Origin of the sequence: Synechococcus sp. A15-62 (assembly GCF_014280075.1) — a bacterium.
Lineage (GTDB): Bacteria > Cyanobacteriota > Cyanobacteriia > PCC-6307 > Cyanobiaceae > Parasynechococcus.
Map to the genome: position 1 here is coordinate 1,736,188 of NZ_CP047950.1, position 223,167 is coordinate 1,959,354.

Below are 223,167 nucleotides of genomic sequence, written 5' to 3' on the forward strand. Positions count from 1 at the left end.
GGCACGGCAGCGACACGCCGCCGCAGCTGCCAGATCGAGAGGATCAGCACCGACAGACCAATCCAGCCACTCCACTGTTGATGCAACAGGAAGCCTCCGGTGCCGAGCAGGCCGCCAAACAACACACCACAGGCCAGCACGAAGCGCCGCAGCATGGCGGGCAACGACTCCATCGGCATGACGCCGAAGCGCTGGCGCAGGCGTGACCAACCGGGGCCCGGAGGACGCACCGTCCGCACAAACCGCTCCAAAACAGCGTCCGATTCCGGCGGTGTGCAAAGCATCACCGCCAACCAGACCACAGCGGAAAGGCCGGTGATCACCGCAATGCGAACCCCGTAATCCTCAATCCGAACCAGGGGCACCACCGAGGTGAACACCCCAATAAAGAACCCGCAGAGCATCGCCGACAGCTCCGCCGCGGCGTTCACGCGCCACCAGAACCAGCGCAGCACCAGAACCACACCGGGGCCTGACCCGATCGCGATCACCAGCCGAAACACAGTGCCGATGCTGTCGCTGATCAAAGCGGTGATCACCCCAAGAACGAGCAGCAAAACCGTGGTGAGTTGTCCCACCAGCAACAGCTCCCGCGGACCAGCGGAGGGGCGAACAAAGCGCTGATAGAGGTCGTGGGTGAGGTAGCTGGCTCCCCAGTTCACCGAAGTGCTCACGGTGCTCATGAACGCCGCCACCAGAGAGATCACCACCAGGCCGAGCGCCACGGGGGGCAGCAGTTGCACGGCCAGGGCGGGATAACCGAGCTCAAGATCAGCGCCGGCCGGCAACAGCACCAGGGCCGCCAACGCGACCACGATCCAGAGCCAGCTGCGCACGAGGTAATTCACCACCAGAAACACCCAACCCGCCAGCCGCGCCTGCTGCTCATCGCGGGTGGCCAGCATGCGCTGAATGAACTCGCCACCCCCATCACTGCGGCGGAAACTCCACCACTGCACAGCGATGTAGGCCGTGAACATCGGGATGCTGATGCCACTGCCCTGCAACCAGTGGAAGCCGGAGTTATCCCAGGTCCAGGGCACCAGAGACAGCAGCTCCGGCCGCTGCAGCGCCTGCAGTTGCTCCAACAGCGCTGTCATCCCACCTGCGGCATGGAGGGCAGCTGCGGCCACGGCCAGGGCGCCCGCCAACGCCAGCCCGAGCTGGACCAGATCGGTGACCACGACGGCCCAGAGCCCACCGGCCACGGTGTAACTCATCACAAGCAGGGCCACGACCATTAAGAGCCAGACCGTGTCCGTCAGTCCCAACGCAGCCGGTTGACCCGACACCAGCCCCAGCGCTTCCACCACCTTGCGGAGAGCGAGGAAGGCATAGCCGATGCCGATGCAGTTCACAGGCACGGCCAGCAGGAAAGCCTTGATGCCGCGCAACCAAGCTGCCGCCCCGCCGCCGTAGCGCAGCTCGGTGAAGGCGGCGTCGGTGAGCACACCGCTGCGGCGCCAGAGGGGTGCAAACACAACCGCCATGGCCACGTGGGCCAGACCAAAGCTCCACCACTCCCAGTTGCCCGCCAGGCCGCGGGCACCCACCAGGCCGGCGACGTAGAGCGGCGTGTCGATGGAGAAGGTCGTGGCCGCCATCGAGGCGCCGGCCAACCAACCGTTCAGACGACGGCCTGCCACGAAATAATCGTCCTCGCCACTGTTGCGGCGGGCCAGCCACAACCCCAACACCAGGGTGAAAACGAGGTAAACAGCGAGAAGCAGCCAATCGATCGCTGTCATGCGCAGACCCTGTTCCTCAGCAGTCTGCTGAGGGAAAGTCCGTCAGCCCACCCTTTAGCTGCCGGATGAATGGGGAGCCATCTGCTGACGCCGGAGCTGACCACAGGCCGCATTTTGATCGAGCCCCCGGCTGGCCCTGAGGCTCACGGCTACACCGCGTCGTTCTAAAACGCGACGAAACGCCTCGATCCGCTGCGGCGTTGGTCGTTTGAACTCCTCCTCCTCAATCGGGTTGTAGGCGATCAGGTTCACGTGACTCTGGAAACCGCCAACGCGATCCGCCAGCTCTGCAGCATGCTCGGGCTGATCGTTGAGTTCGCCGAGAAGGATGTACTCAAAACTCACCCGCCGACCAGTCACATCCAGATAGTGACGACAATCCTCGAGAAGAGCGTCATAGGGGTAGGCATGGGCTGTGGGAATCAGCTCCTCGCGCAGCCGCTGGTTGGGGGCATGGAGGCTCACCGCCAGGGTGAACTGCGCGCGGCCCAACCGCTGCATGGCCAGTTCTGCGAGTTGCGGCAAGGTTTTCGGAACACCCACCGTGCTGACGGTGATACGGCGTTGACCGATGCCGAGGTCATCATTGAGGCAGCGGATCGCCTCCAGCACAGCGCTGCTGTTGAGCAGGGGCTCGCCCATGCCCATGAACACGATGTGGGAGGGACGTCGGTCCATCGCCTCACGCACACTCAGCACCTGATCCACGATTTCGTGGGTCTGCAGTGAACGCTGCAAACCCCCTTTGCCGGTGGCGCAGAAGCGGCAGGCCATGGGACAACCCACCTGGCTGGAGACACAGACGGTGAGCCGTTGGTCGGTGGGAATCCCTACGGTTTCAATGGTTTCGCCGTCCTCGGTGGAGAGCAGCAATTTCGTGGTGGCATCCGTGGCCACCGAACGATGCACTTCCTTCAGGCGGCCCACATCGATGCCGCCCTCCAACAGGGCGGCACGCCAGGTCTTGGGGAAGACCGTGATGTCGGCCAGGGATCGAGCCCCCTTGGCATAGATCCAGTCATGGAGCTGACGGCCGCGGAACGGCTTCTGTCCCTGGGCGACGGCCCAGTCCTGCAGCTCGGCCGCGCTGCGACCCAGCAGAGCCTGGGTCACCAGATCAGCAGACCGTGGCCAAGCTTGATCTCCACCGCCATCAAGGCGATGAAACCAAGCATGGCCAAACGGCCATTCAGCCGCTCGGTATGGGTGTGGAACCCATATTTGGGCAGGCGTCTCTTGGGGATCTCAGTGGGCTCAAGCATGGAAGGGGCTGCAATGGTGAACGATTGAGCGGAGCTCATTCGTCAGAGAGCAGGCCCTCTTCCTGAAGACCCTCAACGGCTTCAGCATCGACCACCTGCTCTTCCTTCAGCTCATTGTCGGCATCCGGACGGGTGAACGCGGCGAAATTGCTCGCCGAGGGGTCGATGTTGTGGCGGGTGCGGGTAGCCTCGAGGTCGGCATCACTGGGGTCATCCAGCACCGCACTGGCGCTGGCCGCAGGGGGCATGTCGACGGTGTAGTCGGGACGCAGGTTCTGCATGCGGCGGTAGCCGGCCGGATCCTCCGAAAGGATGTCGGGGTGGGGGCCAGCCTCCTTCTGCAGCTCTTCTTCGAAGCCGCTGAAGCCGGTACCTGCAGGAATCAGGCGACCGATGATCACGTTCTCCTTGAGACCGCGCAGCCAGTCGCTCTTGCCCTCGATGGCGGCTTCGGTGAGCACCCGGGTCGTCTCCTGGAAGGAGGCGGCGGAGATGAAGCTGTCGGTGTTAAGCGACGCCTTGGTGATACCCAGCAGCACCGGGGTGAACTCGGCGGGAGCACCACCGGTGATCGCCATGGCCTGGTTGGTGTCTTCCACCTGACGCAGTTCGATCAGCTCACCAGGCAACAGGGTGGTGTCGCCGGCATCTTCGACCCGCACCTTGCTGGTCATCTGACGGACGATCACCTCAATGTGCTTGTCGTCAATCGAGACGCCCTGGGATTTGTAGACATTCTGAACCTCAGTCACCAGACGGTGCTGCAGGTTGGCGATCGCCTCCTGGGCGGCCTCCATCAAAGGCTTGCGGCTGCGCAGATCTTCGAAGTAGCACTCGAGCAACTCGTGGGGGTTGATCGGGCCATCGGTCAGCAGTTCACCAGCGGTGACCTGTTGGCCATCGCTCACCATGATGTTGCGGCCGAGCAGGATCGGATATTCACCGATGGCGTCATCGGATTCGATCACATTGACGGCGAGGGATTCGTCGTCTTCACCCTGCTTAATCTCAACGGTGCCGGGCTTCTTGCAGAGAATCGCGGATTCACGGGGGCGACGGGCCTCCAGCAATTCCTCGATTCGGGGCAGACCCTGAACGATGTCACCGGTCTTCTGGCGTTCGAACACCAGCAGGGCCAGGCCATCACCCCGCTGCACCAGATCTCCATCACGCACGTGCAGGACGGAATCGGGCGACACCATGTAGGGACGTCCCAGACGCAGGGTGACGCTGTTGCCGCTGACGGCCTCGATCTCACCACAGCAGCTGGCGGTTTCGCCGTCGGCAAGGGCGTCGCCATCGACAATCCTCTGACCAACGCTCACCACCGGCTTGCCGGAGGTGCTCAGGGTGGTGGTGTCTTCGGGGCGTTCCACGATCATCCGACGCACAGGGTCGGCTTCCGTGGCTTCGGGCAACTGGGCCAGACCGGCCTGCTTGCAGAGGATCTGCGTGGTGGCGACGACATCGCCAGCCTTCACGGACACGCCATCTTCGACCTGCAGCTCGGTGTGGGTTGAGCCGTGGCTGGAGTCGGACATGGTGTCGCGACGCACCAGGATCGACTCAAGGATCACGAGGCGCAGACGGGAAATGGTCTTGGCCCGCTTGTCGGGAGCCTTCTCCACATCCACCGTCATTTGCGGGGTGGTGTCGAAGGTCTCGAGCAGCAGCTGGGTCTTGAGCAGCTCCACACCTTCAACGGACTTGATCAGTTCGTTGTCCTTGAACGCCAGACGCTGGGTGGCCTTGATGCCGAGGTGAGGGCCATTGGCCTGCTTCACATGGGACAGCTCAGGCAGCTGGGCCTCATTGGGAATGGTGTACTCCTCAACCGGACGCAGCAGCAGACCCTTGCCTTCGGGGGTCTCCACCGTCTGCACGTACTTCATCGTGTCAACGGACAGCCCCTTGGCGATGTCTTCGCCGGGGTTGACCATCTGACCATCACCCTCGAAACGCTCCAGTGCCTTGGCATCGGTGCAGAGGTGGAACTCACCACTGCGGACGATGATTTCGCGAAGGATGTCGTTCTTCTGGGTGACGGTGACGATGCCCGCGGTTTGGCTGAAGATGTCTTTGACAACCTCGGTGCCGGCCTCGATCCACTGACCGTCGGTGATCATCAAGAGGGAGATGTCCTTGTTGATTTCGTGGGTCTCCTGGGGGATCCACAGCAGGGTGCCGCCCTTGTTGACTTCGTAACCGTTCTTGGCGGAACGGGCCTTCTTGATCGCTAGACCAGGGGCGAACTTCACCAGACCACCTGTGCCGGTGCGGAAGCGGTCATCCGCCAGTTCAGCGATGACCTCACCGGAACCGATCTTGCTGCCGGGGATGGTGTTGAGGCGGTAACGGGTGCCGTCTTTGGCCTCGAGATTCCAGATCTCACCGGAGTGGGTGGACTCCTCCAGCAGTTTGAAGTCCTTGAGGGTCATCGCCGTGGTGACGATCTGCACCTCACGGGAATCACCGATGGAGTCGCGCAGGCGCACTTCACCGCCATACTCACTCCGCTGGCTGGCTTCGGCCAGCACCTGACCCTCAGTCACCTGGGTCTCGCCGCCGACCACGGGCTGAGCGTTTGGCGGCAGGTTGTAGACGTCGCCGGAAAGCACCCACATCCGGCCAAGACGCTGGGCCTTCAGGGTGATGTTGCCCTGGCGGTCAGTGACCTCACGGGGCTGGATCGCCTCCTCGTAACGCACCTGGCCGGCCAGATCGCAGATCACGTCCTTGGTGGCCTTCTCCACACTCTTCTTGACCGCACCAGCGGCGATCTGCGCCACCGTGACGTCGGCATCGATCTCAGCACCGTTGTCGACGAACAACAGCGAGCCGTTGGTGATTTCGATCTTCTGGGCCTTGCCCTTGCCGGACGGCTTGATCGTGAGGTTGAAATCAACCTCAGCCTGTTGGGCATTCACACCGTGGGGTGTGCGGTAGGGGCGCACCCGCGCCTTACTGCCGAACTCGACGGTGCCCGCCACCTTGGAGCGGACCACACCGGTCTCAGCGGTGGACACACCACCGGTGTGGAAGGTCCGCATGGTGAGCTGGGTTCCAGGCTCACCGATCGACTGGGCCGCGATGATGCCGACGGCTTCACCCAGGTCGACCAGTTCGTTGTGGGCCAGTGCCCAGCCGTAGCACTTGCGGCAGACGGAACGGTTGGCTTCACAGGTGAGCGGCGAACGCACACTCACGGCCTTGACGCCAGCGGCCTCGAAGGACTTGGACAGAGGCGGATCGATTTCGGTGTCGCGCTCGGCCAGCACTTCGCCATCGGCATTCACCACCTGGGCGGCGGTCAGGCGACCCACAAGCCGACTGCCGAATTTGCCGTCCTCAGCATCCACAACGATGTGGCGGGTCGTACCGCAGTCGTCCTCACGGACGATCACATCCTGGGCAACGTCCACCAGACGACGGGTGAGATAACCGGAGTCGGCGGTGCGCAGCGCCGTATCCACCAGACCCTTGCGGGCGCCGTAGGAGGAAATGACGTACTCGGTGACCGTCAGACCCTCACGGAAGTTGGTGCGAATCGGAAGGTCAATGATTTCACCCTGCGGGTTGGCCATCAGGCCGCGCATGCCCACCAGCTGACGCACCTGGGACATGTTTCCCCGGGCACCGGAGTTGGCCATCATCCACACCGAGTTCAGCGGTGCGTTCTCGTCGAAGTTCTTTTTAACGGCATCCACCAGACGCTCGTTGGTCTCGGTCCAGGTGTCGATCACCTTGGTGTGACGCTCCACCTCGGTGATTTCACCCAAGCGGTAGCGCTCTTCGGTGGCCGTGATCTGTTCCTCGGCCTGGCCCAGCAGATCCTTTTTCGCCTCGGGCACCTTGAGGTCGTCGACAGAGATCGACACAGCCGCCTGGGTGGCGTACTTGAAGCCGAGATCCTTGAGGTTGTCGGCCATGGACGACGTCACTGCCGTGCCGTGGTTCTTGTAGGACCAGGCGACGAGCTGCTTAAGGGCCCGCTTGTCGATGACCTGGTTGCGGAACGGCGGTGGGGTCTTCGAGAGCGGACGCGATGCGCTCACGGGAGCCTCTTTGGCGGCCTTAGAGGCTTTGCTGGATTTGGACTTGCGGGATTTCGAGGACGAGGTCATGGCTGCGCGCGGATCAGGAGTTAGGGAGGAAGGACGTCTGGCTTGATTCAGGCGGCGGCCACCGCGTCGATGATCGTGTGATTCATCACCACGCGGCCCACAGTGGTGAGGATGTAGCGGCTGATCAGGGCACCGTCTTCATCGAAACGGTCGCGGCGGTAGCTCCACTCTTCGATGCGCGTTCCATCACTGAGGGATTCGCTCTTGCTGGGCGCATCCAGCTCTTCATCGTCCTGAACTTCACCGTTGAAGCGGACCCACACCCAGTCGTGCAGACCGATCCGGTTGTCTTCGAAGGCATGGATGACATCCTCCAGACCGGCAAAAGTGCAGCTGCGATCGCCGAAGTCGGGCTTGGAGGCACCGGGTTGAAGCGCCGTCAGGTAGTAGGAGCCAAGAACCATATCCTGGGACGGGGTGATGATCGGCTCGCCGGTTGCAGGCGACAGGATGTTGTTGCTGGCCAGCATCAGCATGCGGGCCTCGGTCTGCGCCTCGATGGCCAGGGGCACGTGGACTGCCATCTGGTCACCGTCGAAGTCAGCGTTGAAGGCTGGGCAGACCAAGGGGTGCAGCTGAATGGCGCGGCCATCAACCAGCTTGGGTTCGAAGGCCTGGATGCCGAGACGGTGCAGGGTTGGAGCACGGTTTAGCAGGATCGGGTGACCGTCGATCACCTCCTGCAGCACCTGCATCACTTCATCGTCGGCCCGCTGAATCAGCTTCTTGGCCGCTTTGATGTTGTTGACGATGTTCTGGCGGATCAGGCGGTGGATCACGAAGGGCTGGAACAGCTCAATCGCCATCTCCTTGGGCAGACCGCACTGGTGCATCTTCAGCTTCGGACCCACCACGATCACGGAACGACCGGAGTAGTCGACCCGCTTACCCAGCAGGTTCTGACGGAAGCGGCCCTGCTTGCCTTCAATGATGTCGCTCAGTGACTTGAGCGGACGGTTGTTGGCACCCACCACGGTGCGACCGCGACGGCCGTTGTCGATCAGGGCATCGACGGCCTCCTGCAGCATCCGCTTCTCGTTGCGGACGATGATTTCAGGGGCCAGGATTTCCTGGAGCCTCGCCAGACGGTTGTTGCGGTTGATCACCCGCCGGTAGAGATCGTTGAGATCGCTGGTGGCGAAGCGACCGCCGTCGAGCTGCACCATCGGGCGCAGGTCGGGCGGAATCACCGGGATTACATCCAGCACCATCCACTCGGGACGGGCGTTGGTGGCGATGAAGTTGTCGATCACGCGCAGACGCTTGATCAACTTGGCGCGCTTCTGACCCTTGCTGCCGTTGATCTCCTCGCGCAGCTGCTCAGCCACTTCATCGAGGGTGAGATCTTCCAGCAGTTGCTTGAGGGCCTCGGCACCGATGCCCACCACGGGCTCGTTCTCGATCTCGGAATCTTCGGCGTAGATCTCATCTTCAATTTCCAGCCACTCGTCTTCCGTGAGCAGCTGCTTGTACTTCAGGTCTTTGTGGTCGCCGGGATCCAGCACCACATAGCAGTTGAAGTAGACGATCTGCTCCACATCCCGCAGGGGCATGTCCAGCAGGATGGCCACGTAGCTGGGGATCCCCTTCAGGTACCAGACGTGGGAGACGGGTGCCGCCAGCTTGATGAAGCCCATGCGGTGACGACGCACGCGGCTCTCGGTGACCTCCACACCGCAGCGTTCACAAACGATGCCCCGGTGACGCACCCGCTTGTACTTGCCGCAGTGGCATTCCCAATCTTTGGAAGGGCCAAAGATCTTTTCGCAGAACAGCCCGTCCATCTCGGGCTTGAGGGTGCGGTAGTTGATGGTCTCCGGCTTGGTGACCTCACCGACCACCTGACCGTTGGGCAGGGTGCGCTGTCCCCACTCCATCACCCGGTCGGGTGAGGCGAGGGTGATCTTGACGTAATCGAAGTGGTTCTCGGTGCGGAGGTTGCTGTTGGTCATTGACGGTTAAGGAAGAAGGAGCGGGGAATCGGTTCGTTCGTTGATCCGTCAGTCCTCGTCGTAATCCGCGACGCCGAGGGATTCGTAGGTGGGCCTGCTGGGGGTGCTGCGACGTGGATTCACGTCCTGCATCAGATCCACTTCCTTGCCTTCGTCGGTGTAGACGGCGATGTCCAGACCCAGGGACTGAAGCTCGCGCATCAGCACCTTGAAGGATTCCGGTGTACCCGGGCGGGGGATCGGCTTGCCCTTGACGATGGCGTTGAGGGCCTCGTTGCGGCCCTGCATGTCGTCGGACTTGACCGTGAGCAGTTCCTGCAGGGTGTAAGCGGCGCCATAGGCCTCGAGGGCCCAAACCTCCATCTCACCCAGACGCTGACCACCTTGCTGTGCCTTACCGCCCAGGGGCTGCTGGGTGACCAGGGAGTAGGGACCGGTGGAACGGGCGTGAATCTTGTCGTCCACCAGGTGAACCAGCTTGAGGAAGTGGGAGTAACCCACGGCCACGGGCTGGTCGAAGGGCAGACCGGTGCGGCCATCCCGCAGCTGCAGCTTGCCGGGATCCTCAGGGTCGTACACCCAACCCTTGCCGGGCTGCTTGGCGGCTTCCTTGAGGAAGGTCTCGACGGTCTGCTGGGACTTCTCAGCACCGTGCATCTCATCGAAGGGAACGATGCGCACGCGGCAATCCAGGTTGGACGCCGCCCAACCCATCAGCAGCTCGAACACCTGACCCACATTCATCCGGCTCGGCACACCCAGAGGGTTGAGCACGATGTCGACCGGGGTGCCGTCGGGCAGATAGGGCATGTCCTCCCGGGGAAGGATGCGGCTGATGATGCCCTTGTTGCCGTGGCGGCCAGCCATTTTGTCGCCGACCTGGATCTTGCGGCGCTGGGCCACATAAACCCGCACCACCATGTTGGCGCCGGGGGGCAGCTCATCACCCTGTTCACGGGTGTAGATGCGCACATCAACAACGCGGCCACGCTCGGTGCCGGGCACCCGCAGGGAGTTGTCGCGCACATCGCGCGCCTTCTCACCGAAGATCGCGCGCAGCAGCTTCTCTTCCGGCGGCTGATCGGATTCACCCTTGGGTGTCACCTTGCCCACGAGGATGTCGCCGCTTTCAACGAAAGCACCCACGCGGATGATACCCATCTCGTCGAGGTTGCCCAGGCTTTCCTCAGCGACGTTGGGGATCTCACGGGTGATCTCCTCAGGTCCGAGCTTGGTCTGACGCGCTTCGATCTCGTACTTCTCAATGTGAACCGAGGTGTAGAGGTCGTCGGTGACCAGACGCTCGCTGACCAGCAGCGCGTCCTCGTAGTTGTACCCCTCCCAGGGCATGTAAGCGATCAGAACGTTCTGACCCAGGGCGATCTCACCGCCTTCACAGGCGGAGCCATCCGCCATAACCTGACCGACGATCACCGGGTCGCCGCAGCGGACGATCGGGCGCTGGTTCAGGCAGGTGTCCTGGTTAGAGCGCTGATACTTCTGCAGGAAGTGGGTGTGATCATTGCCGTCCTCGTCCTGAACAACGATGGCGTTGGCATCCACATAGGTGACGGTGCCATTCACCCGGGAGATCGGCACCATGCCGGAGTCGCGGGCCACCTGGGTTTCCAGGCCGGTGCCCACCAGGGCACGCTCGGGACGCAGCAGCGGCACAGCCTGACGCTGCATGTTGGAGCCCATCAGGGCGCGGTTGGCGTCGTCGTGCTCCAGGAAGGGGATCAGGGACGTTGCCACGGAGATCACCTGCACCGGTGACAGAGCGACGTAGTCAACCTGCTCAGGGGGGACCTTCTCGAAGTCCTGGCGGTAACGCACGGGAATCAAATCCGCCGAGATCCGGCCGTCGTCCTCGGTGGCCACGTCACCAGGGGCAACGCGCACTTCGTCTTCCCTGTCGGCAGACAGGTAGATCGGATCGCCGTCCTTGAGAACGACACCGTTCTCCACCTTCCAGAATGGCGTTTCGATGAAGCCGTACTCATTGACCCGGGCGTGGGTGGCCAGGGAGTTGATCAGACCGGCGTTGGGACCTTCCGGCGTCTCAATCGGGCAGAGACGGCCGTAGTGGGAGGGGTGAATATCGCGGACGGCGAAGCCGGCACGTTCACGGGTGAGACCGCCGGGTCCAAGGGCCGAGATGCGGCGCTTGTGGGTGAGCTCAGCCAGAGGGTTGGTCTGGTCCATGAACTGGCTCAGCTGGCTGGAGCCGAAGAACTCCTTGATCGCCGCCACCAGGGGCTTCGGGTTCACCAACTGGGCTGGGGTCAGCGAGTCGGTTTCGCCGACGGTCATCCGTTCCTTGATGATCCGCTCAAGGCGGTTCAGACCCACACGAACCTGGTTCTGCAGGAGTTCACCCACAGAACGCACGCGGCGGTTGCCGAGGTGGTCGATGTCGTCGAGGCTGGCGCCACCGACATCCAGTTCCAGGTTGATCAGGTAATCGAGGGTGGAGAGCACGTCCTCATGGGTGAGGGTGCGCACCGTGTCGGGGATGGTGAGCCGCAGCTTCTTGTTGATCTTGTATCGGCCGACCCGACCGAGGTCGTAACGCTTGGGATCGAAGAAACGGGTCTGCAACAGCTGCTGACCACCACTCACTGAGGGGGGTTCACCCGGACGCAGCTTCTTATAAAGCTCAAGCAGCGCCTGGTCTTCCGAGCTGATGCCTTCGTCATTCGCGGCATCAATCGACTTCTTGTAGAACTCGGGGTGACGCAGCTTGTCGAGCACGTCGTTGTCGGAGAGACCCATGGCCCGCATGAGCACGTGCGCGTTGATCTTGCGGGTCTTGTCCACACGAACGTGGAGCAAGTCGTTCTTATCCGTCTCAAACTTCAGCCAGGCCCCCCGGTTGGGGATGACGCTGGCGTTGTAAGTACGACGGCCGTTCTTGTCCATTTCATCCTTGAAATAGACACCGGGGCTGCGCACGATCTGGTTCACGATCACGCGCTCAGCGCCGTTGATGATGAACGTGCCGCGCTCGGTCATCAAAGGCAGTTCGCCGATGAAGACCTCCTGCTCCTTGATCTCACCGGTCTCCTTGTTGACCAGGCGGCAGGTCACATACATCTGCGACGCGAAGGTCGCATCACGGCGCTTGGCCTCTTCCACATCGTGGCGGGGGCGCTTCAGGCGGTACTCGCTACCGATGAAGTGCAGCTCCAGCTTGCCGGTGTAATCCGTGATCGGAGAGAAGCTTTCCAGCTCCTCGATCAGGCCTTGATCCAAAAACCACTTAAAGCTGGCCCGCTGCACCTCCACCAGATCGGGGAGGTAGGTGGCGGTCTTGGCGACCTGAATCGCGCTGCTGCTCATGCGGGGACCGGCAGAGAGGACGAAGGGACTTGGGGAGGACTGGATTGGCGGCAAAAGCTCACCCGACAGGACGATTCGACAGGACAGCGGCACCGACGGTTTCCAGGACGGAACCGACAGCGCCGCTGCTGCTGTTCAGAAATCGCGGGTCAGATCAGCTGACGACGACAAGTGCACCGGAAGGAAATGGACGCTTCAGGCACCACACACAAAAAACACAAGAGGGATTCCTGCGCATGGCCAGGCCAATACAACATCTTACATATGGGCTCGACACCCTTGGAACTCCGGTTAAGGAAGTCCGAACAAACGCCGGGCGTTGGCGGTGCTGCTGCAGGCCACGCTGTCGAGATCCACGCCGCGCAGCTCAGCCACCCGCGTGGCAACGGAGGCCACGAAGGCCGGCTCGTTGCGCTTGCCCCGGCGGGGCACAGGGGCCAGGAAAGGGCAATCGGTTTCCACCAGGAAACGATCCTCAGGCACCTGACGAGCGCAGTCGTGGGTGGGCTCCGCCTTAGGGAAGGTGACGGTGCCACTGAAGCTGATGTAAAAGCCGAGTTCCAGGAACTGGTGCATTTCATCGGGGGTGCCGCCCCAGCAATGCATCACCCCTCCAGGGCAACGGCCCTGCGCCTTGCGGGACCGCAGTTCCTCCAGCATCGGCTCAGCGGCATCCCGGCAGTGAATGATCACCGGCAGGTTCAGCTCCACTGCCAGGTCCAATTGAGGGCGCAGCACAGCAAGCTGCTCCTCGAGATTCTTATCTCGGAAGAGATCGAGTCCGAGTTCACCGATGGCGACCACCCGATCGTCCTCCAAGGCCGCCCGGCGCAGCACAGCCACCGTGTCATCCCGCCAATGCTCGGTGTCCAGTGGATGGACACCGACGGAATAGCGCATCTCCGGGAACCGATCAGCTAAAGCGCGGATCGCCGGAATTTCGGAAGGTTCGACGCAGGCATGCAGCAGAGCACCGACCCCAGCCTCACGCCAGCGTGAGGCCACCTCATCGAGGTCGTCGTCAAAGTTGCGGAAGACGATGTGACAGTGGCTGTCAATCAACGTCGGGGTGGGGGACACAGCTGGGCCGAAACGCGCTTTCGGCCCATTCTGCCGGTTGAAACCGACTCAGCTGGCAGGCTCGAGCACCCTGCGCACGGCCGCACTGAGGCGGGACTTCTGATTGGCGCCGTTGTTGCGGTGCAGCACGCCAACTTTTACGGCCTTGTCGATCTTGCTGAAGGCGGCACGCATGGAGGTCTGCACGCTGGCCTTGGCTTCATCACCGGGGGTGGCGCTGTAGGCGTCACAGGCGGCGAAGCAGCGCTTCATCAGGGTGCGCATCGACGACTTGTAGGTGCGGTTGCGCAGACGGTTGCGCTCAGCAATCTCAATCCGCTTCTTGGCTGACTTGTTATTGGCCACTGAGGCTTCAACGTTGCGAACAATCCAGCACCCTACTCCTTGACAGGCCCCACTTCCCTGGGTTGTGGAGTCCTAATTTGACAGCACTCTCCCACTGTTCCTTTGTCTGTGAGCCAGCCGGCCGTTGCTCCCCTTCGCATCGTGCGGGATCTGGACCGGGCCCAGACGGAGCTGAAACGGTTGTCGAGCCGCACCACACAAACCCAGCAGGGTGAAGCCCGTGAGCGGGTTGAAGCCATTCTCGCAGCGGTGCGCGACCGCGGTGATGCCGCCATTGCCGACTTCACCAAACGGTTCGACGGCTTCCGGCCCGAACCGATGGCGGTGTCCCCCGAGGCCCTCGAACAGGCCTGGACGTCGCTGCCGACCAACCTGCGGGATGCCCTTGAGCTGGCCCACCGCCGCATCACCGACTTCCACCAACGCCAACGTCCCGCCGATCTGGCGGTGACGGGCCCCCACGGCGAACAACTTGGGCGGCGCTGGCGGCCGGTGGAGCGTGCTGGTCTCTACGTACCCGGTGGACGTGCGGCTTACCCCAGCACCGTGCTGATGAATGCGGTGCCGGCCCGGGTCGCCGGCGTCAAAGACGTGGTGATCTGTTCCCCCGCCGGACGGGATGGTGCGGTGAACCCAGTGGTGCTGGCAGCGGCCCACCTGGCCGGCGTGAAAACGGTGTTCCGCCTTGGAGGAGCCCAGGCTGTGGCCGCCATGGCCTATGGAAGCGAGAGCGTTCCCAAGGTGGACGTGATCAGTGGCCCCGGGAATCTTTATGTGACCCTGGCAAAACAGGCGGTGTACGGCCAGGTGGCCATTGATTCCCTGGCGGGACCGAGCGAAGTGCTGGTGATCGCAGACCACTCCGCCAAGCCCGATCAGGTGGCAGCGGATCTGTTGGCGCAGGCGGAGCACGACCCCCTGGCGGCGGCGGTACTGATCACCACGGACCCTGCCTTGGCCGACGGAATCAACGCCGCAGTGGCCGAACAGCTGGCCGATCACCCCCGCCAGGAGATCTGCGAAGCCGCTCTGCGGGACTGGGGGCTGGTGGTGGTCTGCGACGACCTTGAAAGCTGTGCCCGCCTCAGCGACAGCTTCGCCCCCGAACACCTGGAGCTGCTGGTGGAGCGGCCTGAGCCCCTGGCTGATCGCATTCAGAACGCCGGAGCCATTTTCCTGGGCCCCTGGTCTCCAGAAGCCGTGGGGGATTACCTGGCGGGCCCGAACCACACATTGCCCACCTGTGGAGCCGCGCGCTTCAGCGGGGCCCTGAGCGTTGAGACCTTCATGCGCCACACCTCGCTGATCGGTTTCAACCGGGCTGCATTGGAAGCAACGGGTTCAGCTGTGCAGGAGCTGGCCACCAGTGAAGGCCTGCACAGCCACGCTGAATCGGTGCGGCGGCGCCTCAGCTGAGGCGCTTCTCCAGGCTGCGGACACCCGCCACACCATCGGTGATCTCGCCGACCAACACCTCATCGGTGATGTTGACGAACAGGCCGTTCTCCAGCACACCGGGGATGTTGTTGATCGTCTGCTCCAGGGCCACTGGATCACTAATGCCGCCTTCAAGTTTGGCGTCCAGCACCAGGTTGCCCTGATCGGTGACCACAGGGCCGGCCTTGCGCTGGGCCATGCGCAGCTCAGCGCTGCCCCCGAGAACTTCCAGCTGCTGCTTCACCTGGCGCCAGGCCCCGGGCAGCACTTCCACCGGCAGCAGAAAACCGAGGTTGAGACGGTCCACCAGTTTGGTGGAGTCCACCACCACCACAAAACGATCCGCCCGTGCCGCCACGAGTTTTTCCTGCACGTGGCATGCGCCACCACCCTTGATCAATTGGAAGCCAGGGTCGACTTCGTCGGCACCATCGATGGCCAGATCAATCCGACTGACGGCGTTGAGGCTGAGCAGGGGGATGTTGAGCTCGGCAGCCAGCACTTCTCCTTGGAAAGAGGTGGTGACACCGACGATGTCTTTGAGTTCTCCGCTGGCGAGCTTGGCCCCCAGGCCCTGAATCATCAGGGCGGCGGTGGAGCCAGATCCCAGGCCCAGCACCATGCCGTCCTTGATCTGTTCCACGGCGGCATCCGCAACCGCCTGCTTCATTTGGGTCTGTAGATCAGCCATCAGGTCACGTCCTTAGGGCGCGACCGTAGCAAGGGGTTTCAGGCCATCCCAGGCAGGGGCTCCGGTTTGACGGACAGGGTCAGCTCGCGGCCCGACCGCAGCACCTTCAAGGGCAGGGGAACATTGATGGCGGCGGCATCCACCACCTCGAGCAGCGCCTGAGGATCGGCAATCTCACGCTCATCCACCGTGATCAACAGATCGCCGCGGCGCAGTCCTGCTTTTTCGGCCGGGCCATCGGGCAGCACGGCTTGCACCAGGGCACCGCTGCGTTCCGGCAGCTGCACCAGGGCATTGGGGTCCTTGTTGTGCTCGCGCGCAATGCGCGGTGTTAGCGCCACCAATTGCAGACCGATGTAAGGGTGCACCACTTCACCCTGCTGCTGGAGCTGATCAGCCACCCGGCGGGCCAGGTTGATCGGGATGGCAAAACCGAGGCCGGCACCAGGGCCCGACCGCACCAGGGTGTTGATGCCAATCACCTGGCCATCGCCGTTCACCAACGGTCCACCGGAATTGCCGGGGTTGATGGCAGCGTCGGTCTGAATCAGTTCCAGCCGTTTGTCGGCGAAGCCAAGGCTGTTGATGTTGCGGTGCAGGCTGCTGACGATGCCCAGGGTCACCGTGCGTTCCAATCCGAACGGGGTGCCGAGGGCGATCGCCCAATCGCCCACCTGCATGGCTTCCGAATCACCCAAGGGAGCCCGTGGCGGCAGTTGATCCCCCTCGAGACGCACCAGGGCCAGATCCGTCACCGCATCGGTGCCCACCACCTGGCCATCGCGCTGTTCGCCGTCGGCCAGGGTGACGCTGACGGACTCCACCCGATCCACCACATGGGCGTTGGTGAGCACAAGGCCCTTGGAATCAATCACCACACCGGAGCCTTGGCCCCGCTCCCGCTCCGGACCTGCCGGAGGATCCCCCAGCAGATCCCGCAGCAGGGGATCGAGCAGCGTGGGGTCAAACGGCTGACGTTCCACGGTGCGCTCGGTGTCGATCCGAACCACCGCCGGGGCCACCCGCTGCACGGCATCGGCCACAAAGCTGTGCTCCAGGGCCTGCGCTGAGGCCCCTTCACCGACCAGGACGGCCACGGCCATCAGAACGGCCAGGAGTTGACGCAGGGCGTACCGCAACACAAGACCTGTAATTGCCTTCTTTTTATCGGATCCAGCCCGAGAAACGGGCCCTGGTCCAAATCGATCGCAATCTCACAACGCCCTTTGCGATGCGCGGACAACTCTGAAAATCCCAGCTAGCAAATCAGCAAACGCAGTTTTCGCATGCGTGCACTTCTGGCTCCAGCGGCAGCTCAGCTGGCCCGGTTGCCCTAACCCCTCAAGCCTCTGCCGAGAGCACAACGCTCAAGGCGGTGATCTTCGAGGAGGTCAAGCCGCTGTATCAAAAAACAGATGCCGGCTACGAAGGCCTCGGGGTTGATGTTCTTGAACAGATCCGGATTCAAGCGAAGCGCCGCAAGGTGGACTACCGGGTGGCGAAGTCGGTGAATGACGGCATCGGCGCCGTGATCACCGGCAGAGCCGACATCGCCTGTGGCGTTGCCTTCACCTGGGGCCGCTCCAGCCAGGTGAGCTACAGCCTTCCCTTCGGCGTTGGTGGCACCCGTCTGCTGATGGCCCGCGACACCACTATTGATGGAACCCCGGCCTCCCTGGAGGGCCAAACCATCGGTGTGGTGAAGGACACCGCCTCCGCCAAGGTGCTGAAGAGCGTGGTGCCCGGCGCCACGCTCTTCAGCATCCCCAAGGAAGCGTTGGATGCCTTCTACACGGGCGACGTTTCGATTCTTGGGGGAGGAACGCTGTGGCTGGCCGCCAACCAGCCGGATCGACAAGACGGCGCTGCTGCCCTTCCGTCCCTACGGCCGCTCCGGCATCAGCTGCATCATCAATCAAAACAACGGCAAACTGCTCTCCTCCACCAACATCGCGTTGGGCCAGATGATGCAGGCCTACATGGATGGTGATGCGGGAACGCGCCGCATGATCAACCGTTGGATCGGCCCCGGCAGCGATGTGGGCCTGAGCCAGGACGTGATCCGCTCCCTTTATGGCCTGATCCTCAGCATCACAGCAGAAATCAACACCCCTGCGACACCGGGCATCTGACACCTCATTAATTGCATTTTTCCTCTATCAATCAACAGCCATGAAGCGTTCTCTTATTGCTTTTCAAGCACTGCTGGCCTCCAGCGCCGTGCTCTGCCAAACCGCCGAAGCCAGCTCCACCTACATCGCTCCCGAGCAGCTGACCGGCCAGACCAAAGCCAACAGCATCGAAGCTCGGATTGAAGCCGTGCGGACCACTGACTGGGGCAGCCTGCTTCAGGATCCTGAGATCGAAGGTGAGCTTGTTGCCAAGAGCAAGTGGGGCAACGGCAAGGGCAAGAAATTCGGCAACAGCCGCGGCAAAGGCAAATGGGGCAACGGAAAGAGCGGCAACAAGTGGGGCAATAGCCGCAACACCTGGGGCAATGGCAATTACTACGGCGGTTGGCGCAACGGTGGTGGCGGCTGGGGCAACGGCGGCGGCGGATTCGTCAACTGGTGATCGTTTCCTCTCCCAATGTCGGGCCCGACCTCAGCCGGTTCGGGCCCATCGGCCTCGTGGTTGTGCAGTCCACCTCGCTGTGCAACCTCGATTGTTCGTATTGCTATCTGCCGGACCGGCAGAAGAAGCGGGTCTTTGACCTGGATCTGCTGCCCTTGTTGATGCAGCGGATTCTGGGAAGCCCCTATGCCGGGCCGGAATTTTCCCTGGTTTGGCATGCCGGTGAACCGCTCACCCTGCCCACCAGTTGGTATGACGAGGCGACGTCGATCCTGTATCGCAGCCTTGATCAGTTCAATGCGCAGGGGCTGGATTTCACCCAGCACGTGCAGACCAACGCCACGTTGATCAATGACGCGTGGTGCGACTGCTTCCGGCGCAACCGCATCGTGGTGGGCATCAGTGTGGATGGCCCTGAGGACATCCACGACGCCCACCGGCGCTTCCGCAATGGGCGCGGCTCCCATGCCATGGCGATGAAGGGGATTGAAGCCCTGCATCGCAACGATGTGCCCTTCCACTGCATCTCGGTGGTGACCGCCGATGCCATGGAGCAACCGGAGCGGATGTACCGCTTCTTCCGCGACAACGGCATCAACGACGTGGGCTTCAACGTTGAGGAGCAGGAGGGGATCAACACCACTTCCTCGATGCAGGGCTCCGCGATGGAGGAGAAATACCGCGACTTCCTACGGGCCTTCTGGCGGCTGAGCGAGCAGGACGGTTATCCCGTGGTGCTGCGCGAATTCGAGCAGGTGATCAGCCTGATCCAAGGCAATGCACGGATGACTCAGAACGAGCTGAATCGCCCGTTCTCGATCCTCAGCGTTGATTGGGAGGGCAATTTCTCCACCTTCGACCCTGAACTGCTTTCGGTGGCCAGCGACCGCTACGGCAGCTTCAACCTTGGCAACATCAAGAATCTGTCGCTGGTGGAGTCCACCCACACCGATCAGTTCCGTCGGCTGATGGCCGACATGAGCAGCGGCGTGGAGACCTGCCACAAGGGCTGCGAGTACTTCGGCCTCTGTGGCGGGGGCAACGGCAGCAACAAGTTCTGGGAACACGGCACCCTGGCCTCCAGCGAAACCAACGCCTGCCGCTTCGGTACCCAGATCCCGACTCAGGTGCTGTTGGAGCGCTTTGAAGAAGGTCCTCCCCTGACTCCCCTCACCCCCAATTGATCTCGTTTCCCATGCGATCTCTCGCTGCTCTGCCCGTCCTGGGCCTGCTGCTGATGCCGTTGCAGGCCAATGCGGCCTGCAACTTTCTGCCCCCGGTGGGTGGCGGTGACCCGATTGTGAAAAAGAAAGTGGAGCGTCCCAAGGGGCTGATCGGCAAAGCCATCGGCCGCACCAACTGGAACACCGATTTCGTGGTGGATCAGCCCTACCGCAGTTTCAAGCTGTTTTTCACCGCCGATTCCAGCGACCCCAGCAGCTATCCGGTCCAGGCCTTCCTCAAATTCAGCGATGGCAGCAACAGCAAGGTGGCCGATGAACAACTGCAGCCGCCCGTGGGCACCGGCCGGATGTTCGGCCCCTTCCAGCAGGTGCCTGGCAAAAGCATCAGCCAGGTGAATTTCAGGATCGGCGCCAACAAGGATCCACAGGCCACTGGATTCAGCTACCGGATCTCCGTTCAGGGCTGCCACTGATCGAACAACGGGGATTGCGTGCTCTGCTTAGGGTCGCGGGTTCTTGTGAGCTTCACCTTGAGCGAATCCTCCGCTTCACAACGCTGTGAGCTCTGCCAGGTCGTGATCGAAGACCGGCCTGGCCTTGCCGATGTGGTGACGTTCAGCAATGGCCCCCAGGGGAGCCGCAGCAAACTCTGGAGTCGCGTCTGTCAGTACGTGACCGATCCGGAGCGTCGGCGCCTCTGCATCAATCAGGATTCCGACGGGCGCGGCGGCGAGCAGCCGGGCGACGCCTTCCCCGATGCACCAGCCATCGATCTGGGCAACACCTGACGCCGGTCGGACGGTCCCGTACATTGAAGGTGTGTCCGACGGGCATCTCCCTGCGGGAGATCGGTCACAACTGAAATGCACGTCGGGCCAACGTCCGCCCTCAGTTCGCGTTGCCTCATCCCCTGCTTCCGGATCTCGAAACGCTGGCCACCAACGTGGCCGCCAGCAAAGGCTTTGCCCTTTGCGGCATTCAGCTGCTCACCCACATGAGCCCGATGACCCTGGAAGTGCAGATCCGCCACAGCAGTGGAGCGGATGTGAGCCTCGACGACTGCGCGGGTTTCAGCGGCGTGCTGGGGGATGCCCTTGAGGCCTCCACCCTGCTCACTGACGCGTATGTTCTGGAGATCAGCAGTCCCGGCATCGGCGACCAGCTGTCCAGCGATCGCGACTTTGAGACCTTCCGCGGGTTCCCCGTGGAGGTGCATCACCGCGACAAGGACGACAGCGAGCAACGTCTGGAGGGCCTCTTGCTCGAACGCGACGCCGACACGCTGCAGATCAACATTCGCGGGCGAATCAAACGGATTGCCCGGGATTGCGTGATTGGTGTCCGCCTCACGAGTCCAGGCAGCTGAACCCAGCGTTCACAGCCCCTGCAACCGCTCCCTTCATTTCCCCTAACCCAAAGCGATGGCTCTCGTCCTGCTTCCCGGTCTCAGCAACCTGATCGACGACATCAGTGAAGAGAAGAAGCTGCCGCCGCAGGTGGTGGAAGCGGCCCTGCGGGAGGCCCTGCTGAAGGGGTACGAGCGCTACCGGCGCACCCTGTATCTCGGCATCAGCGAAGACCCCTTTGATGAGGAGTACTTCAGCAACTTCGACGTTGGCCTCGACCTGGAGGAGGAGGGCTACCGGGTTCTCGCCAGCAAGATCATTGTTGATGAGGTGGAGAGCGAAGACCACCAGATCGCCATCGCCGAGGTGATGCAGGTGGCCGATGATGCCCAGGTGGGCGACACGGTGGTGCTGGATGTCACCCCGGAGAAAGAGGATTTCGGTCGCATGGCCGCCGCCACCACCAAGCAAGTGCTGGCCCAGAAGCTGCGGGATCAGCAGCGCCGCATGATCCAGGAGGAGTTCGCTGATCTGGAGGATCCTGTGCTGACGGCCCGGGTGATCCGCTTCGAACGGCAGTCGGTGATCATGGCGGTCAGCTCAGGCCTGGGCCGTCCGGAAGTGGAGGCGGAGCTGCCCCGGCGCGATCAGCTGCCCAACGACAACTACCGCGCCAATGCCACCTTCAAGGTCTTCCTGAAAGAGGTGAGCGAAGTGCCCCGCCGGGGACCGCAGCTGTTCGTCAGCCGCTCCAATGCTGGTCTGGTGGTTTACCTATTCGAGAACGAAGTTCCCGAAATCCAGGAAGGATCCGTTCGGATCGTGGCCGTGGCCCGTGAAGCCAATCCCCCCTCCCGTTCCGTGGGCCCCCGCACCAAGGTGGCCGTCGACAGCATCGAACGCGAGGTGGACCCCGTCGGCGCCTGCATCGGCGCCCGCGGTTCCCGGATTCAGCAGGTGGTGAACGAACTGCGTGGAGAAAAAATCGACGTGATCCGCTGGTCCCAGGATCCGGGCCAATACATCGCCAATTCCCTCAGCCCCGCGCGGGTGGAGATGGTGCGCCTTGTGGATCCCGTGGGCCAGCACGCCCATGTCCTGGTGCCCCCCGATCAGCTGAGCCTGGCCATCGGCCGCGAAGGCCAGAACGTGCGCCTGGCCGCCCGACTTACCGGCTGGAAGATCGACATCAAGAACTCCACCGAGTACGACCAAGAGGCCGAGGATGCCGTGGTGGCGGAGCTGATCTCCCAGCGCGAGGAAGAGGAAGCCCTCCAGCAGCAAGCCGAGGAACGGCTGGCCGCCGAACAGGCCGCTCGGGCGGAAGAGGATGCACGCCTGCGGGAGTTGTATCCACTGCCGGAAGACGAGGAGGAGTACGGAGAGGAGCAGCCCGAGCAGGAGTTTTCTGACGAGCAACCCGCTGAGGTGGAAGCCGGCACCGAGTCCGAGACCGAAGCCACGGATGCAGCGGTTGAAGCCGATGCGGATGCCGATCCCGATCAGGAGCAGGTCCGGTGAGTGACCGCCCCGTCCTGCGTCGCTGCGTGGCCTGCCGCCAGCTCTTGGATCGCCGCCAACTCTGGAGGGTGATCCGCGACCATCAGGACGGAGTTCGCCTCGATGAGGGGATGGGCCGTTCGGCCTATCTCTGCCGAGAGGAGAACTGCCTTGAGGAGGCGACCCGTCGCAAACGCCTGCAGAAAGCCCTGCGTTGTCAGGTGCCCGAAACAGTGCTTGCGGTGTTGAAACAGCGGCTTAACCAAAGCGTTGGTGAATCCGCTGAGGCAGACTGAACATTGGCCCCACGTTGTGCGTGGCCACCGCGGCATTCCATGCCCGGACCGATCGGAGACCCGAACTGAATGACCAGCAGCGGCAAAGTCAGAATTTACGAGCTGTCCAAGGACCTCGGCCTTGAGAACAAGGACGTGCTGGATGCGGCTGAAAAGCTGTCGATCGCTGCGAAGAGCCACAGCAGCTCGATCAGTGACGCTGAAGCCGTAAAGATCCGTTCGCTGCTTGGCAAGGGCGGGAATGGTGCGAAACCCGCTGCCGCGGCCCCTGCCAAGCCCGCACCGGGCAAGGCCATCCTCTCGGTGAAGAAAGCGGCCCCCGCCACTCCGAGCAAGCCCACCCCGGCGGTGAGCAAACCGGTTGCCAAGCCCGTGGTCACCAAACCCACGGCTGCGGCCAAACCACAGGCGGCCCCAAAGCCTCCCGCAGCGGCCACGCCCAAACCGGTGATCAGCAAGCCCGCACCGACCCCAGTGAAAGCGTCGGCAGCACCGGCTCGGCCCGCCGCTCCTCAGAAACCACCGGCAGCACCGGCGCGACCAACGGCGGCAAAGCCCGTGCCTCGGCCTGCCGCGGCCAAGCCTCAGGTCGTCAGCAAGCCTGCTGCGGGCAAACCGGAACTGGTGAGCAAGCCCAAAGCTGCTGCCAAACCCACGGCACCCACGCCACGGCCCACACCGGCTCGCCCGACGCCTCGCCCTGCAGGGGCCGGAAGTCCAGCACGGCCCACCCCCGGCCAGGGTCAGCCCAAGCCACAGATCATCCGTTCTGGGGCCCCGTCTCGGCCCGGTTCTCCAACCCGTGCCGGCGCTCCCGCGAAACCCGGCGCACCCTCACGCCCCACCCCCCGGCCTGAACTGGTCGGTAAACCCGTCCCCCGCCGTCCTGCGGGCACCGGCGTGCCTCAACGTCAGGGGGGGCCAAGCCGTCCGGGAGCACCCACCCGACAGGGTCGCCCTGGGATGCCTCCCCGCAGCGGCAACACCCTGGAACTGGTCGGCAAGCCGATTCGTCGCGACGGCAGCACCACCGGTAGCGGTCGTCCGGGAGCACCCACCCGTCCAGGAGCACCTGGACGCCCCGGCATGCCCGCTGGAATGCGCAAACCGGTGGCTCCCGGTGAGCTCATGCAGCTGCAGAAGCCTGTCGGCAGGCCAGCAGCACCGGCACCCCGTCGTCCCGATGCACCCACCAAAGCCGGTGCAGGTGCAGGAACGGCAACCCCGCCCGTGGCGCGCCCGAACGCCCCCTCGGCACCGCGTCGACCCAGCTTCCGTCCTGGTGGCCCTGGTGGCCAACGGCGGCCTGGGCGGCCCGACTGGGATGACAGCGCCCGGCTCGATGCTCTGCGCAGCCGCTCGCCGCAGAAACAGCGCCAGAAGGTGCACATCATCGGCGAGAACGACGACTCCCTGGCGGCACAGACCGGCGGTTTCGCCGGCGAGCAGGAGAACATGGTTCTCTCGGCGAGCCTGGCGCGTCCCGCCAAGCCCAAGTCGCAACAGCGCACCGCACCCAAGCCGGTGGCGGCGATGCGGAAGCGCAAGAAGGAAACCGCCCGTCAGCGTCAGCGCCGGCGTGCCATGGAGCTGCGAGCAGCTCGGGAAGCCAAGCAGGTGCGGCCCGAAATGATCGTGGTGCCGGAGGACAACCTCACGGTGCAGGAACTGGCAGACATGCTGAGCGTCGAAAGCTCAGAAATCATCAAATCCCTGTTCTTCAAAGGGATCATCGCCACGGTCACCCAGACCCTGGACATGCCAACAATCGAGGCCGTCGCCGACGAATTTGGTGTGCCAGTGCTGCAGGACGACGTGGAGGAGGCGGCCAAGAAGACCGTCGAAATGATCGAAGAGGCCGACAAGGCTCACCTGATCCGGCGTCCGCCCGTGGTCACCGTCATGGGCCACGTCGACCACGGCAAAACCAGCCTTCTGGATGCCATCCGTCAGGCCCGCGTCGCTGCGGGTGAGGCCGGCGGCATCACGCAGCACATCGGTGCGTATCAGGTTGAGATCGAGCACAACAACGAGCAGCGCAAGCTCACCTTCCTGGACACTCCGGGCCACGAAGCGTTCACGGCCATGCGAGCCCGCGGCACCAAGGTGACCGACGTGGCTGTGCTGGTGGTGGCCGCCGATGACGGCGTCAGGCCGCAGACCCTGGAAGCCATCAGCCACGCCCGGGCCGCCGAAGTGCCGATTGTGGTGGCAATCAACAAGATCGACAAGGAAGGTTCATCGCCCGAACGGGTGAAACAGGAGCTGTCTGAGCAAAACCTGCTGGCAGAAGACTGGGGCGGCGATGTGGTGATGGTGCCGGTGAGCGCCATCAAGGGCGAAAACATCGACAAGCTGCTGGAGATGCTGCTGCTGGTCACCGAAGTGGAAGACCTGCAGGCCAACCCGGATCGTCTGGCCCGCGGCACCGTGATCGAAGCTCACCTCGACAAAGCCAAAGGCCCTGTCGCCACGCTACTGGTGCAGAACGGCACCCTCAAAACAGGCGACGTTTTGGCCGCTGGTCCGGTGCTGGGCAAGGTTCGGGCCATGGTGGACGACAACCGCCAACGGCTCAAGCAAGCTGGTCCTTCCTTTGCGGTGGAGGCCCTGGGCTTCAGCGAGGTGCCCACCGCCGGTGATGAGTTCGAGGTGTACCCCGACGAGAAATCGGCCCGTGCCGTCGTGGGCGATCGCGCCTCCGATGCCCGTGCCACCCGACTGGCCCAGCAGATGGCGTCACGACGCGTCTCGCTCACAGCCATGTCCGGCCAGGCCAATGACGGCGAGCTCAAGGAACTCAACCTGATTCTCAAAGCCGACGTTCAGGGCTCTGTGGAAGCCATCCTCGGATCGCTCGAACAGCTGCCCAAGGATGAGGTGCAGGTGAGGGTGCTGCTCTCGGCCCCTGGCGAAATCACCGAAACCGACGTCGACCTGGCAGCTGCCTCCGGCGCGGTGATCGTGGGCTTCAACACCTCCATGGCCTCCGGCGCCAAGAAAGCTGCGGATGCCACCGGCGTTGACGTTCGCGACTACGACGTGATCTACAAGCTTCTGGAAGACATCCAGATGGCGATGGAAGGTCTGCTGGAGCCGGAACTGGTGGAGGAAGCCCTGGGCGAAGCCGAGGTGCGCGCCGTTTTCACCATCGGCAAGAGCGCCGTGGCCGGCTGTTATGTCACCACCGGCAAGCTGCATCGCAACTGCAGGGTGCGGGTGCACCGCGGAAAACAGGTGGTTTACGAGGGCGACCTCGACTCCCTGCGTCGCAACAAGGACGACGTCAAGGAAGTGGCCACTGGCTTCGAATGTGGTGTCGGCACCGATCGGTTCGCCAACTGGGAAGAGGGGGATCGCATTGAGGCCTTCAAGATGGTCACCCAACGCCGCAAACTCACCACCTGACCCCGCAAGCGACCGTGCAGCCCCGCAGCGAGCCCCTGCTCTGGCTTCAGTGCCTGGCCCTTGGAGCCATCCCCCTGGAGCTGCTGCTGATCCGCCTGGTTCTGGCTGGTGCGGATCCAGGCCCTGTGCCCGGTGTGGAGCGAGTTCTGATCTGGGGCGTCGGGGTCTTGGCGCCAGCCGTCGCCTTGTGGCGACGACCCGCCGACTGGGGGTCCCTGCTGCTGGTGCGTCAACCGCTGGCCAGCCGCAGCAGTGATCAACTCCGCATCAGTGCATCGCATGGCGCCCTGAGGAGCCGCCTGGCCGTGGTGATGGCCGCTGTCATCCTGCTGCCTGTCCTCTGGTGGCTGGACGATTCAGCAGTGCTCGCGAGTGAGTTTTCCCCGGTATCGGGTCAGTCTCGACTGGCCACCCTGCTGCTGGTCAGCCCATTGCTGGCCTTAATGGTCTGGCAGGTGCAACAGATGGTTCAAGCAGCAGCACTGCTGCTGCTGGGATCAACAGCACCGGTTGCCAGCACCGATGCAAGCTTTCGTGCTGACGCTGTGGCAACGCAGCGCACGAGCCTTGGCCTGCAACTGCTCAACCTCCCGAGCCTGGAGTGGCCGGAGCCTGCTGAGAAGCCGAGCAATCAGGGGGCCGATGGGGCCATGTCTGTGGAAGACAGCGAGCCGGAGACAGACGACAGCACTGAGAAAGACAGCACTGAAGACGTCAACGCTGCCGATATCAGCTCTGACAACGAAGAGCCAGACGACGAAACTTCAGCTCTCAAACTGACGACAGCTGAGGAGTCTGATGACACTGAAGAGACGGCTCCAACAAGCGATCAAGACGCCGATGAAGCCATCGGCATGGAAGACAGCGAGCCGGAGACAGACGACAGCACTGAGAAAGACAGCACTGAAGACGTCAACGCTGCCGATATCAGCTCTGACAACGAAGAGCCAGACGACGAAACTTCAGCACTCAAACTGACGACGGCTGAGGAGTCTGACGAGACTGAGCCCGAAGCCTCTATTGAACCCGTCGAACCTCCGGCTCAGGTTGAGGAGCCTGAAGACATCGGTGCAAATGTCGCCGATGAATCAACCTTCGCCGCTTCCGGCTCTGTTCCGGTCGAACCAGAGCAGAGCGGAGAAGAGCAGGAGAGCACCGCCCTGGATACCGAAATCAGCCAGATCGACAGTGTCGCCGGCGGAAGCACGGAAGGCCATCGTGAACAGGCCGAGGCCAGCGGAAGCGAAGAGAGCGAACCAGACGAGCCGTCTGAGCCCACGCCAGGGGGTCTGTGACTCTTTGAGCAACCGCTCCCTCAAGGCGGGATCCAGGCTGGATTTGGAGCGCTGATTATCGGACAAACATCCAAGACGGATTCAGAGCAAATGTTAAATTGCTGGTGACGCCGATGTAGCTCAGCCGGTAGAGCAACGCTTTCGTAAAGCGTGGGTCGCCTGTTCAAGTCAGGTCATCGGCTTTCGATCAAAATGGATGCATGAATGCATCCAATCGTTCGTTACGACGACCAATCCAGCATCTGGAATCTCCCAATGCTGAGATGTGGATGGGATTGATTGATGGCATCTATGCCATTGCAATGACTCTGATCGCGATTGAATTACCAGAGCTCGCATCCCAACTCATCGGCACCATTGATCAACAAGTTGAACCCACAACAATCGGTGGGCTGCTGATCTATGAGCTCATTGCATATACAGCCACATTTTTAATTCTCTATGAATTGTGGTCATTCCACAAATCCATTCTCAAGCTCTCCGGGATCAGGCACACCCTCCAGAATCTGACCAACGGCCTGATTCTGGCGTTGACCTGCCTCGGCGCGGGCAACATTATTTTGATCCTCAAGGCCAAAACAGAACTCGCCACCGAGGAAATCAACGCCGGCATCAGTCAGGCCACGATTCTCAAGAACTGGATCAACCATGGAACAGCAACAAGCATTTGCATGTTGCTGATGATTGCCAGCATGTTTGGCTTGATGTCTCTTCTCGCAAGAACAAAAGCGAACCCAAAAGAGAGCTCCAGCCTGAAAGCGTTGGAACGAATCACGAGAGTCAAAGCATTCTTATTCCTTCTGTTCCCCCTCAACTGGCTTCCCATGTTGTTTGGCAGTCAAACTCCCCTCGCTCCCATCGCACTCGTGATTCTGGCTTACATCGCATTGAGCCACATCAATGGAGCCAAGCTCAGGAATCGCTTCGATGAAACCTTCAAGGGCTCTTCCTAACTAGAAACGAGGCGAACAAAGCTGTTTCAACTCAACGATCTCACACAAGGCAGCACCCCTTGTCATGCGCCCTTGAAGAAGGTCGTTCCAGGGAATCATCCAATGACGTGGAGCAACACCAGCCAAAACGTCTTGAGCTTCATGATTGCGCAACACCAGCACCTTGCGAGAACTCAAGCTCAAATTCTTTCTCAGCCAAGGCGTCATGATCACCTCCTCCAATAAACGCTGATAGGAACCATCTGAGATCGCCTGTTCAAAGCCCCGACGAATGGCCTCCGCCAAAGGTTTGTTGCTCGGAGACACATAGAAATACCCAGCAAAGGGATAGGCCAGCAAGAGATGGGGATCGAGCAGCGTTTGAGGGGCCGTGCGCTGCACGATGACCTCTTCAGCAGCCAATTCAGCGAGACCACGGGGAAACAGCTGAACACGATTGTTGTCCACAAGTCGGAAAAAACTCTCTGATCGCGCCGTGTAGGTGCGCAGACCAGCCGCATCAAAAACATCAACATCACTCCAACCCAAGCCCTGCAGCAGCGTGAAACGACGCAAATCACCGACGCGATCAACCGTTTTGAGATCAGGCAGAGCCGCCTGATTGGTCCAGCCAACTCGCAACCCCAACAGACCACCCGTGACGGGGATCTCGATCGGACGCAACCGTTGGTGCAAGTCGCGGCCAGCGCCGTACACCCCGACCGAGAGCCGATGGGGATTGCCGCCAACCTGATCACGGCCTGCGGCAAGTGCAGCGATGGCCTCATCCTGCGGTTGAACAACAGCACTCAGCCCCATGACATGGGGCTGACCACTGCGTTCCATCACCAGCTTCAACAGCCGATAACGAAAGTCAGACGCGTCTTGGCCGGGCCTTCGATCCAGCACAACAGCGAGCGTTCCTTCAGGAAGCTCGGCGACTTCATCGGCCGTCAACACATCGCGGTCGTCGATGTTGAGCCGCCGATGCGTCAGCTTCGGCTGAAGCATCAACGCCCCCACCAACAGGACCAAAAGCGTGATCAGGGTTGTCGCCACAGCCCACGAGCCCAAGGACTGCTGGCGTCCGGCATCAGGAGGCCTCAGTTGGGTCATGGAATGATCTAGTACACGCCAATCAAGGTCATGGCGACATAGCTGGGCAACAACAACACCCGCAAAACTGTTGAGAGACGATTATTCACTTTGAGCAGGTGGACATCAATCAGCTCATCAGCAGCCACCACATTCAAAATTCCCAGAAAAACAATCAGCTGCAAATTCCCGATGAAGCCCGCCATGGCCGTCACCGGTAATTTCCCAGCAATGAACACAAAATTCCCCCCCGCTGACACCACTGCAGCGAGGATGAGATCGTCCCGGCTGTGGGTGATCAACAGGCTCATGATGCAGAGACCAACCGCGAGCATGTAACCCAGAAAATCGGGGGCCACGTACAGCAAACTGTGCCGCTGAATCGGCACATCCAGCGACACGGCCGGTTGACGACGGATCACTTCTCCAGCCGCGAGGGGACGACCCAAATCACTCATCAGGCTCACGCTTGAGGCATAGGCACCGGCCGACTTCAAGGTCCAGCCAGGCAGCAGCAACCCAGGTGAGACCATCACAGCCTCTTGATCCACCACATTCAGGTTCACGGTTTGAAGTGGATCCGCCAAACCGATCTGGATGTGCAAAATCTGATCATCAAAGGGATATCGCTGAAGCCGCCAGCGCTTCACCACCGCTGAACGCACCCGATAGAGATTCCAGGAGCCTGTGGCCGTCTTTTCATGGCTCACCCGCTCAAACCGTTGGATATCGCCGTCGTAAATCCCATTCAGGATCATCAGGTTGTCGCTCGGATCCGACTGAGCATCCCCTGCCCATTCCGTCCAAAGCAGCATCTCCACAGAGAACTGGTCCTGCAGGAGATCGATGTTGTTGATGTTGGTGATGTAGGCACCAACCCGAAGCGGCGGGCCCTCCGGCTCCATCACCTTGGCCGGGACCGTTCCCCAGTCGATCGGGGCGGGCCTCCGGTCCACAGCGGCCTGTCCGCCCCATCCCAATTGAGCGAGGGAAAGCGTGAGAACGCAGGCCAGAGCGACCCAGAGAAGCCGCCATGTCCAACGCCGGGACCTCACCCTCAGGCCTGCAAGCGTTCAATGCCTCCCCACCATGACAAGGTTGAACGCGGGCGACCAGGCTGCGACCAGGCTTTCGCAGCTTCTGCATACGATTGGCCTGGGTACCAGTGAAGACCTGATGCCAAGCGAACTCCGGGAGTGATGCAGGAACCAACGTTGGTGCGCATTGGATCGGCTCTGAGCGGGTTGATGCTGGTGCTGTTTCTGGTGGTTCATCTGGCCGGTTTGTTGCCCGCGCTTGTTGCACCGGTGCAGTTCGAGCACTACGCCACAGCCCTGCATCACCAGCCATGGCTGCCGCTGTTGGAAATCAGCCTGGCCGCCATCGCAGCCGTGCATCTGAGCTGCACCGTCGCCAAAACGCTGCGGAATCGGGGTGCGGGAAACACGGCGACGCTTCGCAGCCGGCGCGGTCGTCCGCTGGAGGCTCTGGCCAGCCGCAGCAAGGTGGCTGCCGGAGTGATCACCTTGGGATTTCTGCTGCTGCACCTGCAGCAACTGCGCTGGCCACGGCCGAGCGATGGGCTGGAACGGGAGGTGCTGCAGCAGGTGCTGCTGCAGCCGATCAGCCTGGGGGTTTATGCCGCCGGCAGCCTGGCCGTCGGCCTGCATCTGCTCCACGGCGCGGAAGCAGCACACCGCAACCTGGGTTGGCTCACTCCGGCCAATAGCGCCAGCATCCGCTGGGGAGGCCGCCTCTTGGCATCGGGAATCGGCGGAGGCTTTCTGCTGATCAGCCTGGGACTGGCCCTCGGAGGCTTGGCATGACGAACGGACTGCCTGATCCCAGGATTCCCGCTGGGCCGCTCACCGATGCCTGGCGACGCACCCGCGAAGGACTGCCGCTGATCAGCCCTCTGCGCAAAGGGCAAATGGATGTGCTTGTGGTGGGCACCGGCCTGGCGGGGGCCTCCGCTGCTGCAACGCTGGCCCAACAGGGCTACCGGGTCACGGTGCTCAGCTTTCACGACAGCCCGCGGCGGGCCCATTCGGTGGCAGCCCAGGGGGGCATCAATGCCGCACGTTCTGTGGCGGTGGATGGCGACAGCGTCAGCCGCCTATTCGCCGACACCCTCAAGGGGGGTGACTTCCGGGCCCGGGAAGCAGGCTGCCAAAGGCTGGCGGAAATCAGCAGCGGCATCATTGATCAATGCGTGGCCCAGGGGGTGCCATTCGCACGCGAATACGGCGGCAGCCTGGCCACCCGCAGTTTTGGCGGAGCCCTGGTGAGCCGCACGTTCTATGCCCGGGGGCAGACCGGTCAGCAATTGCTGTATGGCGCCTACCAGGCCTTGATGCGCCAGGTGGAGCTGGGCCGGGTTCAACTGCTCACCCGTCGGGACGTGCTCGAGCTGATCACCGTGGATGGGGTCGCCCGCGGTGTGGTGGCGCGCCATCTGCTGAGCGGTGAACTGGAGGTGCACACCGCACGCACGGTTCTGCTCTGCACCGGCGGCTATAGCAACGTCTACTTCCTCTCCACCAACGCGCTCAAGTCGAACACCAGTGCGATCTGGAGGGCTCACCGCAAAGGTGCGTTGTTCGCCAATCCCTGCTTCACCCAGATCCATCCCACCTGCATTCCCAGTGGCGATGTCTTCCAGAGCAAGCTGACGCTGATGAGCGAAAGCCTGCGCAACGACGGTCGGGTCTGGCTGCCCAAAACCCCTGGCGATGCACGTCAACCCGATGCAATCCCTGAAGAGGAACGCGACTACTTCCTCGAGAGGCTTTATCCCACCTACGGCAACATGACACCGCGGGATGTCGCCTCCAGGCGGGCCAGAGAACTCTGCAACGCGGGGCAGGGTGTTGGCCCAAGGGGGCGGTCGGTGTACCTCGACCTCACCGATGCCATCAAAGCCGAAGGCAAAGGCGCCATTGCTGCCCGCTACGGCAACTTGATGACGATGTACGAGCGCATCAGCGGAGACGACCCGTACAAGAAGCCGATGCGGATCTATCCCGCCCCCCACTACACGATGGGCGGCCTCTGGGTGGATTACCACCTGATGAGTTCGATTCCCGGCCTGTTTGTTCTGGGAGAAGCGAACTACTCCGAACATGGCGCCAACCGCCTCGGCGCCAGCGCCCTGATGCAGGGGCTTGCCGATGGCTACTTCATCGCACCATCCACCGTCACAGCCTGGCTAGCGGGCACACCGGCCGAGGATGTGACGACCGATCACCCAGCCTGCCGCGAGGCCTTGGAGAGCACCCGGCGCCGCATCAGCCACTTGCTCAACAGCGAAGGCAACACCCCGGTGGACAGCTTCCATCGCGAGCTGGGCAGCGTGATGATCGATCGCTGCGGCATCAGCCGCCATGCCGATGGTCTGAGTGAGGGGCTGGAACAGGTGAAGGCGCTGGAGGAGCGGTTCGAGGCCGAGGTGCGGGTGCCGGGCGAAGCCAGCGGCCCCAATGCCGAGCTGGAGAAAGCCCTGCGGGTCAAAGACTTCTTCGGGCTGGCCCAGCTGATGCTGCGAGATGCCCTAACCCGCGAGGAGTCGTGCGGCGCCCACTTCCGTGAGGAACACCAAAGTAACGAGGGCGAAGCCCAACGGGACGACGTCAACTTCGCTCACATCGCGGCCTGGGAACACAAGGCCGACGGTGAGCCGATCCGCCACAGCGAACCGCTGCAGTTCACCGCGCTGCAACCCAGCACCCGGAGCTACAAATGAAACTCACCCTGCGCATCTGGCGGCAACGCAGCGCCGCTCAACCCGGTGAATACCAGAGCCATCGGCTGGAGAACGTCTCCCCTGACCTCTCCTTGCTGGAGGCACTCGATCAGCTCAACGAACAACTGATCAGTTGCGGAGAACGGCCGGTGAGCTTCGAGCACGACTGCCGCGAAGGCATCTGCGGCAGCTGCGGCTTCCTGGTGAATGGCCAGGCCCATGGCCCACGGGCCGCCACATCGGTGTGTCAGCTCTACCTGCGGGAATTCGACGATGGCGCGGTGCTGATCCTGGAGCCCTGGAGAGCCACGGCCTTCCCTCCCATCCAGGATCTGATGGTGGACCGCTCGGCCTTTGACCGGCTGATCGCGGCCGGCGGCTACTGCTCAACCGGCACAGGCCAGGCCCCGGATGGCAACGCCCTGCCGGTTGGCCGGGAGCAGGCCACCAGCGCCTTCAGCACAGCAACTTGCATCGGTTGTGGCGCCTGCGTCGCCAGTTGCCGCAATGCATCGGCCAGCCTGTTCGTAGCCGCCAAGCTGGCGCACTTGGGGCAACTGCCGCAGGGGCAGCCGGAACGGGCGAGCCGTGCCGACGCCATGCAACGCCAGATGGAGGCGGAGGGCTTCGGCAGCTGCAGCAGCAACCTCGAATGCGAGGCGGTCTGTCCCCAGGAGATTTCCGCTGACTGGATTAGCTGGATGCACCGTGAGCGCAGGAGCTGATCCTGGCGGGTTGCCACCGGGATCTGGCGCGACAACACGGCCTGGCGCAATCAACGCCTGATTTGGCAACTGCAGGCCGCCGGTATCGCTGGCAACGAATGACGTGCACAGCCTCAACGCAGGAAGGTGCAGTGATGTTGATCAACGATTCCTATTTTTAACGACCCGGATCCACGCACTCTTTCGATCAGTGACCTGAGGGAAATCGCAGCATCTCCAGCCCAGACATCATCAGAAACTTTTTTCGCATCACCACAGCGCCATCACTACTGTTTGTTGAAGCATCGATTCAGGCCAGGAGCATGCAATCCAAGTCCCAACCGGAGCAGATCACCAAAACAGTGGTGGGCGTCACCACGGTCTTCATCGGTGGCATTGCCCTGCTCTCCAGTGTGTTCGTTGTTCCCGCCGGTGAAGTCGGGGTTGTCACCACCCTTGGGAAAGTCTCCAACACCCCCAGAGAGCCGGGATTGAACCTCAAACTTCCGTTCATTCAGGCGACCCATAATTTCAGCGTCAGAACGCAGGTCATCCCCGAAAAATTCTCAACGCTCACCAAAGATCTACAGGTGATTGAAGCGACAGCCACGGTGAAATATGCGGTGAAGCCCGGTGAAGCACCCAGGATCTACAGCACGATTGCCACAGACGACTCCGCAATCTATGCAAGGGTGATTCAGCCTTCACTGCTGAAATCCCTGAAATCGGTGTTCTCAAAATATGAACTCGATACCATTGCCACCGACTGGAACAATATCTCCACACTTGTTCAAGAAAGTGTTTCCAATGAACTGAGCAAATTCGACTATGTGGCTGTCAAAGGATTGGACATCACTGGCCTGAAGATTGCCGAGGAATACCGGGCAGCAATCGAGCAGAAGCAAATCGCTCAACAACAGCTTCTGCGCGCCAAAACAGAAGTTCAGATCGCCGAACAAGAAGCCCTGAAGTTTCAGACCTTGACCCGGTCTCTGAACGACAGCGTCCTCTACAAGCTGTTCCTCGATAAGTGGGACGGAAAAACCAAGGTGGTTCCTCCCATTCGCGGAGGCAGCACACCGCCAGTGATTGTGGGCCAATAACGGGGCGCTTCAAAGCCCAGCGCAGCCGCGGATGGCCGCCTGCAGGTCAGCCATGGCCTGAACGCCGCGGCCGGCCTCCAACTGCTGCATCACCAGATCCGCCTGGACCCCCAGCAGCAGGGTCTGGCAGGGGTAGGCACTGAGGGCCGACGCCTGTCGCTGCAGCGCCTCCGCCTCGATCAAAGCTTGTTCACAGAGCTGAAGATGGCTGTGCTCAAGGCAGCGCTGAGCACGGGCTTGAAAAGCGGTCAGAGGAGATGCCCTCACCCCAGGGGCCATCACACCAAGAAAGAGCAGGACTGTGACGGAGCGCGCGAGCAGGGCACAGGGGGGCGATTTGCTGAGATGATGCCTCAACTTCGAGGATCGCACCGCCGTGTACACCGACTGGACTGCCATTGCCCTGCTGCTGTTCACCGCGGTGCCGCTGTTGATCGTGGTGGCAACGGCCACCTACTTCGTGATCCAGAACGACCAGAAGACTCCCCTGGGCTGAGGCTCAAGCCAGAGGATGGGTTGGACAGCTGAGCTTGGCTAGGCCAGGGGTGTTCAGGGGCTGATGGTTCAGCGGTGCAATCGGCACCGCTGAACTGATCTGACCGGTTCCAAGACAGACGATGCAGGTTCGGAAGCGATCCCCCGACACCCGCTGCATCCCACTACCACCACAAACGGTGCACGTGCACATGATCCGAAGGATCTGACGATGAAGTCAGTGTGGGTCGGAAACCCACGCCTGATCCCGAAGTGTTCCTTAAGAAATCACCGCATTGATTGCTGGCTGCGTCAAGTGTTCGAGCAACTCTGTTGCACTGAGACGCGCCTCAGGGGCCACCAGCTGAAGGCCTGAGGCCAAACGACCAATTACCGCAGCCGCATCCAACCCCGCATCACGCAAGGGTTTCAAGCCTGCACTGGCTTCACGCTTGGAGAGTTTCTGGCCGCTGGCATCGCAGAGCAGCGGCCCATGGCGGAAGCGGGGCGGAGCTTCACCCAGGGCCGCAAAGAAGCTGCGCTGCGCTGGCAGGGCCTCGCGCAGATCCGCACCACGCACCACATCGTTGATGCCGAAACTGAGTTCGTCGATCACGGTGGCGAGCTGGTAAGCGATGAAGCCATCGGCTCGCCGCAGCACCACATCGCCACTGCCGTGGGGATCGTCGTCGGCAACCCGAAGTCGCCAACTGGGGAGCCGCTGCCGCTGCCAGCCCCAGTTGTGAGCGGCCTTACGGCAGAAGCCGGGATAGATCGGCTGATCGGCAAGCTCACGCCGAGAGCAGCGACAGGCAAACAAAAGTCCGGATCGGCGCAACCACGACAACCAAGAGTGGTAGATGCCACGCCGCTCGCTTTGCAGCAGCACCGGACCATCCCACGTCAAGCCCAACCAGCGCAGATCGCTTTGGATCGCCTCGATCGCACCGGCGCGGTTGCGCGGTGTGTCGAGGTCATCGATGCGCAGCAACCAGGCCCCACCGGCCTGACGTGCTGCCAGCCACGAGAGCAGGGCCGTCTGCAGGTTGCCCAGATGGAGCAGCCCGGTGGGCGATGGAGCGAAACGGCCGCGGTAGCCACCGGCGGCAGCCAGGGAACGACCCGCCTCAAGATGCCGCTGCAGATGCTCTGGAAGAGCCATCACCAGAAACAGCCATCAAAAAAGGCGACCCCGATGGGCCGCCAGGACAACACGGTTGAGACGTCGATCAGCCCTGAACGCGATCCTTGAACATCTTGCCGGCGGTGAAGGCGGGAACACGCTTGGCGGGAATCGCGATCTTCTCGCCGGTCTTGGGGTTCAGACCCTGACGGGCGGAGCGCTCACGGGGTTCAAAGGAGCCGAAACCCAGAATGGACACTTTCTTGCCTTCCACCACGGAGTCGATGATCGTGTCGATGGCGGCGTCGACAACCATGGAAACGTCGGTCTTGGTGAGCTCGGTGCGAGCAGCCACCAGATTCACCAGATCAGCTTTGTTCATTGGTTAGAGAGAGTCGGGGGGCGGGAGACGGCTCAGATACGGCGTCGTGGGCTCGCCGCTGCCTTCCCCAAGCGGCCCAATCGTATGGAGAGCAACCGGTTGCTGCAAGCGAAACGTGCTGTGCCGCAATGCTTTAGCAGTTCTCCGCAACATCACTCCAACCACTGAAGGGCACGAGACGCTCACCACGCAAAGCACCAAGCGCCGCCCCAGACAGCAGTTGGGGACTGGCATCTGAAGGAATCCAGTCCCTGAGTTTGGCCAGACTGTTCAGCTGTCTGGGCCAGTGAAAGGTGCGGGCATGGCGCATCGGTGCGAGCTGACCTGGCGCCCATGGCGTCAGCAAACGCCCGCAGAACAACAGATCTTTTGGTGGCGGAGCGAACACCACACAGCTTCCCGGCGTCGGACCCGGCGTCCACAACAGCCGCAAACCACCGGCGGTGGTGTGGTGCTCAGAGAAGGTCTCCAACGGCTCAACGTTGGGCAAGAGATAGGCCTCCTGTTCTTGCACCAGCACGGGCCAGCCCAGGCGCTCCTGCACACGACGCAAGCGCCCATGGCCTTCACGGCTGGTGAGCAGGATCCTTGGGCTGCGGGTTCCCGCCAACTGGCGCAGAGCCGTGAGACTGGCCTCCGTCAATGGCGGACAGTCGACCAACACGGGCTCGGGGTCCAGATCCAGCCACCAGGAACTGCCGCCCTGGCTGTCGCGGTTGGGCGGAAACAACCAGAGGTCGTCACGCAGCTGCTGCGGCGGCCGACCGGCCTCAAGTGTGGTGGTCATCGCCATTGGTTCAAAACAACGGACCAAACCACTAGTTTGAAGTCGAGATGCCCCAACGGGCTTTGAGTGGCATTCACCCCGGTTCTCCCTGGCCCCTGGGCAGCAGCCTCACCAGGCAGGGGGTGAATTTCGTGCTGGCGGCCCCCGGGGCCGACCGGATTGAGTTGCTGCTCTACAGCAACAGCAACGACCGCAGCCCGGAACGGGTGATCGAACTTGATGTTCGACGTCACCGCTCGGGCGACTACTGGCACGTGGAGGTGGAAGGAGTCGGCGAAGGCTGCTGTTACGGCTACCGCGTCTTCGGGCCACTGGCACCAGGGGGCCATGGCTTCCGCCCCTCCAAGGTGTTGCTCGACCCCGCCGCCCGCGCCATTAGCGGCTGGGACGTCTACGACCGGGTGCTGGCCACCGGCCCCTCACCCAATGCCCATGCCTGCCTCAAGGCGGTGGTGTGCGAACGGGATCTGTTTGATTTCCAGGCCCATCCGCGCCCACGCCACAGCTGGCAACGCACGGTGATCTACGAACTGCACGTTGGGGGCTTCACCCGCCGCGAGGATGCGGGCGTTGCCGCAGCGAACCGCGGCACCTACCTCGGGCTGATTGAGAAGCTGCCCTACCTCAAGGAACTGGGCATCACGGCGGTGGAGCTGTTGCCGGTGTTCTGCTTCGATCCAGCCGATGCCCCCCCGGGGCGTGACAACGTGTGGGGTTACAGCCCCCTGAGCTGGTTCACACCCCACCACGGCTACTGCAGCAGTGGCGATCCGCTGCAGGCCCGCCATGAGGTGCGCCAACTGGTGGCCGCCTGCCATGACGCCGGCATCGAAGTGCTGCTGGATGTGGTCTACAACCACACCACGGAAGGCAACCGCCATGGCCCCACCCTGAGCTGGCGTGGCTGTGCTGATGACGTCTACTACCACCAGAACGACGACGGCGATTATCTGGATGTGAGCGGCTGCGGCAACTCGATCGCCGCCAATGCGCCGATCAGCACCCAGTTGATCCTCGAATCGATGCGCTGCTGGGCCCTGGAGCTGGGGGTGGATGGCTTCCGCTTCGACCTGGGCATCGCCCTGAGCCGCGGCAATCAACTCAAACCCCTCAACGACCCGCCCCTGTTCACGGCGATGGGAGCCGACCCGCAGCTGAGCGACCTCAAACTGGTAAGCGAACCGTGGGATTGCGGCGGCCTCTATCGGCTGGAGGATTTCCCCGCCAAGCGGATCGGCACCTGGAACGGCCATTTCCGCGACGGCGTGCGGCGTTTTTGGAAGGGTGACGACCACAGCACCTGGACCCTGGCCCAGCGGTTCAAGGGCAGCCCTGATCTCTATGACGGCAAGCCCGTAGCCCTGGGGCGCTCGGTGAACTTCATCACCGCCCATGACGGCTTCACCCTGGCGGATCTGGTGAGCTACAACCGCAAGCACAACCTGGCCAACGGCGAAGACAACCGCGACGGCGAGAACCACAACAACAGCTGGAACCACGGCATCGAAGGCCCCAGCAGCAATCCCCTGGTGCAGACTCTGCGCCGCCGGCAACAACGCAACCTGCTCAGCTCACTGCTGCTGGCCCGCGGCGTGCCGATGCTGCTGATGGGCGATGAAGTGGGCCGCAGCCAGGGAGGCAACAACAACAGCTGGTGCCAGAACAGTCCGCTGGGGTGGATGGTCTGGGATGAAGACCATTGCGACCTGGAACTCAAGCTGTTTCTGCAGCGGCTGCTGCAGCTGCGTCAGGCCCTGCCGCAGCTGTTCAATCCGCTGGTGCCGCCACGGGAAAGCAACCGCAAATCAGCGCCACAGCCATCCGAAGCGCGAAGCGATCTCTGGCGGCAATGGCACGGCGTGAGCCTGGCCAAACCCGACTGGGCGGCCTGGAGCCGCACCACGGCTACCAGCCTCCACAGCGGCAGCCGCGGTGCCCTGCTCTGGATGGGCTTCAACGCTTACAAGGAAAGTCTCAGCTTTGAATTGCCGATTCCGGCCTCCCCCTGGAAGCGGGTGATCGACACCTCGTTGCCCAGCCCCCAGGATTTCCCGGCTGAGCCGGTGAACTTCAGCGGCGTGGAGATACCTCTGCAAAGCCGGAGCTTCGTGCTGCTGCTCGCCGAAGAGGAAATCTCGGGTCTTCGGTTGTAATCAGAGCGGGTGACGGGAATCGAACCCGTGTCATCAGCTTGGAAGGCTGAGGTCTTACCATTACACAACACCCGCGTAGTACAAACGAACCACTGCCCCAGGGGCTGGTGGAGTCGTGAGCACGCATCCATTATGGCAATCCGCCTGACCCCAGCCTCCGCGTGACATCGACCGACGCATCCCTGCAGGGATCCCGCCGCAGGCTGATGCTCGCCTACGGCCTCGGCGACGCCGGCACCGGGATTGCCGCGACCCAGCTGGGCTTCTATCTCTTTCCCTTTTTCATCTGCGCCGCAGGCCTGCCGGCCTTCATCGCCGGCTCCCTGCTCACGGTGAGCAAGGTGTGGGACGCGCTGAATGATCCGTTGATCGGCTGGCTCAGCGACCACACCCGCAGCCGCTGGGGCCCGCGGTTGCCCTGGATGCTGACCGCAGCCCTGCCCCTGGGCATCAGCCTGACGGCGATGTGGTGGGTGCCCCCGGGCGACACGGTGCAGCGCACCACGTACTACGCCGTGATGGCGGTTTTGCTGATGACCGCTTACACCAGCGTCAACCTGCCCTACGCCGCCCTCAGCACCGAACTCACGCCAAACACCGCCATTCGCACCCGCCTCAATGCGGCGCGGTTCACCGGCTCGATCCTGGCGGGCCTGAGCGGATTGATCGTGGCTTCGGTGGTGCTCACCGATGGAGGTGGGGGCTACCTGGCCATGGGCCGGATCACCGGCAGCATCGCTGCCACCACCACGCTGCTCTGCTGCTGGGGGCTGGCCCCCTATGCCAAGCGGGCCCAACGCCCGGTGCCCAACAACGAGCCGCCGATGCAGCAGCTGAAACGGGTGCTGGCCAACCCCCGCTTCCGCCAGGTGCTGGGGCTTTACCTCCTGCTCTGGTTTGGCCTGCAACTGATGCAGGTGGTGGCACTGATCTGGCTGGTGCAGGTGGTGCACGTGCCCGCCAACCTCTCCACCTGGATCCTGTTGCCCTTCCAGATCGCCGCCCTGCTGGGGCTTCAGCTCTGGAGCAACATGAGCAACCGCATCGGCCGCGTCGCCACCCTGCGCTGGGGCGCTGGGCTGTGGATTAGCGCCTGCCTGCTCTCGATGCTGTTTCCACCCCTGGCGGCGGATCCCGGCGTGCTGCAACTGCTGCCGCTGGTGGGGCTGATTGCCCTGGTGGGGGTGGGAGCGGCGACGGCGTATCTGATTCCCTGGTCGCTGCTGCCCGATGCGATCGACGCTGACCCAAGCAAACCCGCCGGGCTTTACACCGCCTGGATGGTGTTCGGCCAGAAGCTGATCATCGGCCTGACCATGTCGGTGTTCGGCAGCCTGCTCTCGCTCACCGGCTACATCTCCGCCAAGGGAGGCAACTGCAGTGGAGCGCTGAGTTTCATCGAACAGCCGGATTCAGCCCTGCTGGCGATTCGGCTCTGCATGGGCCTGATTCCCTCCATCCTTGTGCTGCTTGGCCTTGTGGTGATGCGAGGCTGGCCCGACCGTGGAGCCCACCTGCAGAAGGCCGCCGGATGAACACGCCCCGTTCGATCAAACGCCTGGGCGCCAGCCTGCTGATCGGAGGCCAGGCCGTGGCCGCCACCCTGCGCGGCCGCATTGATCGGGGCGAGCTGTTTGAGCAACTGCTGGACGCTGGCCCGGGCAGCGTGCTGATCGTGTTGATCATCTCGGTGGCCGCCGGCTCGGTGTTCAACATTCAGGTGGCCGCAGAACTCACCCGCCAGGGGGCGGGATCAACGGTGGGCGGCATCCTTGCGATCGGCCTGGCGCGGGAGATCGCCCCCCTGCTCACCTCCTGCCTGCTGGCCGGCAAGGTCGCCACCGCCTACGCCGCCCAGCTGGGCACGATGAAGGTGACCGAACAGATCGACGCGATCACCATGCTGCGCACCGATCCGGTGGAGTACCTGGTGGTGCCCCGGATGATCGCGATGGTGGTGATGGCTCCGGTGCAGTGCTTCTTCTTCTTCCTGGTGGCGGTGTGGTCGGGCCAACTCACCAGCACAGCCCTCTACAACATTCCCCCGGCGGTGTTCTGGACTTCGGTGCGCACCTGGATGGCCCCGCTGGACCTGCCGTTCATGATGGTGAAGGCCGTGGTCTTCGGGATGATCATCGCCACGGTGGCCTGCGGCTGGGGCCTGACCACCCGTGGCGGCCCCAAGGAAGTGGGCACCAGCACCACCGGAGCGGTGGTGATGATCCTGATCCTGGTGGCCTTAATGGATGTCGTTCTCACCCAGGTTCTATTCGGAGCATGAGTTCAACCCCCGCCCCCGTCACCCTCAAGCCGGATGTGCGGCTGCCGCTGCTGGTGGTGGCCCTCGGCCTGGCGCTGCTGCCGTTGCCTTTCTCCCCCTGGCCCACCTTTGTGGTGTCGCTGTTCGGCCTGTTTCTACTGATCCAGAGCGCCAGCCTACGGCTGGAATTCAAAGAAGACGCTCTGATCGTGTGGCAGAACGGCCGCGAACTGCGGCGTTTCCCCTACGACCAATGGCTGAGCTGGCGGCTGTTCGCCCCCTGGCTACCGGGCCTGTTTTTTTTCCGCGAAACCCAGAGCATTCACTTCCTGCCGATCCTGTTCAGCCCCAAGGAGCTGCGGGAACAGCTGGAACTTCGGGTGGGGGCGCTGGAAGTGCCGAACGGCGACCCGGAAGGCAACACGAGCAATAGCGCGAAATAGCACGATTTCGAAACGATTTCGCGCAGATATCCATGCAATTACGTGCAGAATTGTCGCAGTTGTGATGCCACCTGTTTTTCTGCGGCCTGGTCGGCTGGAATGGAGTGATGGAGAGCACGGCAGCTGACGCAATGCCCGACGACACCGACCTGACCCCCCAGGCGCCTGAACCGGAGCAGGCCCCAGCGGAATCCAGCGACGACACCAGCAGTCAACCCGCCAGCATCACCAGTGCCGAGCCCTCCGCCGCAGAAGCCAATCCCGTGATGGAGCTGGCCCTCAAGGAACTGCAGGAGCGCCGCGATGCCCTGCAGGCGGAGATCACCGCCCTCAGCTCCCGCAAGCAGCAACTCGAGGCCGAGCTGAAGGCCAACTTTGCCGGCCAGTCTGACGCCATCGCCCGCCGCGTGAAGGGCTTCCAGGAGTACCTGGGCGGCGCCCTGCAGGACCTGGTGCAGAGCGTGGAAAACCTGGAGCTGGTGGTGCAGCCGATGGTGGTGCAGCCCTCCCCCCTCGATCAGGCGGCAGACAACGCAGCAGCGCCAGAGAAGGCTGACGAGAGCGCTCCGCCGCCAGCGGTGGCCGACACCTTCCGCCCCGATGAAGAGCTGATCCGGCAGACCCTGGAGCGCTTCCTCAAGCAGCCCGACGTCTACGCCGACCCCTGGAACCTGCGGCGCAGCATCGATGCCCGCGACACGGCCCTGCTGGAGGACTGGTTCTTCAATCAGGGCGGACGTGGCGCCCAGCCCAGCCGCGGCACTCGGCCGCGCAACATCCTGGCGAGTGCGGCCCTAATCGCGGTGATCGGTGAGCTGTACGGCGATCAGTTCCAGTGCCTGGTGCTGGCCGGCGGCCCCGAACGGCTCGGTGAATGGCGGCGGGGCCTGCAGGATGCCCTCGGCCTGGGCCGGGAAGACTTCGGCCCCAGCAGCGGCATCGTGCTGTTCGAACGCCCGGAAGCCCTGGTGGAGCGGGCCGACCGGCTGGAGGAGCGGGGCGAAGTGCCGTTGATCCTGATCGATGCCGCGGAGCGCAGCATCGACATCCCTGTGCTTCAGTTCCCGCTCTGGCTGGCCTTCGCGGCCGGACCGGGTGAACGCCTCGACGACGACAATCTGCTGTGATCCAAACAGCCCTCACCTCTCTGCTACTCCTGGCCATCGGCTACCTGCTGGGAGCCATCCCCAGCGGTTACCTCGCCGGTCGCTGGCTCAAGGGCATCGACCTGCGCGACTGCGGCTCCGGCAGCACCGGCGCCACCAACGTGCTGCGCAACGTGGGCAAGGGCCCAGCCCTGGTGGTGTTCCTTGTTGATGTGGGCAAAGGCGCCCTGGCGGTGCTGCTGGCGAAAAGCATCGGCCTGAGCGACTGGCTGCAGGTGCTGACGGGCCTGGCGGCCTTGGCAGGTCACATCTGGCCGATGTGGCTGGGCTGGAAGGGCGGCAAGGCGGTGGCTACCGGCCTGGGCATGTTTCTTGGCCTGGCCTGGCCGGTGGGGCTGGCCTGCTTTGGCCTGTTCATGGCCGTGATCTCGATCTTCCGGATCGTGTCACTCTCCAGCGTGGTGGCTGCCGTCGGGCTACCGCTGTTGATGCTGATCTCCGGCGGCAGCAGCGCCTACGTGTCGGTATCTCTTGTGGCCAGCCTAATGGTGCTCTGGCGCCATCGCAGCAACATCGAACGGCTGCTGGCGGGCACCGAACCCAAGATCGGACAAAAGTCTTGAGCACAGCCGCCGACAGCGATCAGACCACAAGCTCGCTGCAACAGAGCGCAAAAGCAGCGCTGGGGTCGTCGGCCTTGCTGATCGGCCGGCCGATCACCAGCTGACTGGCACCAGCGGCAATCGCCTCAGCCGGCCCCATCACCCGGGCTTGATCACCAACAGCTGCGCCCTTTGGGCGAATGCCTGGGGTGACCAACGCGAACGGTTGAGGGTGTTGAGCCCGCAATGCCGCGGCCTCCAGGGGTGAGCACACACAACCACCAATGCCGGCGGTCGCCGACAGCTGCGCCAATGCCGGCACCCGTTCGGCGATGCCTTGGGTGATGGCGAGTTCCTGTTGCAGCCGTTGTTCCTCCCAGCTGGTGAGCACCGTGACCGCCAGCAACGTAGGAACGGGTTGACCAGCAGCTTTGGCTCCTTCCTGTGCCGAGGCCTGGGCTGCCTTAAGTGCTTCGCTGCCGGCGCAGGCATGCACCGTGATCAGCTCGGCCCCCAGCGCCGCCGCCCGCCGGCAGGCACCGGCCATCGTGGCGGGGATGTCGTGAAATTTGAGATCGAGAAACACCCGCAGCCCTTGCTCACGCAGCTGGGCCACCACTTCAGGCCCCGCCTGCACGTACAGCTCCAGACCCACCTTCACCCAGCGCAGCCCGTCCACCTGGGCGGCAAAGCGCAGCGCCTGCTCGGGCGCCATGCCATCGAGGGCCACGATGATCCGATCGGCGGGGTCAGCGGAAAGCGACGGAGCCAAGGCAAGCGAGTGATCCGGAGTCCATCCTGTCGCCTCGGCCAGCGCATCTCAACGGATGTTCAGGCTGAGGTCGAAAGCCTGATGCCAGTTGATTGCTCAATGAAGCTCAAATAGTCGCGCTGCGATTCAGGCTTTCGCATGAATTCGATGCCACCACCAGCAAGACCGGCAGTTAACGCCCAAAAAAGATGAAAAACTCGACAGGCCTTGATGTGCTCGTAATTCAAAGGCCTGATGGCTTGATAAGCCTGAAGAGCCCCGTCCATGATCTGTTCCCACAAATGAGATGACATCCCCCATCCAATCTGGGGAATAAAAACCAGATAATCATTCATTGTGTGAGCAAGATCAACCGCGGGGTCAGAAATACAAAATGACCAGTCCAGAACCCCGGATACAGAACTATTTTCAAACATCAGATTACCGCCGTGATAGTCACCATGAATCACAGCAAGATTCTCACCATCAAGGGGCAAATGATCCCGCAGCCAAGCCATCAGATCAGCAGCCCAGGGAGTCTTCTCTTCAAAAAATCCCAGTGCCTTTTGATGAACAAAAGGGTCCAAAAATCGCTCATCCGGAACACCAGCCCGCCTGAACGACTCAACAATGGGCCTCACATCCAGCCCATGCATGGTGGCCATCGACTCACCCACGGCCTTGGCATGAAGCTCTGGAGCCAGCTCAAACACCGTTTGACCGGGCACCAGCTCCATCACCGCAAAAACACCTCCTAAGACTGATTTGTCTGCACAAACGCGATGAATCATGGGGGCATTGAGGCCCTGCTGATTCAGGATCTGATGCACAACCTGATGATGCAAAAGCTCCGCCACCTCACGCGCTGGACGCAGAATGCGAAGAACCCTTGGCTCCTGGTCAATCAGCTTGTAGCGATACAGCCGGGCATCAGCACCACCGGTCAGCCGTGATGGTTCAACCTCATAGGCGACACGATCTGAGAATTCCGATTGCAGATAGGCCAAAAAATAGGCAGTGATCTGCTGATCAGATCTGAATTCAGGTTCAAGGGCTAGCGCTGGCATTGTTCTTCGCTCTGATGAACGAACAATCTCGCCGGTTCCCTCTCGGCGGATCCCCCAAAAGGGGGATATCCGGCGGCTCAGGCCACCAAGCGCCGGAAGGTTTTCTTGCCCAGCTGCAGCACCTTGCCCTCCAGCTCCGCCGCTGAGGCGAACTCCTGATTGGGATCGGTGATCTTCTCCCCCTCCAGCCGCACCGCACCGCCCTTGATCTGACGGCGGGCTTCGCTGCTGCTGGCGCAGATGCCCACGGCACTGAACAAATAGAAAGCCTTGGCCGGGAAGTTCACCTCCGCCAGCGACGCCTCGGGCACATCAGCGCCGGCATCACCGCTGCCGCCCACCAGGGTGGCGGCATCGCTCTGGGCCTTCTGGGCTGCTTCGATGCCATGACGGCTGGCGGTCACTGCCAGGGCCATCGCCTTCTGCTTTTCGCGTGGGTTCTCCGGCAAAGAGGCCAGATCCAGGTCGGTCAGCAAGGTGACGTAGTCGTCGATCGCCCCGTCGCCGACCTTCTCGAGCTTGGAGTACATCGAGAGCGGGTCTTCCTCCAGCCCCACCACGTTGCCAAGGCTCTTGCTCATCTTCTGAACCCCGTCCAGACCCACCAGAATCGGCAGCAGCAGGCCGAACTGGGTGCCCTTGTTGAAGTGGCGCTGCAGGTCGCGGCCCATGGCCACGTTGAACTTCTGGTCGGTGCCGCCCAGCTCCACATCCGCATTCACCGCCACCGAGTCGTAGCCCTGCAGCAGCGGGTAGAGGAATTCATGCAGGGCGATCGGGGTGCCGCTGCCGTAGCGCTTGGAGAAGTCGTCCTTGGCCAGCATCTGGCCCACGGTGCCGGTGCCGAGCAGGCCGATCACCGCCGGCAGATCCATGCCCTCCAGCCACTCAGAGTTGTATCGCACCTCCAGGCGGCCGGGGGTTTCGAAATCGAGCAGCGCCGTTTCCTTGGGCTGGTCTTGCCCCAACTGGCGCAGATAGGTGGAGGCGTTGGCGGCCACCTGCTCCTTGCTCAGCTGCACCCGCGTGGCGCTCTTGCCGGTGGGATCACCGATCCGCGCCGTGAAATCGCCGATGATCAGCACCGCCGTGTGGCCCGCATCCTGGAAGGCCCGCAATTTGCGGAACAGAATGCTGTGACCCAGGTGGATGTTGCTGCCAGTGGGGTCAATGCCCAGCTTCACCCGCAACGGCCGGCCTTCTTTTTTGGCCTGGGCCAACCGGGCCGCTAGGGCCTGATCCGCATCACTGGGATCCCCGGCAGGGAACAGGTCGGCCATGCCCCGGGACAACCAATCCGGCAACGACGGGATGGAGTCCGGCATGGGGAGGCGCAACGAGCGAGCGCTGGCGATCGTACGAGTCTTGGCTCAGGTCGAGCTGGTTCAGCTGGGGCTGTTTCAGGTAGAGGGGGGCTGCTCGATCTGCGCCTTCATCCGCTCAAGCGTGGAGTTCATCTGATCGAACATCTGCTCGGGAGTGATGCCGAACTGGCTGAGCTGGGTGCGCAGCTGCTCCACCGTGAGCTTGGCCTGGAAATCCTCCGAGAGTTCAAAGCGCTTCATGAACACCCGATAACGGCCCATCAGCTCTTCCATCGTCTCGATGAACTTCTTCTTGCCCTCCCGATCGAACTTGCCGTACTCACTGCCCAGCTGCATCAGCTGCTGGTAATCGCTGAACAGGCGCTTAGCTTCGTCCTGAACGATGTCGGAATCGAAGAAGGCCATCGTCGGCGTTGCGCACTGTTTCGGCAAAGTCTGCCAAGGATTCACCAGTGGCAACGGGGGTGATCGCCGCACCTTGGCTTGGCATCAGCGAAGGCGTTTTGTACGGTCTTGCTGACCCGCACCACCCTCTGGTGGCATCCGAATTCATGGTGAGTTTCGGGCCGCCTCCAGGATGTGGACTTCACAGCTCAGCTCAGCGCGATGCGTGAGCTTCCCCAGCGCCACCGGCTCCTGTTGGAAAGGCGCCGCATCGTGGTGGCCTCCGCCGATCGCGTGTTGATCAGCGGCCTGGTGCACAGCCTCAACGGCATCGGCTCCCTGGTGGGGGCCGCCAGCACCGAAGCGGAAGCCCTCGCCTGTCTCAGCCACACAGCCGCTGATCTGCTGATCTGCAGCGACCAGCTCGAGCGCGGCAACGGCCCCTCCCTGGTGGCGGCTGCCAAGGCTCAGCAGCCCACCCTGCGCTGCCTGATGTTGATTCAACGCCCGTTGCTCAGCACGATTCACGCCGCGGCCAAGGCGCAGTGCGAAGGGCTCTGCAGCCATGAGCGAATCGGCAATGGCGGCCTGCTCAGCGTGCTGCGCGCCATGGAGAGCGATGGCAGCCACATGGATCCGGTGATTGCCGGCGTGGCCAACCACGACCGCGGCTCCAGAGGCGCCGCCCATCCCCTCAGCGACGTGTTGAGCCTGCGGGAAGAGGACGTGCTGCGCGGGCTCTGCAAAGGCCTCAGCAATCAGGAGATTGCCGATCAACTGCATCTCTCGATTGAAACCACCAAGCACTGCGTCACCGGGCTGCTGCGCAAACTCGATGTCAAAAGCCGCACCCAGGCGGTGCTGATCGCCTTTCAGCGCAACCTGGTGGATCCACCGCTGCCGATTCCGCGCTGGACCCCCTAGCCCTGAAGGAGCATCCTGAGGGGACTCCAACGGTGCAGACGCCATGGTCAAACGCGCCGCCCTTACAGCCCTGGTGGTTCTCAGCGTCAGCAGCCTCGTTCAACGAGCAGGCTTCGCCGCCAGCGAGCGCACCACAGCTTTGGTAACCATCGCTGAGGCCAATGCCCGCTGCCTGGTCGAAACCGAACAAATGAAGGCCGCCAAGGTCCAAGACATCGCCACCCGGTTTCTAATCAGCAAAGGAGTGAGCGACGCCAACCGGAACGAGGTGAAAAGCGCTCCCGGCTACGACGATCTGATGCGCCAATACATCGACGAACAGGGGGGGTGTGAGGAGCTTGTGCGCCAGCTGCGCTGACGCGGCCCCTGCACCCTCGTTAAGGTCGGCCCATCTCGGCTGAGCAGCATGCCCCGCAGCCACTGGTTGGATCCCCTGGCCAGGCGGGTGCTGCAGGCCACAGGGCAGCTGCCAGCAACACCCCAGCCGGCGTTGCCGCAGCCTGAACCGATCGCGCCCGAGCCGCCGGCCTGGGTGATGGATGTGAACCGGGCCAGCCGCGATCAGTGGCTGCAGCTGCCCGGCTGCAGCCGGGACACAGCCGATCTGCTGGTGCGCCTGCAGCGGGGTGGGGTGCAATTCGCCAGTGCCGATGATCTGTTCCGGCTGCTGGAGCTGCCGAGCGATCTGGCCAGGCTCTGGAGCCCCCATCTGCTCTTCCAGTGGCACGGCGATGCTCCACCGCAGCCGCAGACCGCTCCCCTCGACCTCAACAACGCCAGCGACGATCAGCTGGCCCTGCTCGGCTGGCCGGAACAACGGCTGGCCAACCTGATGCGGGAACGCCGGCGCGCTGGTTTCAAGGATCTGGCCGATCTGCAGGAGCGGCTCTGCCTGCCCGCCAGCAGCGTGGAAGCCCTGATCGGCCGAGTGAGTTTCGGCAGCCGCCGTGCCGGGCCCAGCCTGCCGCTGCCCTGATGCAGGGGGATCTCTTCTCCACCGGCGCGCTGGCCTTCAGCAACGGGCCCGACCTGCCCCTGCAACGGGAGCAGCTGCTCGCCTGGCAAGAGCGGCTGCATGCCCATCAGGCGCCGCTGTTCCGTGGAGAAAGCGCCGGCGCAGCCCAGGGGGATCTATTCGGTGCCAGCCCCGATGACGCTGCCACGGCCATCAATCCACTGGCCCTGACCCCCCTGGCGATGAGTTTCTGGCGCTGGCCGGAGCCGTCGCACCGCGGAGCAGCGATCTACCTGGTGATGGACAGGCCAGCCCAGCTGGAGCAGCCGCTTCTGCTGTATGTGGGCGAAACCCTGGCCGCCGAGCGCCGCTGGAAAGGCGATCACGACTGCAAGGCCTACCTCGCCGCCTACGGCGAAGCCCTGCAGCGCTGTGAGCTCAGCGCCCAGCTGAGCATCCGCTTCAGCTGTGATGTGCCCAAGGCCACCCGCGCCCGGCGGGCCCTGGAACAACAGCTGATCCAACGCTGGTGGCCTCCGTTCAACAAGGAAACCCGCCAGCGCTGGGCCACCCCCTTCACAGCCGAGCTCTAAGACCGAACCCATCGCACGGGATCGCTACGCTCATCCTTTGTTGACGCGTCCACCCATGCGCTTCTCCCTGTCCTCCGCCGGTTTGCAGGAGTGGAACGGCGATGTGCTGGCGGTGGGACTGCCCCAGGGCGATGTCGACGCCACGGCAACGTCCCTGGAACAACGCTTTGCCGGCATCACCGATGCCCTCAAGCAGCAGGAGTTCAAAGGCAAGCCCGGGGACCAACTGGTGATCACGCCCCTCGGTGGGGGACCGCAACGGCTGGTGGTGCTGGGTCTGGGCGAGAGCGACGCCATCGATACCGACCGCCTGCGCGGTGCCGCCGCCCGGGCCGCCAAAGCCGCCATCGGTTGTGAAGGCAGCCTGGGCCTGCAACTGCCCTGGGCGGGAAGCGATGCCCAAGAAGCTGCCCGGATCTGCGCTGAAGCGGTGCGGCTCTGCCTCTACAAAGACCAGCGCTTCCGCAAGGAGCCGGACCCGCGCCGGATCCCTGAGGCTCTGGAGCTGATCGACCTCAACCCCGCCGCCGAAAGCGGCTTTGAGGCGGTGAATGCCACCTGCGCCGGTGTGGAACTGGCCCGGGAGCTGGTGGCGGCCCCCCCGAACGTGGTCACCCCGGCCGCCCTCGCCGACACGGCTGCTGGCATCGCCAAGGACCACGGCCTTGAGCTCAAGGTGCTCGAGCGCAGCGACTGCGAAGCCAAGGGCATGGGTGCCTTCCTGGCCGTGAGCCAGGGCTCCGATCTGCCGCCCAAGTTCATCCACCTGATCTATCGCCCCGAGGGCGAGGTGAAACGCCGCGTTGCCCTGGTGGGCAAAGGCCTCACCTTCGATTCCGGCGGTTACAACCTCAAGGTGGGTGCAGCCCAGATCGACATGATGAAGTTCGACATGGGCGGCAGTGCCGCTGTGCTTGGTGCCATGCGCAGCATCGCCGAACTCAAGCCAGCCGGCGTTGAGGTGCACATGGTGGTGGCCTCCTGCGAAAACATGGTGAATGGCTCCGCCGTCCACCCCGGCGACATCGTTAAGGCCGCCAACGGCATGACGATCGAGATCAACAACACCGACGCCGAAGGCCGGCTGACCCTCGCCGATGCCCTGCTCTACGCCTGTGAGCAGAAGCCCGATGCCGTGGTTGATCTGGCCACCCTCACCGGAGCCTGCGTCATTGCTCTGGGGGATGAGATGGCCGGACTGTGGTCCAACCACGACGATCTGGCAGAGGCCCTCGATGCTGCCGCTCAGACCGGCGGGGAAGGGCTCTGGCGCATGCCACTGCGGCAGTCCTACAAGGATGGATTGAAGTCGTTGCTGGCCGACATGAAGAACACCGGCCCGCGACCCGGCGGTTCGATCACAGCGGCCCTGTTCCTCAAGGAGTTCGTGGCAAAAGACACCGCCTGGGCCCACATCGACATCGCCGGGCCGGTCTGGAGCGACAAGGGCAAAGGCGTCAATCCCGCTGGTGCCACCGGCTACGGCGTGCGCACCCTGGTGAACTGGGTGCTGGCCCAGTCATGAGCCGCTCCCCGGTGCGCTGGTACATCAAGGCCCAGTTGGGGGTGCTACTGCTCCCGGTTGGCCTCTGCCTGTTCGGCGAGGCGGTGAGCCGGAAGGTGGTTCAGATGCTGGGCAAGGACGCAGGCCCCTGGTTCTGGTACGGAACCCTCAGCCTGATCTGCATCAATGCCGGCATTGGCCTGATGATCGACAGCGGACTGACCCGAGGATTCCCGGGACGACGTCAGAGCTGATCAGGAGGCAACCGGCTGCAGTTCGAGCGAACGATCCGGGGTTTCAAGTGCATGGATCTGCCACCGTGCTCGCTCAGAGCAGGTTTCCAACACACGATCAAGATCGTCTGACGCGTGCTTCGGTGACGCGTAGGGACCGATATGACGGGTGCCAAGACCATCCTTAATGGTCAGCAGATACATACAACCCTCCTCTCACCAGCAGATCGTAAGCGTGGCTCGAAGCTTGGTCGATGGCCGGAAACCCGTCTGTTCACTGAGAACTTGCTGAATCATTCAGGTTGTCGCGCTTAATCTTTTCAACAGGTTGAGTGTTGGTTTCTTAAGGAATTCGACCAGATTTGATCAAGTAACGGCCCACTCAAATCCCATAGAGCGATCTGAAAGCTCTCGCTTTTTTCTTGGGTCCCTCACAGCAGGGATGTTTTGTCGCGATGGCGACGACCAGCCTCAGGAGCCCAGGCCATCCTTCGGATGCTTCTTTCGGTGAAGGGGCAATGCGTCGATCGCGGGGGTGCCTAGGGGAACACCCCCTTTTTTTTGGCAATCAGCCCACCAGGACAAGGCCGACGTTGAGAATTGCCAGCCCCACCAAGAACACCGCCGCCAACAACGCCGCTTCGGGGAAGAATTTGGCAATCACAAATCCCACCCCGAGAAACACCGAGGAAATCACGATGGCGGTGAGGTCCGTTCCCATCGAAGGGCGCTGACAGGCTGCTTCCCACGATGACGAGATCCCGCGCGAATCGTGATCGCCGAACCCGTTCACCCCATAACAAACCCTTGCCGGGACCTACTTGGTATAGGTGACGCCTCGGTAGGTGAGGGTGCGCTGGCCTTCGCGCAGGAGCTCCTGGCGGCAGGTGTTGTCGTGCTCGCGCCGGTAGGTCAACTCAACGCAGACCTTGGGTGCTGATGGTGCTGCTTCGTAGGTGTGACCTCGATAAAGAAGTGCCGTCATTGGATGTTCCTCGAGAAAACCCAAGTCCCCGTTCCGTGACTTGGAGCGTCTGCGCCCCCGCAAGCAGGGGTGAACGTTTTGTAGCGGTTGCTACAAACACATTTATAGACCAGCCGCCAGCCCCGCGTTGCTCGAGCGGATACACGCCAGCCCTCGATCAGCGCTCCTCGCAGACGGGCGCACTGGCAGGCCATCCATCCATCGACCAGATCACGTCAGAGACCGCATCGGCGTTGATCCACTTGATGACGCCGGTGTCCACGTCAGCCACCTGAAACAAGGACGGGAGCCTGGGATGGCGAGCACTCCCCTCACAGAAGATCACTTGCCCCATCCACCAATCCCCCTGATCAAGGTGATCTCCACCCACAATCACGAAGTGCCCTGGGCGGACATGAAGGAACGGAGCTTCCGCCTTCACCGCGAGATCGCCGTGATCAACCGACATGCACACCTCTCGAGCTGGTACACCTGTACTCATAGCCACGGTGACACTTGTTTGGCAACCAGAAGATGGGAGCTGGCGCCGGGGTTCAGGTGTGTTGCCAGACTCTGACGTAAGCACTTTTGCTCCCTGGACGTGGATCGATGGGTGTCTAGGTTTCGACAGTCCTCAGTTCTGTAGGCCCCCTTTCGATCGCACATGGTCCTGACCCTGATGCTGTCGAGAACGCCAATCGATGACTGACCGCACCCTCAGCATTTCCAACGCACTGCGCGAAGCGCAGCTGCAGCGCCTGGAAGCCTCCCTGGCCGCCAAGGCGGCATCCAAGCCTCAGGCCACAACACAGCCAGCTAAAGACAAGGACCCAGAAGCACGCGACTGATCGCAACAGTCCTCACGCATTCCTTGATCAGATCGGCATATTGATGGACATCCGGCGCCTGCCGATGTTCTCAAGTGCTGTGCTGTGGAGTCACTGCTCTCGATCCTGTTGGGTGTCACCCTCGCCTGGGCGATCACACGGGTGATCATCTGGCTGAGCGATCGGGCTCGCTTACGGGGGCGGTCTGCGGAAGATTAAGGCTGCCATCCTTGAGCGATGGACCGATCCCCTGCAGAACAGGAACTCAATCGCATTGAGCGTGAACTGGATATGAACTAACCGCCCGGAGGGAAACCACCCGTAAAGCGAGGTGGTAGTCAGAGTGGAAAGTCAGGCAACCGATCCCTGGATGCCGTGCTGGTCACAGCGCTGCTGCTGGTCGCTGTTGCCGCATCACTGGTGTTCGCAGGCCAACTGAGCAAGGATCAACGCATGCAACTGACGGCTGGTTCCGTCGGTGGAGCTGTTGGCCTGTTGCTGGGCTATGGCGTCGGCAGGCTGAGGCCTTAAGACCACTGGAACTGAGCGCTAGCTCCCCCAGCTGTTACCGGAGCGAGCGTTGTCGCCCCAGACGCTGTCGAGCCTGCGGTCACGACCACAGCTGAACCGGTAGAAGTTGTATTTGACAGCGTTGTTCTCGGCATAGTTCTGGTGGTAGCCCTCGGCCGGCCAGAAGCGAGCTGCCTGCCTGAGCTCCACCTTCAAGGCAGACCGTGGTTGTCCGAGCTCGCTGGCCGCCGCCTGCGCACTGGCCTCGGCAGCCTCAGCCTGATCGACATCGGCCGTGAAGATCACCGGCCGGTAGGAATCGCCGCGGTCGCAGAACTGTCCACCCCCATCGAGGGGATCCACATTGCGCCAGTAGCTGCGCAGCAGCTCCGCATAACTGATCTGATCTGGATCAAAACGCACCTGCACAGCTTCCTGATGCCCAGTGGTCTCACTGCTCACCTGCCGGTACGTGGGACGCTCCACCTGGCCGCCGCTGTAGCCGCTGACGGCATCACGCACCCCCGGCAGATCCTCAAGGTCGTGCTCCAGGCACCAGAAACAGCCCCCGGCAAACACAGCCGTCTGCAACTCAGCCATGGCGCGCTGGGGCCAGCTGAACAACATCAGGCAGGTGAACAGCAGCAGCAGAGTTCGTTTCAATCGATCACCTGATCAAAGATGGCCTTGGCCGCCCGCTCAGTGACCCCAGGAGCCCCCAGGGTTGCCCGCAGTCGGTCATACCCCTCCAGCATGGCGTGGCGCTCAGGGGTGGCGGTCAACAAAGGGAGCGCCCTCTCCACCAGGGCCTCAGCCGTGAGTTCATCCTGCAGCAGCTCCGGCACCAACCGCTGCTTGAGCAACAGATTCACAGGCGAGATGTGGTCCACCTGGAAGCGCAGGACGTGGCGGGCAACCCAGGCGGTCAGTCGGCTGACGCGGTAACCCACCACCTGGGGAACCCCCTGCAGAGCCAGTTCCAGATTCACCGTGCCGGATTTGCCCAAGGCAAGATCCGCCGCTGCACAAAGGGTGGTCTTCAGCCCATCCGCTTCAGCGGCGGGAATCACCCGCCCGTTATGGACTCCGGCCTCCTGCAGCGCCGCAGCCAGGGGCGCTTCGAACGCTGCAAGCCCAGCGGGCAGAAGCACCTGAAGATCAGGGTGGCGTTGCTGCAACAGAGCAGCCGCCTGGGCCAACGGTGGCATCAGATAGCGCAGCTCCTGGGGCCGCGAGGCCGGCAGCAGCAACAGCACCGGGGCCTCAGGATCAAGACCCAGTTGGCGACGGGATCTGGCGCGATCGGGCAGGTTCTGGAAGCTGTCCAGCAACGGATGACCCACCCAGCTCACATCCGCACCACGGGCGGCATAAAACTCGGCCTCCGCCGGGAAGATCGCCAGGATCTTGTCGGTGAACCCAAGCAGACGGGTGGTGCTTCCATCGCCAAAGCGCCAAGCCCACTCCTGGGGGGCGATGTAATACGTGATCGGCAGCTCGGGCTGCTGGCGCCGCAGCCGAGTGCCCAAGCGGACATTGGACCCGACGTAGTCGATCAACACCACACCATCAAGGGGATGTTCCGCCAACAACGCATCAACCCGGGCCTGCAGACGCAGCGTGGGAAGAATCAACGGAACGGCCTCCCACAGGCCGATGGCTCCCATCGGCGCGGTGTCGGCGATTAATGCTGCACCCGCCGCCTCCATGCGCGGGCCACCCAGGGCCAGCAGCTCCAGCTCAAGTCCCCGTCGTTCCGCCTCCAACCGCAAGGCGCGAATCAACAGGCTGCCCTGCAGATCACCGGAAACCTCTCCGGTGCTGATCAGCAGCCGAACCATCAGCGGCCCTGCACCGGCATCGGACCCCGTCGGCCCTGACCGGTGGAGGCTTCCAGGAACCGGCAGAAGTGCTCAGCCGCCGGCAGCAAGGGCTGGCTGCGGGCCTGCTGAAGCGCATCGGCAATCACCAGGTCAGAGCGATACATCAGGGTCCAGATGTCCTGCAGCTGCTTGAGTTCAGCGCCGTCATGATTGGCAGTCAGGCCACTGCGCCGCAGGCCGACGCGGTTCAACCCCCGCACCCGGCCCGGATGCCCTTCCACCAGGCAATAGGGGGGCACATCCCGGTCGACACGGGTCATGCCGCCCACCATCGCCATCCCACCGATGTGCACGAACTGGTGAATGCCCAGACAGCCACCCACCACCGCACGGTCTTCGATCACAACGTGGCCCGCCACCTGGATGGCATTGGACATCACGATGTTGTTGCCCAGATCGCAGTTGTGGCCCAGATGGCAGTAAGCCATCAGCAGGTTGCCATTGCCGATGCGGGTCACCTCGCCTTCTTCGGTGGCGCGATTGATCGTCACGCATTCCCGCAGCGTGTTTCCATCACCGATCAACACCTCGGTGTTGGCACCGCGGTACTTGAGATCCTGTGGCGGAAGACCAAGGCAGGCGCCCGGGTACACCTTGTTGTCACGGCCCAGGCTGAGCCGACCATCCAGGACGGCATGGGGACCGATCCAGGTGTTCTCTCCGATCACCACCTCGGGGCCGACCACCGCACCGGGGCCGATCACCACGCCGGCGGCCAGCTCGGCCTTCGGGTCCACCACCGCCGTGGGGTGGATCTGCTGTGACGTCGTTTGCTGCGACATCCCGCTCAGTCCACCAGGGAGAACATCAATTCGCCTGAGCAGACCAGATCGCCATCCACCATGGCCTCAGCCTTGACCTTGCCGAAGCGTTTGCGCTTGAGGCTGAGCAGTTCACAGCGGATCACCAGCTGATCTCCCGGAACCACAGGGCGCCGGAAGCGTACCCCGTCGATGCCGGCAAAAACGAACAGACCCTTGGGCAGATCGGGCATCTGGGTGACGATCAGACCACCCACCTGCGCCATCGCCTCGACAATCAGCACCCCGGGCATCAGCGGACGCTCGGGGAAATGCCCCTGGAACTGGGGCTCGTTCATGGTCACGTTTTTGATCGCCGTGGCCGAAACCCCGGGTTCATGGGCGATGACCCGATCCACCAGCGCGAAGGGGTAACGGTGTGGAAGCAAACCGGCGATCTGCTCGCTGGTCAGCACGACATCTGGGGTGGTGGATTCAGTCACAAAGCGGCTGCGAGATCGGTGTGAAGACCATGGGACCCCTTGTACACAAGAACCTGTGCCTGGGGAAAACCGACGAGGGCCAGGTCGCCGATTAGGTCCAAGAGCTTATGGCGCACCGGTTCATCCTCGAACCGAAGCGGTGGATTCATCCAATGATCACCGTCACAGACCAAGGCATTGTCCAGGGCTCCGCCCTGGATCAACCCAGCAGCACGAAGCTGCTCCACCTGCTCCCGGAAACCGAAGGTGCGTGCTGGAGCAATCTCATCAACAAAGCGCTGGGGGGTGAGCTCCAGGGCGAACTGCTGGCGGCCGATGGCCGCCTGGGGGAAGTCAATGATCCCCACAACACCAAAGCAATCGGCGGGGGTGGCTGTGATCACACTGTTGCCTCGGGTGCGCAACAGGGGTTGCTCCAACTGCGGTGGTGCTGGCCGCGGGGTCTCCGCCGGGACCAAACCAGCCGCAGCGATCGCCTCCACCCAGCCCAGGGCCGAGCCATCCAGCAGAGGAACTTCGTAGCCATCGAGCACGATCTCCACATGACTCAGCCCACAACCGGCCAGGGCCGCCAACAGATGCTCGACGGTGGCCACCTTGCTGGAGCCCAGATCCAAGGTTGTGCACAACTGGCTGTCGCGCACCTGATCCGGCCGAAGCTGGATCGCCTGATCCATGCCCGGCAAGCGCATCTGAAAACCAGGCTGCTCCGTCGGCCGAAGTTCCACTGTGGCCTCGGCACCACTGTGGAGGCCGATACCAGAGCGTGATGTCTCCGCTGCCAGCGTCCAGGCAACGGAGTAGTCATGAGGCCAGCTGATCACTAAAACTTCCAGCCCACACCCAGGTTGAAGCGGTAATCGGAAGTGAAGTCTTTCGTGGCCACCTCAACCCGGATCGGACCCACTGGGGTGGTCACGATCACACCGGTACCAAGGGAAACACCGGAGCCGTCCTTACCTAGCAGCAGACCGGGCTTGCCAGGCACATTCTTCTGGGTGCCGAAATCGGTGCCGGCATCCATGAAAACCTCGCCGGAAAAGATGCTGATCAGCGGGAAGCGGTACTCGATCGTGAGTTCGCTGAAGGCCGTGGACACCGCCATATCGCAGTCGTACCAACCCCGAATCGAATTGGATCCACCCATGCAGAACGCCTCGTACGGGGGCGCTTCACCCATGATCACGCCGCCCTTGATCTGCACACCAATGGCCTGCGGGCAATCGGCCTGTTCACCGGCCTTGGGACGGCAACCCTTGTGGATCTTCAGCCAATCCACCGGGAAGAACTGGGTGTAGCTGGCCCTCAGACGGTTGAAGGTGGGCGAATCATTGTTGATGCCGAGGAACTGCTCGGTACCGGCTGTGAAGAAGTTGCCGCTGGTGGGATTACGGGGGTTGTTGAAATTGTTGTAAGTGGTGGCGAAACGCATCCCCACCAGGCTGTTGGTGTCGGCGCAGTTGTACGACACACAGATCACATCGTCTTTGTTGACCTTGCCCTTGCGGAATTTGTTGTTGGACACGCCATAGGGCCTGGTGTCACCGGCAAAGTTGATCGGCCGCACTTCGGCGAAGGACATCCCAGCCAGGACATTCCACTTGCTGTCCTTGTAAGGATCACCACCATTCAGTGGGCGTGAGAAGGAGAAGTTGCCGCCAACCTTGCGCAGCACAACCGTGTCGCCCTCGTAGTCGAACCAGCTGCGGTTGGGGTACTCACTGTCGGCCTTGTTGACCTCGCCTGGAGCCTTGTCTCCATCGGTGAACCCATATTTACGACCGGTCTCGTAGGCCTTGTTGGAGCCGTTGTCGGCGTAGTCCTTCGCGGTGCGGATGTTGCCGTTGTCTCCGCTTTGGAAAACCTGGGGCACCTGCTGGCTCAAGAACACAGAGGTGCGGAAGCTGGTGCGGTGCTTGTCGCCGTAGATCCAGGGATCCGTGAAGTTGAGGTTGGCCAGTCCGCCGTATTGGCCGTAGGTGATGTTGGTGCCCAGATTCCAGGCTCGGCCGAAAAGATTGCTTTCCTGCAGCTGCACCTGACCGAAGACGCCCTGGCTCTGGCTGTAGCCGAGACCGCCGGAGAGCTGGCCGGTGGACTGCTCGACGATGCCAAGCACGATCACCACATCGCCAGGCTCTTCCGGCACAGGCCGCAAGGTGACCTTGACATCACTGAACAGCTGGGTGGCGTAGAGCCGTTTGATATCCCGCTCAAGCTCGTTGCGGTTAAACGGATCGCCGGGTTGGATCGAAACCTCTCGGGTGATCACCCACTCTTTGGTCTTGCCGCGGATGGGATTGCCGTTCTCATCGGTGTCATCACCCTCTTTGGTGAGGAATTTGACCTCAACATCAGACACGCTGCCCTGCAGCAGTTTCAGCGTGACAACACCATCAGGGCTGACCCGTTCCGGACCGGACACCCGTGCCAGGGAGTAGCCCTGACCGGCCACTGAAGCCTGCAGAGCCTTCATCCGCTGCTGCAGATCGTTGAGATTCAGCGTGCGCCCGTAATCGGAGGCAAAAGTCTCCTCAATCACCACATCCGAAAGGAGATTCTCATCGTCGCCGCTGATCTCCACTGCACTCAGGGGAGGGAAGGGCTCCACCTGAACAACCACCTGAACACCCAGCGGTCCGTTCTGGGGAACGATGCGCACATCCGAGAACCAGCCCGTGGCCTGAATGCCATTTAGGTCGTTCTGCAGCTCCTCGCGGGTGACACGCATCCCCGGACGCACCTGCATGGCGTCGTAGGTGGAGATCTGAAGGCGTTCCTCTTCAGGGTGGCCATCGATGCCTTCAATCAGCACCTCGGAAATCAGAACCCGGGGCTGTTCCACCACGGCGCTGTCCACCATGACCTCTTCGCCTTCGAGGGGTTGGTCTGCAGGCGTTGCGTCCTGCGCCATCACTGGTGGAGCCACCAGGGGAATCCCCAGCATCAGGCCCAAAACCGTGCGACGAACTGCAACCGAAGAGCGGCGGGACGAACGGCGGGTCATCGAGGCGCAGGCTGGGCGAAGCCACAAAAAGGTGCGCTGACCTTACAAGCAGTTGCGGGGGTTGGGGCAGTTTCCTTGGACCCGTTTGAGGACCTCCCCGTAGGCCTCCATCACCCCGCCGAGATCTTTGCGGAAGCGGTCCTTGTCCAAAATCCGGTCCTCGGCGTTGCTGTTGCGGCGGTCCCAGAGCCTGCAGGTGTCAGGGCTGATCTCATCGGCCAGCAGAAGTGTTCCATCCGATGCCAGCCCTAACTCCAGCTTGAAATCGACCAGCTGCAGATCAAGTTCGTCAAAAAACGGGAGCAAGACCGCGTTCACTCGGCGGGCCAGTTGTTCAATCGCTGACAGTTGCGAGGTGTCTGCCACCCCGAGCAGCTGCAGACGAGCCTCGGTCAACAACGGATCGCCGAGGGAATCGTCCTTGTAATACAGATCCAACAGGGCAGGTTCGATGGCTGTGCCATCAGCGATCGGCGTCTGACGACACAGTGAACCGGTGGCGATGTTCCGAAGGACCACCTCCAGGGGGATGATCTCCACCCGTCGTACAAGCATCCAGGTCTCCCCAGCCAGACCGCAGTAGTGGGTCGGCACCCCCTCACGCTCCAGCAGCTCGAACAACCGCGCTGAGATCTGGCAGTTCAGCCGACCTTTGTCATCCAGCTGAGCTTTTTTCTGAGCATTGAAGGCGGTGGCATCGTTCTTGAACTCCACCAGCACCCGGTCGGGATCCGTGCTTGCGAACACCCGCTTGGCCTTGCCTTCGTACAGCAGCTCTCCGTGATCGGGCGTCATGGCGAAGGTGCAACGGCTGATGGTCTTACATCAGCATGGCCTCCGGGATCCCGCGGGGAACGCAGCAGGGGATCGGGTTCGGCCTCAGGCTGCAGCTGCTGGAGCGAGTAGCGGTCATCGAGAACAGTGGCCAGGCGTTGCATCCGCTGGCGCGGCCGCTCACCATCACCCCCGGCCTCCAGCTGCAGTTGCAGCTGTTGATGCAGCAGGTCCATCGCCAAGCCCCAGGCCTCCGCTGCCGCCGCTTCATCCAAGGCGGTTTCCAGCAGTTGATCGGCTTGATCGCACTGATCGGCATCGAGCCATTGCGCCGCCCGCGACAGACGCTGCGCCCCCTGCACACCCGTCAGGTCGCCCAGCAGCTGCACCTCCACAGCCACAGCGTTGCGGCCCAGGGCCGCTTCATGCAAAGCCAACTGATCCAGCCCGTTGCCCTGATCTGGCAACGGCTGATCAGGGAACAGAGGCGCATCCAGGGCCGTCAGGTTGCCATCCACCAAACGGCGAAGCGCCAAGGCCGCCTGACGGTGATTCAGGGCTGCTGAAGCTGCACGCCAGCGCAACAACAGCCACTGCCGCCGTTCATCGCCAACACGGGGGATGTAGCGGTCAAGCACCACGGCTGCAGCTTCGGGGGCACCGCAGCTCATCAGGGCTTCAGCGTTCGCTAGCACCAGCTCCAACGAGTCGATCACCGGATGCAGGGCCAGAAGCCGATCGCGCAGGGCCTGACGACGGCTATTGGAGGTCGCCATGCGGGGATCAAGACAGGCCTGCCCCGCCGCGGCCACATCCATCTCAGCGAGAACACTTTGAAAGCGTTCCTCGCGCATCACCTGCGGATCCGGGGCTGCCGTAACAGCAGCCAGAAGGGTGAGGGCGAAGGGGAAAAGGGGAGTCCCCATGGCGGGCTGCGGTCTACAAAGGAAAACCTACGAGGCCCAAACCGTTCCTCCCGCAACCATGGCCATTTCGTCCACCCGTCCCAACACGCTGCCTGCCCTCCAACGCGCCCTCGTCGTCGGTGGCGGCGGCAGGGAACAGGCCCTGGCCTGGGCACTGGCCCGTTGTCCGGGCCTGGAGACGATCTGGATCACCCCTGGCAACGGTGGCACTGAAGGCAGCGCCCTGGCGGTGGGCGAAACCGATCGCGCTGGGTTGATCGCGCTGTGCCAGCAGAACGGCATCGACCTGGTGGTGGTGGGTCCGGAAGCGCCGCTGGCCGCTGGGGTTGCCGATGCCCTGCGAGAGGCGGGCTTCGCCGTGTTCGGCCCTGGAGCAGAGGGAGCCCAGTTGGAGGCGAGCAAAGCCTGGGCCAAGCAGCTGATGCAAGAGGCGGGGGTGCCAACGGCGGGCCACTGGGCGGTGGCCAGTGAAGCCGAAGCACTGGCGGTGTTGCAGGAGGTCCAACGTCCTCTGGTGGTCAAGGCCGATGGCTTGGCCGCCGGCAAGGGCGTCACGGTGGCCGACAGCGTTGAGGACTCGGAAACCGCCATCCGCGAAGCCTTTGAAGGGCGATTCGGGGCTGCGGGCTCCCAGCTGGTGCTGGAGGAGCGGATGGAGGGCCCTGAAGTTTCTGTGTTTGCCCTCTGCGATGGGGAGCGGATGGTGCTGTTGCCCCCGGCGCAAGACCACAAACGGCTCAACGAAGGCGATCGCGGCCCCAACACCGGCGGCATGGGCGCCTATGCCCCCGCCCCACTGCTGGATGCCGAGGGCCTCGAAGACGTGCGCCGCATCGTGCTGGAGCCCACCCTCAAGGCCCTGCGCCAACGCGGAATCGATTATCGCGGCGTGATCTATGCCGGCTTGATGATCACGGCCGACGGCCCCCAGGTGATCGAGTTCAACTGTCGCTTCGGCGATCCCGAATGCCAGACGTTGATGCCACTGCTCGGCCCGGAGCTCGGCGCCGTGCTGCAGGCCTGTGCTCTGGGTCGCCTTGATCTGGCCCCTCAGCTGAGCATCGCCGAACGCTGCAGTGCCTGCGTTGTGGCTGCAGCCGAGGGCTACCCCGAGTCCCCCCGCAAGGGTGATGCGATCCGCATCGACCTGGTCCCCGGCCCAGACCATCAGCTGTTTCACGCCGGCACCCGCCGCGACAGCTCCGGCGAACTGCTTACCGCCGGAGGCAGGGTGCTGGCCGTCGTCGCCCAGGGCGATGACTTCGATGCCGCCTTTGCCGGGGCCTACGACGGTCTTAATCAGCTCGATTACGCCGGAATCACTTACCGTCGGGACATCGGCCATCAGGTGCGCTCGGGCGGATGAGCAGCGGCAGCGGAGCAGCAATCGCTGATTGGGCGCTCCCCCCCAATGGCAAACCGCCAGGGGAGGACCAGAACCTCTGGGACCGCATCTCCGCCTGGTGGGCGGAATTCACCCTCCAGACCAAGCTGCTGGCGATTGCCACCCTGGTGGTGAGCCTGATGATGACGGGCATCACCTTCTTCGCCCTGAATGGCATTCAGCGCGATGCCGTGATGAACGACACGCGCTACGCCCGGGATCTGGGCCTGCTGCTGGCTGGCAACGTCACAGAGCTGGTGGCGCAGGGGCAGGACCGTGAGCTGGCCAACGTCGCCGAAAAGTTCTGGCGCTCCAGCCGCAGCGTCCGCTACATCTTCTTCGCCGATCCCGAAGGCGTCGTCTATCTAGGGATCCCGATCAGCGCAACCCCAAGCAGTGGAGATGGAGAGCTTCGTCTCAACCGACGTCTGGAGCTGCCCGACGAGCTGCGACGACGGCCACAGAACCCCCTGGTGCGACAACACCTCACGCCCCAGGGGGCCGTCACCGATGTGTTTGTGCCCCTGATCAGGGGGGGGCAGTACTACGGCGTTCTGGGCCTCGGAGTGAATCCGAACGAGACCGCCCTGGCCAGTGCAGCCCTCACGAGGGAGGTGACGGTGGCCGTGTTCATCTCGATCTGGGTGCTGGTGATCCTGGGCGCAGTGTTCAACGCCCTCACCATCACCCGACCGGTGAAGGAGCTGCTGCGGGGTGTGCGCTCCGTCGCCTCCGGCAACTTCGGTGCCCGGGTGGACCTGCCGGTGGGTGGGGAATTGGGGGAACTGCTCACCGGCTTCAACGCCATGGCCTCCCAGCTCGAGGCCTACGACGAAGCCAACATCGAGGAGCTCACCGCCGCCCAGGTGAAGCAGCAGTCGTTGATCGCCACCATGGCCGATGGCGCCATGCTCCTGGATGCCGATGGCCGCATCGTGCTGGCCAATCCCACAGCGCGGCGTCTGTTCCGCTGGGAAGGGCGCAGCTTGGAAGGCCAGGAGCTGGTGGGGGAATTGCCGGAATTGCTGGCCATCGAGCTGCACAGTCCCCTCGATGCCCTGCTCGGTGGCGCTTCAGACAGTGAAGACCTGCGCTGCAGTGTGGGGGAACCGGCCCGCACCCTGCGCATCGTTCTGCAGGCGGTGCGTGATGCCAGTGGCGAAACCCTCAAGGGCATCGCCGTCACCATCCAGGACCTCACCCGCGAGGTGGAGCTGAATGCGGCCCAGAGCCGCTTCATCAGCAACGTCTCCCATGAACTGCGCACGCCGCTGTTCAACATCAAGAGCTACGTCGAAACCCTGCACGACCTCGGCGATCAGCTCAGCCCCGATGAACAGAAGGAATTTCTCGGGGTCGCCAACGACGAAACCGATCGCCTCACCCGGCTGGTGAACGATGTGCTGGACCTCTCCAGGCTGGAGTCGGGGAGGACGCTGCAGTTCGAGCCGATCAGCATGCGCCCCGCCATGGAGCAGACCCTGCGCACCTACCGGCTGAATGCCGAGGATCGCCAGGTGGAGCTGGTGCTGGATGTTCCCGAAGATCTGCCTGACGTTTTGGGGAACTGGGACCTGCTGCTCCAGGTGCTCGACAACCTTATGGGCAATGCCCTGAAGTTCAGCCGCCCCGGCGGCCCCCTGGCGCTGCGGGCCTATCCCTGGCCCGACACCTGTTCGGTGGAGGGAACGGCAATCACCGGAAGTGACGGCCCCACCTGCGCCCTCACCTCACCACTGCCCAAGCTGCGGGTGGAGATTGCCGACACGGGCTGCGGCATCAGCAGCGCCGATCAGGAGCGGATCTTCGACCGATTCTTCCGAGTGGAAAATGCCGTTCACACGGAAGTTGGCACCGGGCTGGGTCTCTCAATCGTGCGAGGCATCCTCGAAAAGCACGGTGCTCAAGTGCAAATGGTGAGCGAGCCCGAGATCGGCACCACCTTCTGGTTCGAACTTCCACTCGCAGAAGCCGACAAGGATGAGCTGCAGCTGCAAGCGGAACGGCGCAGCCGCAACGCCATTGCCGAGGCCGTCGAGCTTTAGGTCAGTCCTCGGTGGAAACGCCTCGGGCGATGCGCGACAACTCGCTGCGCTCATCGGTGGTGACCCGATGGGGCACACCAGAAATGATCCGCTCGAAGTTGGAGAAGGAATCCTTGATCTGAGGGCCATTCCCCGTGATCACAAATTCGCGGATGCCCTTGTCGTGCCAGGAGCCACGCATCTTGAACACGTTCAAGGCTCGAGCCATCTCCCCACGAATCTCGACGTACTGCAGCAGCAGGATCGTGTCAGTGATCGTGGAGATGTGGGAGTCGGTGATCGAGTGGCTGCCCATGAACTCCTCGGAGGTGTTCGTGAAGAAGCCGGCGATCTCCTCCTGCTTGGCGTAGCCGGTCACCCCAATCACGAACTGTCGGAAGGCGTTGTGGCTGACACCGCGCGCCAGGGCGGAGAGGGAATCGATCGCCATGCGCGACGGCTTGAACTGGCTGATCTCCGTCTTGATGATCTGCAGGTGATCTTCGAGGCCGGTGGATTCGGGGTAGGCGCAGATGATCTTGAGCAGCCCGTCCTGCTCCATCTGCTCGAAGTCGATGCCCCAGCTGGTGCCGTTGCGGAGCAGTTGGGCGCGCGACTCCTCGTATGCGAACAGGATGGCGCGTTCCTTGTTGCGGCAGGCATCTTCGATGAATTTGGAGACGAGCATCGTCTTGCCCGTTCCGGTGGCTCCGGTGGCCAGGATGATCGAATCTTTGAAGAAGCCTCCGCCGCACATGTCGTCCAGACGGGGCACACCGGAGCTGACCCGAACGTTGGACGACCGCTGGGTGAGGCGCATCGCCCCGAGCGGGAAGATGCTGATGCCGTGGGCCCCCATGGTGAAAGGGAACTCGCCCTTCATGTGGGTGGTGCCCCGCAGCTTGAGGATTTCAACAGTGCGCCGACGCCGCTCTCCCTCGAGCACGTTGCGCAGGATCACCACGTTGTCGGAAACAAATTCTTCAACGCCGTAACGGGCAATCGGGCCGTACTCATCGATGCGCTCGGTGGTCATCACCGTGGTGACGCCAATTTCCTTGAGCCGGGCGATCAAGCGAAAAATCTCTCGACGCACCACAAAGACTGCGTCGTATTGCTGGAACACCGCCGTGATCGAATCAATGGCGACGCGCTTGGCCTTGTACTTGCGGATGGCGTAGTTGATCCGCTCGATCAGACCCGAGAGATCAAAGCTGCCAGCCACGTCCTGGCCGTCGGGATCTGGCGAGGCATCAAGAATGAAGAGTTTGTCCTGCTCGACCATCTCCTGCAGGTTCCAGCCGAAACTGGCGGAGTTGCGCAGGATGTCGAGGGGCGATTCCTCGAAGGTGACGAAGATGCCAGGTTCGTCGAAATCCTTGATGCCGTTGTGGAGGAAGTGCAGCGAGAACACCGTCTTTCCGGTGCCGGATGTGCCGCTGATCAGTGTGCTGCGGCCGATCGGTAGGCCGCCCTGGCACACATCATCAAAGCCCTCGATCCCCGTCGGGAGCTTTTGCACCTGCATCTGAGGCTGACCGCTGGTCGGAGGGAACTGCATAGCAAAGACCTATGACTTGACCGTAGTGAGCGCGAGATGAACCGTGCTGGAGCGCACCATGTCGCTTAAGGATCTGAAGAAATGGTCGTGTCGGTCTCCTCATCGACCGCGTCGATCAAGCTCGAATTGAGCGACGTATCGGACAGCTCGTCGTAGAGCAGATCCAGGCCGATCAGCACGCGCTCCCGATCGGAGAGGTCACCGATGATGCGCCGCACCGGCGGGGGAAGAATCTTGGACAACGTTGGCGTTGCCAGGATCTTGTCTTCCTCCGCCAGTTGCGGATTTTTGAGCACGTCAATCACCTTGAGGGCATACACCCCCCGGAATTCGGTCTCGAGGATGTTGCGCAGCGTTTTCAGCGCCCGCATCGAATTGGGCGTGTTGCCCGCCACGTAGAGCTTGAGGATGTAGGTCTTGCGGGGACTCATGACGACTCCTCCGAGGCATCGAGCTGATCCGTCGGGCGACGTACACGGCTAGAGGCCGTGCCCGACAGAGGAAGGTCCGGCGGAATGGAGCGCCGGTACATCTCACACAGATGCGCCATCACGTCGAGAAGCGCAAGGCGGTAATCCTGAAGAAAGTCATGTTTGTGGCCCTCCAAACTCAGTTGTTTCCAGAATTCATCGATCAGATCCACATGGATCTCAACGGTGCGGGTGATCGGTAGATCACTGAAAAAAGCGGTGTTGACAAAGCTTTCCAAGGCCTGATTGGCCGCAGCCGGATCACTGAAGTAACTCGCCAGCAGGTCCCGATAGGTGCGTTGAAGCGACAGCAGCAGATCCCGGCGTTCCTCGGGGGGCAGGCTGCCCAGGAAGCGGGATGGATCCCGTTTGTAGAAAACACCTAGGTAGCCAAGTCGCTCCTGCAGGCGATCGGAGAGGTTGCCGACGGCACGGGAGGAGGAGCTGCTGTCGTCCTGGCGTCCATCGGCGCGCCCCTGGCGCAGAAAACGCGAAATGGCAGCATCAACGTTGTATCCCAGCTGGGCCAGCTGGTCGTCGGGCAGATGCAGCTCCTCGGGGTGGTAGTCCACCTGCCCCTTCACCTCCCCAACGATCACGGCGGGGAAGAGCAGACCCGCCGCCAGCAGTTGCTCCTTGACCTCAGCGTCGAGCAGATTCTGCTCAATCACCACAGCGTCAAAATCGTCCCGCCGGGGTCCGAGGACAGCTGCCAGGGTCTCCCCAGGATCAACCGTCAGAACAACCGACTCGTAACGGTTGGCCGGCAGCCAGGGGCGGCAGGCTTCCACCAAAACTGGGTTGCCCAGCACGAGAGCAACAGTGAGGGCCGGCCTGGCCATCCGGACATCCGCAGCGTCGAAGTATCTGAATCTTGACGATGGGGCGCGTCAGAGACGAAGATCTTTGTTTGTCTTTCGATTGCGGCTCAGGCCTGAATCGGTTCGCCGAGCCTGAACGCGTCTTTTCACCTTATGGCCGACACGAAACCAGCCGCGGAACAGAGCGGGACCTACGCCATCGTTGAGGCGTCAGGCACCCAGATCTGGCTGCAGCCCAACCGCTACTACGACATCGACCGGCTTCAGGCCGAGGTGGACGACACCATCAAGCTCGAGAACGTGCTCCTGGTGAAGGACGGCAAGGGCACCACCCTGGGCCAGCCCTATGTCAAGGACGCCACCGTGTCCCTCAAAGTGATGGCCCATCGCCGTGGGCCCAAGGTGATTGTGTACAAGATGCGCCCCAAAAAGAAAACCCGCCGCAAGAATGGTCACCGGCAGGAACTCACCCGGGTGATGGTTGAGTCCATCTCCGTGGGCGGCAAGGCCATCAGCTGACCTCTCCCCCTCGCTCCATCAACCGCCCCACCAGCATCTCTTCTCATGGCACATAAAAAAGGCACAGGCTCAACACGTAACGGCCGCGACTCAAACGCCAAACGCCTTGGCGTAAAGGCCTACGGCGGCGAAACCGTCACCGCTGGTTCCATCCTGATCCGCCAGCGCGGCACCTCCGTCCTGCCCGGCGTCAATGTGGGCAAAGGCAAGGACGACACCCTGTTCGCCCTCACCGACGGCATCGTGAAGTTCGAATCGATCCGCCGCGGCCTGCGCAACCGCAAGCGCATCAACATCACCGCAGCGGTCTGAGTTTCACCTCAGAAACACCGCACAGCCCCGATGTCAGTTCGGCATCGGGGCTTGTTTGATGCCTTGCCTCAGGGGCGGCGGTAAAGCCGGGCCGTGATCAGAAGGGGATGGAACACCTCCAGGAACTGAGCCTGCAGGGTGCGGAAAAAACCATCCACCAGGGCCGGATCATCGAAATGGAAGGGGTACTCGCCCTGATGCCCTTTGAAGAAGTACCAGTTCAGGAGAGCGATGGCCCCGGGCGCCATGCGCTGGTGAAACTCCAGCAGCTGCGCCGAAGGATCCGGCAGGTGTTCCAGCACATCGAGGCAAACCACCGCATCGAAACGCACATCGCCCGTGCTGCTGAGGTCACGATGCACCGAAAGCTTGTCCGCCAGGCCCAGGTTTTCCGCCCGTTGCTGCACAAAAGCCTGGTTGTGGGGATTTAGATCCACAAACCAGACGTGGTCAACCTCTGGCAGCGCCGCCGCCGAAAGGGCATGGGTGCCGATGCCTCCGCCAAAGTCCAGCACCTGGCCCTGCACCGCCATGCCCTGCAGCCGCAGCGTGTCTGCGATGTAGTCCGCACTGGAGAGATGCCAGGCCGCCAGCTCAAGCAGGTGCCCCGTGCCCACCGTGTCCTCATAGAAGGCTGTGGCGTCCTCTGGCCGGAACGCACCGGGGTGCAGATCCGCCAGGTCGTCGGTGCTGCTGGGCAGACGCTGCTCGAGCTGCTCCGGCGTGAGGTCGAGGTAGCGGCTGAGGTGTTGCTTGATGCCCAAACCGTCCGCCAGAAAAGCGGAGACGTCCACATCCGTGCTGCTGCGGAGCTGGGGCATGGATGGGCATCAGAGAGCGGCCAACCTACGCAGCCGGCGGAATGCAACAGTCAGGGCACCCTGCTCCAGCCCCGGTGAACGGCCCCTTCGGCTTCGTGGTGATCGACAAGCCCGCAGGCCTCACTTCCCATGCCTGCGTCAGCCGCCTCCGCCGCAGCTACGGCCTCAAACGGGTGGGTCATGGCGGCACCCTTGATCCTGCCGTCACCGGGGTTCTCCCTATCGCCCTGGGACCGGCGACCCGATTGCTGCCCTACCTCCCCGGGGAAAAGACCTACACCGGGGTGATTCAGCTGGGCCGGCGCACCAGCAGCGACGATCTGGAAGGAGAGCTGCTGGAGCAGCAGGCCTGGCCATCCCTTAGCGAAGCCGAGCTCAACAGCAGCCTGGAGGCGTTCCGGGGCGCGATTGAGCAGCGTCCGCCGCAGGTCTCCGCCGTCCATGTGGATGGCGAACGGGCCCATGCCAAGGCCAGGCGCGGTGAAGCCATGGATCTGCCGCCGCGGGCTGTCACCGTGCACCGGCTGGAGCTGTTGAATTGGGATGCAACCCTGGGACAGCTGAGCATCGAGGTGCACTGTTCCGCCGGCACCTACATCCGCTCGATCGCCCGGGATCTGGGGGACCGCATCGGCTGCGGAGGTTGTCTTGCTTCCCTGCGCCGCACCCAGGCCCTGGGGTTCCACGCGCACCAGGCCCATCCCCTGCCGGAGCGAGACGCTGTGCCACCCGATCCCCTGTCGCCGCTGTTGGCCCTGGGAGACCTGCCCCGGCGTGATCTCAGCGAAGCCGAACAGATCGACTGGCGCTGCGGCCGACGCATCGCAATGGATCCCGGTGCTGGAGAGGCGGTGGTGGTGTGCAACGCCGATGGGAGCATGGCCGGCATCGGCCACCGCGAGAGCGAAGGTTTGCTGCGGCCCAAGGTGGTTTTCGATGCAGCAGGCTGAAACCACCCGGTCGCTCAGTACTCTCCGAGCGCATCCCGCCCTGCCCTGACGCGATGGCTGGCCACAGCAAATGGTCCCAGATCAAACGCACCAAGGCCGTCGTTGACGCCAAACGAGGTGCAGTGTTCACCCGGCTGGGGCGGGAAATCATGGTGGCGGCCCGTGCCGGAGCCGATCCCGCCGGAAATTTTCAGTTGCGCACGGCCATCAGCAAAGCCCGCGCCGCTGGGGTTCCCGCCTCCAACATCGAGCGGGCCATCGCCAAGGGGTCAGGCCAGGCCGGTGATGGAGCCCAACTGGAGGACGTGCGCTACGAGGGGTATGGCCCCGGCGGCATGGCGGTGCTGGTGGAGGCACTCACGGACAACCGCAACCGCACCGCGGCGGATCTGCGGCTGGCCTTCAGCAAGAACGGCGGAAACCTGGGGGAAAACGGCTGCGTGGCCTATCTGTTTGAACACCGCAGCGAAGTGATCCTCAACGCCGGCCCCGACGACGAGGAACGGCTGCTGGAAAGCCTCCTGGAGCTGGACGCTGATGGCTATGAACTCCTGGACGGGGCTGTGGTGGTGCACGGCCCGTTCGAGGCCTTGGAGAGCCTTCAGGACGGCTTGCGCCACGCAGAATGGGATGTGCGGGAGTGGGGCCATCACTGGTCCGCCCAGACGAGTGTTTCGGTGAATGATCCCGAGACCGCCCGCAACTGCCTCAAGCTGCTGGATGCCCTCGATGGGCTCGATGATGTGCGCAGCGTTAGCGCCAACCTGGATCTGGCCAACGAACTGGAGCTCGACTGACGCCTCCTTGAAGTTTGTCGTCAGCAAATCCGCACCAAAGCTTGAGCCCCTGAGCCCCAATCAACCCCAGCGCTAGGCCGAAGGCATCCCTTCTGGAGGATTGCCCATGTCCATGAAACAGCTGGAAACGTTCATGTCGCGGGTGCAAAGCAACGACTCGATCCGCGATGAGGTGCAACGCTGCGGAAAGGACAACTCCTGCGTGGTCAAGGTCGGCGCCAAACACGGCCATAAGTTTTCTCCCGCTCACCTGAGCCGCTGGCAAAAGGAACACTGACACCACGACCAGGCCGGCGGCTGGGAACCCTCAGGGGGTCTCGGTCGCCTTCTCCTCACTCGCCATCGGGTTGCTGACGAATCATCCGCGCCAGCATCTCCAACTTGGCGTTTTCCGATTCCGAGGCCCGGGTGGCCATCCATGCACTGGCAGCCTTCTGCTGGGCCAACTGCTGCACCAACGCCAGGGCCGTCTCGCGCAACCGCTCAAGGTCCTGACAGTCCTGAATGAAGCGCGTCCAGCGTTCCGCCTCAAAACTCTGCTCAAGGCGCCGTTCCACGGGGTCGATGCTCATCTCCGCTGCTCTCGGCTGTTCAAGCTAAAGCCGCTGCATCGCACCAGAGCCAGACATTGGGATGGGTCAGCAGCCAACTGGCAGGCAGCGCATGGTCTGGCTCTTTCAAGGCCAACAAGCGCTGGAGGATGCCGGCCTTGGCGGCGCCGGTCACCACCAGATGAATCTCAGCAGCCTCGAGGATCTCCCAGAGGCCCAGGGTGATGGCCCGCTGGGGAACAGCGTCAACGCAGCCATCAAAGAGCACCGCGTTCTGCTGCCGGGTCGCAGAGGTCAGCTCCACCTCATGGCAGTGCTGATCAGGAGGACAGGGCGGCTCGTTGAAACCCACATGACCATTGCTGCCGAGCCCCAGAAGCTGCAATCCGATGCCTCCGCAACGGTTGAGCTGCTGGCCGTAACGCCGCGCAGCAGCCTCTCCGTCAGCCGCGGTGCAGTCGGGAAGATGCACCGCTGAAGCGGGCAGGCCCAACGGTGCAGCGAGGTGGTGGGTCATGTAGGCCCGATAGCCGCGGGGATCGTCCGCCGAAAGTCCGAGGTATTCGTCCAAGTTGAAACTGCACCATCGGGCGCGCAGGGCCTCCAGCTCATCGGCAGACCACGACAGCAGCCGTTCCACCAGGGTGCGATACAGCGGCTCCATCGTCCGTCCTGTGGCCAGTCCCAAGGGCTTCAGCGGATCAGGCCCCTGCCAACCGCGCAGATGACGCTCCAGATGGGCCGCCAGCACAGCACAGAGATCCGTGTCACTGGAATGGCGTTGCAGATGACAGGGAAACCGTGCCAAGGGGCGAAACCGGCATGTTTCTCCAGAGTGGCTTTGTTGGGGGCTTCAGCGCCAGCGATGGGTCGTGGTGCGGCCGGTAGGGAACGACCTCAGCCCCGCGGTAGTAGTGCTGAAGAATCGAGCGGAAGTGAGCCCCCTGCTCCGCCAGGCCGTGGGCTCCCCACTGGCTCATGCCAACGCCATGGCCATAGCCCTGGCCCTTCACCAGCAGCTGCAGGCCGCCAGCGGACCAACGACGCACCGCCGTCTGGCTGACCAGCACCGGCGGAGGGGCCACCAACAGGGGGGGCCGTGCTCCCCTCTGGCGAGCCACCGATGACGTGATCCGATCGATGCGGGAGCCCGGGCGGGCGGTTGCAGTCACCCGTCGCAGCGGAAGCTCCACGGGAGACCGCTGCCGCCCCGTCACCATCTCAAAGTTCACCAGCGTGCTTTTGAGACCCAACCGTTTGCGCAGCTCACTGCCGCTGAGAAGCAGCGATCCGCGGGGACCGCGCACGCGGGCCTGGCGCACGCGACCACTGCCGGAGCGACTCAGCACCTCAACGGCCTGGAGCCCACCGGTTTCGGGCAGCCGCTGACGCAGCCCGGCCGAATCAAACCATTGTTCCCAGCGGTGCACCGGGCTGTGCTGGTCGTGGTCGGGGACGCTGACCAGATAAGGATGCTGGCGGCGCCAGACCATCCCGCTCGCCTCGGTCACCCCGCCAGAACTGCTGTGAAAAACGGCATCGATCAGGCGACCGCCGTGCACGAGCACCAGCGAACGGGTGCTCGCCACCGCCTTGCGTGTGCTCGGGGTTTCCGACTCCACACCGCGATACACCTGACTCGCCACCGTGGCCTTCACATCCCAGGCACCACCGCGGCTGCGTTGTTTCAACGCATAGGTGCGGGCCGCCACAGCCTGGGCCTGCAGGGCAGCCAGGGGCCAGCGGTGGGGCATTTCGCTGCCGACAACACTGGCGAGATAGGTCTCAACGCCAAGGCTGTTGATCACCCGCAAGCGCCCGCCTCGGCTGCTGATGCGCAGCACACCGCGGTAGCGACGCTCCCCCAACCAGATGCCCCGTGGATCGTCGTTCTGCACCGTCACCAGAGTGCTGCGTGCTAGCCGCATCGATCGGCCATCCACAGTGGCGCTCAGGCGGGTTCCTTGAAGGCTGAGCTGCAGCCGCTGCGGCCGTCGCTCTCCGCCGGGAAGACCCTGCACCTGCAGCGGCTGTGCACCATCGGAACGCAGGCTGACCCGATTGTTCTCCACCAGCAGCACGCGCATCTGCGGCTCGCGGCCGCGGGCCAACGCCGCCGGTGATGGAGCGATCACAGCGACGAGCACCAGCCCGATGGCAACGGAGGCGCGGCGCACGCTGGAGATCAACAGGCGTCCCAGTGTGCCGCCTGTTCCGGGGTTCAGCCAGGTGGCAGCATGAGTCCTGAGGAGCACCGGCCTTGCAGGTCACATTTCTCGGTACGAGTTCTGGGGTACCCACCCGGGCCCGCAACGTCTCAGCCGTGGCTCTGCGCTTGCCGCAGCGCTCGGAGATGTGGCTGTTCGACTGCGGCGAGGGGACCCAACATCAGTTTTTACGCAGTGATCTGCGGCTGTCGCAGCTGCGCCGGGTGTTCATCACCCACATGCATGGCGACCACGTGTTCGGCCTGCCTGGTCTGCTCGCCAGCCTCGGCCTCGCCGGCAGCAGCGCCGCAGGGGTGGATCTCTACGGGCCGGACCCGCTGGAGAGTTACCTCAATGGTGTGCTGCGCACCAGCTCCACCCGGATCGGCTATCCCCTCGCCGTCCACAGGGTCCGGGATGCAGCCGAGCAGGGCACCCTGCTCTTCGAGGACGACGACTTCATGGTGCGCTGCACCCCGCTCACCCACCGTGTGCCGGCCTACGCCTATCGCATCGAACAGAAGCCCCTGGCCGGTCGCTTCGACATTGAGAAAGCACGGGAACTAAACATCCCGCCCGGCCCCGTGTACGCCCAGTTGAAGCGGGGTGAAACGGTGACCCTGGAGGACGGTCGCAGCATCGACGGCACCAGCCTCTGCGGTGAGGAACGGCCCGGTGTGAGCGTCGTTTACTGCACCGACACCGTGTTCTGTGAGGCGGCCATCGAGCTTGCCCGTGGCGCGGATCTGCTAATCCATGAATCCACCTTTGCCCATGGCGAGGCGGAGATGGCGTTCCAGAAACAACACTCCACCAGCACCATGGCTGCCCAGACGGCCGCCGAAGCGGGTGTGGGGCAGCTGGTGCTCACCCACCTCAGCCCGCGCTACGTGCCGGGCAACCCGGTCACGCCCCAAGACCTGCTGGACGAGGCCAAGGCGATCTTCCCCAACACGCTGCTGGCCAAGGACTTCCTCAGCATTGACGTCAAACCACGCTGCAACAGTTCGTGATCCGGCCACAGAGGGTCACTTCCCCGTGATACAAGAGCTTGGTGCGGTGAATGCGTCACACCCCCTTACCTTCATGGCCTCTGTGTTCTCTTCCTTGCGACGGTCCCTGAAGGGCCTTCTGGTCCTCATCCCGGTGCTGATCGGTTTGGCCGTTATCTCTCCGGCTCAGGCGGCCCAGTGGGACGCTGAGACCCTGACGGTTCCGGCAGATCCCTCCGGCACAGAGGTGACCTTCAGCGATCGCGAAATCGATGCTGGCCGCAAGGTGTTCAACACCAGCTGCGGCACCTGCCACGCCGGTGGCATCACCAAGACCAACCACAACGTGGGCTTGGATCCTGAGACCTTGGCCCTGGCCACCCCGGCCCGCGACAACGTTGAGGCCCTGGTCGATTACATGAAGGACCCCACCTCCTACGACGGTGAGTACAGCATTGCTGACCTGCACCCGAGCATGCGCGACGCTGAGCTCTATCCCGCCATGCGCGATCTTGATGACGAGGATCTGCGCCTGATGGCCGGTTACATCCTGGTGTCCCCCAAAGTCCAGGGCAGCGCCTGGGGTGGCGGCAAGATCTACTTCTGATCAGCTTCCGCCGATTAACTCCGATCAAAATTGTCTGTCCCCGGCGGCCTAGGTCGTCGGGGCTTTTTGCTGGGGGCTCACCTGCTCCGGGGCCATGGAGTTGGGATGGCGGCTGTACCACCACTCCTGCAAATCCCGGCTGAAACGAACAGAGAACAGGGTCAGCACGGTGGGTGTGGGCCGGCCCCCTGGCTGCAGCAGTTCCACGGCGTAGGAGGGGCAACGCCGGGCCGCCAGGTCGGGAACAAACCGCCGTCCGATCCGTCGCCAGCTCGGCTCCTTGCTGCGCCAGGCCAGACGACAGCAGGGCCAGGGCAGTTCTTCACGATCAAACAACCGGCAACAGGGCCCGATGACGCGGAAGCTGTACTGACCGCCGGGGCTGGTGTGAACGCTGCCGGGCTCCAGAAGATCGTCGACTTCGGGGCGGCTCACGGCAGGAGAAGACAAGGGACACGCATGGAAGACGACCAGACCAAAAAAAACCACCCCCGAAGGGGTGGTTGAGGACACGTCCAGTTGAAGGACAGAGGCTCAATAGAGCTCTTCTTCGGCGTGGGTCTTGATGGTGCAGTCGCTGGTGGGGTAAGCGACGCAGGTCAGCACGAAACCGGCTTCGATCTGGTCGTCGTCCAGGAAGCTCTGGTCGGACTGGTCGACGGTGCCAGCGGTGATCTTGCCGGCGCAGGTGGAGCAAGCGCCAGCGCGGCAGGAGTAGGGGAGGTCGATGCCCTGCTCTTCAGCAGCGTCGAGGATGTACTGGTCGTCGGGCACTTCGATGGTCTTGTTCAGACCTTCGCTCTCGGAGACCAGGGTGACCTTGTAGGAAGCCATGATTGATGAATGCGTACAGGGTTCCGGAAAACCCGGTCCTGCAGAACGCCACATTTTTACTTCAAATAGGTGCTCAACCTGACGATTCCGGGGCCACTGGGGAGGAGGACCAATCGGAGACCCCACTCTGATAAGCCTGGCTTATAGGGCCAGGGCTAGCGGCGGCGGATCTCCAACAGCCCCCAGCGGCCCTGCGCCGCCTCGGCGGTCACCAACCAGCCCAAGCCCCCAAGGACCTCCTTGAGGCGCGGTGCCTGATCCACCAGGAGCCCACTGAGCAGAGCGCGCCCGTCGGGCTGTAGCAGCCCCTCAAACCCCGGGGAGAGGGCTTCAATCACTGGAGCCAGGATGTTGCAGAGCAGCAGATCGGCGCGGCGGGGGGAGAGCAGCTCGCTCAGGGTCTCCACAGAACCAAGAGCCACCTGAAGCTCAGCCTCCGATCGATCATTGAGGCCGCGGTTGTCCGTCGTGGCACGCACCGCCAGGGAATCGGTGTCAGCGGCCACCACCGACTCCGCACCCAAGCCGAGCGCAGCAAGGCCCAGCACCCCGCTGCCGCAGCCCAGATCGGCCACAAGCGACCCCACGGGAGGCGACTGCTCCAAAGCTTCCAGGCAGAGCCGGGTGGTGGGGTGGCTTCCAGTGCCGAAGGCACTGCCAGGATCCATTTTGATCACCAGCCGGTCGGCATGTTCCGGCGGAACCTCCAGCCAGGCCGGCAGGATCAACAGCCCCGTACCGACGGGATCGGCCTGCCAGTGCTGTTTCCAGCTGAGGCTCCAATCCTCGTCCGCCACATCGTCCCAGTGCCCATCGGGCAGGCTGAAACCGAAGGTCTCCGCCAGCGGCTGCAGGCTGGAGACCAGCTCCCGCCGCTGCGGCTCCGGCCACTCCGGCTTCGGGAGCCAGACCAACAGCGTCTTGCGGTCAGGCGTTTCGGGCGCATGCTGCACCGCATGGCGATGCAGCCCCAGATCCGTCAGTTTCCACACCAGCGATTCCTCCAGCTCTGGAGGACACGGGAGTGTGAGACGCCACCACATCAGAGCGTGACCGGGTGTGCTTCTTGGATGCCCTCGATGGCCGTGATCGTCTGCAGCAGATCTGCTGGGATCGGATCATCGATGCTGAGCACCATCACCGCATCGCCGCGCACGATTTTGCGGCCCACCTGCATGGAGGCGATGTTGACGTTGTGTTCGCCCAGCAGAGAGCCCAGGTGACCAATGATTCCGGGCATGTCCCGGTGTCGGGTGAACAGCATGTGGCTGCTAGGCGTCACATTCACCGGGAAGGCATCGATGCTGGTGATGCGCAGATCGCCATCGGCAAAGACGGCACCGGTGACGCTGCGGCTGCCCTGATCGCCACGCGTGGTGATTTGCAGTGAGCCTCCGGCGAAGTCGCGGCTGCTCTCATCCTTCACCTCCAGCACCTGAATGCCGCGGGCCTTGGCCTCGAGCGAGGCATTTACGAAGTTGATGCTGTCACCCAGGCCAGCGCTGAGCAGACCCTTCAGAGCGGCAATCACCAGAGGTTGGGAGGGATGGCTGGCGAATTCACCTTGCAGGCGCAGTTCCATCTCCTTCACATGACCGCCAGCCAGCTGACTGACGAGCAAACCGACCGTCTCAGCGAGCTGGAGATGGGGCTTGAGCCGCTCCATGATCTCGGCGCTGAGGCCGGGAATGTTGACCGCACTGCGGGCCGGCAGACCCAGCAGCACATCGCGGATCTGCTCCGCCACATCGATCGCCACATTCTCCTGGGCCTCTTCCGTCGATGCACCGAGGTGTGGCGTCAGTACTAGACCACGCTCCACCGCCCGCAGGGGGGAGTCTTCCGCCAGGGGCTCACTGGCGTACACATCCAGGCCCGCACCGGCGATCACACCGTTGTTGATGGCTTCAGCGATCGCCGCCTCATCCACCACGCCGCCGCGGGCACAGTTCACGATCCGCGCCGTGGGCTTCATCGTGCGTAGCAACTCCGCATTCACCAGGTTCTCGGTGTCCTTGGTGCGCGGGATGTGCAGGGTGACGTAGTCGGCGGTGCGGAACAGCTCATCCAGCTCCAGCAGCTTCACCTGCATCCGTTGAGCCCGGTCAGCGGCAACGAAGGGGTCGTAGGCGATCACCTCCATGCCCATGGCCTGGGCAACCCGGGCAACGTGGGATCCGATCTTGCCGAGACCGACCACCCCCAGGGTCTTTTTGTAGAGCTCGTTGCCGACGTATTTCTTGCGATCCCACTTGCCGGCCCGCATGCCGCCATGGGCCTGAGGAATGTGCCGCGAGAGGGTCAGCATCATCGCCAGAGCGTGCTCCGCTGCAGCGATGGTGTTGCCCTCCGGCGAGTTCACCACCAGCACACCCCGCTGGGTGGCCGCAGGCACATCAACGTTGTCGACGCCGACGCCGGCGCGGCCGATGATCTTGAGCCGGCTCGCCGCCGCGATCACCGCTGCGGTCACCTGAGTGCCGGATCGGATCATCAATCCGTCGTACTCACCGATGATCCCGATCAGCTCCTCCTCAGAGAGGCCGGTGCGCTGATCCACCTGCGCCACTTGGCCAAGGATGTCGATCCCGGCCTGGTCGATCGGATCGGAGACAAGAACTTTCGTCATCGAAAGGCGCAGAACTGCCGCGGTGAACTGTAGAGATCGACATCCACCACCCCCTCCAGTTCGAAGCACAGGGTTCAGAATTCAGCGCATTGGATCTGAATGCCCCCATGCCCGTCTGTGTGATGGTGATGGCCGATGCCCCCGCGGCTGAAGGCCTGACCCAGCGGCTCCGGGACACCGATCTGCCGCTGCTGAAGTGTCTGACGATCCCCCCAGATGGGGATGCCATCGACAAGGTTGCCCTGTTGAACCCCAACCTCACGCGCCAACAGCGGCAGCAGGGCATGGCCCGCTGGCTGATGCCCTTCGGTTTCCTTGCAGGGGTCACCTTCACCAAGATCACCACCCTCACCACCTTCGCCAGCTTTGGCCCCTGGGGTGAAACCCTGATCGGCGGCCTGCTGGGCATGGGCTCCGGCCTGATGGGGAGCTACGCCGCAGCCGCCAGCGTGGATTCAGACAACGATGCAGGCGTGCGGATCCTGCGCAACCGCCGCGACGAAGGACGCTGGCTGGTGCTGCTGGAAACCCCCAATGGCATCGAGGCCCCCTGGCAGGTGATTCAAAAATCGCGGCCGCAGCAAGTGGTTCGCCTCGACGACCTGTGATGCTGCCCCGGGAGGATCTGCTGGCGGGGGCCCAAAACCCAGAAGGATTGACGCTGCTCGTCGATCTCGCCGAGCAGGTGTTGCGCACCTGGCAACCGGCCTGGAGTCCTTTCCTCAGTGCACCGCTGCGGGAGGAAGCCTTGGCCCGCCTGGGCAGCCTCAGTGAATTGACCTGGATGAGTGATGGCGGTTATCCAGGCGCCGAACGCCAACGGCTGCTCTGCCACCGTCGCGACGACAGCCCCGATGCAGAGCCCCCCATTCAAGGCCTGTTGATCGAAGGCAATTTCCTCTTCGATCCCCTCTCCCCCGACGACCTGCGCGAAGCGCTGCAGGCCATGGGCGTCGACGCAGACACCATCGGCGATCTCTGGGTGCGCGGCGATCGCGGCGGGCAAGGGGTCTGCACCCCCAATGCTGCCGAAGCCCTGCATGGCCGCCTGGGTGCCGTGCGCGAGGTGGAGATTCGCTGCGAATCCCTCCCGTTGGAGCAGTTGCAGCACCCTGTGCAACGCAGCGTCCGCACCCTGCAAACGGTGGAGGCCTCCTGTCGCCTGGATGCGATTGCATCGGCAGGATTCGGGCTGTCACGAGCCAAGATCGTGACCCACGTCAAAACCGGGCGCCTACGGCTCAACTGGGGCAACGTGCGTCAAGCCAGCCGTGAACTGGTGGTGGGCGACCGGCTGCAGCTGCAGGATCGCGGCTCGGTGGAGGTGCTCTCTCTCACCCGCACCAAACGGGAGCGCTGGCGCGTTGAACTGCGCCGCAGTTGAGTTGAGCTGCCCACCAGCTGCTACTGTTCAGCCTCGGTCGATGAAATCACAAGATTTCAAACTGATCGATGTCGGGCGATTAGCTCAGGGGTAGAGCACTACATTGACATTGTAGGAGTCACTGGTTCAAATCCAGTATCGCCCACTTTCCCTGTAGGGACTGCGTTTCCGAACTTCAGACCTCGCGATGACACGCACGATTGTCGTTGGCTTGGGTCGATCAGGTTTAGGAGCCGCGCGTCTGCTCAAGCAGCAGAATCGCGACGTTGTTGTTTTCGAACGGGGCGAAAACGAAGCCCTCCAAAACACCTCAAAAACCCTCGCTGAAGAGGGCATCCAGGTGGTCTTGGGGCAACCCCTGACCCTGGAGAGCTTTGCCGCCTGGAGAGACAACCTGGACGCTGTGGTGATCGGTCCTGGCATTCCCTGGGATCACCCAACCCTGGTCCAACTGCGAACCGAGGGCATCCAGGTGCGCGGCGAGATGGATCTAGCTTGGAATGCCCTTCAGCAGATCCCCTGGATCGGCATCACGGGAACCAACGGCAAAACCACGGTCACTCATCTGCTCAGCCACGTGTTGGAGGCCTCAGGCCTCACGGCGCCGATGGGGGGAAACATGGGCCTCTCCGCCGCTGAACTGGCCTGCCAGATCGGCTCAGGGGGCAAGCCACGGCCGGATTGGCTCGTGATGGAACTGAGCAGTTACCAAATCGAGGCAGCGCCCACCGTGGCCCCCAAGATCGGCATCTGGACCACGCTGACTCCAGACCATCTCGAGCGCCACGGCAGCCTGGAGGCCTATCGGGCCATCAAACGCGGGCTGCTCGAACGCTCGGAGTGCGCCCTGTTCAATGCCGATGATCCAGACCTGCGCCAGCAGCGCAGCAGCTGGAAACGCGGCACCTGGGTGAGCAGTGAGGGAGCGCATCCGGACAACCAGCCCGCCGACCTCTGGATTGATGACGAGGGCATGGTCCGCAACAACAACACCCGATTGTTTGCAGCTGATGCCCTGGCGATGCCGGGCCGCCACAACCGCCAAAACCTTTTGCTGGTGACCGCTGCCGCCCTGGAGGTCGGCCTCTCCCCCCAGCAGATCGCCGACGCCTTGCAGACATTTCCGGGCGTACCTCACCGGCTTGAGCAGCTGGGCAAGCTGGCGGGAGCCAGCGTGTTCAACGACAGCAAAGCCACCAACTACGACGCAGCCGAGGTTGGCTTGCGGGCCGTGCAGGGACCCGTCGTGGTGCTGGCCGGGGGGCAGACCAAACAGGGCGACGCCAGTGGATGGCTCGACCAACTGCACACCAAGGCCTGCAGCCTGATCCTGTTCGGTGCGGGGGCCGATGAGCTGGCCAGCCTGGCCAAAGCGGCTGGATACCCCGGCGAATTGCTGCAGTGCCCGGAGCTCGAGAGCGCTGTCAACCTGGCTGAAACGGCCGTGCAGCGGCATCAGGCCTCATCGCTGCTCCTGTCACCGGCCTGCGCCAGCTTTGATCAATATCGGGATTTCGAGGCCAGAGGGGACCACTTCCGCAACCTGATCACCCCGCGGCTGGACGTCGCCTGAGACCAAACGAACGCAATGGGATGCATCTGGGCCGAACGATCCGATGATGGTGTGAAACAAGCGTTGTGACGTGGCCTTCTGGTTGATGAAAAGCGAACCCGACGCCTACGGGATCGATGATCTGCGGCGCGAGGGCACCACGCTGTGGGACGGCATTCGCAACTACCAGGCCCGCAATTTCATGCGCAGCATGGAGGCTGGCGACCAGGCGTTTTTCTACCACTCCAATTGCAAACCACCCGGGATCATCGGGCTGATGGAAGTGACGGAGACCGGCCTGGTGGACCCCACTCAGTTTGACCCCTCGGCCAAGTACTACGACCCCAAGTCAAGCCCCGAGAAACCACGCTGGGACTGTGCACGCCTGCGATTCCTCGGCGAATTCGATGCCCTGCTCAGTCTCGACCAACTGAGGGAGCTCTACAGCGAAGAGCAGCTGCCTGTGATCAAACGCGGCAACAGGCTTTCGATCCTTCCAGTGCCCCCCGACACCGCCAACGACCTCCTTTCACGGCTTGGCCAGCTCCACTGAGATCCCACTGGTCACCCTGTTGCCGAGGGCCTGGATCGGCTTCAGCCGGGGGCCCTGGCGCTGTGTTGGCTTGGCGGCACTGGTGTTGATCAGTGCCAGTGGCCCTGCGGTGATCGGCCACGACCTACGCCTGGCGGGATCCCCATGGCTGAATCGACTGGGGGACCTCTCGGTGTTGATCAGCCTGGTGCTTCCGCTGCTGCCTCTCCTGGCCCTGCTGCAGCTGACGGATGGCCTGCTCCCCGATCGACGCGATGACCGCCCCCAGCAGAGCTGGAGACAGCTGCAGCGCCAGGCCTTCACCCTGGTGCTGCTGGAGCTGGTGCTGGTGCTGGGTGGCGTCGGATTGATTCAGTCGTTGAGCTGGGCGCTCGGACGCTGGAGCACAGCCTTGGCAGGCCTCAGCGTGCTGCTTGGGGGAGTGGTGCTGCTGAGCTGGCTGTTCAGCCAAACCCTGGCCCTGCCCCTGCTCGTGCACGAGCGCTGCCGAGCACTTCAGGCGATGGACCACAGCCGACAACTGGTGCACCGCAATGGGCTCAAGGTGCTGGCGCTGTTGGGAATGCTGATTGGCCTCAATCTTCTGGGGCTGATCGGTGCCACTCTTGGGCTGCTGCTCAGCCTCCCCTTCAGCGCCCTGGTGCTGATGGCCTGCTGCCGGCCTCAGACCCCATTGATCAGCGATTCCCGGCGGAACATGTTTCCGACGTAAACCCGGGTGATCTCCCGCGATGCCTGGCCGTTCTGCACCAGGAAACCGGCAAGCGCCGCCTGAACCAAACGGTATTGATCCCAGTTCGGATGCCCCTCGATGAACTGGGTCATGGCCTGCTGAAGGGGCTGCGGCACTTCCGATTGGAAACTCACAACACTGGTCTCAGCCGCGGCTTGCTCAAGGCCTTCCGGCATCTTTTCTCTTCGAAACGAACACTAGTTCTCCACACCACAGCGCCCCCGTCAAGGACCACCAACACAGGGCCATTCTCATGAATCTCCAGGCGAGACCCCTGCCAGAAAGCCACTTCTGCACTGCTCGCAGCGCCGGCCTAGGCGGAACTGCGCAGCCCGCCGCCATCGTCAAGCAAAAACAACAACAAACAGGGGATTTCCACAGAAACCCACCAAAGCGGCGTTAATGCCCTGCGGCCTGTGGAAAAACTGTGCAGAGCAGCGGGAAAAGGGCGGGGGAAATCAATGACTCAAAAACGATTAGCTGGATTAATCAATGCTGCGAGTCCCACAACGTTCTCAAGGCCGCAACGGCCGCCGCCGCCGCTGGGGCCGGCCACTCCCCCTCGGCCGCACGTCCCTGCAGCGGGGTGAGCAGGATGCGCAACTCCCATTGGTTGCGATCACCGCTCAAGCATCCCCACCACACGCCTCGATCCAGCTCCAGCTCGATCGACTCCTCGGGCATCAGTTGGTCAACCAGACCCCTGTGCTGCTGCTCCAGGGTTGCCACGAGATTCACCAGATCCCGCCACTCCGGCTCGGTCAACTCAAATGCCCAGCGCTCTCCTCCGATAAGAACGCAATATTCGCCGCGGGAGGGGTCGTGCGACACCCGCCAACCGTCCCCCTCCTGCTGGATCACAGCCGATGGATCAACCAGGCAGCAGATCGGGCTGGTCTTGCTCGTCGCTCAATTCCACGATGGCCCGCTGCACCGGCTTGACGCTGGACTCTTCCAGCAGACCGTCAAAGTCGTCGAAGCGCCGCTGTTTGGCCCGGAAGGCAATCCGCACCGTCGTCAGATAACGGTTGCTTGATTGACGAATCAAGCTTTCGCCACGTTTGGCGAGATCCTTGGAATCGACTCCGGCCGAAAGCACAGGCTTCTAAATCAAACAACTTGAGACTAAGCGGTGGCCGTCTCAGGCCAGCTGGTCGGTGTGAAAAGGCACGTGCATGGGGTAAGCACGCTGACGGGAGCCAGGAACCCGCAGAACGATCTGGCGCCCCATCCCCAAGGCCGCCAGGGGCAAGCGCAGATCAGCGACCAAACCACTCAATTCCTCGAGATGTGCATCATCGATGCACTCGATGCGGATGCTGCCCCAGCTGCGACGCATGCGACAGCTCCGCAGCGGCTCAAGCCTGTCCTGCAGTTCAGGATCTTCCCGGTAGAAGGAGAAGATCAGCTGTTGCAATCGATCCATCGCCGCCAGTCCCCCTAGTCTCATCCTGACTTCACCGTGCACTGAGCACGGTCAGAGATCGCGTGGGCGAAGAAAAGCTTCAGCATTCAGACCAACGGGGCGGAACTCTCGCCATCGATTTGGGCAGCACCACCACGGTGGTGGCTTATCAGGGGGCGACATCCACAACTGCCGATCTGCTGAACCTGCCCGCCATCTGCAGCCGGGCCGGTGAAATTCCCAGCCTGGTGTGGGAGGCATCGCAACGGCCCCTGATTGGCCGGCAGGTGCTCGAGTCAGGCCTCAATGACTCCGTGGACAGCCGTCTGCATCGCGACTTCAAGGGCCGCATCGGTCAAGCGGATGCCCCAGAACAGGAAGCAGCTCGCTGGGCTGGAGAACAGCTGATTCAACAGATCTGGAGCCGGCTCCCCAGCGATCTCCTGGTCGAGCGGCTGGTGTTGACCGCCCCGGTGGAGTGTTACCGGGCCTATCGCAGCTGGTTGCTGCAGGCCTGCACCACGCTGCCGGTGGCCGAGATCGCCCTGGTGGATGAACCCACAGCAGCCGCCATGGGTGCAGGGCTTCCCGCGGGTTCCACCCTGCTGGTGGTGGACCTGGGCGGAAGCACCCTGGATCTGGCCCTGGTGGCTCTGGAGGGAGGAGAAGGTCGTGCCGCACCGATCGCCCAACTGCTGCGGCTGGGGGGGCGCAGCCTGGGGGACAACAGCCGCCAGATGCTGCGCACAGCGAAGGTTCTCGGCAAGGCAGGGCTGCGCCTCGGAGGCCGAGACATTGATCGCTGGATTGTGGACCGCTGTTGCCCGGGTCAAGCCGCCAGCGCCCCCTTGCTCAATGCCGCCGAACGGCTCAAATGCCGGCTGAGCGACATCGCGTTGGCCGAACGCGAGCCCCTGATGGAGTTGGCGGTGGATGAGCAGGAGCATGTGCTCCGCCTGTCGCGCAGCGAACTCAACGCGCTTCTGCTGGAGCGAGGCTTCACAGACGCCCTCGAACAGTTGCTGGAAACCTGTCTCGCCGGCGGTCGCCGTAACAACTGCAGCCTTGAAGATCTCGAGGGCGTGGTGGCCGTCGGAGGCGGTGCCCAGCTGCCCCTCCTGCGCCAGTGGCTCCTCGAGCACACGGCGCCAGCGCCCTTGCTCACCCCACCACCGGTGGAAGCCGTGGCGCTGGGTGCGCTTCAACTCACGCCAGGGGTCGCCATTCAGGATGTGCTGCAACACGGCGTTTCCCTCCGCTTCTGGGATCAGCGCAGCAACAGCCACCGCTGGCATCCCCTCTTCGTGGCCGGTCAACCCTGGCCGAGCCAAGCCCCCCTGGAGCTCGTGCTGGCCGCCAGCCGGACCGGCCAACGCAGCTTGGAGCTGGTGCTGGGAGAGCCCATCCCCCAGGGGAGCCACAGCGTGGTCTTCATCGATGGTTTGCCAACGCTCCAGGAGCAGACCGCCGGGGAGATCTCCCACCAGCCCTGGCCAGGCACCGAGCTGGTGCTGCCCCTGGAGCCCGCCGGAGAACAGGGCGAAGACTGCCTGCGACTGCGCTGGAGCATTGATAAAGAAGCGCAGCTTCAGCTGGAAATCAACGATCTGCGCTCCGGACAGTCGTGGTCCCACCCAACGCTAGGGGCTGTCCTATAAGTCCATCCGATAAGACGTCCGTCCACAGGCCCTTGGAACGGGAGCTGTCACTCCATAAAACAGATCCAACGTTCAGTTCCACCCTTCGTGGCGGCACCGCGCCAACTGCTGCTACGGCTTTGGGGTGTTGGAACCCTGGGACTGGTGCTGGCGATTGCGACAGGTGCTTACTGGTGGGAACGACAACTGCCGGAGCGGCTCCAGAGCGCCCTCGACGCCAACGACTACGAGGCCTGCATCCGCACGAGTGAGCAACTCGCATCCCTGCGTTGGTTGGGCGAAGGAGCACCGGAAGAACAGGCCATCTGCCGCCAGAAGCACGCCGAATCTCTCTGGGACCAAGGCGATCAGATCGCTGCCCTCACGCTGCAGCAGCAATTGGTCGCCTCGGGCCATGGCGATCTCGCCCTCCATCGCAAGACCCTCGAACGTTGGCACCAAGCCCTGATGGATCAGGCGATTGCTCTGTTTCGTGAGGGAGACCTGCAGCAGGCACTCGAGTTGCTGGATCCCCTCAAAGGCCCCTCGCGCAGTTCGATCAGCCAACTCAGTGCAACGCTGAGGGAGATCTGGAACCGCAACCGGTTGGAACAGGGTCGGCTGGTCCAGCTGGTGGAGCAAGAACGTTGGTGGGAGGCCTTGGACAGCCTCAACAAACTCGACCATCCCTGGTGGCAAAAGCAGGCAAGCACCACCCGTCAACAGGTGGAGAACGCCATTCAGGCCCTCGACGAGGCCCAGCAACACCAGCAACATCCCGCGGTGCGTGCCGACGTGATCAGCGGTGACAAGCTGGATGCCGCCGTCAAGGAGCAGTTGCTCCAAGGCCAAGACCCCTGGACGGCCTTTTCCGTGGGCTGCAGTCACTTGGGCGGTCGCGTCGAAGAGGACGGACCTGAAAGTTTCTGTCGACGCTCGTCCCCAAGCCCGTGACAAGATGAACCCGTGGATGACTCAGGTGCGATGCAGGCGGGCGACAGGGTGACGGTGGAGGCATCCGTCGTTGTGTTCAACCATCCCGAACATCGGGGCAAAGCCTTTGATTTGAAAGGCCAGACCGGTGAGGTGGCGAACGTTCTCAATGATTGGAAGGGTCGGGTGATCAGCCCAACGCTGCCAGTAATCGTTGCCTTCGGCCGTTACAAGGCCCATTTCCGCGCCGACGAACTCAAGGCTGCCGACTGATTCGGCTGAGGAAAACCCCCTCCTCACCATCAACATCCCTCAGGCGGAGCTCGATGGTCTCGCTGCGTCGGGTGGCAACAACACGGCCACAGAAATCAGGCTGAATCGGAAGCTCCCGATGGCCTCGATCGACCATGGCCAACAGCATCACCCGTTGCGGCCGCCCCCAGCTCTGCATCGCTTCCAACGCGGCACGCACCGTGCGCCCCGTGAAGATCACATCGTCTACCAAGATCACCTGACGATCTTCAATGCTGGTGGGCAGAGTCGTGAGCTGGGGCAGACGGGTGCCGATGCGCTCCAAATCATCGCGATGGAACGTGGGATCAATGGACCCCTGGGAGATGGCATGGCCTGTCAACCGCTCCAATTCACGCGCCAACACCCTGGACAACTGAACACCACGGGTGGGAATCCCCAACAGCATCAATCGACGGCTGTCTTCGGCACTCTCCAGCACCTGCGACGCCAACCGCGCCAGGGTCAAACCAAGCTCACGCTCCGAAAGAATTTCGATCCGGTCAGGGTCGGCCATGGAGGGTTGAGCAGTGCAAGGGTGTGGGGATTGGGTGAAACTGCAGCTTGAGGGCTGGCGTAGCGTTAAGTTGATTCTGCAAGAGTCCTTAAGAACCGTCGGTCGCGGGTGAACGTGGGGAAAAGCATTACCAACGGTTCAGGACGCTCCGGAACAGTCGCACCGGTCGTTCTCGCCATTCTTGATGGCTGGGGTTACAGGAACGCAAGCGAGCACAACGCAATCCAGCAAGGCGGCACTCCGGTAATGGATGCCCTTTGGCATGCCTATCCACACACCTTGATTGAGGCCAGTGGCTCCCATGTGGGTCTGCCCGATCAACAGATGGGCAACTCTGAAGTGGGCCACCTGACCATCGGTGCAGGCCGCATCATCCGTCAGGAGTTGGTGCGAATCAGCGACACGGTGCGCAGCAATCAACTTGGCGAAACCCAAGCACTCAAGGAACTGGTGGAACGCACCCAGAAGCGGGGCGGGACCTTGCACCTGCTTGGCCTCTGCTCCGATGGGGGCGTTCATAGCCATGTGGATCATCTCTGTGGGCTGATCCAGTGGGCTGCGGACAGCGGCATCACCGATCTCGCCGTGCATGCCATCACCGATGGTCGCGACACACCCACTCAGAGCGCACCCGGATACATCAGCCAGGTGGAAGCAGCCTTGAGCCGAAGCGGCGTGGGCCAGCTCGCCAGCCTCTGTGGCCGGTACTGGGCCATGGACCGGGACCAGCGCTGGGAGCGAATCGAAAAGGCTTACAACCTCTACACCGATCCGAACTTCGCCATCGACAGCCGGACGGCAGACCAGGTGCTGACGGACAGCTATGCCGAAGAGATCACCGATGAATTCCTCGAACCGGTGCGGCTGCAGAACAGCGTCATCAAGGACGGCGATAGCGTTCTGGTGTTCAACTTCCGGCCCGATCGCGCCCGCCAGATTTTGCAGGCGCTCTGCCTTCCCGATTTCGAGGGGTTCGAACGCAGCCACACGCCTGAGTTGGATGTGGTCACCTTCACGCAGGTGGAACAGGACCTCCCCGTTCAAGTTGCCTTCCCTCCAGAACCACTCGACCAACTGTTGGGGCAGGTGGTTGCAGATGCTGGTCTGAAGCAATACCGCACTGCCGAAACGGAGAAGTATCCCCACGTCACGTACTTCATGAACGGTGGGATTGAACAGCCACTGACAGGAGAAGACCGTCACTTAGTGCCCTCGCCGAGGGTCGCCACCTATGACCTTTCACCAGCGATGTCGGCTGAGCAACTCACCGACAGCTGTATTTCGGCCATTGAAAAGGCGGAGTATTCGCTGATCGTGATCAATTACGCCAACCCCGACATGGTGGGCCACACCGGCGTGATGGATGCCGCCAAGGAGGCTATCCAAACCGTGGATGGTTGCATTGGCCGGTTGTTGGATGCGGTGGGACGTCAGGGCGGAACCATGCTGATCACAGCTGATCACGGCAATGCTGAGTTGATGAAGGGTCCAGACGGGCAAGCCTGGACAGCCCACACCACCAATCCTGTGCCTGCGATTCTGATCGAGGGAGAACGGCGCAAGCTGCCTGGCCATGGCAACTCGATCACGCTCCGCGATAACGGGGGGCTGGCCGATATCGCTCCGACCTTGCTGCAGATTCTCGACCTCCCGCAACCGACGGCCATGACCGGCGAAAGTCTGATTGCACCCATGTCCAATATGGACCCCACCCCCAAGACCGCTCGTCTTCCTCTTTCCGTCTGATGCTGACCTCAATCTTGTCCTGGAGCTGGATCGGTACCGGCCTTTTGTTGATCGTCTTGGTGCTCCTGCACAGCCCCAAGGGTGATGGCATGGGTGGCTTGGCCGCCAGCGGTAGCTCCATGTTCAGCAGCGCCAGCAGCGCCGAAGCAACGTTGAACCGGCTGACTTGGACCTGCCTTGCATTGTTTTTGTCTTTGGCCGTGATCTTGAGTGCTGGCTGGTTGAGCTGATTCATTCAGATCAACCAGCGACGATCTCAGCACGGCTTGCTTGCATACGTTAATTATTTATCAGACCATTAATAGCGGCGCGATCGAGCTAGTACGAGGTAGTTCTCACAAGCAGACAGATCCACTAAAACCCTCGAAACCCTCACAAATAGCCCGGGATCCTGCAGACCAGCCACGGTACCCATTCCAAGGCAGAAGGTAAAAGGCATATTGTAGCGCCATGAATTTCTATCAATTCGAATGATGATCCCAGATAGCTCATCGTGGTCTTCAATTACCTCACTCCTCCCTATAAAGTACCGCTAAAAACATCAAAATCCAAAGCTTAGAGACAATCTTTGACAACGCAATATCACAAGAACCCTTGTCCAAAGCGCGACCAAAAATCCCACACACTGATCCTGCCAGTTCCGGCTCTTAATAACCAATAATGAGCCAAAGAGAACACGAAAAAGGCTCTATAAAATCACTCCGGTTCAGCCAGCAAATCGAGCACTAGCCCCTAACCTTTCTCACAAAATGCTTATGCCACAAACAGCAAATCAAAATTGATCCTCACTTCCAGCACAAGAAGTAATAGGAAGACTTGCAACTTAGTCAATGCAAATCACAACCTCCATTCGACCAATCAGCCAGGACACGGTCTAAAATGAAATGCCATATTCACATTATTAGGTCGCAGGCAAAGACAAAGACCTGACACTCACACAAGCAGGAGAACGACAAGGCCGAAGCCAATGCTAAAGTCGCCCAAAAAGGATGGAGTGCAGTGAAAAAAATCAAACTTTTCCTGCACATTGGTCACGGAAAAACAGGAACTTCTGCAATTCAGTCAGCATTGGCAATTGCCTCAGAGAAGCTAGCCAAACGAGGCATCAGCTATCCCATCCAGCCATCTCTGCGAGATCGAGCTTCTCGACTTGAAATCACATCTGGCAATTGGCAGCCAAACCCGGAGATAAGCTTAAGCGATCAATTGCTAGAGATCGGAAAGAAGAATCAAAATTACTCAAAAATAGTCTTAAGCTCGGAATCACTTTTTTGGCTCATCCCAGATTTAATTCAAACAAAAAGCAATTGGGAAAATTTTATCGATTTACACATTATCCTTGCAGTAAGAGAGGTGGACGAGATGCTTTCTTCCGAGTACCAACAACGCGTAAAACGACATGGAGATTCTATGCCACTAGAACAATTCATAAGAGCAAGGCATTTCATCTCGTCACATCATGCCAAGGCCGCAGAAATTATTGACTTGATGTCTAAATCGAGTATCGCAAATACGATCATCAATTACTCAGCCCACAAACATGATATTACGCTGCAGGTATTTAAATCAATAGGAGCCGAAGATCTCTATCCTGCAGATAATATGAACGGAGCGATTATCAATAGAAGCCTAAGCAAGAAAGAACTTGAGATTCTAATCACCATCAATGCTCTGTACTACAGCAAATTTCCATTGATTAGCAAAAGAATTTCAGATGCATTGATTAAAAATCAACCACAGCTCAAAGCTCAGAAATGCAAGCTTAACCAGCAGCAGCTCGAGAAAGTCTACGACAAAAATAATATATACCTCAAAACCATTAATTCACGCCTGGAACCTAACGAAAAGTTGACCCTACCCTCAAGTTTCTGCCATGAAACTGCAGAAAAACTGTCATCAGAAGAAGTTGAAAAAATCCGCAACGAAGAATCCATATCTATGGCTCTTATTGGAGATACACTCCAACAATTTTTTGCCAAAAAGTCTCAGAAAAAACTCTCAAATGACACTGTTGATGCCATTATTAAATTAAGCCAATCTGGAAAAGTCTCGAAAACGACAGAAGTTGAGTTGCTAGAGGTCGCCAAGGAAAACCGACCACAAGGACAAAAACTAGCCAAGCTCCTAGAGCGCGCGCGAAAACAACTTTCCAAACAATCAGAAGAATTAAAATAGCATCAATACATTCAAATGAATCTTGTACCCCAATCCTCAAAGACGAGGCACTAAATTCTAAATTTCAAGCAAATATTTCTCAACAAAATATAGGCACAAATATTTTATCCAAATCCAAATCCAACAACTCCAAGCTTACATGAATAGCCCATGAACGCTTTGAACAAAACAAGCATTGAGCAAGCTGACGAAGAGAAGCCATGTATAGTCGTCGGGTGTGGAGAGCAGCACGAATGAATAAAAATTTGAGCCCTGAAAAACCAATGAAGTACAAATTTCATATTCCTTCTAAAAAACTTCCCGGCTCTCTTGCTCAAAAAATCTGCAGTCCACTATGGAAAAGCGTAATTAATTCAATTGAAACCGGCAATATTGAAACAGTTCAAGCATTAGTTAAATCAATCGACAAGCACCAAGAAGCGATTTGCTTACCTCATCCATTCCTAGAAAATTTAGATACTTTTATCACTAAAAATATGCGCCAAGGCATGTGTAACTTTATTTTCTTTAGCGATTCAAGCAACCAAAATCAATGGATTCTATGTCAATGCACATCATTTGTTGACGCAATTTTTACAGAATCATATGCAGGCAAACATAAGTCTTCTGTTAATGATGATGCAATTTTAAACGCAATTAGAAAACTTTTCAATGGCAAGAATAAGATTAGCTCGAGAAGGTATGGAACGAAAAAGGCAACATTTTCCGGCTACCTCGTTGATCAAAAAAGACCCTACCATCACTTCTACGATCAACTTAAATGGCTTGTATGGCTAGAGACTGACAAGCCAATCGTTAGCAACAATTCTTTTTTCATCCCTAGGCATTACAAGAAGCTCTCAGTAGCCCAAAAAAATAAGCCCACATTTTCCCTCTTTCCATTGGTCATCGGCTCGAATCAGCTGGGAATGAAGCTTGATCAATATTCCGAAAAAATGGAGAAAGTTGTCTACCTAGACAGCACCCAAGGCTGGCGCAACAACGTCATTCGGAGTCGATGGAATCAAGTGTTCAAACAAATCAGAAAAGTATTTAATAAAAGCAATACGCTCACTCTATGGTTTGGCATTTCTGGACAGAAGAGGATATGGATCGAACAAGAAGACTTTCTCCCAGCTTTTGTGCAACAACTAACGCCTTGGTTTGATTCATTTGTGTTTATGATTGATGGTTTTACCGAATACGAAAATTCAAATCATGCTCGTCTGAGTGGAAGCAAAGCAACCCCAGTCAATCAAGATCTTGAGGTTGTCGCTTCGATTAAGAAAAAATTATTACCTTTTTCAAATGTATCGGTCGTAAGTCTGGTAGGACAAACGTACCGAGAGAAAATACAACACTGTCAAGCTGTTGATTTCTTTATTGCCAATGCGGGTGCAGGCCAACTTGTTCCACATCGCTTCTGCAAAAAACCAGGGATTCTCCACTCCAATGAAAAACATTGCGTTTTTCCAACAGGAATTAACAATACTACCGTCAAAATAGTTGATAAATCTCTGGTCAAGGATGTAGGCAATTTATTTGCAAAAGGGACGCCAAACAAGAATCTGGGCGCTGGACTTATTAGCTATAGCATTAACAGCAAGATTGTTATTAACATGACCAAACAGATGCTAAATCTCGACGATGAAGCCATGTTGTCAGTCAATAAGTAAGCATTCATGACTTTCTTCTAAGTGCATTCATCAGACTAGGGGGCCTGCAAGCCTGATTTAAAAAAAGCAAGTTCCTTGTGAACGCGATCCAACTCATACAACGTTTTAGTCTCCTTTTTTTCAAGAATCTCAACGCGCTTCAATAGATCTTCCAACAACTTATTTTGCAGAGACTCAACCTGAACCTGCCTTTTCTGCACCCCTTTTGAGGGAACTCCTCCTGAACCGACTGCCGAAAGAATTCCTCCATCCGTTTCGACATACAGCAGCGCAAGACGCTCCAACACCTTGGAATAGGCCTTGTCCTGCTGTCGACAGAGATCCTTGAAACGCTTCAGCGTCTCAGGGGCAAACTGAGCAGCAAAAGCTCCGGGTCGCTGGGGCATTTGTCCCGACTTAACAATACCAACCAATACACTAGCCGGAGTACTCCTGAACCCTCAACGATTCATGGGCTGCAGCTGAGAGCAAACTCCGCAAAGCATATGTATTGAAAAACCTAGATCTCACAATACAGTCCATGGCAATAAAAAGAGGCCCCGCAGGACCTCTTGGCATGACTTGAGTTGGGGTGATCGGGTGGTCTCCCGACCACACCCAGGTGGATCAGTAGTCGAAGTCGCCGCCGCCCATGCCGCCGCCGGCAGGAGCTGCTTCCTTCTTCTCAGGCAGATCAGCCACGATGCACTCGGTGGTGAGCACCATGCCAGCGATGGATGCGGCATTTTGCAGACCAGAGCGGGTCACCTTGGCGGGATCGACGATGCCGGCAGCCAGCATGTCGACGTACTCACCGGAGGCAGCGTTGAAACCTTCGGCACCAGCGCGAGCCTTGACGTTCTCAGCCACAACAGCGCCGTTGGCACCTGCGTTTTCAGCGATGCGCATCAGCGGAGCGGTAAGAGCAGCAGCCACGATGTTGGCGCCGATCAGTTCCTCTCCGGACAGGCTGGAGGCTGCCCACTGCTCCAGGGCCGGAGCCAGGTGAGCCAGGGTGGTGCCACCGCCAGGAACGATGCCTTCCTCAACCGCCGCCTTGGTGGCATTGATGGCGTCCTCGAGACGAAGTTTCTTGTCCTTCATCTCGGTTTCGGTGGCCGCACCCACCTTCACCACAGCCACGCCACCGGCCAGTTTGGCCAGACGCTCCTGCAGCTTCTCCTTGTCGTAGGTGGAGTCGGTCTCGTCCATCTGCTTCTTGATCTGTTCGCAGCGGGCGCCGACAGCCGCCTCATTGCCCTCGGCAACGATGGTGGTGGTGTCCTTGTTGATGGTGATGCGACGGGCGGTGCCCAGCATCTCGAGCTTGGCGTTCTCCAGCTTGAGACCGGCATCTTCAGTGATCAGCTGACCGTTGGTCAGCACAGCCATGTCTTCCAACATGGCCTTGCGGCGATCACCGAAACCAGGAGCCTTCACGGCAGCCACGTTCAGCACACCGCGCAGGCGGTTCACCACCAGAGTGGCGAGGGCTTCCTTCTCGATGTCCTCGGCAATGATCAGCAGAGGCTTGCCGGTGCGGGCGATTTGCTCCAGCACGGGCACCAGATCCTGCACCAGACCGATCTTCTTGTCGGTGAGCAGGATGTAGGGCTCGTCGAGGACGGCTTCCATCCGCTCGGTGTCGGTGGCGAAATAAGGGGAGATGTAGCCCTTGTCGAAGCGCATGCCCTCGGTGACCTCGAGCTCGGTCTCCATGGACTTGCCCTCTTCGAGGGAAATCACACCTTCCTTGCCAACCTTGTCCATGGCATCGGCGATCATCTTGCCGACTTCCTCGTCGTTGCCAGCAGAGATGGTGCCGACCTGGGCGATGGCATTGCTGTCAGCGATGGGCTTGGCCATTTCCTTGATCTTGCTGACCAGGAAATCGGACGCCTTGTCGATGCCCTTCTTCAGAGTGATGGCATTGGCACCGGCAGCCACGTTGCGCAGACCCGCCTTGACCATGGCGTGGGCCAGAACGGTGGCGGTGGTGGTGCCGTCACCGGCAGCGTCGTTGGTTTTGGAGGCGGCCTGACGGATCAGAGCAACACCGGTGTTCTCGATGTGGTCTTCGAGCTCGATCTCCTTGGCGATGGTGACGCCGTCATTGATGATCTGGGGAGCACCGAACTTCTTCTCGAGCACCACGTTGCGGCCCTTGGGGCCCAGGGTCACGGCGACGGCTTCGCAGAGGATGTCGATGCCTTTTTCGAGAGCGCGACGGGCGTTCTCGTTGTAGATGATGCGCTTTGCCATGGAAGGCGTTTCCTAATGAAGAGGATGATTAAGGAAGGCTGAGTTGAGACTCAAGCCGCAATGCAGCGGGGCTGGTCTCAGTTGACGACAGCCAGGATGTCCTTCTCGGACAGCAGCACGTATTCATCGCTGCCGAGTTTGATGTCGGTGCCGGCGTACTTGCTGTAGAGCACCTTGTCGCCCACACCAACTTCGGGAGCCTGACGGCTGCCGTCGTCGTTGCGCTTGCCGGGGCCCACCTGAACCACTTCACCCACCTGGGGCTTTTCTTTGGCGGTGTCAGGCAGAAGAATGCCGCCGGCGGTCTTCTCTTCGGATTCAGAGACTTTGACGAACACGCGGTCGCCAAGGGGTTTGACGGTCGAGACGCTGAGAGAAACAGCAGCCATGGGTACTTGCAGGAGCAGGGACAGGGCGCAATGCGCCACGCATCGACGCGAGTTGGCACTCGATGCCGATGAGTGCCAACGTATGCAACCGACCACCCCTCGGGCCATACCCCAAGCTGTGCGGGTGACCGAACCGAAGGGGGAGCAACCAGAGCAGTGGTATGGTTGCGCCGCTCTGAATGGGTCCGAGCGCGCAGCGCCTGTTCCCGCAACTCTCCTTCCTATGGTCGCTTCTGCTCCTGCATCTGCTGGCACCAAGGGTGTGATCCGTCAGGTGATCGGCCCGGTTCTGGACGTTGAATTTCCCGCCGGGAAACTACCCAAGATCTATAACGCTCTGCGCATTGAGGGGAAAAACCCCGCAGGCGATGACGTCGCCCTGACCGCTGAGGTTCAACAGCTTCTGGGTGATCACCGGGTTCGCGCCGTTGCCATGAGTGGCACCGACGGTCTGGTGCGCGGTATGGAAGCCGTTGACACCGGTGCACCGATTTCCGTGCCCGTGGGTGAAGGCACCCTCGGCCGCATCTTCAACGTGCTGGGCGAGCCCGTCGACGAGCAGGGCCCCGTCAACACCACGGCCACCGCTCCCATCCACCGGGATGCCCCCAACATCACCGAGCTTGAGACCAAGCCCAAGGTGTTCGAGACCGGCATCAAGGTGATCGACCTCCTGGCTCCCTATCGCCAGGGCGGCAAGGTCGGCCTGTTCGGCGGCGCCGGCGTGGGCAAGACCGTGCTGATTCAGGAGCTGATCAACAACATCGCCAAGGAGCACGGCGGTGTTTCTGTGTTCGGTGGTGTGGGTGAGCGCACCCGTGAGGGCAACGACCTCTACGAGGAATTCAAGGAATCCGGCGTGATCAACGCCGACGACCTGTCCAAGTCGAAGGTGGCCCTCTGCTACGGCCAGATGAACGAGCCCCCCGGCGCCCGTATGCGCGTGGGTCTCTCAGCTCTGACCATGGCTGAGCACTTCCGCGACGTGAACAAGCAGGACGTGCTGCTGTTCGTGGACAACATCTTCCGTTTCGTGCAGGCCGGTTCCGAGGTGTCCGCACTTCTGGGCCGCATGCCTTCCGCTGTGGGCTACCAGCCCACCCTGGGTACCGACGTGGGTGCCCTTCAGGAGCGTGTTGCTTCCACCGTTGAAGGTTCGATCACCTCGATCCAGGCTGTTTACGTGCCTGCTGACGACCTGACCGACCCCGCCCCGGCCACCACCTTTGCCCACCTGGACGCCACCACGGTGCTGAACCGTGCCCTGGCCTCCAAGGGCATCTACCCCGCTGTGGATCCTCTGGATTCCACCAGCACCATGCTCCAGCCAGCTGTGGTGGGTGACGAGCACTACCGCACCGCCCGCGCCGTGCAGTCCACCCTGCAGCGCTACAAAGAACTGCAAGACATCATCGCGATTCTGGGTCTCGACGAACTGTCGGAAGACGACCGTCGCACCGTGGATCGTGCCCGCAAGGTGGAGAAGTTCCTCTCCCAGCCTTTCTTCGTGGCCGAGATCTTCACCGGCATGCCCGGCAAGTACGTGAAGCTGGAAGAGACCATCGCTGGTTTCAACCAGATTCTTTCCGGTGAGCTGGACAGCCTCCCCGAAGCCGCCTTCTACCTTGTGGGCAACATCGAGGAAGTGAAAGCCAAGGCCGAGAAGATCGCCGCCGAAACCAAGTGATCCCTTCGGGGGTGTGATCCACACCCCCGTTCACGTGTTTCTCGACAGTCCGTTCTCCTTTCGAACCAAGGTTCATGTCCCTCACCCTCCGCGTGCTGGCAACAGACCAGAACGTCTTTGATGGCAGCGCCGATGAGGTGATCCTGCCCAGTACCACCGGTCAACTCGGCATCCTGCCTGGCCACATCTCCCTGCTCACCGCCATCGACATCGGTGTACTTCGAGTGCGTGCCAATGGTGCCTGGAACTCCATCGCCCTGATGGGTGGTTTCGCCGAAGTGGATGCCGACGAAGTCACCGTTCTGGTGAACAAGGCGGAACTGGGCAGCTCCATCGATGCCGCTGCCGCCGAGACCGCTTTCCAGAAAGCCACCACCGTGGTGGCTGGCATGGAAGGGCAACCGGCTTCTCCGGAAAAGCTCAAGGCCCAGCAACAGCTCAATGAAGCTCGCGCCCGCCTTCAGGCCAGCAAAACCGCCGACTGATTCATCCACCTATTTCAAGGATGACGTTCAAAGCGCCAGGGGCTCCAGCCCCTGGCTTTTTTAATGGTGTTTTTTGGATCTTTTTTTGATCAGAGGTCAGGGTGGCAGGCACAAAAAAACCTGCCCGGAGGCAGGTTTTTGTTGTTGAGCTGAACAACGGGACGGAATCAGGCTGTACCGCAGAAGGTGACGTCGGGAAACTTGGCCTTGGCTTCGTCGAGGCTCTTGCCTTTGCCCTCTTCCTGCCAGTAGTTGATCACCTCAGTGGCTTGGTTGAGAACCTCAACCCGCTCGTTGTCAGTGATCCAGCTCTTGCCCTCCAGCTCGGTCTTCAGGCTTTCCCAGGCATCCTCACGGGGCCAGAAGAAGTAAGAGGTGAGGGGGCTGGGGCCACCGCCAACGATCTGATCAACCGCAAGGGCCACGTTGTCGGGAAGCCAGAGGATCTTCAACAGGAAGCGACCCTCATCAGCCTTCGGGGTGTACCCGGAAGGAACACCATCAGCGTCGATGGTGGCCGTGGCCAGAGCCGCAGCAGCTCCTTTCAGCACAGGACGACCTTCACCCTCGCTGGCTGCAGGCTTTTCAGTGGTTTCAGCTGCCTGGGTGGCGCCTTCAGCCGCGTCGGCGGACGGAGTCGCGACCTCCTGGTCGGTAGGGGCAGCGCCTTCGGTGACCGTCATGGTGTCAGCGCTCAAGACAGAAATACAAACAACTAACCTACCAGCCGCTCCCCACGAGGTGCTCTGGGATCCCCAACCATCCTGCTATTCGACATCGATGGTGTGATCCGCGATGTGGCTGGCAGCTACCGCCGTGCTCTTCAGGAAACAGTTCAGCACTACAGCGGCTGGCGTCCCACACCCGAGGACATCGACAACCTGAAGGGAGAAGGCCGGTGGAACAACGACTGGGACGCCAGCCTGGAACTGCTGCGACGCCATGGGACTGAGCTTCCGGATCGCACAGCACTGGTCGATGTGTTCAGTGGCTACTACTTCGGCGGCGATCCTCAGGGTGATCCCAGCGACTGGACGGGCTTCATCGGCGATGAACCGCTGCTGGTGGATTCCGCTTTCTTTGAAGAGCTGTCCAGCCGAGGCATCCGCTGGGGATTCGTCAGCGGAGCTGAACCCCCCTCAGCGCGATTCGTTCTGGAGCAGCGTCTGGGACTCAACAAACCATCCCTGATTGCCATGGGGGATGCACCAGACAAACCCGACCCCACAGGGCTGTTGCGGATGGCGGAGACCTTGGCGGATGGAGAAAGACCAGAGTGGGTCGCCTACATCGGCGACACCGTGGCGGATGTGCAAACGGTGATCAACGCCCGGGAGCGGCGACCCGAGCTGAGATGGCGCAGCCTGGGCGTGGCACCTCCCCATGTGGCAGACGTGATGTCGTATCACCAGAAGCTGCGCAATGCCGGCGCAGACTGCATTGTGGGAGCGACACGGGAGTTAATCCCGGCTCTGTTGCAATGACTCGATGGTGCGCCTGCTTCTGCCGATCCTGATCGGCCTCGTCGCCCTCGTTTCGATTGAATTCAGCGGCGTGATGGCGTGGCTTCTGGTGCAACCCACCAGCATCGTTCTCGCCGGCCTGGCTTTGCTGAGCGGAGTGGTTCTTGTGCTCTCGAAAAGCGTGGCCAACCAGGCCGATCGCGTCTCAGAGCTGATCGGTCAGCCCTATGGAACGTTGGTGCTGACAGCCGCGGTGATGACCATCGAACTCGCCCTGGTGGCCAGCACCATGCTCACAGGCGAGAGCAACCCAACCCTGGCGAGGGATTCGATGTTCTCAGTGGTGATGATCGCCCTCACCGGCGTCACCGGAATCTGCAACGTTTTGGCGGCCGTGCGACGCGGGACGCTGGGAAGCGATGGGCAGGTGGACACCAGCCAAATGGCGGCTCCCAACCTGTTGGGGGCCCTCACGTACTGGGACCTGATCAGCACCATGTGCGTGCTGGCACTGGTGATTCCTAACTTCAGCCGCAGCACCACGGAGGCCAATTTCAGCACTCCTGTGAATGCGGTGCTCTCCGTGGTGGCCTTTGGCGTCTACGCCATCTTCTTAACCGCCCAAATGGGGCGTTACCGCAGTCTTTACACCGAACGGGAGAGCCTGATCGTCGGTGTTGGCGGGGGTGGCGAAGCGCTGGAAACCCTGGAAGCCGAGAACAACGACAACGACCTGTCGCTGTGGAAAGCAGCGTTACTGCTTGTGGCAGGACTGCTGGTGGTGTGCCTGATTGCCGAATCGATGGGGCAGCTGATCGAAACCGGCATTACCGATCTCGGCCTGCCGAGTTCTCTGGCGGGGGTCCTGGTGGCGATGCTGATTCTGGCGCCAGAGGCTCTCAACGCCATTCAGGCCGCTTCCGCTGGCGAGGTGCAGCGGTCGATCAACACGTTGTACGGGTCGGTCGTGGCCACAGTGAGCCTCACCGTTCCGGCCGTGCTGGTGCTTGGGGGAATCACCGGGACCGATGTGATCCTGGGGCTGGAACCCTTTGAGATGGTTCTCCTGGCCCTGACGCTGATCCTCAGCTATCCCCATGCTCGGCTCACCGGCATCGAAGGCCTGATGAAGCTGGTGATTTTTCTGTTCTGGATCTTGCTACAGGTGGCCTAGGAACGCTCCATCGCAGCAACGCTCTTGAGGGCGCCGGCGGTGAGCACCTCATGGCCAGTCTCGGTGACGGCAACATCGTCTTCGATCCGGATGCCGATGCCTTTCCAGCGATCGTCAATCTCAGGCTGTCCTTCCGGCACGCTGAGGCGATCACTGACGTAAAGACCGGGCTCAACGGTGAGCACCATGCCTGGCTCCAGCGGCGCAGGTTGCTCACCGAGCCGGTAGGCCCCCACGTCATGCACATCAAGACCCAGCCAATGGCCGGTGCGGTGCATGTACAGGTGGCGGTAGTCGCCTCGCTCGATGATGCCGTCCACATCCCCGATCAGCAGGCCCAGGTCCACCAGGCCCTCCACCAAAATTCGCAGGGCGGTGTCGTGTACCGCCTCCGCCGTGCCGCCCGGAGCTACAACGGCAACCGCAGCTACCTGGGCCTCCAGCACCAGGCTGTAGAGCTCCCGCTGTTCCGCCGTGAAGCGGCCATTCACCGGGAAGGTGCGGGTGATGTCGCCGTTGTAGTAATCCTCCAGGGAACAACCGGCATCGATCAGCAGCAGGTCACCGTCCTGAAGCTGGGCCGTGTTGGCGGTGTAGTGCAGCACGCAGGCGTTATCACCGCCAGCAACGATGGATCCGTAGGCCGGACCGCGGGCCCCGTTGCTGCGGAAATGGGCCTCCATCGCCGCCTGCACCTCGGCTTCGTTCATGCCCGGGCGGGTGATCGATCGGGCCAGCTCGTGGGCTTCTGAGGAGATGCGACAGGCCTCTCGCAGACGCTCCAACTCATGGGGCTCCTTGCGCAGGCGCAGGCGATGCAGGATCGGCGTTGGTGCCACCAGGCCCAGGGCCGCCGTCCCCGTGCGGGCATAGGTATCCAGTTGCCGACCCCAGGCCGAAAGCACCATCGACTCCACCGAGGTATGGCGGCCCACCCGGAAGGCGATGGCTTCAGCACCGGCGAGGTACTCGGGCAGTTTTTCGCTCAACTGATCCAGCGGATGGGCCAGGTCCGCGCCGTAGCGCTCCACCGCTCCTTCGGTGCCCCAGCGGAAGCCGGTCCACACCTCGGCTGCAGGATCCTTGGGCTGCACGAACAGCACGAAGCGCTCGCCTTCCGGTCGATGCGGCAGCAGCAGAGCCACCGCATCCGGTTCATCAAAACCGGTGAGATAAAAGAAATCGCTGTCCTGCCGGAAGGGCCACTCGCAGTCGGCGTGATGGGTTGCCAACGCCGCGGCCGGAATCACCGCGGCGGCAGCGCCGAGTTGCTCCATGAACAGGGCGCGACGACGCGCGTGGATGCCGGAGTCGAAACCGTTCACAGCAGCAGAACGTTGAGAGGAACAGGATGGCAGTTGGCAAGGCCGAACTGGCCAGGGCCTCTACGATGCAAGGAGTCTCAGACGGCAATGAGCTCCGATCTCCTGGTGCTGTTGCTGCTGGTTTTGGTGGTGCTGCTGGGTTCGGCCCTCTGCTCCGGAGTGGAAGCCGCCCTGCTGACTGTGAGTCCGATCCGGGTGCACGAGCTGGCGGCCCGGGAACGCCCCGTGGCCGGTGCCCGGCGGCTGGCGCAATTGCGTCAACGGCTGGGGCGCACCCTGTCGGCTCTGGTGATTGCCAACAACGGCTTCAACATTTTCGGCAGCCTGATGCTGGGCGGTTATGCCGCCTGGGTGTTTGAGCAGCGCAACATCAGCGGGGTGGCCCTGCCGGTGTTCTCGGTCGGGCTGACTGTCCTGGTGATCCTGCTGGGGGAAATCCTGCCCAAAGCCCTCGGAAGCCGTCTGGCCCTGCCGGTAGCCCTGGCCAGCGCACCCCTGTTGCATTGGCTCGGCCTGGCGCTGCGGCCGCTGGTGCTGCTGCTGGAACGGATGCTGCCTGCCATCACTGCCGAAGCGGAACTCAGCACCAATGAGGAGGAGATCCGTCTGCTGGCCCGCCTGGGCTCTCAGAAAGGAGAAATCGAAGCCGATGAAGCCGCGATGATCGGCAAGGTGTTTCAGCTCAACGACCTCACCGCCCGCGACCTGATGACGCCGCGGGTGGCGGCGCCCACCCTGGACGGCAGCCTCAGCATCGAAGCCCAGCGGGCCAAGTTGATGAGCACTAACGATCCCTGGTGGGTGGTGCTGGGCGATCAAGTGGACAAGGTGCTTGGGGTGGCTAGCCGCGAGCGGGTGCTCACCGCCCTGTTGGAGAACCGCGGCCTGCTCACACCCGTTGACCTCTGCGAGCCGGTGGAATATGTGCCCGAGATGATCCGGGCCGATCGGCTGCTGACGGGCTTCCGGCGCGACAGCGGTGGCGTGCGCGTTGTGGTGGATGAATTCGGTGGCTTTGTCGGCGTGATCGGTGCCGAATCCGTGCTGGCCGTGCTGGCCGGCTGGTGGCGCAAGCCAGCAGCATGAACGGAATGCAACCCACCCCGCCCCACACCGTTGAGCGCTGCCAGCTGCTGCTGGAGCAGTGGCGCAGTCAGCTTCAGCTGAGCCCACGGGATCAGGGACTGCTGGGTGGTGAATTGCAGCTGCTGGATCGTCAGCTGCAACGGCTGCAGCAGCGGCGCCTGCGCATTGCTCTGTTTGGTCGGGTGGGGGTTGGCAAATCCAGCCTGATCAATGCCTTGATCCGCCGCCCACTGCTGGCAACGGATGTCGCCCACGGCAGCACCCGCCATCAGCAGGCGGTGGACTGGCCCGTGGAGATTGCCGGGCTGACCAGGGTGGAACTGGTGGACACCCCCGGCATTGATGAAATCGATGCCGCCGGGCGGGCGCGCTTGGCCTCCCGCGTGGCCATGGGGGCCGATCTGGTGCTGCTTGTGGTGGACAGCGACCTGACCCGGGCCGACCTGGCGGCGTTAAGCACGCTGCTGAAGAGCGGCAAGCCCCTGCAGCTGGTGCTGAACCGGAGCGACCGCTGGCCAGAGCAGGAACGTGCCACGCTGCTGCGCAGCATCCGCGCCCGGCTGCCGGTGGATCTACCGATCACCGCGGCAGCGGCAGCACCCCGCAGCCCCCAGATCCAGGCCGATGGACGGGTGCGCAGCATGATCACGACGCCGCAGGTGGAGAACCTGCAGAAGCAGCTCTGCCGGCAGCTGGAGAACGAAGGCACCTTGCTGCTGGCGATTCAATCGCTGCGCCAGGCCGACCACTTCCAGAAGGCCTGCCAAGAACTGCGGCTGCAACAGCACCGCCGCACGGCCCAGAGCCTGATCGGTCGTTATGCAGCCGCCAAGGCCACGGGCGTGGCCGTCAACCCAGTGATGGCCCTGGATATGGCGGGAGGCATGGCCTGCGACACCGCCCTGGTGCTGCAGCTCAGCCGTCTCTACAACCTGCCGATGACACCAGCGGCGGCACGGCTGCTGCTCACCCGACTCTCCAGCCACAACGCCTTGTTGGGCGGGGTGCAGTTGGGGCTGGCGGCCCTGAAGCAGGCACTGCTGCTGCTGGTGCCGGTGAGCGGCGGGGGCAGCTTGGCCCCTGCAGCCCCGGTGGCCCTGGCCCAGGCCGCCCTGGCGGTGCACGCCAGCCGCCGAACGGGGCGTCTCGTGGCGCAGCAGGTGCTGCGCCGGCGCGGTGGACAACCCGGTGCGCTGCTGCGCCGGCTGGCCGAACGTGATCCTGTGGTGCACCACTGGCTGTTGCGCTGGCCCAAAGCCCTGGAGCAGGATCTGCAACCACTGCTGCCCTGAGATGACCGCTGCTGCCATCGCCTTGCTGGGCACCAGCGCCGATCCACCCACCCGCGGCCATCAGGTGCTGCTGGAGGGGCTGTTGAACCGCTACGGCCACGTGGCGACCTGGGCCAGTGACAATCCCCTGAAACAGCACGATGCCCCCCTGGAGTTGCGAGCGATGCTGCTCGGCCAGCTGGTGCAGCAACTGCAGGATGAACGGCTGGAGCTGGCTCAGCATCTGAGCAGCCCTTACACCTTGATCACCTTGCAACGGGCCGCCCAGCATTGGCCTGATCGAGAGCTGGTGTTTGTGGTGGGCAGCGATCTCGCCGGACAGATTCCCCGCTGGAAACAGAGCAATTGCTGGCTGCCGCAGTGCCGCCTGGCCATCGCCCCCCGCAAGGGTTGGCCCCTAGAGGACGCGACGCTGCAGGCCCTGCGCGATCTGGGCGGACAGGTGGACCTGCTGGATCTTGAGGTTCCCGCCATCGCCAGTTCGCAACTGCGCCTGCAACCGAATCAAGCGCAGATCCCCGAAGCGGTGTGGCCGCTGTTGCTCCAGCACAATCTTTATGGCCTTTCGGGGAGCCTCTGCTGATGCGCATCGCCCTGGCGCAACTCAACCCCGTGGTCGGCGACTTCGAGGGCAACGCGAAGCGGATTCTGGAGGCCGTGCGCAGGGCAGAAGAGCAGGCTGTTGAGCTGGTGCTCACCCCTGAACTCTCCCTTTGGGGGTATCCCCCCCGGGACCAGTTGCTCGAACCCAGCCGCATCCAGCAGCAGGACACGATGCTGCAGTGGCTGGTGAACCAACTCAACAGCAGCGTCACCCTGTTGGTGGGAGCTGCACTGCCCGCATCCGATGCCCGCAGTCCACGGCTGCACAACGGTGTGGTGCTGGTGAATCGCCTGGGCTGGCGGCCGATTGCCCAGAAACAGCTGCTGCCCAGTTACGACGTCTTTGATGAGCGGCGCTACTTCCGCCCAGGCCATGGGCCCTGCCTGCTCAGCCTGCCCAACGGGAAGCGACTGGGCCTCACCATCTGCGAAGACCTCTGGGTGGATGACGGCCTGCAGCGCGAGCGCCTGGACGGACCGGATCCCATCGATCAACTGGTCCCCGAACATCCGAATCTGGTGATCAATCTGGCGGCCTCCCCCTTCGATGCCGCCAAGCCAGCCTTGCGCCAACAGCTGGCGGCGGCAGCGGCGCAACGCCTCAATTGCCCACTGATCTACCTCAATCAAGTCGGGGGGAATGATGAGCTGGTGTTCGACGGGGCCAGTTTTGTGGTGGGAGCCGATGGCGCCGTGCAGCTGGAACTCCCCGTCTGCGAGGAGCACCTGGCGGTCTGGGACAGCGGCCATCCCACCACTGTGCGGTCCCACGGCCAGATCCAACCCATGGATCCCCTCGAGCGACTGTTCCGCGCCCTGGTGCTTGGGGTGCGTGACTACGCCCGGAAATGCGGGTTCAAACAAGCCTTGCTGGGGTTGAGCGGCGGCATCGACTCAGCGCTGGTGGCGGTGATCGCCACAGCAGCTCTTGGGAACGAGGCGGTTTCAGCGCTGTTGATGCCCTCCCCCTGGAGCTCGTCTGGATCCATCGACGACGCCTTGGCCTTGGCCGAACGTTTGGGGCTGCAGACCAACACAGTGCCCATCGCCGGCCTGATGGAGGGCTACGACCAGGCCCTGACCGCACCGCTGGGGGCAATGCCCCAGGGCGTGACAGCGGAAAATCTCCAATCACGCATTCGCGGCACCCTGCTGATGGCCGTGGCCAACCAGCAGGGCCAACTGCTGCTCACCACTGGCAACAAATCCGAGCTGGCGGTGGGGTACTGCACCCTCTACGGCGACATGAACGGTGGGCTTGCGGTGATTGGCGATCTCTACAAAACCAGCGTGTTTGCCCTTTGCGACTGGCTTGACAGCGACGCAGCCCGGGGCTGCCGCCAGGCGCTGGGACTACCGACGCACGGGGAGCTGGTGGGGGAAGCAATCCGCCGTAAACCCCCCAGCGCCGAGCTCAGGCCCAACCAGAAAGACAGCGACTCCCTGCCCGACTACGACGCCCTGGATGCACTGCTCAAAGCCCTGATCCAGGAGCGCCAGTCTGGACCAATCCTGGTGGCGGCCGGCCACGATCCCGCTCTTGTTGAACGGGTGGAACGGCTGCTGAAACGGGCCGAGTTCAAGCGACGCCAAGCGGCACCTTTGCTCAAGGTGAGTCCCCAGGCCTTCGGCAGCGGTTGGCGGTTGCCCATTGCCGCGGCCTAGCGCAGTCCAACCCTGGAGAAGTGGCGGGTTACGCGCAGCGGAGCCAGATTGAAGGGATCCCCTTGAAGCCGCCATGGCAGCCTCCGTCCTCTCGGCACCGATGGCCAGCATCGGTGTGCCGAAGGAGATCAAGCTCGATGAGCAGCGCGTGGCGCTGACTCCCGATGCGGTGCGGGAGCTGGTGAGCCAAGGCTTGGAGGTGCGCATCGAAACCGGAGCCGGAGCTGGAGCGGGAATCGGTGACGAGGCCTTCGCCGCCGCCGGTGCCCAAATGGTGAGCCGCGACGAGGCCTGGGGCGCCCATCTGGTGGTGAAGGTGAAGGAACCGCAGGCGGAGGAATTTGCCTACCTGCGGAAGGACATGGTGCTGTTCACCTACCTGCACCTGGCCGCCTATCCCAGCGTTGGCGAAGCCCTGCTGGAGGCGGGAACTGCCGCCATCGCCTACGAAACCGTGCAGCTGGAGAACGGCAGCCTGCCGTTGCTGGCACCGATGAGCGAAATCGCGGGGCGCTTGGCGGCCCAGGTGGGAGCTCACCTGCTGGAGAAACCCCACGGCGGCCGCGGTGTGCTGATGGGGGGCTGCACCGGCGTGCAGCCGGCCCGTGTGGTGGTGCTTGGCGCCGGCACCGTGGGCTGGAATGCCGCACGAACAGCCGCCGCCATGGATGCCGAGGTATTGCTGCTCGACCGCTCACCCCAGCGGTTGCGCAGCCTTGAGGCCGACCGGCGCGGTCGCTTGATGAGTGTGGTGAGCAGCCGCGGACTGCTGGAACGGTTGGTGCCGACGGCGGATCTGGTGATCGGAGCCGTGCTCACCCCCGGCGGACGGGCCCCCACCCTGGTGGACGCGGAGATGGTGAAGCAGATGCGACCCGGTTCAGTGATCGTGGATGTGGCCATCGACCAAGGCGGCTGCATCGCCACAAGCCAGGAGACGACCCACCGCGATCCCACCGTGACCATCCACGGCGTACAGCACTACGCCGTGGGCAACATGCCGGGGGCGGTGCCGTTCACCTCCACCGAAGCCCTGGTGAGCGTGACCCTCCCCTACATCCTGGGCATCGCCGGGCGGGGCCTGGAGGAGGCGGTGACGGAACGACCGGAACTCATCTCCGGCCTGAACACGGTGCAGGGATCGGTGTGCCATCCCGGCGTGGCCAAGGCACTCGGGGTACCGCCGCGGCATCCGATGGCCTGCCTGCGTTAGCCCTCCAAGTGGAGTGCGCCCACATAGAGCCAAGGGCCATCGTCCGCGCCATCGCGACGCTGAAACAGGGAGGTTTCCTTCAACACCCCACCGCGATAACGGGCTTCAAACTGCACCGTTCCCTCCAGATCCCTCGGGCCGCCCGCGCTGACAGCCAGAACGGTCAAACCGATCCAACGGGTCTGCCGGCAACTCCGCTCCAGGGAACGACGCCGCTGCTGTGCTGGAACATCCGGCTCGGGATGGGTGGCCAGCAGATAGTCGATCTCGCCACGCGCAAAAGCTGAATATCTAGAGCGCATCAGCTGTTCAGCCGTTTCGGCACGCTGATCGCCGCGATGCAGGGGCCCGCAGCAGTTGCGATAAACACCACCCCCACAGGGACAAGGGCTCTGATCGGAGGCTGCACCGAAACCGCCAGGCATCAATCCAACCGTTGCAGCGCTGGCAGTGGCCGGCCCAGGGACGCCGGACTCAATCCCTCCCGCAGCGCCAGCACCAACCCTGCTGCCTCGCTGTAACTGCTGGCATGGAGAACGCCTTCGCTCAAGCCAAGGGCGTCGGCCGTGACCGACAACACCGATGGATTGGCCACGCAGACCACTGGCAGATTGCGCTCCACGCAGGCCAACACAGCCTCCCCGCCCAGGGCACCTTCGGGAACCACAACGGCCCCCAATTGCGACGCGTCAACGTCGCCGGACTGCCGATCGCCGCTCACCAGATCCGGCGCCCGGCTCAGCCCCACCAACACGCAGGCCAGGAAGGTGTAGCCGAGCTCCTCACCTGCCGCCCGCGGATCCAACTGGGGATCCAGGGGCAAAGGGTCCAACGCGGGGGCGTGGGCACAGGGAATCTGCAGATGCTTCACCAGCAGGTGACTGATCACCGCTTCAGCACCGGCCAACGCATCCACGCCACTGCCCTGGCGATAGGCCGCCAACTTCTCACTCTCCGGATCCTCAGGAAAGCGGGCCACCACCGCAATCGCCGTCGCCCCGGCCTGCTTCAAGCGATCGCCAGCCCGCAACAGGGCATCGGGACGCCCCAATCGCCCCCAGCTGGCACCACTGGCACCGCGCTCGAGCGTCACCGCGAGCGGCGCATCCGTTGAAATGACCGGGCCGATCTCCAAACCCAGGCTGGCGCGGCAGCCCTCAGCCACCTGAATCTGGCGCTGGGCCAGCTCGGGCTCAATCCCGGCATCGAGCAGCAAACCGATCCGTTGCTTCCGCACCGGCCGCAGGGCCCACTCACCCACGGCAAACCGATCGAGGCCATAGCCCTCCACGTAGTGCACGCGGGAATCGCTCCAATACAGCGCAGCCCCGTTCATCACATTGGGATGGGTGATAAGGCAACCGCTCGCTGCAGCCAGCAACCGTGCAGACGGCAAGGCGTCACCGGCGAAACCACCGATGTCACAACCTATACCCGTGGGCACCAGCATCAGGGTTGGAATCGGCAGCGAGCTCATGCGCTGATCACTGCCTCCACTTGAAGTGTTCGAGCACCATCGGCGCTGGTTTGAACTTCAGTAAGGGCCCAACGGAGCAGATCACCCTCCTGAGCCAACTGCTGACGGATCCAGCTGCGCAGCTCAACCAGAGGCACATCAGCGGGCCAGAGGAATTGACGTTGCAGGCTGGTGAGCCTCACTTCTGGTATTGACCGAACTGGGCTTCGTAGAGCGCATCCTCTTGCCCCGCCTTGAGCGTGAGGTCGGCCCGCGGGAAAGCCACACACAGCAGGCTGTAGCCCTGCTGCTGAAGCTCACCCTTCACACCCATGGCATCGGGCTGCTCAACACTGCCCTCGCTGATCACCGCAGCACAGGTGGTGCACACCCCGGAGCAGCAGGAGCTGGGAAGGGTGATGCCAGCGGCCTCAGCAGCGTTCAGCACCGTCTGATCAGCGCGGCAGGGAAAGCTGTGGGTTTCGCCTTCGAACTCGGCGCGGACGGTGTAGGTGGCCACGTCGGACATGCCGGGCTCAATCAGGAAGAGGCCGCATTCTCTCAGGCAGTGGGCTCCTCAAGCGAGTCCCAATGGAAGGGGTGGGGCGCCAGATACTCCGGAGAGCCACCCTGCGCTGGGGCCGTCAGCAAGAAATCAAAACTGATGGAACAGCGCAGCTCGTCTGGATCGTCGTTGGGCATAACGCTGTGCTGCAGGCTCGACGGAAACAGCACCAGCAAACCCGGGCGTGGGGCAAGATCCCAGTGGGACAGATTCAACGGGTGGCCTTCAGCAATCGGGCCGCTGTAACCCACCGCCAAACCCGCCACCAACTCATTGGGTTGATGGGGGGCATGCAGCCGCAACACGCCCTCCTCTCCCGAGCCAGTACCCGTGAGGTAGAGAACAGCGCTGAGATGGGCATTGGGGTGATGGTGGCGGCCAATCGCTTGATCCCAATCACTGATCACAGGCCAGCAACGCTGCAGATGCAGGGCCACTTGGCTTCGCTCAAACCCAATCGAACCGAGATAACTCCAGGCCTGCTGAACCACCAGCTCAGCCAAGGCCTGAAAGGGCTGCTGTTGATGCAGCTGCCACACCCCATGCAGATCCCCCGTCCAGGCGCAGCCTTCATTGGGGTTGCCCTCGGCCTCGCCGCGAAGCCCCAGCAGAGCCTGCATGGATGACGCCTGTTGCAGGGGGTCGAGAGGCAGTTGCGTTGTTGCCACCACGGTGGGGAAGAGCTGATGAAGCTGAAGCACGCCCACACCCTCCAACCGCTGCGCTTCACCGTTAACACGGCACAAAAAAGCCGGCCCCGAAGGACCGGCATTCGATAAATCGATCGACCAAAAGGATCAGCCAACAGCGGCAGCACCACCTGCAACTTCCAGGATCTCCTGAGTAATCGCAGCCTGGCGGGCCTTGTTGTAGTCAAGGGTGAGGGTCTTGGCCAACTCCTTGGCGTTATCGCTGGCGTTGTTCATGGCCGTCATCCGGCTGGCCAGCTCTGAAGCAGCCGATTCCTGCAGGGAACGCAGCAACTGGTTCTGCAGATACAGCGGAAGCAGCGCATTGAGCAGCTGCTCGGGAGTCTGCTCAAACACGATGTCCGAAGGGATCTTCGGCTCGGTGTTGGCAGGGCCTGCACCAGGCTCCACCGTCAGAAGGCCGTCCTTGGTGGTGAGACGGAAGATCTCATCCTCAGGATCAGCGATGTCCTGTGGATCCAAGGGCAGGAGGGTCTGAACCACGGGCTTGCAGCTCACCAGGTTGATGAACTTGGTGAAGATCAGCTCGACGCGGTCGGTGCTTTCGGCCAGGAACTCAGCCAGCAGATCCGTGGAGATCGTGTTGGCCTCATCAGCGGTGGGAACCTGTTCCAGTCCGGAGAAGGTGGCCTGGATCGGGTAGTCACGACGGGTGAAGTAGCCGATGGCTTTGGTGCCGATCAGCAGCAGCTTCACATCGAAGCCCTTGCCCTTCAGCTCAGCAAAACGCTGTTCCGTGCGCTTAATGATGTTGGCGTTGTAGCCACCGCAAAGGCCACGATCACCGGTGACCGCCACCAGGGTGATGGTCTCAACATTGCGCTGCTGCATCAGGGGAGATGCCGCGTCTTCGAAGCCCATACGGGACTGGAGGTTTTCCAGGATCCGGGCCAGCCGATCCGCGAAGGGACGGCTGCGGAGCACTTGCTCCTGGGCGCGGCGCACCTTGGCCGCAGCCACCAGGCGCATGGCCTCGGTGATCTTGCGGGTGTTTTTGACCGACTTAATTCGGTCTCGGATTTCCTTGAGATTCGCCATGTCGGCAGCTCCTTCAGGCCGCGGAGGCGACCATGGTGGACACGACTTCGGTGATGGCGTCCTTAAGGATCGCTTCAGCCTCAGGGCTCATCACTTTCTTCTCCTGGATTTCGGTGATGAACTCAGCCTTGTTGGACTTGAGGTACTCACGCAGTTCGCGGGAGAAGTCGACGACCTTGTCGACGGGAACGTCGTCGATCAAGCCCTTCACACCGGCGTAAACGATGGCGACCTGCTCAGCCAGGATCAGCGGGCTGAACTGGGGCTGCTTAAGCAGCTCACGAAGGCGCTTGCCGCGCTCCAGCTGCTGCTGGGTGGAGGCGTCCAGGTCAGAAGCGAACTGGGAGAAGGCGGCCAGCTCGTCGAACTGGGCCAGCTCCAGTTTCAGGGTGCCGGCAATCTTCTTGATGGCCTTGGTCTGGGCAGCACCGCCCACCCGGCTCACGGAGATACCCACGTTGATCGCAGGACGCAGGCCAGAGTTGAACAGGTCGGAGCTGAGGAAGATCTGACCATCCGTGATCGAAATCACGTTGGTGGGGATGTAAGCCGAAACGTCACCAGCCTGGGTCTCAATGATCGGCAGGGCCGTCATGGAACCCTTGCCCATGGCATCAGACAACTTGGCTGCACGCTCGAGCAGACGGCTGTGGCAGTAGAAGACGTCGCCGGGGTAGGCCTCACGACCGGGCGGACGACGCAGCAGGAGCGACATCTGGCGGTAGGCAGCAGCCTGCTTAGAGAGATCGTCGTAGATCACCAAGGTGGCCTTGCCCTTGTACATGAAGTACTCGGCGATGGTGGCACCGGTGTAGGGAGCCAGGTACTGCAACGCAGCAGGCTCGGAGGCGTTGGCTGCCACGATCACGGTGTAATCGAGAGCACCGCGCTCACGCAGCACTTCAACGACGTTGGCCACGGAAGCAGCCTTCTGACCCACGGCGACGTAGACGCAGATCATGTCCTGATCCGCCTGGTTCAGGATCGTGTCGATCGCGATGGCGGTCTTGCCGGTCTGGCGGTCACCAATGATCAGCTCGCGCTGGCCACGGCCGACGGGGATCATCGCGTCGATCGCGGTGATGCCGGTCTGCATCGGCTCGTGCACCGACTTGCGCTGGATGATGCCGGGCGCCATGGATTCGATCAGGCGCGTCTCGCTGGTGGCGATTTCGCCCTTGCCGTCGATGGCGCGGCCCAGAGAGTTCACCACCCGGCCCAGCATGGCTTCACCCACTGGCACAGCGGCGATCTTGCCGGTGGCCTTCACCGTGCTGCCTTCCTGAATGCCGTAGCCCTCACCCATCAGCACCGCGCCGACGTTGTCGTCTTCGAGGTTCAGGGCGATGCCTTCAGTGCCGTCCTCAAATTCAATGAGTTCGCCGGCCATGGCTTGCTGCAGGCCGTAAACGCGGGCGATGCCATCACCCACGGTCAGAACGGTGCCGACATTGCTGACGGAAACCGACTTGTCGTAGTCCTCAATCTGCTTCTTGAGGATGGCGCTGATCTCGTCGGGACGGATGGAAACCATGGCGTGTGATCCCTGCTGGGAGTTGGGGAGGAAGGAGCGGTGGAGGAAAGAGTGAGGTCAGCTCGCCTTGGCGAGTGCCAGACCGAGGCGACGAACCTGGCCAGACAGGCTGGCGTCAATCACCTGAGATCCGAGACTCACGACGAAACCGCCGATTAGGGACGGATCCACACTGAGGTCGATGTCGACCTTGTTAGTGCCGGCCATGGCCTGCACCTTTTTGGACAGTGCCGCCTGTTGATCCTCAGTGAGGCTTTGAGCAGAACGGACCTGGGCCAGCGTGATGCCCTGCTGTTCCCGATAAAGCTCGAGGTAGCGAAGCATCACCGCATCGAAAGCGATAAGGCGTTGACGGTCAGCCAGCACCTTCAGCAAATTGAAAACTGAAGGAGTGACATCCTCACCCACAAGCGCCTTAAGAGCTTGCTTTTTGGCATCCGGCTCAAGCACCGGGGACACCATGGCGTCGCGGAAATCTTCGGAGTCGTTCCAGATCGCAAGCAGTTGCTTGCATTGATCGGCAACGGTTTCAGACTCGCCACGGGCCTCAGTGACCTGAAGCAATGCTTCGGCGTAGGGGGTAGCCAGGGAGTTGAGGAGAGGCATCAGGCGTTCTCCAGGTTTTTGATGGTGGAATCGATCAACTTGGCCTGAGCACTGGCATCAAGACGAGCCGGAAGTTCGGCGAGGACCTTGTCGATTGCAGCCAGGGCAGCCTCACGTCGCAGGCTGTCTTTGATCCGAGCAGCATCGGCTTCGGCATCGGCATCGGCACCGGCCTTGATCGCAGCCATCACGGAGATGGTGCGCTTCTCGCCATCAGCACGGATGCCTGCGGCGCGGGCCTGACCATCAGCACGAATCTTCTCGGCTTTCTGCTGGGCAGCAGCCAACTCGGACTGGGCCTGGCTCAGGTTTTCGGTGGCGGTCTTCAGGCGGGACTCTGCGTCCTGCAATTCCTGAAGGATGGCGGCACGGCGGCGTTCCAGGATTCCTCCCAGGAAACCGCGCAGGAACCAAAACAGGAGCCCGATCACGATGACCAGGTTGACCAGATTTGTCTCGAGCGGATTGAGATTGAGGGTCATCACGCGGCCAGCAAACGGTTGATGATCGTGGTGCTCAGCTGATCCACCTGACCCTTGAGCTGGGTGCGGGCGGACTCACGCTCGGCCTCGATGGCACGACGGCTTTCCTCTTTGGTGCGGTTGGCTTCAGCTTCCGCCTGGGCCAGCGCTTCGCGGTAAAGCCGATCAACTTCTTGTTCCGCCTCAACGATGACGGCCTGAGCGGCCTGGCGGGCACCTTTCAGCTGTTCAGCCAGATCAGCTTCCAGGCGTTCAACCTGAGCAAGCTTCTGCTTGGCATCAGCACGACTGGTGGAGATGTAGCCCTCACGATCTTCCACGACCTTGCCGACCGGACGGAAGAAGAGGACATTGAGCAGGAAGGTGAGGAGAACCACCTGAACCGCCATCAGCGGAAGGGTGGCATCGAGGTCAAAAAGACCTCCCTCCGGAACACCTGCTTCAGCGAGCAGAAGCCAGGTCATGGAAAGGTGCGCCGGGAAGGAATCGAAACAAGAAGTTCAGGAGGGGGATCAGCGATCCCCCTGCACTGATCAGCCGGCGAAGGGGTTGGCGAACAGAAGCACCAGAGCCACCACCAGGCCGTAGATGGTCAGCGATTCCATGAATGCCAGGGACAGCAGCAGGGTGCCGCGGATCTTGCCTTCGGCTTCGGGCTGACGGGCGATGCCCTCAACAGCGCCGCCGGACGCGGTGCCCTGACCGATACCAGGGCCGATGGCGGCGAGGCCGACTGCCAGGCCAGCAGCCACAACGGAAGCGGCGGAGGTGATGGAATCCATGTTGGGTGGTGTAAGGGGAAGCGCTGGGGAGCGCTGTACGGAATGGACTTGGGGATCGGTTCCCCCCGCGCAGGGACATTCCCGAAGGAACGGGCCCGGGTGCAATGCCGGACCTGCGCGCGGATGTGTTTAGCAGATCGCCGTTCTCAGGCGATAGAGGGGATCGGTTTTTAGTGAGCCTCGTGGAGGCCTTCACCGATGTAGAAGGAAGCCAGGGTCGCAAAGATCAGAGCCTGAATGGCACTGGTGAACAGACCCAGGAGCATCACAGGCAGGGGCACGATCAGCGGAACCAGATAAACCAGCACTCCCACAGCCAATTCGTCAGCCAGGATGTTTCCGAACAGACGGAAGGAAAGGGAGAGAGGCTTGGTGAATTCCTCGATGATCTTGAACGGGAGCATGATCGGGGTCGGCTCCACGTACAGCTCGAAGAAGCGCAGGCCCTTTCGGCTCAGGCCGGCATAGAAGTACGCCAGTGACACCAGCAGAGCCATCGCCACGGTGGTGTTGATGTCTGCGGTGGGAGCGCCGAGCTCACCCTCGGGGAGTTCGAAGATCTTCCAGGGGATCAGAGCTCCGCCCCAGTTGCTCACGAAGATGAACAGGAACAAGGTGCCGATGAACGGCAGCCAGTCGCGGTAGTACTTCTCGCCGATGTTGTCGCGGGCGATGTCGCGGATGAAATTCCAGAGGAATTCGAGCAGGTTCTGCAGACCGATCGGGTCGCGCTTCATCCCGCGGGTGCCGACAAGCACCACAGCGAGGAGGATGCCGATCAGGATCCAGGAGCTCAGGAACACCTGGCCGTGCAGATACAGATCGCCGATCTGCCAGTACAGGTGATGACCCACTTCCAGTTCAGCGAACGGGAGTGGTAAGGGCAACAAAGCCATGGGTGCAGAGAAAAGTGCTCAGACTCAGCGGTCGTCGAAGACGTGCTGAAGAATCAGGGCGGGCTTGTAGAGAAGGAATCCCAGGAAGGCCGGCAGCAGATCGAGCTGAGGCAGCTTGGCCGAACCAACCACAAGCAGGGTTGGAACGATGAGCTGAAAACGCCCCAGTCCACGGGACTGGTCACTGAGCCGGGCCACACTGCGAGCCAACAAGCGCACGTACAGAAGTCCGGCGCAGGAGCCCACAAAAACACTGCCGGCCACCGAGAGATTCATGGTGAGAGCCACGATCGGAACCGTGACGAGTGACACCAGAACGGTGGCCAACAGCAGGCGACGTTGAAGACGGTAAAAATCTTCCAAGCGCTGCCTGAAATGGCGCGCGGAATCTATCACGCGTTCGCTGCTGTTATTCCTGCAACAGAAGCAGCTGGCGATCCACAAGTTCGCGGATCTCATCAGGAGACGCAAGGGCCCCCAGCCTCTGTTCCGGCTGCTCAGCGACAGTCCGCAGCAGGGCGCGGTCGCCATCACTGAGCTGAATGGGCTCCATGTTGCGACCAAGAATTGGATCGGGTTCCCCCCAGAGGCAGGGCTGAACCAAACCGCTGGCCAGGCCAAGGGCCTCATCACTCCAGCGAGGTCGCTCCACCGGTGCCGCGGAGAGAAAGAACTCGAAGTGGCTGATGTCGGGATCCAGCTGCTCCACAAGCTCCCACTGCTGACGCGGTGGCAAGGCCTGGGCTCGCTCCAGCAGTTCTCCCTGCAGAAGACGGGATGGATCCCAAACCTCCGGATTGGAGAAGCCGGCGAAATGCAGACCCGCCGTTTCGATGAACGCGAAGAGACGCTCGAGGTTGTAACTGGTTTCCTGCGGGTGCAGGTACATGTCCGCGAAGTTCGCGTCAGGTGCGCAGTCCACGACCCAGCGTTCCCGGTGATGACGGGCAAGGCGGTTGCCCTCGGGCAGGGTCTCGAACAGCTCCCGCCCCAGACGTAGGCCCTCCGAGCCTGTGCCGGCATTGAGAAGACTCAGCGCTTTCTGGGTGCGATGGATCTCCCAGCGACCGGCATCGGCGTAAAGAAAGAGATGCAGCAGACCCGAAGGAGCCAGGCGATCCGCCAGGGAGCGCAACCCCGCTTCCGGCTGATCCAGGTGATGCAACACCCCCACCGAATTGATGTAGTCGAACGACCCTTCGTCGCTCAGATCAAGAAGACTGCGCTGCACCTGACGCAGAGAGGTCACTTGCTCGGCCGCCCCCGAGCGCCGGCAGCGTTCCCGCGCCACCGCCAGCGCCCCATCACTGATGTCCACCCCGAGCACGTCAGCACCAGGGTTTAGATGGCATAGGTAGTCGGTGCTGACCCCGGTTCCGCAGCCGGCATCGAGAATTCGCGGCGCCTCCATCCCTGCAGGGATCGATCCGTGCACGGCGGCCAGAACACTGCGGTGACACCAACGCCAGTTGTATCCAGGTGGCGGCCCGTCCTGCAGTGGATCCCCTGGGAAAGGGAAACGGTCATAAAACGCACTCACCACGGGAGTCGCAGCATCACTGGGCTTGGGGTGGGTCATGCAGCGCTGATTTCGCGCCTGCGAGCTTTTCACGTCAGACCCGTGGATCCCCTGCAGCACCGCAAGGCCTGCAAACATTTGTTCATGGGGGCACGGAGGGCCATCCCAGCAGCCGTAACGTGGCGCGATCCGGCTTGCTTTCGTCGATGACAGTGACCGCCAGCAGCGGCAGCCCGCGCGTGTCTCCCCAACTGTTCGACACGCTGCCGCTCTCCAGCGTCCGTCAGGCAGAGCAGCAGGACCGATTCCCTGACAACGGGGAGTTGGACAGTCTTGTGACCTTCTTCCGCACCGGTCAGGACCGGATCGAAGCGTCCCGGATCATTGCGGCCAACGCCGAGGCCATCGTGGCCCGCGCCGCCAACAGAATTTTTGTGGGGGGAACGCCCCTCTCCTTCCTTGAAGCGCCTCTAACAACGGGCGAAACCGGACGTTCAACACGTCAGGAGGGCACTCCGTTGGCAGCTGACCAAGCCGCCTTTGAGCAGTCGGTGCGCACGTTTACTGGCGATAGCGGCACCAAAAAAAGAGGCAACTTTCTGACCCGTCTTCTCGAAGGGGCCGGAGGGGATGCTGATATTCGAGTGGTACTTCCCACAGGCTTCAACGCCATCAGCGTGGCCAAATACGGCCCGGCCTTCATGCGCAAGTCGGTGCGCGACATGGGTTGGTTCCTGCGCTACGTGGGCTACGCACTGGTCGCCGGAGACCCCAGCATCCTTGCGGTGAACACCCGCGGGCTCCGGGACATCCTTCTCGAGAACTGCTCCCTGGCCGCCACCAATGTGGCCCTTCAGGAAATGCGTGCCGCCTCAGCGGAGCTGCTAAGGGATCGCCCTGAAGCCCGTCAGATGACCATCGACTGCTTCAACGTGCTGTTGCAGGAGCTGGCCATCCCCACTCCCAGCACCAAACAACGCCAGGGGAGTGCAGTGCAGCAGGGCCTGCAGCTGCCGGCGATCTATGCCCTGGCTTCAGAGGGACGCCAGCTGTTTGAAATGCGTCCCGGTCTGTCCGGAGCCGAAAAAGCAGAAATCATCCGCGCCGCCTACCGCCAGGTGTTTGAGCGCGACATCGCCAAGGGCTACTCCCAGACTCCCTGTGCCGATAAGGCCAGCGCTGTCAGCCAGGGCCAAATCTCAATGCGCGAATTCGTTCGCGCCCTTGGCCGCAGCAAGGAATACCGCCAGCAGTTCCACGACGGTTTCGTCAACAGCCGCGTGGTGGAACTGGCTTACCGCCACTTCCTCGGCCGGGGCATCAGCTCCCTTGAGGAATTCCGCAAGTCGTTCGCCATCCTCAGCGACCAGGGCCTCAACGGTCTTGTGGATGTGCTGGTGAATTCCTCGGAGTACGCCCAGGCCTTCGGAGAGGAAACCGTTCCCTACCTGCGCGATCTCGGCACGGAAGCTCAGGAAAGTGCCGGCTGGGGCTCCAACCGCAAGTTGTTCAACTTCAGCGCCCCGTTCGATGGCGCACCGCAGTACGTCACTCTCTACGCCTCCTACCGCCAGCCCTTTGCCGACCAGCACGTCTACGGCGGTGGCAATGATCCGGTGGCGAACAAATTCGGCGCCATCTTCCCCAGCGGAACCGCCTCAGTCGCCACCCGACCAGCCCCCTACGGCTACGACAGTCGCCGATTGCTCGTGAGCAACGGCCTCAACAGCCCTGGCCAACTGGACAGCGACAGTTTCCGCAAGAGCCGCCCCCGCAAGGGTGGTCCGCGTGTGATGCGACTTCAGCAGATCGCCACGGGTGGCACTGTGAATCCAGGGCGAGGTGGTCAGCCCAGCGTCCGTACGACTGAGGCCAGCACCCAAGCCGTCATCAAGGCTGTTTACGTGCAAGTGCTAGGCAACGGCGGCTATGCGGGAGAGCGGATGAGCTCTGATGAAGCCCGCCTAGAAAACGGAGACATCTCCCTCAAGGATTTTGTTCGGGCAGTCGCCAAATCCGATGCTTTCCGACGCCGCTACTGGAGCGGCCTCTACATCGTGAAAGCGATCGAAGTCATGCACCGCCGTCTGCTGGGACGCCCCACCTTCGGCCGCTGGGAAATCGATGCGCTCTTCGATACAGCCGCAAGACAGGGCTTCTACGGCGTGGTGGACGCACTAATCGACAGCAAGGACTACAGCGAAGCTTTTGGGGCCGACACAGTCCCCTACGAACGTTTCATCACACCTGGTGATGTGACTGCACGCCGAACTCCAGGCTGGTCACGTGCTCTCAATCTTGAGGCTGCCGCTGACCTAACCCTCAGCAGCCGTCCAGAAACACAGCGGTCCGAGGCATTCCGCAGTAGTGGCGATGTGACGCCACGCAACCTGCCCGACACGCAAAAGACAGCCACCCAAGACTTCACGACAACGACGAGCGGAAACGCCGGTGCGCCCAGTTGGCTGTCGGTGGTGCGTCAACAACGTCTTGCATCCAACAGGACTGGCTTCCCGATGCGGCGAGCCAGCAACTCAACGCCAACCAGCATTGGTGGCCGGTCATGGAGCGTTGAGCTGATTTCTTCCAACGCGCGGAGCGGGCAAGCACTCCCACGCATGGGCATGGCTCTTGTCACAGAAGGCGCTGAAGGATTCCGCTTGCGGGGTGGACTTCCCGCGACGCTGGAGCTGAAACAGCCGTGCAGCGAAGATGAACTCCAGACTGCTGTGAATGCAACTTACAAGCAGCTTCTCAACCGTGTCCCCACAGGGAATGAGCGTCTGATCAGCTCGGAATCACGGCTGCGCAATCAGGACATTGACCTGACCGAGTTCATTGCTGAAGTAGCGATGAGCGAAGCGTTCCAGAACCGAATCGCCACGATGGCACCCCTTCGGGCCGCGTCCGCGGCAGGTTTGGCTCTGCTGGGACGGGCCACCACCCCAGCGGAGACCAGCCGCTTCCTGATCACCCGCGCTCAAGCTGGTCATGGCGCTGCCGTGACTGAACTTTTGGCGGAACGGATCAGCACGACGGTGCCCCGCATCGACGGCATGGCGACCGCATCAGGGGTCAACCAAGCCACCATCCAGCGCACGGCCTCGCTCTACCGCGGCAATGCCGGCCTGAATCCACCGACGGGCGACGCGATCTGATCCTCAGGTCTCCATTTCGCTGACAAACAGCCTCCACAAATCACAGTGGTTTTTGTGATCCGATCCCGGTGAAGTAAGGCTTTATCGGGGTCATTTTTGTGCGTCATGGCTACATCAGTGTCGATCTCGCAGATCGCAGTGATGCCAAGGCTTCTCCGCAGAACAGACGCGCCGTGAAGAACTGTTACCTGGCCAAATTTCCCTGGCCATCGCCAGCGCAGAATGCATCAGCCGAATCCAAGGGAGCGAGCTCACCCCGGTCAGTGTTGACCGATGTGAACAAGTCTCACTCCCAACGCTTCGACCCCCTGTCCCAGCCTTTAGTCTGGGACGCGATCCCTCGGGATCACCCCTTATTCACCGGATACCGGTCTCCTACGGGCGGCCGCTTGTTTCGAGGCAGAACTGCATGAGCATCGTCTCCAACTCGATCATCAACGCGGACGCCGAAGCCCGCTACCTCAGCCCTGGCGAACTCGACCAGATCAAAGCCTTCGTAACCGGCGGTCAACGCCGTCTGCGCGTGGCCCAGGTCCTGTGCGAGAGCCGCGAGCGCATCGTCAAGCAGGCTGGTGGTCAGCTGTTCCAGAAGCGTCCCGACGTCATCTCCCCCGGCGGCAACGCCTACGGCGAAGAGATGACCGCCACATGTCTGCGTGACATGGATTACTACCTCCGCCTCGTCACCTACGGCATCGTTGCCGGTGACGTCACTCCGATCGAAGAGATCGGTGTGATTGGCGCGAAAGAGCTCTACCGCTCCCTGGGCACACCCCTGGAAGCATTAGCTGAATCCGTGCGCGAGATGAAGATCGTCGCCATGGGCCTCCTCACTGGAGCCGACGCAGAGGAAGCCGGCACCTACTTCGACTACGTGGTTGGCGCCCTCGCCTGAACCGCACGCTGATTTTCTCCCTCGCCTCCTCACGGATTCATGCAAGACGCCATCACCAACGTCATCAACAAGTCGGACGTCCAAGGCCTCTACCTGGACACGGCTTCGATGGGCAGCCTCGAGTCGTATTTCGCCAGTGGTGAATTGCGCGTGCGCGCTGCCGCCACCATCAGCGCCAATGCTTCGGCCATCATTCGCGATGCCGTGGCCAAGGCTCTGCTGTACTCGGACATCACCCGTCCCGGCGGCAACATGTACACCACCCGCCGCTACGCAGCCTGCATCCGCGACCTGGATTACTACCTGCGTTATTCCACCTACGCCATGCTGGCCGGCGACACCTCGATCCTCGACGAACGTGTTCTGAACGGGCTCAAGGAGACCTACAACTCTCTGGGTGTGCCAATCGGCGCCACCGTTCAGGCCATCCAGGCCATGAAGGAAGTCACTGCCGGACTGGTCGGCCCTGATGCCGGCAAGGAAATGGGTGTCTACTTCGACTACATCTGTTCCGGTCTCGGCAACTGAGCCCCATGCGGTTGTTCAAAGTCACCGCTTGCATCCCCAGCCCTGAAAAGGTTCGGACGCAGCGCGAATTGCAGAACACCTTCTTCACCAAGTGGGTGCCCTACGACAGCTGGTTCGCTGAACAGCAGCGCATCCAAAAGCAGGGTGGCCGCATCATCAAGGTGGAGCTCTGCACCGGGGGTCAGCAAGTCAACGTCGGCAACTGAACTCCTCTCCCAAGCAAATTCCAAGCCCGGTTTATCACCGGGCTTTTTTATTGGCCATCAACCGTGGAGGGTCTGCGCCACCAAAGCATCGAGATCCGGAAGAACAGCGGCATCTCCCTCCCCCAACCAGAGCACGTACTCGTGGTTGCCGGCAGGCCCGGTGATGGGTGAAGCCACCAAGCCCTGGGGCTGCCAACCCGATTCTGCTGCTACTGCAATCACGGATTCAATGGCATCCCTGTGGGCCGCAGGGTCACGCACCACGCCCCCCTTTCCGACACGGCTCTTGCCCACCTCAAACTGCGGCTTCACCAGCACCAGCGCATCGGTCTCTGGGCCCCGCAACAGCCGGCGCAAGGCTGGAAGAATCAGCCGCAGGGAAATGAACGACACATCAGTGACGGCCAAACTGGGCCAGGGATCGTCAGCTCCATAGAGATCGTCGGGCTGCAGATGGCGCAGGTTGGTGCGTTCCCGCAGCACCACCCGTTCGTCAGTCCTCAAGCTCCAGGCCGTCTGGCCGTAACCCACATCAACGCCATAAACACGAGAAGCACCGTGCTGCAGCAGGCAATCGGTAAATCCCCCTGTGGAGATGCCGCCGTCCAGGCAGACACGCCCCTTTACCGGCACAGGAAAAGCCCTCAAGCCCTCTAGTAGTTTTTCGCCCCCTCGAGAGACAAAGCGGGGGGGCTGCTCCACCCGAAGTTCTCGCTCCGGCGTTACCTCTGTTCCGGGCTTATCCAACAGGGTCCCGGAACCATCCCGCACCTTTCCAGCACGAATCAATTGCTGCGCCTGTTGGCGTGAACTGACCAATCCACGGGTCAGGAGTTCCAGATCAAGACGCTGTTTGGACGCCATTGCGACATAAAAGCAGACCGATCCCGAAGAAATCCGGCGATCCAGCGGCTGGAACGTGTTCTGCCTAGAGGATTTTCTCAATTCGCGTCGAGCGACGTGTCCAACCACCGCCCCAAACCCGCCAAGGTGGTGCCGCTGTTGCGGCCGGGCATCTTTGTGCGGCTCGATAACCAGCCCTCCGACCTACCGCCCTTCCAAGTTCTTCACTGCCGCGGGGGACGCTGCTGGGTGCGCCAACAATCCTGGGGATCCCACGTGCAATGGGAAGTTGAGCATGAGCGCTTGAACGTTGCATAAACGAAACCGCTGCTCACCAACGCCTGCAAAGACTCCCAGCCAACAATTCTGTTCAATCAGTGCCTTGGCAAGGCAACCATTTCACGGCTCAATGGAGCATTGACGCTGTTTGAGCAAACGTTTGGGTCAAGCGACAACCCTCCAAAGAGCTTCGAGACGACGGGGACAACAAGAGGCTCAGAAGTCGACTCTGATCCAGCGGCTGCTGCCCCTGCCTTGGCAGCTCTGGCCTGCGGAAGCTCGCCTGCTGATGGGGCTGGCCGGATTCTGGAGTGTGGCAGGACTGGTGGTGCTCGCGTCAGCCAGTTGGTGGGTGGCCCTGCGAGAAATGGGCGACGGCGGCTTTTACCTCAAGCGGCAGGCCATCTGGCTGATGGCCAGCTGGAGTTTGCTGGGCATCACAATCTCCACCAACTTGCGGCGCTGGCTGCGCTGGTCAGGCCCGGGGCTATGGATGGGCTGCCTGTTGATCGCCGCCACCCTGGTGATGGGCACCACGGTGAACGGCGCCAGCCGTTGGCTGGTGCTGGGCCCACTGCAGATGCAGCCCTCGGAGCTGGTGAAACCCTTTGTGGTGCTCCAGGCCGCCAACCTGTTCGCTCCCTGGAACCGCATGAGCCTCGACCAGAAGCTGCTTTGGCTGGGGAGCTTCGGCGGGCTGTTGCTGCTGATCCTCAAGCAACCCAACCTCTCCACAGCGGCCCTGATGGGACTCACTCTCTGGATGGTGGCACTAGCAGCCGGCCTGCGCTGGCGCAGCCTGCTAGGCACCGCCCTTGCGGGATCGCTGCTAGGCACCGCCAGCATTTTGATCAATGAATATCAGCGGATCCGGGTGGTGTCGTTTCTGGATCCCTGGAACGATCCGATGGGAGATGGCTATCAGCTGGTGCAGAGCCTGCTGGCGATCGGATCGGGCGGTTGGATGGGGCAGGGCTATGGCCTCTCCACCCAAAAGCTCCAATACCTGCCGATCCAGAGCACCGATTTCATCTACGCGGTGTTCGCCGAGGAATTTGGATTCGTGGGCTCGGTGCTGTTGCTGCTGTTCCTGATGCTGGTGGCCTGGGTGGGGCTGCGGGTGGCCCTGCGCTGCCGAAGCAACCAGGCACGGCTTGTGGCCATCGGCTGCAGCACGATCCTGGTAGGCCAGTCGATCCTGAACATCGCGGTGGCCTCTGGGGCGATGCCCACCACCGGTCTGCCATTGCCCTTGATCAGCTACGGCGGCAACTCGCTGATGTCGAGCCTGGTGATCCTGGGCCTGCTGATCCGCTGTTCACTGGAATCCACCGGCTTGATCGGTGGGCGATCCCATGGGCGACAACGGTCGTTGCGTCAACGCTGAGCCTGGTCTGGTGACAGGCTTGCCTGGATAGGCTTTGCACACTCAAGGGCACCTGTGGATCTGCTGCTGCTCTCCGATATGGCTCAGAGCAGCGAAAAGCTGCTGCAGAGCGCCCTGGCGGATCCAGGTCCACTGACGCTGGCACTGGTGTTTGGTGGCGGCGCCCTCACCAGCCTGGGGCCCTGTTCCCTGTCATTGCTGCCGGTGACGCTGGCCTACTTGGCGGGCTTTGACGATGGCCAACCGGCCTGGCAGCGCAGCCTCGCCTTCTGCGGCGGCATCGTCGGTGCCTTGGTGGTGCTGGGAAGCATCAGCGGACTGCTGGGCCGGATCTACGGCCAGGTGCCCGCACTGATCCCCACATTGGTGGCGATCCTGGCGGTAGCGATGGGGCTCAACCTGCTGGGAGTGCTGCGGATTCCACTGCCCAGCGGCCCGGATCCGGAGCAATGGCGTCAGAAGGTGCCGGCCCCGCTTGCGCCAGTTGCAGCAGGACTAGCTTTCGGGCTGGCGGCCTCACCCTGCACCACCCCCGTGTTGGCGGTCCTGCTGGGCTGGATTGCCCAGAGCGGACGTCCCCTGGCAGGGGTGGCACTGCTCAGCAGCTTCGGCATCGGTCAGGTGCTGCCCCTGTTGCTGGCGGGCACCTTTGCAGCAGCCATTCCCAAACTGCTCGCCCTGCGGGGCATCAGTCGCTGGGTGCCGCCAGCCAGCGGAGTGGTGCTGCTCACCAGCGGTCTGCTCACCCTGCTGGCACGCTGGAGCTGATGGGGATGGCACTGCTGAAACGCCTGGCCGCCTGGCTCAGCGATCTGCGGCTGGCCATAGTGCTTCTGCTGCTGATTGCTCTGGCCAGTGCCGTGGGCACCGGCATCCCCCAGGGGGATCCACCCTCGAGCTACATCGATGCCTACGCCGATACCCCCTGGCTGGGGCTGCTCCACGGCGAGCAGGTGCTGCAGTTGCAGCTCGATCATGTGTATTCCAGCGGCTGGTTTCTGGCCCTACTGGCCTGGCTGGGGCTCGCCCTGATCCTCTGCAGTTGGCGCCGTCAGTGGCCGGCCCTGATGGCGACCCGGCGCTGGATCGACTACCGCACCACACGCCAGCTGAGCAAATTGGCCATCGCCGAAAGCCAGCCCTGCCCCGACACGAGCCAGGGGCTGTCGCAGCTGGAGACGGTGCTACGGGCCAGCGGCTGGCAGGTGCAACGCAAGCCCCAGCGGCTGGCGGCCCGGCGCGGTGCCATCGGCCGGGTGGGACCCCTATTGGTGCACACCGGCCTGGTGCTGCTGATGCTGGGCGCCGCCTGGGGTGCTCTGGCGGGGAACCGCCTTGAGCGATTCCTGGCCCCCGGGCGCAGCCTCGATCTGCTGGATCGCGATGGCACCAGTCAGCTGACGATCACCCTGGACCGGTTCGCCATTGACCGGGACCAGGCGGGCCGCACGGAACAATTCCGCTCCGCTCTGCAGCTGCAGGGACCCAACCAAACCCTGGATGCCGAGATCAGCGTCAATCACCCGCTGCGGCACAGGGGCATCACCATCTACCAGGCCGATTGGTCACTGGCGACGATCAGCTTGCAGATCGGTCGCAGCCCTGTGCTGGAGCTGCCATTGCAGACCTATCCGGAGCTGGGTGATCAGATCTGGGGCCTAGTGCTGCCGACCCGCCCCGATGGAACCGAACCGGTGTTTCTGAGTCTGGAGAGCGAACAGGGGCCCGCCACAGTGTTCGATGCCGACGGCCAGCAGCTCGCCCGACTGCGACCGGGTGGACCCTCAGCAGAAGTCAAAGGCTTGCCGATGCGGGTGGATGCGGTGCTGCCGGCCAGCGGACTTTTGCTCAAACGGGATCCAGGAGTACCGCTGGTGTACCTGGGCTTCGCAGTCTTGCTGGTGGGCGGTGGGTTGAGCCTCGTGGCCACCCGGCAGCTGTGGGCCATCGCTGCCGATGGAACCCTCAGCATGGGTGGCCTCTGCAACCGCAACCTCGCCGCCTTCGCCAGTGAATTGCCTCAGTTGCTGGAGCAGGTGGTGGTCGATCAGCAGGGCTGACGGGTTCCGTGGCTGACCCGCACCACGGTGTGCACGTTGCCGCGGGGGTTGAAATCGGCTTCCAGCTGCATCCACACTGGATCAGTGGCCGCTACCAGATCATCAAGGATGCGGTTGGTGACCTCCTCATGGGAGATCGACTGATCGCGGTAGCTGTTCACATACAGCTTGATCGCCTTCAGCTCCACCACCCGCGGCCCGGGTTGATAAGTAAGGCGCAGCACCGCGAAATCGGGGTAGCCGGAGAAAGGGCATTTGCACGTGAATTCCGGCAGCTCGATCGCCACCTCGTAGGGGCGCCCAGGCCGGGGGTTGTCGAAGCAGATCAGCTCGGCTTCTGCGATGGCGCGTTCGCCGTAGAGCGGGGTCTGGGTCAAGGGGCTGAGGGGACCAGTTCTGATCCGTGACCCTAGGAAGTCAAGCTTCGGCAGCGTTCTGTAACAGCCGCCACGCACGGCTCTGAGAACCGCGGCATCCTTGAGACCAGATCCGTACTCCCCCCATGAAAAAGGTCGAAGCAATCATTCGTCCTTTCAAGCTGGAAGACGTCAAGGTGGCGCTGGTTGAGGCCGGCATCATCGGCATGACCGTGAGTGAGGTGCGGGGATTCGGCCGCCAGAAAGGTCAGGTGGAGCGCTACCGCGGCTCGGAATTCACCGTTGAATTTCTGCAGAAACTGAAGATTGAGGTGGTGGTCGAGGACGACCGCGTCGAAGAGGTGGTTAAGTCGATCGCTGATGCTGCCCGTACCGGTGAAATCGGTGACGGCAAGATCTTCATCAGCCCCGTGGAATCGGTGGTTCGCATCCGCACCGGCGACCGCGACAGCACGGCACTCTGAGCCTGTACCACCAGAAAAGCCCTATCCGCCGCGGCGTTCTCCAAGCCTGAGCGGATCAAAACCAACGGAGATGCCGAATTCCTCGGCGAATTCCACCACCAAACACCAGGCCCGGTCCCCATCGGTTCCGGGCCGAAGAATTCCCTGAAGAATCACCAAGGCTGAGCCGCTCTGGAGCGCCATCTCAAACAGCGGCCAACCCACCTCAGCCTGAACAACTTCCTTACGAAAGGTTGGACTGACATCCATGGCGCCGATAAGCACCCGGCGGTGGCTTGCATCCCAGGCGAACGGCAGCACATAACGCTCCAGAAGATCGGAGGCCAAGGCCCAGGAGCGGCCCAAGGCATCCAACTGAACCGAGAGCTCACGGCCGCGGGCCTGAATGGTCGTGGTGCCCCGGAAGGCAAGCAGGTCCTGCTCAGAACGCCCATCCGGCACCCGCAACAGCGCTTGAATGCGATGCCGCAGCTGCTCTCCTCCGTCGGTGGCACCGTTCTTGGACAGCTGCAGCAGATCCCAGCGCTCCCCGGTCCCGCCCCAGATCACCGGTCCGTAGTTGTCGTGCATCCAACGACCATCGCGGTTGGAGGCTGCTTCGGAATGGGTCATCACCCGCTCAACCGTGATCTGCTCCGCGCCCCAGCCCCAGCTGCGGGCAACGGCAGCGGCCTCGGCGCAGAGGCTGTTGAGTTGGGAATCCGTTGGGGGCTGTGTCCAGGGATCGGGCACGCCGCCCATGCAGGCACGGGAGAGCGCGACGCTGTTGCGGTTGCGGCCGTAGGTGTAAGCCGGCAGATCCACGTTGTAATCATGCAAGCGGTGCACACGGCCATCACCGCTGATGATCGAGTGGTAGTGCCCAGGGCGGATCCAGTCGTAGGGCGTTGCCGTCCAGTGCAGGTAGAGCGTCGGAGTCATTGCTCAAGGTTGGCGCCAATCCAGAGCTCGAACGACTGCACAGGGGCTCACTCGGGCGAGCGGAGGCGGACCCATAGATTTGTTGGGTTGTTCAACCGAGCGCGCCGGTGATCGAGCGTTACACCCTTCCTGAGATGGGAGCCGTCTGGAGTGAGCAGGCGAAATTTCAGAGCTGGCTTGATGTGGAAATTGCCGCCACCGAAGCCAACTGCCGGCTCGGCCGCGTGCCCCAAGAGGCCCTCGACACCATCAAAGCCAAGGCCAGCTTCGAGGTGGAGCGCATTCTCGAAATTGAAGCCGAGGTGCGCCACGACGTGATCGCTTTTCTCACCAATGTGAATGAACACGTTGGTGATGCCGGGCGCCACATCCATGTGGGCATGACCAGCAGCGACGTGCTGGACACAGGAGTGGCCCTGCAGCTGAAGCGTTCGGTAGCCCTGTTGCGAACCGAACTCGATGCCCTGGCAGACGCCCTGCGCGAACTGGCCCGGGCCCATAAGGGCACCGAAATGATCGGTCGCTCCCATGCGATCCACGGTGAACCAATCACCTTCGGGTTCAAGGTGGCCGGCTGGCTGGCGGAAACCGAGCGCAACCGCATCCGACTGCAACGGCTTGAGCAGGATGTGGCCGTGGGCCAGGTGAGCGGCGCCATGGGCACCTATGCCAACACCGATCCCCAGGTGGAAGCCATCGCCTGCGAAATCCTCGGCCTCACCCCCGATACCGCCAGCACCCAGGTGATCTCCCGCGATCGCCATGCCGACTACGTGCAGACCCTCGCCCTGGTGGGCGCCTCCCTGGAGCGTTTCTCCACCGAGATCCGCAACCTCCAGCGCACCGACGTGCTGGAAGTGGAGGAAAACTTCGCCAAGGGCCAGAAGGGCAGCTCCGCCATGCCCCACAAACGCAATCCGATCCGCAGTGAACGGATCAGCGGTCTGGCCCGGGTGCTGCGCAGCTACACCATTGCTGCCCTTGAGAACGTGGCCCTCTGGCACGAGCGCGACATCAGCCACAGCTCCACTGAGCGAATGATGCTTCCCGATTGCTCAGTCACCCTGCACTTCATGCTGCGGGAAATGACCAGCGTGGTGAAGGGTCTTGGGATCTACCCGGAGAACATGCGACGCAACATGAATGTGTATGGCGGCGTGGTGTTCAGCCAACGGGTGCTTCTCGCTCTTGTGGGCACCGGCATGAGCCGAGAGGAGGCTTACCGGGTCGTTCAACGCAACGCCCACAAGGCATGGAACACCGCAGGTGGCGACTTCCGCGCCAACCTCGAAGCAGATGGCGATGTCACCAGCCGGTTGTCGGCAGCCGAACTGGCCGACTGCTTCAGCACCGCCCTGCACCAAGAGAACCTTGGCGTGATCTGGGACCGGTTGGGAATTTAATCAACGACCGACATTGGAAGGCATGGGCAAACCAAGCAACCGGTAGACCGAGACCGCATCCACAATCGGCTCAAACGGCAACATGGCATCGGTCATCGTGTCGGTGACCTTTGTGAAGGTGTTGCGGTCCACCACCACCACATCGCCATTGCGCAGGGGAGGGTTGTTGGAGCTGCTAAGCACAGCGTTGGGGTCATAACGCAGCTGCTTCACCGTTGGGCGTCCCTGTCCATCCATGCGGATCAGATCCACCCGCTTCGCGCTGCCTCGGCGGGTGACTCCACCTGAGGCCAGGATTGCACTAGATAAAGGAGCATTGGAACCGATTTTCACAAGGCCTGGGGCTAAGACCTCACCAACAACTTGCACATTGATCACTGCCGGGGCGAAATTCGAAGCAGAAGCCGTCAGTAGATCCAGATTGGTAGCCGTTTTCGCCTTGTGCACCCTGATGCTGTCTCCGTCATAGATCAGAGGATTCGGGGCAAAACCGCCCTTCTTCAAAACGGTGAGGTAGTCGAAGAAAAAGCTCTGTGTTTGACCACCAGGGGTGGGGGAGGGGCGCAGCAGTTCCAAACGGCCCAGATCACTAGTCGCGGCAAGTCCGCCAGCTTTTTGAATTACATCCACCATGGTCGGCCAGCCGCCGCCATCGCTGCCAACACCCACATCAGAGAGATCGCTGGTCGAACCCAGGGATGCATCACCGTTGACAGGCAAAGTGAAAACACCTGGGCGAACGACTTCCCCCGTGACCGTGACCCGAACCGGACGCTGTTTCACAAGATCCAGGTAGACCAACGGTCGACGTAGGAATCGGCTGTAACCGTCAGTAATGCGTTGACGCGCTTCCTCAAGCGTCAATCCCCAAACTTCAACCGTTCCCAGTCGCGGCAGGTTGATGGTGCCGTCGCTCAACACCTGAACCTCAGCCTCGTAACCGTCGATCTTGAACACTGAGGTCACCAGTTGATCCCCAGGAGCAAGGCGATAGCGGTAACCCCTCGGAGGCAGGCTAGGAGTGGTTGGGAGCGGGGGCGGTGCCTGCAGCGGAGTGGTGTTAGCTGCCGACGGCGTCCTTAACCAGTTGATCCTCTCCTCTGCGCTCACACCGCCTCCCCACAACACAGGAGCCGAGAGCAACGCAGCTGCAGCTACAGAAATACGGGTCCTGGTGGGCACAACCATGGGTGGAACTGAAACGGCAGCCAAGTGGACGCCAATCTTCCCGCATAATGCGATTCAGGGATATGGACCATGACGCAGACCGGACCATCAGCGCATAGTGATGTCCTGCTTCCTCACGGTTGGCGAGACGCCAACCACAGGAGCAGCATGTTGTTCCGCCTCGACGGTCTGGAGCTTCATCTGATCCCTGGAGAAAAATTTGAAGCCGTCGCGGATGCCGTTGGAACATTGCGGGAATCCACCTACCGCCAACAGCTCTCCGGCTCAGGCAACACCCGGGACCTCGATGACCGCGACTCCGCTTATGACCATCTGATCCTGTTGGAGCCCAGCAGCGGAGCCCTCGCCGGGTCAGCTCGGCTGCAATTCATTCCTCAGTTCATGGCCGCTGAGGAGCTCCCTGGCAGCCAACAGTCCTACCTAGAGCACGTCTATCCCGGCATCAAAGCGATGCTGGCGCAGCAAACAAATCACGTGGAGATAGGTCGGGTTGCTCTAGCCCCACGATTTCAGCGCCAACCGCACTCCCTGATGGCTTTATTCCGCGGTGGGCTCCTGATCGCAGCCCACTCGGGGTTCAGCATTCTGCATGGATTGGTCTCTTACAACCACTTCGCCCACAACGATGCCGTCAATGCAGCCTTTCTCAGTGCGTTGATGCGTCCTCCCTATCGCAGAACAAGCCCTGCATTGCCGTCACCACGTCACCCGATCAACGCCATCCAGCCAGACAACACCCCCCACCCAATCGGCAACGTTCAGGCTCTGGAGCTGGCGATCCGACAGGACCACAGCGAAGACTTCCGTCTTCCAGTGCTGTTGCGCCAGTACTTCAACCTGATGGAAGCAAAGGTCTGCGACCTCTCTTTGGCACGGGATTTCAACCAGATCACAGAAATTTTGATGGCCGCCGACCTCTCACGCTTGCCGAAGGATCGCCTGGCCTTCTTCATCGACGTTGACCACCAACCTGTCTACCAGCAGTTCAGCTGGTACCGGGGCAAGTGATAAAGGAGGCATCACTGGTACTTTGGCTGGATCAGAAGGTTGGTGGTGTTGGCCGAGGGATCTCCCGATAAGCAAGAGCTAGAGGGACGCCTCGTCGAGATCCTGCATCGCATTTCCGGCGCTGATCCTGCATCCATCACCCCGGATGCTCGCCTAATGGAAGACATCGGAATTGATTCCTTGGGGTTCTACGAAATCCTGATCGAAGCTGACACCTGTTTCGGCATTCGTATCCAAGAGGAGCAGCTCCTGCAATTCAAGACGGTGGGTGATATCCAGAACCATCTGGCATCGCTTGACATTGATCTCCCAAACGCCCAAACCGCCTAACCGTGGCAGTACGGCAGCACGTCTCCCAGCGGGTCTCGATCGTGGGCTGGGGTTCCGTATCACCCCTGGGCTGTGATGCAGAATCAATCTGGCAAAGCGTTCTGGCAGGGCGCTCCGGCATCAGCTCCCTGACGGCAGACTGGAGTAAAGATCTACCGGTACGCATTTCTGGATGCGTGCCCGTTGCCGCCACCCAATCCCTTGAGCCTCTGCTGCAACGGCGTTCTGACCGCTGCGCACAACTGGGGTTGCTGGCTGCTCGAGAGGCCTGGGCTATGGCCTCAGCAGCCATTGGCAGCATTGACCCAGCCCGAGTTGCTGTGGTGCTGGGGACCGGGATCGGCGGACTCCACACCATGCATGAACAGCACAATCAGCTGACCCAAGGAGGGCCGGCACGGGTCAATCCACTCACCGTGCCAATGCTGATCCCTGATGCGGCTGCAGGCCAAATCGCCATCGACCTAGGCCTTCACGGTGGGGCGCATACCCCAGTCTCGGCCTGCGCATCAGGAGCCGAAGCGATGATGCTCGCCCAGATGCTGCTCAACGACAATCGTGCCGATCTCGTGCTGGCCGGCGGCACCGAAGCACCCGTGAACCGGCTTGGGCTTGTCGGCTTCTCGGCCATGAGGGCTCTTTCCTGCAGAAACGATGCCCCTGAGCAAGCGTCCCGGCCTTACGGCAAAGACCGGGACGGGTTCGTGCTTTCGGAAGGAGCTGGAGTACTAGCAATGATGCGAGAGGAAGACACCCCAAGAGGTTCAGCCCTTGGCTGGCAACTCGCCTGCGGCAGCAGCAGCGACGGCCATCACATCGTGGCACCAGAACCACAAGGGACCCAGGCGAGTCGAGCCATCGAAGATGCTCTCCATCGCGCCGGAATCGAACCCAGTGATCTGTGCGCCGTTCAAGCCCATGCCACCGGCACCGTCCTGGGTGACCTAGCTGAAGCACGCTCCCTTCGAAGGAGCCTCGGACATGCCGCTGACCACATCCCGGTTTTTGCACCCAAGGGACAACTCGGGCATTTACTTGGAGCAGCAGGAGCAGTCGAAGCCATCATTGGGATTCAAGCCCTTCACACAGGAATGCTTCCAAGAACAATCAATTCAGACCCACTGGATCCAGAAATCAATATCAATGTAACGACCGAAAAGCCAATCGAATTAAAAAATACAAACAAAGAACATTTTATGCTAAAAAACTCATTTGGATTCGGTGGTCACAATATCAGCATTGTTCTTTCCTCGAGCAATAAAAATCTATAACCGCAGGCTCAAATAAATTCTTTGGCAAACTCACTGGTATTAAATCCAAGTCTTCCTCCCACAGCGAGCATGTTATCTCTACCTCTGGAGCCATCAAGCGCTTCACCAGAATCGCAAGAGGACTATATAGATCACTCCTCGACAAGCCAACATCTCCATATCTAAACACCCAAGGCGCAATACGTGTTGAAAATTTTCTTGCAATAACCTGTGGGCTTCTTGAGGCACGCTGATAAATTGATGTCACAAGTGAGCCATTTGGGGCAATAATCATTTGCCCGTATATTGACATGAGTTCGAAAGACCTCAAAACAGACAATCGCCTAGATTCCGAATCCATATGATCAAGAAGAATATGTCCAGAGTTGCTTGCACAACGATCAAAAAAAGGCAAGATTTTCCCAAGATGCGAACCTGCTGTCGTGATACTAGGAAGCCTCAAGTAGCCATGGATAATGAAGACATCTAAGGGGTTTTCATGATTATAAATATGAACATATCCCTTCGCCTTCGCCTGCGCCGACCAATCAAAATTGGACTTGACAACAACATTTACACCCAAAGATTTTAATAGTTGACGCGAAAAAACTGACGACAACAGGGAAGCAGATTTTTTACAACCCAAGACCAACAATGGGAGCTGAGCCAAGTAAACGAGATACGCACTAATGAGCAAAAAAAGACGTGCCAACAATCTAAGAAAAACAATGATTAGTCTCATGGGATTGATAAAATCAGCTTTCCTACTGGCCTCGGGGACAAAACACGGACTCAACTTTCATTACAAATTCCTCAGCATTCATGCCTGAAGGACATTCAATAGCGGAGGAGTGAGCTCGTCTAGCCCTGACAAGAAGGACCGGCGAAGTGAGACGAGAACAAAACAGCTTCAAAAATTCATCCACAGTGTTAATACTAAAATCAACACTCTTTTCATAAACAAAAAACCATGGAACCATCATCAAATTACTTGAACGACAAACGGACCAGAAATTCTTTATAAGCTCTCGATTGTTCACATCAAAGGGTAGGCAAATTTGCTTGCCTCCACTAGACACACCAGCAAGATAGTTTATATTCTCATTGCCTTCACCAATTGAAAAATCAGCACCAGGACATCTCTCGAAACGCAAATTTCTAGAAACGACGAACAAAGTGTTTAACCCGAGAGAACCTCGAGCAACGAGCAAATCAAACCAGCTGGACTGATCATAAAATTGGATAACTTTGAATCCGACTGACTTACAAACTTGACTGTCATCAACAATCACCTGAACGCCAAGAGATCGCAACAAGAATACTGACAGAATTGAAAATAATTTTTCAGCAAAATCACGCCATTTCATCCACACACAAACATTCTTCAGCGCGAACAAAGCCAGAGCCAAGGAGAGACATAAGAGTCGGCGGAGAATTCTCCCTAACAACTGCAAGGTATTTACTGAATTTCCAGGAATTAAGACCGGCAGGCGTGGGCTGGGGGGGAGCTGACGGGCCTCCGGACCGATAGGGAAGGTGGTGCGGAAGGGGAAGTCCCCATCGAAATTGCCATTCACCTGGGTGGTGAGCACCAGATGGTTGTAGAAGCGATAGAAGAGGGCCCGATCGCTGGGCTGAGGATCACACCAAAAGCCGTCGAGAGGTTTCTGATCCGTCAATCCCTCCAGGTTGTAGAAGGTGTCCCCCATCGTCTTGGTGGGCACCGCATGGAACAGGGCTTGCAGCCCTACGGTGCTATTCACCGTGATCACCCCACGGCAGGTGCGCAGGTAGCGGCTGAGGGGGCCATCGTGGAAGTAATGCACCCGGCCTATGACGCCGTATTGCTTAGCAAGCAGCTGGATCAACGAGGCGTAATTGTTGTAGCCCCGATCCCTGGGATGGTGCTTGAAGGCCAGGTGGTCGGAAGCGTGAGCATGGCCGGCAAAGGATCGAATCACGTCTTCGATGAAGTCGTGCATGCCCCGGTATGGCGACCCCATCTGAATCTGGGAATCACTGGAAACCTGCAAAACGGCCAGAAAGAACGAACAGTGTTCAAGCAACCGCTGCTTCACCGATTGTTCCTGCCAGCGGTAAAGCCAGTAGCGCCAGCTACCCCGCACTTGGCACCAGAGAAATCTGGGCGAGGGCTGAAGTTTGTGCTCCCCCTCGATGATCGGGTAGCGGGTGAAGGCGTGCTGAATGAACGTCGGGGCCTTCCAGGCTTTACGCCACCGCCAACCTGGATCAAGAACGATGTTCTGGGGCAGCTGGTCGCAGGGGGGCAGCTCCCGATAAAAAACCGCTGGCTTGTTGAGATTGGAGCGGGCATTGACCCGATCCCGCTCGAGAGTCACGTAGTTGGGGCGCAGATAACCCAGCTCAAACACCCAGGCCTCAACCCCAAGATTGCGAGCTTCTTCAATGGCGATTCGGTGGGGAATGATGAAGTCGCCATACATAAAAATGTGGCGAATGCCCCGTTCCTCAATCAGCCGACGCAGAAAGGGACGCCAGCTGTCCATCCCCTTGCTGTAAGGCACACAAACTTCGGTCGGGAAGCCGAATTCCCGCAGGGGGAACGCCACCTTGGTCACCGGGATGCCACAGCCCTGCAGGTAGCGGCAGAAACGAGCAAAGAAAAGACCGATGGGGCCCATCAACAGCAGCACTGGCCCGTCGATTCGAACCTGTACGAGAGCTGGCGCCCGTCCCCTACCCAAACTCCGACCCGCCCATCAATGGACAAAATCCTGACACGGCTCAACGGCGCCGAAGCCGTCCCCAGTGGCGGAACAGGGCCTGCACCAGCGTGCGCCGCTTCGGGGGAGCGGCGCGCCAAGCCACCAGCTCATCGATGGCCTGCTCAGGGGTGATGAACCAGCCGCTGTCTCGGCTGACGTAACGGGGATAGTCGATCAGGGCGGCATGAACCAGCTCGTCCAAAGACAGCTGCCGCTGACGACGACCGCAACGCTCGCGGTCGTGGGTCAGACCCCAGCCGGCATAGAACGGCAGGCCCCAGCAATGCACCTCAAGACCGCGCAGCAACGCCTCAAACCCTGCCAGGGAGGTGAGCACATGCAGTGCATCGATCTGAGTGAACAACTGCTGGATCGACCCCTGTGACAGCACCTCATCGCAGAGCGCAGCGGCGGCGTCTTCGCCGGCACCGGCGCGGCAGAGCCCTGCCACCACATCGGGATGCGGCTTGTACACCAGGTAGGCCTCAGGATCCGCTGCCCGCACCGCTTCCAACAACGCCCTGTTGGTACGCAGCCCGGGGGCGCCGTAGCGGATCGAAGCATCGCTTTCCACCTGACCGATCACCAACACCACCCGGTGCGCTCCAGCAGGACGAAGCCAAGGTTCCGCCTGCAGGTTGTATTTGGTGATCGCCTCCTGCACCAACCGCTGACGCAACGCCGCGGCCCGCTGGCATTGGGCCGACGTCCACCGCTGCGTCGCGAGGAGCGATTCCAGATCGCTAGGCCGGGTGGCGTCGTAATAAACGCCCTGGTGATCCACCACCCAGGACACCGGATCCACCAGATCAGCCCCGAGTCCAACCGAGCGCAGAAAGCCGTCCTCCACCTGCAGCACCGGCAGCTGCCGGCGCGCCGCAGCCTCAAGCAACCGCGGTTTGGCACGGCGACCCCAGACCACCACAGCATCAACACCTTGGGGAATCCGTCGCCATGGAGCGCGAAAGCGCAGCTGACTGCCTGCCAGAAAGCGGCGCAGGTTGCGCTGTTTCCAGGGGGTGAAGCCGAAGGCCACACAGCGCCAAGGCTGTTGGGCCTGGAGGCGCCTCTGCAAGCCGATCGCACCCATCAAGGTTTCGATAGGACAGGGCTGATGGCGCTGGGGATCGATGCAGCGGCAGGCTCCCACCAGAGCGGCATGCACCAGAGCCTCCAGACTGGCTCCTTGGCGTCGCCGAGCCGGGGCGTCGCATCGGTCATGGGTCAGCCCCCAGCCGCCGTAAAACGGCATGCCGAAGCAGTGCACCGGACGACCCCAAAGCAAAGCTTCAAACCCCATCTGGGACGTGACCACATAGACCGCCCGTGCCCGCTCGAGCAGACGGGCCGGATGGCCACCGTCCGCACTGAGACGAACACGGGGGTGAGCCAGATCTTCGGCGGTGAAATGGCCCCTGGAACGCCCGGAGATCACATCCGGATGCACCTTCACCACCACCGTGCAGTCTGGATGGTCCTGCAAAGCAGCCTGAAGCATCCGCTGGAAACAGCTGGAATCCGCCAAGCCAAGTGCAATCGATCGATCCCCTGCGGATTGATCCACCACCAACACGTAGGACACATGCGGCGCCTCCGCCTCCCGCGGGGGGTTGACCTTGCTGAGCCGCTGCTCACACCACAGCCGTTGCAGAGCGCGTGCGCGGTTGGCCTCAGTCACCGTGATCGGCGCAGCAATCAACTGCTCCATCCGACTCGGGGCCGTTGCATCGAAATGCACCCCCAGCTCATCCACCAGCAGAGCGAGCGGTGGATGCTCCCGGCCCTTGGCCACCGAGCGAAGCAGACCGTCCTCGAGGTGCCACACCGGTAGATCCCACTGTCGAGCCAGTCGCTCGACACGCAACGCACTGGGTCGCCGCCCCCAGGCCAACAAAACATCCACATCGCGGCGGCGGCCCGGCACCAAACGGTCCGGTGCCAGCAGCTGCGCCAATGTGCGGTGCGCGAGCATCCCACGGGCCGGAACCCCGAGTTGCAGAGCAGCAGGCCTGGTCATCGGGTAAGACAGGTCGCACTGAATCCTCACCGATGGCAGTCCCCCGTGGCGCGCTGGCCCTGATCCCCGCCCGTGGTGGATCCAAAGGAATTCCAGGCAAAAACCTTCAAACGGTGGGAGGAGTGCCCCTGGTCTGCCGCAGCATTCGTGCAGCCCTCGCCAGCAACGGCGTGGGGCGGGTGGTGGTCAGCACGGACGACGAAGCCATTGCAGCCGCAGCCGAAACCGAAGGGGCCGAGGTCATCCAGAGGCCGGCGGAGATCGCCGGCGACACCGCCAGTTCTGAATCGGCGCTGTTGCATGCCCTGGATGTGCTGGAACAGCAGGGCCCTCTCGAAACCGAGCTGGTGTTCCTGCAATGCACATCCCCCTTCACGACAGGGGCCCAGATCGATGCCGTACTGGCCGCACTCCATGGAAAGGGCAGCAACAGCAGCTTCTCTGTCACGCCTTGGCATGGCTTCCTCTGGCGGGCCGATGGGCGAGGCATCAACCACGACCCTGGGTTGCCCCGCCAACGTCGGCAGGACCTCGAACCAGCTTTTCTGGAAACCGGCGCGATTTACGCCATGGCCATCACGGCCTTCCGGCGCTGTGGCAGCCGCTTCTGCCCACCAACAAGCCCAGTGGTGCTGCAGGAGGTGGGACCAGAAATCGACACGCCCGAGGATCTGGCCCTCTGCCGCAGCATCGCGGCCCAGAAAGGCGAGTAATTTTGCCCAGCAAGGTTTCGGAGTCGATGGCGCCCGCAGAATCCAAGTGCCTCGTTGGCCGCAAGATCGCGGCCGTCGCCTGCTTCGACTCCTTCGGGAAGCTGGCGATGACCATGCTGGCGTCCTGCCGGCGGGAGGGTGCCGATGTCACCTTGCTGCTGCTGGAGCTGAACAACCGGGCCCTCTCCAGGCGGCAACGCCTCGAAATTCGGCGGATCGACCCGAAAATCCGCATCGAAAACCACAACTGGAACGACCTGCGTCAGCTCTGCGGCGCCATGCCGGGGCATGTCGACGCTCTGATCCTGGGCCTGGATGGCCAACGCAGCCGAGATGCGCTGCTGCAACTGAAAAACATCTGGGTGGATCAGGACCAACGCCCACGCCTGATCAGCGCTTATCCAGGAATCCTGTTCCGCTTCGGCCTCGAGGGAATGATGGATCGTTCAGGCGCCGACCTGCTCTGCCTAAACAGTGCAGACGATTTGGCCCTGTACGGCCGTGGCCGCAAGGCCTTGGGCCTGGACAGCAGCAATGCCGTGGTCACGGGACTGCCGATTCTCTGGCAGACGAAACCGCGTTCTGAAACACCCGACACTCCCTCGATCGTGTTTTTTGAACAGCCTTCGATTCCGGTGCATCCACTGCAGCGCAGGTTCCTCTGTAATCAGATCAAGGAGCTGGCCGAAGCCTGGCCCGAGCACCCTGTGATCTTCAAACCCCGAACGTCGAGCATCGAGAGCACCCTGCATCGGCGCCACGGGGAGATGGCCAGCGTGATCGACAAGATGACGCGCGATCAGCCGAATCTGAAACTCAGTTTCAAGCCCGCCACCCGACTGCTGCGCCAGTGCGGCTGCGCCATCACCGTCTCTTCCACGGCGGCCATGGAATCCATGGCGATGGGGATCAGCACCCGCATCGTCGGCGATCTGGGGGTGACAGAAACCCTCGGCAACCATTTTTTCGCCAGTTCTGGCGCCATCGCCAGCTTCGCTGCGATCAAAGCCAACCCCTTCGAGCTGATCCACGACGTTCAGTGGCTCGAACAGCAGGGCTTGCAGCGCGACGGTGAGGATCGCTTCATCACGGCGCTGGTTGACAAGCTGACCAGACCGGCAGCCCCCCTCGGCGTGCTCAATCATGGCCCCCTGAGCTGGGGCAGCAGTGCCTGGCAGAAGGCTGCGTTGGAGAACGGAGGCCGGCGGATGCTGAGCAGTGGTGGTGCCCGCTCCAGCCAGCGCAAACGTCACCGCACCCGCCGCATTGTGCGCAGCCTGCGTGACGGTGTGGTGGGATTCGGTTGGCTCTCCAAGCTGTTGCGGGAACGATGACGTTCCTGCTGATCAGCGATGGAGTGCTGGAGCATTCCGCCTGCTGGCTGATGGCGGAAGCGCTGGAGCAACAGGGGCTGCGCTGCATCACGGCAGGGCCGCCGCTGCAGGGACACCAGCCTCTGACCACACCCGCACCTCAGCTGAGCATCGACCTGGCCCAGCTGCCCGCTCACCCTTTGTTGGAGCAGGTCTCAGCCATCGGCCTCTTCCTGCAGAACCCGGACGAGATCCCACGCTTCATCAAGACCTATCAAAACCTCTGCAGGGAAGTCGGACGGACACCAGCGACCTTGTTCAGCGGCCCCCTCGTGCCTTTGGTGGGGGATGCCCTGATTCAGGATCTCAGCCTGCGCCTGGGGTGTGATCTTCTGCTGGTGAGCGGCGAGCACCAACGCCGACAACTCCGATCGCTCACCTTCAACTGGCCCACAAGCCTTCGTGTTCCACCTGTGATCTGCACGGGCTTCTGGTTCCCTCAGGACGCACCATGTGCCCCAACCCAGAAGCCCCTGCTGCTGGCCTTGATCCAGGAGCGGATCCCCACCCATCTGGGAGCCCATGAGCATTTGCTTCGCCAACTCAACAGCTGGGCGCGGCAACGTCCGAACTGGACCGTGATGCTGCAGCGCGACCACAGCTGGAGCGCAACGACAACGCTGATGGCCAACGACGAACCCTTGGCCAACAACCTGTTGGAAGCGGCCCCTGGCCAACTTCTGCCACTGCTGGGGTCCTGCACCGCCTGCCTCACGGTGAGCTCGCCATGGAGCCTGGCGGCGATGGCCTGGGGCCGGATCCCGATCATCGTGGGCGACTACGGCATCCACGATGAACAGAACACAACTGGGTTCTTCGGCTGCGGTGCCATGCATCGCCTTCGAAGCATCCCCCACCTCGATGCCGTCAGGGAGCTACCCATGGCGAACCAAGCCTGGCTAGATGACAATGGCGCCGACATCACCAATGGACCGCAGCGTCTGGCCAGGGCCCTGAGCGACCTGGCGCTCCACGAGGAACCATGACATCAACTGCGAGCCAGCCCACGCTCGATGTGCTGCTGATCGCGGACAGCGACAGCCAGCTGCTGGCCTGTGAAGCCCTTTGCAGTGCTCCGACCGCGCTGAACGTTCACTGGACGTTCAGTGTGATTCCAAGGGACGGAACACCCCAGGCTTTGTTGCAACGCCTGGCCGAGCGAGGAACTCTGCGCCACCAAAGCCTGGCTCGGCTGCTGAGGGATCGGCGGCTGCAGCACTTTGATGCCATCGGCGTTTTCCTGACGGGCAGCAAGATCAACGACATCCGTCTTGCCCTGCAACGGAGTCGCCAGCGCCCCTTGCTGTTCTGTGGGTTCAATGGTGTGGTGCTCGACCACTTCATCGAAGGGGTGAGCTGGCGAATGGGCTACGACCTGATCTGCCTCAGCGGCCCGCGCGATCGGGACGCCCTGGAACAGCTGGTGACCGGAACCCCGTTTGCACAGCAGCGCACCGTGCTGACCGGCCTGCGGCGCAACGCCCCTTGCACAGACTGCACTCCCGTAGCGGAACGCCCGCGGCGACTGGTGTTTGCCGAACAGGTGATCATGCCTGCGACAAGCAGCGAACGGTCCCGACTCGTGCGCCTGCTCAGCGATCTGGCCGGACGTTCTCCCAATTGGGACGTGGTGATCAAACCCCGAATCGCCCCCGGCGATGCCACGTTTCATGATGTCGAGACCCACATCACCACCACCCTGCAGCAAACCCTGGGGGTGCCTCCCACCAATCTGCGGCTGGACTATCGCCCCCTGCCGGTGCTGTTGAAGCAGGCCCGGCTGCTGGCCACGCTCTCCTCAACCGCTTTCTTCGACGCCCTCGACTTCGGCTGCCGGGCGATTGCCATCAATGATCTGGGCCTACAACCGAACTATGGAGGCCACGTTTATGCCGGCAGCGGTGTGTGGCGCTCCCTGGAGGCCATCCCCAACCTTGATGCCCTTGATGCCGAGGGGCCATCCCCGGATCCGCGCTGGCTGGAGTGGATGGGCTACGGCCAGCAGTTCAGTCCCTCCGCGCTTTTGGAGGCCCTGAACGAACAAAAACACCGGACACCGGAGCCACCGCCCAGCCGCATTGGTTATCCGGGCAATGCCCAGTCCAGCTTCAACCAATTGCGCTTGGGAGCCGAAGCCGCCATCGCGAGTGGTGATTGGACCAATGCTCGGGAGCTGCTCTGGCAAGCAGCCATGATGCGACCGCTGCACCGCGGCGTTGCCCGCCGCCATTGGGCCGTCCGCCAATCCAATCCACTGATACGTCAGATCGCGCTGCTGATGTCGTACAGAGATCTGAAGTAAGTTCGACGACGGACTCAACCCAGGCGGCCGAACAGAACGGTGAGAGGCATCCTGATTGAGCGAAATTTCACCCAGTTCGTTGTCTTCGCGGAAGACAGCATCCTCTCGGCACTCAGCAAGATCACGGCGAACCAGTCCCGCCTGATTTTTGTTGTCTCGGAAAGTGGTATTCTCCAGGGCGTTCTCACCGATGGTGACTTCCGACGCTGGATTGCCGGTTGCGGCGAGATTGATCTGAACCGGCCGGTAACTGCGGCCATGAACGCCAACTGCCGGTCGGCCGCCGAAGGCACAAGCGCCAGTGATCTGAGTGCCCTGCTCAATTCCCGCATCATTGCGCTGCCGCTGCTGGACAGCCATGGCCGCATCGTCGCCGTGGCCCGACGCGCCACCGACGGGCTCCAGATCGGTTCCCACCGCATCGGCGATGACGCCCCCTGCTTCCTGATCGCCGAGATCGGCAACAACCACAACGGTGATCTCGACACCGCTCTTCAACTGATTGATGCCGCCCAGGCGGCTGGGGCGGACTGCGCCAAGTTCCAGATGCGGGACATGAGCCGGCTGTATCGCAATTCAGGCGACAGCAACGACATGGCCTCCGATCTGGGCACCCAGTACACCCTGGATCTGCTCGAGCGCTTCCAACTCAGTGACGATGAGCTGTTCCGCTGCTTTGACCATGCCGCCAGCAAAGGCTTGGTACCTCTCTGCACCCCTTGGGATGAAACGAGCCTCGAGAAGCTCAACCGCTGGGGGATGGAAGCCTTCAAGGTGGCGTCGGCGGATTTCACCAACCACGCTTTGCTCTCCAGCCTGGCGGCGACCGGAAAGCCCCTGATCTGCTCAACCGGCATGGCTTCGGAAGTGGAGATCCGCTCCGGCATCCGCCACCTCCAAAACGAGGGCGCCGGCTACGTGCTGCTGCACTGCAATTCCACGTATCCCACCCCCTTCAAGGACGTCAATCTGCGCTACCTCGAGCGGCTGCGCGACCTGGCCGAGGCGCCCGTGGGCTATTCCGGCCATGAACGAGGCATTGAAGTGCCGATTGCCGCCGCAGCCCTTGGCGCTGTGGTGATCGAGAAACACATCACCCTCGATCGCTCGATGGAAGGCAACGACCACAAGGTGAGCCTGCTGCCCGATGAATTCGCCCAGATGATCCACGGCATTCGCCGGGTGGAGGAGTCGATGGGCAGCAGCGGCGAGCGCAGCATCAGCCAGGGCGAAATGATGAACCGCGAAGTGCTGGCCAAGAGTCTCGTCGCCACCTGCGACGTACCTGCAGGCACGGAGATCACCGAGGCGATGGTCGGCATCCAGAGCCCTGGGCAAGGCCTGCAGCCCAACCGTCTTGCCGACCTCATTGGCAAGACGCTGCTGGTGAGCAAAGCCGCCGGCGATTTTTTCTTTCCCTCAGACCTTGAAACCCCGGCCGCCACGCCGCGCGCCTACCGATTCCAACACCGCTTTGGCCTGCCGGTTCGTTATCACGACATCGAGAGCTTTGCTGCCAGCAGCAATCTCGACCTTGTTGAAATCCACCTCAGCTACAAGGATCTCGAGGTCAACCTTGATGAAGTGCTGCCGACAAAGCAGCAGATCGGCCTGGTGGTGCATGCCCCCGAATTGTTTGCTGGGGATCACACCCTCGACCTCTGCAGCGCTGATGGCGACTACCGCCGCCATTCGATTGCAGAACTCCAGCGCGTGGTCGACATCTCTCGTGACCTGCGAAGTCGTTTCGACTGCCCCGATCCCGTCCTGCTGGTGACCAACGTCGGGGGATTCTCAGAGCACCACCATCTCGAGCACGCGGACTTGCAACCGCTACGGCAACGCCTGATCGAGAGCCTTCGGCAGATCAACACCTCTGACGATGTGGAAATCATTCCCCAGACCATGCCCCCCTTCCCCTGGCACTTCGGGGGGCAGCGCTATCACAACCTCTTCGTCGACACCGACTTCATCGAGGAATTCTGCAAGGAAACCGGCATGCGCGTCTGCCTGGATGCCTCCCACTCCAAGCTTGCCTGCACCCACCTCAATGCCTCCTTCAGCGGCTTCCTCAGGGCGATCCTTCCGTTCACAGCCCACCTGCATCTGGCTGACGCCAAGGACGTGGATGGTGAAGGGCTGCAGATCAACGACGGTGAGATCGACTGGGTGCAGCTGTTTGCCCTGATGGGTCAACTGGCCCCCGAAGCAAGCTTCATCCCCGAAATCTGGCAAGGCCATAAGAACAACGGCGAAGGCGCCTGGCTCGCCCTTGAGCGCCTTGAAGGCTGTGTTGATTTGAGCCAGCAGCGTCAGGTCGCGTGAGTCAGCTTCAACCCAAGCGAATCGTTCTGCATTGCAGGCTGCACAAAACGGGCAGCACTTACATCCAGCGCAACCTCAAAAGAAACCAAGACCTGCTGTTGAAACAGGGAGTGCGCTATCTCGGGCCGAACACCTTCAAAAAGCGTTGCCCAAAGTTATGGAGGCATCTGCAATGGGGGCGCTTGGATCGCAGAACGTCCTCAGCTCTTCAAGCAGAAACCAGAACCAATCTTCTGGAGCTGGCGGGAGACAAGCCGGAATCCATCCACACCATCTTTCTCTCCTTCGAAGCAATTTTTGGCACATTGCGCAGCGGCCTGATCGATGAAGGGCGCAACAAAGTGCCAAACAAAGAACACAAGCCTGGTTTGTATCGGTACGCCAAAGCACGCACCAAACGCCTGATGACCGGTCTGGAAGACAGCCTGGGGCAGCGATCAATTGAATGGACGGTGCTTTTTGCCAACAGAAATCCAGAAGCCTTTATCCGCTCCTGCCACACCCAGCTGATCAAAGAAGGGCACCACACGCCTGAGACCAGTCACTTCGACACGTTCCGCCAAACGGCTGATTTCTCCCACAGCGATCCCCAACAACTCGAGCAGAGCCTCTCCAAGCTCCGCAGCAAACGCGACCTAACCGTCGTCACCCTCAACTATGACCAAGCCAGCAATCCCCAGGAGCCGAGCATCTTTCTCTGGAATCTGCTGAAGCGGGCCCTGCCCAACCAAGCCGATCTGCTCAAGCAGCAACTGGAGGCCAGCCCAGAGAATGACAAGCTGGCCAAAACCCCCAATCCGGGATTAAGCGAAAGGGGCCTTGAACTGGCGCTGCAGGCGCGCCCCCTGTTCAGCCGGAGCGAATGGAAACTGTTTCGCAAATTCCTCGAAAAAAATTTCTGCAAGAGCTCTTAATCGATGGCCCAACCACATCACTTCATCCGGATGAAGCACTACAACCTGCTCTATGGGCGGGTTCCCAAAGCGGCGAATTCCTCGATCAAAGCGGCCCTTTGCCGTCTGCTCAGTGAAATGCCCCCCAAAGGGACAAAAACCACCTCTGACAAGTTCTGGCAGCACGAAACGAATCATGAGACGGAGCTGATCACGCTTCGCCGTGCCCGCAAGTACAGGCGCAGCCATTTCAGCTTCAGCTTCGTACGCAACCCCTTCGACCGGTTGATCGCGGCTTACAACAACAAAGTGATCGAAAACGAGGAACCACCCCAGCCGATGCAGAACATGGGCGTCACCCACGGAATGTCGTTCGAGGATTTTCTCGACGTCTTAATTGAGACGCCTTACAAGCAATATGACGTTCACGTCTTACCCCAGAGCCAATTGCTCTGCATTGGCAATCAAATCGTGCCGAAGTTTGTTGGACGCGTGGAACAGATCAACGAACATTGGGCTGAACTGCGCGACATCCTGGCCCGACAAGGGGTCGAGGTGATGGAGTCGTTACCACAGAAGAATGTCCGACGCAGTGATCGCGGTGGCCTGCAGGATTACTTCAACAGCGATGCACTCATCGAAAAAACATTACGGATTTACGGAGACGATGTGCGCCTGTTCTACAACGATGTTTCTGTGGATCACCTGATTCAGAACAAGCCCCTACCAGCGATCAACACGCTGCACAGCAAGGGCTTGAAGCTGTCCAACTGGCTCCGGGAGCTTGGCTTCGGACGTTGATCAAGCGATCTGATCCAACCACTGTCCAAGCGACTGCTTGGGCTGGGCAGGGGAACTGGTGATTTCTAGGATGCGGCCACAAGCACGTGGCTGCTCCAGTGCATCCAGGCACACCTGTGCCACAAGACGGCGAGGGATGCTGTTGCTCTGCTGTTGATCGGCGTCTGTCACCAGCACGCCCTCCGTTGTGCTGCGGCTGTCCTCTTCACTGAGGCCTCCAGGACGAATCACGGTCCAATCCAGACCGCTGCGCTCCAGGCAGCGCTCACCAACCCGCTTCCAAACCAGGATCAGGCCGAACAGGTTGAGGGGATGCAGCCATCGGCCAGCGCAGAGGGAACTCACCAGCACCACGCGCTTCAATCCCAGAGAGCGGCAAGCCTGCACCTGCGCCTGCACTCCCCAGGCATCCACCTGAAGGGGACCCGCCAGATTGATCGACGGTCGAGCGCCCGTGGCGATCACCAATGCCGTGCAGCCCTGCAGCGCATGGAGCAACGCTTCCGCCGTGTCCAGCTCCAGGCGAAGGACCTCAAGGAGTCGTTCCTTCTCGGCCTTGGCCAAAGCTGAAGGCAGCTCGGAGCCCGGCCGAACGATGGCTCGGACCGATTGACCGCGCTTGAGCGCTTCCTCCACCACACGCCATCCGGTTTTGCCGGAAGCACCTGACACCGCCAGTTGCGTCATCCCATCGGAGCTGATCTCCGCACCAGTCAACAGGCAAAGGGCAGTGATAGAAGCAGAGCGGTCAGAATCAACAGGACATCAGCAGCCGCATGAGCACGGACCAACTCCGGCAATTTTTTGCTCACATTTCTAGAGATCCTTCGCTGCGAGAGCAGGTGCTCCAGGCTGTGAGTGCCGACGCTGCGGCCCTGATTGCCCAGGAGCTGGGCTACGAAGTCTCCGGCGATGAACTGCTGCGCTTCTCAGGCAAGAGCTCTTCGGGCGTGAGCGTCACCAAGATCCAACACCCGGGCGAATACCACTAATCCCGAAGAGTGCTTCGCGCTGATGAAGCGGAACAACTTGAATCTGAGCGCAGTTTTCCGTCTATGAGGACTCGCAAACAAGACTGGAATTTGGCAGCGGGCTGAGCCAGAACCGAAGGGCTTGCACTGCTTCTGATGGCACGCCTTCTTCAGCTTCTGCAGGGGTCCAGCAACAGCGCCGATCTTGCGGCGTGGACAGCCGTGATCTTTGCCTCGATCACCGCACTGGTGATCTGGGGATTGCTCAATGCATACCCCAACTTGCTCTAGTAGCCCTCAATTAACGATACGGATCCTGCTCGTAAACGTTCAAACGAAGTGTGGGGCCCACATAACGGACGGGATCCTCGCCAACTGCGAGGAGTTCCGTTGACCATTGATAGATACTCGACTGAGGATTAAAGCCGCGAAAGACAACATTCACCGTTTGCCCCGGCTGAATCGCTGGGGTGAGCTGGATCTTCAAGACCTCTTCCGACTCCGAGACAACAGCGGATGCCAGTCCGCTGTTGCCTTTGCCGCGAAGGGAATAGTCGCCGAGATAAACCCGAGGCTCTAGGTGCCCCCAATCCCACTGATCAAGATTGGGCAGCTGCCGCAAGACAATCTCTTGCAGGGAATTACCAGCATCCTCAGGAACCACAACCGTAATCGTGGTGCGATTGCGCAATCCTTCGGTGGATTCAGGGTTATGAATCATCACCCGTGTTGGGGGACGATCAAACAAGGATTGAGCGAATGATGGAGGCACCTCCAACCACACCATTGGAGCGAACAACAGCATGGCCATCCACTGGTGCTTCACCCGATCGCTCAAACACATCAATCAAGGCTAGCGATGCTCGCCAGAGCAACATCTCAAGCCGAAGTGCCAACCCTCGAAGGACTTCAGCAATGCCTTGTCAACAAGGATTCGACCATGCCGGTCTGACTCTGGAGCGCATAAGCCTCAATTTCGCGCTGTCGCTGCAGCGGTCCTAACGACTGAGTCACCGTCAGCAAATGGTCCGCCGTTGAACGGTCGAGATGGTGGGCCAAGAACCGATCAACCTGCGCAGGGCTGAAACCACCCTGCGCCTGCAGCATCAGGCTGATCGTGGACGACGAGGGCGTCTCCAAACCATCCAGACAGTCCTGAACCACGTGGATGGCTTCATGGGTCAGCACATCCAACTGGAGACCGGGCTCATCGCGCAGCCCCTCCGCCAAACAGAGTCGATTCACGCCCATGTTGTAGGCGGCGCGTTCGGCCCCGGGACCGCAACGCTCGAGGCGATCAATCACGACACCAAGCTGCTGGAGCCGATCGATCAGGCGATCCGTCCGCGCTGAAAGGGAAACCGCTTGGGCAGGAGCAGCCCAAGCGAGCATCAATGCAAAAGCGAGAATCAGACGTGTGACCAAAAACGAGACGCCTTAGACGCATGCCGAGCCTACGCCTGGCTCAACGGCCTTTGCGATGGCGCCAGGAACGGATCCTGTCACCAAGGGCAAACCACTGATCCGTGACCACAAACCAGACAACAAAGCCCGATAGGCCAACGAAAAGAACAATGGCCAGCACGACGCCGGTGCTGCCAATGAGCTGCTCTCGCGCACAGGTGTCGAAATCAGGCCCGGGCTTGCAGACGGGTTGAATCTCGCGAAATCCACGGTTGCCAGCGCTTTGCCCCCAACCCCCGCCCAATCCATTGGGGAAGTTCATCAGCTCAAGCGCTCAGGTTTTGCAGGAGGGCATGTCACAGAGCAAGCACCTTTCGGCGTGATCAAAACAGCACGAACAATTCAAGCAACAAATCAACCAACCGAGTTGCAGAAGTACTCACATTGCCTTGGTCTTCAAGCTGGCCTGAAATAGGTCAGAGTGACGCCTGGACGCGATATCGCTAGAAGCCAATGGGACCAGAAACGTTTGTTTTGCGAAATTGTGAAAGAGAGACTGTCTCCCTAGCTAATCACTGTTGCAATCAGGAATCTTGGATGAATCCCGGAGATCAGAGGACCAAGAAACCACTCGGTGCAGTCAGAATCTCAGGCCATGTGCTTCACGAAGTTGATCATGACCCACCAAACAAGTGCCCAGATCAGGATTGGTGGCACTTGATCGAAACACAGGTTGCTCAAGGGGCTCAGTCGACTTGCCGCGCAACCAAAGAAACTGGCCTGTGGAGGAGTCACGCTTGCAAGCCACCCATTCATCCGAACGGGCCACCGAGCCACAAGACATCACCATGCCAAAAGCAATCAGGAAAACCGCAAAGCAGGCTCTCAACATCTGCATGAAGGAATCCTGATTAGAAGGCAATCAATTCGAGCCAGATCAATGCGGATAGCGCCGTGCTTCCCACTGCCAATGCAAACCATTGATCTTTCAGGGTGCGGACCACGTTGAAATAGCTACTGACCCCAATACAACGCTCTTTCAGCAAAAAGCCAGCATTCGATGATGTTCTTTCGCTAATCACACTGTTGGCTTTCAAAGTGAGATTGAATGGATTCACTGCGTCAAAGAAAACTTGCTGGAGCTGCAGGACTACCGCCAGATCATCAACTTGGATCAGCCTTGGATCCAGGCGCAGAAGCAGGAGCTTCTAAGCCCCACGGAACGAGACAAGCTCACGCGGGAACTCCTGACCAGGTTCACAGGCCAGACATCAGCAGCAAATCAGCCGGTCAACGCAAAGCAGGCAAGGGGTGCCTTGTATGCACTGCTAATCCAGGCGCCTCCATTCCATTTCAGGGACTTAGAGCTGCCGATCATGAAAGATTTGGCTCCGCCGTACATGCCATCAAGACACTGGCAAGGAAAAAGCGTATGCAAGTAACTGATGCTGTGACGGAAGGACATCACAACCCTCGCCTGCGATGCAATCGTTAATGCTGCAAACAGTGCTTTGCTGGGCTGCTTCCGCCCCGACCATCCCTGCATCGACAACGCCATCCACGCCAAAGCGGGGCCGCGTTTACGCGACGACTGTGCACAAATCATGCAACTGCAGGGCAACCCGGAAGCAACGGGAGCGGCAAAAATCACCAGGGGTTATCACCTTCCAGCACGCTTTGTGCTGCACACCGTTGGCCCCATCCACCGCGGAGACGATCGATTAAGCGAAGAGAGTGAGTGGCTGGCACAGAGCTACAGATCCTGCCTGGAGCTGGCCTCACAGCTTCCAACAATTCGATCGCTTGCCTTCTGCTGCATCTCGACCGGTGTCTTTGGGTTCCCGGCATCAACTGCAAGCCAAATCGCCGTGGACAACGTGAACGAATGGATCAATCAACGGCCAAATCGTTTCGACACCATTGTGTTTAACGTCTTCAGCGAGCGTGACCAATGGCTTTACACGGAACGTCTCAGCAGACATCACCATGAATGATCAGGGCAGCGATCCGCGAATCGCGCAAGCAGCTGAAGCCATCCGATCAGCCGATGCCTTGCTCATCGGCGCAGGTGCAGGCCTATCAGCCGCCGCTGGCTACGACTTCACAAGTGAAGAGCGCTTCGCTCGTGATTATCCGGGAATGCTGCAGTACGGCTTCACGCAAAAATTCAGATGATGGCCAATTTCTCCGAGGGGGAAAACCTTCTCTGGGGCTATTACCTTCAGAATGTGGCCGAAACACGATTTGATTCAAGTGAGCCACACCCTGTTTATCAGACGCTAAGGCAAATCAGCGATCAATTTGCCGAGTGGTTTGTTGTAACCACAAATGTGGATTCCCTATTTGAACGTAATGGATTTGATCCACAACGGGTTTACTCACCACAGGGAGATTACGGACTGGGCCAATGCCGCAAGCCCTGCACGCCAGACACTTGGCCGAGCAAACCCTGGATTGACAATCTGCTTCCGAAAGTAGATCGCAACACTCAGTTGCTTGCCGATCAGGATCTGCCGCGATGCCCCAACTGCGGAGGCCCTACGTTTTTCAATGTTCGATGCGCTCACTGGTTTGTCGAGGAACCCTGGAAGAAAGGGCGACGAAACTGGGAACATTGGCTGGCGCACAACAGAACGAACAACATCGTGTCCATTGATATTGGCTCGGGCTTCAACACACATCCATGTGGGTGAGATGGCCTCTAGAACAAATCACGACCCTCCAACCTGGCAACACGCTGATCCGACTGAACCGTGATCATCCCGATGTGCCCGCACAAATCAAAGCCCAGTCAATCTGCTTTCAAGAGGATCCCCTGGACGTTCTGACCAAGCTGATTCAACACCTGAACTGATCATCCAGCAGCCACAGCACGGGACGGCACGGCACGTCGCTATAACGCAACAAACATTTACGCTCACACATCGCAATCCAGACCAATCTTGAAATAGCGAAGTGGACGATTAACTCGTCTTCTTTCTGCTTGTGACAAAACACCAACTCCGGTATCGATTCTGGCTGAATCGATTGCAATCACCGTCTTATGCAGTATTCGTCCCGTTCTGGAGGGCTCCGGCCGGGACGCGGACCCTTGTCAGCGGCAACTGCTGGGTCCGTCTGCCTTAGCGAATGTGAACGGTTGCTTGAAACGATCAGCGCCAAACTGATGGCATGGCAAACAAACCCTGGTTCCAAGCCAACATCCACGCCCCTGGCACAGGCTTCGCGCTGTTGGTGATCGCATTCTGCTTGTTGCTTCAGACCATCCCCTCAGCGATCTGCGTATTGACGCCTAAAACTGGCTGGGATCCACCGTTGTCTCCTGAGAGAGTGAGGTACTGCAAGGGCGGGTGAACCCTGATGTTGCTGACGGGGACGCATCCCTAAGAGCTTGTCGGGGCTCACAGGGGTTACAACGCAGCTCGACTCAGTGATGGAAAGACTGGACTGAACCGAATCCATTAATCAGCATCTGAATGGCTGAGAGCAACAACACCATCGCCTTCCGCCCAGGAAAAAGAGGAAACGAGGTCATGGAGGTTAAGCTCGGGAGGAAACAATCAACCATTGCACTTAAAACGAACTAAAGTATACCAAAAATAGGCATTCGAAAGTCACACCAGATCCAACATCTTACCACTCATGAAAAAACAAAAACAACAAGAATACTCCCCTAACATTACCTGGAACTTACTCATTTGCGGGCCAATCGTACAGGGGGACGTCAAAACAAAAGTCGGCGACAAGTATATCTTATCGAAATCTAATTTTAACTGCTGCGATACCATTGCCCAGAACGTTAGACAATGGGGTCATCTCTTTAAAAAAATAATACTTGTCACATGGATTGATCAAGCAGAGTACGTATCGCGCGAATTAAAATCGCTAGGAATTGAAGTTTTATTGCTCAATGATCCAGGTCGAAAATCTTCTTTTTGCGACGATAGCAGAGTCAGAGTCATGACGGCTACTACTGGAGGAATCGAAGCTATAGGTAAGCCCAACGAGCACGTGATGCGCATACGATCTGACCAGCGATTCGACCTTAACTCGATGATTATATCTCATCAAAAGGCCGCATCTCTTATTAAAAAAAATCAGGACAATATTAATACCAAATTGCCTCATATCAGCGGCCTTTGTTTCTGGCTGGATAGGCCTTATTCATTATGTAATTTTGCTCATGCTGGCTTGTGCTCCGATCTTCACTTTTTTGCAGATGCACAAATCCGTTACAGGCATGCTTCCTCACTGAAAGCAGCTGGGTGGCCCGAAGGAGATACTATTCGCAAGCATTTACTTGCTTTGGTGCCTCGCCTAAAGCAACATGGTTATCAAGCAAAACATTGCTTTCCGGCATTACCTAAAAGCACTACTGAAGGTGACGATGCTGCCTCTTTATATAACATTCCAAAGGATACACTAAATCTTTGGGAATTCTCTCTCAAGCATCTTTATAGCTCTTGCAGCCCCAAGGCCCTAGAAACTCTTGTATGGAAAGGGAAAAAGTATCCCAATCCAAAAGACTTCCACAATGGGATGCGCTTTTATAAGGATTGGAAACGCTGCGCCAAGGGCGATCTCTCAGCGATATTTAATTATTCACATTCAAAATTTTCTCAATCAAACTTTCATCCACTCAAAGACATTACATGGATCCTTCACGGCAAACCCGAACAAGTCCAGGGACTTAATTTGTCTAAAAAATCACTTTTAAAAAGACGCATTCAAAATTATCTGCAATCATTACCCGACCCTCGAGAATCCTCTTCTTGAAATATTGGAGGGGGCCTTCCAGCCCCCGCGAGTCATTTGGGTGATAGGGATGACTCACGGGCCTGTCTCCTGGAGCACCCCCATGTTTCGGCAGTAAAGGCAGTTAATTCGCTGAGACCCATTCCGGCATCTATCTGCCGCACCGCCCATTCATGGCGTTGCTTCTTCTCGCTGGCGGTGACTCTCATGCGCTTCATAGCTACCTAGGGATAGCAAGAACTGGATCGCTCAGTAGCGAGCACCGTCAGGCAAACGACGGAACTCGGCCCACACCGCCTGCGCTTCGCTCTGAAGGATCTGCTGCATTCGAATCTCTTTTTCTGGCATAGAACGACGGATGTCTTCATCAATTGCTCTATCAGAGAAGAGATCTTCGTAATCGCTCCAAGACGCCGCATAAAAGATCGAGCGGATGTTGGCCCAGTAAGCGGCTGAATAACACATCGGACAACATTCACAGCTTGAATACATCACGCAACCGCTGAGATCCCAGTTTTGGAGTGCTCGGCAAGCCTGGCGGATGGCGTTGACCTCAGCATGGGCACTGGGGTCATTGTCCCTGATCACACTGTTACCTGCAGCAGCTATGACCTTCCCATCCTTGACGATCACCGCGCCGAAGGGCCCCCCGGATTTTTTCACTACTCCTACATCACGCATCACCTTGATCGCATGACGCATGAAATCCCGATCCTGATGTGCTGCCATAAATTCCACTTTCATTAGCCATTCAAAGATGGCATCGACTGGATGAGAGCGTAAGAGTTTTCTCAAAAACCATCTTCATCCAGAAGGAATAGATCACCGAGGAATGGATCATTCGTACCAGAGTCATTATTACCCAGAACAACATCGCGTATCGCTTGATCTGCCTCGAAGTAAAGGAGATCATCTTGCTCAAGATCTACACCGACCATTTCTGGATGGTTGCCAATTAGCTGGTGAGTGGCCTGCCATTCAAGGAATCGCTCATAAAAGAGCTTTCCCAGATAATCAAGCAAAACAAAGTTGGCAAGCAGCAAGAGAGAAACATTGAGGAAAGCCATGTCACCTCCTCGTCTATGCGAACAACTTATTCCTTAATTACTGTGCTGAAAAGTCGTGCTACCACCAAAGTATTTCTACTAACTGTGCACATCCCGGAAGCCACACAAAGAAAGAGCGCCCCTCCCAAGCGGAAGAGACGGCCTAGCTCGCTCGTTTATGTATTAATCCATCTCCCAATCAGCGATGTGATTTCATCTGATATTCCTGGTCTGCGATCAACATCGCAGTCTCATCATCTTGAAACTGGCATCCGTACATCAAATATGTAATGCGATCGACATCCATGCCACGATCAGCAACTTCTTGCCAGAGCTGCTGAGTTCTTGATTCATCTGCGAATTGGAACTGCGCTCTTACGATCCTCCGGGCCAACGAAAAGTAGGACTGGCGATCGTTTCTGAGTCGGCACTCCTCCTCTGCCTCAAGGGATTTGTCGTAGCCAATCCCTCGATAGCTCAGATGAGGATGCAAATCAGCTGGTTGCTGTTCCGTACAGGTGTTGTACTCCTGGCCTCGGTAACTCAGCTGTTTGCAGACTTTTTGAGCTGCAGGTTGATGCTCGTAAGTGTGTCCGCGATACAAGAGCGTGCTCATGAATCGGCCTCAAGATTGCTGGGGTCCCCGTTCCTTGACCCAAGTCGGACTGCACCCTGTTTGGAGGGCGAACGTACTGATCAGGCGTTGAGAGGCCAGCCCATCTACGACAGGAACGAGGTGACCTCTCTTATGACTCGCTTCCGACACCCCTGTGATGACGGAACAGGGGCCATGCCGTATGCCATTTCTGGCGTCGGGCGAAGTGTCGGGCCTTTCAAGCTCCTGGGGCCAAGGTTCCAGGAAATGGACCTTATGACTCAGTGTTGAGTGCCCCCCGGCAGTGATGGTGCCGGGATTTAGGGCAAGCCCATGGATGGTGAGAAAACTCGTGGAGCAGATACTCGAAAGGTCAGGCGACTTCTAAAACCTGCTCGGTTGGACCGTCGTCTTTCATTGACGCCTCCGATCTCAATGGACTCACTCTCGTCAGCGGACACGCACAAGGCAATCGGTCTTAACACTCATTTCCTCAGCAATCAAAGCCACCGAAGTCAAGAGTGGTGTAGTGAACATGTAGAGACAATTACCTACGCGATTCAAAAAAATAACCTCCTGTCTCATAGAGATCAGGAGGAAAGATTGTCCCCATCAGTCCAATACCGTTAGTGGCAGTGGAAAAGCTCAGAGCCAGTAGTCATGCCCTCTCTTCATCGGGGTATCTCGGTAAGGAGTCATGCCAATTGGGGGAGGGACATGGCTCTTTTCCTCTGCATCAATCGCGCCCATTGCATGAGCAAAAGCGTCTCCAAACCACTTCAGAAAACCCTTCATGGGACCTCTCAGTTAGAACTGACTTATTCCTAAGACAGAAGTCTCTTGTTGGAACTAGGTACTTAACCCAAGCCTGGACAACGGGCTCGCGAGGATAAATACCTAGGCAATTTACTTTCGTTCACAAATAGCTTGCATTTTACGGCACTTTCAACATATTTTCTGCTTCAAAAGAATTGGAGGCGACAAGTATGTCTCTTGCTCCTTCACTTGTTCAAAGAACAAAACTAGGTGGGACAATTCGCATGCTGGTTGGTGATAGCAACCCCCGCTACTTAGCTGAGCTGAACGGCAGCCGTGTCTACTGCGACGACATAGCTACCGCCAAGGCCCATCTCGACTATTGGAGCAAACAGCAATTGCACTGCTGGGGCAGGTCTTAACTGCGATTGAGACGGCGAGTTGTTCCTCCTATTTGAGGAAGGACGCGGAGGCCTCTACGGAACGCCATCGGATTAACTCTCAGAGCAATCCGCGATCTTGTCGCGCCAATCAGGCCCCAGCTCAGCTGCCAGCTCCTTCTCTAACGATCTCAGGTACCGCTTCCGCTGCCCTGACTCTCCGCCGAGCCAGACCGGAATCTTTTTTGTGTTTTGACTCATGTTCAAAACCTTCCCACATCGAGAGGTCAGCTTGTAGTTCACCATCGATTTCGCTTTACACAGTAGAGGCTGACCACACACCAACCAGCGCGGATTATTTTTTCTCTCTCAATATCTTGGAAAGCAACCCTTTCTCTAAAACTAAGCAGACATTTGATCTTCATAAGCAGCTAGCTCTTTTTCTAACTCCACTATCTTGCTCATGACATTGTCATTATGTGAGCAAATAGAATCTGAATGCAGGCACTCTACGCGGTAAAGCATCAATCGAAGAATCATGATCTCTTCTCTCAGGTGCCAGCTCATGCCAAACAAGAATTAAGTTCAGAGATCATGACTAGCGCCTTGGGAATCCGCATCCTCAGAATCTTCAAATGTCCGCGAATGAGCATCAGCAAGCCTCCGATCCAATGCCTCCATTTTGTGCAAAAGAGGTCCATAGAGCTCTCGAGCACTGGGGCCTGGGGGAAGAAATGCTTCTCGGTAAAGCATCAGCTGAATTATCTCGTTCTCGGCCGATCGAGAATCATTCAAAACAAATACAGGCTCGTCGTACAACTGAACAGTGCACGAATTTCAAAAAATCATCTGTACCAGCAGAACAATGTGCTGAACTCAACAACACAAACCGTGGCGGTAGTTACAAGTCAAAGGCTGAGGCCTCGTCCTCCGCCTCCGTTAGTCCTTCCACTCAGCTACAGATTTCATCGGGCGAATCAGTGCTTTCATCCCGTTTTCTTGGTGGTGAGCATTGGTCGCTGGAAGTTCTGAGCGCATCCACCTCATGCAGTACAGGAGGGGGGAGTACATCCTCAATCGACTACGGGCACAGGTAGTGATCAACAAGGTTGTGAGCCTCACCTACAGAGGAGTTACCTACGAGAAACTGCTCTAGTCAACTGAGATAGATGTTCACCCACAGCTGACTGGTCAATCCCACTAGAACTTGTAAAAGGACGCTCTTATGAGGAGTCTCCTCAATGGGGGAGGCTCCTATGGCTGAACGTTCAATGCGAAGCCGGCTCACCTACAGCGGTGCAACAAGTCGAACCTACGCAGAGTCTTTGCATTGGGGCATTAGATGGGAAGGGTTACGCAGCAAATGGTTCAGCCGCTATGGGCGCTGGACTGAAGCAGAAGAGTGCCTGGCCCGCCTTGACTACCTGGAACGGGAATACGCTGGGGAGATAAAGCAGGGCTGCTAGTAGCGATTAGCAACCTCAGCCAGCGATAGCAGTGGTTAACGTTTCTTAACATCGTATTGATGAGGCAGTGATCGCAGCTCTTTTCCCACTCGCCTACGCAGCCATCTTGACGTGCTTGCTTTTGCAGGCTTTTCGGATGATGCGCCCATCGTCGGCTCCTAAAGCCAGCCCGTCGAGCGACCGAACAGGTCTCAAAACCACACATCCAGAACTGCTTGATGAGAACGGTGAGGTGACCAACGAAGAGCTTTGGGCTGTTCGCTTCTCGGACGAAGGCTTAGTTCTCCCTGAGGCTTGAGCATCGAATTCTTGATTCAGCCAGTAGGGTCCGCTGACTCTCAAGTCAGCCCCCCGTGAACCGTCACCCGAATCTGGCCTTTTTTGGCGGCACCGTGGTCATCGCGATCATGGTCTTGGCTGCCTTCGCCAACGTCGCCAACGCTTGCCATCACAACGCCGAGACAGCCGAGCAAACCTCCACAGAGGCTCCTCGGAGGGATGACCAAAAGACTGAAGTCGAGGCTTGAGGGAGCAGCGAGCCGAGGAGCGCCGCTTGCCAAAAGGGACGTTGTGACGGTCAGAGCTATGCAGCAAATCCGTTTTGACGCAGATACCTGATGCCGCGGTATCTCAGAGAAGGGGTGGCATCCGCAGCCTTGAAGGCTGTCTCTAGACGCAAAACGACTGCTTCTTTTTTTGCAGCTGTCTTATTCACTGGTGCAAATGCTGAACCGTTCCAATACAACGAAGTCATCACAGCTCCTGCAGAGCCCAAGCCCCCGTTCCATGGCTTGGATCGAGCTGCGCCCCGCAAAAGCGAAGTGAACGTTTGGTAGCAGTGGCTACATATCCTTTGTATCTCTGCTGAAGGACGCCGCGCAATATCGACTAGGGAATCCACATCAATACCGGCGGGGATGCGTCCTGTGACCTCGGAATCCTTTCTGGTCAGCACCCAAGGCCATCATTCGATTCAGCGACGTAATGACCAGTTGTCGCGCTCGACGAATGTCCGAGCGTCGCCTGGAGCGTGAAGACATCCACTCCTCTCTGTACCGCGTGCGTCGCATGGCTGTGCCTCAGCTGGTGTGGGTGGACGTGGAATCCAGCAGCACGTCCCCATTTGCGGCAAACATCTCCAATTGCTTGGCGCGTGAGGTGTCCTTCGCCGCGGGGACTAGGGAAGACGAAAGCCTCCGCATCGCCGCGGCCCAGCTCTTGAAAAAGGTCGAGCGTTGCTGCCGATACGCGGACAGTGCGTCTCTTAGACCCTTTGCCGAAGAGGTGAATCTGGCCTCCGTCATCGAATGCCTCGATGTCTTTCCAACGGATAACCGCGATCTCTGAGACCCTGCAACCCAGCAGGTAACTCCCCTTAATCAAGGCGTAGTCGCGTTGGGCGTTGGGGTCCAGATGAGCTGCTCGGGTAATGGCTGCCATCAAGAGCCCGAACTGCTCTGTAGTCAGCGGCCTGGTGCTCTTATCAGCGTGGAGAAGTACACGTGGCGGCATTGGATTACGCGGCACCCCTGTGACCGCTGAGCGGCTTGGTTCAGCCGCCCATCGGTACAGGGAGCTGATTGCAGCAATCCGGCGGTTGAACGTCCGGGGCTTCATGAGACCGGCCTCTACTTGTTCCCGCAGGAGGGACACCCAGTCCTGACAAAAAGCAGGGTTTATTTCCCGCAGATGCAGGTAGGGGTGGTTGCGCTCTCGCCAGCGACAGAACTCACGGATCTCAAAGCGATAGCCGCCTTGTGTCGCCTTTCTGCCGGTGCGACTGCATTGACTGATGAACCGCTTGATCAGCAGGGCATCGCCCCACACAGCAGCACCAGCCTGAGCGGCATCAAAAAGACGGGAGACATAAGCAAGCGCCTCCGCCTTATCCATGCCGTCCAAAACAGGCGGCAGATTTTTGCGAACGGTTTTGCGAATGGCCCCATTTTGGGCCTCCGTCTTAAAACCGAGATCGGTTGCAGTGGAATGTTTGAGGGGGGCTTCCACCCCCAAGCAGTCATTTGGGTGATAAGGCTGACTTCACCCCATCTCCCTTAAAGGGTCAGGCAGCAACAGGGGCTGCTTGACGGGAGAAACGAACGATGTTGTTCGCAGTTACGGGTTTGCTCTCACCGAGCAGGCTTCAGTCACCCTCCTCATGCCCCGTCGAAACCATTGCAGCCCCGTGAGGGGGAATGGAGCTGAGCGGAATCGAACCGCTGTCCGAAACACTGGTGTGGATCACCTAGTCCGACGAAGCCGGACCCTGTCATTCTGACAGGAGTGGTGACCTGGAGCACAAGGCCTTGGGTCGAACAAACCGGCTATCCGCTGTGGCAGTTGTGCCACAAGGCCTGGAAGCAGCCGCTGGCGAAGAACTCAGCGCCCTTGGCGCGCATACCGCGAAAGCTGGCAGACGTGCCGTCAGCTTCCAGGCGGACATGGCCTGTCTCTACCGGCTGCACCTCCAGGCTCGACTGCCCTTTCGTCTGTTGCGACAGGTGGCAAGCTTCCCCTGCCAGGGCCGGGATGACCTCTACGACGGAATCCGCCAGGCCCTCGACTGGGAGCGTTGGCTGCATCCCTCGATGACCTTCCGCGTGGATGTAACCGGAACGGCACCAGGGCTGAACCACAGCCATTTCACTGCTTTGCAGGTCAAAAATGCCCTTGTGGATGCTCAACGGGATCTCTGGGGAGAGCGTTCCTCGATCGATCTCGACGACCCCGACCTCTCCTTGCACCTCCACCTCGGCCGCGGAGAAGCACAGCTGAGTCTTGATGGCAGTGGCGGCAGCCTGCATCGCCGCGGCTACAGGGCCGCTATGGGTGCCGCACCCTTGAAGGAGAACCTGGCCGCTGGGCTGATTCGCTTGACGGGCTGGGATGGAAGCGAGCCCCTCGTAGACCCCTGCTGCGGGTCTGGTGTGCTGCTGATCGAAGCGGCTCTGGCAGCCTTACAACAAGCACCGGGATTGGAGCGCCGCTTTGCCCTCGAGGGCTGGGCTGATTTCCAGACCGACCTGTGGGACAAGGAAGTCGATCGGGCTCGGCAACGCCGTAGGGGAGACCTCACACTTCCCCCGCTTTTGGGGATTGAGACAGATCCCACCATTGCCGATCAGGCCCGCGCCAACGTTGAGGCCGCCGGGCTGAGTGGAGTCATCCGCATCTGCACCGGATCATTCCAAGCCGAAGCGCTACCTGACGGCCCGGGGGTGTTGGTGTGCAACCCGCCCTACGGCCAGCGCATCGGTGACGAACAGGAGCTTGATGCGCTGTATAGCGCCCTGGGGCAATTCGTTCGACAGGAAGCTTCCGGCTGGCAACTCTGGCTGCTGAGTGGCAATCCAAAGCTCACCGGTGCGCTGCGGCTTAAAGCATCACGCCGGATTCCTGTAAGCAATGGCGGCATCGATTGCCGCTGGCTTCAATACGAGATTCGCTGAAAACGCTTGCTCCAATCCGCAACAAGCAGCGAACCATTGACCAAAAGATCCCCAGATGCAGAGACCTGCGTGGTGTAGAGGGCAGCAGGGACAAGCATCGAAAGATTCCGCTCCCAAGACGCATACAGCTCGCGATGAATGGATTGAGCGATTGCCTCTGGAGCCAAAAAGTATTTATTTCGACACTGCTCAAGCCTTCGCGGGTTCGAGCTCCTCTTTTGCTTACGCACAGCCAGCTGCCGTGCTGTATCTGAAAAATTGCAGTGCACTGTGTTGACAAGAATGCGCTTGAAACGCCTGAAAAATGGACGTTGGAGATAAAATCGCATCATCAGATCATTTTCCGAAGCAACCTGCAAACTGGCAAACGAGCGCTTTCCCTGCTTTGAAGCCATGCGCTTTTTTTCAACATTTTTGCCAAGCCGAATCGCCCTCAATGCTTCACGCATTTTCAAGGAGCGTGGATAGCAAGAAGGATCGATACCAAGCAACACCTGATACAGGTCGACATGCAGCAGCACAAAGCGAGGCAACGATTCCTCAAGCGTCAGCGACTTGACATGCCTGGCCTGAAAAAATGACTTCTTCCGAAGAGCTTTCTTGAAATCCGGATATCCAACATAAGTCTTGTCTTTACAAGATTTTCTAAAGCAAGACTGATAATCAGCACCAAACAAAGGCAAGTTCTCTTTGTAGGCCGCCTGAAGGATCGAAGACTTTCCCGATCCACAAGGACCAGCAACAATCATCAATGTGTCGGCATCAGGCTCGAGGCGATGCTTAGCTTTCTTCGACCCGAAAAAAGAGCCAGTTTCTAAGCGACCAAAAGTTTTAAACAGCCCCAAATATCCACGGCCCGAACATTAAGACGAGATTAACGCAGCCTTAAGCATTTGCGAAAGCGTTTAAACCCGGCCCATCACGGCGCGCACTGTTTTCATCAACCCCTCCAGCGTCTGCGGCAGGAACGGACCCTTCAACACCTGGCCCCCGATCCGCAAGCTGATGCCCGCCAGTACCAGATTGACCACGGAAAGGGTCAACAGTGCACGCATCCAATCCAGATCCCACTGGGCCTGAATCCAAAGCAGCAACGATGCCTCGCCCGCCAGCAATGTCAGAAACATGGCGGTGCCGCCAATGGCGAGGAACAAGCCACCGCTGATCAGTCGGCGTTTTTCTCGATCCACTTCCTGCAGAGCAATCCGCACATGCAGATCCATCACTGACGCCGCCAGTGCTGTCACCCGAGCTGCCGCTCCAAATCCGCGGGGAGAGTTCTGATCGGCCATCAGGAACGCCGCCCCCCGCGAAGCATGCCGCCGAGCAGCAAACCAACGCCAAAGGCAACACCCACAGCCAGCAGCGGTCGCTGGCGCACAGGCGCCTCGATCTTCGGCCGAAGGGTGCTGTTCAACTCATCCAGCAGCTGTTCCAGTTGCTCTTCGAGCGGATCCAGGCTGTCGGCCCAGTCGCGACTTCGATCAGTGGCGCTGTGGAGAAGTTCCTCCAGTTGCTCCCGAACCCCTTGGGGCGTCAGGCCTGTGTTCTGTTCGATCAACCGAACCAACTCATCCACACTCCCCCGGGTGGCTTCAAGGGTGTGCTCAGCAAGATCCGGCCAGCGCTCCTGAATCGTCGGCAGCAGGCTTTCGAACCGCTCACGGAAGTGATGCTCGAATCTGCCGTTGGATTGCGGCGATGGCGAGGCCATAAGACCGTTGGCAGGACGCTTTAGAAGGGTAGGGAGACTGAAGGCTGAGGGAAAGTCTTTGCAGCGATACGCCCTCCTGCGTCACACCGGAGCACCGGACGACCCCTCTGGTTGCCATTTCGATCTGCTGCTGGAGGACGGGCCCAATTGCCGAACTTGGCGGCTGGCCACAGTGCCGCAGCTCAACGCAGAGGCCCAACCAGCGGTTCCGCTTCCGGCTCATCGAAAGGTCTGGCTGGAACCACGCAGTGCTGCCGTTTCAGGCAATCGGGGCTGGGCTGAACGGATCCATGCCGGCAGCTACAGCGGCGTACTCCCCAAGGCCACGGATGCAGACGTGACCCTGCAGCTCGAGGGCGATCTTCAGGGCTGCCTGCGCATCGCAGCTGGGCGCTGCTCCTTATCGAACCCTTGAGCTTTTCGTGGGTTCCGCTAGTTTCGGCCTGCTGACAGCCCCGGATCCTGTTGGTTCATATCAATCAGGTTGGGCTGACGCACTTCAAATCGTTCGGCGGAGCGATGACGATCCCTCTCGAGGAGGGATTCACCGTCGTGACCGGACCCAATGGCTCCGGCAAGAGCAACATCCTCGACGGTGTTCTGTTCTGCCTGGGCCTGGCCACCAGCCGTGGCATGCGGGCTGACCGCCTGCCAGACCTGGTCAACAGCGGCATGCTCAAGGCCGGCAAAGCCGCTGAAACAACCGTCAGCGTCCGCTTTGATCTCAGCGACTGGACACCTGATGCCGCCGAGGAAGGCCTGGAGGCACCGGCGGAGGGGCCCTGGATTCAACCGGGGCAAAAAGAATGGACGGTGACCCGTAAACTGCGGGTGATGCCGGGGGGCTCCTACAGCTCCAGCTACAGCGCCGACGGGGTGACCTGCAACCTGCAGCAGCTGCAGACTCAACTGCGCCGACTCCGGATTGATCCCGAGGGCAGCAACGTGGTGATGCAGGGGGACGTCACCCGCATCGTTTCGATGAGCAACCGCGACCGCCGCGGCCTGATCGATGAACTGGCCGGTGTTGCCCTGTTCGACACCCGGATCGAACAGACCCGCCGCAAACTTGATGACGTGCAGGAGCGCCAGGAGCGCTGCCGAATCATTGAGCAGGAACTGCTGGCCAGCCGCCAACGGCTCGAGAAGGACTGCGCCAAGGCCCGGCAGTACCAGGAGCTCAGGGAACGGCTGCAACTGGGGCGCCGCCAGGAAATGGTGCTGGCCTACGAAGCCGCCCAGCAGGCCCTCAAGGATCTGGCCAAACGCCAACAGGCGCTGGAAGCCCAGGAGCAGAGAGACGCCGCGGCCATCGCAAGCGGCCGGGAGCAGCTGAACAAAGCTGTAGCCGAACTGGAGCAGCTCCAGGAGCAAGTGAAGGCCCTGGGGGAAGACCAGCTGCTGGCGGTTCAGGCGGAACTGGCTGGCCTCGACACCAGCAGCCGCGAACTGGAGCGACAGGCCAGCCTCCACCAGGAGGAAGGACAGAAACTGCAGGCGCAGCGCCATGACCTCGCCACCCGTCGCCAGCAGTGGCAGCTGCAATCACGGGAGCTGGAGCGAGATCCCCATCAGGACGCCCTGAGCACCGCAGACGACAGTTGCAAAGCCGCTGAAGCGGCGGTGGAGATATCCCGTCGCCGGCTGGCGGATGTGGCGGGCCGCTCCGGCGCCTGGGTGGAGGAACAGAAGCGCCGCAGCGGTCGCCGGCAGGAGTTGCAAAGCAGCGTCGCTCCCTTATTGGAGGAACAGCAGCAGTTGCAGGAACGGCTGCGCCAGGAACGGGAACGGCTGGAGGAGCTCACCCAGGAGCAGCAGCAGGACGGCGCCGATGGCGACGCCGTGCAGCAACAGCTCGCAACCCTGGAAGAGACCTGGCAAACCCTGCTGCAAGCCATTGCCGATGGCAAACAGGAGCTTCAGCAGACCGCCGAATCCCTGGCCATCCAACAGCGCACCCGCAGCCGACTGGAACAGGAGCAGACCCGTTTGGAACGGGAGATCGCTCGCCTGGAGAGCCGGCGAGATGCCCTTCAGGAAAGCCGCGGCACCGGCGCCCTGCGCCTGCTGCTGGAGGCCGGCCTTGATGGCATCCACGGCCCTGTGGCCCAGCTGGGGGAGGTGGACGATCGTCATCGCCTCGCCCTGGAAGTGGCCGCAGGGGCCCGTCTCGGCCAGGTGGTGGTCGACGACGACCGCATTGCCGCCCGCGCCATCGAACTGCTCAAGAGCCGCCGTGCCGGCCGGCTCACCTTCCTGCCCCTGAACAAGATCCGCGCTCCTGGTGGCGGGGGCTCTTCGGCCGCCTTTGCCCGGGGAGCACGCCCAGGTGGGGACAGCGGCGCTGGACTGATCGGCCGGGCCGTGGAACTGGTGCGGTTCGAGCCCGTCTACGACCAGGTGTTCGCCTACGTCTTCGGGGACACCTTGGTGTTCTCCGACCTGGCCAGCGCCCGCCAACAGCTGGGCCGTTCCAGAGCGGTGACCCTGGACGGGGAGCTGCTTGAGAAGAGCGGCGCCATGACCGGCGGCAGCTTCTCCCAGCGCAGCAGCAGCCTGAGCTTCGGCCGCAGCAGCGATCAGGACGAAGCCGAACCCCTGCGGAGGCGCCTGCTGGAACTGGGGGAATCCCTTGTGGCCTGCCGGCGGGAGGAGTCGAAGCTGGCGCAACTGATCGAGCAGCAGAAACCCCAGCTGCGCGAACTGGAAAAGCAACAGGCGGCCTTGATCGCCGAGCGCAATGCCGCGCGGCGCAACCACGGCCCCCTGCTGGAGCGCAGCCGCCAGCGGGCCGAACGGCTCAGCAGATTGCAGCAGGACCAGACCGAGCAACAGCAGCGGCTCGAAGCCATCAGCGCTGCACTCACCCCACTCACCGCGGAGCTCAAGGCCTTGGATGAGGCGGAGCGCAACAGCGGCAACAACGACGATGCCGCCGCCTGGGCCCAACTGCAAACGGAACAGGAAGCCGCCGACCAACGGCTGGAGGCAGCCCGCAGCGAACGCGACCAGCTGCTGAATGCCCGCCGTGAACGGCAGCTGGCGATTGAACGAATGGGTGACCAGGAGAAGGCCCTGGCCGACGAAGAAGCCCGATTGCAGGAGGCTGTGAAGGCCCTCGCCAGCGCCCATGGAGCCTGGCGCCAGCAGCAGAGCGACCTCCAGGACAAGCGGAAACAGCTCGAGCAGCAGCAGACCGACCTTCAGGAGCGCTTCGGCAGCCAGCGCCGGGCCAGAGATGCCGCAGAAGCCGAGGTGGGCCGCCAGCGTCAGGCCCTGCAGCAGGCCGAATGGAACCTGGAGCGGCTCAAGGAAGACCGCGAGGGATTGATCGAGGAGCAGCGCAGCGGTGCGGTGCGCCTGCAGGAGATGGAGCAGGCCCTGCCGGACCCAAGGCCAGAGATCCCAGATTCCTTGCGCCTGGCGGGCCTGGAGGTGTTGCAGAGCGATCTGCAGGCCATCCAGCAACGCATGGAAGCGCTGGAGCCCGTGAACATGCTGGCGCTGGAGGAACTGGAGGCCCTCGAAGAGCGGCTCAACGAACTGAATGAACGGCTCGAGGTGCTCAACAACGAGCGGGAGGAGCTGCTGCTGCGGATCGAAACCGTGGCAACCCTGCGCCAGGACGCCTTCATGGAGGCCTTCACTGCCGTGGATGGCCATTTCCGCGAAATCTTCGCCTCGCTTTCCGATGGTGATGGTCACCTGCAACTGGAGAACCCGGAGGAGCCCCTGGAAGGTGGCCTCACCCTGGTGGCCCATCCCAAGGGCAAAACAGTGCGGCGCCTGGCCTCGATGTCGGGTGGGGAGAAATCACTCACCGCCCTGAGCTTCCTGTTTGCCTTGCAGCGCTTCCGGCCGTCGCCCTTCTATGCCCTCGACGAGGTGGACAGCTTCCTCGACGGCGTGAATGTGGAGCGTCTCGCAGCCCTGATCGCCCGTCAGGCCGAGGCAGCCCAGTTCATGGTGGTCAGCCACCGCCGGCCGATGATCGGCGCAGCCCAGCGGACCATCGGGGTAACCCAGGCCCGCGGCGCCCACACCCAAGTGGTGGGTTTACCGGATGCCGCCTGAACGATCGGAGTTTGCGCTGTGCAATCTGAACGTGACAGGCGGAACCCCTGCGCCACAATGGTCTAAGTGTCCATGGCCGAGGGCCCGCGCTTGACCCCGACCCCTACCCCAAACGACGCCATCACCACAGGCGTGCCAAGCGATCGCCTCTGGTTGCGCTCCGAATTGATGGGCACCCAGGTGATCACCCGTGACACCGGCCGCCGCCTGGGGGTGGTGGGTGAGGTGATCGTCGATATCGACCGCCGTGAAGTGGTGGCCGTGGGGCTGCGGGACAACCCCCTGACCCGTTTCCTGCCAGGCCTGCCGCGCTGGATGCCGCTGGACCGGATCCGTCAGGTGGGCGATGTGATCCTGGTGGATTCGGCCGACTCCCTCAGCGAGAACTTCAACCCCGAGCGCTACAGCCGGGTGATCAACTGCCAGGTGATCACCGAGTCCGGCGAGCAGCTGGGGCGGGTGCTCGGCTTCGCCTTCGACATCGAAACCGGCGAGCTCACCACCCTGGTGATGGGCGCCCTGGGTGTGCCCCTGTTGGGGGAAGGGGTGCTGAGCACCTGGGAAATGCCTGTGGAGGAGATCGTCAGCAGTGGCCCGGATCGGATCATTGTTTACGAGGGAGCCGAAGACAAGCTCAAACAGCTGAACAGCGGGGTGCTTGAGAAGCTGGGAGTCGGTGGTCCCAGCTGGGAAGAGCAGGAGCGGGAGCGCTACCGCGTCAACCTGGTGCCGGTGGAAAATCAGCTCACCTCCGGACAACCCCAGGAGCAGGAGCAACGGCGTCTTCAGGCTTCAGAAGCCGAACGGTTTGAGGCTGATGCAGAACTGGAATATGTGGAGCTGGAGGACCGGCGACAGGAGTTGATGCAGCAACGCCGCTACCTCGATGAGCCCCAGCGGTACGACGAGCAGCCTTACGCCGAGCCTCCTCGCTACGACGAGCGGCCGCCTGAGCGAGCACGGACCTACAACGAACCTGCACCCTTCGAGCAGCAGCCTGCCTACGAAGAACAGGCTGCTTATGGAGAACAGGCTGCTTACGAGGAACAGCCGCCGCGGCGTGCCATGCCAGCCTCCCGCCGCGCGGTTCAGCAGTCCGGAGAACCTCTCGATGTGGAACCGATGGAGGATGCAGCGCCCCAGCGCCGGAGCCAAGATCTCGACGATCCCTGGTGAACGGATTTAAGGCGCCGACAATCGTTCAGGACGCCTTGAAATCCAACGATGCGCTGTTGACGCAGTAGCGCTGGCCCGTTGGCGCGGGGCCATCGGGGAAGACGTGCCCGAGGTGAGCATCACATTGAGCGCAATTGATTTCAGTGCGCACCATCCCGTGGGTCAGATCCGCTTTGGTGGTGATCGCCTCGGAGCTGACACCATCCCAGAAGCTGGGCCAGCCCGTGCCCGAATCGAACTTGGTCTCAGAGCTGAACAAAGGCGCACCACAGCAGACGCAGTGGTACGTCCCCGTGGCCTTGTTGTTCCAGTAAGCCCCGGTGAAGGCCCGCTCCGTGCCACCGCAGCGGGCCACCTGGAACTGCTCCGGCGTCAGGGATTGCTTCCACTCCTCGGCGCTGCGTTCGACCGGATTGGACGGGGACATGGTCGTCGGAACCAGAGTGGGCAGCAGCCTAGGAAGCGTTGAGCTCTCGGGGAAGCAACCCCCTCACCTCTGCAGCCAACGCGGCCACCGCCCCGGGTTCTCCCCGCAAGGCCTGGAGGTCCTGGCGCTGGCCCTCAAGCCGCTCAGGGGCGTTCAGCCAATCGCAGGCCTCCTTCGCAATCTCCTCCGGGGTGATCGCCCCCACCCGCTCCGGCACAACGGCGCGGCCTGAACTGATGTTCGGCCAGGCCATCAACCCGTTGTTGCGCAGACGCCAGAGGGTCAACAGAACACCGATCAGACGCCGCAGACCCGGCAGACGCGCCAGCAGTCCCAGCCCGCCGTCCCAGGCCTGCATCACCTCCAGGTGCTGAGTAGGAACAATCACGATCATCGGCACGGCAAGGGCACCGAGCTCGGCCGTGTTGGCACCGACCGTGGTCAGGGCCAGGGTGCACTGGCTCAGGGGGCCATGGGCCGGATGCTGCTCCAGCAGACGAATCCGCGTCCCCGCCCCCGTCACCAACTCCGTCACCGACTCCTCTTGCTCCACCGACGCCACAGAGGCGCTGTAGCGGGCAGAAATCGGGTTGGATGTGCCGGCGAAACGCAGCAACTCATCAACGCTTGTGGTGGGTGCCAACGGAAGCAGGAAGCGACATCCGGGTTGCAACTGAGCCAGACGATCGGCGGTTTCAAGCAGAAACGGCATGCCGACGCTCAACTTGGCCGGCTTGGACCCAGGCAGCAGGCCAATCCACTGGCCCCCGGGGAGAGGATCCTCGCGGCGAGCGAAGGACGACAAATCCGCCATCAGATCGCCGACCACGCGGCATCGGGGCTGATAACGGACCGGCAGCTGGCGGCGCACCGCGTCCGACATCGCCGCAATCCGATCGTTCCAGCCGGGCCAGCGCGCCACCCACTCGGCATAGGTGATGTGGCGGTAGCCGAGACGGGCTGAGAGAAGAACAGTCCAGAACTGATCACCTCCCAGAAAGACCACCACACCCTTCTGCGGCCATGGGCCGTAGCGCTGGGGACGCAGCAGCAGCGACCAGAAACGTCCAGCCGGCACGATGCGCTCGAACAAGCCCCAGGGCTCCGCTGCCGCGCGCTCCTGGCCGGTGGCATTGGGACAGGGCACCAACACCAGATGAAGGGAGGCTGGTGCCTCCGACGATCGAGGTCGCAGGCGAAGGTTGGAATGCAGCCTTTCCGCCAGAGGTCTGACCCAGGTGGTCAGCTCACCGGGACCGTTTGAAACGAGAACGACGGCAGGTCCTGGTTCTGCTGGGCGGGGACGAGCCAAAGAAAAAAATGCGGATGGCGAGACTTGAACTCGCAAGGCCGAAGCCACACGCCCCTCAAACGTGCGTGTCTACCAATTCCACCACATCCGCGTGGTCGACTTCACCGCTCGGGTGTTGTCGAGGTCAGATCATACCGGGCAGGGTCTTCCCCTTTCTGGATTTTCAGTCGGCGCTGATACGATCCGGCGTCAGGCCTGAACATGCTGCGGGATGCCCATCGGCAAAGTGCTGATCGCCAACCGCGGCGAGATTGCCTTAAGGATCATTCGAAGCTGCCGCGAGCTCGGGATCGCCACCGTGGCGGTGTACAGCTCCGTCGACAAGGACGCTCTTCACGTTCAGCTCGCTGATGAAGCGGTCTGCGTGGGCGAAGCCCTCAGCAGCAAGAGCTACCTCAACATTCCCAATATCCTGGCGGCCGCCACCTCCCGCGGTGCTGACGCCATCCACCCCGGCTACGGCTTCCTGGCGGAGAACGACAAGTTCGCCGAGATGTGCCGTGATCACGGCCTCACCTTCGTCGGGCCGTCACCCCACGCGATTCGCTCGATGGGGGACAAGTCGACCGCCAAATCGACCATGCAATCGGTGGGTGTTCCCACGGTTCCCGGCAGCGAGGGTCTGCTCAGCAGCACCAGCCAGGCGGCCGCCCTGGCCGAGGAGATGGGCTATCCCGTGATGATCAAGGCCACTGCCGGCGGCGGTGGTCGCGGCATGCGCCTGGTGCCCGATGCGAGCCAGCTGGAGAGCCTGTACAAAGCAGCCCAGGGGGAGGCGGAAGCCGCCTTCGGCAACCCCGGCCTGTACATGGAGAAATTCATCGATCGGCCCCGCCACGTGGAAGTACAGGTGCTGGCCGACCGCCTCGGCAATGTGGTTCACCTCGGTGAACGGGACTGCTCGATTCAGCGCCGTCACCAGAAACTGCTGGAGGAAGCCCCCAGCCCGGCCCTGGATCCAGACCTGCGCCGCCGCATGGGCGAAGCCGCCGTTGCCGCCGCCCAAAGCATCAATTACGAGGGCGCCGGAACGGTGGAATTTCTGCTGGATCGCAGCGGTGGGTTTTATTTCATGGAAATGAACACCCGGATCCAGGTGGAGCATCCGGTGACTGAGATGGTGACGGGTGTCGATCTGATCGCCGAGCAGCTGCGCATCGCCGGCGGCGAACCCATCAGCGTGAGCCAAGAGGACATCCAGCTCACCGGCCATGCGATCGAATGCCGGATCAATGCCGAGGATGCCCGGCACAACTTCCGTCCCGCACCCGGACGCATCACCGGATGGCTTCCACCCGGCGGGCCTGGTGTGCGCGTCGACAGCCACGTTTACACGGGCTACGACATCCCTCCCTTTTACGACTCGTTGATCGGCAAGCTGATCGTCTGGGGCAAAGACCGCGACCACGCCATGACCCGGATGAAACGTGCCCTGAATGAATGTGCCGTCACCGGGATTCCAACCACGGTGGAATTCCATCTGGAGATGCTGGATCGGCCGGAGTTCATCAACGGCGATGTGCACACCAAGTTCGTGGAGCAGGAGATGCTCCCCTGAGCTCAGGCAACCGCCTGGGCGTGCATCAGGATCTGGGAGAGCAGACCCTGCTGGCCGACCAGCAACTCGCGCACGAGGCTGATCAACCCCACCCAGATCACTGGGGTGACGTCGACTCCACCGATCGGGGCGATCACGCGGCGGCTCACCGAGAGCACAGGTTCCGTTGGCCATGCCACCAGGGGCCAGGCGCCCTGGTTCAGATCGACCTGGGGATACCAGGTGAGCACGATGCGCAGCAGAAACGCCAGGGTCCAGGCCGCCAGCAGCAAGCCCAGAAGCAAATGGAGGACTGGCAGGGCCTGCAGCAGCAGCGGCGTCACAAAGCTCAAAGCAAATCGTCCCCTCATCGTAGAAAGACGGCATCGCTTCTTAAGATCGGCGCGGCTTTGAAGCAGACGGCAGCAACCCCATGACACCCTCCCTCTCCAACTTCCTGAGCAGCCTCCTTTGGGGAGGTGTCATCGTCGTGATTCCTGCCTCCATCGCCCTGTTCCTGCTGAGCCAGACCGACCAGGTCGACCGCAAGCTCTGATCCGCCCCTGGCGCCCCTCTTAGACTGACTCCTAAGCGGGAGCAGAGCTTTGGTTAACGCCAGTCTCAATTGGGCCAGCATCGTCGGCATCGTTTTGGCCGTCGGCGGCGCTCTGCTCTATTTCATGCGGTCGTTCAAGCCCGCCTTGGCGCGGGACTACGACGTGTTCTTTGCAGCCATCGGGCTGCTATGCGGCGGCATCCTGTTCTTCCAGGGATGGCGCCTTGACCCGATTCTTCAGTTCGGCCAGTTCCTGTTGGCGGGAACCACCGTGTTTTTCGCCTACGAGAGCGTGCGACTGCGCGGCGTGGCCACCGAACAAGCACGGCGCTCCGCCTACTTCGATGACGAACCGGCACCGGCCCGGGGCGGAGGCCCGGGGGGGCTGCGGGGCGGCTGGGATGACGGCGGTTACGACCGTTTTGATGAGCCTCAGCCGGTGCGGCGGCGCTTCTCAGGCCGTGACGATGACGCCGAAGAACGGCCTGAAGAGGAGTTCTACAGGCCGCGCCGCGCCAGCCGCGCCGCCATTCCTGAGGAAGCCGCCAGCCGTCGCTCGGCAGACAGTGAGCAGGGCGATTCCGGCTGGGACCAAAACGACGAGCGCTCCCGCCGCATGGCTCGCTTCCGCGCCGGCGAAGCCCGGGATGAACGACGCCCCGACTTTGGCTCCAGACGGACGGATCGAGAGGAACAACGCCGTGGCAGCCGGCCCATGGGGCGCCCTGAGCGTCCTGCCGGCGAACGGGCTCCTTCAGGAGCCGAGGATGCCGCCTTCGCCCCAAGCCGCAGTTCAGCGCCGAGTGGTTCCGCCCCGAACCGGGCACGCCCCAGCGCTAACCCGAACACCGCGAGCGACTCCAGGCGATCTGGCGAACCGCCCGTCGCCTCGAACCGGCCCAGCAGCAACCGCCAACCCCCCCGGAGCTCAAGGCCCTCGTCCGGCAGACCGCGGGACAACAGCTCCCGCTTCGACGACTGAGCCAGTTGCCTCGTCCGCTGCTGATCCTGCTCGCCAGCCTGGCGCTGGTGGGCTGCAACGGTCGCAGTGAACGGGCAGGTGGTGGCTTGCTCTCCAGCAGCCAGCAGGCCCCAGCTCTGAGTGGCAGTGGTGAGTGGCTGGCGGTCGTCAGCGATCGCGGCGGCCGACCCACAGTGCAGCTGCGCCGCCTCAGCGACGGATCCGTTGTCTCTGTTCCCCAGCTGAGCAGACATCAGCCCCACAGCTCCCCCTCCCTGAGCTGGAACGGCCGATACCTGGCAGCGATCACCCAGCGGGGGCGCCGCCGACTTGCGGTGGTTACCGACCGTCTGAACGGACGCATGCACCCCCTGCCGCTGCCCGGGGGCCGAGACCCAGTGCTGCTCAGCCTTGCGCCGGATGCACAGCAGATCGCCCTGCAGGTGACGGATCAGGGCCGGTGGCGCGTGGAACTGCTGGATCTGAGTGATCTGCTCGAGCCGGATCGTCCTCCGGGGCAGAGCCTCTCCACACCGGCGCTGTCGTCAGAGCCATGATCCGCGTCGCTCTGATTTTCAGCCTGGCGTTTGTGACCGGCTGCAGCAGTCCCAGGCCCACGCCCCGGCCCGACCTCAACGGCCTGCTGCGTCAATCCGTGAACAGCCGGCGGGATCCATCACTGGGGGGACGCTGGCTGGCAAGCCTGGGCCAACGCAATGGACGGGAGCGGGTCGAACTGATCGACCTGCGCAGCCGCAGCCCCGTCCCATTACCGGGCCTCAACCGTGCTGATGCCCAACCGATCAGCGTCAGCGTTAGTGCCGATGGGCAACGCCTGGCCGTGGTCCAGCAACGGGAGGACCGCACCGAACTGGTGCTCTACAGGCGCAACGTCGGGGCGACACAACGGCTGCCCCTGAATCCACCGGGTGTGCCCCGCAGCGTCAGCCTGGACGGTTCAGGCCGGCGACTGGCTGTGCAGGTGAGCCGGAACGGACGCTGGGATGTGGATCTGATCCGCCTGCCCTGATCAGGGCAGCAGCCCCGCCCAGTGCAGGAAGGTGTCGCGGCTGAGCACCTCGATCAACAGCACCGCCACAAAACCCACCATGGCGAAACGGCCATTCACCCGCTCGGCATAACCACTCCAGCCGAAGGCAGGCACATCGTTGGTGGTGGCGGACGTCTCCGGAACGGACGTGGTGTCAGGGTTCTCGCTGGTGGAGGTCATCCGGCCGGTTCAGGAACGCCCGAAGTCATAGCTGGTCGCCGGGATCAGCCGCCAGTCGTGATCGCCGCTGAGCTCCAGAACAGTGTCATGGAAATCCTTCAGGGTTGGACGGTGGCCCACGCTGATGAACGCCACCTCACGATCCCGCAACAGGGAATAAAGGCGCGATTCAGTCTCGACATCCAGGGCACTGGTGGCTTCATCCAGCACCACGACCTTGGGCGAATTGAGCAGCAGTCTGGCAAAGGCCAGTCGCTGCTGTTCACCCAGAGAGAGCAGCCGCGGCCAGTCCTGCTTGATGTCGAGGTCGGGATAGCGCTGCAGCAATTTGCCCAGCATCACCTGATACAGAACAGCCCGAAGCTGTTCATCACTAAAACGGGCCTGATCGAGTGGATAACAGAGCTGTTCGCGCAGAGATCCCAGGGCCATGTAGGGCTTCTGGGGAATGAACAGCAGCTCGCCCTGCCCCGGGGAATAGACGGTGCCCGTCGGCGAGCCCCACAGGCCACTCACCACCCGAAGGAGTGAGGTCTTGCCGCAGCCGGAGGGTCCGACCACCAGCAGGCCCTCGGCATTGTCCAGGGAGAAACTGAGGTCGCGCACCAGCACGTTGTCGGTGCGGGGTGTTTTGACCGTCACCCCCTGCAGCGCCAGGCGCTCGGAGGGCACAATCCGCGGCACGTAATCACTCCACTCCTCCGGATCGAGGTTGGAGATGTTGGATTGAAAGCCTTCAAGCCGGTTGATCGAGGCCGAGAACCGAGCCAAGGCTTCGATGTTGTAGATGATGAAAAACAACGATCCTTCAACCAGGTTGTAGGCGACGTTCGCCTGGGCAAAGCCGCCGTAATCCATCTCCCCGGCAAGAATCGGAGCCGCAAGGATCAGATAGGGGATGAAATTGCTGGCGTAGATGCTTGAACGCTGCAGCACCCGCAGCAGCACCTCCCAGACAATCAGCAGATTGAAGTTTTCAACAACGGTGGCCAGGCGACGCGTCACCTCCTTGGCTTCCTGCTGTTCTCCGGCATAGAAAGCGATTGATTCAGCGTTGTCCCGCACCCGCACGAGGCCATAGCGGTAATCCGCTTCAAAGCGCAGTTGGAAGTTGTTCAACCGAACCAACTTTCGGCCGGCCACGATCATTAGGACAGACACCCCGGATGCGTAGGCCAAGAGGGCGAAGGTGAGCCCCTCACTCACCGAATAAAGGATGAGAATGTTGAGGGAAAAAGTGAGAATCGAATCAAAGATATTCAGCGCAAAACCAAGGGCCTGCGCCGTGAAATCACGCACGTCCTCGGAAATGCGTTGATCGGGGTTATCAACATTGGTGGCCGCTTCATCGTTGGGATTGAGCACGTAATAGGCCCGATCCCGCAGGTAATCGTCCACCAGGCTCAGCGACAACCATTCCCGCCAGAACAGCCCCAGTTTCTGGGTGAAATAAAACTGCAGGCTGCGAATCGGCAGCGCTACCGCAAAACAGGCACCGTAGATCCATAGGTTGCGATACGACGCATCGCCGTCTTTGGAGATCAACGCATTGGTCAGATCCCTGGCAATGAATGTGATGCCGGCATTGATGCCGTTCACGCTCAACAGCATCAGGATGATCAGGCCGAGAAACAGCCAGGGCAGCCAGCGGCGGTGCCTCAGCTGGCCCCGCACGGAGGCGAACACCACGGCCCCCAGCACGAAGAGAGCACTGATCCCCGCTCCCCATCCACGGGACCAGAGCATGGCCAGGGAGGACTGGACGCCCCCGAGGTACTGGCCGGTCAGCTCCGGCAACAGCCACGACAGGCCGTTCATCAACCCGGTGACCAGGAACAGCACGATCCCGGCCACACAGAAAAGCAGGCTCACTAGCAGTCCAAGGAACTGCCAACCGTTGTCTTCGGTGTAGGGGAAGAAGTAGGGCTGCGAAAGCCGACGCAGCTTGGCGGCCTGATTGCGCAGGTTCTGAAGCTGGTGGGTCATGCCACTGCTGAACTGTGCTCAGTCTGGCTGCCGCCGCGCCGCTTCGCCGCTGACATCAACCGGGAGGCCACGCCAGAGGACGACCACCGATCACGTGCACATGGAGGTGAAAGACCGTCTGACCCGCACCGGCGCCGCTGTTGATCACCGTGCGGAAATCGTCCAGACCCTCCTGTTTGGCTACGCGGGCAGCCACCAGCAACAGATGGCCCAGCAAGGCCGCATCCTCGGCAACACCAGACCGCAGACTCTCGATCGGCTTGCGGGGAATGACCAGCACGTGAACTGGCGCCTGGGGGGCGACATCGCGAAAGACCAGGCACTGCTCATCGCTGTAGACCTCATCGCACGGGATCTCGCCACGAAGGATCTTCCCGAAGATCGTGTCGTCTGCCATGGGCCTTGAAAACGAAGGAACAGCCGGACCGGTGTGACAGCAGGGGCATGAATCTCCTGCGTCACCCTTCACAGAATGCTGGCACGTTGTCTCAGTGCTTCCCTGCAAGGTCTGGAGGCCAGACCAGTGGTGGTGGAGGTGGATCTCGCCCCGGGCCTGCCGGGCGTCCAGCTGGTGGGTCTGCCGGACAAGGCCATTCAGGAATCCCGGGAGCGGGTCCGATCCGCCGTGCGCAACAGCGGCTTCCGCGGCCCACTGGTGCGCGTGGTGATCAACCTGGCTCCAGCCGATCTGCGCAAGGAAGGTCCCTCCTTTGATCTCCCCATCGCCCTGGCCCTTTTGGTGGCAAGGGCAGCTCGCCCGCCCTCAACTGGAGGGCCTCTGGTGCGCAGGTGAACTGGGCCTCGACGGCAGCCTCAGGCCCTGTCGCGGGGTGATCGCCCTCGCTGACCAGGCCAAGCAACAACAGGCCCGGGCCCTGGTTGTTCCTCCTGAGAATGTCCAGGAAGCGAGCCTGATTGAGGGGCTTGCGATCCGGACGGCGCCCAACCTGCGCGCGCTGGTTCGGCAGCTCAAAGGCGAGCAACCGTGGCCTTTGAATGAGTGCATCCGCTCCCACTGCTCTAACCGAGTCGTGAAGCCGGAGCCCTGGTCCTGCCTGGACAGCAGCCTGGCCTCCCGCGCTCTTGCCCTTTCGGCAGCCGGCGGCCATCACCTACTGCTCGTGGGTCCCCCCGGCTGCGGCAAGACCCGCCTGGCCCATCAACTGCCTCGGCTACTGCCGAGCCTGAACCAGAAGGAAGCGCTCACCATCACGCGCATCCATTCCATCGCCGGGCATCTGCATGGCATTAATCAACTGCAGCAGCAACGCCCCTTTCGATCGCCACACCACAGTTGCTCCGCAGCCGCCTTGCTCGGCGGCGGACGCTCACCCCGCCCTGGTGAAGTGAGCCTGGCCCACGGTGGCGTGCTCTTCCTCGATGAATTGGCACAAGGGTCATACCAACCGCCGGAACTACTGCTAGCACTGACTTGCCTGTGGCTCAAGGCGAGTTGGTATTTGGTTGGTACTGATGTCTTAAACCCTCAAAGGCAATTGCCAATTCAGCGAGTCGATACCGTACAAACAACAGCAAATCAATCAATGGATTGGTTTATGCCGCTGCTTCTAGCTGTGTCGCTCACACCTCTTGGTGGCAGAACAGAGCAGGATCAAATGCAGCTACTTGCTCATCAAGAGCGCAAAAGCAGCGCATACCTAGTAATAAGACTCATAACGCAGCAAATTGAGGTAATTCCTGCCGAGTCACTGGATCAGTGCGAGGCGATTGGAGCGGAAATCATGAAAGGAGGAAAGTTGAGCAAATTCGTCAAGGGTTATCAGTGCCTTCCTGGCTTCAACTAGGCAAACCGTCTACAGATCGGGATAGACACACAGGATTCACACAAGAACAGTCAGCACCTTGTGACTTCCGACTTCTCGATGAGTTGGCGGAATTTCCGCGAACGGTGCTGGATCTATTGCGGCAGCCCCTGGAGGATGGCGCCGTGCAGATCAGCCGTGCCCAGCAGAGCACGGTATTCCCGGCCCTGATCACCCTGGTGGCCGCCACCAATCCCTGCACCTGCGGCTGGCATGGCGACCGCGACCATGGCTGTCGCTGCAGCATCAGCCAACGCCAGCGCTACTGGCAGAGGCTCTCCGGCCCGCTGCTGGATCGGCTCGATCTGCAACTGCGGCTGGAACGGCGCTCCGCCAGGGAGATGGCAGCAGTACTGAAACAACCCAGACAAACGCAAGCCTCAGCGTCCTGGTGCAAGCCCGCATTAATTGAACGAGCCCGGCAGCGGATGCAGAGGCGCAATCCCGGTGGAGCCAGCAATGGGCGGCTATCGGCGGCAGCGCTGCGGCAGAGCGGAGCCATCGAGGCGACGGCGCTCGAACTCTGGGAACAGCTGATCAACCAGCGCGGCCTGAGCACGCGCAGCAGCCTTCAGCTGTTGCGCGTGGCGCGCACCATTGCTGATCTCAACGACCGGACCAGCGTCGATCGAAACGCGTTAGCGGAAGCGAATTGCTTCCGCTGCACCGATCTGCTCAAGCAGCCTGGAGCTCAGTAGTCGCGGGCACGCTTGTCCGGTGTGTCCCGGTAGGGCTGGGTGCCGATCGGCGGGGGCTGGAGATGACGGTCGTCTAACGAACCCAGCGCATGGGTCATCGCTTCACCGAACCACTGGAACCACTGCACAACCGTTGTTTTCATCACATCCTCCGGGGTCTGTCTCCAGTGTGAAATCACTGACAGAAGACGACAACAGGTGTTTTGACCGGTTCTGCGCCAGCTCAGTAGGACGGAGCCGTGGAACTCTCGATCTGTTCAGCCTCCACCGGTGCAGGGCTCGCACTGGAACCGGCCACAGGCGCACTGTCCCGATAGACATAGAGATGACCGAGGCTCTTCTTGCCGTAGGCGCGCCGCTTCAGGGTCCAGCCAGGCTCAAGCTTGAGTTGAACAAAACCGCTGGCGGCACCACCGGCCCGGGCCACGAGCATGGTGGGCTGGGAGGGATTCTTGGTGGGTGTGGCCAGCAGCTCGATGTCGCTGCCGGTGTTCACCACACTGAGCCTGTAACGGGTGCCAAGGTCATCACCACCAATGCGCAGGGAATAGCCGTTCCCATCGATGTAGCGGTTGCAGACCCCGGTGAAATCAAAGGTGGACAACAGCGGATCCACCATGGCCGGTGATCCGGCGGCCACAGCAAAACAGGGGCGTTTCGTGGTGCGCTGCTCGTAGATGTTCAGCTGTGAACGCTCGCCCTGACCGATCGGGGCCGACACCAAGACGAAGTTGCTTAACTCCACAGGCACTGCCGTGAACAGCGAACCCTGGGCCAGGGCCGCCGGTACCGAGGTCGCTGCGAGAGCGAGGCCGGCAGCGGCCACGGTTCGAAAGCGTGCCATCACGTCCATGGAGGAACTGAGCGGATCGTAAAAGTGATGCCTGAATCGGTCGCCCCCGATCAGGCCGGTTTGTTCAGGCGAATGGCGAACAAAAGGGTTCCCACCGTTCCAGGGGCCGCCAGCGCCAAGATCCAGCTGGTGGTTTTGACCCCGAGATCAGGATCGCCGTAGGCGAGTTCAAACACACAACCAGTGCTGGCGATACCCAAAACACAGGCGAGGGCCAGAAAGACGCCGGCCAGGGGTTTCATCGGCATTACTCAGGCGACGCTCCGCACATCTTGGCGCTCGAAGCCCTTCTCCTTGAGCTCCTTCTGCAGACCGTCTTCATCAGTGACGCGATCGACAAACAACACGCCATTGAGATGGTCCATCTCGTGCTGAATGCAACGGGCCATCAACCCATCGGCCTTCATCTTCCGGGGCCGACCCATCTCATCACGGAAGCTCAGTTCAATCGCGGTGGGACGCACCACATCGAGATACACCCCGGGGATGCTGAGACAGCCCTCTTCATGGGTGTCGAGCCCGGCGCTGGCCGCCGTGATTTCCGGATTGATCAGCACCAGGGGCGGCGTGGCTGCATTTTCAAGGTCGAGATCAATCACCAGGAGCTGCTGGTGAATCCCCACCTGAGGCGCCGCCAGGCCAATGCCCTTGGCGGTGTACATGCTGCGCAGCATGTCGCGGGCTAGCTCACGCACCTGCTCATTCACCTTGCCGATGCGTCGCGCGGGCTGCCGCAGCACCTCATCGCCCAGAGTGTGAATCTCCAGCGGCGGAGTTTCAAGGGCCGTCTTCGGCACCAGCATCGTGTCCCGCGACTTATCGGCCTGACGGGCCAACTCTGCAAAGCTTCCTGCCAAGACCAACGCTGCGTTGATCCAGCATGGTAAGCGGCCTGAATCAGACGACATGGGAGCCGCCCGCTTATCCGCGCAACATGCCGTCGGCCTTTTGCCGGGACTGAAGGAACCGGCCCTGGTGTGCGGTACCGATGCAACGGTTTGGATGATCTGGCTGGAACAGCGCCCCCAGGAGCGCGGCCGCACCACAGCCTTGATCCGGCGCTTCGGTGATTCCGAAGCACCCCCCCAGGAGCTGACGCCAGCCCCCTGCAACCTGCGCAGTAGCGTGCATGACTACGGCGGCGGCGTGCTCGCCACTGCTGTGGAACAGGACAGGCTGATCCTGGCCTGGATCGAGGGCGGCTGCCTCTGGCGTCAGGACTGGCGCTTGCCCCAGACCAACACCCATCAACCCACCCCACTGGCAGCAGCCCAACTGCTCAGCCAGGAGGGCGATTGGGAGCTGGCGGATGGCGTGCTCGATCTGCCCAGGCAGCGCTGGATCGGCATCCGTGAAATCGAGGGCCGTGACGAACTGGTGAGCCTGGCGTTGAGCGGAACCGATCAAACCCCGCGGCTGCTGCATCAACCGACGGACTTTGCGGGCTACGGCTGCTTGAGCCCCGATGGTCACCGTTTTGCCTGGGTGGAATGGCAGCAACCCGACATGCCCTGGGACAGCAGCAGTCTCTGGTGCGCAGAGTTCAGCGACACAGGCGAGCTGCTCCAACCGCACCAGCTGGCCGGAGGCGACGGCGTCTCGGTGTTTCAACCCCAGTGGCTGCCCGACGGGCAGTTGCTTGTGGCGGAAGACAGCACAGGATGGTGGAACCTGATGCTCCAGCCCAGCGCCGACGCCTCCTGGGAGAAGCCCTGGCCGATGGCTGCTGAAACGGCCATGCCCCAGTGGATCTATGGGATGAGCACCACGGCCTGGGATGGCGAGCAGCTGATCGCCGCCGTCTGCAGCCGCGGGGCCTGGTCGTTGCAACGGCTCAGCCTGGATGGAACGGTGCAGCCGTTGCCGCAACCGTTTGATGACCTGGCGGGATTGAGCGCATGCAATGGCCGCGCCGTGGCCGTGGCCAGCAACAGCACAAGCGTGGCCGGTCTGCTGGAAATCGATTTGCGACCGGCCACGCCGCTCTGGGGCCACAGCCCCGCCATCGCGGCACCCTTGCCGGTTGAGGCGATCAGCGTGGCCGAACCGCTGTGGTTCAACGGCCACAAGGGCGAACGCACCCATGCCTGGTACTACCCCCCCAGCGGCAACCCACCAGGGCCTGCGCCTCTGCTGGTGAAAAGCCATAGCGGACCAACGGCCATGGCTCGCCGCGGCCTCAGCCTGGCGATTCAGTACTGGACCTCCCGGGGCTGGGGCGTGGTGGATGTGAATTACGGCGGCTCAACGGGGTTCGGCCGGGACTACCGGGAGCGCCTCAACGGGGGCTGGGGCGTGGTGGATGTGGCCGACTGCGCCGCAGCAGCCCAGGCTCTAATCGAGGCCGGCCGGGCTGATCCCGGCAAGATCGCCATCGAAGGCGGAAGCGCCGGCGGCTTCACCACCCTGGCGGCGCTGTGCTTCACCGACGTGTTCCGGGCCGGTGCATGCCGCTATGCGGTGTGTGATCTCACAGCCATGGCCGAAGACACGCACAGATTTGAAGCGCGCTACGTCGATGGCCTGGTGGGGGCATGGCCCGCGGCACGGGCTTTGTATGAGCAACGGTCGCCACTGCTGCATGCCGATCAGATCCGCTGTCCGGTGCTGTTTTTCCAGGGCATGCAAGACAAGGTGGTGCCTCCGGAACAAACCGAACGCATGGCCGAGGCTCTGCGCAGCAACGGCATTCCGGTGGACGTGAGGCTGTTCGAGGAGGAAGGCCATGGCTTCCGCAACCAGGCCACCCAGATCGAAGTACTGAGAGAGACCGAGGCCTTTTTTCGACGTCAACTAAAACTGGCTGAGCCGCAGAACTGAGCACAAAGAAACGTCCTCAGATCACGACAGTTCAAGACAAACAAGCAAAGCGATTAAAACTTCCCATAACATCAAAGAGCTTCAATAGTCAGATCATGTTTCAGCGGTGGCGCCGGGAATTTGTCGAGTTCTTCTTCACAAAGGGAAGCGCCCTGACAGTCGCCATTGCATTCATTGTGGGGCAGCAATTCACACGAATTGTTGACTCAGTCACGAAAGACCTCTTGATGCCTCTCCTGAATCCATTGGTTCCTAAAGGCAGCTTCCAAGATCTCAAGATTGACTATTTCGGCGGCGCCATTGAAATTGGCAAGCTCGTTGACACCATCATCGAGGCCCTCCTGGTGGCCTGGATGCTGTTCCTCATCTTTAAGGCAATCAAACGGATTGAGCGGCAAACCTCAGGATCCACGGAAGAAACATAGGCAATTGGGAGCTGAGCTAGCAAATGGTTACAACCCACACAACCCCGTTCAGCAGATGTAATGGGTTGAACCAGCAACCAGCAGCAACAGTCAACCTGTGCCCCACGGAACCCACGGAGGAGGTGTGTTCCTGAGAATCTCGTGAAAGTTCTTTCAGATTCGATGCGGATCCTGCGTTATCGCGGCAACAGCTACGCCAGCCCTGAACCGATCAACGCAACGCCCCGTCCCGGTGCACGCTCCTACCGCTGGGTGAAGTACGCCATCGAAACCAACAAGGTTGTTCCCCTGCGGCAACGCGAAGCCGCAGCTCACAACGATCAGCTGGCGGCCTGAGCCGACTTAGCTGTGCTCGCGCAGGAAGGCGACCGTGAAAGCGAGCTCTTCGCTGAAGCGGTCGATCTCTTCAAAGGTGCTGGTAAAGCTCAGGCTGGCCCGCGCTGAAGCTGTCACGTCATAAATGCGGTGCAGGGGCTGACAGCAGTGGTGACCACTGCGGATGCAGATCCCGGAGGCATCGATCAGAGCGGCGATGTCGTTGGCATGCACGCCATCCACAAGGAATGTGGCGAGGGCACCACGCTCGGGCTGTTGATCCGGCGTCGGCCCCAAGACCCGCACACCATCAATGTCCTGCAGCCGAGCGAAAAGATGCCGGGTGAGCTGCGCCTCCCAGGCCTGAATCGCCTCAAGACCCACCATCTGCAGATAGCGAATCGCTGCCCCCATGCCCACCGCCTCACCAATGGCAGGGGTGCCCGCTTCGAACTTATGGGGCAACACCGCCCAGGTGCTGTGGTCCAGGAAAACGTCCTGAATCATCTCGCCGCCGCCCAAAAAGGGAGGCATCGCCTCCAGCAGCGACTCCCTCGCCCAGAGGAATCCCATGCCGGTGGGACCACAGAGCTTGTGGGACGAGCCGACCAGGAAGTCGGCATCGAGGGCCACCACATCAATGGGCTTGTGAGCCAGGCTCTGGCAGGCATCCACGAGCACGCAGGCTCCAACGGCATGGGCCGCGGGGATGACCTGATCGAGGGGATTGCAGCAACCCAGGGAATTGCTGATGTGCACCAGGCTCACGAACCGAGTGCGCTCATTGAGCTGGGCCCGAAAATCCTTGAGATCCAGCTCGCCGGAATCGGTGATGCCCACATGGCGCAGCACGCAGCCGGTGCGCTGGGCCAATAGCTGCCAGGGCACCAGGTTGCTGTGGTGCTCCATCACCGTGAGGAGAATTTCATCCCCTTGCTTGAGGTTGGCGTCACCCCAGGTGCGCGCCACCAGATTGATGGCTTCGCTTGCATTGCGGGTGAAGACAATCTCCCGGGGACTGGCGGCGCCAATGAAGGCCGCCGTCGTGCTGCGGGCCGCTTCAAAGGCATCGGTGGCACGGGCACTGAGTTGGTGAGCGCCGCGATGCACGTTGGCGTTGTCGCTGCTGTAGTAGTGCTGCAGCGCCTCGAGCACCTGACGGGGCTTCTGGCTGGTGGCAGCGTGATCGAGATAAATCAGCGGCCTGCCGTCCGGAGCACGCTGTTCAAGAATCGGAAAATCGGCACGATATCGATACGATAGATCCACAAAATCAGCACTGGATCGTGCTTCAGCAGCGATCGTCATAGGGCAAGACTCTCCATCACGCGCTCCAGGGGGCGCCAGGCCTGCGCAGCTTCAGGTAGCTGCGCGATCACCTCCTGACAGGCACCGCGTAGCAGCAGCGCCGTTGCATCCGTCGCAGCGATGCCCCGACTCTGGAGATAGAACAACTCATCGTCCTGAAGCTGCGACACGGTGGCGCCATGGGCGCAGCGCACATCGTCCGCCACGATCTCCAGCTCGGGTTTGGTGTCCACCCGGGCCCGGCCGGACAGCAGCAGGTTGCGGCTCAACTGCGCGGCGTTGGTGCGCTGCGCATCGCGGGGAACACTGATGGCGCCGTTAAAAATCGCGTGAGACTGGCCGCCGGCCAGGCATTTCTGCAACTGATCCAGCTCCCCCTCCGGCCCGTCGAAGCGAACCGCGGTGTGGGTGGCCAGCTGCTGCTCGGCGCCGGTGACAGCCAAAGCCTTAAGCACGGTCTCTGCCTGGCCATCCACCTGCACCACCCGGGGCTCCACCCGTCCCAGGTTCCAGCCTTGAACCACCGAAGTGAGGGCATAGGAGCTGCGGGGCTCCTGCTCGACGGCCAAATGAGCCATCAGCGATGACGCCCCATCTGCAGTGGCCAGAACGCCATGGCGCAGTTGGGCCTCCTGCCCCAGATGAACTTCCAGCACGTGACTGTGGGCCGACGCACCCTCAGCCAGCAGCACCTGCATCAGCTCCAGCTCTGCCTTTTCCTCCAACAGCAGCAGCACCCGCGTGGCGTTCAACCCGGCACCCGCCGCCAGGACCAGCTCCAACGGGCCAACCCGTCCCCGCACCCTGAGGGCCAGGATTTGCTGGGCTTTGGCATGGTTGAACTCCACGGGCCAGACCTGGGCACAACCGCAGCGATCGAGGGTGTGGCCGAGGGCCTGCACCAGCTCTTCGCCATTCAGCGCCGTGATTCCTTCCGGAAGCACCTGGCCGGCCAGGGGATCATCAAAACCATTGAGCACCAGACGGGTCACCCCGTCCAAGCTGGCCGGCAGAGACGTGGACAGTGGCGAGGCACTGACCGGCAACTCCGAGACAGCCGCAAGGCGTTTGAGGTCGGTGAGCCGCCAGGGCTCCTGGCGACGGGTGGGCAGACCAAGCTGTTCAAGCGCGGCTCGACCGCGCTCCTGCACCGGTGCCAGCACACTGCTCGCCATGGTCAAGCTGCTCCTTGAGCTGCCAGCTCCTGATCAACCCAGTCGTATCCGGTCTGCTCCAGCTCAAGGGCCAGCTCCCGTCCGCCGGTGCGCAGGATCCGGCCTGCCGCCATCACATGCACATAGTCCGGGGTGATCTCATCGAGAAGACGCTGGTAGTGGGTGATCAGCAGCGTGGCGTTATCTTCCGTCGCCAGCTGGTTCACACCACCGGCCACGATGCGAAGGGCATCGATATCCAGGCCGGAATCGGTTTCATCCAGGATCGCCACCACTGGCTCCAGCAGCGCCATCTGGAGAATCTCGTTGCGCTTTTTCTCGCCCCCGGAGAAACCTTCATTCACGCTGCGCTCAAGGAAAGCAGGATCCATCTGCACCACCTTGAGCTTGTCGTTCACGTGATCCTCGAAGGCAAAGGTGTCGAGCTCCTCTTCCCCCTGCTTTTCCCGCCGGGCATTGGTGGACACCCGTAGGAATTCCAGGTTGCTGACGCCAGGGATTTCAACGGGGTACTGAAATCCGAGGAAAACCCCCAGACGGGCCCGCTCTTCAGGCTCCAGCTCAAAAAGATCCTGGCCGCGATAACGAACGGTGCCGCCCGTGACCCGGTAAGCCGGATGCCCAGCCAACACCTTGGAGAGCGTGCTCTTACCACTGCCGTTGCGACCCATTACGGCATGGACCTCACCAGCCCGCACCTGCAGATTCACCCCCTTGAGGATGGGCTTGTCCTCGACGGAGGCATGCAGGTCTTGGATATCGAGCAGCAGCTCAGCGTCTGGGCGAATCACGGAAGGCGTTGTTTAAAAAAAGAGAGACAAGTTGGGGGAAGGGATCAGCCCACGGACCCCTCAAGTTTGAGGGCCAGCAATTTGTCCGCCTCAGCGGCAAACTCCATCGGCAGCTGATTGAAGACGTCGCGGCAGAAGCCGCTGACCATCATCGAGACGGCCTCTTCAAACCCGATGCCACGGCTCTGCAGGTAAAAGAGCTGGTCTTCGGAGATGCGACAGGTGCTGGCCTCGTGCTCGATGGCCGCCTGCGGCTGCTGCGAACGGATGTAGGGGTAGGTGTTCGCAGCGGCCTGATCGCCAATCAACATCGAATCGCATTGGCTGTAGTTGCGAGCGCCCTTGGCATTGGGTCCCATCTGCACGAGACCGCGGTAACTGTTGCTGGAGCGCCCTGCACTGATGCCCTTGCTCACAATCGTGGAGCGGGTGCGCGGTCCGACATGGACCATCTTGGTGCCGGTATCGGCCTGCTGGCAGTTGTTGGTGAGGGCCACGGAATAGAACTCACCCACCGAATCAGCTCCCTGGAGCACGCAACTGGGGTATTTCCAGGTGATGGCAGAACCGGTCTCCACCTGGGTCCAGCTGATGCGGCTGCGATCACCGCGGCACTGGCCTCGTTTGGTCACGAAGTTGTAAATCCCGCCGACGCCGTTTTCATCACCGGCGTACCAGTTCTGAACCGTGGAATATTTGATTGAGGCGTCGTCGAGAGCCACAAGTTCAACCACCGCCGCATGCAGCTGGTTGGTGTCGAACATCGGTGCTGTGCACCCTTCGAGATAACTCACCGAGGCTCCCTCTTCGGCGACGATCAAAGTGCGCTCGAACTGTCCGGTGTCGCCGGAATTGATCCGGAAGTAGGTAGAGAGCTCCATCGGGCACTCAACGCCCTTCGGAATGAAGACAAAGGATCCGTCGCTGAACACCGCTGAATTCAGGGCTGCGAAGTAGTTGTCGTTGCTGGAGACAACCGTGCCGAGGTAGCGCTCGATCAGCTCGGGATGCTCTTTGACCGCCTCACTGAAGGAGCAGAACACCACCCCGTGTTCCGCCAACTTCTCTTTGTAGGTGGTGGCAATCGAAACGCTGTCGAATACAGCATCCACGGCCACGTTGCTGAGGCGCTTCTGCTCACTCAGCGGGATGCCGAGCTTGTCGAAGGTTTCCAGCAGCTTCGGATCCACTTCATCGAGGCTGGCCTTCTTCTCCTGTTGCTTGGGAGCCGCGTAATAAACGATGTCCTGGTAGTCGATCTCGGGATAACCGAGGGCAGCCCAGTCGGGCTCCTCAAGGGTGAGCCAATGGCGAAACGCCTTGAGCCGGAACTGAAGCAGAAAATCAGGCTCCTCTTTCTTGGCCGAAATCAGGCGAACGACCTCTTCACTGAGACCTTTGGCGATTTTGTCGGTCTCAATCTCGGTAACAAAGCCGTACTTGTACGGCTGGCTGACGAGATCCCGTGTGGAGGTACTAGTCATTCAGCTCAGCCGGCGGTGGCGTTGATCGTTTCGGTGGTGATGGACTGCGTCTTCTCAGGGCAAGCGAAGGGGTTGTCCTCGGTGAGGAAGAGCATGCAGTGGCATTCCTTGCGCTCGCGCATCGGAACGCAGGGGCAGTTCCAGAAGGCCTGCGAGACCTCGGCCTCCTTGTCTTCGTAATGGCGGCATGGGCAAAGCGCTCCGCCCAAATCGTCTTTGTGACGTGCCAGACCCTTCAGAACAACCGCCGTCACGCTGGAGTCTGCACAGAAATAAGTGCCGGTGCGCTGCGCGTAAGTTTCAGCGAACTTGCGGATGACCTCCAGGCTTTCTGCTGTCGGCTCTTGAGGGGCGTCGGACATGGAAGTGGAGAGAGCGGCGAATTACGAAACCCCGCGGTTTCCTTACTGGAAGCCTAGGCCAACAGGCCTCCGGTCAGCGGGCTCCCCATTGTGACCCTCAACACGGCCGACATGCCGAGGCAATTCGGTGGCATCGTGTGGGGAGGTTTCGCCTCCCCATGAGCGCCTCGGCCCCCGCCAGCACCCGCGACGCCGTGCTCTCCCTGCTGCTGGAGCGCGGGGAGGAGGACGCTGGCACCCTCGCAGGGGCCGTGGGCATTTCCGTGCAGGCCATGCGGCGGCACCTGCGCTCCCTTGCCGACAGCGGCCTGGTCCGCGCCAGCAGCAATGCCAGAGGTCCAGGTCGTCCCAGCAACCGCTGGTGCCTCACCGACGAAGGACGGGCCCAGTTCCCCGATGGCAGCGGCCGCTTCGCCCTCGGCCTGCTGGATTCGATGCGCAGCCATCTCCCCGAAGCGACTGTGCGCCAGCTGCTCAATCAGCAGGCGGAATCGAAAGCAAGCCAATACAGGCAAAGCCTCGGCGAAGCCTCCCTGGAGGCTCGACTCGAACATCTGGCGCGGCTGCGGCGCGACGAGGGTTACGTAACCGTTTGCAGCCGGGACGACGACGGCATCAGCTGGCGGCTCGAGGAAGCCCACTGTTCTGTGCAGCGCATTGCCGAAGAATTCCCTGCGGTCTGCGACCAGGAATTGCTGCTGATTCGCCGCACCGTGCCGGACTGCCTGGTGGAACGGGTGCATTGGCGGCTCGAGGGGGGCCACGCCTGCGGGTTCCGCATCACCCCTTTGGCGCAGGGCTGATGGCCATCGACAGAGCCACGATTGAACGCATCGATTCAACCCTGCTGCCCCAGCTGGATCGCCATCACCTGCGGGTGCTGAGCCATTGCCTGGACAGCTTTCAATCCATGGCTGCTCCCGGGAGCACTGAAGCGATCCCCGACGAAAACCAACGGCGGCGCTGGTGCCAGCAACAACCCGTGGTCGCTGACGATCCGGCATTCCTCGACACCCTGCTATTGCAACTCAACGCCGCCGCCGATCAGCTGGATCAACTGGCCCACGAGCTGGGCAAGCCTCCCTTGGCGCTGACCCTCGACGATCTGATCAGCGCCGCAGAAGCCCGCTGCCGTGGCTGACAAGGCTGTCGTGGCTGACCGGGTCGGGCTGCCATCATCAATCCAATTCCCCAACGCCGGCGATGCTTGAGATCTCGGACGCCCTCAGCTTCTTTCGCCTGAGCTGTGGCCGCTGGACCTCACAGCGCAGCCAACACCACCTGCTGCATCGACGGGCCGAAGCCGGCGCCTCCTTCATCGTGGTGGAGGAACTGCTGAAGGGCGACGAGCGGCTCGCGGAGATCGCCGAGCGCAACAACGCCAGCGTCGAGCAGATCGTGGGCGGATGCTGGGTGCGCTGGAGTGGATCGATGGCCTGGGATCGCGCCGGTGAATCCCATGAAGACCAGACCATGTTCGGACTGATCCCCGAGGATGAAACAGGGCGATGCGGACTGCTGCTGCGGGATCGCGGCTACGCCGAGAAAGCGCCGGTGGAGGGCCAGTTCCGCATGGATGACGAAAACGGCCTGATCCTCACCACGGATTACGAAATGATGAGCTCCCTGGAGCGCTTCTGGTTCGCCAGCGAGAACGTGCGGCTTCGCACCAGCACAGTGCAAGGGCTCTCCAACAACGCCTCCTTCTGCATTGAGACCCGGCAACTGGATGACGTTGGTCAGACCAGCCCAGCGATGGCTTCGAAGGGAGCCGCTCTCGCTCCCTTCGGCTGGTAAGCACAAATACTTAGGGCAAGTATTACGGCATGTAATCGCTGCAACAGCAGCTGAAGGGGGCAAGACCCAACACTTCTACGATCGACGTCAGTGGATGCTGTAGCTCGCGTGGCCATTCCTCTTCTGGAGTACGCACCGATCACTCAGAACTCTCTGAGATCAGGTGTTCCGAACCTTCGTGTCGGCTCCGAGGAGGGATCCCGGGCTTATTCCCTGGAAATTGCAGACGATCGAGACAACTTCGACACCGTCGTGGAAGCCGGCTATCGGCAGATTTTCTTCCACGCCTTCAAAACGGATCGGGACGTCAACCTCGAGTCCCAGCTGAAGGATGGCCAGATCACCGTTCGCGATTTCATTCGCGGCCTGCTGCTCTCGGACACGTTCAAGCGCGCCTTCTACGGCTTCAACAGCAATTACAAAGTTGTCCGTCACCTCTGCGAGAGGATCCTTGGCCGCAAAGTGAACGGCAAGGGCGAAGAGCTCTCCTGGTCCATCGTGATTGCGACCAAAGGCCTGGAAGGTCTGGTGGATGTTCTGCTCGACAGCGCCGAGTACCTCGACGCCTTCGGCTACGACACGGTTCCTTACCAACGCAACCGCGTGCTTCCTGGCCGCGAGCTCGGTGACACTCCCTTCAACATCACCACCCCCCGCTACGACGAGTACTACCGGAACATTCTTGGCTTCCCCCAACTCGTTTTTACTGGCGGGCCTGCCAAGAGGCTGCCAGAACGCGCGAAGATCAAAAAGGGTGGGTCTCCGCAGGACTACGTGGCCTGGGTGAGCGAAATCGGCAATCCCCGCCGAGTCGGCCCAAGCACCAGCGCCGATATGGACTACCTGACCAAGGTGCCGTATCGCACCATCGGCCGCTGATCCCAGCACCAAACCTGTTCAGAAAAGCGGGGCTTCGGCTCCGCTTTTTTTGTGTGTCTGACTGTGATCCCCGGGATCGACGTACCTCCAGTGGTCAGCATCCACTGACCCTTGGTCCCTAAACGCATCGAAAAGGAATTTTTCGGATCACAATGATCCCAAACGAAACCTGGAGTTTTTGGACGTGTCCCAAACCCTGTCATCACTGGCACGTCTCACCCTTCGTCAACTGCGTCAGATTGCTAGCGACTTAGGGGTGCCGCTCTACAGCCGCAAAAGCAAGGAGACCCTGGTCGACGAGGTTGCTCAGCGTCAGCAGAAGCGTGGTGGAGACCTGAAGGCCATTGAGGCGGAGCTCAACGCACCAGCCATGGACAGCAGTGAGACCCGCGTAGTGTTCCTGCCCCGTGATCCCCAGTGGGCCTACGTGTTCTGGGAGATTTCGGACACCGACCGGAAGGTGGCCCAGAAAGATGGCGCCAGCCGGCTCTGCCTGCGCTTGGCTGACGTGACCGGCATGCAGGACGGCAACGCCCATCCGCACACGTTGCAGGAAGTGCCCGTCGACAGCCACAGCACCGAGTGGTACTTGCCTGTTCCTCTCTGTGACAGGGATTATCGGGTTGAGCTGGGATACCGCATCGGCTCCAACTGGATGTCGTTGGCCTTCTCTTCAGTGGCCCGCGTTCCTGCTCTCCACCCCAGCGAGCAGATCCTTGATCAGTTCGTGCCCTTCAGCCTTGATGCAGCCCCGGCCGAACCGGTTGCAACTCCCGTCGCACCAATTGAGTCCAGCAATAGTGGTCTGCATGAGCGGCTCTACCAAAGCGCCACGGTTCACTATCAGAGACGTCGGGTTGGCTCTGAAGAATTCCAGGAAGGCTTCGACACTTCAGCTGACACCTCCGGCTTGAACGACTCAGGTGCGGGACTCTGGGCCAGCGGCCGTAACGAATCGGGCATTGGTGGCATAGCTCCTCGCCAACGATCCTTCTGGCTGGTGGCTGACGCGGAACTGATTGTCTACGGCGCCACCGACCCTTCGGCCCGTCTCACCATCGGCGGAGAAGAAGTGCCTCTTTCAACCGACGGCACCTTCCGGATTCAAGTGCCCTTCCGCGATGGCCAGCAGATGTACGCCATCGAAGCCACCGCTTCCGATGGAGAGCAAAAGCGCAACATCACGCTCAACTTTGAGCGCCAGACGCCCGAAGACAACAGCAACCCTGCAAGCGAAGCTCGCGCCGAGTGGTTCTGAACCCTTCTGATCCGAAAGCACCAGCGTCTCTGCGTTGGTTCGTGGCCATCACCCCTCTTGCTGGGGCGATGGTCTTTCCTTTGGTCGTGCCCCTGGTGATGGCACGGGTGGGCATTGGAGCCGGCGTGGGCGTCGCTCTCGTGCTGAGTGGACTTTGGTTTGTGGCGATGCTGAAGACATCGGAGATGCCCCACTGAAGATCGGGGAACTCTGATCAAGGCAAGGTCTTGGTCTGAATGCTGAAGAACACGCTGGGATGGATAGCAGCTGTTCTTCTCTGCAGTGGCTGCAGCCAGGCTGGATCGGTCGTAGGCAAAGCCCCGCCCGATCTGACGAGGCCCCATCAGATCGACGTGGCCTTCAACCACAACGCCAGATCGCGCTACCGATCACCCCTCACAGGGGACTGGCGCAATGGTGACGACATGGAGGCATGGCTGATTGACGCCATTGATGGCGCCAACGAAGAGGTGCTGGTGGCCGTTCAAGAGCTCAGCCTTCCGAAGATTGCCCAAGCGCTGATCGCTGCACAACAGCGAGGCGTTCAAGTTGCCGTGGTGCTGGAGAACAACTACAGCCAGGCCTGGAGCAAACTCCGGCCCAGCCGATTGAACCGGCGGGGCAGGCAACGCTGGCATCAGTTGAACAAACTGGCCGACAGCAATGGAGATGGCAGCACAAGTTCAGAGGAAGCCGTTCTCGGGGATGCCATTGCGCTACTCCAAGCGGCAACCATTCCACTGATTGACGACACCGAAGACGGGAGCGGCGGAAGCGGCTTGATGCACCACAAGTTTCTGGTGATCGACCAAACAACAGTGATTACAGGCAGCGCCAATCTCACCAGCTCCAGCCTCCACGGTGATACGGGGCGGCCCTCAAGCCGCGGCAATGTGAATCACCTGCTGCAAATCAACAGCCCTGAGCTGGCCTTGGTGTTCCGCCAGGAATTCGCCCAGATGTGGGGAGATGGCCCCGGCGGCGCGCAGGACAGTCGTTTTGGTCTGCAGAAAACAAAGGGAAGCGTGCAAACCGTGCAGGTGGGGGACATCCGCGTGGATGTGCTTTTTTCACCCCATCCTAAGAAGGATCGGAATCACGGGCTCAACCTGTTGGCAGAGCAATTGAAAGCCGCAAAAAAGAGCATTGATATGGCCCTGTTTGTGTTCTCTGCACAGCAACTCACCAACGCGCTGCGGGAGCAAATGAAGCAAGGCGTTGAGATCAGGCTGGTTGCGGATCCGGGGTTTGCAAGCCGCCCGTTTTCAGAAGTGCTCGATCTACTGGGGGGTCACCCTTCCAGATCACACCTGCAAGGTAGAAGCTGGCAATCGCCCACTGGAGCAGGGCCTGAAAGGGATCGGCACCCCTCGCCTCGCCCGTGGCGACAAGCTGCACCACAAGTTCGTCGTGATCGATAACAAAACCGTAGTCACAGGATCCTTCAACTGGTCGCCCTCAGCTGCTCACACCAATGACGAAACCCTGCTGGTGATCCACTCACCCCAACTCGCGAAACACTTCACCCGCGAAATGGATCGCCTTTGGGAGACCGCTGAACTTGGGATCACACCGCACCTCCAACGCAAACTCGATCGTCAAAAGATTCGATGCAGAGACGGGGTACTGAGAAGATGAAGAGCACTGGCTTCGCTCTAAACTCAAACAAGCGAAGAGAAATGAAGTGGCTGGATTTGGAGGGGAAGCACATGGAAAAACGAGTAAATCGGCGAAAAAGCCGCAACTAAATTTCCAGAAATGGTTCAACCTAGCCATTTATTCTCACAAAACGGGACGACTCCGAGAAGCCGAGTCGATTTATAAAAAAATGATCGCTGCGGGAACATCTGATCCTGCAGTGTTTTGCAATCTTGCAATCCTATGAAAGAACAGCGGCAGAATCGAAGAATCCCTTGAAAACTACGAACAAGCCTTAACTTTTGAGCCGGACGATCCCCAGATCTACAGCAACATCGGGAATCTATACCGAGACATCGGCAAGCTTGATCAAGCACTTCAGTTCACATTGAAGTCGCTCGATCTTGACCATCAGTCATCAACTTGCCAGATGAATTTAGGCAGCATTTACCGAGACCTTGGAGAAACAGATGAAGCCCTAAAAGCCACCATTAAGGCGATCGAGCTAGACGAAGGAAACATCGAAGCACTGCAAAATTTGAAAAGCATTGCCAGTGACATCAAGATCAATACTTTCAATAGGGACTACGCTAAAAAAGCCTACGAAGTGCTGCTCAATTGCAATGACTTTTCCCACCACAAATTGTGTCAATTGTTCGTTCAAGAACACTTGAATGACATCGAAAAAGCCACCAATGCAGACAGCATCATCTCAGACAACAACCAGGCTTTTGATCGACTGGCATCAGACTGGAGATTCAGAAAGTCACTGACAATACTGATCCCACCTCACCAGAAGATTGAGGAGTTCCTCACTCGCCTTAGAAAAGATTTCCTGATTCAAACCAAAAGCGACTGCCCAATACCTTCAAGCTAAAAACACTCCTGGAGGCACTGGCAACACAATGCTTCCTGAATGAATATGTTTATTGGCAATCAAACGAAGAACAACAATTGGTTGAGAATCTGATTAAAAAAGCCAAGCAAAGCAGAGCAGCTTTCAGGGAATATTTGCCCATTATTGGCTGCTATACACCCATCCATAGCATCACCACTCAAGAAGACATCAACAAGTACCCCATCAATAGCGACGAGAACAAGGCCTTCATCGACACCCAATACAACGAGGTCGAAACAGAGAAGAGCATCAAAGCCCGACTCAATGGCAGCAATGAAATAACCGACAAGATCTCACTTGCAGTCCAGAAGATGTACGAAGAAAATCCATACCCTCAATACAAACACGCAGACCACACCCATCCTCATTTCGCAAAACCAACAGCTGAATTCATCTCCTTAGAAACAACCATTGCGAATCCCTCGTTCAACCATGAACTCTTGGCGCCCAACTCCAGGCCAAAGATCCTGATTGCCAGATGCGGAACTGGAAACCAAGTGATTAACGCCAGCCGCTACAAAAATGCGCAAATCACAGCCATAGACATCAGCAAGAACAGCCTGTCGTATGCAGCTAGAAAATCGCAGGACTACAAGATGCAGAACGTTCAGCTCCGGCAACTTGATATTCTTGATGCAAGAATGCTTCCAAATAGCTACGACGTTATTGAATGCAGCGGCGTTCTGCATCACATGCAAGATCCGGCCACTGGACTGGCAGCACTCAACAGCAAACTGAAGCCAGGTGGCTACATCAAGATCGGCCTATACAGCAAACTTGCCAGACATAACGTGACAGCAGCACGAGAGCTGATCAAGAGCCTGGGCATTCAAAGCACGCCAGAGGGCATCAGAGATTTTCGCAGACGAATATTCAACGATGGTCAGCACGAACTGAAAAACTTATCGATCCTTGTGAATGACTTCTATTCGCTCTCCGAATGCCGCGATCTTTGCTTTCACGTTCAAGAGCATCAATTCACCACAGAGAGCCTGCAAAAACTCTTAGAGGCCGAAAATCTGGAATTTTGCTGCTTCATGGTGCCAGAAACAATCAAGATGGCATACCACCGCTCTTTTCCAGAGGACACCAATGGAACATCACTGAGCAGTTGGGGAGAATTCGAGAACAACAATCCATCCACTTTTCAAAGCATGTATCAATTCTGGGCTTACAAACGGTTGTAGCCGTTTACGGCGGATGCAATCGCATCGAGACAGCCCAGGGCGATCAAACCAGGCAATCAACCAACAAAAAGCGATCAGCCGTTATCAACGAGCACAATGAAAAATTTCGTGGAAAGAAAAAAAATGCAGAAAAGACTTGAACATTCAATCCATGATCAAACACTTTCTTGACCTAGCGTCAGTGAATACTGTCTGCAGTTGATCAGAAGCACGCCAGAATGATCCCATGACATCCAAGTTCACACGCGTCCTGCTGCTGCTCGCCATTGCAAGTCCGGCAATGGCGGCTGAGCCCTACGAGCCCTGGCCCAGCAAAGATCAATTGCACAGCATTGAACAGGCCGCCTATGCATGTTCTCGCGACAACGCAACGGAAGCGTGCGCGAGGGTTCGTCAGCTCGCAGATCCTTTGATGGATCACTCCAGGTTGCCGGGGCTCTGCAAAGACGTTCTGTGGACGTTGATGGATCAAGCCAAGGTTGCCAACACCAACGACTTCCGGCGAAAAGACAGCATCACCACGACAGCCCGGCGCATCCCAAAGGTGTGCGCCGAACCCGTGATCAAGAAGGAGAAACCAAAGTCACGTCAGGCATGAGCCTCGGCTGAACCTCAATCAAAGTCGAAGCTGAACCGCTGGCCCTGCATCAGGGTGGCCACCTCGCCGCGAACGGCATCCAAGAGCGCCACGCTCACGTCGGGATGTTTCTTGATCTCGTCCACGAACATCTGCACATCGGCAGCAGTCAATCCATGGCTGCTGATTCTGGAATCAACCTTTCCGCGGAACGTCTCCAGAAGACAGATTTGATCAGCATCGAGGGGCTTTGAACCGGGATGGGTGACGTCCATCGAAGAAACAGAGGCACTCAGTTGGATGTCGCTGAATCACCAAGCAGATCAAGCAAGGTCTCGGATGTAGCGATCATGTCGCTCATGCTGAGTTCGCTTTCCTGACCAGCAATTTCGGAAGCCAACTCACACGCCGTTGAGGAGTGGCCGGATACATCACAACTGTTGGACAACCTCAAGATGGCATTGGAAAACTTGCCACGCAGGCATTCTTCCGAACCTGACTGATCGATTACAGCATTGGCGGCAGTCACGGCTTGCTGAGAGGCCTCTTGCAAAGGAAGGGACCGTTTCCAGCTCTGCGATGCGCCAACGGACGACGTCGTGCAGGCCATTGCGACGATCCACAGCAGCAAAGAGCGATGCATGGTCGACGGATCTGGTGCGGGCCAAAGGGTAGCGGCAACAACTGGTCGCGCCTGACGCCTCGTAAACGGATTTCCATGTTTAGGTTTCGCATACAGCCCCCATCCGTCGTGATGACCGCCTCGGCCCCTGCGCAACCGACCCAACGCCAGGTGCGCCTGGACGCTCCCTTCACCGACCAGAAGCCTGGGACGTCCGGCCTACGCAAGAGCAGTCGCCAGTTCGAAGAGCCCCATTACCTCGAGAGTTTCATCGAAGCATCATTCCGCACACTTCCGGGTGTGCAGGGCGGCACCCTGGTTCTTGGCGGAGACGGCCGTTACGGCAACCGCCGGGCCATTGATGTGATTCTGCGGATGGGCGCCGCCCATGGCCTCAGCAAGGTGATCGTCACCACCGGCGGCGTCCTCTCAACGCCTGCCGCCTCCAACCTGATCCGGCAGCGCAAAGCCATCGGCGGAATCATCCTGTCCGCCAGCCACAACCCCGGTGGTGAGAACGGCGACTTCGGCGTCAAGGTCAACGGCGCCAACGGTGGGCCTACCCCTGCCTCCTTCACCGATGCGGTGTTTGAGTGCACCAAGACCCTGGAGCAGTACACGATTGTTGAGGCGCCAGTCATCCCTCTGGATGCCCCTGGGCTGCACAGCATCGGCGCGATGCAGGTGGAGGTGATCGACGGCGTCGATGATTTCGTTGCCCTGATGCAGGAGCTGTTCAACTTCGATCAGATCCGCGATCTGATCCGCAACGATTTCCCGCTGGCCTTTGATGCCATGCATGCCGTCACCGGGCCCTACGCCACCCGCTTGTTTGAGGAGCTTCTGGGTGCGCCGGCGGGGAGCGTACGTAATGGCACCCCCCTAGAAGACTTCGGCAACGGTCACCCCGACCCCAACCTCACCTACGCCCACGACCTGGCTGCATTGCTGCTCGAGGGTGACGACTACCGCTTCGGCGCCGCCTGCGACGGTGATGGCGATCGCAACATGATCCTCGGCCAGCGCTGCTTTGTGAACCCCAGCGACAGCCTCGCCGTGCTCACCGCCAACGCCACGCTGGCTCCGGCCTATGCCAACGGTCTGGCGGGTGTAGCCCGCTCGATGCCCACCAGCGCTGCGGTGGATGTGGTGGCCAAGGAGCTGGGGATTGACTGCTTCGAAACCCCAACGGGCTGGAAATTCTTCGGCAACCTGCTGGATGCCGGCAAGATCACCCTCTGCGGTGAAGAGAGCTTCGGCACCGGCAGCAACCACGTGCGCGAAAAAGACGGCCTCTGGGCTGTGCTGTTCTGGCTGCAGATCCTGGCCGATCGCCGCTGCAGCGTGGCCGAGATCATGGAAGAACACTGGAAGCGCTTCGGACGCCACTACTACTCCCGTCACGACTACGAGGCCGTCGCAAGTGATGCCGCCCATGGTCTCTACGAACGCCTCGAATCCATGCTGCCAAACCTGGTGGGCCAAGCCTTTGCCGGACGCGAAATCAGCACAGCTGACAACTTCAGCTACACCGATCCGGTTGATGGTTCTGTGACAACGGGCCAGGGTTTGCGCATCCTTTTGGACGACGGCAGCCGAGTGGTCGTGCGTCTCTCCGGAACAGGCACCAAGGGCGCCACGATCCGGATCTACCTGGAGAGCTATATGTCCAACAGTGGCGATCTCAACCAGGACCCCCAGATGGCTCTGGCCGAGATGATCAGTGCTATCAACGATTTGGCGGAAATCAAGCAGCGCACGGGCATGGATCACCCAACCGTGATCACCTGAGCGCGTCAGGGTGTGACGATGCAAACAAGACGCCTTTCCTAGCCCGGGGAAGGCGTCGATCTGAAAAGACAAACGAAATTCAGTGACAACCCAACCTGAACATCACAGGAAGGATCAACACAAAAAAGGGGGTATTGCGATATAGAATCCAAGGAATAAAGCACCGTCAAATGAATTCTTTAATCAAAAAATCACCAGCTATCGCTCTGGCATTCGCAATGAATGCAAATATTGCACAATCGCAGCAGCAGTTTTATTTCAACGCCAACTGCATTTCGCAAATTGAACTCGAAGAGCAGTGCAACGTTAGTTTCATGCGCAGATCCATGTCGGCCAGGTTTGACACGGGCAGAGCAACCAAAATCAAATACAGCAACATCCAAGCCTGGAATTACACCGACTCAACCAAGCTCAAGATGGATACAGAGCTGGCGGCTCGGATCGGCATCATCGGGCTTCTGTTCAAAAAAGCTGTTCATCGCCACGTCTTCAGCATCAACTACAGAGACGACTTTGGAGACAAGCAGAACATGATTGTGAACTTCAGCGATTCGCAATACGTGAACCCGATGCTCGCCGCCCTAAGACGCAAGGCCTCGTCAGCGGAAATCAATTAAAAAAGGGGCCTCAGAGGCCCCTTTGATGAAATGAATTGTTCCCCGAAAATCAATCAACTTTATCCGAGATAAAATCAACAGCCTGATAAATCGCGTCATACAAAGCACCTTTGGCCTTGGCAGACATGCCACCGGTCGAAGAACTTGCACCGTAGGAATAGGAGAAACCAGACGAAGTCTTTTCATCCCGAACGGCTCCTTCAAAACGCTTGGCGCCGATGATATCTTCTTCACGAATGCTAATGATATCGACCTTCAAAGTGACAGTCGCACTCGACTTGGTCTTTGTCTTTGTAGAGCTAGCAAACATCCCGAAAACAGGAACGAAAGCCGCCGGATTGGTCTTGGTCTCAGTGCTTGAGGTATCCGTCATGTTAAGGATGACTGGACGAATGATGTAACGCGCCCCGAGAGTCTTACCAACTTCCATCAATTCGGGAATGAAAGAATCGTTGGTCAGGTCTGCCCGGTTAACACCTGTCTGACCGAATTTCTTGTTCATGGCAGAATTCACCTTGAACCAGGAAATTGTGGTCGCACCAGCCTCACGAATCGAATCATTCAACACTTCGGTTGCGAATTCATTGGTGGTGGTCATTGAGCCACCCGCAGATCCGTACTGCATCGAAGAACCTGATTTATCAAAAACAGGCATCACGATGAATTTTGCCCGCGTGATGAAACGAATGCTGCGGAGTGCATCCTCTGCACTAGCGGCAGGCTGAACAGGAGTATCAGAAACATTGGAGCGGGAGTCTCTCTCATTTCTCTCCGATCCACGCACCTGAGCTAGCTGCTGAGGCGCCACGAAAGAACTCGAGAAACTTGCAGAATTTGCATAAACTGCCGCAGCGGGAGCAGCTGCCGCTGAAGACATGGCAAGCAAAGAGAGAGTCGCGGCGAAGCCCTTCAAAACACTGATACAAGCTCGCGATAAAATATCACACACTTGAAGAAAGGATCGTTATGCGACTTCCAAGCATCGCTTTAGCTCTCACAACCATCGGCGCAACTTTCTCACCGGTCATGGCCAACATGCCGGATTCAGCCGCAGGCAGCTTCAAAGTGGAAGCACTTTGCACAATCTCCAATGCCTATGCGACATGTCATCCGCAAATCAACGGCGACCGACTGATCATCAACTTCCCATCAGAACTCGTGGTTCTTGACAAAGACGAAGTCAAAAGTATTGACCTTTATGACAGCCGGCGCCGTGAATTCATCCGCTTCTTCAAAAAAACAGGCGATATTGATTTCGCCATCTCATTCCTGGAAGGGAAGGAAACCAGAACCGGTTTCATCAGATTCAAGAACAACAGATCAGCCCGCAAGTTTTATAACCGGCTTGTCGAATACAACCCGGCATTATTCAAATCATCCATCAACATCGAGGTTTACTAGTCGTGCTTAGCGACGCTTGCCTCGATGAGAATTGCTGTGCCGATAGGCAGGATCGGTTGTTTCCTCCTGCAACTGACGCATCGTCTCTATCGCAAAGCCGCCGAGGCCTCCCGATGTGATCACCATTAGATAAAAGAGGCGCAAACGGCCCAGCGCGATCTCAGCCGGGCTGTTGTCGATCAGCACCTTGAGGAAATAGGCAACGGCCAGACCAAGGCCGGCACCAATGGCCACTGCAATCAACACACGCATGCCACTGAAGGGCTTGCGCTGATTCACCTCAGTGTTCAACTCAGCCATCAGCTCGGTTGCGGGGTAGGAGTAGGACCGTCCTCAGGAGCCTTGGCATCGGCCTCTCCCAGCAACGTCTTCATCACGACGTAGAAGACAGGGACCACAAGGGTGGAGAGGAAGGTGGCCACCAACAGACCACCGAACACCACCAGACCAAGGGACGACTGACTCTGAGCTCCAGCACCACTGGCTAGCATCAGGGGCAGGAATCCAGTGAGGGAAGAGATCGCCGTCATCAAAATCGGCCGCAAACGCGACTTGGCGGAGAACTTGGCAGCCTCCAGCGCTGACTCGCCCTCACCCATCTTCTGATTGGCCAGGTCGACGATCAGAATCGCGTTACCTCCCGCCAGACCGATCAGCATCACAAGGCCCACCTGGGCATAGATGTTGAGCACCTGGCCGGCACCGCCGAGGAACACCAGGGCACCCAGCAACGCCGTCGGCACCGTCAGCAGGATGATGATCGGGTCGGTGTAGCTCTCGTACTGAGCCGACAGCACCAGGAACACCGCCAGGATGCCGAGCGCGAAGATCACCACCGCAAGGGATCCGGCCTTCACTTCTTCGCGGGAGATACCAGTCCAGTCGAAACCAAGACCCTGATAACTGCCAGCGTTGAAGATCTGCTTCATCGCCCCGATTGCCTGTCCTGAACTGTTGCCCTCCTTGGGAGTGCCGTCGATCTTGATCGAGCGGTAAAGGTTGAAGTGGGGAATGACGCTGGGCCCCACCGTCTGCTTCACCGTGAAGAACTCCGAGAGAGGAATCTGCTCGCCCTTGGCATTGGCGACGTAGATCGCCGACAGACGCTGCGGGGTAGCCCGGCTGACCTCATCGGCCTGCACATACACCCTGCGCACCTTGCCCTCCTGGAAGGTGTCGTTCACATAGCGCCCACCGAAGTTGACGCTGAACGAAGACATCGCCGAGGCGAAATCGACACCGAGCGAAGCCATCTGCTCCCGATCCACATCGATCTTGTATTGCGGAGCCTGGGGGGAGAACAGCGTGTAAACCTGATTGAGAACGGAATCGCTGTTCGCCGTCTGAATGATCTGCTGAGCAGATCCGAAAAACTCATTCAACGAATACACACCGCTGCTCTGGTCGAGCAGCTGGAACTCAAAGCCACCACCGGTGCCATAACCGGGAATCGAAGGAGGCTCCACAACAAACACACGCCCCCCATCAATCGCGCCGTACAACTTGGCGTTGAGACGCTTCACCACCGCTCCCACGGTGTGATCCTTGCCGGGCCGCTCATCCCAGTGGTTCATGCCGATGAAGAACAGGCCCTTATTGGGAGCGTTTCCATCGAGGCTGGCGCCGCTGAACAGAGCCGCTGATGCGATGTCTTCCTCGGAGCGCAAAACCTCCGCCACCTGACGGTTGATCGCCAGGGTTTTCTCGTTCGATCCACCCTCAGGAGCCTGAACGAAACCGATGGCGTAGCCCTGATCTTCGATCGGCACGAATCCACCAGGAATGCGGGTGAAGGCGAATCCCGTCAGCAGAATGCCGGCCGCCAGGGCCGCCATCACAATCGGACGGGCCTTGAGCACGGCGTCGAGGATCGACGCGTAGCGCTTCTCAAAGCCGCCATACAAACGGTTGAAGTTGGTGAAGATCACCGGGATGAAGTAGCCAACGCCTCCTCCAATGGCGGTGAACAACACCACCGGGATCGGATTGGAGACGATCACTCCGGTGGTGATCACACCCACCGCAGCACCACCGGCGGTGAAGGGAAGCCGCAGGGGCAGACCGCTGATCTTGCCGGCGATGAAGCCCACCACTGCACCGATCACTGTTGGGATCAACGCTGCTGCAGCTCCATTGCCAGCACTGAGTAAGCCGTAAATGAAACCAAGCACCACACCGGCCGTGGCGTACTGATTGCGGCTGAGCTCCTTGGTCTCCCGAGACAACAGGAGGGCCGACAGCATCGGCGAGAAGGTGAGGGCGTTGAACGTGGAGATGCCGATCGAGAAAAGGATCGTGGCGGCGAACTGCTTGTAGATGGTGCCGGTGGCACCCGGAAAAAACAGAACCGGCAGGAACACCGCCATCTTCACCAGGGAGGTGGCGATCACAGCCCCGAACAGCTCATCCATGGTTTCCATGGCGGCCTGCACCGAGGTCATCCCTTCCGCCTTCTTGGCGGAGGTGTCTTCCACCACGGTGATGGCGTCATCCACCACAAGGCCAGTGGCCAGCACAAGACCAAACAGAGTGAGCTGGTTGAGCGAGAAGCCGAAGGCCAGCACCAGGGCGAAGGTGCCGATCAAGGCCACCGGAATCGCAATCGCGGGCACAAGCGTGGCTTTCCAGTTCTGCAGGAACAAAAACAGGATCAGCACCACCAGGATCACCGCGTCCCGTAGGGAATTGGTCACACCTTTGATCGACTGGTTGATGAAGTCGGTGGTGTCGTAAATCTTCTGCACCCCGAGGCCAACCGGCAGGGTTTGCTCGAACTCACCCAGCACCTCCTTGACGCCATTGGAAACCTCAATGGCATTACTTCCGGAGAGCTGGTAGATCGCAATGCCAACCGAAGGTGTGCCTTTGAGATCCATGGCATCAATGCCGTAGGTCTCACCGCCGAGCTCAACGCGGCCCACATCCTTGAACCGCACCAAGCCTCCGGCATCGGTGGTTCTGAGAATGATGTTCTCGAATTCCCTAATGCTGGTCAGACGTCCCTGAAGTTGCACAGTGAAGGTGTATTCCTGGCCCTCAGGGGCGGGGGCGCCGCCGACCTTGCCAGCAGGCACCAGACGGTTCTGACTTTGTAACTGGTTGACCACATCGGTGGCCGTGAGGTTGTTCGCGGTCAGCTTCTCGGGATCAAGCCAGAGGCGGAAGGCGATCTTGCGGTTACCGAAGTAGGTGACATCGCCGACGCCCTTCACCCGTTTGACGTTGTCGGTGAGGTTCTTGTCGAGATAACCGCTGATCGTCTCCACCGAGTATTCGGTTTTGGCGGGGTCTTCGTTGACGAAGTTGTAGACGAGCAGGATCGAGTTGGAGGCCTTGTTCACCGTCACACCCGACTTGCGCACCTCCTCCGGCAGCTGAGGTTCCGCCAGGGAAACGCGGTTCTGCACGTTCACCTGGTTGATGTTGCCGTCGGTGCCGCTGTCGAACGACACGGAAATCGAACTCACACCATCCGACGAGCTATTGGAGGTAATGAAGTCCATGTTCTCCACCCCGTTGATCTGCTGCTCGAGCACAGAGGTGACCCCTTGCTCAACGGCAACGGCGTCAGCGCCCACGTAGGTGGCCTGCACCTTCACCGTGGGAGGGGCAATGTCGGGAAGGTTTTCGATCGGAAGGATCGGAATCGCGATCAAACCAACGATCACGATCAGCAGGCTGCAGACCGTGCTGAGAACCGGCCGGGTGATGAAGTTATTGGAAGCAGACATCGATCAACCTCAGTTCGCCTTGGCGGGCTGCACCTGCACGGGCATGCCGTGTTTCAGGTTGAGCAGATTGGTTGTGGCAACCATCTGATTGGCTTCCAGGCCTTTGGTGATCGGATAGAGCTGGTTCTCCAGTTCGCCCACCGTGACTGGCGTCTGCAGGACGAACTTGGCATCAGCGGGAAGTTTGCCGGCCTTGATTCCCTTCTCGAGCTTCTCGAGATCCGCCTTGCCAGGATTCTCTTTGAGTTCCTCAAAGCTGCCAAGGCGGAAGACGAAGCTCTGACCCGAGGTCTGGGTGACAGCGGCGAAAGGAACGGCCAATTGTTGCTCAGCCTTGATTTGCACCCGCGTGCGCAGACGCTGGCCATCCTTCAGTTGTCCATCGGTGTTGGGGAAGACCGCCTTCACCAACAATCCCTGGGTCTGCTTGTTGATCCGGGGATCAATCGAACCAACTTGCCCAGTTGCGAACACATCCTCACTGCCTGGGGCACTGAGCAGCACCGGCTGCCCCAGGGCCAGACGCGTCGAGAACACCGCCGGTACCTCAACTTGTGCTTCCAGTTCGTTGTTCTGCACCAGGCTGGTGAACACCTCGCCCTGCCGAATCACATCGCCCACCTTCACATTCACGTCAGCAACCGTGCCGGCAGAGGGTGAAGTGAGATTGCTGTAGTCAAGCTCGGCCTGAGCTGAGATGTATTGGGTGCGGTAGCGATCCAGATCCTTCTGCGACGCGGCGCCCGTCTCAGCCAGATAGACGTAACGCTCGTAATTGGCTTTGGCGTTGTCGGCTTTGGCTTTCTTCTCAACCTGATCGAGCACCACCAAGAGCTGACCGGGCGCAACTTCATCACCCTGGCGAATCTTCAGTTCCAGAATTCGTCCCCCCGACTGGGCAGCGAGCTCGACAAGGTTGCTGGCCTCCAACGTGCTGACGGTGTCAACACTCTCGGTAAACTCAGCCAGCTGGGTGGAGACGGCCTGCACCTTCGGCGGCGGCGGCTTCGGCGCTTCGCTCTTGCAGGAACTGACCGTGATCAGAGCCGCGAGGGTGAGAAGAAGTCGCTGCGGGTGACGCACGGCAAAGGGGCATTTGCCGGATTATGCAGGGTTCCTGATGGCCTGACTGCAAAGGTTTGCAGGGCTGAAAACAGGCACTCTGAAAACGTTCGATATGTCCCAGCTCAAGCACTGATTGAGAACGTCAGGGACACTGGGGTATCGCCGATGGATTGTTGGCTCAGGACCTCTTCGCTTTTCACGGTGAGCAACAACGGCGGCGGCTGGCCCCTCTGGCCGATCGCATGCGCCCGCGAACGCTGGAGGAATTTGAAGGCCAAAGCGGGATCCTGGCCGACGGACGGCTCCTGCGCCGTGCCATCAAGGCCGATCGGGTTGGCAACTTGATCCTGCATGGCCCGCCCGGGGTCGGCAAAACCACCCTGGCGCGGATCATTGCCAACCACACCCGCGCTCATTTCAGCAGCCTCAATGCCGTACTGGCCGGCGTCAAAGACCTGCGGATCGAGGTTGATTCTGCACGCCAACGCCTTGAACGGCATGGCTTGCGCACAATCCTGTTCATCGACGAGGTACACCGCTTCAACAGCGCCCAGCAGGATGCGCTGTTGCCTTGGGTGGAAAACGGCACCGTCACCCTGATCGGCGCCACCACAGAAAACCCCTACTTCGAAGTCAATAAGGCGCTGGTCAGCCGCTCACGCCTGTTTCGTTTACTGCCACTGGAGCCGGAGGATTTGCAACGGCTGCTGCAACGCGCCCTGACGGACAACGAGCGGGGCTACGGCGACCGCTCCATCACCATCAGCAGCGATGCCTTCAACCACCTCGTTGATGTGGCGGGAGGAGACGCCCGCAGCCTGCTCAATGCCCTTGAACTGGCGGTGGAGAGTTCCGAACCCGATGGCGACGGCGTGATTCAGATCAACCTGGCCATCGCCGAAGAATCGATTCAGCAGCGGGCCGTGCTCTACGACAAGCACGGCGATGCTCACTACGACACGATCAGCGCCTTCATCAAATCGCTGCGGGGCTCCGATGCCGATGCGGCGCTGTTCTGGCTGGCGCGGATGGTGGAAGCCGGTGAAAACCCACGCTTCATTTTTCGGCGAATGCTGATTGCCGCGGGGGAAGACATCGGCCTGGCCGACCCACAGGCCATCGTTGTGGTGGAAGCCTGTGCCGCGGCCTTCGAACGGGTGGGGCTGCCCGAGGGCCTGTATCCCTTGGCCCAGGCCGCGTTGTACCTGGCGGGCACCGAAAAGAGCAACAGCGTTCTGGGCTTCTTTGATGCCCTCAAAACCGTGCGCGATGCGCAAAAACAAGACGTACCAGGGCATTTGCGCGATGCCAACCGGGATGGAGCCGCCTTCGGCGATGGCGTGGGCTACCGCTACCCCCATGCCTACGCCGAACACTGGGTGGAGCAGCAATACCTCCCCACAGCCCTGCAAGGCGAGGTGTTCTGGCAGCCCGGACAACTCGGATGGGAGGGGGAACGTCGCCAGCGGATGGCGGAACGCCGGGCAGCCCAACTCGCCGCGGCCGCGGAGCTGGCGGCCGACCAGCCTTTGCTGTTGAGCAGCGGACCCGAACGTCCCGGCGTGGACCGCTGGGTGCAGCGCCAACTGGGGCAGGAAGGAGAACGGCTGCAGCGCCTGCGCGAGCGGCTCTGGCGGGATATCCCCTGGACCCGTCGAGATCGTGTGCTGCTGCTGGGGATGCGCTCGCTGATCTGGGCTCTCGATCCATTGAGGGCTGCTCCGGAGGGAGGCGTCACCGTGCTCTGCGAAAACGAAGCCGACCGCAGCCGGCTGGAAGCGCAGATGGATCTGCTCGAGCCGGAGCATCGGCCCGACCTGTTGACCGGCAGCCTCGATGCTCTGCCACCGAGCCAAGCCTTCGACTGGATCGGAGGACGGCTCGCCGCAGCCGACCTGCAAGGGCAGAACTGGACGGCGCTACTGAAAACAATCAACCAACATGCCGAGCCAACAACAGGCTTACGGCTGCTGATCAGCCGCGCCGAACTGGGACCCGCCGGTGCACTGCTGCAAGACGACGATCCAACCGAGCTGTTCAGCGATCTTGTGGCTCAAGAACAGCAATGGCTTGAGCGGCAGCAGCGGCCGGAGGAGTTATTGAAGAACGCCGGCTGGCAGCTCCGTTGTGAGGAGTGGCTTGAACATCTCTCGCTTCCAGGGGGCACGGCACTGGCTGACCGATGGCTGGCCGAAGGGTCGCCCTACCGGGAGGCCATGGGGGAGATCAGCACTGAGATGCTGACGCAGTTGCGCCGAACGTTGAACGGCTTGGGCAAAGGTGGTTTACGGCTGCCAATGCGCCATCAACTGATCCAGGGCGAGCGAGGCACGCCATAAAAAAACCCCGGCCGAAGCCGGGGCTGAAGGCAAAGGGCTCAGTGCCTGATCACCAGAGGGGACGGGCAGGAGCGACGTAGGCGGGGCGAGCAGCGGGCTCGGGCAGCACGGAGTTGGCCTGAATGCAGGCAGGCAGGAACACGTACCAGGAGAGCAGCGAGGTGCACTGGGCGTCTCCTTCGCAATGGTTGGGAGCACAGACGTTCTGGGTGCCGTCGTAGGTGCCGCAGGTGTCAGCCAGACGGAAGTCCACGGGCAGCTCAGCCATGATGCCGGCGGAAGAGATTTCACCGTCGATGGAGTCGGCGATGATCGCGGACCGCAGAGCCACCACGGAAGTGGGCGTCATCGTCCAGTAGGGGAAGTAAGAACGGGTCTGATCCTTCAGGAACTTGACGCCGTCATTGGAGTACAGGAAGCGGGACACCCCGATGATGTCAACGGCATAGGTTTTGGTCATGCCTTCCTGAATTTCCTCGGCAGTCCAACCGGAGTTGCTGATGCCGGCATCCAGGGCACGGTCGTTGATTTCACCAGATTTAAAGAAAGCCTTGAAATCCTTGGATGTGGTGGTCCACACGGCGCCACCGGTGTTCCAGCGAACGGGACGCTTGGTGCCTGCTCCAGCGGGAACAGCCAGAGCAGCGAGGGAGGCGACGGCCAGCAGGCCAACGCCGAGACGAGAAAACACGGACTACAAGGAGCACGTCAAATAAAAACTAGCCCTCTAAAAAAGAAACGCTGACATCACCTAATTGCTTAAGAATTAGGGAACATTGAGAGAACTAGCTTCCAGCAAAAGAGACGCACGTGACTCGAAAATTCAGCTCGATCTGGACCTGCTCGAAACCAAGAAGTCAGGGGATATTTCCCGAACTAGGCCATCTAGAAAGCATGTGTGGGGTGAAAACTCTTTAACTAGAAAGATCCACCTGAAACCCAACACTGGAGATCAGTTTGTTCCTAAAGAGGACCCCAAAGTGGAACGATCTGATCACTTCAAGGAGATGCGTTGCCAACCATCCGGACAATGCCCGGCCGCGGCCTCGCCTATTCCCTTCCGATCCCCTCGGCAGTGGTGAATCCGCAGCCGACCTCCGGAGCGCGCCACCTCTGCCAAGTAGGCCTCCGTGCCGTGATGGGGCTCAAGCCACAAACGGGTCTGAACAGCGTCGCGATCCACCGTCGCCAGCAACTGCGGTCCGGCAGACAGGCCCAGATCCTGGAGCGAGCCTGCGAATTCACCCCAGTAATGGCGCGTCATCTGCGCAAGGGTGAACTCCTTAAGCAGCGTTTCGGCTTCGCTGCGTTGATGCAGGGTGATTTCGCGCTGCATCAGCAGCCGGCTGAGATTCACCTGCGACGACTGAGGAACAGCGTGATCCAACGAGAACCCATGACGCGGCGCAACAAGTGCGCTCAAGCCCATGGCCAAAAGGCCCAGAGCCGCCAGGGAGCGCGCGATTTGCTCGACCCGGATCCGCGACGCCATGGCCTAACAGCTTCAGGTTGCTTGCAACGTAGGCAGCACGAACAGTCTTGTCCTAAGGGCCGTACGCTGCCGCCACTATTCAAGCCCTTTCCGTGAGCCTGCAAATCGGCGACGCCGCCCCCGACTTCACCCTTCCCGATCAAAACGGTGATTCCATCAGCCTCGCTTCACTGCGCGGGAAGAAGGTTGTTCTGTACTTCTATCCCAAAGACGACACCCCAGGCTGCACCAAAGAAGCCTGCAACTTTCGCGATCGCTGGGAGCAACTGAAAGCCAACAACATCACCGTTCTGGGCATCAGCAAGGACGGAGCCACCTCCCACAACAAATTCATCAACAAGCACGAGCTGCCCTTCACCCTGCTCACCGATGAGGAGCCCTGTGCCGTCGCCAACCTCTACGAAAGCTATGGGCTGAAGAAATTCATGGGGCGCGAATACATGGGAATGATGCGCCACACTTTCCTGATTGATGAAGAAGGAAAACTGGAGCGGATTTATCTCAAGGTGAAAGCGGCCACCATGGCCGACACATTGATCAGCGATCTCGGCCTGAGCTGAGCCCAGCACCCAGGCTCAGCAGTGCTTGCAACTGAAGATCACCCTCCAGCTGCAACAACTTCGTTGCACCGGTCCAATGTTTCTTCAACAGGGCAGCGTCACCACCGCAGATCCACAACAAGCCTTGGGCGTGCTGCTGAGCCGCTGCAATGGAGGCCAACATCGCCTCGAGCACACCGCGCTGCATGGCAGCCACGGTCTGTTGTGGAAACACCTCCTGCAAAGCGTCGTTATTGGGCACCTCAGGGGTTGATGGCAAGCCGAGGGTTCCCTCGGCCATGGCCTGGAGTTGGAGCCGATAGCCCGGGATCAGCTGGCCACCTCCAAAACAACCGTCCGCCGTCACCCGGGTGAGGCTCAACACGGTGCCGGCATCCACGAGCAGTAACCCCCTGGAACAGTCGAGCTGTTGCTCCTGACTGCAGCGCCAAGCCATCCAAGCCCCGAGAGCTCGGTCCACACCCAACCAAGGAGGAGCCTTTGGCAAGGGCACATCCTCAAGGCGAATGCGCAGATCCTGGTGGGCCATGAGCGACTCGGGCACCGGACCCACCGCCGCCCAGACCGGAGGGTCGTTCCCGATGCGACCAGGTTCAGGAGGCCCGTGATCGACACGTAGATCGTGGTCTTGACGCTGAGCCCAATGCCAACGGCTGTTGCCAATCAGCAGAGCGCGACCGCCGCCCCGTTCAGACCCTGTCACTCAGATGCCTTCGCCCATCAGCCCTTCATTGACCTCCTGGGGCACGTGAATTCCACACTCCTGCTTCAACCCACCGAAGCGGGTGTCGCGGCCACTCAGATCTCCCACGTCCGGGCTACTGGAATGCCAGTCGCCAACGGTGGAATAGCCCTGCTCGAACAACGGATGCTGGGGGAGGTTGTTCGATTGCATGTAGTAGTAAACGTCTCGCTGCGTCCACTCGAGCAAGGGGCGCAGGGACCAACGCTCCCGAATCGGATCCAAGGCGGTCATCGAGCGGCGGTGATCGGTCTGCCCTCGACGCACGCCGCTGGCCCAGCAGCGCGTCTCCAAATCGTTGAGCGCACGCTCTAAGGGTTCAACCTTGCGAATCCGGTGATAGGTCTCCAGGTCTTCCACGCGACCGGACTCCCAGAGCCGCCCGTGCAGGGCCTCCATCCGAGCCGGGGACATCTCGCTCTGACTCACCACCAGACGAATCCTGAGCTGCTGGGTGAGTTGAGCGGCATAGGTGTAGGTCTCAGGAGGGAGATAGCCGGTATCGATCCAGATCACCGGCACAGCATCACCCCCGGGGAGGGTGCTCAACATGTGCAGAAGCACAGCCGATTGGATCCCAAAACTTGTGGTGAGAGCGAAGTTCTCCCCGAACTGCTCCAATCCCCAGGCCAAACGCTGCTGCGGCTCCATCGACTCCAGCAGCTTGCGCCCTTCGAGCAACTCGTTTTGCACCGCCATGGACACCATGGCCCCAGGAGCCTCCTTCATCACGCCATCTTCCCCTGTCGTGGGACCGGGTGTGGTTCCTATCGTTCGTGTACCAGCAGATCCCTTCATGCGTTCACCCTCGTCCCCATCGGATGCCGTGGTGATCGTTGGCGGTGGATTCGGTGGACTGTTCACGGCACTTGCTCTTCAGCGACGACAGCCCAACTGCCCCATCGTTCTGATCGAACCGCGGGATCGCTTTCTGTTTCAACCGCTGCTGTACGAACTGCTCAGCGATGAACTTCAAGGCTGGGAAGTAGCCCCCCGCTACGACCAACTGCTCAACAACGGCATCTGCTGGATCCAAGACAGCGTTGTTGGTGTCGATCTAACCAGCCAGAGCATCGAATTGGCCTCCGGAGACCGCTTGGGCTGGTCACAACTGGTGCTGGCGACGGGCTCGAAAGCAAACGATTTCGGCATTCCAGGCGTCAAGGAGCACAGCTCAAGCTTCCGTGACCTCAGCGATGTCAGCCGCCTCAAGCAATGGCTGAACAACCTGCACCAGCAACGGGGTGAAGCGGCCGGACTGATCATTGTTGGCGCGGGACCCACCGGCGTGGAGCTGGCCTGCAAGCTGACGGATCTGATCGACGGTGCTGCCAGCGTTCGACTGGTGGAGATGGGCGATGAAATCCTTCCCGGCAGCACAGCCTTCAATCGTGAGCGGGCCCAGGCCGCGCTGGAACGCAAAGGGGTGGTGGTCCAACTCAACACCAGCGTGAGCGAAGTGAAATCCAGCACCGCGGTTCTTGCCGATGGTGCTGTTCTGCCTCACGCAGGTTTGGTCTGGACGGCAGGAAGCAGCCCCTCCATCCCCCCCATCTCACCCACACCTGTGCTGGAACGGGGGCGTTTGGCCGTTGACGATGACCTGCGCCTGGTGGGCAGCGCCAACACATTCGCCCTCGGGGATCTCTCAGCCCGGCCTGGTAGCCCATGGCCCGCCAGCGCCCAGGTGGCGATGCAACAGGGCGATGCCACAGCCGCAGCCATCGAGACGTTGCGCATGGAGCAAGAACCACAACCCTTTGAATTCGAGGACCGAGGCGAAATGCTCAGCCTCGGTGTCGGTGACGCCACCCTCACCGGCATGGGGCTCACACTGGCTGGCCCCTTGGCCTTCCAGTTGCGACGAGCCACCTACCTCACCCGTCTGCCAGGGCTCTCCCTGGGTCTGCGCTCTGCAGGCGCCTGGTTGCTGAACCGTTGAAGCAATCCCACCTCGGCGGGCGTTGCCGTGGTCTGCGCCCCAGCCAGCAACGGCAACTGGAGCGATTAAGCCATCGGCGCCATCCTGAAGACTGCGGCGCCGATCTGCTGAGCCTCGAACGCTTGGCCGACCTGGTGCTTGATCTAGAGATGCCACTGCATCTGGTGCTGGACGGCCGTGGTCTCTGCCGCCTGCTCTGGCTGGGGCCTCTCAACGGCAGCGATTCGCTGCTGCAGCATCTGCCGGCAACCCCTCGGCGGAGCAGCGGGGGATGGCGACTGATCAGCTGCCCTTTCGCTCGCAAAGGGCTGCCCCACGATCCCCGCGACGCTGTGGTCGCCCTCGACATCGCTCCTCGACACTGGCTGCGCTTTGCACCGTGCCCAGCCGCCGATGGAGCTCGCCCTGCCGAGCTCCTGATCCCGGACCCGTCGCAAGCCGATGGCTGGAGGCCGTTTGAACAGGGCGACCTTCGGGACCTTTGCCTCCTCACACCGGACGAACCCCAACTGCAGAACAGCAGCGCTGCGGCCGGAGACGAGCGGGTGCTTCTGCTCACGCTGATCAGTGGCAATGAACGGCGCGACCAGCGGGATCTGGCTGAGCTAGAAGGCCTGGTGCGCAGTGCCGGTGCCGAACCGGTGGCCCGGACCAGCCAGCGCCGGGGCCAAACCAATCCCCAGACGATCTGGGGCTCCGGAAAACTGCAGGAAGCGGCCCTCGAGATCCGCCGCTGCCAGGCCTCCCTCGTCATTACCGACCGGGAGCTCACCCCCGTACAGGCCCGCAATCTGGAGCGGCTGCTCAGCTGCCCTGTCTCCGACCGCAGTGAGTTGATCCTCGACATCTTTGCCCAGCGGGCCGGTAGTGCGGCAGGGCGGCTTCAGGTGGAACTGGCTCAACTGCGCTATCGGTTACCGCGCCTGCTGGGACGGGGCAGCAGCCTGTCGCGTCAGGGCGGCGGCATCGGCACGCGCGGCCCAGGGGAAACCCAGCTGGAAAAAGACCGCAGGGCCATCAGCCGACGCATCGAACGACTTCTTCGCGATCAACGCCAACTTCAATCCCACCGCAGCCGCTTGCGGGATCAACGGCGCGGTCTGCCGCGGGTGGCGCTTGTGGGCTACACGAATGCAGGAAAATCAAGCCTGCTCAATGCCTTGTGCGGCAAACGGGCCAGTGACCGTGTGCTGGCGGAGAACAAGTTGTTCGCCACCCTGGACCCCACCACCCGCAAACTCGACCTGCCCTGCCCTGGCGCACGCCCTCAACGGTTGCTGCTCACCGACACGGTGGGGTTCATCCGCGATCTCCCCGCCCCACTGGTGGAAGCCTTCCGCGCAACGCTGGAGGAAGCACTGGACGCCGATGTGTTGCTGCTGGTGGTGGACCTTGCTGACCCCGACTGGGAAGGCCACTTGGACACGGTGCATCGCCTGCTCGATGAGCTCGGCAGCACCGCCCTGCGCCGGGTGATCGCCAATCAGATCGACCGCTGTGAGGCGACTGCGATCGAGACGATTCACCAGCGGGACCCCGATGCCCTGTTTCTCTCGGCCGTGCGGGGGGATGGGCTGGAGGGCCTACAGCAGTGGTTGCGCGAGCAATTTTTTGATCCCGGGGCAGAATCGCCGCAATTGACGACCGGCGATTCGCCGCCATGGCCGAGCTGAGCAGCGCTCTTCAGAACCCTCAGGCGTTGATCACCCTGGCCGTCTTGGGTCTGGCGGTGGTGCTGTTCATCACCGGAGTGATTGCCCCGGAGCTCACCGGGTTGCTGAGCCTGAGCCTGCTGATCGCCACCGGGGTGCTCAATCCCCAGGAGGCCCTGGCGGGGTTCGGCAGTCCTGCACTGATCACCCTTCTGGGCCTGTTTCCGGTCTCCGCAGCCCTGTTCAAAAGCGGTGCCCTGGATCGCCTGAGGGCCCTGATCGCCTCAGAGCGGATCCGTTCCTCGCGCCGTCTGATCGCGCTAATGGCCTTCGTGATCGCGCCAGTATCGGGAGTTGTACCCAACACGCCCGTGGTGGCATCACTGCTTCCCGTGGTGGAGGGCTGGTGCCAACGGCGCGGCATCTCACCATCCCGGGTGCTGCTGCCGTTGTCGTTTTCAACGGTTCTGGGGGGCACCCTCACCCTGCTGGGCAGCTCGGTGAATCTCTTGGTGAGCGACATCAGCGAACAACTGGGCTATGGCTCCCTCGATCTGTTCAGCTTCACCCTGATCAGCCTGCCGGTCTGGCTGGCCGGCGCCCTCTACCTGGTGATGGCTCCGAAAGTGCTGCTGCCGGACCGTGGTGCCACGACGGATGACCTGGGCAACACCAATAAAACGAGCAGTTACTGCACAGAAGTGCGCATCCCCCCCGACTCGGAGCTGGTGGGCCACTCTTTGCTGAACAGTCGGCTGCAGCGCCGTTTCGACGTGGACGTGCTGGAGCTGCAACGCGGTGGGGAGAGGTTGCTGCCCCCCCTGGCAGACCGGCGCCTTGAAGCGGGCGATCGCCTGCTGCTGCGGGTCACCCGCCCGGATCTGCTGCGTCTCCAGCAGGATCACACCGTTCAGCTCACCACCCAGGGGCAGAACGCTGGATTCAGTGCGAACACCGAAGAAGCCAGCGGCCAGAAAACCGTGGAAGTGTTGCTGCCGGCTGGTTCCACGCTGGCCGGCGCCAGCTTGCGGGAATTGCGGTTCCGGCAACGCCACAACTCCACGGTGCTCGCCCTTCGCCGCGGCCAGGAAACTGTTCAGGAACGCCTTGGCCAAGTGATCCTGCGTGAGGGCGATGTGCTGCTGCTGCAGGCCCCGATCGACTCCATCCGCGGCCTTCAGGCCAGCAACGACCTGTTGGTGCTGGATCGACTGGAGGATGACCTCCCCACCGTGCGGCGCAAGCCCGTGGCCGTCAGCATCGCCCTGGCCATGCTGCTGCTGCCGAGTCTCACCCCCATGCCCCTTGTGGCCGCAGTGCTGTTGGCCATGGTGAGCGTGGTAGCCACCGGCTGCCTTCGCCTTGGTGAACTGCAGCGCTCGATCCGGCTGGACGTGATCCTGCTGTTGGGGTCCCTCACCAGTTTCAGTGTCGCCATGCAGAGCACGGGACTGGCCGATGCCCTCGCCCTGATGCTCCAGCAGGGGCTAGCGGGCTGGCCGAGCTATGCAGCCTTGATGGTGGTCTTCATTGGCACCACGCTGTTGACCCAGGTGATGAGCAATGCCGCCTCAGTCGCCCTGCTTGCGCCTGTGGCGGTGCAACTGGCTCCGTCCCTGCAGTTATCTCCCACCGCCTTACTCATCACAGTGCTGTTCGGTGCCAGTCAGTCCTTTCTCACCCCCGTGGGATATCAGACCAATCTGATGGTGTTCGGCCCAGGTCGTTACCGTTTTCTGGATGTCACCCGCTACGGATTCGGCCTGACGGTGATCATGACCGTTCTGGTGCCGGCCTTGATCCTCTGGCATTACGGCGGATCCTGAACAACACTGGTCAGATCTCGCGCGCGCCTGTGCCGATCGGAAGGGCCATCGAACGCAGCCAGGGCTGGCATCGTCGGCTCACGGTTCCCCAGTTCACCGTGGTGACCGGCTTGCTGGTGGTGCTGATCGGCACCCTGCTGCTGGCCACTCCCCTGTGCTCCTCAAGCAGCGTTGGGCTTTGGGAAGCGTTGTTCACCGCCACATCCGCCATCACCGTGACGGGCCTGTCGATCATCGACATCGGCACAGATCTCACGACCTTCGGCCAGGCGGTGCTGGCCCTGATGATCCTGGCGGGGGGCCTTGGCTTGATGGCCATCACCACGTTTCTCCAGGGCTTCGTGGTGCAGGGGACAGCCTTGCGACGCCGGCTGGACCGGGGGCAGGCCCTGGATGAATTCGGTGTGGGAGGCGTCGGGCGCACGTTTCGTGGCATTGCCCTGACGGCGACGCTGGTGATCCTGGTGGGGGCTGTGATCCTGTATCACTTCGGCTTCGATGACATCCCCAACCACGGAGAACGCCTCTGGGCGGCGGTGTTCCACAGCATCTCGGCTTACAACAACGCGGGGTTCGGGCTCTGGAGCGACAGCCTCGAGCGCTACCGCAGCAACGGAGTTGTGAATGCCGTAGTGATGCTGCTGATCGTGACCGGCGGCCTGGGGTGGCGGGTGACCAGCGATCTGAGCACGCAGCTGCTGCCCAGGCGGCGAAGCCGCCGCCGTCTGAGCCTCCATTCACGGCTGGTGCTGCGCACCAGCATGCTTTTGATCGCCTTCGGAGCTGGGGGACTGGCCCTGACGGAATGGTTAAACCAGGGCGAGATCTTCGCAGGGATGCCGTGGTCCGAGCGCTGGCTCACGGCCTTGTTCGAATCAGTCACGGCACGCACCGCCGGCTTCAGCACCGTGCCGCTCTCGCTCGACACCGTCACCGAATCCAGCCTGCTGTTGCTGATGGTGCTGATGTTCATCGGTGCCAGCCCTGGCGGCACCGGTGGTGGGATCAAAACCACCACAGTGGCCGCCTTGATGGCGGCCACCCGCTCCACCCTGCGGGGGCGGGAGGTGGTCGTGATCCGCAACAGAACCATCAACGACAAGGTGGTGCTGCGGGCCGTTGGCATCACGGTGGGCTCCCTCCTGTTCGTGATGGCCATGGCGATGCTGATCAGCATCGCCAGCAATTTGAACGGCAAGGATTCGTTCACCTTCATGGAAATGCTGTTCACCTGCATTTCCGCCTTCGCCACGGTGGGGCTGGATCTGGGGGTGACCGTTGAACTTCCCCGCTTCGGTCAGGCTGTGCTGATGGTGGGGATGTTTGTGGGACGGCTGGGGATCCTGCTGCTGCTGAGTGCGATCTGGGAAGCGATGACCCAGGAACAAATCCAGATGAATCGCCAGAATCGAATCGGTTACCCCAGCGAGGATCTGTATGTCTGAGCGCGATCAGCCGGGGAGGCAGCAATGAAGGAGTGGTGGCAGTGGAGCCCAGCGCAGGGCAGCGAGAGACTCGGCTTCGCGATCATCGGCGTGGGCCGTTTCGGCATCGCCGTTTGCCGGGAACTGCTCCAGAACGGAGCGGATGTGCTGGCCGTGGACCGCTCAGAGCGGGCGGTGGATGAACTGCGTCAGGTGGAGCCCAGCGTGGAGGCCCGCGTCGTGGACTGCACCGACGAAGAGGCCCTGCGGGAAGCCGGCGTGCTCGACATGGGCACTGTGGTGGTGGCGATCAGTGAACCGATCGAGGCCAGCATCACCGCCACCTTGATCGCCAAAGACAGCGAGGGCAGCCGCGTGCGCCAGGTGATCGCGAGGGCAACAAGCGATCTGCACGAAAAAATGCTGAAGCGGGTGGGGGCCGACCGGGTGATCTTTCCCTCGCGCATGCAGGGGGAGCGTCTGGGGCTGGAGCTGGTGCGCCCCAACCTGATGGAACGGCTGGCCCTGGATGAACAGCACTGCATCGAGGAGATCAAGGTTCCTGAACCGTTTGTGGGCCGCTCGCTCCGGGATCTGAATCTGCGCAAGAACTTCAGGGTGAACGTGCTGGCGGCAGGACCGCAAAGCAGCCTGATGGTGAACCCACCCGCCTCCCACGTGCTGGAGGAGGGGCACCTTCTTGTGGTGATGGGACTGGTGGACGACCTGCAGCGGCTACCCAAAAACTGAGCCGATGCACTGCCTCGGGCTGATGAGCGGAACCAGTGCTGACGGTGTTGACGCCGTGCTGGCGCGCTTCGACGGCCCACCCCAGCGTCCTCAGTGGTCCCTGCTTCGCCACCACCATCAGCCCTATCCGCTCAAACTGCAGCGGCAGGTGGTGGCAGCCGGCCAGGGCGCACCGATGCCGGCTGCCCTCTGGCTGGAGCTGGCCGAAGCCATCACGGAGGTGCAAGCCGAGGCGGCCCTGGCCTGCGACCCCGATGCCAAAGCTGAGCTGATCGGCTGCCATGGCCAGACCGTCTGGCACCGCCCCGCGGCCGAAGGAGCACGAGGGGCCAGCTGGCAGATGCTGCAGGCCCCACTGCTGGCCCATCGGCTGCAAAGGCCCGTGGTGCATGACTTCCGCGCCGCTGATCTGGCGCTTGGTGGGCAGGGAGCACCGCTCGTGCCCCGGGCCGATGCGGCACTGCTGGGGAGCACGCAGGGCTGGCGGGCACTGTTGAACCTGGGCGGCATTGCCAACCTCACCCTGATCCCCCCCTGCAGTGGAAACGACCGCCATGCCGCGGTCTTGGGCTGGGACTGCGGACCAGCCAACAGCCTGATCGACCTGGGCATGCGCCAGTTCACCAATGGCGCCCAAAGCTTCGACCAGGGTGGGGCGATGGCAGCGCAGGGCCATGCGGATGAGGTCTGGATCCAGCGCTGGCTCGAGGAGGAGTACTTCCAGCTGGCACCTCCGAAATCCACGGGACGGGAGTGTTTCGGACAGGCCGACCTCAACCGGCGCCTGAAACAACTCGGTGGAGCCTCAGCGGCAGATGCCATCGCCACTTTGACGGCCTTTTCCGCGGCTGTGGTTGCCCAGGATCTGGAGCACCTGCGCCAGAGCGTTGGCATCGCACCGATCGAACTGATCACAGCCGGGGGCGGCAGCCAAAACCCGGTGTTGATCCATGAGCTGCGGCGACGCTGCCGAGGCGCGCAGCTCGATGAAAGCAGCAGTCTGGGGGTGCCGACGGAAGCCCGAGAAGCCCTGGTCTTCGCGTTGCTGGCCTGGTGGCACGAAAGGAGGCATCCCGGCAATGTCCCTGCCGTCACCGGAGCCAGCAGGGAAGCCGTGCTCGGGGTGCGGGTGAATCCGGCCTAACCGGGCCTGTGCAAGCGCAAGCGCCGGGGAGCGCCCCGCAGACGGCGTGGCTGCTGTGATTCCAGGGCAGACCGAAGGCGCTCCTCACGGGTCGGGGCCGGTACGGACGCCTCCAACTCCTGCTCATGGCGTTGTACGCCTTGCTGGATCAGCACCCGCGCCATGTTGCTCACCGTGCGGGATTCCAGCTCCGCCATCGCCGTGAGACGCGCGCAAAGATCTTCAGGCAGAACCACCTGAATTCTCGGGGACTTGGGCTTCCCGCTGGATGAGGTCTGACGGGTGGGCACGACCGGATCCCCAGGCAGGGGCTCTGCTACTGAAAAGTGTACAGAGATGGTCAAGGGTAGTAACCATGACTATGGTGGGGGCATTGGTCCTCCTCGGAGTACCCCATGACCCAAGCCACACCACGCCCTCGTCGCAGCCCAGCCGGCTCCCGCGCTCGGTCCCGACGCCCCCGCCGCAGTGCTGAAAACAGCGATGTGCTGGTGTCAGCGGTGATCAGCACCTATCTGCTCACACACCTGCACCACGTGTTGCAACGGGCCGAATACGGCGCCTCCCAGGAAGGGCGCAGCACCCAGGCCGCCAACTACGCCCAACTGCGCAAGGTGCTGTGCATGGATGCCCGCAGCATGAAGGACGCCTCGGCCCTGGGGCAGCACGATGACGGCATCGAACAAGCCGCCTGACAAGAGCTTCGGCCCTGAATAGCGTTCGAGCAGTAGCCCAGTTCGCGATGACTTCGAACGCCGCATCGCTGTACGCCCGAATCAGCAGCAATCCGGAGCAAACCCAGGCCCTATTCCGTCAGGCGCTGCAGGATCCCAGCGGCGCCATGGCCAGCATCTGCAGCCTGGGCGACCAGATGGGGCTACCCGTCACAACCCAGGAGGTGCGCGAGCATCTGGCCAGCCTCGACGACGACGACAGCAAGCGCTGGATGGTCAAGGCGAGAGGCGGTCTTTGAACTCGGAAGGGCCGGACGTCAGAAACGCCTGGGGCTCAGTGCGCTGACGGCGTTCGTAGCCGCCGCCTCCGGCCCAACTGAAGAAGAGCAGATAGCTCACAATCGCCAAACCTGCGGCCACCACAAGAGCGGCCAGCTGCTCCAGTTTCAGCACGGCGACCAGCCTCCGGGAACCCTCACCAGTTTGCCGACAGGGATGATGGGGGGCATCACGCCTTCCGCCGGTGCTGCGACTCGAAAACGTCAGCAAGATCTACCCCACGGGAGAAGTGCTCCGCGCCGTGACCTGGGAGGTGAAACCCGGAGACAGAATCGGCCTGGTGGGGGTGAACGGCGCCGGCAAGTCCACCCAGATGCGTCTGATCGCCGGACACGAAGAGCCCACAAGCGGCCAGGTGGTTCGGCAGGGGGAGCCCCGCATTGCCTACCTCCAGCAGGAATTCGACGTGGACCTGGAGCGCACGGTGCGCCAGGAACTGTTTCAAGCCTTCGGCGAAGCGGCCGAGGTGATGAACCAGCAGAAGCAGGTGGAAGAGGCGATGGGCTCCGAACGGGCAGCGGAGGACCCCGATCATCTGGACGAGCTGATCCAACAACTTGGAAAGCTGCAAAGCCGTTTCGAAGCGCTGCATGGCTACGAGCTCGATGCCCGCATCGACAAGCTCCTGCCCACGATCGGCTTCACCCCAGAGAGCGCTGAGCTGCAGGTGAAGGACTATTCCGGGGGCTGGCAGATGCGGATCGCCCTGGGGAAAATCCTGCTGCAGGAACCGGATCTGCTGCTGCTGGACGAACCCACCAACCATCTGGATGTCGAGACCATCCAGTGGCTGGAGAACTACCTGCTGGAGCAGAGCGCAGCCCTTGTGGTGATTAGCCACGACCGCACCTTCCTCGACCGGGTCTGCAATCA

General features: G+C 61.0%; 243 protein-coding genes, 4 tRNA genes and 3 pseudogenes (2 of these 250 cut by a window edge). 133 read left to right on the forward strand and 117 right to left on the reverse strand.

The genetic code is table 11. The annotated features are described in order from the left end of the window. From SynA1562_RS09970 to rpsT, 8 genes are all read right to left on the reverse strand, one after another. On the reverse strand, positions 1-1,748 hold the 5' portion of the coding sequence (locus tag SynA1562_RS09970; protein WP_186493742.1) for a sodium:solute symporter family protein. Its footprint begins 7 nt before the window's first position; the window shows 1,748 of its 1,755 coding nt (coding positions 1-1,748); it begins with the start codon at positions 1,746-1,748; its stop codon lies off the left edge, out of view. A 54-nt stretch (positions 1,749-1,802) separates the two neighbouring features. Beyond that, positions 1,803-2,861: a 23S rRNA (adenine(2503)-C(2))-methyltransferase RlmN gene (gene rlmN, locus SynA1562_RS09975; RefSeq protein ID WP_186493743.1), complete on the reverse strand. Its 1,059-nt coding sequence runs from the start codon at positions 2,859-2,861 to the stop codon at positions 1,803-1,805. Next, a complete protein-coding gene (locus tag SynA1562_RS09980; protein WP_006850847.1) occupies positions 2,858-3,010 on the reverse strand; it encodes a hypothetical protein in 153 nt (50 codons plus the stop codon). The genes rlmN and SynA1562_RS09980 overlap by 4 nt, the downstream gene beginning before the upstream one ends. 35 nt (positions 3,011-3,045) lie before the next feature. Further along, positions 3,046-7,134 (reverse strand): DNA-directed RNA polymerase subunit beta', encoded by a 4,089-nt coding sequence (locus SynA1562_RS09985; RefSeq protein WP_186493744.1) that lies wholly within the window; start codon positions 7,132-7,134, stop codon positions 3,046-3,048. Positions 7,135-7,181: 47 nt separating this feature from the next. Further along, positions 7,182-9,086, reverse strand: a complete 1,905-nt coding sequence (locus tag SynA1562_RS09990; RefSeq protein ID WP_006851054.1) for a DNA-directed RNA polymerase subunit gamma — start codon at positions 9,084-9,086, stop codon at positions 7,182-7,184. A gap of 48 nt (positions 9,087-9,134) precedes the next feature. Then, positions 9,135-12,428: a DNA-directed RNA polymerase subunit beta gene (gene rpoB, locus SynA1562_RS09995; RefSeq protein ID WP_038553495.1), complete on the reverse strand. Its 3,294-nt coding sequence runs from the start codon at positions 12,426-12,428 to the stop codon at positions 9,135-9,137. Between the two features lie 291 nt (positions 12,429-12,719). After that, the gene (locus SynA1562_RS10000; RefSeq protein ID WP_186493745.1) at positions 12,720-13,508 is read right to left on the reverse strand and encodes a TatD family hydrolase; all 789 of its coding nucleotides are present in this window, start codon (positions 13,506-13,508) and stop codon (positions 12,720-12,722) included. Positions 13,509-13,556: 48 nt separating this feature from the next. After that, positions 13,557-13,853, reverse strand: a complete 297-nt coding sequence (gene rpsT / locus SynA1562_RS10005) for a 30S ribosomal protein S20 (protein ID WP_186493746.1) — start codon at positions 13,851-13,853, stop codon at positions 13,557-13,559. Positions 13,854-13,961: 108 nt separating this feature from the next. Between rpsT and hisD the strand changes: the two genes are divergently transcribed. After that, on the forward strand, positions 13,962-15,269 hold the full coding sequence (gene hisD, locus SynA1562_RS10010; RefSeq protein ID WP_186493747.1) for a histidinol dehydrogenase: 1,308 nt from the start codon (positions 13,962-13,964) through the stop codon (positions 15,267-15,269). On the opposite strand, the gene rpiA is transcribed toward hisD, so the two are convergent. Both rpiA and SynA1562_RS10020 read right to left on the reverse strand, forming a co-directional pair. Beyond that, positions 15,262-15,981 (reverse strand): ribose-5-phosphate isomerase RpiA, encoded by a 720-nt coding sequence (gene rpiA / locus SynA1562_RS10015; protein WP_186493748.1) that lies wholly within the window; start codon positions 15,979-15,981, stop codon positions 15,262-15,264. The genes hisD and rpiA overlap by 8 nt on opposite strands. A 38-nt stretch (positions 15,982-16,019) precedes the next feature. Continuing rightward, on the reverse strand, positions 16,020-17,084 hold the full coding sequence (locus tag SynA1562_RS10020; protein ID WP_186495398.1) for a trypsin-like peptidase domain-containing protein: 1,065 nt from the start codon (positions 17,082-17,084) through the stop codon (positions 16,020-16,022). Between the two features lie 272 nt (positions 17,085-17,356). Here SynA1562_RS10020 and grrP point away from each other — a divergent pair, with 272 nt between their 5' ends. The 11 genes and pseudogenes from grrP to SynA1562_RS13090 all read left to right on the forward strand — a co-directional run. After that, on the forward strand, positions 17,357-17,971 hold the full coding sequence (gene grrP / locus SynA1562_RS10025; RefSeq protein ID WP_186493749.1) for an extracellular substrate binding-like orphan protein GrrP: 615 nt from the start codon (positions 17,357-17,359) through the stop codon (positions 17,969-17,971). Then, on the forward strand, positions 17,949-18,113 hold the full coding sequence (locus SynA1562_RS10030; protein ID WP_186493750.1) for a hypothetical protein: 165 nt from the start codon (positions 17,949-17,951) through the stop codon (positions 18,111-18,113). Before grrP ends, SynA1562_RS10030 begins: the two co-directional genes overlap by 23 nt. A gap of 40 nt (positions 18,114-18,153) precedes the next feature. Then, positions 18,154-18,555 carry a GrrA/OscA1 family cyclophane-containing rSAM-modified RiPP gene (grrA, locus tag SynA1562_RS10035; RefSeq protein ID WP_186493751.1) on the forward strand — a complete coding sequence of 134 codons (402 nt, stop codon included), beginning with the start codon at positions 18,154-18,156 and terminating at the stop codon, positions 18,553-18,555. Continuing rightward, the gene (grrM, locus tag SynA1562_RS10040; RefSeq protein WP_186495399.1) at positions 18,552-19,739 is read left to right on the forward strand and encodes a cyclophane-forming radical SAM/SPASM peptide maturase GrrM/OscB; all 1,188 of its coding nucleotides are present in this window, start codon (positions 18,552-18,554) and stop codon (positions 19,737-19,739) included. The genes grrA and grrM overlap by 4 nt, the downstream gene beginning before the upstream one ends. 11 nt (positions 19,740-19,750) lie before the next feature. Continuing rightward, complete coding sequence (locus SynA1562_RS10045; RefSeq protein WP_255445640.1) at positions 19,751-20,212, forward strand: hypothetical protein; 462 nt, start codon at positions 19,751-19,753, stop codon at positions 20,210-20,212. 57 nt (positions 20,213-20,269) lie between these two features. After that, complete coding sequence (locus tag SynA1562_RS10050; RefSeq protein ID WP_255445641.1) at positions 20,270-20,527, forward strand: hypothetical protein; 258 nt, start codon at positions 20,270-20,272, stop codon at positions 20,525-20,527. A gap of 110 nt (positions 20,528-20,637) precedes the next feature. After that, complete coding sequence (rimP, locus tag SynA1562_RS10055) at positions 20,638-21,105, forward strand: ribosome maturation factor RimP (protein WP_186493753.1); 468 nt, start codon at positions 20,638-20,640, stop codon at positions 21,103-21,105. A gap of 55 nt (positions 21,106-21,160) precedes the next feature. Then, complete coding sequence (nusA, locus tag SynA1562_RS10060) at positions 21,161-22,606, forward strand: transcription termination factor NusA (protein WP_186493754.1); 1,446 nt, start codon at positions 21,161-21,163, stop codon at positions 22,604-22,606. Beyond that, a complete protein-coding gene (locus tag SynA1562_RS10065) occupies positions 22,603-22,881 on the forward strand; it encodes a YlxR family protein (RefSeq protein ID WP_186493755.1) in 279 nt (92 codons plus the stop codon). The genes nusA and SynA1562_RS10065 overlap by 4 nt, the downstream gene beginning before the upstream one ends. A 69-nt stretch (positions 22,882-22,950) precedes the next feature. After that, on the forward strand, positions 22,951-26,289 hold the full coding sequence (infB, locus tag SynA1562_RS10070) for a translation initiation factor IF-2 (protein ID WP_186493756.1): 3,339 nt from the start codon (positions 22,951-22,953) through the stop codon (positions 26,287-26,289). 14 nt (positions 26,290-26,303) lie between these two features. Then, positions 26,304-26,867: pseudogene (locus SynA1562_RS13090) on the forward strand (low-complexity tail membrane protein); the annotation flags it as partial. Between the two features lie 510 nt (positions 26,868-27,377). Here the strand turns inward: SynA1562_RS13090 and SynA1562_RS10075 are convergent. After that, positions 27,378-27,650, reverse strand: coding sequence for a DUF3493 domain-containing protein (locus tag SynA1562_RS10075; protein WP_186493757.1), 273 nt, complete (start codon positions 27,648-27,650; stop codon positions 27,378-27,380). Positions 27,651-27,693: 43 nt separating this feature from the next. Between SynA1562_RS10075 and SynA1562_RS10080 the strand changes: the two genes are divergently transcribed. Both SynA1562_RS10080 and SynA1562_RS10085 read left to right on the forward strand, forming a co-directional pair. Beyond that, positions 27,694-27,766: transfer RNA gene (locus tag SynA1562_RS10080), tRNA-Thr, on the forward strand. An 18-nt stretch (positions 27,767-27,784) separates the two neighbouring features. Continuing rightward, complete coding sequence (locus SynA1562_RS10085) at positions 27,785-28,537, forward strand: TMEM175 family protein (protein WP_186493758.1); 753 nt, start codon at positions 27,785-27,787, stop codon at positions 28,535-28,537. Here SynA1562_RS10085 and SynA1562_RS10090 read toward each other — a convergent pair whose 3' ends face one another. Both SynA1562_RS10090 and SynA1562_RS10095 read right to left on the reverse strand, forming a co-directional pair. Next, positions 28,538-29,632 carry a hypothetical protein gene (locus tag SynA1562_RS10090; protein WP_255445642.1) on the reverse strand — a complete coding sequence of 365 codons (1,095 nt, stop codon included), beginning with the start codon at positions 29,630-29,632 and terminating at the stop codon, positions 28,538-28,540. 8 nt (positions 29,633-29,640) lie between these two features. Further along, positions 29,641-30,666, reverse strand: coding sequence for a hypothetical protein (locus tag SynA1562_RS10095; protein WP_255445643.1), 1,026 nt, complete (start codon positions 30,664-30,666; stop codon positions 29,641-29,643). Positions 30,667-30,810: 144 nt separating this feature from the next. Between SynA1562_RS10095 and SynA1562_RS10100 the strand changes: the two genes are divergently transcribed. From SynA1562_RS10100 to SynA1562_RS10115, 4 genes are all read left to right on the forward strand, one after another. Further along, positions 30,811-31,437, forward strand: coding sequence for a succinate dehydrogenase cytochrome b subunit (locus SynA1562_RS10100; protein ID WP_186493759.1), 627 nt, complete (start codon positions 30,811-30,813; stop codon positions 31,435-31,437). Then, a complete protein-coding gene (locus SynA1562_RS10105) occupies positions 31,434-33,353 on the forward strand; it encodes a fumarate reductase/succinate dehydrogenase flavoprotein subunit (RefSeq protein ID WP_186493760.1) in 1,920 nt (639 codons plus the stop codon). Before SynA1562_RS10100 ends, SynA1562_RS10105 begins: the two co-directional genes overlap by 4 nt. Beyond that, positions 33,350-34,078, forward strand: a complete 729-nt coding sequence (locus SynA1562_RS10110; protein WP_186493761.1) for a succinate dehydrogenase/fumarate reductase iron-sulfur subunit — start codon at positions 33,350-33,352, stop codon at positions 34,076-34,078. The genes SynA1562_RS10105 and SynA1562_RS10110 overlap by 4 nt, the downstream gene beginning before the upstream one ends. A gap of 302 nt (positions 34,079-34,380) precedes the next feature. Further along, on the forward strand, positions 34,381-35,160 hold the full coding sequence (locus SynA1562_RS10115) for a prohibitin family protein (protein ID WP_186493762.1): 780 nt from the start codon (positions 34,381-34,383) through the stop codon (positions 35,158-35,160). A gap of 9 nt (positions 35,161-35,169) precedes the next feature. Here the strand turns inward: SynA1562_RS10115 and SynA1562_RS10120 are convergent, their stop codons facing one another. The 5 genes from SynA1562_RS10120 to SynA1562_RS10140 all read right to left on the reverse strand — a co-directional run bounded on the left by SynA1562_RS10120 (position 35,170) and on the right by SynA1562_RS10140 (position 37,932). Continuing rightward, positions 35,170-35,427 carry a hypothetical protein gene (locus SynA1562_RS10120; RefSeq protein ID WP_255445644.1) on the reverse strand — a complete coding sequence of 86 codons (258 nt, stop codon included), beginning with the start codon at positions 35,425-35,427 and terminating at the stop codon, positions 35,170-35,172. A gap of 232 nt (positions 35,428-35,659) precedes the next feature. Beyond that, complete coding sequence (locus SynA1562_RS10125; protein WP_186493764.1) at positions 35,660-35,848, reverse strand: hypothetical protein; 189 nt, start codon at positions 35,846-35,848, stop codon at positions 35,660-35,662. A 66-nt stretch (positions 35,849-35,914) separates the two neighbouring features. After that, on the reverse strand, positions 35,915-36,796 hold the full coding sequence (gluQRS, locus tag SynA1562_RS10130) for a tRNA glutamyl-Q(34) synthetase GluQRS (protein ID WP_186493765.1): 882 nt from the start codon (positions 36,794-36,796) through the stop codon (positions 35,915-35,917). A gap of 67 nt (positions 36,797-36,863) precedes the next feature. Then, complete coding sequence (locus tag SynA1562_RS10135) at positions 36,864-37,139, reverse strand: HU family DNA-binding protein (protein ID WP_006850925.1); 276 nt, start codon at positions 37,137-37,139, stop codon at positions 36,864-36,866. A 133-nt stretch (positions 37,140-37,272) separates the two neighbouring features. After that, the gene (locus SynA1562_RS10140; RefSeq protein WP_186493766.1) at positions 37,273-37,932 is read right to left on the reverse strand and encodes an MBL fold metallo-hydrolase; all 660 of its coding nucleotides are present in this window, start codon (positions 37,930-37,932) and stop codon (positions 37,273-37,275) included. Positions 37,933-37,973: 41 nt separating this feature from the next. On the opposite strand from SynA1562_RS10140, the gene SynA1562_RS10145 reads away from it, so the two are divergent. After that, a complete protein-coding gene (locus tag SynA1562_RS10145; protein WP_186493767.1) occupies positions 37,974-40,079 on the forward strand; it encodes a glycogen-debranching protein in 2,106 nt (701 codons plus the stop codon). Positions 40,080-40,083: 4 nt separating this feature from the next. On the opposite strand, the gene SynA1562_RS10150 is transcribed toward SynA1562_RS10145, so the two are convergent. Next, positions 40,084-40,154 (reverse strand) — tRNA-Gly (locus tag SynA1562_RS10150). Between the two features lie 131 nt (positions 40,155-40,285). Between SynA1562_RS10150 and SynA1562_RS10155 the strand changes: the two genes are divergently transcribed. From SynA1562_RS10155 to plsY, 5 genes are all read left to right on the forward strand, one after another. Next, entirely contained in the window at positions 40,286-41,614 is a 1,329-nt protein-coding gene (locus SynA1562_RS10155; protein ID WP_186495403.1) for an MFS transporter, read from the forward strand. Beyond that, positions 41,611-42,360 (forward strand): ABC transporter permease, encoded by a 750-nt coding sequence (locus SynA1562_RS10160; protein ID WP_186493768.1) that lies wholly within the window; start codon positions 41,611-41,613, stop codon positions 42,358-42,360. Before SynA1562_RS10155 ends, SynA1562_RS10160 begins: the two co-directional genes overlap by 4 nt. Continuing rightward, complete coding sequence (locus SynA1562_RS10165; RefSeq protein ID WP_186493769.1) at positions 42,357-42,782, forward strand: DUF3119 family protein; 426 nt, start codon at positions 42,357-42,359, stop codon at positions 42,780-42,782. The genes SynA1562_RS10160 and SynA1562_RS10165 overlap by 4 nt, the downstream gene beginning before the upstream one ends. 107 nt (positions 42,783-42,889) lie before the next feature. After that, positions 42,890-43,909, forward strand: coding sequence for a DUF3086 domain-containing protein (locus tag SynA1562_RS10170; RefSeq protein WP_186493770.1), 1,020 nt, complete (start codon positions 42,890-42,892; stop codon positions 43,907-43,909). Continuing rightward, complete coding sequence (plsY, locus tag SynA1562_RS10175) at positions 43,906-44,511, forward strand: glycerol-3-phosphate 1-O-acyltransferase PlsY (protein ID WP_186493771.1); 606 nt, start codon at positions 43,906-43,908, stop codon at positions 44,509-44,511. The genes SynA1562_RS10170 and plsY overlap by 4 nt, the downstream gene beginning before the upstream one ends. Positions 44,512-44,530: 19 nt before the next feature. On the opposite strand, the gene pyrF is transcribed toward plsY, so the two are convergent. The 4 genes from pyrF to SynA1562_RS10195 all read right to left on the reverse strand — a co-directional run bounded on the left by pyrF (position 44,531) and on the right by SynA1562_RS10195 (position 48,038). Then, a complete protein-coding gene (gene pyrF / locus SynA1562_RS10180) occupies positions 44,531-45,262 on the reverse strand; it encodes an orotidine-5'-phosphate decarboxylase (protein WP_186493772.1) in 732 nt (243 codons plus the stop codon). A gap of 59 nt (positions 45,263-45,321) precedes the next feature. Then, the gene (locus tag SynA1562_RS10185) at positions 45,322-46,308 is read right to left on the reverse strand and encodes a phosphotransferase (protein WP_186493773.1); all 987 of its coding nucleotides are present in this window, start codon (positions 46,306-46,308) and stop codon (positions 45,322-45,324) included. A 77-nt stretch (positions 46,309-46,385) separates the two neighbouring features. Continuing rightward, the gene (gene tyrS, locus SynA1562_RS10190; RefSeq protein WP_186493774.1) at positions 46,386-47,633 is read right to left on the reverse strand and encodes a tyrosine--tRNA ligase; all 1,248 of its coding nucleotides are present in this window, start codon (positions 47,631-47,633) and stop codon (positions 46,386-46,388) included. A gap of 75 nt (positions 47,634-47,708) precedes the next feature. After that, positions 47,709-48,038 carry a DUF1825 family protein gene (locus SynA1562_RS10195; RefSeq protein WP_186493775.1) on the reverse strand — a complete coding sequence of 110 codons (330 nt, stop codon included), beginning with the start codon at positions 48,036-48,038 and terminating at the stop codon, positions 47,709-47,711. Positions 48,039-48,239: 201 nt separating this feature from the next. Here SynA1562_RS10195 and SynA1562_RS10200 point away from each other — a divergent pair, with 201 nt between their 5' ends. From SynA1562_RS10200 to SynA1562_RS10225, 6 genes are read left to right on the forward strand one after another with little or no spacing between them, the layout of a single operon-like run. Beyond that, positions 48,240-48,941 carry a response regulator transcription factor gene (locus tag SynA1562_RS10200; RefSeq protein ID WP_186493776.1) on the forward strand — a complete coding sequence of 234 codons (702 nt, stop codon included), beginning with the start codon at positions 48,240-48,242 and terminating at the stop codon, positions 48,939-48,941. 43 nt (positions 48,942-48,984) lie between these two features. Next, positions 48,985-49,299: a hypothetical protein gene (locus SynA1562_RS10205; protein WP_186493777.1), complete on the forward strand. Its 315-nt coding sequence runs from the start codon at positions 48,985-48,987 to the stop codon at positions 49,297-49,299. Positions 49,300-49,347: 48 nt separating this feature from the next. Then, the gene (locus tag SynA1562_RS10210) at positions 49,348-49,917 is read left to right on the forward strand and encodes a hypothetical protein (protein WP_186493778.1); all 570 of its coding nucleotides are present in this window, start codon (positions 49,348-49,350) and stop codon (positions 49,915-49,917) included. Next, positions 49,917-50,489 (forward strand): GIY-YIG nuclease family protein, encoded by a 573-nt coding sequence (locus tag SynA1562_RS10215; RefSeq protein ID WP_186493779.1) that lies wholly within the window; start codon positions 49,917-49,919, stop codon positions 50,487-50,489. The genes SynA1562_RS10210 and SynA1562_RS10215 overlap by 1 nt, the downstream gene beginning before the upstream one ends. A gap of 55 nt (positions 50,490-50,544) precedes the next feature. Then, on the forward strand, positions 50,545-52,014 hold the full coding sequence (locus tag SynA1562_RS10220) for a leucyl aminopeptidase (RefSeq protein ID WP_186493780.1): 1,470 nt from the start codon (positions 50,545-50,547) through the stop codon (positions 52,012-52,014). Beyond that, positions 52,011-52,247 (forward strand): hypothetical protein, encoded by a 237-nt coding sequence (locus SynA1562_RS10225; RefSeq protein ID WP_011365057.1) that lies wholly within the window; start codon positions 52,011-52,013, stop codon positions 52,245-52,247. Before SynA1562_RS10220 ends, SynA1562_RS10225 begins: the two co-directional genes overlap by 4 nt. Here the strand turns inward: SynA1562_RS10225 and SynA1562_RS13095 are convergent, their stop codons facing one another. From SynA1562_RS13095 to SynA1562_RS10240, 4 genes are all read right to left on the reverse strand, one after another. After that, the gene (locus SynA1562_RS13095) at positions 52,248-52,430 is read right to left on the reverse strand and encodes a hypothetical protein (protein WP_041435123.1); all 183 of its coding nucleotides are present in this window, start codon (positions 52,428-52,430) and stop codon (positions 52,248-52,250) included. Positions 52,431-52,794: 364 nt separating this feature from the next. Continuing rightward, positions 52,795-52,947 carry a hypothetical protein gene (locus SynA1562_RS10230; protein ID WP_186493781.1) on the reverse strand — a complete coding sequence of 51 codons (153 nt, stop codon included), beginning with the start codon at positions 52,945-52,947 and terminating at the stop codon, positions 52,795-52,797. Between the two features lie 96 nt (positions 52,948-53,043). Continuing rightward, entirely contained in the window at positions 53,044-53,211 is a 168-nt protein-coding gene (locus tag SynA1562_RS10235) for a DUF4278 domain-containing protein (protein ID WP_255445645.1), read from the reverse strand. Positions 53,212-53,368: 157 nt separating this feature from the next. Beyond that, the gene (locus tag SynA1562_RS10240) at positions 53,369-53,659 is read right to left on the reverse strand and encodes a DUF3104 domain-containing protein (RefSeq protein WP_186493783.1); all 291 of its coding nucleotides are present in this window, start codon (positions 53,657-53,659) and stop codon (positions 53,369-53,371) included. A 232-nt stretch (positions 53,660-53,891) separates the two neighbouring features. On the opposite strand from SynA1562_RS10240, the gene SynA1562_RS10245 reads away from it, so the two are divergent. Further along, on the forward strand, positions 53,892-54,038 hold the full coding sequence (locus SynA1562_RS10245) for a hypothetical protein (protein WP_186493784.1): 147 nt from the start codon (positions 53,892-53,894) through the stop codon (positions 54,036-54,038). Between the two features lie 354 nt (positions 54,039-54,392). Then, entirely contained in the window at positions 54,393-54,548 is a 156-nt protein-coding gene (locus SynA1562_RS10250) for a hypothetical protein (RefSeq protein WP_186493785.1), read from the forward strand. An 18-nt stretch (positions 54,549-54,566) separates the two neighbouring features. Here the strand turns inward: SynA1562_RS10250 and msrA are convergent, their stop codons facing one another. The 8 genes from msrA to SynA1562_RS10290 are packed head-to-tail and all read right to left on the reverse strand — an operon-like array spanning position 54,567 to position 62,360. After that, positions 54,567-55,190, reverse strand: coding sequence for a peptide-methionine (S)-S-oxide reductase MsrA (msrA, locus tag SynA1562_RS10255; protein WP_255445646.1), 624 nt, complete (start codon positions 55,188-55,190; stop codon positions 54,567-54,569). After that, positions 55,187-56,368 carry a lipid-A-disaccharide synthase gene (gene lpxB / locus SynA1562_RS10260; protein WP_186493786.1) on the reverse strand — a complete coding sequence of 394 codons (1,182 nt, stop codon included), beginning with the start codon at positions 56,366-56,368 and terminating at the stop codon, positions 55,187-55,189. The genes msrA and lpxB overlap by 4 nt, the downstream gene beginning before the upstream one ends. Then, on the reverse strand, positions 56,368-57,192 hold the full coding sequence (lpxA, locus tag SynA1562_RS10265; RefSeq protein WP_186493787.1) for an acyl-ACP--UDP-N-acetylglucosamine O-acyltransferase: 825 nt from the start codon (positions 57,190-57,192) through the stop codon (positions 56,368-56,370). Before lpxA ends, lpxB begins: the two co-directional genes overlap by 1 nt. Positions 57,193-57,197: 5 nt before the next feature. Next, on the reverse strand, positions 57,198-57,653 hold the full coding sequence (gene fabZ, locus SynA1562_RS10270) for a 3-hydroxyacyl-ACP dehydratase FabZ (protein WP_186493788.1): 456 nt from the start codon (positions 57,651-57,653) through the stop codon (positions 57,198-57,200). Then, on the reverse strand, positions 57,650-58,477 hold the full coding sequence (gene lpxC / locus SynA1562_RS10275; RefSeq protein ID WP_186493789.1) for a UDP-3-O-acyl-N-acetylglucosamine deacetylase: 828 nt from the start codon (positions 58,475-58,477) through the stop codon (positions 57,650-57,652). The genes fabZ and lpxC overlap by 4 nt, the downstream gene beginning before the upstream one ends. After that, a complete protein-coding gene (locus SynA1562_RS10280; RefSeq protein ID WP_186493790.1) occupies positions 58,477-60,660 on the reverse strand; it encodes a BamA/TamA family outer membrane protein in 2,184 nt (727 codons plus the stop codon). The genes lpxC and SynA1562_RS10280 overlap by 1 nt, the downstream gene beginning before the upstream one ends. 42 nt (positions 60,661-60,702) lie before the next feature. Further along, positions 60,703-61,455 (reverse strand): phosphoribosylaminoimidazolesuccinocarboxamide synthase, encoded by a 753-nt coding sequence (gene purC / locus SynA1562_RS10285; RefSeq protein WP_186493791.1) that lies wholly within the window; start codon positions 61,453-61,455, stop codon positions 60,703-60,705. Continuing rightward, positions 61,452-62,360 carry a hypothetical protein gene (locus SynA1562_RS10290; RefSeq protein ID WP_186493792.1) on the reverse strand — a complete coding sequence of 303 codons (909 nt, stop codon included), beginning with the start codon at positions 62,358-62,360 and terminating at the stop codon, positions 61,452-61,454. The genes purC and SynA1562_RS10290 overlap by 4 nt, the downstream gene beginning before the upstream one ends. Positions 62,361-62,418: 58 nt before the next feature. Here SynA1562_RS10290 and purD point away from each other — a divergent pair, with 58 nt between their 5' ends. Beyond that, positions 62,419-63,726, forward strand: coding sequence for a phosphoribosylamine--glycine ligase (purD, locus tag SynA1562_RS10295; protein ID WP_186493793.1), 1,308 nt, complete (start codon positions 62,419-62,421; stop codon positions 63,724-63,726). Continuing rightward, on the forward strand, positions 63,723-65,789 hold the full coding sequence (locus SynA1562_RS10300; protein WP_186493794.1) for an ATP-binding protein: 2,067 nt from the start codon (positions 63,723-63,725) through the stop codon (positions 65,787-65,789). The genes purD and SynA1562_RS10300 overlap by 4 nt, the downstream gene beginning before the upstream one ends. A gap of 1 nt (position 65,790) precedes the next feature. Here the strand turns inward: SynA1562_RS10300 and kaiC are convergent, their stop codons facing one another. The 3 genes from kaiC to SynA1562_RS10315 all read right to left on the reverse strand — a co-directional run bounded on the left by kaiC (position 65,791) and on the right by SynA1562_RS10315 (position 68,641). Next, entirely contained in the window at positions 65,791-67,329 is a 1,539-nt protein-coding gene (kaiC, locus tag SynA1562_RS10305) for a circadian clock protein KaiC (RefSeq protein WP_115161640.1), read from the reverse strand. Positions 67,330-67,394: 65 nt separating this feature from the next. Beyond that, entirely contained in the window at positions 67,395-67,760 is a 366-nt protein-coding gene (gene kaiB / locus SynA1562_RS10310; protein WP_006850278.1) for a circadian clock protein KaiB, read from the reverse strand. Then, the gene (locus SynA1562_RS10315; protein ID WP_186493795.1) at positions 67,757-68,641 is read right to left on the reverse strand and encodes a circadian clock protein KaiA; all 885 of its coding nucleotides are present in this window, start codon (positions 68,639-68,641) and stop codon (positions 67,757-67,759) included. The genes kaiB and SynA1562_RS10315 overlap by 4 nt, the downstream gene beginning before the upstream one ends. Before the next feature lie 132 nt (positions 68,642-68,773). Here SynA1562_RS10315 and rplU point away from each other — a divergent pair, with 132 nt between their 5' ends. Both rplU and rpmA read left to right on the forward strand, forming a co-directional pair. After that, positions 68,774-69,139 carry a 50S ribosomal protein L21 gene (gene rplU / locus SynA1562_RS10320; RefSeq protein ID WP_011365073.1) on the forward strand — a complete coding sequence of 122 codons (366 nt, stop codon included), beginning with the start codon at positions 68,774-68,776 and terminating at the stop codon, positions 69,137-69,139. Between the two features lie 45 nt (positions 69,140-69,184). Then, positions 69,185-69,451 (forward strand): 50S ribosomal protein L27, encoded by a 267-nt coding sequence (gene rpmA / locus SynA1562_RS10325; protein ID WP_114989469.1) that lies wholly within the window; start codon positions 69,185-69,187, stop codon positions 69,449-69,451. A gap of 68 nt (positions 69,452-69,519) precedes the next feature. On the opposite strand, the gene SynA1562_RS10330 is transcribed toward rpmA, so the two are convergent. Further along, the gene (locus SynA1562_RS10330) at positions 69,520-70,272 is read right to left on the reverse strand and encodes a bifunctional 2-polyprenyl-6-hydroxyphenol methylase/3-demethylubiquinol 3-O-methyltransferase UbiG (protein ID WP_186493796.1); all 753 of its coding nucleotides are present in this window, start codon (positions 70,270-70,272) and stop codon (positions 69,520-69,522) included. Positions 70,273-70,313: 41 nt separating this feature from the next. Between SynA1562_RS10330 and truB the strand changes: the two genes are divergently transcribed. The 3 genes from truB (at position 70,314) to SynA1562_RS10345 (ending at position 72,296) form a co-directional block, all read left to right on the forward strand. Continuing rightward, entirely contained in the window at positions 70,314-71,222 is a 909-nt protein-coding gene (gene truB, locus SynA1562_RS10335) for a tRNA pseudouridine(55) synthase TruB (RefSeq protein WP_186493797.1), read from the forward strand. Positions 71,223-71,275: 53 nt separating this feature from the next. Next, complete coding sequence (locus SynA1562_RS10340) at positions 71,276-72,019, forward strand: YebC/PmpR family DNA-binding transcriptional regulator (RefSeq protein WP_186493798.1); 744 nt, start codon at positions 71,276-71,278, stop codon at positions 72,017-72,019. Between the two features lie 106 nt (positions 72,020-72,125). Next, positions 72,126-72,296, forward strand: a complete 171-nt coding sequence (locus SynA1562_RS10345) for a Nif11 family protein (protein WP_071823080.1) — start codon at positions 72,126-72,128, stop codon at positions 72,294-72,296. Positions 72,297-72,351: 55 nt separating this feature from the next. Here the strand turns inward: SynA1562_RS10345 and SynA1562_RS10350 are convergent, their stop codons facing one another. The 3 genes from SynA1562_RS10350 to SynA1562_RS10360 are packed head-to-tail and all read right to left on the reverse strand — an operon-like array spanning position 72,352 to position 74,825. Next, positions 72,352-72,591, reverse strand: coding sequence for a hypothetical protein (locus SynA1562_RS10350; protein WP_186493799.1), 240 nt, complete (start codon positions 72,589-72,591; stop codon positions 72,352-72,354). 19 nt (positions 72,592-72,610) lie between these two features. Continuing rightward, positions 72,611-73,321, reverse strand: coding sequence for a glucosamine-6-phosphate deaminase (locus tag SynA1562_RS10355; RefSeq protein ID WP_186495405.1), 711 nt, complete (start codon positions 73,319-73,321; stop codon positions 72,611-72,613). 16 nt (positions 73,322-73,337) lie between these two features. Beyond that, positions 73,338-74,825, reverse strand: coding sequence for a SpoIID/LytB domain-containing protein (locus tag SynA1562_RS10360; protein WP_186493800.1), 1,488 nt, complete (start codon positions 74,823-74,825; stop codon positions 73,338-73,340). A gap of 5 nt (positions 74,826-74,830) precedes the next feature. Between SynA1562_RS10360 and rnz the strand changes: the two genes are divergently transcribed. Together rnz and psbV are read left to right on the forward strand one after the other, a co-directional pair. Then, positions 74,831-75,790, forward strand: a complete 960-nt coding sequence (gene rnz / locus SynA1562_RS10365; RefSeq protein WP_186493801.1) for a ribonuclease Z — start codon at positions 74,831-74,833, stop codon at positions 75,788-75,790. 73 nt (positions 75,791-75,863) lie between these two features. Next, positions 75,864-76,376 carry a photosystem II cytochrome c-550 gene (gene psbV, locus SynA1562_RS10370; RefSeq protein WP_222929014.1) on the forward strand — a complete coding sequence of 171 codons (513 nt, stop codon included), beginning with the start codon at positions 75,864-75,866 and terminating at the stop codon, positions 76,374-76,376. Between the two features lie 48 nt (positions 76,377-76,424). On the opposite strand, the gene SynA1562_RS10375 is transcribed toward psbV, so the two are convergent. The 4 genes from SynA1562_RS10375 to serA all read right to left on the reverse strand — a co-directional run bounded on the left by SynA1562_RS10375 (position 76,425) and on the right by serA (position 79,839). Further along, positions 76,425-76,811 (reverse strand): hypothetical protein, encoded by a 387-nt coding sequence (locus SynA1562_RS10375; RefSeq protein ID WP_115161698.1) that lies wholly within the window; start codon positions 76,809-76,811, stop codon positions 76,425-76,427. A 99-nt stretch (positions 76,812-76,910) separates the two neighbouring features. After that, positions 76,911-77,210, reverse strand: coding sequence for a ferredoxin (locus SynA1562_RS10380; RefSeq protein WP_006043345.1), 300 nt, complete (start codon positions 77,208-77,210; stop codon positions 76,911-76,913). 155 nt (positions 77,211-77,365) lie between these two features. Further along, positions 77,366-78,253 (reverse strand): 50S ribosomal protein L11 methyltransferase, encoded by an 888-nt coding sequence (prmA, locus tag SynA1562_RS10385; protein ID WP_186493802.1) that lies wholly within the window; start codon positions 78,251-78,253, stop codon positions 77,366-77,368. Beyond that, a complete protein-coding gene (serA, locus tag SynA1562_RS10390) occupies positions 78,253-79,839 on the reverse strand; it encodes a phosphoglycerate dehydrogenase (protein ID WP_186493803.1) in 1,587 nt (528 codons plus the stop codon). Before serA ends, prmA begins: the two co-directional genes overlap by 1 nt. A gap of 107 nt (positions 79,840-79,946) precedes the next feature. Between serA and SynA1562_RS10395 the strand changes: the two genes are divergently transcribed. From SynA1562_RS10395 to SynA1562_RS10420, 6 genes are all read left to right on the forward strand, one after another. Beyond that, entirely contained in the window at positions 79,947-80,447 is a 501-nt protein-coding gene (locus SynA1562_RS10395; RefSeq protein WP_186493804.1) for a hypothetical protein, read from the forward strand. Then, on the forward strand, positions 80,447-81,223 hold the full coding sequence (locus SynA1562_RS10400; protein WP_186493805.1) for a photosystem II S4 domain protein: 777 nt from the start codon (positions 80,447-80,449) through the stop codon (positions 81,221-81,223). The genes SynA1562_RS10395 and SynA1562_RS10400 overlap by 1 nt, the downstream gene beginning before the upstream one ends. A 73-nt stretch (positions 81,224-81,296) precedes the next feature. Next, a tRNA-Val gene (locus SynA1562_RS10405) sits at positions 81,297-81,368 on the forward strand. Between the two features lie 42 nt (positions 81,369-81,410). Further along, a complete protein-coding gene (gene murD, locus SynA1562_RS10410; protein WP_186493806.1) occupies positions 81,411-82,796 on the forward strand; it encodes a UDP-N-acetylmuramoyl-L-alanine--D-glutamate ligase in 1,386 nt (461 codons plus the stop codon). 85 nt (positions 82,797-82,881) lie between these two features. After that, positions 82,882-83,328 (forward strand): EVE domain-containing protein, encoded by a 447-nt coding sequence (locus SynA1562_RS10415; protein ID WP_186493807.1) that lies wholly within the window; start codon positions 82,882-82,884, stop codon positions 83,326-83,328. Beyond that, on the forward strand, positions 83,312-84,040 hold the full coding sequence (locus SynA1562_RS10420; protein ID WP_186493808.1) for a hypothetical protein: 729 nt from the start codon (positions 83,312-83,314) through the stop codon (positions 84,038-84,040). The genes SynA1562_RS10415 and SynA1562_RS10420 overlap by 17 nt, the downstream gene beginning before the upstream one ends. Here the strand turns inward: SynA1562_RS10420 and SynA1562_RS10425 are convergent. The 4 genes from SynA1562_RS10425 to SynA1562_RS10440 form a co-directional block, all read right to left on the reverse strand. Further along, positions 83,992-84,237 (reverse strand): DUF2811 domain-containing protein, encoded by a 246-nt coding sequence (locus tag SynA1562_RS10425; RefSeq protein ID WP_006851681.1) that lies wholly within the window; start codon positions 84,235-84,237, stop codon positions 83,992-83,994. The genes SynA1562_RS10420 and SynA1562_RS10425 overlap by 49 nt on opposite strands. Before the next feature lie 313 nt (positions 84,238-84,550). Continuing rightward, the gene (locus tag SynA1562_RS10430) at positions 84,551-84,922 is read right to left on the reverse strand and encodes a DUF1818 family protein (RefSeq protein ID WP_186493809.1); all 372 of its coding nucleotides are present in this window, start codon (positions 84,920-84,922) and stop codon (positions 84,551-84,553) included. A gap of 10 nt (positions 84,923-84,932) precedes the next feature. After that, a complete protein-coding gene (locus SynA1562_RS10435) occupies positions 84,933-85,160 on the reverse strand; it encodes a DNA-directed RNA polymerase subunit omega (RefSeq protein WP_025362489.1) in 228 nt (75 codons plus the stop codon). A 42-nt stretch (positions 85,161-85,202) separates the two neighbouring features. Beyond that, positions 85,203-85,487: a hypothetical protein gene (locus SynA1562_RS10440; RefSeq protein ID WP_006851813.1), complete on the reverse strand. Its 285-nt coding sequence runs from the start codon at positions 85,485-85,487 to the stop codon at positions 85,203-85,205. A gap of 62 nt (positions 85,488-85,549) precedes the next feature. Between SynA1562_RS10440 and SynA1562_RS10445 the strand changes: the two genes are divergently transcribed. The 3 genes from SynA1562_RS10445 (at position 85,550) to SynA1562_RS10455 (ending at position 88,309) form a co-directional block, all read left to right on the forward strand. Next, a complete protein-coding gene (locus tag SynA1562_RS10445) occupies positions 85,550-87,124 on the forward strand; it encodes an Hsp70 family protein (RefSeq protein ID WP_186493810.1) in 1,575 nt (524 codons plus the stop codon). 87 nt (positions 87,125-87,211) lie between these two features. Further along, a complete protein-coding gene (locus SynA1562_RS10450) occupies positions 87,212-88,057 on the forward strand; it encodes a hypothetical protein (protein WP_186493811.1) in 846 nt (281 codons plus the stop codon). Between the two features lie 30 nt (positions 88,058-88,087). Beyond that, positions 88,088-88,309 carry a ferredoxin-thioredoxin reductase variable chain gene (locus SynA1562_RS10455; protein ID WP_186495406.1) on the forward strand — a complete coding sequence of 74 codons (222 nt, stop codon included), beginning with the start codon at positions 88,088-88,090 and terminating at the stop codon, positions 88,307-88,309. Here SynA1562_RS10455 and pyrR read toward each other — a convergent pair. After that, positions 88,293-88,844, reverse strand: coding sequence for a bifunctional pyr operon transcriptional regulator/uracil phosphoribosyltransferase PyrR (gene pyrR, locus SynA1562_RS10460; RefSeq protein WP_186493812.1), 552 nt, complete (start codon positions 88,842-88,844; stop codon positions 88,293-88,295). The two genes, SynA1562_RS10455 and pyrR, sit on opposite strands and share 17 nt — an antisense overlap. A gap of 108 nt (positions 88,845-88,952) precedes the next feature. Between pyrR and gpmI the strand changes: the two genes are divergently transcribed. From gpmI to SynA1562_RS10480, 4 genes are all read left to right on the forward strand, one after another. Beyond that, positions 88,953-90,590 (forward strand): 2,3-bisphosphoglycerate-independent phosphoglycerate mutase, encoded by a 1,638-nt coding sequence (gene gpmI, locus SynA1562_RS10465; protein WP_186493813.1) that lies wholly within the window; start codon positions 88,953-88,955, stop codon positions 90,588-90,590. Further along, positions 90,590-90,820 (forward strand): preprotein translocase subunit SecG, encoded by a 231-nt coding sequence (gene secG, locus SynA1562_RS10470; protein ID WP_186493814.1) that lies wholly within the window; start codon positions 90,590-90,592, stop codon positions 90,818-90,820. Before gpmI ends, secG begins: the two co-directional genes overlap by 1 nt. A gap of 769 nt (positions 90,821-91,589) precedes the next feature. Further along, complete coding sequence (locus SynA1562_RS10475) at positions 91,590-92,765, forward strand: hypothetical protein (RefSeq protein ID WP_186493815.1); 1,176 nt, start codon at positions 91,590-91,592, stop codon at positions 92,763-92,765. A 233-nt stretch (positions 92,766-92,998) separates the two neighbouring features. After that, positions 92,999-94,420: a hypothetical protein gene (locus SynA1562_RS10480; protein ID WP_255445647.1), complete on the forward strand. Its 1,422-nt coding sequence runs from the start codon at positions 92,999-93,001 to the stop codon at positions 94,418-94,420. Positions 94,421-94,455: 35 nt separating this feature from the next. Here SynA1562_RS10480 and SynA1562_RS10485 read toward each other — a convergent pair whose 3' ends face one another. From SynA1562_RS10485 to groES, 3 genes are all read right to left on the reverse strand, one after another. After that, positions 94,456-94,806, reverse strand: a complete 351-nt coding sequence (locus SynA1562_RS10485; protein WP_186493817.1) for a hypothetical protein — start codon at positions 94,804-94,806, stop codon at positions 94,456-94,458. Positions 94,807-95,026: 220 nt separating this feature from the next. Next, positions 95,027-96,661, reverse strand: coding sequence for a chaperonin GroEL (gene groL / locus SynA1562_RS10490; protein ID WP_006851861.1), 1,635 nt, complete (start codon positions 96,659-96,661; stop codon positions 95,027-95,029). Positions 96,662-96,738: 77 nt separating this feature from the next. Continuing rightward, positions 96,739-97,050, reverse strand: a complete 312-nt coding sequence (gene groES / locus SynA1562_RS10495; RefSeq protein WP_006850452.1) for a co-chaperone GroES — start codon at positions 97,048-97,050, stop codon at positions 96,739-96,741. A 223-nt stretch (positions 97,051-97,273) separates the two neighbouring features. Here groES and atpD point away from each other — a divergent pair, with 223 nt between their 5' ends. Further along, positions 97,274-98,737, forward strand: a complete 1,464-nt coding sequence (gene atpD / locus SynA1562_RS10500) for a F0F1 ATP synthase subunit beta (protein ID WP_115010090.1) — start codon at positions 97,274-97,276, stop codon at positions 98,735-98,737. Between the two features lie 74 nt (positions 98,738-98,811). After that, positions 98,812-99,222: an ATP synthase F1 subunit epsilon gene (gene atpC, locus SynA1562_RS10505; RefSeq protein WP_186493818.1), complete on the forward strand. Its 411-nt coding sequence runs from the start codon at positions 98,812-98,814 to the stop codon at positions 99,220-99,222. Positions 99,223-99,389: 167 nt separating this feature from the next. On the opposite strand, the gene SynA1562_RS10510 is transcribed toward atpC, so the two are convergent. Next, complete coding sequence (locus SynA1562_RS10510; protein ID WP_115010092.1) at positions 99,390-99,905, reverse strand: 30S ribosomal protein PSRP-3; 516 nt, start codon at positions 99,903-99,905, stop codon at positions 99,390-99,392. Positions 99,906-100,007: 102 nt separating this feature from the next. On the opposite strand from SynA1562_RS10510, the gene SynA1562_RS10515 reads away from it, so the two are divergent. Next, positions 100,008-100,706 (forward strand): TIGR01548 family HAD-type hydrolase, encoded by a 699-nt coding sequence (locus SynA1562_RS10515; protein WP_255445648.1) that lies wholly within the window; start codon positions 100,008-100,010, stop codon positions 100,704-100,706. A gap of 4 nt (positions 100,707-100,710) precedes the next feature. Beyond that, positions 100,711-101,859, forward strand: a complete 1,149-nt coding sequence (locus SynA1562_RS10520; RefSeq protein WP_186493819.1) for a calcium:proton antiporter — start codon at positions 100,711-100,713, stop codon at positions 101,857-101,859. Here SynA1562_RS10520 and SynA1562_RS10525 read toward each other — a convergent pair. Beyond that, entirely contained in the window at positions 101,856-103,184 is a 1,329-nt protein-coding gene (locus tag SynA1562_RS10525) for an aminopeptidase P N-terminal domain-containing protein (RefSeq protein WP_186493820.1), read from the reverse strand. The two genes, SynA1562_RS10520 and SynA1562_RS10525, sit on opposite strands and share 4 nt — an antisense overlap. An 87-nt stretch (positions 103,185-103,271) precedes the next feature. Between SynA1562_RS10525 and SynA1562_RS10530 the strand changes: the two genes are divergently transcribed. From SynA1562_RS10530 to ald, 5 genes are all read left to right on the forward strand, one after another. Continuing rightward, positions 103,272-104,270 (forward strand): CNNM domain-containing protein, encoded by a 999-nt coding sequence (locus SynA1562_RS10530; protein WP_186493821.1) that lies wholly within the window; start codon positions 103,272-103,274, stop codon positions 104,268-104,270. Then, the gene (locus tag SynA1562_RS10535; protein ID WP_186495408.1) at positions 104,267-105,562 is read left to right on the forward strand and encodes a GTP-binding protein; all 1,296 of its coding nucleotides are present in this window, start codon (positions 104,267-104,269) and stop codon (positions 105,560-105,562) included. Before SynA1562_RS10530 ends, SynA1562_RS10535 begins: the two co-directional genes overlap by 4 nt. A gap of 1 nt (position 105,563) precedes the next feature. Next, complete coding sequence (locus SynA1562_RS10540; RefSeq protein WP_186493822.1) at positions 105,564-106,145, forward strand: nicotinate-nucleotide adenylyltransferase; 582 nt, start codon at positions 105,564-105,566, stop codon at positions 106,143-106,145. After that, entirely contained in the window at positions 106,145-107,830 is a 1,686-nt protein-coding gene (locus SynA1562_RS10545; protein WP_186493823.1) for an NAD+ synthase, read from the forward strand. The genes SynA1562_RS10540 and SynA1562_RS10545 overlap by 1 nt, the downstream gene beginning before the upstream one ends. Before the next feature lie 73 nt (positions 107,831-107,903). After that, positions 107,904-109,043, forward strand: a complete 1,140-nt coding sequence (ald, locus tag SynA1562_RS10550) for an alanine dehydrogenase (protein ID WP_011365124.1) — start codon at positions 107,904-107,906, stop codon at positions 109,041-109,043. Here ald and SynA1562_RS10555 read toward each other — a convergent pair. The 14 genes from SynA1562_RS10555 to SynA1562_RS10620 form a co-directional block, all read right to left on the reverse strand. Further along, complete coding sequence (locus tag SynA1562_RS10555; protein WP_186493824.1) at positions 109,040-109,468, reverse strand: YchJ family protein; 429 nt, start codon at positions 109,466-109,468, stop codon at positions 109,040-109,042. The two genes, ald and SynA1562_RS10555, sit on opposite strands and share 4 nt — an antisense overlap. Further along, positions 109,468-110,520 carry a DUF3326 domain-containing protein gene (locus SynA1562_RS10560; RefSeq protein ID WP_186493825.1) on the reverse strand — a complete coding sequence of 351 codons (1,053 nt, stop codon included), beginning with the start codon at positions 110,518-110,520 and terminating at the stop codon, positions 109,468-109,470. The genes SynA1562_RS10555 and SynA1562_RS10560 overlap by 1 nt, the downstream gene beginning before the upstream one ends. Next, positions 110,517-110,702, reverse strand: coding sequence for a hypothetical protein (locus SynA1562_RS10565; protein WP_186493826.1), 186 nt, complete (start codon positions 110,700-110,702; stop codon positions 110,517-110,519). The genes SynA1562_RS10560 and SynA1562_RS10565 overlap by 4 nt, the downstream gene beginning before the upstream one ends. Continuing rightward, positions 110,699-111,028: a 2Fe-2S iron-sulfur cluster-binding protein gene (locus SynA1562_RS10570; protein WP_114989502.1), complete on the reverse strand. Its 330-nt coding sequence runs from the start codon at positions 111,026-111,028 to the stop codon at positions 110,699-110,701. The genes SynA1562_RS10565 and SynA1562_RS10570 overlap by 4 nt, the downstream gene beginning before the upstream one ends. Positions 111,029-111,060: 32 nt before the next feature. Then, on the reverse strand, positions 111,061-111,810 hold the full coding sequence (locus SynA1562_RS10575) for a putative 2OG-Fe(II) oxygenase (RefSeq protein WP_255445649.1): 750 nt from the start codon (positions 111,808-111,810) through the stop codon (positions 111,061-111,063). A 51-nt stretch (positions 111,811-111,861) separates the two neighbouring features. After that, positions 111,862-112,812 carry a F0F1 ATP synthase subunit gamma gene (locus tag SynA1562_RS10580; protein ID WP_011365130.1) on the reverse strand — a complete coding sequence of 317 codons (951 nt, stop codon included), beginning with the start codon at positions 112,810-112,812 and terminating at the stop codon, positions 111,862-111,864. A gap of 13 nt (positions 112,813-112,825) precedes the next feature. Continuing rightward, entirely contained in the window at positions 112,826-114,346 is a 1,521-nt protein-coding gene (gene atpA, locus SynA1562_RS10585) for a F0F1 ATP synthase subunit alpha (protein ID WP_011365131.1), read from the reverse strand. 57 nt (positions 114,347-114,403) lie between these two features. Further along, positions 114,404-114,952: an ATP synthase F1 subunit delta gene (gene atpH / locus SynA1562_RS10590; protein WP_011365132.1), complete on the reverse strand. Its 549-nt coding sequence runs from the start codon at positions 114,950-114,952 to the stop codon at positions 114,404-114,406. After that, the gene (locus SynA1562_RS10595; RefSeq protein ID WP_186493827.1) at positions 114,952-115,434 is read right to left on the reverse strand and encodes a F0F1 ATP synthase subunit B; all 483 of its coding nucleotides are present in this window, start codon (positions 115,432-115,434) and stop codon (positions 114,952-114,954) included. Before SynA1562_RS10595 ends, atpH begins: the two co-directional genes overlap by 1 nt. Beyond that, positions 115,434-115,898, reverse strand: coding sequence for a F0F1 ATP synthase subunit B' (locus tag SynA1562_RS10600; RefSeq protein ID WP_006851720.1), 465 nt, complete (start codon positions 115,896-115,898; stop codon positions 115,434-115,436). The genes SynA1562_RS10595 and SynA1562_RS10600 overlap by 1 nt, the downstream gene beginning before the upstream one ends. Before the next feature lie 69 nt (positions 115,899-115,967). Then, the gene (atpE, locus tag SynA1562_RS10605) at positions 115,968-116,216 is read right to left on the reverse strand and encodes an ATP synthase F0 subunit C (RefSeq protein ID WP_006851467.1); all 249 of its coding nucleotides are present in this window, start codon (positions 116,214-116,216) and stop codon (positions 115,968-115,970) included. A 170-nt stretch (positions 116,217-116,386) separates the two neighbouring features. Next, positions 116,387-117,112: a F0F1 ATP synthase subunit A gene (gene atpB, locus SynA1562_RS10610; protein ID WP_006852023.1), complete on the reverse strand. Its 726-nt coding sequence runs from the start codon at positions 117,110-117,112 to the stop codon at positions 116,387-116,389. Between the two features lie 24 nt (positions 117,113-117,136). Then, a complete protein-coding gene (locus tag SynA1562_RS10615) occupies positions 117,137-117,475 on the reverse strand; it encodes a hypothetical protein (RefSeq protein ID WP_006849693.1) in 339 nt (112 codons plus the stop codon). A gap of 46 nt (positions 117,476-117,521) precedes the next feature. After that, positions 117,522-118,691: a class I SAM-dependent methyltransferase gene (locus tag SynA1562_RS10620; RefSeq protein WP_186495410.1), complete on the reverse strand. Its 1,170-nt coding sequence runs from the start codon at positions 118,689-118,691 to the stop codon at positions 117,522-117,524. Between the two features lie 146 nt (positions 118,692-118,837). Here SynA1562_RS10620 and SynA1562_RS10625 point away from each other — a divergent pair, with 146 nt between their 5' ends. The 4 genes from SynA1562_RS10625 to SynA1562_RS10640 all read left to right on the forward strand — a co-directional run bounded on the left by SynA1562_RS10625 (position 118,838) and on the right by SynA1562_RS10640 (position 123,418). After that, entirely contained in the window at positions 118,838-121,789 is a 2,952-nt protein-coding gene (locus SynA1562_RS10625; RefSeq protein ID WP_186493828.1) for a phycobilisome rod-core linker polypeptide, read from the forward strand. A gap of 409 nt (positions 121,790-122,198) precedes the next feature. Beyond that, positions 122,199-122,684: an allophycocyanin subunit alpha gene (locus SynA1562_RS10630; protein WP_006849995.1), complete on the forward strand. Its 486-nt coding sequence runs from the start codon at positions 122,199-122,201 to the stop codon at positions 122,682-122,684. Between the two features lie 39 nt (positions 122,685-122,723). Next, on the forward strand, positions 122,724-123,212 hold the full coding sequence (apcB, locus tag SynA1562_RS10635; RefSeq protein ID WP_006849956.1) for an allophycocyanin subunit beta: 489 nt from the start codon (positions 122,724-122,726) through the stop codon (positions 123,210-123,212). Positions 123,213-123,217: 5 nt separating this feature from the next. Continuing rightward, a complete protein-coding gene (locus SynA1562_RS10640) occupies positions 123,218-123,418 on the forward strand; it encodes a phycobilisome linker polypeptide (RefSeq protein WP_006851140.1) in 201 nt (66 codons plus the stop codon). 57 nt (positions 123,419-123,475) lie between these two features. Here SynA1562_RS10640 and SynA1562_RS10645 read toward each other — a convergent pair whose 3' ends face one another. Then, positions 123,476-124,282: a TlyA family RNA methyltransferase gene (locus SynA1562_RS10645; protein ID WP_186493829.1), complete on the reverse strand. Its 807-nt coding sequence runs from the start codon at positions 124,280-124,282 to the stop codon at positions 123,476-123,478. A 96-nt stretch (positions 124,283-124,378) separates the two neighbouring features. On the opposite strand from SynA1562_RS10645, the gene SynA1562_RS10650 reads away from it, so the two are divergent. From SynA1562_RS10650 to SynA1562_RS10665, 4 genes are all read left to right on the forward strand, one after another. Then, on the forward strand, positions 124,379-124,579 hold the full coding sequence (locus SynA1562_RS10650; protein ID WP_186493830.1) for a hypothetical protein: 201 nt from the start codon (positions 124,379-124,381) through the stop codon (positions 124,577-124,579). Positions 124,580-124,688: 109 nt separating this feature from the next. Then, positions 124,689-125,927: an FtsW/RodA/SpoVE family cell cycle protein gene (locus SynA1562_RS10655; RefSeq protein ID WP_115010109.1), complete on the forward strand. Its 1,239-nt coding sequence runs from the start codon at positions 124,689-124,691 to the stop codon at positions 125,925-125,927. 78 nt (positions 125,928-126,005) lie between these two features. Beyond that, positions 126,006-126,695 carry a cytochrome c biogenesis protein CcdA gene (locus SynA1562_RS10660; protein ID WP_170952029.1) on the forward strand — a complete coding sequence of 230 codons (690 nt, stop codon included), beginning with the start codon at positions 126,006-126,008 and terminating at the stop codon, positions 126,693-126,695. Between the two features lie 5 nt (positions 126,696-126,700). Continuing rightward, positions 126,701-127,987 carry a cytochrome c biogenesis protein ResB gene (locus SynA1562_RS10665; protein WP_186495411.1) on the forward strand — a complete coding sequence of 429 codons (1,287 nt, stop codon included), beginning with the start codon at positions 126,701-126,703 and terminating at the stop codon, positions 127,985-127,987. On the opposite strand, the gene queF is transcribed toward SynA1562_RS10665, so the two are convergent. After that, complete coding sequence (gene queF, locus SynA1562_RS10670; RefSeq protein WP_186493831.1) at positions 127,975-128,364, reverse strand: preQ(1) synthase; 390 nt, start codon at positions 128,362-128,364, stop codon at positions 127,975-127,977. The genes SynA1562_RS10665 and queF overlap by 13 nt on opposite strands. A gap of 125 nt (positions 128,365-128,489) precedes the next feature. Here queF and SynA1562_RS10675 point away from each other — a divergent pair, with 125 nt between their 5' ends. Next, the gene (locus SynA1562_RS10675) at positions 128,490-128,828 is read left to right on the forward strand and encodes a P-II family nitrogen regulator (protein ID WP_006851285.1); all 339 of its coding nucleotides are present in this window, start codon (positions 128,490-128,492) and stop codon (positions 128,826-128,828) included. Between the two features lie 21 nt (positions 128,829-128,849). Here the strand turns inward: SynA1562_RS10675 and SynA1562_RS10680 are convergent, their stop codons facing one another. After that, entirely contained in the window at positions 128,850-129,749 is a 900-nt protein-coding gene (locus SynA1562_RS10680; protein WP_186493832.1) for an N-acetylmuramoyl-L-alanine amidase, read from the reverse strand. A 107-nt stretch (positions 129,750-129,856) separates the two neighbouring features. Between SynA1562_RS10680 and purB the strand changes: the two genes are divergently transcribed. Further along, complete coding sequence (gene purB, locus SynA1562_RS10685; protein ID WP_186493833.1) at positions 129,857-131,152, forward strand: adenylosuccinate lyase; 1,296 nt, start codon at positions 129,857-129,859, stop codon at positions 131,150-131,152. Here the strand turns inward: purB and SynA1562_RS10690 are convergent, their stop codons facing one another. Then, entirely contained in the window at positions 131,153-132,340 is a 1,188-nt protein-coding gene (locus SynA1562_RS10690) for a polysaccharide biosynthesis/export family protein (RefSeq protein WP_255445650.1), read from the reverse strand. A gap of 147 nt (positions 132,341-132,487) precedes the next feature. Here SynA1562_RS10690 and SynA1562_RS10695 point away from each other — a divergent pair, with 147 nt between their 5' ends. Genes SynA1562_RS10695 through SynA1562_RS10705 form a run of 3 tightly spaced genes read left to right on the forward strand, consistent with a single transcriptional unit; the run spans position 132,488 to position 134,949 of the window. Beyond that, positions 132,488-133,348 (forward strand): GNAT family N-acetyltransferase, encoded by an 861-nt coding sequence (locus SynA1562_RS10695; protein WP_255445651.1) that lies wholly within the window; start codon positions 132,488-132,490, stop codon positions 133,346-133,348. A gap of 42 nt (positions 133,349-133,390) precedes the next feature. Next, the gene (locus tag SynA1562_RS10700; RefSeq protein WP_255445788.1) at positions 133,391-133,678 is read left to right on the forward strand and encodes an acyl carrier protein; all 288 of its coding nucleotides are present in this window, start codon (positions 133,391-133,393) and stop codon (positions 133,676-133,678) included. A gap of 2 nt (positions 133,679-133,680) precedes the next feature. Next, positions 133,681-134,949, forward strand: a complete 1,269-nt coding sequence (locus SynA1562_RS10705; protein WP_186493835.1) for a beta-ketoacyl-[acyl-carrier-protein] synthase family protein — start codon at positions 133,681-133,683, stop codon at positions 134,947-134,949. Here SynA1562_RS10705 and SynA1562_RS10710 read toward each other — a convergent pair. From SynA1562_RS10710 to SynA1562_RS10720, 3 genes are all read right to left on the reverse strand, one after another. Then, a complete protein-coding gene (locus SynA1562_RS10710) occupies positions 134,912-135,640 on the reverse strand; it encodes a 1-acyl-sn-glycerol-3-phosphate acyltransferase (protein ID WP_186493836.1) in 729 nt (242 codons plus the stop codon). The genes SynA1562_RS10705 and SynA1562_RS10710 overlap by 38 nt on opposite strands. Positions 135,641-135,692: 52 nt before the next feature. Further along, entirely contained in the window at positions 135,693-137,591 is a 1,899-nt protein-coding gene (locus tag SynA1562_RS10715) for a capsular biosynthesis protein (RefSeq protein ID WP_255445652.1), read from the reverse strand. Between the two features lie 103 nt (positions 137,592-137,694). Continuing rightward, a complete protein-coding gene (locus SynA1562_RS10720) occupies positions 137,695-139,692 on the reverse strand; it encodes a capsular polysaccharide biosynthesis protein (protein WP_186493838.1) in 1,998 nt (665 codons plus the stop codon). Positions 139,693-139,724: 32 nt separating this feature from the next. Here SynA1562_RS10720 and SynA1562_RS10725 point away from each other — a divergent pair, with 32 nt between their 5' ends. The 7 genes from SynA1562_RS10725 to SynA1562_RS10755 are packed head-to-tail and all read left to right on the forward strand — an operon-like array spanning position 139,725 to position 148,099. Further along, entirely contained in the window at positions 139,725-140,405 is a 681-nt protein-coding gene (locus SynA1562_RS10725; protein WP_186493839.1) for a cytidylyltransferase domain-containing protein, read from the forward strand. A 26-nt stretch (positions 140,406-140,431) separates the two neighbouring features. Next, complete coding sequence (locus SynA1562_RS10730; protein WP_186493840.1) at positions 140,432-141,739, forward strand: DUF6716 putative glycosyltransferase; 1,308 nt, start codon at positions 140,432-140,434, stop codon at positions 141,737-141,739. Further along, positions 141,736-142,764: a DUF6716 putative glycosyltransferase gene (locus SynA1562_RS10735; protein ID WP_186493841.1), complete on the forward strand. Its 1,029-nt coding sequence runs from the start codon at positions 141,736-141,738 to the stop codon at positions 142,762-142,764. Before SynA1562_RS10730 ends, SynA1562_RS10735 begins: the two co-directional genes overlap by 4 nt. Further along, a complete protein-coding gene (locus SynA1562_RS10740; RefSeq protein WP_186493842.1) occupies positions 142,761-144,080 on the forward strand; it encodes a DUF6716 putative glycosyltransferase in 1,320 nt (439 codons plus the stop codon). Before SynA1562_RS10735 ends, SynA1562_RS10740 begins: the two co-directional genes overlap by 4 nt. A 39-nt stretch (positions 144,081-144,119) precedes the next feature. After that, positions 144,120-146,405, forward strand: a complete 2,286-nt coding sequence (locus SynA1562_RS10745) for an N-acetylneuraminate synthase family protein (RefSeq protein WP_186493843.1) — start codon at positions 144,120-144,122, stop codon at positions 146,403-146,405. Then, positions 146,402-147,319 (forward strand): hypothetical protein, encoded by a 918-nt coding sequence (locus tag SynA1562_RS10750; RefSeq protein ID WP_186493844.1) that lies wholly within the window; start codon positions 146,402-146,404, stop codon positions 147,317-147,319. Before SynA1562_RS10745 ends, SynA1562_RS10750 begins: the two co-directional genes overlap by 4 nt. Positions 147,320-147,322: 3 nt before the next feature. After that, positions 147,323-148,099 carry a sulfotransferase family protein gene (locus SynA1562_RS10755; protein WP_186493845.1) on the forward strand — a complete coding sequence of 259 codons (777 nt, stop codon included), beginning with the start codon at positions 147,323-147,325 and terminating at the stop codon, positions 148,097-148,099. Here the strand turns inward: SynA1562_RS10755 and SynA1562_RS10760 are convergent, their stop codons facing one another. Further along, on the reverse strand, positions 148,100-148,786 hold the full coding sequence (locus SynA1562_RS10760) for an SDR family oxidoreductase (RefSeq protein WP_186495414.1): 687 nt from the start codon (positions 148,784-148,786) through the stop codon (positions 148,100-148,102). Positions 148,787-148,875: 89 nt separating this feature from the next. On the opposite strand from SynA1562_RS10760, the gene SynA1562_RS10765 reads away from it, so the two are divergent. Both SynA1562_RS10765 and SynA1562_RS13100 read left to right on the forward strand, forming a co-directional pair. Further along, the gene (locus SynA1562_RS10765) at positions 148,876-149,091 is read left to right on the forward strand and encodes a Nif11-like leader peptide family natural product precursor (RefSeq protein ID WP_115081034.1); all 216 of its coding nucleotides are present in this window, start codon (positions 148,876-148,878) and stop codon (positions 149,089-149,091) included. 135 nt (positions 149,092-149,226) lie between these two features. Next, a complete protein-coding gene (locus SynA1562_RS13100; protein ID WP_255445653.1) occupies positions 149,227-149,361 on the forward strand; it encodes a hypothetical protein in 135 nt (44 codons plus the stop codon). Between the two features lie 10 nt (positions 149,362-149,371). Here SynA1562_RS13100 and SynA1562_RS10770 read toward each other — a convergent pair whose 3' ends face one another. The 4 genes from SynA1562_RS10770 to SynA1562_RS10785 all read right to left on the reverse strand — a co-directional run bounded on the left by SynA1562_RS10770 (position 149,372) and on the right by SynA1562_RS10785 (position 151,592). Beyond that, a complete protein-coding gene (locus tag SynA1562_RS10770) occupies positions 149,372-149,896 on the reverse strand; it encodes a DUF2808 domain-containing protein (RefSeq protein ID WP_255445654.1) in 525 nt (174 codons plus the stop codon). 83 nt (positions 149,897-149,979) lie between these two features. After that, positions 149,980-150,495, reverse strand: a complete 516-nt coding sequence (locus tag SynA1562_RS10775) for a hypothetical protein (protein ID WP_186493846.1) — start codon at positions 150,493-150,495, stop codon at positions 149,980-149,982. A gap of 40 nt (positions 150,496-150,535) precedes the next feature. Beyond that, positions 150,536-150,796: a hypothetical protein gene (locus SynA1562_RS10780; RefSeq protein WP_186493847.1), complete on the reverse strand. Its 261-nt coding sequence runs from the start codon at positions 150,794-150,796 to the stop codon at positions 150,536-150,538. Between the two features lie 589 nt (positions 150,797-151,385). Next, positions 151,386-151,592, reverse strand: a complete 207-nt coding sequence (locus SynA1562_RS10785; protein ID WP_186493848.1) for a hypothetical protein — start codon at positions 151,590-151,592, stop codon at positions 151,386-151,388. 15 nt (positions 151,593-151,607) lie between these two features. Here SynA1562_RS10785 and SynA1562_RS10790 point away from each other — a divergent pair, with 15 nt between their 5' ends. The 5 genes from SynA1562_RS10790 (at position 151,608) to SynA1562_RS10810 (ending at position 155,250) form a co-directional block, all read left to right on the forward strand. After that, a complete protein-coding gene (locus SynA1562_RS10790; protein ID WP_186493849.1) occupies positions 151,608-151,916 on the forward strand; it encodes a hypothetical protein in 309 nt (102 codons plus the stop codon). 45 nt (positions 151,917-151,961) lie between these two features. Then, on the forward strand, positions 151,962-152,468 hold the full coding sequence (locus SynA1562_RS10795) for a macro domain-containing protein (RefSeq protein WP_255445789.1): 507 nt from the start codon (positions 151,962-151,964) through the stop codon (positions 152,466-152,468). Further along, positions 152,461-152,649: a hypothetical protein gene (locus SynA1562_RS10800; RefSeq protein ID WP_186493850.1), complete on the forward strand. Its 189-nt coding sequence runs from the start codon at positions 152,461-152,463 to the stop codon at positions 152,647-152,649. The genes SynA1562_RS10795 and SynA1562_RS10800 overlap by 8 nt, the downstream gene beginning before the upstream one ends. Beyond that, positions 152,649-153,167, forward strand: a complete 519-nt coding sequence (locus SynA1562_RS10805) for a hypothetical protein (RefSeq protein WP_186493851.1) — start codon at positions 152,649-152,651, stop codon at positions 153,165-153,167. The genes SynA1562_RS10800 and SynA1562_RS10805 overlap by 1 nt, the downstream gene beginning before the upstream one ends. 949 nt (positions 153,168-154,116) lie before the next feature. Continuing rightward, a complete protein-coding gene (locus tag SynA1562_RS10810; protein ID WP_186493852.1) occupies positions 154,117-155,250 on the forward strand; it encodes a hypothetical protein in 1,134 nt (377 codons plus the stop codon). 228 nt (positions 155,251-155,478) lie between these two features. Here SynA1562_RS10810 and SynA1562_RS10815 read toward each other — a convergent pair whose 3' ends face one another. The 3 genes from SynA1562_RS10815 to SynA1562_RS13105 all read right to left on the reverse strand — a co-directional run bounded on the left by SynA1562_RS10815 (position 155,479) and on the right by SynA1562_RS13105 (position 156,891). Further along, positions 155,479-155,973 carry a nucleoside deaminase gene (locus SynA1562_RS10815; protein WP_255445655.1) on the reverse strand — a complete coding sequence of 165 codons (495 nt, stop codon included), beginning with the start codon at positions 155,971-155,973 and terminating at the stop codon, positions 155,479-155,481. A gap of 47 nt (positions 155,974-156,020) precedes the next feature. Then, complete coding sequence (locus tag SynA1562_RS10820) at positions 156,021-156,296, reverse strand: hypothetical protein (RefSeq protein WP_186493853.1); 276 nt, start codon at positions 156,294-156,296, stop codon at positions 156,021-156,023. Positions 156,297-156,474: 178 nt separating this feature from the next. Further along, positions 156,475-156,891 carry a DUF4278 domain-containing protein gene (locus SynA1562_RS13105; RefSeq protein WP_255445656.1) on the reverse strand — a complete coding sequence of 139 codons (417 nt, stop codon included), beginning with the start codon at positions 156,889-156,891 and terminating at the stop codon, positions 156,475-156,477. Between the two features lie 2,160 nt (positions 156,892-159,051). Here SynA1562_RS13105 and SynA1562_RS13160 point away from each other — a divergent pair. The 3 genes from SynA1562_RS13160 (at position 159,052) to SynA1562_RS10840 (ending at position 159,999) form a co-directional block, all read left to right on the forward strand. Next, positions 159,052-159,162: a hypothetical protein gene (locus tag SynA1562_RS13160; protein WP_370593286.1), complete on the forward strand. Its 111-nt coding sequence runs from the start codon at positions 159,052-159,054 to the stop codon at positions 159,160-159,162. 377 nt (positions 159,163-159,539) lie between these two features. After that, on the forward strand, positions 159,540-159,770 hold the full coding sequence (locus SynA1562_RS10835) for a DUF2973 domain-containing protein (protein WP_186493854.1): 231 nt from the start codon (positions 159,540-159,542) through the stop codon (positions 159,768-159,770). Positions 159,771-159,825: 55 nt separating this feature from the next. Continuing rightward, positions 159,826-159,999 (forward strand): hypothetical protein, encoded by a 174-nt coding sequence (locus SynA1562_RS10840; RefSeq protein WP_186493855.1) that lies wholly within the window; start codon positions 159,826-159,828, stop codon positions 159,997-159,999. 421 nt (positions 160,000-160,420) lie between these two features. Here SynA1562_RS10840 and SynA1562_RS10845 read toward each other — a convergent pair whose 3' ends face one another. Beyond that, on the reverse strand, positions 160,421-161,479 hold the full coding sequence (locus tag SynA1562_RS10845; RefSeq protein WP_255445657.1) for a tyrosine-type recombinase/integrase: 1,059 nt from the start codon (positions 161,477-161,479) through the stop codon (positions 160,421-160,423). Between the two features lie 299 nt (positions 161,480-161,778). On the opposite strand from SynA1562_RS10845, the gene SynA1562_RS10855 reads away from it, so the two are divergent. Further along, a complete protein-coding gene (locus SynA1562_RS10855) occupies positions 161,779-162,921 on the forward strand; it encodes a class I SAM-dependent RNA methyltransferase (RefSeq protein ID WP_186493856.1) in 1,143 nt (380 codons plus the stop codon). Here SynA1562_RS10855 and SynA1562_RS10860 read toward each other — a convergent pair. From SynA1562_RS10860 to SynA1562_RS10870, 3 genes are read right to left on the reverse strand one after another with little or no spacing between them, the layout of a single operon-like run. After that, a complete protein-coding gene (locus SynA1562_RS10860) occupies positions 162,903-163,766 on the reverse strand; it encodes a hypothetical protein (protein ID WP_186493857.1) in 864 nt (287 codons plus the stop codon). The two genes, SynA1562_RS10855 and SynA1562_RS10860, sit on opposite strands and share 19 nt — an antisense overlap. A 60-nt stretch (positions 163,767-163,826) precedes the next feature. Then, positions 163,827-164,213: a phage holin family protein gene (locus SynA1562_RS10865; protein WP_186493858.1), complete on the reverse strand. Its 387-nt coding sequence runs from the start codon at positions 164,211-164,213 to the stop codon at positions 163,827-163,829. Further along, positions 164,213-164,635 (reverse strand): DUF883 family protein, encoded by a 423-nt coding sequence (locus SynA1562_RS10870; protein WP_186493859.1) that lies wholly within the window; start codon positions 164,633-164,635, stop codon positions 164,213-164,215. The genes SynA1562_RS10865 and SynA1562_RS10870 overlap by 1 nt, the downstream gene beginning before the upstream one ends. 58 nt (positions 164,636-164,693) lie before the next feature. Here SynA1562_RS10870 and SynA1562_RS10875 point away from each other — a divergent pair, with 58 nt between their 5' ends. From SynA1562_RS10875 to SynA1562_RS10885, 3 genes are all read left to right on the forward strand, one after another. Then, complete coding sequence (locus tag SynA1562_RS10875; protein WP_186493860.1) at positions 164,694-165,050, forward strand: hypothetical protein; 357 nt, start codon at positions 164,694-164,696, stop codon at positions 165,048-165,050. Positions 165,051-165,100: 50 nt separating this feature from the next. After that, positions 165,101-168,709: a chromosome segregation protein SMC gene (gene smc, locus SynA1562_RS10880; protein WP_186493861.1), complete on the forward strand. Its 3,609-nt coding sequence runs from the start codon at positions 165,101-165,103 to the stop codon at positions 168,707-168,709. A 90-nt stretch (positions 168,710-168,799) separates the two neighbouring features. Further along, on the forward strand, positions 168,800-169,885 hold the full coding sequence (locus SynA1562_RS10885) for a PRC-barrel domain-containing protein (protein WP_370593203.1): 1,086 nt from the start codon (positions 168,800-168,802) through the stop codon (positions 169,883-169,885). Positions 169,886-169,910: 25 nt separating this feature from the next. Here SynA1562_RS10885 and msrB read toward each other — a convergent pair whose 3' ends face one another. From msrB to SynA1562_RS10900, 3 genes are all read right to left on the reverse strand, one after another. Beyond that, a complete protein-coding gene (msrB, locus tag SynA1562_RS10890) occupies positions 169,911-170,312 on the reverse strand; it encodes a peptide-methionine (R)-S-oxide reductase MsrB (protein ID WP_186493863.1) in 402 nt (133 codons plus the stop codon). A gap of 28 nt (positions 170,313-170,340) precedes the next feature. Beyond that, positions 170,341-171,624 (reverse strand): glycosyl transferase, encoded by a 1,284-nt coding sequence (locus tag SynA1562_RS10895; RefSeq protein WP_186493864.1) that lies wholly within the window; start codon positions 171,622-171,624, stop codon positions 170,341-170,343. 9 nt (positions 171,625-171,633) lie between these two features. Next, positions 171,634-171,715: transfer RNA gene (locus tag SynA1562_RS10900), tRNA-Leu, on the reverse strand. A gap of 120 nt (positions 171,716-171,835) precedes the next feature. Between SynA1562_RS10900 and accC the strand changes: the two genes are divergently transcribed. Then, entirely contained in the window at positions 171,836-173,182 is a 1,347-nt protein-coding gene (gene accC / locus SynA1562_RS10905) for an acetyl-CoA carboxylase biotin carboxylase subunit (RefSeq protein ID WP_186493865.1), read from the forward strand. A 2-nt stretch (positions 173,183-173,184) separates the two neighbouring features. Here the strand turns inward: accC and SynA1562_RS10910 are convergent, their stop codons facing one another. Continuing rightward, positions 173,185-173,505: a YggT family protein gene (locus tag SynA1562_RS10910; RefSeq protein ID WP_255445658.1), complete on the reverse strand. Its 321-nt coding sequence runs from the start codon at positions 173,503-173,505 to the stop codon at positions 173,185-173,187. 89 nt (positions 173,506-173,594) lie between these two features. Between SynA1562_RS10910 and psbX the strand changes: the two genes are divergently transcribed. Genes psbX through SynA1562_RS10930 form a run of 4 tightly spaced genes read left to right on the forward strand, consistent with a single transcriptional unit; the run spans position 173,595 to position 175,708 of the window. Then, positions 173,595-173,717 (forward strand): photosystem II reaction center X protein, encoded by a 123-nt coding sequence (gene psbX / locus SynA1562_RS10915; RefSeq protein WP_006851281.1) that lies wholly within the window; start codon positions 173,595-173,597, stop codon positions 173,715-173,717. Between the two features lie 49 nt (positions 173,718-173,766). Further along, positions 173,767-174,699, forward strand: a complete 933-nt coding sequence (locus tag SynA1562_RS10920; protein ID WP_186493867.1) for a Ycf66 family protein — start codon at positions 173,767-173,769, stop codon at positions 174,697-174,699. Positions 174,700-174,704: 5 nt separating this feature from the next. Beyond that, positions 174,705-175,235 (forward strand): hypothetical protein, encoded by a 531-nt coding sequence (locus SynA1562_RS10925; RefSeq protein WP_186493868.1) that lies wholly within the window; start codon positions 174,705-174,707, stop codon positions 175,233-175,235. After that, positions 175,232-175,708, forward strand: a complete 477-nt coding sequence (locus SynA1562_RS10930; RefSeq protein WP_186493869.1) for a hypothetical protein — start codon at positions 175,232-175,234, stop codon at positions 175,706-175,708. The genes SynA1562_RS10925 and SynA1562_RS10930 overlap by 4 nt, the downstream gene beginning before the upstream one ends. Here the strand turns inward: SynA1562_RS10930 and SynA1562_RS10935 are convergent, their stop codons facing one another. The 3 genes from SynA1562_RS10935 to SynA1562_RS10945 are packed head-to-tail and all read right to left on the reverse strand — an operon-like array spanning position 175,709 to position 178,292. After that, entirely contained in the window at positions 175,709-175,909 is a 201-nt protein-coding gene (locus tag SynA1562_RS10935) for a chlorophyll a/b-binding protein (RefSeq protein WP_186493870.1), read from the reverse strand. A gap of 9 nt (positions 175,910-175,918) precedes the next feature. Beyond that, positions 175,919-177,895: an ABC transporter ATP-binding protein/permease gene (locus SynA1562_RS10940; RefSeq protein WP_186493871.1), complete on the reverse strand. Its 1,977-nt coding sequence runs from the start codon at positions 177,893-177,895 to the stop codon at positions 175,919-175,921. Positions 177,896-177,950: 55 nt separating this feature from the next. Then, positions 177,951-178,292, reverse strand: coding sequence for a histidine triad nucleotide-binding protein (locus SynA1562_RS10945; RefSeq protein ID WP_186493872.1), 342 nt, complete (start codon positions 178,290-178,292; stop codon positions 177,951-177,953). A 75-nt stretch (positions 178,293-178,367) separates the two neighbouring features. Between SynA1562_RS10945 and SynA1562_RS10950 the strand changes: the two are divergent. Further along, positions 178,368-179,289: pseudogene (locus tag SynA1562_RS10950) on the forward strand (ATP-binding protein); the annotation flags it as partial. Positions 179,290-179,783: 494 nt separating this feature from the next. Next, the gene (locus SynA1562_RS10955) at positions 179,784-180,416 is read left to right on the forward strand and encodes an ATP-binding protein (RefSeq protein ID WP_255445659.1); all 633 of its coding nucleotides are present in this window, start codon (positions 179,784-179,786) and stop codon (positions 180,414-180,416) included. Here the strand turns inward: SynA1562_RS10955 and SynA1562_RS10960 are convergent. The 4 genes from SynA1562_RS10960 to def all read right to left on the reverse strand — a co-directional run bounded on the left by SynA1562_RS10960 (position 180,410) and on the right by def (position 182,126). Beyond that, positions 180,410-180,559 carry a hypothetical protein gene (locus SynA1562_RS10960; protein WP_186493874.1) on the reverse strand — a complete coding sequence of 50 codons (150 nt, stop codon included), beginning with the start codon at positions 180,557-180,559 and terminating at the stop codon, positions 180,410-180,412. The two genes, SynA1562_RS10955 and SynA1562_RS10960, sit on opposite strands and share 7 nt — an antisense overlap. Positions 180,560-180,639: 80 nt before the next feature. After that, a complete protein-coding gene (locus tag SynA1562_RS10965; protein WP_186493875.1) occupies positions 180,640-181,269 on the reverse strand; it encodes a DUF3747 domain-containing protein in 630 nt (209 codons plus the stop codon). A 50-nt stretch (positions 181,270-181,319) separates the two neighbouring features. Next, positions 181,320-181,517, reverse strand: a complete 198-nt coding sequence (locus SynA1562_RS10970; RefSeq protein ID WP_006850702.1) for a hypothetical protein — start codon at positions 181,515-181,517, stop codon at positions 181,320-181,322. A 3-nt stretch (positions 181,518-181,520) separates the two neighbouring features. After that, positions 181,521-182,126, reverse strand: coding sequence for a peptide deformylase (gene def / locus SynA1562_RS10975; RefSeq protein WP_186493876.1), 606 nt, complete (start codon positions 182,124-182,126; stop codon positions 181,521-181,523). Positions 182,127-182,175: 49 nt separating this feature from the next. Between def and SynA1562_RS10980 the strand changes: the two genes are divergently transcribed. From SynA1562_RS10980 to SynA1562_RS10990, 3 genes are all read left to right on the forward strand, one after another. Next, positions 182,176-184,089, forward strand: a complete 1,914-nt coding sequence (locus SynA1562_RS10980; RefSeq protein ID WP_186493877.1) for a prolyl oligopeptidase family serine peptidase — start codon at positions 182,176-182,178, stop codon at positions 184,087-184,089. A gap of 95 nt (positions 184,090-184,184) precedes the next feature. Then, entirely contained in the window at positions 184,185-184,514 is a 330-nt protein-coding gene (locus SynA1562_RS10985; protein ID WP_186493878.1) for an MscL family protein, read from the forward strand. 162 nt (positions 184,515-184,676) lie between these two features. Further along, the gene (locus SynA1562_RS10990; protein ID WP_186493879.1) at positions 184,677-184,850 is read left to right on the forward strand and encodes a hypothetical protein; all 174 of its coding nucleotides are present in this window, start codon (positions 184,677-184,679) and stop codon (positions 184,848-184,850) included. Between the two features lie 6 nt (positions 184,851-184,856). Here the strand turns inward: SynA1562_RS10990 and SynA1562_RS10995 are convergent, their stop codons facing one another. The 5 genes from SynA1562_RS10995 to SynA1562_RS11015 are packed head-to-tail and all read right to left on the reverse strand — an operon-like array spanning position 184,857 to position 189,949. Then, the gene (locus SynA1562_RS10995) at positions 184,857-186,137 is read right to left on the reverse strand and encodes a SufS family cysteine desulfurase (protein ID WP_186493880.1); all 1,281 of its coding nucleotides are present in this window, start codon (positions 186,135-186,137) and stop codon (positions 184,857-184,859) included. After that, positions 186,134-187,312, reverse strand: a complete 1,179-nt coding sequence (locus tag SynA1562_RS11000; RefSeq protein WP_186493881.1) for a SufD family Fe-S cluster assembly protein — start codon at positions 187,310-187,312, stop codon at positions 186,134-186,136. Before SynA1562_RS11000 ends, SynA1562_RS10995 begins: the two co-directional genes overlap by 4 nt. Before the next feature lie 2 nt (positions 187,313-187,314). Further along, the gene (gene sufC, locus SynA1562_RS11005) at positions 187,315-188,103 is read right to left on the reverse strand and encodes a Fe-S cluster assembly ATPase SufC (RefSeq protein ID WP_186493882.1); all 789 of its coding nucleotides are present in this window, start codon (positions 188,101-188,103) and stop codon (positions 187,315-187,317) included. A gap of 44 nt (positions 188,104-188,147) precedes the next feature. Continuing rightward, on the reverse strand, positions 188,148-189,587 hold the full coding sequence (gene sufB / locus SynA1562_RS11010) for a Fe-S cluster assembly protein SufB (protein ID WP_114988686.1): 1,440 nt from the start codon (positions 189,585-189,587) through the stop codon (positions 188,148-188,150). A 5-nt stretch (positions 189,588-189,592) separates the two neighbouring features. Beyond that, complete coding sequence (locus tag SynA1562_RS11015; RefSeq protein WP_186493883.1) at positions 189,593-189,949, reverse strand: ferredoxin-thioredoxin reductase catalytic domain-containing protein; 357 nt, start codon at positions 189,947-189,949, stop codon at positions 189,593-189,595. Between the two features lie 158 nt (positions 189,950-190,107). Here SynA1562_RS11015 and SynA1562_RS11020 point away from each other — a divergent pair, with 158 nt between their 5' ends. The 12 genes and pseudogenes from SynA1562_RS11020 to SynA1562_RS11070 all read left to right on the forward strand — a co-directional run bounded on the left by SynA1562_RS11020 (position 190,108) and on the right by SynA1562_RS11070 (position 198,204). Beyond that, positions 190,108-190,752 (forward strand): metalloregulator ArsR/SmtB family transcription factor, encoded by a 645-nt coding sequence (locus SynA1562_RS11020; protein WP_186493884.1) that lies wholly within the window; start codon positions 190,108-190,110, stop codon positions 190,750-190,752. Next, positions 190,752-191,090, forward strand: a complete 339-nt coding sequence (locus SynA1562_RS11025; RefSeq protein WP_186493885.1) for a hypothetical protein — start codon at positions 190,752-190,754, stop codon at positions 191,088-191,090. Before SynA1562_RS11020 ends, SynA1562_RS11025 begins: the two co-directional genes overlap by 1 nt. Positions 191,091-191,152: 62 nt before the next feature. After that, complete coding sequence (locus tag SynA1562_RS11030; protein ID WP_186493886.1) at positions 191,153-191,746, forward strand: phycobiliprotein lyase; 594 nt, start codon at positions 191,153-191,155, stop codon at positions 191,744-191,746. 90 nt (positions 191,747-191,836) lie between these two features. Further along, complete coding sequence (locus SynA1562_RS11035) at positions 191,837-192,625, forward strand: phycobilisome rod-core linker polypeptide (protein ID WP_186493887.1); 789 nt, start codon at positions 191,837-191,839, stop codon at positions 192,623-192,625. A gap of 184 nt (positions 192,626-192,809) precedes the next feature. Next, positions 192,810-193,883, forward strand: coding sequence for a DUF4912 domain-containing protein (locus SynA1562_RS11040; protein WP_186493888.1), 1,074 nt, complete (start codon positions 192,810-192,812; stop codon positions 193,881-193,883). Beyond that, positions 193,874-194,080 carry a hypothetical protein gene (locus SynA1562_RS11045; RefSeq protein ID WP_186493889.1) on the forward strand — a complete coding sequence of 69 codons (207 nt, stop codon included), beginning with the start codon at positions 193,874-193,876 and terminating at the stop codon, positions 194,078-194,080. The genes SynA1562_RS11040 and SynA1562_RS11045 overlap by 10 nt, the downstream gene beginning before the upstream one ends. A 39-nt stretch (positions 194,081-194,119) precedes the next feature. Further along, on the forward strand, positions 194,120-195,304 hold the full coding sequence (locus tag SynA1562_RS11050; protein WP_370593205.1) for a phospholipase D-like domain-containing protein: 1,185 nt from the start codon (positions 194,120-194,122) through the stop codon (positions 195,302-195,304). After that, entirely contained in the window at positions 195,294-195,521 is a 228-nt protein-coding gene (locus SynA1562_RS13165) for a phospholipase D-like domain-containing protein (protein WP_370593206.1), read from the forward strand. The genes SynA1562_RS11050 and SynA1562_RS13165 overlap by 11 nt, the downstream gene beginning before the upstream one ends. Before the next feature lie 262 nt (positions 195,522-195,783). Further along, positions 195,784-195,888, forward strand: a pseudogene (locus SynA1562_RS11055) (tetratricopeptide repeat protein); the annotation flags it as partial. A 21-nt stretch (positions 195,889-195,909) separates the two neighbouring features. Further along, complete coding sequence (locus SynA1562_RS11060; RefSeq protein ID WP_186493890.1) at positions 195,910-196,398, forward strand: hypothetical protein; 489 nt, start codon at positions 195,910-195,912, stop codon at positions 196,396-196,398. A gap of 77 nt (positions 196,399-196,475) precedes the next feature. After that, positions 196,476-197,606, forward strand: a complete 1,131-nt coding sequence (locus SynA1562_RS11065) for a bifunctional 2-polyprenyl-6-hydroxyphenol methylase/3-demethylubiquinol 3-O-methyltransferase UbiG (protein ID WP_186493891.1) — start codon at positions 196,476-196,478, stop codon at positions 197,604-197,606. Between the two features lie 226 nt (positions 197,607-197,832). Then, complete coding sequence (locus tag SynA1562_RS11070) at positions 197,833-198,204, forward strand: hypothetical protein (RefSeq protein ID WP_186493892.1); 372 nt, start codon at positions 197,833-197,835, stop codon at positions 198,202-198,204. A 14-nt stretch (positions 198,205-198,218) separates the two neighbouring features. Here the strand turns inward: SynA1562_RS11070 and SynA1562_RS13110 are convergent, their stop codons facing one another. Both SynA1562_RS13110 and SynA1562_RS11080 read right to left on the reverse strand, forming a co-directional pair. Further along, complete coding sequence (locus SynA1562_RS13110) at positions 198,219-198,356, reverse strand: hypothetical protein (RefSeq protein WP_255445660.1); 138 nt, start codon at positions 198,354-198,356, stop codon at positions 198,219-198,221. Between the two features lie 119 nt (positions 198,357-198,475). After that, positions 198,476-198,826: a hypothetical protein gene (locus tag SynA1562_RS11080; RefSeq protein WP_186493894.1), complete on the reverse strand. Its 351-nt coding sequence runs from the start codon at positions 198,824-198,826 to the stop codon at positions 198,476-198,478. 111 nt (positions 198,827-198,937) lie between these two features. Between SynA1562_RS11080 and SynA1562_RS11085 the strand changes: the two genes are divergently transcribed. After that, positions 198,938-200,596, forward strand: a complete 1,659-nt coding sequence (locus tag SynA1562_RS11085; protein ID WP_186493895.1) for an alpha-D-glucose phosphate-specific phosphoglucomutase — start codon at positions 198,938-198,940, stop codon at positions 200,594-200,596. A 170-nt stretch (positions 200,597-200,766) separates the two neighbouring features. After that, complete coding sequence (locus tag SynA1562_RS11090; RefSeq protein WP_186493896.1) at positions 200,767-201,213, forward strand: hypothetical protein; 447 nt, start codon at positions 200,767-200,769, stop codon at positions 201,211-201,213. Between the two features lie 49 nt (positions 201,214-201,262). Here the strand turns inward: SynA1562_RS11090 and SynA1562_RS11095 are convergent, their stop codons facing one another. Continuing rightward, on the reverse strand, positions 201,263-202,090 hold the full coding sequence (locus SynA1562_RS11095; RefSeq protein WP_186493897.1) for a hypothetical protein: 828 nt from the start codon (positions 202,088-202,090) through the stop codon (positions 201,263-201,265). A 149-nt stretch (positions 202,091-202,239) separates the two neighbouring features. Here SynA1562_RS11095 and SynA1562_RS11100 point away from each other — a divergent pair, with 149 nt between their 5' ends. Then, positions 202,240-202,614 (forward strand): hypothetical protein, encoded by a 375-nt coding sequence (locus tag SynA1562_RS11100; protein WP_186493898.1) that lies wholly within the window; start codon positions 202,240-202,242, stop codon positions 202,612-202,614. Positions 202,615-202,620: 6 nt separating this feature from the next. On the opposite strand, the gene SynA1562_RS11105 is transcribed toward SynA1562_RS11100, so the two are convergent. Genes SynA1562_RS11105 through SynA1562_RS11115 form a run of 3 tightly spaced genes read right to left on the reverse strand, consistent with a single transcriptional unit; the run spans position 202,621 to position 207,428 of the window. Next, positions 202,621-202,914, reverse strand: a complete 294-nt coding sequence (locus SynA1562_RS11105; RefSeq protein ID WP_186493899.1) for a hypothetical protein — start codon at positions 202,912-202,914, stop codon at positions 202,621-202,623. Continuing rightward, positions 202,914-206,345: an efflux RND transporter permease subunit gene (locus SynA1562_RS11110; RefSeq protein ID WP_186493900.1), complete on the reverse strand. Its 3,432-nt coding sequence runs from the start codon at positions 206,343-206,345 to the stop codon at positions 202,914-202,916. Before SynA1562_RS11110 ends, SynA1562_RS11105 begins: the two co-directional genes overlap by 1 nt. A 9-nt stretch (positions 206,346-206,354) precedes the next feature. Continuing rightward, on the reverse strand, positions 206,355-207,428 hold the full coding sequence (locus SynA1562_RS11115; RefSeq protein WP_186493901.1) for an efflux RND transporter periplasmic adaptor subunit: 1,074 nt from the start codon (positions 207,426-207,428) through the stop codon (positions 206,355-206,357). A 155-nt stretch (positions 207,429-207,583) separates the two neighbouring features. Here SynA1562_RS11115 and SynA1562_RS11120 point away from each other — a divergent pair, with 155 nt between their 5' ends. Beyond that, on the forward strand, positions 207,584-209,749 hold the full coding sequence (locus tag SynA1562_RS11120; protein WP_186493902.1) for an AAA family ATPase: 2,166 nt from the start codon (positions 207,584-207,586) through the stop codon (positions 209,747-209,749). Between the two features lie 49 nt (positions 209,750-209,798). Here SynA1562_RS11120 and SynA1562_RS11125 read toward each other — a convergent pair whose 3' ends face one another. Together SynA1562_RS11125 and SynA1562_RS11130 are read right to left on the reverse strand one after the other, a co-directional pair. Continuing rightward, positions 209,799-210,440, reverse strand: coding sequence for a protein phosphatase (locus SynA1562_RS11125; RefSeq protein ID WP_186493903.1), 642 nt, complete (start codon positions 210,438-210,440; stop codon positions 209,799-209,801). Positions 210,441-210,743: 303 nt separating this feature from the next. Continuing rightward, positions 210,744-211,241 carry a thymidylate synthase gene (locus SynA1562_RS11130; protein ID WP_255445661.1) on the reverse strand — a complete coding sequence of 166 codons (498 nt, stop codon included), beginning with the start codon at positions 211,239-211,241 and terminating at the stop codon, positions 210,744-210,746. Between the two features lie 92 nt (positions 211,242-211,333). Here SynA1562_RS11130 and bcp point away from each other — a divergent pair, with 92 nt between their 5' ends. Further along, the gene (bcp, locus tag SynA1562_RS11135) at positions 211,334-211,801 is read left to right on the forward strand and encodes a thioredoxin-dependent thiol peroxidase (RefSeq protein ID WP_186493904.1); all 468 of its coding nucleotides are present in this window, start codon (positions 211,334-211,336) and stop codon (positions 211,799-211,801) included. On the opposite strand, the gene SynA1562_RS11140 is transcribed toward bcp, so the two are convergent. Both SynA1562_RS11140 and SynA1562_RS11145 read right to left on the reverse strand, forming a co-directional pair. Further along, complete coding sequence (locus SynA1562_RS11140; protein ID WP_186493905.1) at positions 211,779-212,504, reverse strand: type III pantothenate kinase; 726 nt, start codon at positions 212,502-212,504, stop codon at positions 211,779-211,781. The two genes, bcp and SynA1562_RS11140, sit on opposite strands and share 23 nt — an antisense overlap. After that, positions 212,505-213,272 carry a phosphoadenylyl-sulfate reductase gene (locus SynA1562_RS11145; protein ID WP_186493906.1) on the reverse strand — a complete coding sequence of 256 codons (768 nt, stop codon included), beginning with the start codon at positions 213,270-213,272 and terminating at the stop codon, positions 212,505-212,507. It lies immediately after the preceding gene. Positions 213,273-213,339: 67 nt separating this feature from the next. Here SynA1562_RS11145 and SynA1562_RS11150 point away from each other — a divergent pair, with 67 nt between their 5' ends. From SynA1562_RS11150 to SynA1562_RS11175, 6 genes are read left to right on the forward strand one after another with little or no spacing between them, the layout of a single operon-like run. Beyond that, entirely contained in the window at positions 213,340-214,485 is a 1,146-nt protein-coding gene (locus SynA1562_RS11150; protein ID WP_186493907.1) for an NAD(P)/FAD-dependent oxidoreductase, read from the forward strand. Next, positions 214,482-216,158 carry a GTPase HflX gene (gene hflX / locus SynA1562_RS11155; RefSeq protein ID WP_186493908.1) on the forward strand — a complete coding sequence of 559 codons (1,677 nt, stop codon included), beginning with the start codon at positions 214,482-214,484 and terminating at the stop codon, positions 216,156-216,158. The genes SynA1562_RS11150 and hflX overlap by 4 nt, the downstream gene beginning before the upstream one ends. Beyond that, positions 216,146-217,963 (forward strand): SLC13 family permease, encoded by a 1,818-nt coding sequence (locus SynA1562_RS11160; protein ID WP_186493909.1) that lies wholly within the window; start codon positions 216,146-216,148, stop codon positions 217,961-217,963. The genes hflX and SynA1562_RS11160 overlap by 13 nt, the downstream gene beginning before the upstream one ends. Positions 217,964-217,992: 29 nt before the next feature. Further along, on the forward strand, positions 217,993-219,408 hold the full coding sequence (locus SynA1562_RS11165) for a TrkH family potassium uptake protein (protein ID WP_186493910.1): 1,416 nt from the start codon (positions 217,993-217,995) through the stop codon (positions 219,406-219,408). A gap of 24 nt (positions 219,409-219,432) precedes the next feature. Then, positions 219,433-220,137 carry a TrkA family potassium uptake protein gene (locus tag SynA1562_RS11170; RefSeq protein ID WP_115160742.1) on the forward strand — a complete coding sequence of 235 codons (705 nt, stop codon included), beginning with the start codon at positions 219,433-219,435 and terminating at the stop codon, positions 220,135-220,137. Between the two features lie 4 nt (positions 220,138-220,141). Further along, positions 220,142-221,281, forward strand: a complete 1,140-nt coding sequence (locus tag SynA1562_RS11175; protein WP_186493911.1) for an anhydro-N-acetylmuramic acid kinase — start codon at positions 220,142-220,144, stop codon at positions 221,279-221,281. Here SynA1562_RS11175 and SynA1562_RS11180 read toward each other — a convergent pair. Continuing rightward, positions 221,278-221,571: a hypothetical protein gene (locus SynA1562_RS11180; RefSeq protein WP_186493912.1), complete on the reverse strand. Its 294-nt coding sequence runs from the start codon at positions 221,569-221,571 to the stop codon at positions 221,278-221,280. The two genes, SynA1562_RS11175 and SynA1562_RS11180, sit on opposite strands and share 4 nt — an antisense overlap. A gap of 105 nt (positions 221,572-221,676) precedes the next feature. On the opposite strand from SynA1562_RS11180, the gene SynA1562_RS11185 reads away from it, so the two are divergent. Together SynA1562_RS11185 and SynA1562_RS11190 are read left to right on the forward strand one after the other, a co-directional pair. Next, on the forward strand, positions 221,677-221,976 hold the full coding sequence (locus SynA1562_RS11185) for a hypothetical protein (RefSeq protein WP_186493913.1): 300 nt from the start codon (positions 221,677-221,679) through the stop codon (positions 221,974-221,976). Between the two features lie 47 nt (positions 221,977-222,023). Continuing rightward, on the forward strand, positions 222,024-222,254 hold the full coding sequence (locus tag SynA1562_RS11190; protein WP_011365248.1) for a hypothetical protein: 231 nt from the start codon (positions 222,024-222,026) through the stop codon (positions 222,252-222,254). On the opposite strand, the gene SynA1562_RS11195 is transcribed toward SynA1562_RS11190, so the two are convergent. Then, positions 222,232-222,408, reverse strand: a complete 177-nt coding sequence (locus SynA1562_RS11195; protein WP_186493914.1) for a hypothetical protein — start codon at positions 222,406-222,408, stop codon at positions 222,232-222,234. The two genes, SynA1562_RS11190 and SynA1562_RS11195, sit on opposite strands and share 23 nt — an antisense overlap. Before the next feature lie 70 nt (positions 222,409-222,478). Between SynA1562_RS11195 and SynA1562_RS11200 the strand changes: the two genes are divergently transcribed. After that, positions 222,479-223,167, forward strand: partial view of an ATP-binding cassette domain-containing protein gene (locus SynA1562_RS11200; RefSeq protein WP_186493915.1) — the beginning only. The gene runs 1,036 nt beyond the window's last position; the window shows 689 of its 1,725 coding nt (coding positions 1-689); the start codon lies at positions 222,479-222,481; its stop codon lies off the right edge, out of view.

Excerpts from the sequence above, each read along its gene's own strand:
- SynA1562_RS10160 (WP_186493768.1), top strand. The coding sequence starts at position 41,611 with ATGAACACGCCCCGTTCGATCAAACGCCTGGGCGCCAGCCTGCTGATC.
- SynA1562_RS10280 (WP_186493790.1), bottom strand. The coding sequence starts at position 60,660 with ATGACCCGCCGTTCGTCCCGCCGCTCTTCGGTTGCAGTTCGTCGCACG.
- SynA1562_RS10205 (WP_186493777.1), top strand. The coding sequence starts at position 48,985 with ATGGTCAAACGCGCCGCCCTTACAGCCCTGGTGGTTCTCAGCGTCAGC.
- SynA1562_RS10620 (WP_186495410.1), bottom strand. The coding sequence starts at position 118,691 with ATGACCCACCCCAAGCCCAGTGATGCTGCGACTCCCGTGGTGAGTGCG.
- atpA (WP_011365131.1), bottom strand. The coding sequence starts at position 114,346 with ATGGTTTCCATCCGTCCCGACGAGATCAGCGCCATCCTCAAGAAGCAG.
- SynA1562_RS10195 (WP_186493775.1), bottom strand. The coding sequence starts at position 48,038 with ATGGCCTTCTTCGATTCCGACATCGTTCAGGACGAAGCTAAGCGCCTG.
- SynA1562_RS10380 (WP_006043345.1), bottom strand. The coding sequence starts at position 77,210 with ATGGCTTCCTACAAGGTCACCCTGGTCTCCGAGAGCGAAGGTCTGAAC.
- rpiA (WP_186493748.1), bottom strand. The coding sequence starts at position 15,981 with ATGGCTGATCTACAGACCCAAATGAAGCAGGCGGTTGCGGATGCCGCC.
- SynA1562_RS10570 (WP_114989502.1), bottom strand. The coding sequence starts at position 111,028 with ATGTCCGACGTGGCCACCTACACCGTCCGCGCCGAGTTCGAAGGCGAA.
- SynA1562_RS13100 (WP_255445653.1), top strand. The coding sequence starts at position 149,227 with ATGGCACGCCTTCTTCAGCTTCTGCAGGGGTCCAGCAACAGCGCCGAT.
- atpC (WP_186493818.1), top strand. The coding sequence starts at position 98,812 with ATGTCCCTCACCCTCCGCGTGCTGGCAACAGACCAGAACGTCTTTGAT.
- SynA1562_RS11105 (WP_186493899.1), bottom strand. The coding sequence starts at position 202,914 with ATGGCTGAGTTGAACACTGAGGTGAATCAGCGCAAGCCCTTCAGTGGC.
- SynA1562_RS10765 (WP_115081034.1), top strand. The coding sequence starts at position 148,876 with ATGAGCACGGACCAACTCCGGCAATTTTTTGCTCACATTTCTAGAGAT.
- psbX (WP_006851281.1), top strand. The coding sequence starts at position 173,595 with ATGACACCCTCCCTCTCCAACTTCCTGAGCAGCCTCCTTTGGGGAGGT.
- SynA1562_RS10485 (WP_186493817.1), bottom strand. The coding sequence starts at position 94,806 with ATGCCCCAGCGACCCGGAGCTTTTGCTGCTCAGTTTGCCCCTGAGACG.
- kaiB (WP_006850278.1), bottom strand. The coding sequence starts at position 67,760 with ATGAGTCCCCGCAAGACCTACATCCTCAAGCTCTACGTGGCGGGCAAC.
- SynA1562_RS10215 (WP_186493779.1), top strand. The coding sequence starts at position 49,917 with ATGCAGGGGGATCTCTTCTCCACCGGCGCGCTGGCCTTCAGCAACGGG.
- SynA1562_RS10290 (WP_186493792.1), bottom strand. The coding sequence starts at position 62,360 with ATGGGGACTCCCCTTTTCCCCTTCGCCCTCACCCTTCTGGCTGCTGTT.
- SynA1562_RS10210 (WP_186493778.1), top strand. The coding sequence starts at position 49,348 with ATGCCCCGCAGCCACTGGTTGGATCCCCTGGCCAGGCGGGTGCTGCAG.
- SynA1562_RS11030 (WP_186493886.1), top strand. The coding sequence starts at position 191,153 with ATGCTTGAGATCTCGGACGCCCTCAGCTTCTTTCGCCTGAGCTGTGGC.
- SynA1562_RS11100 (WP_186493898.1), top strand. The coding sequence starts at position 202,240 with ATGGCCAACATGCCGGATTCAGCCGCAGGCAGCTTCAAAGTGGAAGCA.
- SynA1562_RS10350 (WP_186493799.1), bottom strand. The coding sequence starts at position 72,591 with ATGAGCATCGACCCCGTGGAACGGCGCCTTGAGCAGAGTTTTGAGGCG.
- nusA (WP_186493754.1), top strand. The coding sequence starts at position 21,161 with ATGGCTCTCGTCCTGCTTCCCGGTCTCAGCAACCTGATCGACGACATC.
- SynA1562_RS10645 (WP_186493829.1), bottom strand. The coding sequence starts at position 124,282 with ATGGCGTCCAAACAGCGTCTTGATCTGGAACTCCTGACCCGTGGATTG.
- SynA1562_RS10760 (WP_186495414.1), bottom strand. The coding sequence starts at position 148,786 with ATGACGCAACTGGCGGTGTCAGGTGCTTCCGGCAAAACCGGATGGCGT.
- SynA1562_RS11160 (WP_186493909.1), top strand. The coding sequence starts at position 216,146 with ATGGCCGAGCTGAGCAGCGCTCTTCAGAACCCTCAGGCGTTGATCACC.
- SynA1562_RS10395 (WP_186493804.1), top strand. The coding sequence starts at position 79,947 with ATGCCCGTCTGTGTGATGGTGATGGCCGATGCCCCCGCGGCTGAAGGC.
- SynA1562_RS11000 (WP_186493881.1), bottom strand. The coding sequence starts at position 187,312 with ATGGCGAGCAGTGTGCTGGCACCGGTGCAGGAGCGCGGTCGAGCCGCG.
- SynA1562_RS10165 (WP_186493769.1), top strand. The coding sequence starts at position 42,357 with ATGAGTTCAACCCCCGCCCCCGTCACCCTCAAGCCGGATGTGCGGCTG.
- rpmA (WP_114989469.1), top strand. The coding sequence starts at position 69,185 with ATGGCACATAAAAAAGGCACAGGCTCAACACGTAACGGCCGCGACTCA.
- SynA1562_RS10960 (WP_186493874.1), bottom strand. The coding sequence starts at position 180,559 with ATGAAAACAACGGTTGTGCAGTGGTTCCAGTGGTTCGGTGAAGCGATG.
- ald (WP_011365124.1), top strand. The coding sequence starts at position 107,904 with ATGGCAGCCTCCGTCCTCTCGGCACCGATGGCCAGCATCGGTGTGCCG.
- SynA1562_RS10810 (WP_186493852.1), top strand. The coding sequence starts at position 154,117 with ATGAAAAAACAAAAACAACAAGAATACTCCCCTAACATTACCTGGAAC.
- SynA1562_RS10870 (WP_186493859.1), bottom strand. The coding sequence starts at position 164,635 with ATGGCCTCGCCATCGCCGCAATCCAACGGCAGATTCGAGCATCACTTC.
- SynA1562_RS10415 (WP_186493807.1), top strand. The coding sequence starts at position 82,882 with ATGAAAAGCGAACCCGACGCCTACGGGATCGATGATCTGCGGCGCGAG.
- SynA1562_RS09985 (WP_186493744.1), bottom strand. The coding sequence starts at position 7,134 with ATGACCTCGTCCTCGAAATCCCGCAAGTCCAAATCCAGCAAAGCCTCT.
- rpoB (WP_038553495.1), bottom strand. The coding sequence starts at position 12,428 with ATGAGCAGCAGCGCGATTCAGGTCGCCAAGACCGCCACCTACCTCCCC.
- SynA1562_RS10400 (WP_186493805.1), top strand. The coding sequence starts at position 80,447 with ATGCTGCCCCGGGAGGATCTGCTGGCGGGGGCCCAAAACCCAGAAGGA.
- lpxA (WP_186493787.1), bottom strand. The coding sequence starts at position 57,192 with ATGTCGCAGCAAACGACGTCACAGCAGATCCACCCCACGGCGGTGGTG.
- SynA1562_RS10695 (WP_255445651.1), top strand. The coding sequence starts at position 132,488 with ATGTTGTTCCGCCTCGACGGTCTGGAGCTTCATCTGATCCCTGGAGAA.
- murD (WP_186493806.1), top strand. The coding sequence starts at position 81,411 with ATGACACGCACGATTGTCGTTGGCTTGGGTCGATCAGGTTTAGGAGCC.
- SynA1562_RS11130 (WP_255445661.1), bottom strand. The coding sequence starts at position 211,241 with ATGGCGTCGCGGATCCGGGTCGAGCAAATCGCGCGCTCCCTGGCGGCT.
- groL (WP_006851861.1), bottom strand. The coding sequence starts at position 96,661 with ATGGCAAAGCGCATCATCTACAACGAGAACGCCCGTCGCGCTCTCGAA.
- SynA1562_RS10935 (WP_186493870.1), bottom strand. The coding sequence starts at position 175,909 with ATGACCTCCACCAGCGAGAACCCTGACACCACGTCCGTTCCGGAGACG.
- SynA1562_RS10945 (WP_186493872.1), bottom strand. The coding sequence starts at position 178,292 with ATGGCAGACGACACGATCTTCGGGAAGATCCTTCGTGGCGAGATCCCG.
- SynA1562_RS10815 (WP_255445655.1), bottom strand. The coding sequence starts at position 155,973 with ATGAAAGTGGAATTTATGGCAGCACATCAGGATCGGGATTTCATGCGT.
- SynA1562_RS10560 (WP_186493825.1), bottom strand. The coding sequence starts at position 110,520 with ATGAGCTCGCTGCCGATTCCAACCCTGATGCTGGTGCCCACGGGTATA.
- SynA1562_RS10990 (WP_186493879.1), top strand. The coding sequence starts at position 184,677 with ATGCGGATCCTGCGTTATCGCGGCAACAGCTACGCCAGCCCTGAACCG.
- grrA (WP_186493751.1), top strand. The coding sequence starts at position 18,154 with ATGAAGCGTTCTCTTATTGCTTTTCAAGCACTGCTGGCCTCCAGCGCC.
- SynA1562_RS10345 (WP_071823080.1), top strand. The coding sequence starts at position 72,126 with ATGTCCATGAAACAGCTGGAAACGTTCATGTCGCGGGTGCAAAGCAAC.
- SynA1562_RS10315 (WP_186493795.1), bottom strand. The coding sequence starts at position 68,641 with ATGGCCAGGCCGGCCCTCACTGTTGCTCTCGTGCTGGGCAACCCAGTT.
- SynA1562_RS11175 (WP_186493911.1), top strand. The coding sequence starts at position 220,142 with ATGCACTGCCTCGGGCTGATGAGCGGAACCAGTGCTGACGGTGTTGAC.
- SynA1562_RS10235 (WP_255445645.1), bottom strand. The coding sequence starts at position 53,211 with ATGACGGCACTTCTTTATCGAGGTCACACCTACGAAGCAGCACCATCA.
- lpxB (WP_186493786.1), bottom strand. The coding sequence starts at position 56,368 with ATGGTTCGGCTGCTGATCAGCACCGGAGAGGTTTCCGGTGATCTGCAG.
- SynA1562_RS09990 (WP_006851054.1), bottom strand. The coding sequence starts at position 9,086 with ATGACCAACAGCAACCTCCGCACCGAGAACCACTTCGATTACGTCAAG.
- SynA1562_RS10940 (WP_186493871.1), bottom strand. The coding sequence starts at position 177,895 with ATGACCCACCAGCTTCAGAACCTGCGCAATCAGGCCGCCAAGCTGCGT.
- SynA1562_RS10480 (WP_255445647.1), top strand. The coding sequence starts at position 92,999 with ATGAATAAAAATTTGAGCCCTGAAAAACCAATGAAGTACAAATTTCAT.
- SynA1562_RS11070 (WP_186493892.1), top strand. The coding sequence starts at position 197,833 with ATGACATCCAAGTTCACACGCGTCCTGCTGCTGCTCGCCATTGCAAGT.
- SynA1562_RS13160 (WP_370593286.1), top strand. The coding sequence starts at position 159,052 with ATGCAGTACAGGAGGGGGGAGTACATCCTCAATCGACTACGGGCACAG.
- SynA1562_RS11190 (WP_011365248.1), top strand. The coding sequence starts at position 222,024 with ATGACTTCGAACGCCGCATCGCTGTACGCCCGAATCAGCAGCAATCCG.
- SynA1562_RS10100 (WP_186493759.1), top strand. The coding sequence starts at position 30,811 with ATGCAGGAACCAACGTTGGTGCGCATTGGATCGGCTCTGAGCGGGTTG.
- SynA1562_RS11170 (WP_115160742.1), top strand. The coding sequence starts at position 219,433 with ATGAAGGAGTGGTGGCAGTGGAGCCCAGCGCAGGGCAGCGAGAGACTC.
- msrB (WP_186493863.1), bottom strand. The coding sequence starts at position 170,312 with ATGTCCCCGTCCAATCCGGTCGAACGCAGCGCCGAGGAGTGGAAGCAA.
- SynA1562_RS10625 (WP_186493828.1), top strand. The coding sequence starts at position 118,838 with ATGACAGTGACCGCCAGCAGCGGCAGCCCGCGCGTGTCTCCCCAACTG.
- SynA1562_RS10735 (WP_186493841.1), top strand. The coding sequence starts at position 141,736 with ATGACGTTCCTGCTGATCAGCGATGGAGTGCTGGAGCATTCCGCCTGC.
- SynA1562_RS10220 (WP_186493780.1), top strand. The coding sequence starts at position 50,545 with ATGCGCTTCTCCCTGTCCTCCGCCGGTTTGCAGGAGTGGAACGGCGAT.
- SynA1562_RS11145 (WP_186493906.1), bottom strand. The coding sequence starts at position 213,272 with ATGAAGGAGGCTCCTGGGGCCATGGTGTCCATGGCGGTGCAAAACGAG.
- SynA1562_RS10540 (WP_186493822.1), top strand. The coding sequence starts at position 105,564 with ATGACCGCTGCTGCCATCGCCTTGCTGGGCACCAGCGCCGATCCACCC.
- SynA1562_RS11185 (WP_186493913.1), top strand. The coding sequence starts at position 221,677 with ATGACCCAAGCCACACCACGCCCTCGTCGCAGCCCAGCCGGCTCCCGC.
- SynA1562_RS10715 (WP_255445652.1), bottom strand. The coding sequence starts at position 137,591 with ATGGGCCCCATCGGTCTTTTCTTTGCTCGTTTCTGCCGCTACCTGCAG.
- SynA1562_RS10135 (WP_006850925.1), bottom strand. The coding sequence starts at position 37,139 with ATGAACAAAGCTGATCTGGTGAATCTGGTGGCTGCTCGCACCGAGCTC.
- SynA1562_RS10530 (WP_186493821.1), top strand. The coding sequence starts at position 103,272 with ATGAGCTCCGATCTCCTGGTGCTGTTGCTGCTGGTTTTGGTGGTGCTG.
- SynA1562_RS10020 (WP_186495398.1), bottom strand. The coding sequence starts at position 17,084 with ATGGCCGTGGCCGTCCTGGTCGGTGAAGGGGCCTCAGCGCAGGCCCTG.
- SynA1562_RS10425 (WP_006851681.1), bottom strand. The coding sequence starts at position 84,237 with ATGCCGGAAGGCCTTGAGCAAGCCGCGGCTGAGACCAGTGTTGTGAGT.
- SynA1562_RS10675 (WP_006851285.1), top strand. The coding sequence starts at position 128,490 with ATGAAAAAGGTCGAAGCAATCATTCGTCCTTTCAAGCTGGAAGACGTC.
- accC (WP_186493865.1), top strand. The coding sequence starts at position 171,836 with ATGCCCATCGGCAAAGTGCTGATCGCCAACCGCGGCGAGATTGCCTTA.
- prmA (WP_186493802.1), bottom strand. The coding sequence starts at position 78,253 with ATGTGGTGGCGTCTCACACTCCCGTGTCCTCCAGAGCTGGAGGAATCG.
- SynA1562_RS10630 (WP_006849995.1), top strand. The coding sequence starts at position 122,199 with ATGAGCATCGTCTCCAACTCGATCATCAACGCGGACGCCGAAGCCCGC.
- SynA1562_RS10980 (WP_186493877.1), top strand. The coding sequence starts at position 182,176 with ATGGGAGCCGCCCGCTTATCCGCGCAACATGCCGTCGGCCTTTTGCCG.
- SynA1562_RS10965 (WP_186493875.1), bottom strand. The coding sequence starts at position 181,269 with ATGGACGTGATGGCACGCTTTCGAACCGTGGCCGCTGCCGGCCTCGCT.
- SynA1562_RS10555 (WP_186493824.1), bottom strand. The coding sequence starts at position 109,468 with ATGCCTGGCGGTTTCGGTGCAGCCTCCGATCAGAGCCCTTGTCCCTGT.
- SynA1562_RS10805 (WP_186493851.1), top strand. The coding sequence starts at position 152,649 with ATGGCCAATTTCTCCGAGGGGGAAAACCTTCTCTGGGGCTATTACCTT.
- SynA1562_RS09980 (WP_006850847.1), bottom strand. The coding sequence starts at position 3,010 with ATGCTTGAGCCCACTGAGATCCCCAAGAGACGCCTGCCCAAATATGGG.
- SynA1562_RS10600 (WP_006851720.1), bottom strand. The coding sequence starts at position 115,898 with ATGACCTGGCTTCTGCTCGCTGAAGCAGGTGTTCCGGAGGGAGGTCTT.
- rplU (WP_011365073.1), top strand. The coding sequence starts at position 68,774 with ATGGCCGACACGAAACCAGCCGCGGAACAGAGCGGGACCTACGCCATC.
- SynA1562_RS13105 (WP_255445656.1), bottom strand. The coding sequence starts at position 156,891 with ATGAGCACGCTCTTGTATCGCGGACACACTTACGAGCATCAACCTGCA.
- SynA1562_RS10085 (WP_186493758.1), top strand. The coding sequence starts at position 27,785 with ATGAATGCATCCAATCGTTCGTTACGACGACCAATCCAGCATCTGGAA.
- SynA1562_RS11080 (WP_186493894.1), bottom strand. The coding sequence starts at position 198,826 with ATGCATCGCTCTTTGCTGCTGTGGATCGTCGCAATGGCCTGCACGACG.
- SynA1562_RS10865 (WP_186493858.1), bottom strand. The coding sequence starts at position 164,213 with ATGGCCGATCAGAACTCTCCCCGCGGATTTGGAGCGGCAGCTCGGGTG.
- SynA1562_RS10145 (WP_186493767.1), top strand. The coding sequence starts at position 37,974 with ATGCCCCAACGGGCTTTGAGTGGCATTCACCCCGGTTCTCCCTGGCCC.
- SynA1562_RS10155 (WP_186495403.1), top strand. The coding sequence starts at position 40,286 with ATGCTCGCCTACGGCCTCGGCGACGCCGGCACCGGGATTGCCGCGACC.
- SynA1562_RS10110 (WP_186493761.1), top strand. The coding sequence starts at position 33,350 with ATGAAACTCACCCTGCGCATCTGGCGGCAACGCAGCGCCGCTCAACCC.
- SynA1562_RS10090 (WP_255445642.1), bottom strand. The coding sequence starts at position 29,632 with ATGACCCAACTGAGGCCTCCTGATGCCGGACGCCAGCAGTCCTTGGGC.
- SynA1562_RS10995 (WP_186493880.1), bottom strand. The coding sequence starts at position 186,137 with ATGACGATCGCTGCTGAAGCACGATCCAGTGCTGATTTTGTGGATCTA.
- SynA1562_RS10730 (WP_186493840.1), top strand. The coding sequence starts at position 140,432 with ATGGCGCCCGCAGAATCCAAGTGCCTCGTTGGCCGCAAGATCGCGGCC.
- SynA1562_RS10455 (WP_186495406.1), top strand. The coding sequence starts at position 88,088 with ATGCAGGCGGGCGACAGGGTGACGGTGGAGGCATCCGTCGTTGTGTTC.
- gluQRS (WP_186493765.1), bottom strand. The coding sequence starts at position 36,796 with ATGGCTCTTCCAGAGCATCTGCAGCGGCATCTTGAGGCGGGTCGTTCC.
- SynA1562_RS10185 (WP_186493773.1), bottom strand. The coding sequence starts at position 46,308 with ATGCCAGCGCTAGCCCTTGAACCTGAATTCAGATCTGATCAGCAGATC.
- SynA1562_RS11050 (WP_370593205.1), top strand. The coding sequence starts at position 194,120 with ATGCTGAAGAACACGCTGGGATGGATAGCAGCTGTTCTTCTCTGCAGT.
- SynA1562_RS10535 (WP_186495408.1), top strand. The coding sequence starts at position 104,267 with ATGAACGGAATGCAACCCACCCCGCCCCACACCGTTGAGCGCTGCCAG.
- SynA1562_RS10520 (WP_186493819.1), top strand. The coding sequence starts at position 100,711 with ATGGTGCGCCTGCTTCTGCCGATCCTGATCGGCCTCGTCGCCCTCGTT.
- purC (WP_186493791.1), bottom strand. The coding sequence starts at position 61,455 with ATGACGCCCGATCACGGAGAGCTGCTGTACGAAGGCAAGGCCAAGCGG.
- SynA1562_RS11085 (WP_186493895.1), top strand. The coding sequence starts at position 198,938 with ATGACCGCCTCGGCCCCTGCGCAACCGACCCAACGCCAGGTGCGCCTG.
- SynA1562_RS10720 (WP_186493838.1), bottom strand. The coding sequence starts at position 139,692 with ATGACCAGGCCTGCTGCTCTGCAACTCGGGGTTCCGGCCCGTGGGATG.
- atpB (WP_006852023.1), bottom strand. The coding sequence starts at position 117,112 with ATGGCTTTGTTGCCCTTACCACTCCCGTTCGCTGAACTGGAAGTGGGT.
- SynA1562_RS10640 (WP_006851140.1), top strand. The coding sequence starts at position 123,218 with ATGCGGTTGTTCAAAGTCACCGCTTGCATCCCCAGCCCTGAAAAGGTT.
- SynA1562_RS10680 (WP_186493832.1), bottom strand. The coding sequence starts at position 129,749 with ATGACTCCGACGCTCTACCTGCACTGGACGGCAACGCCCTACGACTGG.
- SynA1562_RS10170 (WP_186493770.1), top strand. The coding sequence starts at position 42,890 with ATGGAGAGCACGGCAGCTGACGCAATGCCCGACGACACCGACCTGACC.
- SynA1562_RS10300 (WP_186493794.1), top strand. The coding sequence starts at position 63,723 with ATGAGCAGCGGCAGCGGAGCAGCAATCGCTGATTGGGCGCTCCCCCCC.
- SynA1562_RS10125 (WP_186493764.1), bottom strand. The coding sequence starts at position 35,848 with ATGTGCACGTGCACCGTTTGTGGTGGTAGTGGGATGCAGCGGGTGTCG.
- SynA1562_RS10820 (WP_186493853.1), bottom strand. The coding sequence starts at position 156,296 with ATGGCTTTCCTCAATGTTTCTCTCTTGCTGCTTGCCAACTTTGTTTTG.
- atpH (WP_011365132.1), bottom strand. The coding sequence starts at position 114,952 with ATGCCTCTCCTCAACTCCCTGGCTACCCCCTACGCCGAAGCATTGCTT.
- SynA1562_RS10245 (WP_186493784.1), top strand. The coding sequence starts at position 53,892 with ATGACTGACCGCACCCTCAGCATTTCCAACGCACTGCGCGAAGCGCAG.
- SynA1562_RS11110 (WP_186493900.1), bottom strand. The coding sequence starts at position 206,345 with ATGTCTGCTTCCAATAACTTCATCACCCGGCCGGTTCTCAGCACGGTC.
- purD (WP_186493793.1), top strand. The coding sequence starts at position 62,419 with ATGGCCATTTCGTCCACCCGTCCCAACACGCTGCCTGCCCTCCAACGC.
- SynA1562_RS10725 (WP_186493839.1), top strand. The coding sequence starts at position 139,725 with ATGGCAGTCCCCCGTGGCGCGCTGGCCCTGATCCCCGCCCGTGGTGGA.
- SynA1562_RS10970 (WP_006850702.1), bottom strand. The coding sequence starts at position 181,517 with ATGCCGATGAAACCCCTGGCCGGCGTCTTTCTGGCCCTCGCCTGTGTT.
- infB (WP_186493756.1), top strand. The coding sequence starts at position 22,951 with ATGACCAGCAGCGGCAAAGTCAGAATTTACGAGCTGTCCAAGGACCTC.
- SynA1562_RS11090 (WP_186493896.1), top strand. The coding sequence starts at position 200,767 with ATGAATTCTTTAATCAAAAAATCACCAGCTATCGCTCTGGCATTCGCA.
- SynA1562_RS13095 (WP_041435123.1), bottom strand. The coding sequence starts at position 52,430 with ATGTATCTGCTGACCATTAAGGATGGTCTTGGCACCCGTCATATCGGT.
- secG (WP_186493814.1), top strand. The coding sequence starts at position 90,590 with ATGCTGACCTCAATCTTGTCCTGGAGCTGGATCGGTACCGGCCTTTTG.
- SynA1562_RS10440 (WP_006851813.1), bottom strand. The coding sequence starts at position 85,487 with ATGGATCGATTGCAACAGCTGATCTTCTCCTTCTACCGGGAAGATCCT.
- truB (WP_186493797.1), top strand. The coding sequence starts at position 70,314 with ATGCAACAGTCAGGGCACCCTGCTCCAGCCCCGGTGAACGGCCCCTTC.
- SynA1562_RS11150 (WP_186493907.1), top strand. The coding sequence starts at position 213,340 with ATGCGTTCACCCTCGTCCCCATCGGATGCCGTGGTGATCGTTGGCGGT.
- SynA1562_RS10200 (WP_186493776.1), top strand. The coding sequence starts at position 48,240 with ATGCGTGAGCTTCCCCAGCGCCACCGGCTCCTGTTGGAAAGGCGCCGC.
- kaiC (WP_115161640.1), bottom strand. The coding sequence starts at position 67,329 with ATGCAGTTCCCTCCGACCAGCGGTCAGCCTCAGATGCAGGTGCAAAAG.
- atpE (WP_006851467.1), bottom strand. The coding sequence starts at position 116,216 with ATGGATTCCATCACCTCCGCCGCTTCCGTTGTGGCTGCTGGCCTGGCA.
- groES (WP_006850452.1), bottom strand. The coding sequence starts at position 97,050 with ATGGCTGCTGTTTCTCTCAGCGTCTCGACCGTCAAACCCCTTGGCGAC.
- SynA1562_RS10930 (WP_186493869.1), top strand. The coding sequence starts at position 175,232 with ATGATCCGCGTCGCTCTGATTTTCAGCCTGGCGTTTGTGACCGGCTGC.
- serA (WP_186493803.1), bottom strand. The coding sequence starts at position 79,839 with ATGACGAAAGTTCTTGTCTCCGATCCGATCGACCAGGCCGGGATCGAC.
- SynA1562_RS10545 (WP_186493823.1), top strand. The coding sequence starts at position 106,145 with ATGCGCATCGCCCTGGCGCAACTCAACCCCGTGGTCGGCGACTTCGAG.
- SynA1562_RS10330 (WP_186493796.1), bottom strand. The coding sequence starts at position 70,272 with ATGCCCCAGCTCCGCAGCAGCACGGATGTGGACGTCTCCGCTTTTCTG.
- SynA1562_RS10105 (WP_186493760.1), top strand. The coding sequence starts at position 31,434 with ATGACGAACGGACTGCCTGATCCCAGGATTCCCGCTGGGCCGCTCACC.
- SynA1562_RS11020 (WP_186493884.1), top strand. The coding sequence starts at position 190,108 with ATGAGCGCCTCGGCCCCCGCCAGCACCCGCGACGCCGTGCTCTCCCTG.
- SynA1562_RS11015 (WP_186493883.1), bottom strand. The coding sequence starts at position 189,949 with ATGTCCGACGCCCCTCAAGAGCCGACAGCAGAAAGCCTGGAGGTCATC.
- SynA1562_RS10595 (WP_186493827.1), bottom strand. The coding sequence starts at position 115,434 with ATGACCCTCAATCTCAATCCGCTCGAGACAAATCTGGTCAACCTGGTC.
- SynA1562_RS10740 (WP_186493842.1), top strand. The coding sequence starts at position 142,761 with ATGACATCAACTGCGAGCCAGCCCACGCTCGATGTGCTGCTGATCGCG.
- SynA1562_RS10510 (WP_115010092.1), bottom strand. The coding sequence starts at position 99,905 with ATGACGGTCACCGAAGGCGCTGCCCCTACCGACCAGGAGGTCGCGACT.
- SynA1562_RS11025 (WP_186493885.1), top strand. The coding sequence starts at position 190,752 with ATGGCCATCGACAGAGCCACGATTGAACGCATCGATTCAACCCTGCTG.
- SynA1562_RS10140 (WP_186493766.1), bottom strand. The coding sequence starts at position 37,932 with ATGGCGATGACCACCACACTTGAGGCCGGTCGGCCGCCGCAGCAGCTG.
- apcB (WP_006849956.1), top strand. The coding sequence starts at position 122,724 with ATGCAAGACGCCATCACCAACGTCATCAACAAGTCGGACGTCCAAGGC.
- SynA1562_RS10340 (WP_186493798.1), top strand. The coding sequence starts at position 71,276 with ATGGCTGGCCACAGCAAATGGTCCCAGATCAAACGCACCAAGGCCGTC.
- tyrS (WP_186493774.1), bottom strand. The coding sequence starts at position 47,633 with ATGCCGGACTCCATCCCGTCGTTGCCGGATTGGTTGTCCCGGGGCATG.
- SynA1562_RS10665 (WP_186495411.1), top strand. The coding sequence starts at position 126,701 with ATGGCACTGCTGAAACGCCTGGCCGCCTGGCTCAGCGATCTGCGGCTG.
- SynA1562_RS10985 (WP_186493878.1), top strand. The coding sequence starts at position 184,185 with ATGTTTCAGCGGTGGCGCCGGGAATTTGTCGAGTTCTTCTTCACAAAG.
- SynA1562_RS10580 (WP_011365130.1), bottom strand. The coding sequence starts at position 112,812 with ATGGCGAATCTCAAGGAAATCCGAGACCGAATTAAGTCGGTCAAAAAC.
- SynA1562_RS11095 (WP_186493897.1), bottom strand. The coding sequence starts at position 202,090 with ATGTCTTCAGCGGCAGCTGCTCCCGCTGCGGCAGTTTATGCAAATTCT.
- SynA1562_RS10780 (WP_186493847.1), bottom strand. The coding sequence starts at position 150,796 with ATGAACTTCCCCAATGGATTGGGCGGGGGTTGGGGGCAAAGCGCTGGC.
- SynA1562_RS10045 (WP_255445640.1), top strand. The coding sequence starts at position 19,751 with ATGCGATCTCTCGCTGCTCTGCCCGTCCTGGGCCTGCTGCTGATGCCG.
- SynA1562_RS10030 (WP_186493750.1), top strand. The coding sequence starts at position 17,949 with ATGCAGGCCTACATGGATGGTGATGCGGGAACGCGCCGCATGATCAAC.
- sufB (WP_114988686.1), bottom strand. The coding sequence starts at position 189,587 with ATGACTAGTACCTCCACACGGGATCTCGTCAGCCAGCCGTACAAGTAC.
- SynA1562_RS10240 (WP_186493783.1), bottom strand. The coding sequence starts at position 53,659 with ATGTCGGTTGATCACGGCGATCTCGCGGTGAAGGCGGAAGCTCCGTTC.
- SynA1562_RS10230 (WP_186493781.1), bottom strand. The coding sequence starts at position 52,947 with ATGGGAACGGACCTCACCGCCATCGTGATTTCCTCGGTGTTTCTCGGG.
- SynA1562_RS10800 (WP_186493850.1), top strand. The coding sequence starts at position 152,461 with ATGAATGATCAGGGCAGCGATCCGCGAATCGCGCAAGCAGCTGAAGCC.
- atpD (WP_115010090.1), top strand. The coding sequence starts at position 97,274 with ATGGTCGCTTCTGCTCCTGCATCTGCTGGCACCAAGGGTGTGATCCGT.
- SynA1562_RS10660 (WP_170952029.1), top strand. The coding sequence starts at position 126,006 with ATGGCTCAGAGCAGCGAAAAGCTGCTGCAGAGCGCCCTGGCGGATCCA.
- pyrR (WP_186493812.1), bottom strand. The coding sequence starts at position 88,844 with ATGGCCGACCCTGACCGGATCGAAATTCTTTCGGAGCGTGAGCTTGGT.
- SynA1562_RS10225 (WP_011365057.1), top strand. The coding sequence starts at position 52,011 with ATGAGCCGCTCCCCGGTGCGCTGGTACATCAAGGCCCAGTTGGGGGTG.
- psbV (WP_222929014.1), top strand. The coding sequence starts at position 75,864 with ATGGCCTCTGTGTTCTCTTCCTTGCGACGGTCCCTGAAGGGCCTTCTG.
- SynA1562_RS10115 (WP_186493762.1), top strand. The coding sequence starts at position 34,381 with ATGCAATCCAAGTCCCAACCGGAGCAGATCACCAAAACAGTGGTGGGC.
- SynA1562_RS10755 (WP_186493845.1), top strand. The coding sequence starts at position 147,323 with ATGGCCCAACCACATCACTTCATCCGGATGAAGCACTACAACCTGCTC.
- SynA1562_RS10690 (WP_255445650.1), bottom strand. The coding sequence starts at position 132,340 with ATGGTTGTGCCCACCAGGACCCGTATTTCTGTAGCTGCAGCTGCGTTG.